The organism is Azospirillum lipoferum 4B (assembly GCF_000283655.1).
In the GTDB taxonomy this organism is placed as follows: Bacteria; Pseudomonadota; Alphaproteobacteria; order Azospirillales; family Azospirillaceae; genus Azospirillum; species Azospirillum lipoferum_C.
Genome location: NC_016585.1, coordinates 527,501 through 752,500, shown reverse-complemented (window position 1 = coordinate 752,500; position 225,000 = coordinate 527,501). Strand labels below are relative to the sequence as shown.

Below are 225,000 nucleotides of genomic sequence, written 5' to 3'. Positions count from 1 at the left end.
GGAAAGTCGGGCCATAGCGGGTGATAGCCCCGTACGGATAAACCGGAAGCAATCCTCGAGTAGGGCGGGGCACGTGAAACCCTGTCTGAACATGGGGGGACCACCCTCCAAGCCTAAGTACTCCTCAGTGACCGATAGTGCACCAGTACCGTGAGGGAAAGGTGAAAAGCACCCCGACAAGGGGAGTGAAACAGTTCCTGAAACCGGATGCCTACAAGCAGTCGGAGCCTCCCAAGTCTTGAAAAAGATGGGCGGGGTGACGGCGTACCTTTTGTATAATGGGTCAGCGACTTAGAGTATGCAGCGAGCTTAAGCCGATAGGTGGAGGCGCAGCGAAAGCGAGTCTGAATAGGGCGACCGAGTTGCATGCTTTAGACCCGAAACCTGATGATCTAGCCATGGGCAGGTTGAAGGTGCGGTAACACGCACTGGAGGACCGAACTCACGCCTGTTGAAAAAGTCGGAGATGACCTGTGGCTAGGGGTGAAAGGCCAATCAAATCAGGAAATAGCTGGTTCTCCGCGAAAGCTATTTAGGTAGCGCGTCGCGTATTGCCGCGGGGGGTAGAGCACTGGATGGGCTAGGGGGGCGCGAGCCTTACCAAACCTAACCAAACTCCGAATACCCGTGAGCAGAGCGCGGCAGACAGACGGTGGGTGCTAAGGTCCATCGTCGAGAGGGAAACAGCCCAGACCGCCAGCTAAGGTCCCCAAATCACGGCTAAGTGGGAAAGGATGTGGGAAGGCCATGACAACCAGGAGGTTGGCTTAGAAGCAGCCATCCTTTAAAGAAAGCGTAATAGCTCACTGGTCTAGTTAAGCCGGCCTGCGCCGAAAATGTATCGGGGCTCAAGCCGTGTACCGAAGCTGCGGATGTGATCTTATGATCACGTGGTAGCGGAGCGTTCCGTAAGCCTGCGAAGGGTGTCCGTGAGGCCGCCTGGAGGTATCGGAAGTGAGAATGCTGACATGAGTAGCGACAAACAGTGTGAGAAACACTGTCGCCGAAAGTCCAAGGGTTCCTGCGCAAGGTTAATCCACGCAGGGTGAGCCGGCCCCTAAGGCGAGGCCGAAAGGCGTAGTCGATGGGAACCACGTTAATATTCGTGGGCCTGGCGGAGGTGACGGATTGGAAAGCGTGTACGATCTTATCGGATTGATCGTGCTGTGGACCGGTTCCAGGAAATAGCCCCGCCGTATAGACCGTACCCCAAACCGACACAGGTGGACTGGTAGAGTATACCCAGGCGCTTGAGAGAATGGTGTTGAAGGAACTCGGCAAATTGCCCTCGTAACTTCGGAAGAAGAGGGCCCCGTTTGGACGCAAGTCCAGGCGGGGGGCACAGACCAGGGGGTAGCGACTGTTTACTAAAAACACAGGGCTCTGCGAAGCCACACAAGGCGACGTATAGGGTCTGACGCCTGCCCGGTGCCGGAAGGTTAAGAGGAGGAGTGCAAGCTCTGAATTGAAGCCCCGGTAAACGGCGGCCGTAACTATAACGGTCCTAAGGTAGCGAAATTCCTTGTCGGGTAAGTTCCGACCTGCACGAATGGCGTAACGACTTCCCCGCTGTCTCCAACACCAACTCAGCGAAATTGAACTCTCCGTGAAGATGCGGAGTTCCCGCGGTCAGACGGAAAGACCCCGTGCACCTTTACTACAGCTTTGCAGTGGTGCTAGGGACTTCATGTGTAGGATAGGTGGGAGGCTTGGAAGCCTGGGCGCCAGCCCGTGTGGAGCCAACCTTGAAATACCACCCTTGAAGTCTCTGGCATCTAACCGTGGCCCGTGATCCGGGTCCGGGACCCTGCATGGCGGGTAGTTTGACTGGGGCGGTCGCCTCCCAAAGTGTAACGGAGGCGCGCGATGGTGGGCTCAGAGCGGTCGGAAATCGCTCGTCGAGTGCAATGGCATAAGCCCGCCTGACTGCAAGACTGACAAGTCGAGCAGAGACGAAAGTCGGCCATAGTGATCCGGTGGCTCCACGTGGACGGGCCATCGCTCAACGGATAAAAGGTACGCCGGGGATAACAGGCTGATGACTCCCAAGAGTCCATATCGACGGAGTCGTTTGGCACCTCGATGTCGGCTCATCACATCCTGGGGCTGGAGCAGGTCCCAAGGGTTCGGCTGTTCGCCGATTAAAGTGGTACGTGAGCTGGGTTTAGAACGTCGTGAGACAGTTCGGTCCCTATCTGCCGTGGGTGTCGGAGTTTTGCGAGGATCTGTCCCTAGTACGAGAGGACCGGGATGGACATACCTCTGGTGCACCGGTTGTCACGCCAGTGGCATGGCCGGGTAGCTAAGTATGGACGGGATAACCGCTGAAAGCATCTAAGCGGGAAACCCACCTCTAAACCAGAGCTCCCTTGAGAGCCGTGACAGACCATCACGTCGATAGGAGGCATGTGGAAGGGCGGCAACGCCTGAAGCTAAGCCTTACTAATCGCTCGATCGGCTTGATCTCGACACCACATTACCGCGCCATGCGCAGCAGCAAGCCTGCTAAGGCCCTGCTTGACGCAAGAACCGCAGTTCGATACATCCTCACATCACTTGCACGACAGCGAATGCGCTTCGGATTAGCGTCGGTCTTGAGCCTTGGTGACCTGGTGGTCATGGCGAGGTGTCAAACACCCGATCCCATCCCGAACTCGGCCGTGAAAAGCCTCCGCGCCAATGGTACTGCGTCTTAAGACGTGGGAGAGTAGGTCGCCGCCAGGTCACTCAGGCTCAAGAGACGCCAAACACGAAGCATATACGCTGGCATCTTCGCACATATCCGAAACGCCCCGGTTCTCACGAGCCGGGGCGTTTTTCGTGTTTGGACCGTCTTCTTCAGATCTCCCGCTTCGTCATCTGGTCGGCGATATACTCCGCCTGCCGGATCGCCAGCGCGACGATGGTGAGGGTCGGGTTCTCCGATGCTCCGCTGGTGAACTGGCTGCCGTCCGACACGAACAGGTTCTTGATGTCGTGCGCCTGTCCCCATTTGTTGACGACACCGTCGCGGGCGTTGGCGCTCATCCGGTTGGTGCCGAGATTGTGGGTGGACGGGTAGGGCGGGGTGTGGATGGTCCGGACGGCACCCACCGCGTCATAGACCGCCGAGCCGCGCCCATAGGCATGGGTGCGCATGGCGATGTCGTTGGGGTGGTCGTCGAAATGCACGTTGGGAATGGGCAGGCCGAACTTGTCCTTCTCGGTGGCGTGCAGGGTGATGCGGTTGGTCTCGCGCGGCATGTCCTCCCCCACCAGCCACATGCCGGCGATATGGTCGTAAGCATCCAACGCCGAGCTGAAATCGCGGCCCCAGGCACCGGGATCGAGGAAGGCGGCCATGAAGGGCACGCCGAGCGACAGCGTTTCCATCTCGTAGCCGCCGACGAAACCGCGTCGCGGGTCGAAGCGGGACTCGTCCTTGATGATGCCGGCCATGGTGGTGCCGCGGTACATGTGCACCGGCCGGTCGAACACCGCATAGACGGAACCGGTCATGTGCCGCATGTAGTTGCGCCCGACCTGACCGGAGGAGTTGGCCAGCCCGTCCGGGAACATGGTCGAGGCCGAATTCAGCAGCAGGCGCGGGCTTTCGATCGAGTTGCCGGCCACCGCGACGATGCGGGCCTTCTGCCGCTGGATGGCGCCGGTGCCGTCGGCATAGAGCACGGCGTTGACCCGGCCCTTGGCGTCATGTTCCACCTTCAGGACCTGGGCGTTCGGCCGGACCTCCAGATTGCCGGTGGCCTCGCCCTTGGGGATCTCGGTGTAGAGGGTGGACCATTTCGCGCCTGATTTGCAGCCCTGGAAACAGAAGCCGATCTGCTGGCAGGGGCCGCGCCCGTCGCGCGGCTTGCTGTTGATCGACATGTTGCCGGTGTGGAAATCGGTGTAGCCCAGCTTCTTGGCGCCGGCCGCCAGCACCTTGTAGTTGTTGTTGCCGGGCAGGCGCGGGATGCCGTTGGTGCCGGTCGTGCCCATCTTGAACTCGGCCTTGGCGTAGTAGGGTTCCATCTCCGCCAGCGTCACCGGCCAGTCGAGCAGATTGGCCCCCTCCACCTCGCCATAGGTCGTGCGCGCCTTGAACTCATGCTCCTGGAAGCGCAGCGACGCACCGGCCCAATGGACGGTGGAGCCGCCGACCGCCTTGACGATCCAGGCCGGCAGGTTGGGGAAGTCCTTCGCCACCCGCCAGGCGCCCGAGGTGGTCCGCTTGTCGAGCCAGGAGATCTGGGAGAAGCTCTTCCACTCGTCGTTCACGAAATCCTGGATCTCGTGGCGGCCGCCGGCTTCCAGGCAGACGACCTTGATCCCCTTCTGGGCCAATTCGTTCGACAGCGTACCGCCGCCGGCACCCGATCCGATCACCACCACGACGCCGTCGTCGTTCAATGAGAATTTCGCAGCCATGTCTCGGTCCTCCCCGTTTCGGGCTTTTGTGGGCGTTCATTGAGGCAGGTCGGCAGGGACGTCAGGCGTCCTTGATCCAGTCGAGATCGTCGAACCCGCGGTGGATGTAGCCGCCATATTCGGCGGACGCCCCTTCGTAGCCGAGCTTCGCCCACACCTCCGGCTGGTTGTAGAGGGCGACCACCATGTCGCCGCGGATTTTGCGGAAGAACGGGGTGGTTTCGATGGATTTCAGCACCGTGACGCGATCCGCCTCGGCCGGGATGGCGGCGTAGGGGGCGTTGCGCAGCTTGCGCGCGGCGGCATCGAGGGCCACGGCGCCTTCATTGAGCTGGCCGGCCAGCGTCGCGTCCTTGGCGGCTTCCTGGTCCATCGAGGCCAGCGCCTTCTCGTAATAGGCGTCGCCCAGCCGGTCGTGCGGATAGAGGTCGCGCACCATCGCCAGAAGCGTTTTGGCAGCGTCGGGCTTGATCGCCGTGAGCGCATCGGCCCAGGCCGGCGTTGAGGCGATCGTCAGGACACCGCTGGAGACCGCGCCCGCCGCCGCCACCGAAGCAACCGAGGTTTTGAGGAAATTCCGCCTGTTGAACCGTGTCCGTTTGTCGAGAACGCGCATGATCGACGTCTCCTTCCCAAGGGGTTTGTTCTTGTCGTCAAAACTCAGCGGTAGCGGCCGTGGCGTTGCAGGATTTCGGTCTTGTAGCCGTCCGGATCGGTGACGAAGAAAAAGCGGGCCAGCAGCGCGCCGCCGGGGGCGAACTCCTTCACCGGCGTTACCGGGAAGCCCAAGGCCGACAGCCGGGCGTGCTCCCGCTGCAGATCGTCCACCGCGACCGCCATGTGGCCGTAGCCGTCGCCATGGGTGTAGGGGGTGGTGCGGTCGTGGTTGACGGTCAGCTCCAGCTCGAAATCGTTCTCCGCATTGCGCAGGTAGATCAGCGTGAAGCCGTCGAAGGCCAGCCGTTCGGCCGGCTCAAGCCCGAAGGCCTTTGCGTAGAAGTCCAGCGACCGCTGTTCGTCGAGGACGCGCACCATCATGTGGATGATCTTGGCCATGATGCTTCCTGCGATGTCGTTGTAGGGCCGGGTCAGCGGGTTGCGCTGGTTTCGAGGAAATTGACGATGCTCTTGCGGACGCTGCCGTCGTCCTGCCGGTAATTCATGTAGCTGCCTGGGAGGAATTCGTTCGAATTCGCCAGCCAGCGTTCCAGATGGCCGGCGTCCCAGGCGAAGCCGGCGCCGCGCAACGCGTCGGAGTATTCGAAGCCGGCCGCCGAGCCGGCCTTGCGGCCGATGACGCCAAACAGCGGTGGTCCGGCGCGCGGGCCGTCGTCCTTCTTCACCGTATGGCAGGCTCCGCATTGCTGCCGGAACAGCGTCTCGCCTTCCGCCGCCGCGGATTTCCGCGTGAAGGGCGAGACCGGTATGGACAGCAGGAGCAGCAGCATCACCCAGCGGTGCGGCGACAGTTTCGCGTGCATCGCATGCCTCATCTTTCAAAAACCCTCCCGATGCGTGGGGCGGCGCCTGCGCTTTTCTTTGCCGGATCAGCCGGGCAGGTGGCCGGGGCGGCGCCGTTGACTGGGAACAGCAAGCGTCATGCCATCTTGCCGGCGGCTGCCGGGAGCTTGGTGGCGGGACGTTTTCCCGGGGGGATGCCGGTATCGAGTGTCCCGGCTGTTTCGTTTTGAGACACCCGCCCGCGACAGATCGTCTCATGATGGGACAGTGCGTCACGCGAACGGTCTTTAAAATCGGTTTGCCGCCGCCGATTGCCGGCTTGGCATGGCCGTTGCTTTACAGGGTCGACGGTGCAGCCGCCCCCGTTCGGCGGACGCAATCGGCCTGAAACCGGACGATCTCGGATATCACGCCGCCGGCATCCCGTCGGCATCCCGAAGGCAGGCCGGCATGACTTTGCCCGGCAGCCAGTCGCCCGCCACCGGCGAACGACGCGATCCTTCAGGCCCGATCCTTAAGCCCGACCATCGGAACACCATCATCAAAATCATGGGGAGAGACGACATGCCGGATGGATTGACGCTGAACAAGATCACCAGCCAGAAAGGCATCGGCATCAGCGAGGCGGCGCGCCGCGTCGCCGATCTCGGCTGGACGCCGTCCTACGTCAAGGAGGCGATGGCCTTTCCGACCGACTACAAGATCTCCAAGGCGCCGCGCGACCCGATGAAGCAGGTCCTGCGCTCCTACTTTCCGATGCAGGAGGAGAAGGACAATCGCGTCTATGGCGCGCTGGACGCGGCGCTGCGCGGCGACATGTTCCGCAATGTGGAGCCGCGCTGGATCGAATGGATGAAGCTGTTCCTGGCGATCATCCCCTTCCCGGAAATCTCGGCGGCGCGGTCGATGGCGACGCTGGGCCAGCTGGCGCCGGGCGACGACCTGCGGACCGGATTCACCATGCAGATGATCGACGAGTTCCGCCACTCGACGATCCAGATGAACCTCAAGAAATGGTACATGGAGAACTACATCGATCCGGCCGGCTTCGACATCACCGAGAAGGCGTTCGGCAAATGCTACGCCACCACCATCGGCCGGCAGTTCGGTGAGGCGTTCCTGACCGGCGACGCCATCACCGCATCGAACATCTATCTGCAGGTCGTGGCGGAGACCGCCTTCACCAACACCTTGTTCGTCGCCATGCCGTCGGAAGCGGCGCGCAACGGTGACTATGCCCTGCCCACCGTCTTCCTGTCGGTGCAGAGCGACGAGTCCCGCCACATCGGCAACGGCCATTCCATGTTGATGTCGGTTCTGAAGGAGCCGGACAACCATCTGCTGCTGGAACGCGACATCCGCTATTCCTTCTGGCAGAACCATATGATCGTCGATGCCGCCATCGGCACGATCATCGAATACGGCACCAAGCACCGCGACAAGAACAAGGAATCCTACGCCGAGCTGTGGCACCGCTGGATCTTCGAGGATTACTACCGCACCTACTTGCTGCCGCTGGAAAAATACGGCATCAAGATCCACCATGACGACGTTCACGAAGCCTTCGACAGCATCGTCAAGAAGAACTACGTCCACAAGATCGCCCAGTTCTTCTCCGCCGGCTGGTGGGCCAATTTCTGGCGCATCGAGGCGATGACCGAGCGCGACTTCGAGTGGTTCGAAAGCAAGTATCCGGGCTGGTACGACGAGTTCGGCGTCTGGTGGGAGAATTACGCCAAGCTCAGCAAGCCCGGCAGCGTGCCGATCACCTTCGCCGACACCGGCTACGTCTATCCACACCGCTGCTGGTCGAGCCTGGTGCCCTGCGTCATCCGTGAGGACTTCACGGTCGACGAGGTCGATGGCGAACTCTTCACCTATGCCTCCGAGGTCGACCGCTGGACCCACAAGGAAGCCTTCGCCGCCGAATATCAGGGCCGTCCGACCCCGGCGATGGGCCGCTTCTCCGGCCGGCGCCAGTGGGAGGAGGTCTATGACGGCTGGGATCTCGCCGACGCCATCCAGGACATGGGCTTCGTCCGCCCCGACGGGAAGACGCTGGTCGCCCAGCCGCATCTGTCCTTCGAGGAGAAGGACATGTGGACGCTCGACCATGTGCGCGGCCACACCATCCGCAGCCCGCTGCTGGCGCTCCGAGAAATGACGCCGCAACAGCGTCAGGCGCATGTCGAGGAGTACCGCAAGGGCTTCAAGATCCGCCGGGTCTGATTCCAGGGCTGTCGCATAAGGAGCTCGTTCGCAGGGAAAAACCCCTCTCCCCTTGTGGGAGAGGGGTTGGGGTGAGGGGGCGCAAACTCAGGATTTCCAACGGCCTACGGCCGCTCCACCCCTCATCCCAACCCGCGGGTCGGCAAAACGCCGTTGGCGTTTGGCCGATCCCGCCCCGCAAGGGGAGAAGGGTATCCGAACCGCAACGTTGTTACTCCGACATCAAATGCGATGACACGTGGATCTGATCCCCTGCCTCACCGATCGGGGCCGTTGCCTTTCCTATCGAAGAGGGCAAACGCGCTCCCTTGCGGAGATCGACAGACCATGACCGCACAAGCGCTGCACGACAGTCCCGCCGTCCACACCGTCCGGCTGGAGCCGGTCGGCATCGAAATGGAGGTTGCGGAAGGGGAAACCATCCTCGACGCGGCCTTCCGCCAGGGCGTCTCGCTGATGCATGGCTGCAAGGAGGGGCAGTGCTCCGCCTGCAAATGCCTGCTGATCGACGGCGACGTGGAGATGCTGAAGTACTCCACCTTCGCGCTCTCCGATCCGGAGCGCGACAGCAACCACATCCTGCTCTGCCGCTCGCTGGCCTACAGCGACGTGGCGGTGGAACTGCTGAATTACGACGAGGATCTGCTGTCCCGCTCCATCCCGGTGAAGGACTTCAACGCAAGGCTGGCGGCGGTGGAGCCGCTGACCCACGACATCGTCGCCATCGCGCTGGATCTCGACCAGCCGATGAAGTTCTGGGCCGGCCAATATGCCGACATCACGCTGCCCGGCATCGGCCTCACCCGGTCCTTCTCGATGGGCAACCCGCCGGCCGACGGCAACCGGCTGGAGTTCATCATCAAGAAATATCCGGACGGCGCCTTTTCCCGCCAGCTGGATGGCGGCCTGTCGGTCGGCGACCGGGTGAGCGTCCGCGGTCCCTACGGCAGCTGTTTCCGCCGCGAGGGGCGGGACGGGCCGATGATCCTGGTCGGCGGCGGGTCGGGCATGGCGCCGCTTCTGTCGATCCTGCGCGATCAGGCCGCCAGCGGCGAGACGCGGCCGGTTCGCTTCTTCTACGGTGCCCGCAGCCGCAGGGACCTGTTCCACCTCGACCTGTTCGAGGAATTCGCCCGCAGCCTGCCGGACTTCGCCTTCATCCCCGCCCTGTCCCATGCCGAGGAGGGCGACGGTTGGACCGGCGAGACCGGCTTCATCCACGAGGTGCTGCGCCGGCACCTGTCCGAGATGGCGGAGGTGGAGGAGGCGGACGTCTTCTCCTGCGGGCCGCCGCCGATGATCGACGCGGTGCTGCCGGTCCTGCAGATGGCCGGCGTCGATTCCGCACGCGTCTATTTCGACAAATTCACCCCCGCCACCCGCTGAGCCGGGCTTTTGCAAATACGGGAGGAAAGACGATGACCATGCAGGAAACCGAAACCACAGTCATATCCGCCGCCGCCGGAGCCAAGGTCTTTCCGGGATCGGACAGCCGCCGCTACAACTACTTCGAGCCGAAGGGCCGCAAGGCCACCCATTACGAGGACGTGACGGTCGACGTCCAGCCCGATCCGGAGCGCTATCTGCTCCAGAACTGGATCATCTCCTTCGGCGACGGCACGCCCACATATTCCAAGGACTGGACCGCGCTGAAGTGCACGGACTGGCACGGTTTCCGCGCACCGGACCAGGAATGGGAACGCACCCATTACCAGCGCCAGTCCACCATCGTCGGCATGATCCAGAACGTGGTGGAGAATGCGCGCCGCGCCGGTGCGCCCCAGCGCTTCGACAAGGCCTGGGTGACCGTGCTGCAGAACCATGTCGGCGCTTTCAAGCATGCCGAATATGGCTTGGGCACCGCGCTGATGCGGGCGCAGCGCTACGGCTACACCCAGATGGTCAACAACGCCATCCTGACCAACGCCTCCTACAAGCTGCGCTTTGCCCAGGACCTGACGCTCTATCTGGCCGAGGTCGGCAGCGATATCGGTGGTTTCGATCTGGACGCCGGCAAGGCGCACTGGCTGGACGACCCGATCTGGCAGCCCTGCCGCGAGGCGGTGGAGCATATCCGCGCCGCGACCGACTTCCTGGAGCAGTATTTCGCCGTCAACCTCGTCTTCGAACCGCTGGTGGGCGAGCTGTTCCGCAGCGGCTTCGTCATGCAGGTGGCGGCGGCGCAGAACGACTTCTCGACCCCGTCGGTCATTTCGGCGGCGGAGGCCGACTATGAACGGAACCTCGCCAACGCGGTGGAGCTGTTCGCCCTGCTGCTGCGCGACCCGGCACATGGCGAGGACAACCGGACCATGCTGCAGAGCTGGTTCACCCATCATGCCGGGCTGGCGGTGAAGGCGGCGCTGCAGCTTCAGCCGCTGTGGTCGCTGCCCAGGGTCAAGGTGGCGAGTTTCGCGGATGCCTTCGAGCGGGCGCGCAACCGCGTCGCCGCCATCGGGCGCGAGATCGGCATCGACGCCGACCTGCCGGCCCTGCCGCCGGTCGAGGTCGGGCAGCCTGCCGCCCCGGCCGCGGTTTCCGCTCCGGTCAATGGCGCCGCGGCCGAGTGATCCTTCCCGCATCTCCGCCACAAGAGGACGAAAACCATGAGCGTCACCACCGTGCAGCAGCTTTTCAAGCCGCTGAAGGACATCACCCAGGACGGCACCATCTCCCACCAGTGCGGCGTGACCATGAACGACAGCGTCGAGGCGCGCTGCATCGCCGAGGTGATGGAGAGCAAGCCCGGCATCACCGTCACCTATCTGCCGGCGATGATCCGCATCGACGGCGAGGGCAAGATCGAGTTCAGGATGAGCGAGATCGGCGAGGCTCTCGGCCGCGAGATGACCCCGCATATCTTCGAGATTTCCACCTCCACCCACTATGGCCGCATGGTCATGATCGACGAGGATACCGTCGTCCTCTTCGGCAACATGGATGACGCGCTCGCCTACGAATGAGTGGGCAGGCGGAGCACGCTTCAGGTCCGGCGGGCTCCGCCTCTTTTTTGAATCCGCAAAATTAAGAAATGGGAGGGAACGAGACCATGCCGAAGATGATGCTGCACCGTGCCGAGGCGCGGGCCGCGCTTGCCCGTGGGGTGGGCAAGCTGGCGCTGGCGGTGCGCGGCACGCTGGGGCCGAAGGGGACGAATGCGATCATCGACCGCCCCATCGGCACGCCGATGATCTCCCGCGACGGCGTCAGCATCGCCGCCGAGATCGAGTTGCCCTGCCGCTTCGAGAATATGGGCGCCCAGGTGGTGCGCGAGGTGTCGAAACAGACCAATGATGTGGCCGGCGACGGCACCACCACCGCCACCGTGCTGGCCGACGCGCTGATCCAGGATGGTGTCGCCGTGCTCGCCGATGGCCATGGTGCAGTGGAACTGGTGGAGGGGATGGAGCGCGCCTGCGGCTTTGTCGTCGACCGGCTGCGCGGCATGGCCCGGCCGCTGGAGGGCGATGCGCAGCTGGAGCAGGTGGCGACGGTCGCGGCGACCGATCCGGCGCTCGGCCGGCTGGTGGCGGACGCCCTGCGCCGGGTGGGGGTTGAGGGGGTGATCGACATCGAATATGGCCAGCCGGGCGCGCCGACGGCGCTGCATGTGCTGGAGGGCATGGTGCTGGACCGTGGCTTCCTGTCCCATCACATGGCGACCGAGCCCACCGGCCAGACCGCGGTGCTGGAGCGGCCCTACATCCTGATGACAGACCACAAGATCACCGATCCGGACCCCATGCTGCGCCTGGTCGACCGCATCGCCGCCGGGGGGCGGCCGCTGCTGGTCATGGCCGACAGCGTGGCGCCGGAGGTGGTGGCTGCCCTGATGGAGCTGCGCCGCGGCGGACGCGCCACGGTGGTGGCGATCAATCCGCCGGAATTCGGCCATTGGCGTACGGCGACGATGGAGGACATCGCGATCCTGACCGGCGGGCGCGTGATCGCCCGCGACCTGGGCGGACGCCTCGACAGCGTGACGGCGGAGGATCTGGGGGGCGCCGACCGCATCGAGGTGTCCGCCGGCCGTACCACCATCCTGCGCGGCCACGGCGATCCGGACGCGCTGGCCGCCCGCCGCGCCCTGGTGCAGCGCCAGTGGGAGGAGGCGCCGCCCAACATCGAACGCGAGAAGCTGTCCCAGCGGCTGGCGAAGCTGACGCATGGCACCGCCCTGATCGAGGTCGGCGGCGCCACCCCGGTGGAGCAGAAGCGCATGGCCCAGCTTCTGGAGGATTCGCTGGCCGCCGCCCGTGCCGCGCTGGAGGAGGGGGTGCTGCCCGGCGGCGGCACCGCGCTGGCCCGCATCGCCCCGCTGCTCGACCGGCTGGCCGCGGATGTGGGGGAGGGCGAGCGCGCAGGGATAAGGCTGGTGCAGCGGGCGATGCTGCAGCCGCTGGTCTGCATCGCCGAGAATGGCGGACTGGACGGGGCCGGCATCGCCGCGCGGCTTGCCGAGCTTCCGGACGGAGTTGGCTTCGATGCGCGCACCGGCCGATTCGGCGACCTGTTCGCCGCGGGGATCATCGACCCGGCCAAGGTCACCGCGCTGGCCCTGCTGAACGCGGTGTCGGTCGCCAAGCTGGTCCTGACCACCCACACCCTGATCGCCGACATCCCCGACAATGTCGATCCCACCGCCGGCCCCGCCCGCGGCGGCGGAATGGAGCGCTACGGGCGCGACTGAACCGGATCCGGTGGCAGGAAACCTCCACCTTCGGGGAAAGGGGCTGGGAAAAAAGCCATAGAGTATTCCGCTACTACCGCTCCCGCTTCGGTTCGGCTTATGATTTCTTATACTAACAATCTGAGAAGCGGAGGATCGGGGCCGGTCTCCGCATCCGGACCGAAGGACAATCGGCGCACGGGCAACAAAACAGCAGAAGACGCCGGGAAGCAGGGAGGGGGCAGTGTTGGCCAAGGAAGAGGTCGCCATCGGCCGTTCGGCCGTTGCGTCACCCGGTCCGGCGTTCCATGCGCTGGCAGATGGCGTGTGGGCCGGCGAACGGGACAGCGAACGGGCGACGATGAAGGCGTGGGAGGATTTCGTTTCCGGATCGCGGCAGGAAAACCTGCCGGTCCGTGACGTGGTCATCCGGTCCTGGGCACGGTGCCAGAGTTTTCTGGTCGATGCGCGGGCGGACGCGGCGCCGGTCGTCGGCGCCGACCATGTCGAAGCCCTGAGGCGGGAGAATCGCGAACTCCTGCAGGCCGCGGCTACCACCCTGGCGGAGGCGGCGGATCTTCTGGCCGGCACGCGGACGGTGATGCTGATCACCGATGCCAACGGCGTGGTGCTGGAGGCGGCGGGCGACCGGGCCACCTTGAGTGCGGCACGCGACATCAGCCTGGGCTGTGGCGGCCATTGGAGCGAGAGCTGCGCCGGGACCAACGGCATCGGCACGGCGCTGGCGTCCAAGACGCCGGTGCTGGTCCAGGCGGCTGAGCATTACTGCGCCGGCATCAAGGGGTGGAGCTGCGCCGGTGCGCCGATCCATGATCCGCTGGACGGGTCGGTCGTCGGGCTGCTCGACATCTCCGGGCTGAAGCAGGGATTCAGCGCCCAGGCGCTGGCACTGGCGGTGGTCGCCGCCCGGCAGGTGGAATGGAACCTCGCCCGCCAGACGGAGGCGGAGCATGTCCGCCTGCTGGAAGCCTGCCTGGAGGACAGCCAGAAATATGCCGGAGAGGGGCTGATCGCACTGGATGCGCGGGGCCGCCTGCTCTACGCCAGCCGCAAGGCGGCGCATCTGCTGAAGGCCAGTCTCGGGTCCGACCTGCCTCAGTTCAGCCGCGGAACGAAACTGCCCATCGTCGGGATCGCCGATATGGCGGGGGTGAATCCGGCGGAGGGCCGGCTTCCAGTGCCCGCCGACTGGGTCCGGCCCCTGATGCTCGACGGCGAGCGGCGGGGCACCTTGCTGGTCATTCCCCGCGCGGCCTCCTGCCGTCTGCCGTCCGGCCGGCGTGCGGCCTCCGACGAGACCGACCATGCGCGGTCGCGCTTCGCCGACATCGTCGGGGCCAGCGACAGCCTGCGCGCGGTTATCGGCCAGGGGGAACGGCTGGCGCCGCTTCCGGTCCCCATCCTGATCGAGGGGGAGACCGGCGTCGGCAAGGAGCTGTTCGCGCGGGCCATCCACGGCCACAGCGCCGTGGCCTCCGGACCCTTCATCCCCTTCAATTGCGGGGCCGTGTCGCGCGAGATGCTGGGCAGCGAGCTGTTCGGCTATGTGCGCGGCGCCTTCACCGGGGCGGCGGCGGAGGGACGGACCGGCCGTTTCGAACTGGCCGACGGCGGCACGTTGTGCCTGGACGAAGTGGGCGAACTGCCGCTCGACCTTCAGCCCTATCTGCTGCGGGTGCTGGAGGAGGGGGTGCTGTACCGCATCGGCGACAGCACGCCGCGCCGGGTGTCGGTCCGGCTGCTCGCCATGACCAACCGCAACCTGCGCCAGGAGGTGGCCGCCGGCCGCTTCCGCCGCGACCTGTATCACCGTCTGGCCGTCACCGCCCTGCGGGTGCCGCCGCTGCGGGAGCGGCAAGGCGACGTGCCGCGGCTGATCGCCCATTTCAACGAATTGCTGGCCGACCGGCACGGGCGGGATCCGGTCCGCTTCACGGCGGCGGCGCTGGAGCGTCTGCACCGCTATGACTGGCCGGGCAATGTCCGGGAGCTGAGGAATCTGGTGGAGCGCGCGGTCCTGCTGTCCACCGGCGGCATGGTGGATGTCGGCGATCTTCCCGAGGACTTGCGGGACGGCTGCGGCGGCGTGGACGCGGAGGGCTGGCCCTTGCCGGGTCCGCCGATGGCGATGCCTGCGTCTGCCGGCCCGCCGGCCATGTCCCCGCCAGCCATGTCCCTGACGGTGACGGAGCAGCGGACCATCGAGGACGTGATCGCCGCCACCGGCGGGAACCTGTCGGACGCCGCCGCGGTGCTGGGCATTTCCCGCAGCACCCTGTACCGCAAGCTGAGCCAGCACGGCATCCGGCGAGATGGCATTGGCAAGGGAGCAGCCGGCAGCGCGCGGTCCGACCGCAGCGGATTCGGCTGCGGCCGTGCCTGAGCCCAGGGAAATGTCAGTACGGTGACGAAGCCCCTCTCCCCTTGCGGGAGAGGGGTTGGGGTGAGGGGTAGCACACCTGAAATTTCCAACGGCCTTCGGCCGACAGCACCCCTCATCCCAACCCTTCTCCCGCAAGGGGAGAAGGGCTTCAGGGGCGACAGGTCATCGCTCAAATTTCGAACGCTGCAGCCGTGCCTGACCCCGCCTGCCGCAGGACCCTATAACCGCTCCAGGGAGGGGCCGGTGCATGTGCCAGATCTTCGTCAACACCGACCCCATCCTGTACGAGGCGCGGTCCCGCTCGGTCCGCATCCATGGCATGGTGACCAGCATCCGGTTGGAGAACCTGTTCTGGAACGTCCTCGCCGACATCGCGGCGGAGCAGGGGATCACCACGAACCGCCTGATCGTCACCCTGCATGACGAGGTCGTGGAGGTCCACGGCACGATCCAGAACCTCGCCTCCTTCCTGCGTGTCAGCTGCGTGCGCTATCTGACCATGGCTCCCGCCTCTGTATCCGAGGCTGGTGGGCAGGCGAGGATTGCGGTTCCCGCATCGGATGGCGGCGCGTCCGTCCTTGCCTTCCAGCGGGACCGGCGGCTGCCCGATGACGCGTGAGGCTGCTGCCGGCCGGCATGTCAGCCGCCGGACGCGAGCGCCCGGTGGCCGGCTTGGATGCTGTCGATGATCGCCTGCCCGCGCTCCAACAGATAGCTGCGCAGCTGCGCATGCACCGGCAGCAGCGGCAGGCTGCGGCGGTGGGCGATGTACCAGGAGCGCATCAGCGGCAACCCCTCCACCTTCAGCTCGCGCAGCATCCCCAGCGCCAGTTCCAGATCCACGGTGTGGCGCGACAGCAGGGCGATGCCGATGCCGGCCATCACCGCCTGCTTGATCGTCTCGTTGCTGCTGGAGGTCATGACGATGCGCGGCGAGAAGCCCTGGCCGTGGAAACAGGCCTCGGTCAGCGCCCGCGTGCCGGCCCCTTCCTCCCGCGCGATGAAGCCGCTGTCGGCCAGATCGGACAGGCGCAGGGAGGGGGCGTCGGCCAGCGGATGGGTGGGGGCACAGATGATGATGCTGGGGTGGCGGGCGAAGGGTTCGGCCAGCAGTTCCTCTTCGTCCAGCGGGCGGCCCATGATGGCGAGATCGACCTCGCCCTTGGCGACCATCGCATTGACCTCCCGCCGGTTGCCGTCCTGGAGATGGATCGACACGCCCGGCCGCTCCGCCTGGAAGCGGGAGACCATGTGCGGAGCGATGTATTTTGCGGTGCTGACCAGCCCGATGGTGACGTTGCCGCCGGTCACCCCCTTCAGCGCCTGCATCCGCCGGTCGGCATTGTCCAGCGCCTGGAGGATCAGCGTCGCATGCTCAAGAAGGTCGCGCCCGGCCTCCGTCAGCACGACGCGGCGGCCGACCCGCTCGAACAGCGGGAATCCACAATGCCCCTCCACCTGCTTGATCTGGAACGAAACCGCGCCGGGCGTCAGGCCGAACCGCTCCGCCACGCGGGCGAAGGACAGGCTGCGGGCGGCGGCGGTGAAGATCTGGAGCTGGCGCAGCGTGGCATGCTGGATGGTCATCGGCCGGCCCATTCATCAGGAATCCCTATCCATACTGTGCTGTGTATTTGAATTTTCCTCAATAGTACGTGCGGCTAACGTTTTCATCGGAACGAACCGAACGCCACCGCCAAGGTGAAGACGATGAACTACGTATCGACGACTCTTCCAACGGATCAGAAGGCCGCCGACGGGGTGGTCAGCGACCCGAAGGCCCGCTACCGGCCGGGCGTGTTGAAATACCGCCAGATGGGCTATTGGGAGCCGGACTATCAGCCGAAGGACACCGACGTTCTGGCCGTCTTCCGCATCACGCCGCAGGACGGCGTCGATCCGGAGGAAGCGGCGGCGGCGGTCGCCGGCGAAAGCTCCACCGCCACCTGGACCGTGGTGTGGACCGACCGCCTGACCGATTGCGAGCGCTATCGCGCCAAGGCCTTCCGCGTCGATCCGGTGCCCGGCGCGCCGGGGCAGTATTTCGCCTACATCGCCTATGAACTCGACCTGTTCGAGGAAGGGTCGATCGCCAACCTCACCGCCTCGATCATCGGCAACGTCTTCGGCTTCAAGCCGCTGAAGGGCCTGCGGCTGGAGGACATGCGGATCCCGGTCGCCTATCTGAAGACCTTCCAGGGGCCGGCCACCGGCATCGTGGTGGAGCGCGAGCGGCTGAACAATTTCGGCCGGCCGCTGCTGGGCGCCACCATGAAGCCGAAGTTGGGCCTGTCCGGCCGCAATTATGGCCGCGTGGTGTACGAGGCGCTGAAGGGCGGGCTCGACTTCACCAAGGACGACGAGAACATCAACTCGCAGCCCTTCATGCATTGGCGCGACCGCTTCCTCTACTGCATGGAGGGGGTCAACCGCGCCATCGCCGAGACCGGGGAGATCAAGGGCACCTATCTGAACGTCACCGCCGCCACCATGGAGGACATGTACGAGCGCGCCGAGTTCGCCAAGGAACTGGGCAGCGTCATCGTCATGATCGATCTGGTGATCGGCTACACCGCCATCCAGTCGATGGCGAAATGGGCGCGGCGCAACGACATGATCCTGCACCTGCACCGCGCCGGCCATTCCACCTACACCCGGCAGAAGAGCCACGGCGTGTCCTTCCGCGTCATCGCCAAGTGGATGCGCATGGCCGGCGTCGACCACATCCATGCCGGCACCGTCGTCGGCAAGCTGGAGGGCGACCCCAACGTGATCCGCGGCATCTACGACACCTGCCGCGAGACCCATGTCCCGCAGAATTTGCAGCACGGCATCTTCTTCGACCAGCCCTGGGCCGGTCTGAAGCGGGTGATGCCGGTGGCGTCCGGCGGCATCCATGCCGGGCAGATGCACCAGCTGCTGACGTATCTGGGCGAGGACGTGATCCTGCAGTTCGGCGGCGGCACCATCGGCCATCCCGACGGCATCCAGGCCGGCGCCACCGCCAACCGCGTCGCGCTGGAAGTGATGGTCAAGGCCCGCAACGAGGGCCGCGACATCTGGAACGAGGGGCCGGAGATCCTGCGTGACGCCGCCCGTTGGTGCGCCCCGCTGCGCGCCGCGCTCGACACCTGGAAGGACGTGACCTTCGACTATGCCTCCACCGACAGCGTCGATTACGTCCCCACCCCCACAGCGGCGATGTGAGAAGGAGAGTTTTCCATGCGATTGACACAGGGTCAGTTCTCCTTCCTGCCGGATTTGACGGATGAGGAGATCACCAAACAGGTGCAATACGCCCTCGACCAGGGCTGGGCGGTGGCGGTGGAGTTCACCGACGATCCGCACCCGCGCAACAGCTATTGGACGATGTGGGGCAACCCCATGTTCGACCTGCGCGACGCCAAGGGCGTGATGATGGAAATTGACGCCTGCCGCAGCGCCCATCCCGACCAGTACGTCAAGGTCCTCGCCTTCGACAGCTCCTATGGGTTCGAGACGGTGCGCATGTCCTACCTGATCAACCGCCCGGCCGTGGAACCCGGTTTCGAGCTGTTGCGGTCGGAGGGGCCGGGGCGGCGCATCGGCTACACGGTGCGCAGCTATGCCACCGGCCGTCCGCCGGGAGACCGCTATGGCGGGGAGGCGCGTCATGGGGCGTGAACTGGGGGGGCGTGAGCTGGGCGATGGCTACCTTCTCGCCCCGTCGATCCTCTCCGCCGATTTCGGCCGGCTGGGCGAGGAGGTGGAGCGGGTGGTGGAGGCCGGTTGCGAGCTCGTCCATATCGACGTGATGGACAACCATTATGTCCCCAACCTGACCATCGGCCCGCTGGTCTGCGCCGCCATCCGCCCGCGCACCCGCGCCACGCTCGACGTGCATCTGATGGTGCGGCCGGTCGATGCGCTGGTGCCGCTGTTCGCCAAGGCGGGCGCTGACATCGTCAGCTTCCACCCCGAGGCGTCGGAGCATCCCGACCGCAGCCTGGCGCTGATCCGCGAGCAGGGCTGCCGTGCCGGGCTGGCTCTGAACCCGGCAACACCGCTGGCCCATCTCGACCATGTGATGGACCGGCTGGACCTGATCCTCGTCATGTCGGTCAATCCCGGCTTCGGCGGCCAGTCCTTCATCCCGTCGGCCTTCGAGAAGATCGCCGAGGTCCGCCGCCGCATCGACCGTCACCGCGAGCGTACCGGCCACGCCATCCGGCTTGAGGTGGACGGCGGCATCAAGCCCGACAACATCCGCGCCGTCGCCGATGCCGGCGCCGACATCTTCGTCGCCGGCTCCGCCATCTTCGGCGCGGCGGATGCCGACGGCGGCTATCGCGGCGTGGTCGGGCGCATGCGCGCCGCGCTGATGGCCGAACCGGAATGGAGGGCGGCATGAGCGACGCGGCCGACCTTCTCGCCCCGGAAACCGCCCCGGAAACCCGAAGCCGGTCGTCCGACGCGCCGTCCGTCGATCTCGACGCGCTCTACCGCGAGTCCGGCATCGGCGAAATGCTGGCGGGGATGGACCGTGAACTGGTCGGGCTGCTGCCGGTGAAGACCCGCATCCGCGAGATCGCCGCCCTGCTGCTGGTGGAGCGCGCCCGCCGCAGCATCGGCCTTCGGGCGGAGCCGCCGTCGCTGCACATGTGCTTCACCGGCAATCCCGGCACCGGCAAGACCACGGTGGCGCGGCGCATGGCCGGGCTTCTCCATGGGCTGGGCTATATCCGGCGCGACCATGTGGTCAGCGTCACCCGCGACGATCTGGTCGGCCAGTATATCGGCCACACCGCGCCCAAGACGAAGGAGGTGCTGAAGCGCGCCATGGGCGGCGTGCTGTTCATCGACGAGGCCTATTACCTCTACCGGCCGGAGAACGAGCGCGATTACGGCCAGGAGGCCATCGAAATCCTGCTCCAGGTGATGGAGGACAACCGTGACGATCTGGTCGTGATCCTCGCCGGCTACCGCGACCGCATGGAGGTCTTCTTCCGCTCCAACCCCGGCATGGCGTCGCGCATCGCCCACCATGTCGATTTCCCTGACTACGAGGCAGCGGAACTGCTGGAGATCGCCCGGCTGATGACGGAGGGCATGCAGTACCGCCTGGCGCCGGAAGCCGAGCGGGCGATGGGCGACTACATCCTCCGCCGCATGGCCCAGCCGCGCTTTGCCAACGCCCGCTCGATCCGCAATGCGCTGGACCGCGCCCGCCTGCGTCAGGCCAACCGGCTGTTCGAGGCGCGCGGCAGCGCCATCGCCGCCAATGACCTGCTGACCATCGCCGAGGAGGACATCCGCCAAAGCCGCGTCTTCACACAATAGGCCCGCAAAAAGCCGGCCGGACAAAACACGAGAGAGGGGGAACCGATGCCGCACCGTCACACGACCTTCAGCAAATTCATCATCGAGGACCAGCGCCGCCGCGGCGGGGCCGACACCGACCTGACCGCGCTGCTCAACGACGTGCAGACCGCTTGCAAGTTCATCGCCAGCGCCGCCGCCCGCGGGTCGCTGACGCCGTCCGCCGGCCAGCCGGCCACCGCCCATTTTGCCGCACCGGCGCCCGAACCCGGCGTCAACGTCCATGGCGAGACGCAGAAGCCGCTGGACCTGATCGCCAACGAGATCATGCTGCGCACCTGCGAATATGGCGGCAAGCTCTGCGGCATGGCGTCGGAGGAGATGGAGGAGCCCTACCGCATCCCCCGCGAATATCCGCGCGGCCGCTATCTGCTGGCCTTCGATCCGCTGGACGGCTCGTCGAACGTGGACGTCAACCTGACGGTCGGCACCATCTTCTCCATTCTCAAGGCGCCTGATGGGGTGGAGGAGCCGGAGGTGGAGCATTTCCTGCAGCCCGGCACCCAGCAGGTGGCGGCGGGCTTCGCGCTCTACGGTCCCGCCGACATGATCATCGCCACCTTCGGCGAGGGCGTGCACGGCTTCACGCTCGACCGCGAGATCGGCGCCTACACCCTGACCCATCCCGACATGCGCATCCCCGACCATGTCTGCGAATTCGCCATCAACAGCTCCAATGCCCGCTTCTGGGAGCCGCCGGTGCGCCAGTATGTCGAGGAATGCATCAAGGGCAGTTCCGGCCCGCGCGAGGCGGATTTCAACATGCGCTGGATCGCGTCGCTGGTGGCGGAGGTCTACCGCATCCTGATCCGCGGCGGCGTCTTCCTCTATCCGCGCGACGCCCGCCCCACCCACAAGCCGGGACGGCTGCGCCTTCTCTACGAGGCCAACCCCATCGCCATGCTGGTGGAGCAGGCGGGCGGGGCGGCCAGCACCGGGCGGCAGCGGATTCTCGACATCAAGCCGATGGCCCTGCACCAGCGCGTGCCGGTGATCCTGGGATCGAAGGCGGAGGTGGAGCGGCTCGTCGCCTATCACGCCGCCTACGACCGGGGGGAGGAGCTGGCCTTCAGCGCCCCGCTGTTCGGCAGCCGGTCGCTGTTCCTGCCGTCCGAAACCGCGGCACTCGGCTGAAGGAGGAGGAAGCCATGTCGGCCCGTCATCCGATCATCGTCGTCACCGGCTCCTCCGGCGCCGGAACCACCACCGTCACCCGCACCTTCCAGCAGATCTTCCGGCGGGAGGGGGTTTCCGCCGCCATCGTCGAAGGCGACAGCTTCCACCGCTACGACCGCCGCGAAATGCGCGCCAAGGTCGCCGCGGCGCAGGAGGACCGCCATTCGACCTTCAGCCATTTCGGACCCGACGCCAACCTGTTCGAGGAACTGGACGATCTGTTCCGCAGCTATGGCGAGACCGGCGGCGGCCGGACCCGCAAATACCTGCATGACGAGAAGGAGGCCGAACCCTACGGCCAGGACCCCGGCACCTTCACGCCGTGGGAGGAGATCGAGCCCGGCACCGACATGCTGTTCTACGAGGGCCTGCACGGCTGCGTGCGCACCGAGCGCGTCGATCTCGCCCGCCATGCCGACCTGAAGATCGGCGTCGTGCCCATCGTGAACCTCGAATGGATCCAGAAGATCCACCGCGACCGCAACATGCGCGGCTATTCGGAAGAGGCCATCGTCGACACCATCCTGCGGCGCATGCCCGACTATGTGAAATACATCTGCCCGCAGTTCAGCAGCACCGACGTGAATTTCCAGCGCGTGCCGACGGTGGACACCAGCAACCCCTTCATCGCCCGCGACATCCCGACCTCGGATGAAAGCATGCTGGTCATCCGCTTCACCCGGCCGAAGGGCATCGACTTCCCCTATCTGCTGTCGATGCTGAAGGACAGCTTCATGACCCGGCCCAACACCATCGTCTGTCCGGGCGACAAGATGGCGCTGGCGATGCAGCTGATCTTCACGCCGATGATCTGGCAACTGGTCGACCGCAAGAAGAAGGCGTTCTGAGGGGGGGCCTAAAAAGGACAGTGCAGACGGAATGTGCGGCCGTTTTGCCGCTTGGAAGCCCTTCTCCCCTCTGCGGGAGAAGGGTTGGGATGAGGGGGCGGCCGAAGGCCGGATGCGAACCACAAACTTCCCCCCCTCACCCCAACCCCTCTCCCACGCGGGGAGAGGGGCTTTGATGCCGCCTGATAATCCAAAACCGGGAGGACACCAACCATGAACGCGTCGATGACCGCGGCCGTCGAGGTCCGCGAACAGGACCGGCTTGCCTTGCCGCCCGACACACCCGACCGTGGTTCCGGACGCCGCCTGCTGGCGAACGCCCTGCGCGTGCTCGCCATCGATGCGGTTGAGGCCGCGAACTCCGGTCATCCCGGCATGCCGATGGGGATGGCCGACATCGCCGAGGCGCTGTGGCGGCGCCATCTGCGTCACAATCCGGCCGACCCGCGCTGGCCCGACCGTGACCGCTTCGTGCTGTCGAACGGGCATGGCTCGATGCTGCTCTACGCGCTGCTGCATCTGACCGGCTACGATCTGCCGATGGAGGAGCTGCGGCGCTTCCGGCAACTCGGCTCGCGCACACCGGGACACCCGGAACATGGGCTGACGCCGGGGGTGGAGACGACCACGGGTCCGCTGGGGCAGGGCCTTGCCAATGCCGTCGGCATGGCGCTGGCCGAACGGCTGCTGGGGGCGGAATTCAACCGGCCGGGGCACCGGATCGTCGATCACCGGACCTTCTGCTTCGTCGGCGACGGCTGCCTGATGGAGGGGATCAGCCACGAGGCCTGCTCGCTGGCCGGCACGCTGGGTTTGGAAAAGCTGGTGGTCTTCTATGACGACAACGGCATCTCCATCGACGGCCCCGTCACCGGCTGGTTCGCCGACGATACGCCGGGGCGGTTCGAAGCCTATGGCTGGCGGGTGATCCGCGAGGTGGACGGTCATGATGCCCACGCGCTGGACACCGCCATCGACGAGGCGCTGACACCCTGCGGCAAGCCGACCCTGGTCTGTTGCAAGACGGTGATCGGCCATGGCTCCCCCGCCAGGGCCGGCTCGGCCGAGGTGCATGGCGCGCCGCTGGGCTCGGCCGAGGTCGCCGCGACCAGGGCCGCGCTCGGTTGGACGGCTGCGCCCTTCGAATTGCCGGACGAGGTGCGCGCCGGCTGGGACGCGCGGCGGCGCGGTGCCGCGGTGCAGGCCGATTGGCAGGCAAGGTTCGATGCCTATGCCGACGCCCACCCGCAGGCCGCGGCCGAGTTCCTGCGGCGGATGCGCGGCGACCTGCCGGAGGGCTTCGCCGAATCCGCCGACGCCTGGATCGCCGCCGTCGCCGAGCGGGCCGAACCGATGGCGTCGCGCAAGGCCTCGCAGCAGGCCATCCAAGCGCTGGCGGAATTGCTGCCGGAACTGCTGGGCGGATCTGCGGATCTCACCGGTTCCAATCTCACCGACTGGCGGGGGAGCGGCGGGCGCCACCTGCATTACGGGGTGCGGGAATTCGCCATGGCCGCGGTGATGAACGGCATCGCGCTGCATGGCGGCTTTCTGCCCTTCGGCGGCACCTTTCTGGCCTTCTCCGACTATTCCCGCAACGGCCTGCGCCTGTCGGCCTTGATGGGGCTGCGCGTCGTCCATGTCTTCACCCATGACGGCATCGGCCTGGGCGAGGACGGCCCCACCCACCAGCCGGTGGAGCATGCCGCCAGCCTGCGGCTGATGCCGAACCTGGACGTCTGGCGCCCCTGCGACGCCCTGGAGACCGCCGTGGCGTGGCGGGCCGCGGTGGAGCGGGCGGACGGGCCGAGCGCGCTGTTGCTGTCGCGCCAGACCCTGCCGGCTCAACCGGGAATCGGGCGTATCCGCGATGCCGCCCGCGGCGGCTATGTGCTGGCCGATGTTGAGCGCCCTGACGTGGTGCTGATCGCCACCGGGTCGGAGGTCGCCATCGCCATGGAGGCGCGGCGGCTGCTCGCCGGCCGGGGAATCGCCGCCCGCCTCGTTTCCATGCCCTGTTGCGAGGTCTTCGACCGCCAGGACCAGGCATGGCGCCGTGCCGTGCTGCCGGACGGCGTTCCCCGGCTGGCGGTGGAGGCCGGGGCGACCGGGCTGTGGCGCGCCCATGTCGGGCTGGACGGCGACGTGGTCGGCCTCGACCGCTACGGCGAATCCGCCCCCGCGGCCGACCTCTACCGCCATTTCGGCATCACGGCGGAGGCGGTGGCGGACCGCGCCCAACGCCTCTGTTCCTCGCAATTCTGAACCGGAGACCTCTCGCGATGGCCCTGATCTCCCTCCGACAGCTCCTCGACCATGCGGCCGACCATGGCTATGGCGTGCCGGCCTTCAACATCAACAACATGGAACAGATCCAGGCGATCATGCAGGCGGCGGACGATTGCGCCAGCCCGGTGATCCTCCAGGCGTCCGCCGGCGCGCGCAAATATGCCGGCGAGCCGTTTCTGCGTCACATGGTCCAGGCGGCGGTGGAGATGTGGCCGCATATTCCCGTCTGCCTGCACCAGGACCATGGCGCCAGCCCGGCCGTCTGCCAGCAGGCCATCCGTTCCGGCTTCACCAGCGTGATGATGGACGGCTCGCTGCTGGACGACATGAAGACGCCGGCAAGCTACGACTACAACATCCGCGTCACCCGGCAGGTGGTGGAGCAGGCCCATGCCGTCGGCGTCTCGGTTGAGGGCGAGCTGGGCTGCCTCGGCTCGCTGGAGACCGGCCGGGCGGGGGAGGAGGACGGGTCCGGCGCCGCCGGCATCCTGTCGCACGACCAGCTGCTGACCGATCCGGAACAGGCGGCGGATTTCGTGGCGCGGACGGGGGTGGATGCGCTCGCCATCGCCATCGGCACCAGCCATGGCGCCTACAAGTTCAGCCGCCGCCCGGACGGCGAGGTGCTGGCCATCGACCGCATCCGCGCCATCCACGACCGCATCCCCGACACCCATCTGGTGATGCACGGCTCCTCCAGCGTGCCGCAGGAGTGGCTGGAGATCATCCGCGCCCATGGCGGCAGCATCCGCGAGACCTACGGCGTCCCGGTGGAGGAGATCCGCGAGGGCATCCGCAACGGCGTGCGCAAGGTCAACATCGACACAGACATCCGCCTCGCCATGAGCGGCAGCCTGCGCCGTGCGATGATGACGCGGCCGGAGGAGTTCGACCCGCGCAGGTTCCTGGCCGAAGCCACCAAGGCCGCCCGCGCCCTCTGCCGCGAGCGGTTCGAGGCCTTCGGGTCGGCCGGGCAGGCGGATCGCATCGCTCCGCTTCCGCTGGAACGCATGGCCGCCCGCGCCGCGGCGCTGGAGTTCGCGGCGATGGAGCGGCGCTCGCCTGCGGTGATGGCGTCGGGCTGACGGAGGGGGGCGGTGAACAGGCCGGCGCCGGTCATCTTCGACCTGGATGGGACGCTGGTCGACAGCGCACCGCATCTCGGCCACGCCCTCAACCGCCTGCTCGGCGAATGGGGGCGTCCTGCGGTCAGCGACGCCACGCTGCGCTCCCTGATCGGCGACGGCCCCCGGCTGCTGGTGGAGCGCGGATTCGCCGCCGCCGGCCGCCCCCTTGCGGCGGAGGAGGTGGAGTCCGTCCTGCCTCGCTTCCTCCGCCTCTATGCGGCCCTTCCCGCCGACCCCGCCAGCGTCTATCCCGGCGTGCCGGGGACGCTGGCGCAACTGGCCGCTGCCGGCCATCCCATCGGCCTGTGTACCAACAAGCCCCAGGCAATCGCCCGCAACCTGCTGGGCGAACTGGGGCTTCTGTCGTTCTTCGGCGCCGTCGTCGGCGGCGACAGCCTGCCCTGGCGCAAACCGGCACCGGAACCTCTGCTGGCCGTGTTGGATGCGCTGAACGGCCGGCCTGCCGGTGCGGTCATGGTGGGCGACGGCCCCAACGACGTTGCCGCCGCCCGTGCCGCCGGGATCGCCTGCATTGTCGTGTCCTATGGCTATGCGCGCGGCAACCCGGCCGACCTTGCGGCCGACCGGCTGATCCATCGGTTCACCGACCTTCCGGACGCGCTGGAGGCCATTCGCCGGGATCCCCACCACCCCATCCGACATTCCCATCCAGCGGAAGCCGATAATGATTTAGGATGCTGACTTTCAGCGAAGGATGCGTTACCGTGGCATCTGGTATACGAGACACCAGGAACTCGGATCGCGACACCCAGAAGCGCGGACCATCCAGCAGAGGCCAGAAACGCCGTGACCGCATTGCCCCCGAACATCAGCGCCCCGATCATCAGCGCAAAGCCGCCGGGCGGCGTTCCCGCCCGCAGTATCCATCCCGGCTCCGGCCGCCGCAAAACGCGCGACCAGCAGAAGGGCCGTCAGGTCGATCCCGTCAGCCTGGAGGAGGTTCGGGCGCTTCTCGGCGACCGCTCCCGTCAGGCGGACCTGCTGATCGAGCATCTCCACCTGCTTCAGGACCATTACCGCTGCCTGCATGCCCGCCACCTCGCCGCTCTGGCGAAGGAGATGAAGCTGGCGCTGGTCGAGGTGTTCGAGGTGGCGTCCTTCTACGCCCATTTCGACATCGTGATGGACGGCGAACCGGCGCCGCCGAAGCTGACCATCCGCGTCTGCGATTCGCTGAGCTGCGCGCTGGCCGGGGCGGAACAGCTGCATGAGGCGCTGAAGGCCGGCGTCGACGAGCGCGAGGTGCGCGTCCTGCGCGCCCCCTGCATGGGCGGCTGCAACAACGCCCCCGTGGTGGCGATCGGCCATGCCCCGCACGAGAATGCCACGGTGGACAGTGTGCTCGACGCCGTCGCCCACGGCCATGTCCACCCGGACATCCCCGACTATCTCGGCTTCGACGAATATATCCGCGGCGGCGGCTACAAGATGCTGGCCGAATGCCTGAACGGTGCGCGCGACGTCGATGCGGTGCTGAAGATGCTGGAGGATTCCAGCATCCGCGGCCTGGGCGGCGCCGGCTTCCCCACCGGCCTGAAATGGCGCTATGTCAGGGCGGAGCCGGGGCCGCGCATGATGGCGATCAACGGCGACGAGGGCGAGCCCGGCACCTTCAAGGACCGCTTCCATCTGGAACGCGACCCGCACCGCTTCCTGGAAGGGATGCTGATCGGCGCCTGGACGGTGGAGGCGACCGACGTCTACATCTACCTGCGCGACGAATACCCGCAATGCCGGGAAATCCTGCTGCGCGAGATCCCGAAGGTCGAGGCCGCCGGCTTGGCCCGCCACACCCGCATCCATCTGCGCCGCGGCGCCGGCGCCTACATCTGCGGCGAAGAATCGGCGATGCTGGAGAGCATCGAGGGCAAGCGCGGATTGCCGCGGCACAAGCCGCCCTTCCCGTCGGTGGTCGGCCTGTTCGGCCGCCCGACCCTGATCAACAACATCGAAACGGTGTTCTGGGTCCGCGAGATTCTGGAGAAGGGCGGTTCCTGGTTCGCCAGCCACGGCATGAACGGGCGCAAGGGGCTGCGCACCTTCTCGGTCTCCGGCCGGGTGAAGGAGCCGGGGGTCAAGCTGGCCCCGGCCGGCATCACCCTGCAGGAACTGATCGACCGGTATTGCGGCGGCATGGCCGACGGCCACACGCTGAAGGGCTATCTGCCCGGCGGCCCGTCCGGCGGCATCCTGCCGGCGTCGATGGCGAACATCCCGCTCGATTTCGGCACGCTGGAACCGCACGGCTCCTTCATCGGCTCGGCCGCCGTGGTCGTGCTGTCCGACAAGGACAACATGCGCGACGTGGCGCTCAACCTGCTGAAATTCTTCGAGGATGAGAGCTGCGGCCAATGCACGCCCTGCCGGGTCGGCACCGAGAAGGCCGTGCGCCTGATCAGCGAGCCCGAATGGGACGAGGAACTGCTGACCGCGCTCGCCACCGTCATGGGCGACGCGTCGATCTGCGGCCTGGGTCAGGCGGCGATGAACCCGATCAAGCTGGTGATGAAGCATTTCCGCGACGACTTCGTGTCGCGCCAGGGCACGGCCCAAGGCTCGGCCCAGGGCGCAACCGGATCGCAGGGGTAAGGAGACCGACATGTCCCACGGCATCACTTTCACCCTGGACGGCGCCGAGGTCGAGGCACGCAACGGCGAGACGATCTGGCAGGTCGCCACCCGCCTGGGAACCGAGATTCCGCATCTCTGCCACCGGCCGGAACCGGGCTATCGCCCCGACGGCAACTGCCGCGCCTGCATGGTGGAGATCGAGGGGGAGCGCGTGCTCGCCGCCTCCTGCATCCGCAAGCCCAAGCCTGGCATGACCGTGCGCACCGCATCGGAGCGGGCCAAGTCCTCGCGCAAGCTGGTCTTCGAACTGCTGCTGGCCGACCAGCCGGAGCGGGAGACCGCGCATGATCCCAACTCCACCTTCTGGAAATGGACCGACAAGGTCGAGATCGCCGGCAGCCGCTTTCCCACCGTGGACCGGCCGAACAAGACCGACGACATGTCGCACCCGGCGATGGCGGTCCAGCTCGACGCCTGCATCCACTGCAACCTGTGCGTCCGCGCCTGCCGCGAGGTCCAGGTCAACGACGTCATCGGCATGGCGGCGCGCGGGCATCTGGAAAAGATCGTCTTCGATTTCGACGACCCGATGGGCCAGTCCACCTGCGTGGCCTGCGGCGAGTGCGTGCAGGCCTGCCCGACCGGCGCGCTGATGCCGGCGGCGCTGGTGGACGAGAAGGGCGTCTACACCAATGCGCCCGACCGCGAGGTGGACTCCGTCTGCCCCTATTGCGGCGTCGGCTGCCAGCTGACCTACAAGATCAAGGACAACAGGATCGTCGCCGTCGATGGCAAGGATGGCCCGTCGAACCAGAACCGGCTCTGCGTGAAGGGTCGTTTCGGCTTCGATTACGCCCATCACGGCGACCGTCTGACGGTGCCGCTGATCCGCAAGGAGGGGGTGTCGAAGCACGACGTCGACATCGACCCGATGAACCCCTTCACCCATTTCCGTGAAGCGAGCTGGGACGAGGCGCTGGCGGTGGCGGCCGGGGGCCTGCGCAAGATCCGCGACGAGCGCGGCGGCAACGCGCTGGCCGGCTTCGGATCGGCCAAGGGGTCGAACGAGGAGGCCTATCTGTTCCAGAAGCTGGTGCGCACCGGCTTCGGCACCAACAACGTCGACCATTGCACCCGGCTCTGCCACGCCTCGTCGGTGGCGGCGCTGATCGAGGGCGTCGGGTCGGGGGCGGTGTCGGCGCCCTTCATGGCGGCGGAGGATGCCGAGGTCATCGTCATCATCGGCGCCAACCCGACCGAGAACCATCCCGTCGCCGCGACCTTCTTCAAGAACGCGGCGGAGCGTGGGGCGAAGCTGATCGTCATGGATCCGCGCGGGCTCGCCATGGCGCGCCACGCCACGCACATGCTGCAGTTCACGCCGGGCCGTGACGTGTCGATGCTGAACGCCATCCTCCACACCATCATCGCGGAGGGGCTGTACGACCGCCAGTATGTCCAGGCCAACACCGAGGATTTCGAGGCGCTGGCCGAGACGGTCAAGAACTACCCGCCGGAGGAGATGGAGAAGGTCTGCGGCATTCCCGCCGCCACCCTGCGCGAGGTGGCGCGGCTGTTCGCACGGTCCAAGGCGTCGATCATCTTCTGGGGCATGGGCGTGTCGCAGCACATCCACGGCACCGACAACAGCCGCTGCCTGATCGCGCTGTCGCTGGTCACCGGCCAGATCGGCCGCCCCGGCACCGGCCTGCATCCGCTGCGCGGCCAGAACAACGTCCAGGGCGCGTCCGACGCCGGCCTGATCCCGATGTTCTACCCCGACTACAAGTCGGTCGAGGATCCGGAGGTCCAGTCCTTCTACGAAAATTATTGGGGCACCAAGCTGGACGGCAAGCGCGGCCTGACGGTGGTCGAGATCATGGACGCCGTCCATGACGGCCGGATCAAGGGGCTCTACATCGAGGGCGAGAACCCGGCGATGTCCGACCCCGACGTGACCCACGCCCGCGAGGCGCTGGCCATGCTGGACCATCTGGTGGTGCAGGACATCTTCCTGACCGAGACGGCCAAATACGCCGACGTGGTGCTGCCGGCCTCGGCCTGGCCGGAGAAGGACGGCACCGTCATCAACACCAACCGGCAGGTCCAGATGGGCCGCGCGGCGGTGCCGCTGCCGGGCGAGGCGCGGCAGGATCTGTGGATCATCCAGGACATGGCGCGGGGGCTGGGGCTGAACTGGACCTACACCCACGTATCGCAGGTGTTCGCGGAGATGGTCGGCGCCATGCCGTCGCTCGCCAACATCACCTGGGAGCGGGTGGAGCGCGAGGGCTCCGTCACCTATCCGGTGGACGGCCCGGACCAGCCCGGCCACGACATCGTCTTCGGCAACGGCTTCCCGACCAAGACCGGGCGCGGGCGCTTCGTGCCGGCGCGGCCGATCAACCCGGCGGAGACGCCGGATCTCGACTATCCGCTGGTGCTCACCACCGGCCGCCAGCTGGAGCATTGGCACACCGGATCGATGACCCGGCGGTCCAGCGTGCTCGACGCGGTGGAGCCGGAGGCGGTCGCCTATGTCTCCCCGCACGACCTGACCCGCGCCGGAATGAGGACCGGCGATTACATGCTGGTGTCGAGCCGCCGCGGCACGATCCGGCTGAAGGCCCGCATCGACGACCGCATGCCGGTCGGGCTGGTCTTCATCCCCTTCGCCTATGCGGAAGCGGCGGCGAATGTGCTGACCAACCCCCAGCTCGATCCCTTCGGCAAGATCCCGGAGTTCAAATACTGCGCGATCAAGATCGAGAGGGCAGAGATGGCCGAGGCGGCGGAGTAGCCCCGGGTAAGCAGGTGATGGCGGCGGCGACCCTCGCCACCGCCTGCGGGTCGATGCCCGCGGTGCGCTTCCCGCCGCAGAGCGCGCCGCGGAAGCCGAGGTAATCGGGCGACAGGGAGGAGAGGGCCGGGATGTCTGCCACCCGCAGCGACCCGGCCAGCCCGGTCAGCAGCCCGTGCGCCCGTGCGCAGCAGACGAAGCTGGACAGCTGCGCATCGTGCCAGTAATGGCGCAGCCCGTGGCGCTTGCCGGCGGTATCCAGCATCGCCCCGCGAAAGCCGGCGGCGGACAGCCGGTCGATGGGCAGACAGCCGGGGTCCGGCGGCCAGAGGTCGGCGAACAGCACGGCGACCAGCTGCACCCCGTCCGCCGCCAGCGGAGCCAGCGCGTCGATGCAGCGGTCGGGCGCTCCATCCGGCGCGAAGCCGATCTTGACGAAATCCACCCCGGTCGCGGCGATCCGGCGGGCTGCCGGCTCCACCGCCTCGGGCCGCATCGGATGGTCGCCGATGGTGGCGCTCAGCCGCGGGCGTCCGGGCAGGGCCGCCAGTTCGCGCACCGTCGCGGCGATGTCTTCCACCGCCCACGCTCCCAAAGCCCCGGCGGCGGGGTCCTTCAGGTCCAGGAAGTCGGGGCCTGCCGGCAGGATCAGGGGGATTTCCGCCGCGGTCGCGACGCTGGCGAGCCATCCGGTCATGAGCTGTTCTCCGCGCGGTGGGCGGCGATGCGGTCCATCAGCCAGCCCCAGGCCTCCAACTCATGCGGGCCGGCGGTCTTGCCGATGGCGATGGAGAGGTATTCGACCTCCCGTTCGATCTTGTCGGCGGGCAGCATGTGCAGCCGGCTGACCAGAATCGCCGCCTCGATCACCGCCGCCTGCGCCCGGTTGTGGCCGCGGAAGCGGCCACGCGTCGCGGCATGGATGGTGCGGCAATGGAAGCGCGGGCGGACCGGGTCGTCCTCCACCTCCGCCACCACGATCTCCTCATGCGACAGGCAGTCGGCCAGACGGGGCGCGTCGATCCGCTCCGCCAAAACGGTCGGCCAGTCGCGGCGGCGTCCGCTGATGCAGCCGGCGAAGACCCGGACGTCGTCGGTGTGGTTGACGACGGCGCAACGGCGGGCGAGCAGGTTGTCGAGCGTCCGTGACGGCCGGAACGGCGCCAGGATGAAGCGCTCCCCGTCGCCGTCCCACTCCACCGTCACCCCCATCGGCGCCACATGGGGCTGCCCGTCGGCGCCGGTGGTGGTGATGATGGTCTCGCGGATCAGGGGCATGGCTCAGCCGCCTCGCTTGGTCGGGCCGATGGCGTGGAAGCCTGTGGGGTCGTCCTGCGGCTCGTCCGTCGCGACACCCCAGCGCAATTCGCTGTCCTGGGCGTAGCGCTTGCCGAGCTGCCACGCGATCTGCGCCCGCGCCAGTTCCACCCCCAGATAAAAGGCGTGGCCGGTGTCGGTTCCAAGATCGAGCGTCGGGAACAGGTCGAACGGATCGGTGGCGCGGTGATGGCCGTCGCGGTTGTAGAGATGGATGCCCTCCGCGCTGACCTCCACCCGGTAATTGGGGTCGCGGATTTGCGCGGCGGTCTCGGCGATCTGGGCGGCGTCGCGGACGAAGGGGCGGCGGTCGCGCAGACAGAGCAGGCCGTTGCCGAAGCCGCGCGGCATGCTGTGCGCCGTGCGGGCGGCGAAGAACTGGCGCCGCGCCGCATCGAATTCGCGGATGGCGCGGCGGCAATGCGGGCTGACCTGCACCGCCAGGACATTGCCGATCCGAAGTTCGGACACCACCCCCATCAGCACCGCGGTGATGCCGGACGTGTCGGCGTCGGTCAGCTCGGTCACATTGCCGATGCCCATCAGGATTTCGGCGTCGGGCCAGCGCTCCCGCACGGTGCGGTAGCGCAGCAGGGAATCGGTGAAGCCGTGGTGGATCGGCTCCAGGATCGGATCGACCAGGAAGCGCCGCCCGCGGCGGGTCATGGCATCGACGGCGCGTCCCAGGCTGTCGAGATCCGGCGGGGTGGTCGGGATCAGCACCGGCACCGCATCGCCCTCGTCGGCGAGGTGGACCGTCTCCTCCGTCAGGCTGAGCAGATAGTCGGCACCGGCCGTCGTGGCGCGGAGCAGTTCCTCCGGGTTCAGGGAATCGACGCTGACGGCAAAGCCGGCGTCGTGCAGTGCGCCGATGGCCTCCTCCAGATGCGGGAAAGGCGTGTCGGGCAGGCAGCCGAGGTCGATGACGTCGGCACCGTCGGCGCGAAGCTCCGCCGCCTTGGCGAGGATGGCGGCGGTGTCGCGCGAGGGCGCGTCGACGATCTCTGCGAAGATGCGGGTGTCGTGCCGGCTGAGGTCGAGCGGGCGGGCCTGCCGCTGGAAGTATTGGGGCAGATCCTCCAGCTCGTCGGGGCCGCGCTCCACCGCCGCGCCGAAATGATTGGTGAGGGCGTCGATGTCGCCGCGGAACCGGCCGGGTAGCAGGATCAGGTCGGCCCCGCGCGCGGAGTCAAGCCGCCGCAGCACGATCTCGGTGGTGGCGAGCGCCGCGACCTTGACGCCGAGATTGACGACGGTCGCCTCGAAGGGCAGGGGGGCGAGCGAGTCCAGAACCTGACGCAAGCGGCTCTCAGCCAGGGAGCCGGTCAGGAATAGGATGTGCCGGGCCATGCCGCCTCCCGTTCCGCCGCGAGGGTAACGAGCCAGGGGCGCAGGGCAGCGCCGTTCCACAGGCCGCCGCCCGGCTTGACGACCCGAATTCCGGTCATCGTATCCCCATTGATTGCGACCCTGTTCATTGTGACTGGTCCCGCGCACCGGTCAATACCACGCCGACGCCTGCCGCTTGTGGGACGATCTCCAGCTTTTCCACCTGGACCCGGGCGAAGACCGCTTGCGGCGGCGACAGGCAAAGGGCAAGCAGCTTTTCGGCCAGGACCTCCAGCAGCTGAATGTGTGGGCTTTGCTGGAAGGCCTCGACGCCCTGGATCAGGTACTCGTAGGAGACGACGGCGTCGAGATCGTCGACGAAGGGCCGGTTCGGCACCTCGACCGTGACGGTCAGGCTGACGCGCACGCGCTGGGTCCGCGTCTTCTCATGGTCCCAGACGCCGATGCGGAACTCCCCGACATAATCGCGCAGCACAAGGTCGTAGCGGCGCATGACGGCGCTGGCCGGCGGCGGCCGCAGGACGTTCATGATGGTGAGGTAGCCGCTCTGTGAATCGTCCGGCATTGTCTGGGGCCTCCCTGTCGCCTGTCCTTCTTGGAGCCGCCCGGCTCACCACCCGGCTCATTGCTTGACGGGCGCATGCTTCGCCAGCCGGTGTTCGACCAGCCAGGCGACGCCGCGCGACCAGGCGGCGGCATTGTCGCCGCGGATGTCGCCGCGTGCCGTCGTCACCGCTTGGCCGGTGCCGACATCCTCGACCGCCACGGCGATCCACAGGATCAGGCTGCTGACCTTGCGGACCACGCCGAACACGACCAGATCGGCACCGGCGGCACGCGCGATGTCGGTCTCGCAGCCGTTGCAGGTCCGGATCTGTGTTCCCGGAGGTACCAGCCCGGCCGTGGCGGCATCGTCGATCACGTCATAGCCCTTGGCGTCCAGCGCCCGGCGCAGTTCGGCACTGACCCGTTTCAGACGCTCCGCATGCTCCGTCGACCGGGGTTCGCCGCTGCTGTCCTCAAGCTCCAGATCGAGCACCAGCGTCCGCGCCGACGCGGCTGCGGCGCCCGTAAAGCCCGGTGCCGGACAGAGGGCGAGCCCTGCGATCATAGCGGCTCCGATCCTCCTCCCCGCATGATCCATCGGGCTTCCCCTTTTGCGCAGCGGTTCCGATTGCGCCGGATCGTTGGTGTTGCCATCATTCTGGGCATGCATCGATTTTCTTCCATTTCCGCTGCGGCGCTCGCCGCGGCACTGATCGCAGGCTCGCCAGCCCTTGCGGCAGCCCAAACGGCTTCCTTGGATTCGAAGAATCCCGACTGGCCCTGTCCGCAGGTTCTGGTCCCGGCCCTGTCGCCGGCTTCGGTCTGGGACGGCCCGTCGATCGACGGGCTGGGGGACGAGTGGCAGCGCGATGCCGCCATCGCCACCCTGGTCCGGCGCGCGGCCGACGACAGCATCGATCCCGCCAGCCTGGAACCGGAAGCGAACGCGCTGGCCGGCCCGGTGCGGAAGGGGGCGGAGCAGGAGCATGACCGCAAGCTGGCGCTGGTCTTCGCCGGGACCTTCCAGACGCTGGACCGCCAGCGCACCGCCGCCATCGCCTCCATCGAGCGGTATGCCCAGCATCAGCGGGCCCTGCGCGAGCGCATCGCCGCCGCCCTGCGCGACCTCGATGCCGCGTCGGGCGACGCCGCCCGTGCGCAGGAGGCCAAGGCGGCCATCGCCTGGGACCGCCGCATCCTCGACGACCGCCGCCGGGCCCAGACCGCGGTGTGCGAGCAGCCGGCCCGCATCGAACAGCGGCTCGGCCAGATCGCGCGCATGCTGTCGGCGCTTCTGTCCTGAGGGCAGCACTCAGTTCGCCATCTTGGGTTCGGGCCGCGTCTCGAACCCCGGTTCGGGCTCGACCGTGACGAGGTCGCGGCCCGCGGCCGCCCAGCCGTCGGTGCCGGCCGGATACCATTTGACCGCCCGATAGCCGAGCGCCACCGCCCGCTTGGCGGCATTCCAGCTCATCCAGCAATCCGGCTGGCAGAACACCACCAGCGGACGCTTGCGGTCGCCGGCGGTCAGCGCCTCCAGGCTGTTGCGGAAATAGGCCTCCTGATCGGCCGAGGGCGCGCCGTAGCCGACATTCGGCAGCCAGTGGGCTCCCGGCAGGCTGCGATGGGGCGGCGGGACCCAGCGGCTTCCCGGTGCCAGCCCGTCGGGCTTCGGCGGGGTGGGCAGCACGTCGACCAGGACGGCGCCGGCCTTGGCCAGCCGCTCGACCTCCTCCGGTCCCACCGTTTCGGCGCCGCGCAGGGCGGGAGGCGTGGGGGCGCGGTAGTCGGCCATGCGGTAGCCGTCCGGTTCCGGCACCTCGGCCCGGATCGATCCGTCGGCGTTGGCGAGCGGGACATGGTACTCGGCAAGGATGCGGTCGATGTCGCCCTGGCGGCGGACGATGAAGTCGTTCAGCCAGTGGCGCCAGTCCGGCTCGTCCAGGCGGATGCCCATGGAGATCATGTATTGGAAGGGTGAAGCGCCCGGTTCGTCCTTCAGCGGCACGACCGCCAGCGGCACGGACTGCCGGGCGGCGAAGAAGCCGGCGATGGGACCCCAGACGATGGCGGCGTCGGTGCGGGCCGCCGCGACATCCTCCACCGCCTGCTGGGCCGGGTGGTGGGCGCGCGTGTCGGTGTCGAGCTGGTAGGGTTCCAGGTTGGTCAGCCCGTGGCGCAGCATCACCGCGGAGGGCGGCGTGCGGGCGACGACGCCGATGCGCGCCCCCTGCAGCGACGGATCGGCCAGCGTCTTCGCGGTGATCCCGGAATCCTTGCGGTAGACCAGCGCGTAGGTGGACCGGTAATAGGGGTTGGTGTTCTGCATCAGCTCTTCGCCGACCGCCGTCCCCATCACCAGATCGCATTGCCGGGTGCGCAGCGTGTTGCGGACGAAACCGATGGTCTGCGGCCACCAGGTGAAGGCCAGCGGAACCTTCAGCTCGTCGGCGATCAGTTTGGCGATGCGGTTCTCGAACCCCTCCTGCCGGTCGTTGGAGAAGGGAAGCAGGTTGGCGTCGGCGCAGACGCGCAGCACCTCCATCGGGATGCCTTCCGCAGCAAAGGCCGGGCGGCCGGCGGGGGCCGCCGCACAGAGCACGGCGGCCAGCATGAAGGCCAGCATCAAGGAACGAGCGGACCTGCGGATCATGCCGGACTCACGAGGCCGACTTGAACCGCTCGGGCCGACCGCGGCCGATCTTCTCGTCGGAACGGGCCTTGAGATACCGGTAGATGTCGGCGAGATTCGTCATCACGTTGGGATCGGTGCCGAAGGTCGGCATCACCCGGTCGCCGGTGGCCCCCAAGTTGGTGCGGCCGTTGGTCACCACGTCGGTGAACTGCCAGTAATCCATCCGCTTCAGCGAGTCGGTCAGGGCCGGGGCGAAGGACGATCCCAGCCCGTCCGGCCCGTGGCAGACATGGCAGGACGAGGCATAGCGCCGATATCCGTTGTAGGTCCCCTGGTCCACCTTTCCGTCCCGCACCGCATAGAGCGGCACCCCTTCGTCGTTCACCAGCTCTTCCGGTTCGGCGACCTTCGCTTCCTGCTGGCCGAACGCGCTGCCGAGGGCCATTGTTGCGGTGAACCCAAGAGCGGCACACAGCCCGATCAGGTATTTGGGCATCTCACTGTCTCTCCCCACTGCCTTTGTTCGTGGCTTGCCATCGGCATGAAAAGGGGCTTGTCGCCGCCCCGATCGGGGGACGGCGACAAGCTTGCCGGTTACTGGTTGTCGGGGAGGGCGAAGACGGTCAGCGTGCCGCCGAGCTGGGTGTATTCGCCCAGCGACTTGTGCGCGCCGACGGCGCCAAGGCCTTCCTGTGCGCCGGTCAGCCCGGCGGCCAGCCCGATGCCGGCCCAGCCGCCGACACCCGACAGCACCGCGATGTACTGCTTGCCCTTGTGCGTGTAGGTGTTGACGTTGCCGATGATGCCGGACGACGTCTTGAAGTTGTAGAGATCCTTGCCGTCACGCAGGTCGAAGGCCTTCAGATAGCCTTCCAGCGTGCCGTAGAAGCCGACGCCGCCCTTGGTCGTCAGTGCACCGCTCCACACCGCGAAGCGTTCCGGCTTCGACCAGACGACCTTGCCGGCGGCCGGGTCCCAGGCGATGAAGTTGCCCATCCCGCCATGCGAGGCGGGGGCCGGATACATGCTGAGCGTCGCGCCGACATAGGGCTGGCCGGCCGAATACTCCACCTTGAACGGCTCGTAATCCATGCAGATGTGGTTGGTCGGCACATAGAGCAGGCCGCTGTCCGGCGAGTAGGACGCCGGCTGCTGGTCCTTCGAACCCAGCGCCGCCGGGCAGACGCCGGTGGTGTTGGTGTCCTCGCCCTGGGCGAAGGTGCTGTATTTGTCGACGACCTTGGGCCGGCCGGTCGCCATGTCGATCTCGGTCGCCCAGTTGACGGTCGGATCGAACTTCTTCGCGACGAGAAGCTCGCCGGTGTTGCGGTCGAGCGTATAGCCGAAGCCGTTGCGGTCCATGTTGACCAGGACCTTGCGCTGCTGGCCGCCGATGTTGATGTCGGCCAGGATGTTCTCGTTCACGCCGTCATAGTCCCACTCGTCGAACGGCGTCTTCTGGAACACCCACTTCGCCTGTCCGGTATCGGCATCGCGGGCGAAGATGGTCATCGACCATTTGTTGTCGCTCTTGGCCCGGTCGTTGTTGACGGCGCGCTGCGCCGGATTCCAGGTGCCCGGGTTGCCGGTGCCGTAATAGATCAGGTTCAGGTCGGGGTCGTAGGTGTACCAGCCCCAGGTGGTGCCGCCGCCGATCTTCCACTGGTCGGCCGGCCAGGTCTTGATGCCGAGGTCTGGCTCGCCGATCGGCTTGCCCATCATCAGCGTCTTCTGCGGGTCGATCATCACGTCCTTGTCGGGACCGGTCGAATAGGCCCGCCACACCATCTTGCCGCTGTTGATGTCGTAGGCGGTCAGATGGCCGCGGACGCCGAACTCGCCGCCGCTGATGCCGACATAGACCTTGTCCTTGACGACCATCGGGGCCGCGGTCAGCGTCTCGCCCTTGCTGGCATCGCCGTTCTTGACCGACCACAGCACCTTGCCGCTCTGCGCGTCCAGCGCCACCAGCGTGTTGTCGGCCTGACCCAGGAAGACCTTGTTGCCGGCCACCGCGACGCCGCGGGTGACGGTGTCGCAGCACATCACCGGGATGACGGCGGAGTCCTGCTTGGGTTCATACTTCCACTTGATGCGGCCGTTGTCGTTCAGGTCCAGCGCATAGACGATGTTGGGGAAGGGCGTCGATATGTACATCGTGTCGCCGATCACCACGGGACCGCCCTCGTGTCCGCGCAACACGCCGGTGGAGAACTGCCAGACCGGCCGGAGGTTCTTCACGTTGTCGCGGGTGATCTGGTCGAGCGTGCTGTAGCGCTGGCCGGCATAGTTGCCGAGCTGCATCGCCCAGTTGGCCGGATCCTTCTGGTTTTTCAGGGTGTCTTCGTTGGCATAGGCGACCGTGGCGGTGGCCGCCTGGATCGCGGCGGTGACGAGCAGACAGCGCACAAAGGGGTTCATCTGTTTCCTCCCGTTTTTTTAAGGGGTGGTTCGTGGTCCCGGAGACTGTGCAGCGACAGGCGGCGGTGTCGGTGAATCGGTCTTTTGAGAGGGCGGTCTCCCTCCATCGTTGGCGCGTGATGTCGATCGGGCGGCGTCGGGGGTGCCATCGCGACACCCAAGGTTCCGAATCCAAGTGGGGCCGGCATTCAGGCGTGCCGGTATCAAGTGCCGGAGCACGGCCCTTGGCGGGGTTCTGAACTGCCCCGCATTATGTTGGAGATGCTGACAGTCAGTTTGCTCAAATAAAGATAGTCTGTGAAGATTATTTTCCGACGCCGTTCGAAAGTTTTCGAACGAATCGAAATAATGAGTGATTGTTACAAAAAAGCGGTAATCCGAAAGGGGTAAAAGGTCGAGCTTGCGGTCGTGCGATCAGGCCTGCTCCGCCGGTCCGCCCCGTCTCGCCCAGAAACCGCGACCCGGATCATAGGCCAGCACCGCAGCGCCGAGGAACAGCGCGAGGCAGCCGGCCACCGACAGCAGGGCGGTGACGTCGACTCGGAGATACAGGCTGAAGCGGATCAGCTCCACCGCCTGGGTGAAGGGGTTGTAGGCGGCGATCAGGTACAGGGTCGGGCTGCCTTCCCGAATCCGCCAGAGCGGGTAGAGGGCGGAGGAGGCGAAGAACATCGGGAAGATGACGAAGTTCATCACCCCGGCGAAATTCTCCAGCTGCTTGACGAAGGACGACAGCAGCAGGCCCAGCGCCCCCAGCATCAGCCCGCTCAGCACCAGCGCCGGCAATGCGGCGAGGTAGCCCAGCGGCGGCGGCTCCACCCCCCACAGCCAAGCGATGCCGAGGAAGACATAGACCTGCGCGATGGACACCGCGACACCGGCCAGCAGCTTGGCGACCAGCAGGTACCAGCGCGGCAGCGGGCTGACCAGCAGCGTCCGCATGCTGCCCATCTCGCGGTCGTAGACCATCGACAGGGAATTCTGCATGCCGTTGAACAGCTGGATCATCGCGACCAGACCGGGCACGACATATTCGTCGTAGAGGATGTAGGTCTCGTAGGGCGGGATGATCGACACGCCCAGCACGGCGCGGAAGCCGACGGCGAAGATCGCCAGCCAGACCAGCGGCCGGACCAGTGCGGCAAAGAAGCGCTCGCGCTGGTGCAGGAAGCGCAGTCCTTCTCGTACGATGATGCTGCGCAGGCAGTACCAGTAGGTGGCGGCGCTCATGGCCGGCGCTCCCCCGCCGTCAGGGCGGCGAAGGCGGAGGGCAGGGCGTCGGTGCCGGTTTCGGCGCAGACCGTGCGGACACTGCCGGAGGCGCGCAGACGGCCCTGGTGCAGCACGACGACGGAGTCCTCGTCCGCCGCCTCGTCCATCAGGTGGGTGGCCCACAGCACGGCGAGGCCCTGCTCGCGGCAGAGCGCGCGGACATGGGCAAGGATGTGGCGGCGCGAGTCCACGTCCAGCCCGACGGTCGGCTCGTCGAGAAGCAGCAGGTTCGGGCGGTGCAGCAGGGCGCGGGCGATCTCCACGCGGCGGCGCTGCCCGCCGGACAGGGCGCGGACCTTGTCGTCGGCGCGGTCGGACAGTCCGATGCGGGCCAGCTCCTCCCGCGCGCGGGCTTCGCAGTCCGATGGCCGCATGCCGTGCAGGCCGCCATGGTAGCGCAGGTTCTGCCGCACGGTGAGGTCGAGGTCGAGCGTCGGCTGCTGGAACACCACGCCGATGCGCTCCAGCGCGCGGGTCGGCTGGCGCCGCAGGTCGAAGCCGAAGATGCGGATGTCGCCGCTGCGGCTGGAATAGAGCCGGGTGATCAGCGAGAACAGCGTGGTCTTGCCCGCGCCGTTCAGCCCCAGCAGCATGGTGAAGCCGGCCGGCGGCACGGTGAAGGACACATGGTCGAGTGCCACGCGCTTGCCGAAGCTGTGGCTGAGGTCCTCCACGGCCAGGGCGGCCACAGCCCCGGCGGCGGATTCTTGAATTGCGGGAATCGACGGAGCTACCGGTAGAACCACGGCCTCGAACATCCTGTCTTCCCCAACTGTCTTCCCCCAACTGTCTTTCCACGGGCCGCACCCCCGTCTTCACCCGAAAGGGCGCCGGAAGGGCGGCACGCGCCGTTGTTCGGAAGGGTGATTGCAAAGATGGCTTTGCCGCATGATTGTTGGGATTGCGAATGAATGTTCAAGGCGCTTTCGCGCCGGGACGTGAGCTTGACCCCGACCATACTCCCGAAGAGTGATGTCCTGGTGGTGGCGCTGTCGGCGCGGGCGCTGGCGGCCAGTGCACGCCGCAGCGGGCTGGGCGTAACGGCCCTCGACCTGTTCGCCGACGCGGACACCGCGGCCATGGCCGACCGCTGTCTCGCCCTGCCGTCAAGGCGGCTGCACCTTCTCGGCCCGGCGCTGCGGCGCGCCCTGGCGGCGCCCGATCTGCGCGGGGTGCCGCTGGTCTATGGCGCCGGGTTCGAGGATAGGCCGGAGCTGCTGGCGGCGCTGGAGCGCGACCGGCCGGTCCTCGGCAACGCCGCGGGGACGGTGGCGAGGCTGAAGGACCCGTTTGCCTTCGCCGCACTGCTCGCCCGCCTCGGCATCCCGCATCCGGAGATCGCCACCTCGCCGCCGGACGATGGCGGGCGATGGCTGATGAAGCGCGCCGGTGCCAGCGGCGGCGGGCATATCCGGCCGGCGGATCGGCGGAGTCACCGATTGCCGGCCGGACATTACCTCCAGCGCCGCATGCCGGGGCGTCCGGTGTCCCTGCTGTTCCTGGCCGATGGCCGGCGCGTTCTGCCGGTTGGATTCAGCCGGCAATGGGTGGCCCCGGCACCCCGCCAGCCCTTTCGCTATGGCGGCGCGGTTGGCCCCTTGCCGGTGGCGCCGATCCATGCGGGGTTTGCCGCGGCCATGACCGCCGCCGTCTCGCGGATCGCCGCGGAGGTCGGGCTGGTCGGGCTCAACAGCGCCGATTTCCTGGCCGGACCGGACGGCTGGTGCCTGCTGGAGATCAACCCGCGGCCCGGGGCGACGCTCGACCTGTTCGACCGTGCGCCGATGCCGGGCCTGCTGGGCCTGCACATGGCCGCCTGCACCGCGGAGCTTCCGCAGGCTCTGCCGGCGCTGGCCGGCTGCCGCGCCGCCATGGTCGTCTATGCGCGGACGCCGGTCCTGCTGGACGGTTGCATGCGCTGGCCGGACTGGACCGCCGACCGTCCCGGCACGCCGGCCCACATCCCGGCGGGAGCGCCGCTCTGCACGGTTCTGGCCGATGCTGCCGACCCGGCGGAGGCCCGTCGCCTTGCCGGCCGGCGCGCGCGGGAGCTGTTCCGGCGGCATGCCCTGGCGGAGGCGGCATGAGCGGCGTGGTCGCCCTGTTCACCGATGGTGCCGACTGGCACGCGGCAAGGCTGGAACAGGCGATGACGCGGCGCGGCGTCGAATGCCGCCGCGTGCCACTGAGCGCCTGCGGCTTCGCCGTCGGGCGGACGGCGACGGGGCTGCTGCTGCCGGGATTTGGCGATGCGCTGCCGGCGGGCGCCTTCATGCGGGTGGTCGGGCAGGGCAGCTTCGAACAGGTGACGCTGCGGCTGGGGGTGCTTCACGCGCTCGACCGGCTGGGGGTGCCGGTCTACAACTCCGCCCGTGCCATCGAAGCTTGCGTGGACAAGAGCATGACCAGCTTCCTGCTGGCCCGTGCCGGCCTGCCGACGCCGCCCTCCGTCACCGTGCAGGATGCCGCGACGGCTCGCGCGGTGGTGGAGGCTTGGCCGGACTGCGTGCTGAAGCCGCTGTTCGGCGCCCAGGGGCGCGGCCTGCGCCGCCTGCCGCGGCCGGAAGACCTGCCGGAACCCGAGGCCATGGCCGGCGTCTATTACCTGCAGCCCTTCGTTCCGCCCCGCCGCGACGGCGAGTGGCGCGACTGCCGGGTCTTCGTGGTGGGAGGGCGCGCGGTGGCGGCGATGATCCGCCACGGCCGCAGCTGGATCACGAATGTCCATCAGGGCGGGCGCTGCGAAGCCATGGCGCCGGACGGGGCGGTGGCCGAGCTGGCGGTGCGTGCCGCGGCGGCGGTGGGCGCCGACTATGCCGGGGTCGATCTGATTGCCGCCCCCTTTAATGAAGGGACTTGGATGGTGCTGGAGGTGAATTCGATGCCGGCATGGCAGGGGCTCCAAACGGTCAGCGACGCCGATATCGCCGACGCGCTGGCGGCGGATTTCCTTGCCCGCGTCGAGGCCGCCGCATCGCGGGTGCCGCAATGACCGCCCGCATGCTGCGGCTGTTCCCCGGCCCGCCGGAGGAGATCGCGCTCGACGGCGCCTATCTCGCCCACCGCCTGCATGAGCGGGGGAGTGCCGGGAGGCCGTTGGTCTATGCCAGCTTCGTCGCCAGCCTGGACGGGCGCATCGCCCTGCGCGACCCCGCCACCGGGGAAAGCCGGCTGCCCGCCGGGCTGGTCAGCGGCAACGACTTCCGGCTGTTCCAGGAACTCCAGGCGCAGGCGGATTGCTTCGTCACCCATGGCGGGTATCTGCGTGATCTGGCGGCCGGCCGGCTGGACGATGTGCTGCAGGTGGGGACGCAGGAGGCGACGCGGGACCTCGCCCGATGGCGGGCCGACAACGGCTTGGCGCCCCAGCCGGCCCTGGTCATCGCCAGCGCCAGCCTGGATTTTCCGATGCCGGATTCCCCGGCGCGCCATGGCCAGCGTGTCGTCATCGCCACCGGCGCCGCGGCACCGGCCGAGCGTGTCGCCCAGTGGCGGGCCGCCGGCCATGAGGTGCTGGCCGTCGGATCGGGAGCGTCGGTGGAGGGTGGGCCGCTGGTCGATGAACTCGGTCGGCGGGGGCTGCGCAGCATCTATCTGCTGACGGGGCCGCGCATGCTCGACACCATGATGCGGGGCCACAGGCTTTCGCGCCTGTACCTGACCACCGCCCATCGTTTGCTCGGCGGTGAGAGCTTTCACAGCATGCTGGCCGGGCCTGAGTTGGGCGATGCCGGCCGGCTGCGACTCTGCGCGCTGAATTACGATGCCAGCGCGCCGGACGGCACAGGGCAGTTCTTCGCCCATTTCGAGCCGCGGCCGGCCTGAGTGGCCGAAGTGAACACTTGTTCTGACTGGAAAGCTACCGTGCCGATTACAGGCCGGCGCAGGCGTAGGCGTTGATTTCCGTGCCGACCCGGATTTCGGCGGTCGTCGGTTTGCGCCAGGTTTTCATGTCTGCTTCCTCCACTGGAAATGGGCAGATTGGCATGATTGCCTTGGTGCCCATTAGGAAATGGTACCGATGATGCCTCCGCGCCACCACTACCCGAACGGATAGGAGCTTGAGAATTTTGGCTAGTTCTTTGTGCGATGCAAAACGAACCGGACCGCCGGCCCTCATTGGAATTGGAATAAATCAACGTGTTAAGCGCTGATATGGCGCAATCCCGCATCGTATCTTTATTCGCTTCAAATGTTCTGGTTTGTCAGGGGTCAGCACCAGACCGGATTTTGCGGCGTATCGGTAACAGCGGACTGGTTCGCAGACGGAAGGTATTCGGTCCTTTTTCTCTGCTCGGCTCAAGAATGGCCGGAAGCGGCAACCACCATCCGACAGAGAAAAAGCCCCTCCACCGCAGAGGGGGGAGGGGCTTTCGGAGGACGCGGATTCCGGTGAAAATTCAGGCGGCGAACGGGTGCTTCGCGACATCCTTCTGGTTCAGCAGATCCTTGACGGTGGGATAGCCGGACACCGCGCGTTCGATGGCCTCCTTGGTGGCGCGGTAGTTGTAATCCTGGATCTTGGCGTTGTCCTTCGCCTCCCAATGGATGAAGACGCCGACGCAGATAAAGATGTTGTCGATCTCGTCCTGCGGAATGGTGCCCTCGGCCACGCAGTCGGCGACCGCCTTGGCGACGCCGTGCTGGGCCGGGCCGAACATCTGGACCGCCTGTTCCGCGCCCTTGATCGTGACCTTGTTGAACAGGATGGTCGAGGGCTTGCACTGCAGGTTGGGGGCGATGACCGCCAGCAGGCTGGTGAAACCGTCCTTGTTGTTGGTCAGTGCGTTGCAGAATGCGGTTTCCGCGGCACTGCCACGCGGCCCCATGATCAGGTCGATGTGGGCCACCTCGTTCCCGTCGCCGACCAGCGACTCACCCACCAGCACGCGATTGATTTTCGGGGATGACCCCTGCCACATGCCCATCGCCGTTTTCTCCCATGTTTTTGAAAATCATTGGAGGACCGCCGCAGTCACGCGGTCACGCCGGTCAGCTCGATCCTGTCAGCTCAATCCGGGCAGGTCGCCGGTAACGCGGCGTCTGGATCGTCTGCGAGTTCCGGCGTCGGTCACGGTGGGCATTATGCCAGTTTGTTCGTTTGTAAAACAAACTCACAAAAGGGTTCCGGAGTACCTTGAAATCGCAGCCGCCGTCTTCGTGCCGCACCGGTATCGACCGGGAAGGCATGACCGTTCGGTGGTCGTTACCCCATCTTTGCGGCAGCGGCTGCGATCGGGCCGCGGGATGGCGTCACTGCTGTCCTTGCTTGTCGGTCGATCCGGCCGTTCCGCCGGAGCCGCCCTGCGTCACCGGGTCGCCGCCGATGGTGCCCTGCCGCTGCTGCTGGAGCGACGTGTCGGGCAGCTGCCCGGTCGGCGCCGCACTGCCGCCCCCGGGGGTCGAGCCGGTGGCGGAACCGCTGCCGGAACTGTTTCCAGAACCGTTCGACGTGCCGGAACTGCCCTGTGGCACCGGAGCGCCGCCGATGGCGCCCTGGCGCTGGCCGGGCAGGGACTCCGACGGCAATTGTCCGCCGGTCGCCGCCGGGGCGTTCTGTGTCTCTGTGCCGGTGGTGGATTGGGCAAAAGCCGGCGGGGCCACGGCCGCCACTCCGAGTATGCCGGCACCGATTACGGCCGCACAGGCCAGGGCACGGCCGCTGGAGAGCTTCATCGTCATGATTACACCTCCCTGGGGCCGGGCCGTCGCCGACAGCCGCCGCCGCACCCGGCCCTTCCCCTCAACCATGCGCTGCGGCCGCGGGTTCCGTGATACCGTTACCTGTCACGGCTTGACCACGACCCCCCAGGGGGCGCCACCGACGGGGATGCTCTTGATGACCTTGTTGCGCTCCAGGTCGATCACCGAAAGGTCGTTGCTGATGCCGTTCGTGGTGTAGAGCCGCTTTTCGTCCGGCGAGAAGGCGAGGTTCCAGACGCGCTGGCCGACCAGGAAGTAGCGCTTCACCTCGAAGTTCTCGGTGTCGATCTCGGCGATCCGGTTGGCGGGGCCGAGCGCCACGAAGGCGCGCTTGCCGTCGCGGGTCATCTGGATGCCGACCGCCTGGATCGCCTCGCGCCGGACGCCGGTGACCTCGAAGCGGATCTTCTTCACCACCTTGCGGGTGGCAGCGTCGATGACGCTGACCGTGCCGCCGATCTCGCTGGACACCCAGACATGCTTGCCGTCGCCGCTGAACTGGGCGACGCGCGGCCGGCTGTCGACCAGAACGTTGCCGACGACGGCGCGTTTCTCGGTGTCGATGAAATGCGCCATGTTGGTGGTTTCGGAGGTGTTGACCAGGATCTTGCCGTCGGGGCTGATCCCCATGCCTTCCGGCTCCACCCCGACCTGGATGTTGCCGACCGCCTTGCGGCTGGGGATGTCGATGATGGTCACCATGTTGTCGTCCTCGTTGGCGACATACAGCCGGTTGCCGTCGGGGGAGAGGACGAACAGCTCCGGATCGGGGCCGGAGGGCAAGGAATGGACCACCTTGCCGCTGGCGATGTCCACCACATCGACACGGTTGTCGTCGCCGGCGCAGACATAGAGCTGCGTCCCGTCGCCGCTCAGCGTGATGCCGCGCGGCCGGCGGCCGACCTTGATCTTGTTGGTGATCTGCAGGCTGTCGCCGTCGACCACGGCGATCTGGTTGTCCTTTTCGTTGGATACGAAAATGGTTTCGGCCAGCACCGGCTCGGCGATCAGGACCGGGGCGGCGAGGAACAGCATGGTGCACAGTAAGGAACGCATGGGGTGGTCCGCCTCTTCATCGGTTGAAATGGCATTTGCTTTCCGGCGCGTCGTCGCCGAGCGTATCGAGGGGCGTCACGGGGTGCAGGAAACCCTCCTGGGGCGACACCGAGACCAGCATGCGCGGCCCGGCGATCAGGATGGGTTGCCGCATCTGGCCGTCCCATTTGCGGAAGGACAGGGCTTCGCCCTTGAAGCCGGCCAGTTCGAAGTCGGCGCTGTGCAGATAGGCGACGAGGTCGTCGAAGCCGGCGGCGCCGGTGCGGGTCGCCGCCTCTCCCACGCTGCGCACCGCCAGCCAGGCGGCGTAGTCGCGCGGCAGCATCCAGCGGTCGGCCAGCTTCTCGAACCGGCTTTGCAGCTGGGTGCCGCCCCACTGCTCGTTCACCCGCGACCAGGCGGTGGCGGTCAGGCCCTGGGTGCCGGCCACCGGCCGGGGATGCCAGGTGCGCCCGTCGAGGTAGTCGCCGAAATTCCCCGCCTCGTCGGCGACGACCAGCACGTCGTAGTCCGGCCCCTGGGTGGCGAGCGGGATGTCGGACTGGATGGTGGTGACGCCGGTGTCGGTGCGGCGGTTGCCGGTGTCGAAGGTCCAACCCTTCTCGGCGACGATCCGGCCGCCGAAGCGCTTGGCGGCGCGGCGCACCGCGTCGGCATAGAGCGCGTCGCCGGGATCGCGGCCGGTCAGCAGGCTCCAGCCCGTCCATTTCTTCCAGGCGAGATACTGCGCCAGCGCGTCGGCCAGCATGCGCCGGCTGGCGGCGGTGTGCAGGATGTTGGCCCGGCACTGCTCGTTGCGCAGCGCATCGTCGGGCGCGCGGGCGTTGAACAGCAGCATCGACCGCGCTTCCGGCCGGTCGGCGACGGCGAGCAGCGCATCGCCCGGCAGATCGGCGACGACGAAGCGCACGCCTTCATCCGCCAGCGCCTTCAGCCCGGCGGCGATGTCGCCGTCGGGGGGCAGCACCTGCTCCACCAGCCGGAAGCTCTGGTTCAGGAACATTCCGGTGGAGTTGTTGTCGGCCAAAGCCAGCCGGGCGCCCTGGAGCCCCTCGTCGGTCGCCACCGGTTCGAGGAAACTGGCCGGCGTGCGCGGATCCTCCTGCCGTCCAAGATAGCCGATCAGAATCGACTGCCCGCCGGCATCCTGGGCCAATGCCGCCGCCGCGGGCGACAGAAGCAGAATCCCGGCAAGCGGCAGCGCGGCGATGAGGCGCCTTCGTCCTATGGCCTTCGATAAGTCGGAGCGTCGCCTAGACAACGGCCAGAATCTCACCTCTTCCTCCTTCCGCAAGATCGCCGATGAAACGGTGGGCGCGGGTGCTGCCCGCGCGCTCGAACCAGCTTCCGGTGCCCTCCAGCGCTCGGCGCAGCAGGTGCAGGAACAGCCAGTCCCGCGTGCCGCCGTCGGCGAAGCCATCGGGCGCCGCGCTCGCCGGCCGGCCCAGCAGCAGGGTGCCGCGCCGCATGCCGAAGCCCGGATGGGGACCGCAGCCTCCCCCGACGGCGAGCGTGCCGGCGACCATGAAGGCGGCGGCATAGGCGCCGGCCCGGCCGTCGACGACGACGATTCCGCGCCGCATCCGCTCGGCCGCCCGGTCTCCGGCATCGCCGCCGACGCTGATCAGCCCGCCGCGCATTCCCAACGGCAGGCCGGGCAGCACCCCGCCCAGGCTGTCGCCGGCACTGCCGTCGATCCGCAGGAGGCCGCCGGCCATGCCGGCACCGGCATGGTTGCCGGCATCGCCCGCGACCAGGATGCGGCCCATCGTCATGCCGGCGCCGACCCGGTGCAGGATGGCGCCGCCCGGCCGGATCAGCAGTCCCTCCGCCGCATCACCGGCCGACAGCTCGAACAGGTCGCCGAGCCTCGCCGACCCGCCGCCGCTGGGAAGCGGCATCCCTGCGATGGCGTCAGTCGTCAGCCCGGCCAGCCGCTCCGGCAGCAGCGCGGACATGTCCACCATCATGCCGGCGCCGCCGCGATAGGTCAGGGACAGGCCGCTCATGCCATCACCTCGTGCAGATGGAAGTGATGCGGTCCGAGCTTGCCGCCGTAATTCCCGGCGGTGATCGCCAGCACGCCGGCCGCCGTCCCGCCGGCAACGGCTGCGGCGATCCCGGCGCGCATGCCGGCGCGGATGGCAGTTTCGTCGGTGCCGTCCAGCACCAGCTCCAGCACCGCCTCGACATCGGGAGTCAGCAGGGTTTCGGGTTCGACCGCCCGCAAGGTCGGGCAGAAGCGGGTGTTGGTGGAGGCGATCAGCGCCTTGTATTTCGACCCGACCTTGGAGCCGGAGCGCACCACCCCGCCGGGGAAGGGCAGGATGATGCCGGGCAGCGGCCGGATCGCCGCGACCGCCGCCTCTGCCGCGGCAAGGCACTGGCGGTGGCTGGCGGCCAGGATCAGGAAATTGCCGCCGCCGATGCCCTTGCCCACGGCAACGCTGTCCTCGCAGACGAACTCCCCATCCATCACCGGCAGGCGCCAGAATCGGCGGTCGCCGAACTTCTTGGCGATCTGGTGCCCGTCGCCGAAATAGCGCAGGCCGCCGCCGAGCAGGATGCGCTTGGCACCGTCGAGAAGTCCGGCATAGCAGGCCGAGCCCGGCGAGGTCATGACGCATTGCCCGACCCGGTTGACGACATGCTTTGCAAGGTCGCCGGTCGACATGCCGAAGATCATCACCGCGGCGCCCGGCCGGCTGTCCGGCGTCTCCTCCGGTGTCAGCAGCCGTTCCACCGCCGCTTCGCAGCCGCAGCCGATGACGGATGTGGCGAAGCCGGTCAGGCTGGAGGTCGCCGCATCGACCCAGGCTGGCGTGTCGGCGGTGATGACCAGCCGCGTGTAGGTCATCGGAAAGGCTTCGGCGAAGGTGTCCTCGATGCGCACGCCGTTGATCTGCAACTCCGCCATCACGGCACCTCCCGCCGCCGGCAGGGGTGGAGGACGGGGCCGGCGCCGTGGCGGATCTCCTCGTCGCGGATGCGGAAATGCTTGAGGGACAGGCCGAGGCGCTCGTCGAAATGGCGGGCGATGCGGCGCTCGATCAGGTCGTCGAAGCCGGGGCGGACGACATGGGTGCAGCCCTGGGCCATCGCCACCAGCGTGCCGTCGCGCACCACCAGCCGTCCGCTCTTGAAGACCAGATCCGGCCGTTCGAACATGGCGCGGCGGTCGGGCCGGTCGGTGTAGACGGTGACGTCGGCCGAGGCGCCGGGCGCCAGATGGCCACGGTCGGCAAGGCCGAGGATGCGCGACGGCGCTGCACGGGTCATGACGGCGATCTCCGCCAGCGTGTATTCGCGGGTGATCGAGCCCAGCGTGGTGTGGGCCGGCGCGTCGGGATGGATTTCCGCCAGCTTCGCCAGCCGGTAATCGCGGTCCATCAGCAGCCGGATCAACTCGGGATAGAAGGTGAAGGGCGCGCCGTTGGGGTGGTCGGTGGTCAGGAACACCCGCCAGGGATCGTCCAGCAGCAGGAACAGCTCCAGCCCGATCGCCCATTGCAGCGCGTTGACATAGGAGTTGTCGCGGTAGCGGAACGGCACCACGCCGCAGCCGGCATCGCATTCGATGTCCATCGCCAGCCATTTGCGCGGATGGGCCAGCGGCGCGGTGTGGCGCTGCGCCATGGTGTCGGCCGACGCGGTCACCGTCTGCCCGAACATCACCTGCCCGATGTCCACCGACAGGGTCGGGGTCCGGTTCACCGCCTCCGCCAGCGCCGCGGCGCCGGAGGAGAATTTGCGGTCGCCCTCCGTGTCGTAGCTGTGGAACTGGATGTGCGTCATGTGCATCGGCAGGCCGGACGCCGCCTGGATGGTGTCCAGCGTCGTGGCGACGTTACCGGGAACGCCCAGGTTGCAGCCATGGACATGCAGCGGGTGGGGCAGTCCCAGCTCGTACACCGCGCGGGCCAGCACGGTCAGGACGCTGCGCGGGGTGACGCCGTAATAGGGTCCGGGCTCGTCCAGGTCGAGGCTGCGGGCGTTGAACTTGAAGGCGTTGATGCCGCCGGGATTGACCACCTTGACGGCAAGGCTCTGGGTCGCCGTCAGCATCCAGGCGACATAGTCGTCGATCGCGGCCTGCCCGGCATTGGTGGCGATCAGGTCCAGCAGGAAATCGTCGCTGCCCAGAACCAGATAGCCGCCGGTGTCGATATAGGGGATGTCGCCCATCTCCATATGCGCATGCCGGGCGTTGGAGCCCAGCATCGCCGGCTCGAAGGCGGCGGTGAAGCCCATCTCGATATAGCGGGCGCCGGTCGTGTGGGTGGAGGGGGTGGCGAGGCCGCTTCCCCCGCCGCAACCGCAGGCGCTGCCGGCGAAGCGGTGGTGTTCGTGCTCCTCCCCCATCAGCAGGCGGGCGAGGTTGACCTTGCCGCCGGCGATGTGGCTGTGGATGTCGATGGCGCCGGCCATCACCACCTTTCCGGTCAGGTCATAGGTGGCGTCGGGCGCAGCACCCGGTCCCGGATCGGCGGCGATGCGGTCGTCGCGCAGCCAGAGGTCGGCGACCTCGCCATGCCGGCCGTTGGCCGGGTCGAACAGCTGCCCGCCGGCAAGCTTCGTCAGCATCCGGCCTTCTCCCTGGTATCGGCGGTTTGCTCCAGCGCCGCCAGCATCCGGCCGATCACGTCGGCGACGCTGGGCAGGCCGCGGTCGATCAGCGCGCCGGCATGCAGAGCCACCACGCTGTCGGCGCGGAACACGTCGCCGGCATGGTCGATGCCCGGCGTCCCCACCGGGATGAACAGCGCCGGTTCGGGCGTGATGGCCGTCTCCGGCGGCGCCAGCATGATGACGCTGCCGCTGGTGCCGAACTCCGGCACTTCGGGCCGAAAGGCGGAGATCCACAGCGTCACGTCGGCATCGCGCAGGCGTGTCCGCCAGTCGAACCTGTCGGGATCATGGACGGGCGCGCCTGCGTCGAAGCCGGTGCGCAGGGGAAAGCCGGTTCGCCAGGTGCAGGCCTGGTTGGCGCCGATCAGGTTGTCGGCACCCGACAGCGGCAGGCCGGCGCAGCGCGTCGTGCCGTCGACGGTGCGGACCAGCCGGGCCAGCCCCTCGACGATCAGGTCCGGCTGCGGTCCGTCGAACAGCCCCGCCGCCCACACCACCACCGCATAGCGCGCGGCCCGCAGCCGGGCCGCCAGTTCCGCCATCCGGGCATCGCTCGACGCCGTCCGGCCCGCCAGTGCGGTCCTCAGTCTCGTAACCAGGGTGGCGAGGTCCGGCTGCGGGTCGGCCTCCATGCCCTGCGTTTCGATCTGGCCGGCAAGGCATTGCACGGTCTCGGGCAGCGGTTTCCCGCCCAGGAAGACGGCGCTCCGGCCGCCGCCAGGGACGAAGGCCGGTGCCGGTGCCACCCAGCGTTCCCACAGGCGCGGGAAGGCGGCGGCCGGATCCGGCCCGACGACCAGGACGAGGTCGCAGCGGTTGCGCAGCTCCGCCAGCGTGGTGACCGACCAGCCGAAGCGCCGCAGGACCGCGAGGTTGCGGAACAGGGCGTCGGACCGCTCATGGTCCACCGTCGCCCCGATGCGTGCGGCGAGCGTCAATGCGGCGAGCACGCCCTCGACATCGGTGGCCAATCCGGCGATCAGCGGCGCACGCGCGGCGCCGAGCAGCCGCGCCGCCTCGGCGATGGCTTGATCCATGGCGACGGGGGTGCCGGCCATGCGGGCGTCCGTCGCCACCGCCATCGGCCGGCGGAACAGACGGTCGGCCTGCGGGCAGCCGCTGGGCCGGGGGGCGATGCCGGAATCGTCCCGATCGATCCCGATGTCGCCGCATCCCAGGCCGCAGAACGGACAGAGGATTTCGGGGTGGAAGGTCATGGCCCCCCAATCGCCTGAGCGGAGAATGAACCGGGGAGAATGGACCCGGATGCGCAGTCGACCGCATAGGCCGCAGGTACTATTGCTGGCGGCCTATGCGGTTGATTTCAAATGAGCCGTCGTCTTCGCCGGCGACCGCCCAAGCATCGGCCCCGGTATGGAAGCCCCGATGTTTGGACATGGTCGGCCCCGGACATGCCGTTGGGTCCGTTCATGACCAGTTTCCTCCCCGGAAATCCGTACCCCGTTCGGGTTAATCCGCGCGGATATTCGTTCGCGCTACGGAAAATCTTGTTTGCAACGCTAACATTGTGTCGGGACCCGCGCAAAGGGAATGCAGATGAGCCACCAGCGCAATCGGATAGGGGAGGTGCGGGTCCATGCGCCCGCGCGCCTGCATGCCGGCTTCGTCGACCTCAATGGCGGGCTTGGGCGCCGTTTCGGCAGCCTGGGCATCGCCATCGACCGGCCGGCGATCACCCTGCGCATCCGCCCGGCCGACCGGCTGACCGTCGACGGCCCGTCCGCCGAGCGTGTCCGGCGCAGCATCGAACGGCTGGGCCGGCAGGCCGGGCTTTCCGATAGGGTCGCGGTGACGGTGGAGGAGGCGATCCCGGCGCATGTCGGGCTTGGCTCCGGCACCCAGACGGACCTTGCCGTCGCGGCGGCGCTGGTCTGCCTGGAGGGGCGCCGCACCGCCGCCCGCGATCTCGCCCGCGCGCTGGAACGGGGGGCGCGGTCCGGCATCGGGCTGGCAGCCTTCGAGCAGGGCGGCGTGCTGCTGGACGGCGGCCGGGGCGGGCTGGATGCGGCGCCCCCGCTGATCGCGCGGGCCGAGTTTCCCGAGGACTGGCGCATCCTGCTGCTGCTCCACCGCGGCGGGCACGGACTGCACGGCGCGCCGGAGGTAGAGGCCTTCCGGCGCCTGCCGCCCTTTCCGCCGGATGCCGCGGCCCATCTCTGCCGGTTGATGCTGATGGTGGCACTCCCGGCCCTTGCGGAGCGGGACGTGGAGGCGTTCGGCCGGGCCGTCGGCGAGCTTCAGCGCACCGTCGGCGACCATTTCGCCCCGGCGCAGGGCGGACGCTTCACCAGCCCGCTGGTGGCGGAGGTGCTGGTATGGCTGGAGGCTCAGGGGGTCGCCGGCGTCGGCCAGAGCTCCTGGGGGCCGACCGGCTTCGCCATCGTCGGCGATGCCGCATCGGCGGAGCGGCTGGCCGACGAGATGCGCGGCCGCTGGGCCGGATCGCCGCTGGAGGTCATGGTCTGCCGTGGCCGGAACGTCGGCGCGACGGTGGAGAATTTGAACGCCGGGACGGGCTTCGTGCCTGCGGCCCGGCGGGCGGCGGGCGAATAGCAGAGGTGAACAACAGAAGGGAGGCAGGCATGAGCGCCCCTTACGTGCTGCACATGATCACGCCGCTGGCGAATGTCAGCCCGTTCGACGTCAACATGGCGATGGATGCCGGCATCGACATGGTGGTTCCCTACACCGGCATCGAGACCGCGCAGGTCGAAGCCCTGACCCAGGATGCCATGTTCTCCCGCGACCCGAAGAACGCGGCGCGCACCGGCCTGTTCATCGGCGGGCGCGATGCGGCGATGGCGCTGGACATGCTGGACGTGGCCCGCAAGGCGATGTTCCCGCCCTTCCAGATCTCGGTCTTCGCCGACCCCTCCGGCGCCTTCACCACCGCCGCCGCCATGGTCGCGGTGGTGGAGCGTGCCCTGCGGCGGGCCGGGCTCGACGGTCTCACCGGGCTGGACGTCCAGGTCTATGGTGCGACCGGCGTGGTCGGCGGCATCGCCGGGCTGATCGCCGCCCAGGCCGGCGGCAACGTCACCCTGGTCAGCCACCGCGGCGTGTCGGCCGTACAGGGCAAGGCGGAGGAGTTCGGGCGCCGCTATGGAGTGACGCTGTCCTGCGCCGACACGGCGAGCGCCGGCAAGGCGGCTCTGCTGGAGCGGGCGGAGGTGGTGCTGGCCTGCGGCAAGGCCGGGATCACGGTGCTGTCCGCCGAGGACCTGCGTGCGGCCAAGCGCCTGCGGGTGGCGGCCGACATCAACGCCGTCCCGCCGGCCGGGGTGGAGGGCGTCGGCGTGCAGGACGACGGGGTTGCCTTGCCGACCGCATCCGGCGCTGCATCGGGCGCCGTCGGCATCGGCGCGCTCGCCATCGGCAACGTCAAGTTCAAGGTCCAGCATCATCTGCTGGAGCGGATGCAGACCGGCGGCACCGCCGTCGCCTTCGATTTCCAGGACGCCATGGACGCGGCGCGGACCATCGCCGGAAAGGCATCGTGATGCAGGATCGCCCCAGCCTGTCGGCACTCTCCGCCCCGCTCGCCGCCGCACTGGTCGCCGATGCGGCGCAATTGCGGATCGGCATCGACCGCGTTGCCGGTGCGACGATCATCGATGGCGGCATTGCCCGACCCGGTGGGCTGGAGGCCGGACGCCGCATCGCCGAGCTGTGCATGGGCGGCCTCGGCCGGGTGACGCTGCAGGCCGACACCCAGTCCGACCGCTGGCCCTTCCAGGTGGCGGTGCACAGCACCGACCCGGTGCTCGCCTGCCTGGGCAGCCAATATGCGGGGTGGAGCCTGACGCATAAGGACGAAGCCGGGTCCTTCTTCGCGCTCGGCTCCGGCCCCGGACGCGCCATGGCCCGCAAGGAGACGCTGTTCGACGAACTGGGCTACAGCGACAGCGGCGACCATGCGGTGCTGGTTCTGGAAAGCGGCACCGTCCCGCCGGCCCCGCTGGTGGAGCGGATCGCCGCCGATTGCGGGGTGGCGCCGGAGCGGCTGACCCTGGTGCTGACGCCGACGGCGAGCCTCGCCGGCACCGTCCAGATCGTCGCCCGCGTGCTGGAGGTCGCGCTGCACAAGGTGCATGCGCTGGGCTTCCCGCTGCACGACGTCGTCGACGGCATCGGCGTCGCACCGCTGCCGCCGCCGGGCAAGGGCTTCGTCGAGGCGATGGGGCGGACCAACGACGCCATCCTGTTCGGCGGCACCGTCCATCTGCTGGTCGACGGGCCGGACGACGACGCGGCCGATCTGGCGAAGCGCCTGCCGAGCACGGAATCGCGCGACTATGGGCGCCCCTTCGCCGAGGTGTTCGCGGCGGTGAACAAGGATTTCTACGCCATCGACCCGCTGCTGTTCGCGCCGGCCCGCGCTGTGGTGACGGCGCTGGACTCCGGCCGCAGCTTTCACGGCGGGCATCTTGCGTCGGGCATGCTCGACCGGTCCTTCGCGGGGTGACGGGGATGGGTCCCGGCGTCGCGGAGCTGTTCATGGCTGTCTGCCGGGCGGAGGTGATGGCGCTGAAGCCCGGGAACGTCCATGTGCATGCCGCCGGCCACGGCATGACGGTGGCGGACTTCCTGCTGTCGGCGGACGTTGCGGCGCCGGAGATCGCACGGCCGGGCGCAGCGGTGGGGGAGCGGATCCTGCGGGCGGTGCGGGCGACGCGGGCGGCGGTGAACTGCAACACCAACCTCGGCATCCTGCTTCTGACCGCCCCGCTGGCCCGTGCCGCGGAGATGCCGCCGTCCCGTCCGCTCCACGACAGGGTTTGTGCCGTGCTGGAGGAGCTGAGCGTGGAGGATGCCGAAGCCGCCTTTGAGGCGATCCGCCTTGCGTCACCCGGCGGGCTGGGCCGCGCGGCGGAGCATGACGTCGCCGGGCCTGCGACGGTGGATCTGCGTACCGCGATGGCCGCGGCACAGTCGCGCGACCGCATCGCCGCCCAATATGCCGATGGCTACCGCGACGTGTTCGGGATCGGCGTTGCCCGTGCGCGGGCGCTCACTGGCAAGGATGTTGGCAAGGATGCCGTATCGATGGCCGAAGCGGTCTATCTGGAGTTCCTGACCGCCTTCCCCGACAGCCACGTCCTGCGCAAGCAGGGGGAGGCGGTGGCGGCGGGCCTGATGGCCGAGGCGCAGGAGGTGCGCCGGCAACTGGCGGCGGTATCGTCCGATGCCGTCCGGCACGACCACCTGTTCGCCTTCGACGCAAGGCTGAAATGGCAGGGCATCAACCCCGGCACCTCCGCCGACCTCACCGTCGCCAGCCTCTTCGCCCATTGCCTGGAGGACAGAGACCGGACGGGGGGCGGACGGGAGACCCCAAGTGGGAGGGTGGCATGGGCGTGCGCCTGATCCTGGCCGCGATGGTGTCCGTCGTCACCGCTGCACCCGCATGGGCGGAGCCGCTCGCCGTGACGGAGATCGCGCCCGGCATCTTCGTCCATCAGGGCGCCATAGCCGAACCGGCGCCGGACAATCGCGGCGACACCGCCAACATCGGCTTCATCGTCGGCGGCAGCGGCGTGGCGGTGATCGACACCGGCGGCACGCCGGAGCTGGGCCGGCGCCTGCGCGAGACCATCGCCGCCCGGACCGACACGCCGCCGGTCGTCGTCATCAACACCCACATGCACCCGGACCATCTGTTCGGAAACGCCGCCTTCGACGGGGTTCCGGTCGTCGGCCATGCCAACCTGCGCGACGCGCTGGCCGCCCGCATCGAGGTCTACCGGCGCCGGCTGGCCGACGAGCTGGGCGCGGAGGCCGCTGCCGGGATCGCGCCGGTGCGGGTGGACCGCCCGGTGGCGGGGGAGTTGCGGATCGACCTCGGCGACCGCATCATCGTCCTGACCGCCCATCCGACGGCGCACACCAACAACGACCTGACCGTCTTCGACCGGCAGACCGGGACGCTGTTCACCGGCGACCTGCTGTTTCTCGACCATCTGCCTGCGGTGGACGGCAGCGCGGTGGGCTGGCTGCGCGTGATCGACGCGCTGGAGCGCATTCCGGCGGTGCGCGCCGTTCCGGGCCATGGTCCGCCGTCCGTCGATTGGCCGGGTGCGCTGGATCCCCAGCGGCGCTACCTCACCACGCTGGTGGAGGGGGTGCGGCGGGTGCTGAAGACCGGCGGCAGCATTCAGGAGGCCGTCGCCCATGTGGCGGAGGATGAACGGGACCGCTGGCTGTTGTTCGATGTGTACAATCCGCGCAACGTGACGGCGACCTTCGCCGAGTTGGAATGGGAATAGGAGCGCGATACGGGAGGGAGGACGCGATGACCGGATGCCCGATGCTGAAGCTGAGTCTTGCCGGGTTCCTGATGGTGCTGTCCATGCCGGCGCTTGCCGCCGGCGATGCGGCGGAGGATGCCGCGCGCTGGGACCTGCTGCGCGACATGTATTTCAAGGACCGTCCGGTCGAGGAGGCCGGCGACCTCATGCGGATCGACGCCCCGGAGCGCGCCCATGACGCGGCGCTGGTGCCGGTGCGGGTGGAGGTCGATCCCACCCTTCGCCTGAAGTCGCTGTCGCTGCTGGTCGACAAGAACCCGGTGCCGCTGGCGGCCACCTTCCGCTATGGCCCGGCCAGCGCCGGCAGCAGCATCGAGACCCGCCTGCGCGTCAACGAATACACCAACCTTCGTGCCGTGGGCGAAACGCAGGACGGGCGCCTGCTGATGACGCGGGTCTTCGTCAAGGCGGCCGGCGGCTGTTCCGCGCCGGCCCTCAAGGACCCGCAGGAGGCGATGGCGCGGCTTGGCCGCATCAAGGTGAAGCTGCCGGAGACGGTCGGCACGGGCAGCCCGGCCGAGGCGCAACTGATGATCGGCCATCCCAACGCCAGCGGCCTGCAGTTCGATCAGATCAGCCGCACCTACATCCCCGCCCATTACATCCAGTCCATCGCCATCGGTGTCGGCGGACAGACGGTCCTGGAGGCGGACACCGACATCTCGATCAGCGAGGACCCGAACCTGCGCTTCAGCTTCATCCCCGTCGAGGGCGGCAGCCTGGAGGTGACCGCCCAGGACACCAAGGGCGCCACCTTCAGCCGGACGGTGCCGTTGGTTGCCGGGGGCGGATGAGGGCGAACCACAAGGCGGCGCGCCTCAGAAGCACTTATTTTAGAAGCACTGGCGGTCGGCGGCGACCTGGGCCTGGCGGAAGCGGTCCATCAGGTCCTTGGCCCAGCCGGAACTGCGGAAGATCCCCGCCCGTTCGCCCGGCAGGTCGGCCATCACCTTCACCGTTTCAATGGCGGTGTAGTCGTCATAGGTGATGCGGTCGGCGATGGCGTCGATGCTGCAGGCGCATTTCTCCATGACGATGTGCGACTGGCCGTTCGCCGCCATGCAGGCGATCACGTAATCGGCCCGCGCCGCCGTGGGGTAGTCGTTGGCCGGACCGGCGGCAGCGGGAGCCGTCCCGAGGAAGATTGCCGCGAGGACAAGCACGATGCGAATTGGCATGCCCGGAATTCTCCCCCTCTTGCCCATGGATCGCCGCCGGAAAGCCGCGACCGTCCATCCACGATGATTTCCCTATATAACCATCATCGATACGGATTGAACTCGTCCACCCCAAAGGAGTGGGGCCTCCTTCGGAGTGGACGCGAGGGAGAGTGAGGGCGCCGAGGGGGCAACGTCCGGAACGGCGGGCGTCCGCTGGGTCAGACCTGACGCGGTTCGCACTTCCAACGGCGGACGGTGTATTTCGGGTGCTGTTCCGCCCATTCGGCGGCCCGGAACATGCCGTTGCGCGAACAGGCCATCACGTTGGCGAAGGGCTCCTGGAACGAGGGGCGTTCGACGGTGCAGCTGTCGGGGCTGGACACGAGGCAGACCACGAAAAGCAACTCGATCATGACATCTCCAGAGTCAGGAATGTTGCGGGCGACCCCGTTTGACCTCCGCCGTTCGGGCTCATTTCATGGTTATGTTGCAGTGCACAACAAGCAGAGCGTCCGAGTCAAGACCTCTGATGTATGACATCGCATGTGTGCATGAACATTGGGACCGCGCCCTATGTCTCGATTCAGCGACCGTTCGCGCTTCCCAGGCACCGCAGCCCCGTCCTGACCAGAACCGCATCGACTTCATGACACGGGGGCGAAAGACGGGAACCGAACCGCCGGACGCATGGTTGGCTTTCCCGTCTCATTGTCTTTGTTGGAGCCGAAGGTCATGGAGTTGTCGGGGAAGGTCGCGCTGGTCACCGGCGCCGGGTCGGGGATCGGCAAGGCGTCGGCGGTGCTGTTCGCCAGGGCCGGGGCCAGCGTCGGGGTGCTGAGCCGCACCGAGGACGAAATCCGCAAGACCGCCGAGGAGATCACCGCGGCGGGCGGCAAGGCGCTGGCGCTGACCGCCGATGTCGGCGACGACGCGGCGATGCGGCAGGCGGTGGACCGGCTGGCGGCGGAATACGGGCGGATCGACATCGTCTTCGCCAATGCCGGCATCAACGGCGTCTGGGCGGCCATCGACGAGCTGACGCCGGAGGAATGGGACCGCACCATCGACACCAATCTGCGCGGCACCTACCTGACGCTGCACCATGCCGTTCCGCATCTGAAGAAGGCGGGCGGCGGGTCGGTGATCGTCACGGCGTCGATCAACGGCACGCGGGTGTTCAGCAACACGGGCGCCACCGCCTATTCCTGCAGCAAGGCGGCCCAGGTCGCGATGGTGAAGATGCTGGCGCTGGAACTGGCGAAGGACCGCATCCGCGTCAACGCCATCTGCCCCGGCATCATCGATACGGAAATTCCCGACAACACCCAGCCCCGCAACCTCGACTCCCTGCGGGTGCCGATCGAGTATCCCGAGGGCAAGGTGCCCTTGACCGACGGGAAATCCGGCGACAGCTTCGACGTGGCGGAGCTCGCCCTGTTCCTGGCGTCGGACCGGGCCAAGCACATCAGCGGCACGCCGGTGTGGATCGACGGGGCGGAATCCTTGATGGTCGGCTGAGGTTCGGGCATTCGTTGGTCATCGAACGACCGGTCGGAAAAGGCGGAACTCCCATGAGCGTGACTGAAACCGTGCGGAACAACGAACAGCTCAGCCGGTACGAGCTGACCATCGACGGCGCCACCGCGGTGGCGGAGTACGAGCTGCGGGATGGCAAGATCGTCTTCACCCACACCCACGTGCCGGAAAGCATGTCCGGCAAGGGTGTCGGGTCGGCCTTGGCGAAGGGCGCCCTGGAGGATGTCCGCGCCCAGGGAAAGAAGGCGCTGCCGCTCTGCTCCTTCATCGAGGCCTACATCGAGCGCCATCCCGACTACGCCGACCTCGTGGAGTAGGTTGGATCCTCTATTGCGGCAGTGGCGGCTTCAGGGGGCCGAGCGGGTCCAGTGGGCCGACCGTCGGCGTGGTCTGGGGCAGGGGGCGGAAGGCCGCCTGCGCCTCTGCCGGCAGGGGCGGGCGGACGCGGGTGCGCCAAAGGCCATACAGCGTGGCACAGAGCGCACCGCCGGCGATGAAGGCGAACAGCCCCTGCGGCCCGCCGGCGGACATCATCGCCGATGCCAGCGGCGGCCCGACGATGGCGCCGATGGAGTTGGCGAGGATCAGGCCACCGCTGGCCGACACCAGATCCTCCCGCCGCACATGGTCGTTGGTGTGGGCGAGGCAGATCGGATAGAGCGTGAAGGACAGCCCGCCGAACAGCGGCGCGACCAGCATCAGGGCCAGCGGCTGGTCCAGCCCAGCGGCGGCGATCATGCCGAAGCTGGTCAGCGACAACGCGGCCGACAGGCCGATGATCACGGTGCGCCGGTCGAACCGGTCCGACAGCTTGCCGAGCGGCCATTGCAGGGCCATGCCGCCCAGGATCAGCGCCGACATGAACAGCGCCGTTCCCGACACCCCGAAGCTGGAAGCCGCGCCGAACACCGGGGCCAGCCCATAGATCGACCCGGTGATCGCCCCGCTGATGAAGACGCCGGCCACCCCCAGCGGCGAACTCCGGTAGAGCCGCCGGACACCGAAGGAGGAGACGTTCGGCAATTGCGGCGGCGTGGTCCGCGTCAGGGCAACCGGCACCAGGGCCAGCGACATCAGGATCGACACGATCATGAAGATCCGGACCCCGGCCTCGTCGTCCAGCCGCAACAGCTGCTGTCCGATGCCGGAAGCGCCGTACAGAGTCACCATATAGGCCGACAGCATCTGCCCGCGGCTTTCGTTCGTCGCGGTGCCGTTCAGCCAGCTTTCGATGCACATGTAGAGGCCGGCCATGCAGAAGCCCTGCACCAGCCGCAGCAAGGCCCAGAGCGGCACGTCGACGAACAGCGCATGGGCCAGCGCCGCCACCGAAACGATGGAGGCGAAGGCGGAGAAGGACCGGATATGGCCGACGCGGGCGATGACGCGGTGGGCGTAGAGCGACCCCAGCGTCAGCCCGGCATAGAAGGCCGCCGTGATCAGCCCGACCGCGGTCGGGCCGGACTCCGTCGCCGACAGCCGCAGCCCGATCAGGGTGGACAGGACGCCGTTCCCCAGCATCAGGAAAGCCACGCCGAGCAGAAGCGAGGCGACCGAACGCGCAACCGATGTCATGCCATACCTCCCGTCCGTCGTCAGCGCATGGTGGCCGGTAAACCGGTGGGGAGGCGATGGTGCATGACGGGACTCCACATCTGCGTTTTCTGACTAGGGCCGCTGCCCTGGCCTGATGTCCAACAGCCAAGTCCCGGATTTGGTCCGCCGCGTCGATAGGCTGGTTTACCATTGGGGCAACCTGACCGTTGACAGAGCATACCGTCCGGTAACATACCTTCCTTCAGGTAGACATCCGGGAGATGCCATCATGTCCGACACCGCCCCGCCGGTCCTTCTCACCCGCGAGGGGGCCGTGTCCTGGATCCGGCTGAACCGCCCCGCCGTGCTGAACGCGCTGGACGAGCCGACCGCCGCCGCCCTGCTGGACGCCTGCCGCAGTGTGGCGGATGAGGGGGCTGATGAAGGCGGGCAGGGGCCGACCCGCGTGCTGGTCATCGCCGGCAACGGCCGCGGCTTCATGGCCGGCGGCGATGTCGGCCGCTTCAACGACGATCCCGCCGCCGCCCCTGCCGTGGCCGGCGCCATCATCGCCCACCTGCACGAGGCGGCGCGCATCCTCGACCGGCTGGACGTGCCGGTGCTGGCCTCGGTGCATGGGCCGGTGGCGGGCGCGGGCATGAGCCTTGCCACCGCCGCGGATCTCTGCATCGCCGCAGACGACGCCAAATTCACCATGGCCTATGCCCGCATCGGCGCCACGCCGGACGGGTCGGGCAGCTTCCATCTGCCGCGTCTGGTCGGGCTGCGCCGCGCCATGGAGCTGGCGATGCTGTCGGACGTGATCGACGCCGCCGAGGCTCTGCGCATCGGGCTGGTCAACCGGGTGGTGCCGGCCGCCGATCTGGCGGCGGAGACGGCGAAGCTGGCCGAGCGGCTCGCCGCCGGGCCGACCGTCGCCTATGCCGGCATCCGCCACCTGATGAGGCAATCCTTCGACCGGACGCTGGACGGGCAGCTGGACGCCGAGCGCGACCGCTTCCTTTCCACCGCCGAAACCGCCGATTTCCGCGAGGGCATCGCCGCCTTCACCGCCAAGCGCCGGCCGGACTTCACCGGCCGCTGACCCTTCCCTCCGCCCGAGAAGTGGACCCAACCATGCAGAACGACATCGTCATCGTCGGCGCCGCCCGCACCGCCATCGGCGGATTTGGCGGCACGCTGAAGGATGTGCCGCTGACCCAGCTCGCCACCGTCGCCGTCAAGGCGGCGCTGCAGCGCTCCGGCGCCGCGGCGGACAGCATCGGCCATGTGGTGATGGGCAACGTCATCCCGACCGAGACCAACGACGCCTATCTCAGCCGCGTCGCCGCCATCGACGCCGGCATTCCGATCGAGGTGCCGGCCTTCAACGTCAACCGGCTCTGCGGCTCGGGCCTGCAGGCCATCGTCTCGGCGGCGCAGGCCATCGCGCTCGGCGACTGCGAGATCGCCATCGGCGGCGGTGCGGAATCGATGAGCCGCGGCCCCTATTTCGTTCCCAGCGCCCGCTGGGGCACCCGTCTCGGCGACGGGGCGCTGGTCGACTACATGAACGGCATCCTGCACGACCCGTGGCAGAAGATTCACATGGGCGTCACCGCCGAGAATGTCGCCGCCCGCTACGGCATCGACCGCGAGGCGCAGGACGCCCTGTCGGCGGAAAGCCAGCGCCGTGCCGCCCGCGCCATCGCCGAGGGCCGATTCAAGGACCAGATCATCCCGGTCGAGATCCCGTCGCGCAAGGGCACCATCGTCTTCGACACCGACGAGCATGTCCGCGGCGACGTGACCGCGGAGGGGCTGGCGAAGATGAAGCCCGTCTTCAAGAAGGACGGGTCGGTCACCGCCGGAAACGCCTCCGGCCTCAACGACGGTGCCGCCGCCGTGGTGCTGGCCGACGCCCGCCGCGCCCAGGCGCTGGGTCTGAAGCCGCTGGCCCGTCTGGTCGGCTACGCCCATGCCGGCGTCGAGCCCGACTACATGGGCATCGGCCCGGTCCCGGCGACCCGCAAGGTGCTGGAGCGCACCGGCCTGTCGGTCGCCGACATGGACGTGATCGAATCCAACGAGGCCTTCGCCGCCCAGGCCTGCGCCGTGATCCGCGAACTGGACTTCGACCCGGCCAAGGTGAACCCGAACGGCTCCGGCATCTCGCTCGGCCATCCGGTGGGGGCGACCGGCGCCATCATCACGGTCAAGGCCATCCACGAGCTGCACCGCATCGGCGGCCGCTACGCCCTGGTCACCATGTGCATCGGCGGCGGCCAGGGCATCGCCGCGGTGTTCGAGCGGGTGTAAGGAGGCTTTGCCGTCAGGCCGCCGCCACGATCAGGACGGCGGCGGCCAGCGCGACGGCATCCTCCAGCAGGGCGGCCGGGCGGTCGCGGCCGAAGGCGGCGGCCATGCGCATCCGTGCCGTATAGCCGACAAGCGTCCCGGCAACCGCTCCGATGCCGCCGGCGACCAGTCCGCCGATCCAGAATCCCGCATCGGCACCGATGGCGGAACCCGCTATGGCCCCGCCGGCGATGCGGCTGGCGAAGGGGAAGGGCAGCTTGCGGCTGGGTGTGGTGGGCAGCGTGTCGACGATCAGCTCAACCACCGCCATCGCGGTGAAGACCCAGGGCGAAACCGGGTGCCCCAGGAAGAACAGCCAGCTGCCGGACAGGTCCAGCCAGCCGGCATAGGCGGCCCAGCTGACCGCCGCCGGGGCGATCAGGGTGCGCGAACCGGCGACGGCGCCGATCAGAAAGGCGAGGATCAGGGCAAGCATCGGCAGGGCGGTCCATCGGATTGTTGTTGGTTATGACTTAAGGCGGCGTCTCACCGCCTGGACCAGCCGCCGTATGGCCCCGGTGCGGGTGCCGGGTCCGCCATGGAGCAGGCGCAGCGCCGCCAGCATCAGCGCCTCGTCGCCGTCGCGCGGAGGGTCGAAATGCGGGCGCTGCCGGCCGGTGCGGACGCAGACGGCCTTCACCTGCGTCATCTCCAGCAATCCTTCCGCCCCGCGGGTGACGCCCCAGCCGCTGGCATGGCGGCCGCCGAAGGGCAGACGCGGGTCGGCGGTGGGCACGATCAGGTCGTTGATCGTCACCGTTCCGGCATCCAGCCGCAGGGCCAGCGCCCGCGCTTCCGTCTCCGGTCCGAAGACCGAGGCACCCAGCGCGTAGGGGCTGAGCGCCGCGCCGGCCAGCGCCTCGTCCATGTCGCGCACCGGGACCAGCGACAGGACGGGGGCGAACAGCTCCTCGCGCAGCAGCGCCATGTCCGGCTTTGCGTTCGCCAGGATCAGCGGCGCCATCGATGCCCCCTCCTCCTCCGGCAGTCCGGAAAGCGCATGGGCGCCTTGTGCCACCGCGTCCCGCGCGAGGACGGCGAGCCGGCGCATGGTCGGTGCCGGAACCGATGCCGGCGGGATGGATGCGGCATGGCGCCCCAGCGCCTTTTCCAGCCCCGCCGCCATGCCGCGCGGCACGAAGACCCGTCGCGGCGCGATGCAGGTGGCGGAGCCGTTCAGCCGCAGGCCGAAAGCCAGGGCGCGGGCGAGGCTCTCCATATCGGCGCCCGGCAGAACGAAGACGGCATCGTTGCCCGACAGCTCCATGGTCGAGGGCACCAGATGGCGGGCGAGCCGTTCCGCCACCGCCCGGCCGGTGCCGGCCGATCCGGTCAGAACCAGCTTGTCGATTCCGGCCTCGATGGCATCGCCGACCGCGTCGGCAGACTCGTCCAGAACCCGGAACAGCCCATCGGGCAGGCCGCATTCCGCCAGCAAGCCCGCCAGAATGTCCATCGGCGCGCGGCATCCCGGCGCCGGCTTGACCAGCACGGCATTGCCGGCGGCGAGCGCCTGCACCGCTTGCACCCCCGGCAGCAGCAGCGGGTAGTTGGACGGCCCGACGACCAGGACCGTCCCGAAGGGCTCGCGCCGCACCTCTGCCTCCACCCCGAACAGCCAGACCGGCCGGCCGCGCCGCCCAAGGCGCCGGGGAGCCAGCAGCCGGGGCGCCTCGCGTTCCAAGAAGCGGCAGGCCTCGGCCAGCGGCAGGAGTTCGGCGCTCACGCTCTCAGCCACTGTCCGGCCCGGACGTGTCGCCAATGCCTGCACGAGGTCCTCGGCATTCGCCGCAATCCTGCGGCGAATTCCGTGAATGACCGTAAGTCGCGATGAAATATCGGTGGAGGACCATCGCTCCCTGACTTCAGGCGATGGTGAAATCGCCTCATAAGACAAAGGGGTTACGACTAGAGAGGTGGGGATGTTGTTGTGATCCATTTCCGACTTAGCTTCGTAACCGTCACGACAAAAGTCGGCAGCGCAGGAGCGTTTGGCAAGCGGATGGAACGACAAGTCGTGATCATCGGTGCAGGACCGGGCGGATTGGCATCCGCGATGCTCCTGGCGCTCACCGGTGCCAAGGTGACGGTGCTGGAGCGGAAGGACCGCGTCGGCGGCCGGTCGGCCGGCTTCTCCATGGACGGATACCGGTTCGACAGCGGACCGACCTTCTTCCTCTATCCCCGCATTCTGGAGGAAATCTTCGAGGCCTGCGGAAGCCGGCTGTCGGACGAGGTCGACCTGATCCGTATGGACCCGCTCTACCGGCTGGTGTTCGAAGGCGGCGGGGAACTGCGGGTCCACGCCCAGATGAAGGCGCTGATGGCGGAAATCGCCAGGCTCAGCCCGGGCGTTGCCGAAGGGCTGCCGCGCTTCCTGGCCGACAACCGGACGAAGATGGAGCGCTTCCGCCCGGTGCTGGAATCCGACTTCTCCAGCCCCTGGGCGCTCGCGACGCTGCCGATGCTGAAGGCTCTGGGCAAGCTGTCGCCGCACCGCTCGGTCGACCGCGATCTCTCCCGTTACTTCCAGGACCCGCGCATCCGCCTCGCCTTCTCGTTCCAGAGCAAGTATCTGGGCATGTCGCCCTTCCGCTGCCCCAGCCTGTTCACCATCCTGTCCTTTCTGGAGCATGAGCACGGCATCTTCCACCCCCGCGGCGGGACGGATGCGGTGATGTCGGCGATGCGCCGCGTGGCCGAAAGCCTGGGCGTCACCGTCCGCCTGAACGAAACGGTGCGCCATATCAAGTTCCAGGGCCGCCGAGCGGTCGGCGTGCGGACGGAGGCCGGCGACTATCCGGCCGACGCGCTGGTCATCAACGCCGATTTCGCGCGGGCGATGACCACCCTGGTGCCCGACGACCTGCGGCGGCGCTGGAGCGACGCGCGGCTCGCCACCAAGAAATTCTCCTGCTCCACCTTCATGCTGTACCTCGGCACCGAGGGCAAGGTCGACGGGCTGGACCATCACACCGTCTATCTGGCGAAGGATTACGCCCGCAACCTAGCGGAGATCGAGGAATGCCGCGAACTGCCGCGCGAACCGTCGATCTACGTGCAGAACGCCTGCGTCTCCGACCCCGATCTGGCGCCGCCCGGCTGCAGCACGCTCTACATCCTGGTGCCGGTCGGCCACCAGCGGGGACACATCGATTGGCAGGCGGAGGCGCCGCGCTATCGCCGCGCCGTGCTCGACCGGCTGGCCGGCTTCGGGCTGGGCGACATCGAGCGCCGCATCCGGGTGGAACGCGTGGTGACCCCGGCCGATTGGGAAAGCCAGTTCGCGGTGCATCGCGGCGCCACCTTCAACCTGGCGCACAGCCTGGACCAGATGCTCCACCGCCGTCCGCGCAACCGGTTCGAGGATCTGGACGGCGTCTATCTGGTGGGCGGCGGCACCCATCCCGGCAGCGGCCTGCCGGTCATTTTCGAAGGCGCACGCATCACGTCGCGGCTGCTGGCCCAGGAACTGGGCCTGCCGACGCCGTGGCGCACGAAGACCACTGGATTGTCCGGCATGCTGCGGCAGGCCGTTGCAGGGGGGATGGCATGACGGATCGGATCGCGGTGATCGGCGGCGGGCTCGGCGGGCTGGCTTCGGCGGTGGTGCTGGCGGCGCGCGGGCACAAGGTGACCCTGCTGGAAAAGAACGCCTGGGTCGGCGGCAAGGCCGCCGTGCTGGAGGAGGGCGGCTTCCGCTTCGACATGGGGCCGACCATCCTGACGGTGCCGCGCGTCCTGCGCCGCATCCTGGAGGAGGCCGGCTGCGACCTGGACCGCGAGCTGGAGATGGTCAGGCTGGAGCCGCAATGGCGTTGCTTCTTCGACGACGGCACGGTGCTGGACCTGTCGGAGGAGATCGACAGGATGGCGGCCGAACTCGACCGGCTGGCGCCCGGCCGCGGGGCGGGGGAGGGCTATCGCCGCTTCCAGGCGCTGTCGGAGCGGCTGCACGGCATCTCCGAACGCTTCTTCTTCTGGAAGTCGGTGGAGGATCTCGGCGACACGCTGAATTTCCGCAACAGCCTGAACGCCGGCACCCTGTCGGATGTCCTGGCCCTGCGCATGGGCAGCACGGTGGCCGGCACCATTCGCGGCCATGTGCCGGACGCGCGGGCGGCCCAGATGCTCGACCATTTCACCCAGTATGTCGGGTCGTCGCCCTACGGCTCCCCGGCGGTGCTGTGCGCCATCGCGCATATGCAGACGAATGACGGCGTCTGGTATCCGATGGGCGGCACCCGTGCCGTGCCGGTGGCGCTGGAACGGGTGGCGCGGCGGCTGGGCGTGGAAATCCGCACCGGCACCGGCGTCCGCCGCCTGCAGGTGGAGGGTGGCCGCGCGGTGGCGGTGGAGACCGACGCGGGCGAGCGCATCCCCGTCTCTGCCGTGGTGTCCAACATGGACTCCGTCCGCACCTATCGGGAGTTGGTCGGAGGGGCGCCGGCCAAGCGCTTCGCCAAGCGCCGCAGCTACGAGCCGGCCTGTTCGGGCGTGGTGTTCTACCTGGGGCTCGACCGTGGCTACGACCATCTGCTGCATCATGATTTCGTCTTCTCGCGCGACCCGGCGGAGGAATTCGACTGGATCTACCGCCGCGGCGAACCGGCGCCCGACCCGACCTGCTACATCGCCGCCCCTGCCCGCACCGAGCCGGGCGTCGCCCCGCCGGGGGGCGAGGCGCTGTATGTGCTGGTCCATACCCCCTATCTGCGTCCGCACCATGACTGGAAGCGTATGCTGCCGGAGTACCGCCGCGTGGTGTTCGACAAGCTGAAACGCACCGCCGGCATGGCCGACCTGGAGGATCGCATCCGGGTGGAGCATGTGCTGACCCCGCAGGACATCCACGACCGCTACAATGTGCTGAACGGCGCCATCTACGGCTTGGCGAGCCACGGACGCTTCATGGGCGCCTTCAAGCCGGGGAACCGGTCCCGCGATGTGGAGGGGCTGTATCTGGCCGGCGGGGCCGCCCATCCGGGGCCGGGCATGCCGATGGTGCTGATGTCGGGCTGGATCGCCGCCGACAGCCTGGACCGCGACCTGCGCGGCGGCGTGCAGGCCGGCGCCCAGGCCGGCCCTGCCCGCGCCGTGGCCTGACACGGAGGGCAGGCGTGTGATGACGGACGATCCGGTCGCGTTACGGTCGCCGGCGCTCTGCCGCTTTTTCGGCGGCATCATGGCGCGGCGGATGCGGCGCGACTTCCACGCGGTGCGGCTGGCCCGGCCGGGCTGGCCGGTGCTGCCGCCCGACCGGGCGGTGATCGTCTATCTGAACCACCCGTCCTGGTGGGATCCCGCCCTGCTGATCGTGATGGGAACCACCCGGTTCCGCGACCGGCCGGGTTATGGCCCCATCGACGCGGCGATGCTGCGCCGCTACCGTTTCATGGCCCGCATCGGCCTGTTCGGCATCGAACCCGGCCGCGCCGGAGCCGTCGCCTTCCTGCGCAATGTCGAACACATCCTGGCCGATCCGCGCTCCATGCTGTGGATCACGGCGGAGGGCACCTTCACCGACCCGCGCCGCCGCCCGGTCAGCCTGCGGCCGGGAATCGCCCATCTGGTCCGCCGCGTGCCGTCGGCCCTGCTGGTGCCGCTGGCGCTCGAATACCCGTTCTGGGACGAAAGCACGCCGGAGGCGCTCGCCCGCTTCGGCGAGCCGATGGCGGCGGGGGCCTTCGCCGGAGAGCCGGTGACGAACATCGCCCATGTGCTGGAACGGCGGCTGGAGGCGGCGATGGACGCATTGGCGCTCGACGCCCAGAGCCGCGACCCGGCCCGTTTCCTGACGCTGATCGACGGCAGCGCGGGGGTCGGCGGCGTCTATGACCTGTGGCGAAGGGCGCGGGCCTGGGCCGGCGGGCGGTCCTTCTCCCCGGCCCATGGGGCAGGATCGCGTGATGGGCAGGAGGTGCGCCGGCCATGAGCGTCGTCGAGTGGATCGCCGCCGTCAGCCTGTTCCTTGCCCTGCTGCCGCTGGGGCAGGGGATCGTCAACCTGCTGCTCTACCGCCCTCCCAAGGCCGCTCCACCGCCCGGCAGCGCCGTCAGCATCCTGATCCCCGCCCGCAACGAGGAGGCGACCATCGCCGCTTCGGTCGAGGCCGCACTCGCCAGCCGCGGCGTCGAGGTGGAGGTGGTTGTGCTGGACGACCACTCCACCGACCGCACGGCGGAGATCGTCGACGCTATCGCCGGGCGCGACCCGCGCGTCCGATTGGAAAGCGCGCCGCCGCTGCCGCCGGGCTGGTCGGGCAAGCAGCATGCCTGTCAGGCGCTCGCCACGCTGGCACGGCATCCGGTGCTGCTGTTCCAGGACGCCGACGTGCGGCTTGCTCCGGACGCCGCCCGCCTGACCTGCGGCGCCCTGCTGTCCGGCCGGCATGGTCTGGTCAGCGGCTTTCCGCGCCAGGAGACCGGGACGATGGCCGAAGCGCTGGTGATCCCGCTGATCCATGTGCTGCTGCTGGGCTATCTGCCGATGCTGGGGATGCGGCGGTCGGGCGATCCACGATTCGGCGCCGCCTGCGGCCAGCTGATCGCGGTGCGGCGGAAGGCCTACCGGAAGGCCGGGGGCCATGCGGCCATCGCGGCGTCGCTGCATGACGGGGTGACGCTGCCGCGCGCTTTTCGCCGGGCGGGGCAGGGGACCGACCTGTTCGACGCCACCGGCCTTGCCCGCTGCCGCATGTATCGCGGCTGGCGGGAGGTGTGGTCCGGCTTCACCAAGAATGCGACGGAGGGGATGGCGACCCCGGCCGCCCTGCCGGTCTGGACGTTTCTTCTGTTCGGCGGCCATGTCCTGCCCTGGCTTCTGCTGGGCTGGGCGGCGCTGGACCCGCTGCCCGACGAGGCCGTCGTCATGGCGGGGCTGGCGGCGGCGGCGGGACTGCTGTTCCGGTTGCTGCTGCTGGTCCGTTTCCGCCAGAGCGTCGTCGGCGCGCTTCTGCACCCGGTCGGCATCCTGATCATGCTGGCGATCCAATGGGCGGCGCTGTTGCGCGCCCGTCATGGCCGGCCGTCGGAGTGGCGCGGGCGGGCCTATCCGACCGGGCCGGGGGCGTCATGACCCCCTGGCTGCGCCGCCGCGCCCACCGCATCTTCCACCCGCTGGCCGGCGCCGACGCCGCGACGCTGGCGACGGTGCTGATCGAGGGCGGCGGGGTGGGGCCGTTGCATCTGCACCGGGTGGTGACCGCAGCCGGCGCCGCGGCCATCCGCGCGCCGCTGGACCTGCTGGAGCGGCGGCGGGTGGAGCGGCTGGCCGGCCGGGGCCGGGGGCAGGGCAGGGTGGCGCCGCCGCCGCTGTTCATCCTCGGCCACTGGCGCAGCGGCACCACCCATCTGCTGAACCTGCTGGCCCAGGACGAGCGCTTCGCCGCGCCCGACCCGCTGGCGGTCGGCCTGCCCTGGGGCTTCCTGGGCCTGAGTTCCTTCTGGCGCTCGCGGCTTGAGGCGTGGCTGCCGCCCGACCGGATCATCGACCCGATGCCCATCGACCCGACCGCCCCGCAGGAGGACGAGTTGGCATTGGCGCTGATGCAGCCGCTGTCCTACTACCACGGCATCTTCTTCCCCAAGCACCTGTACCGCGCCTTCCGCCAGGGCGTGCTGTTCGAAGGCTGCCGTCCGGAAGCGGTCGCGCTGTGGCGCCGCCGGATGGACCATTACCTGACCAAGCTGCAGCTCTATTCCGGCAGCCGGCGCCTGCTGATCAAGAATCCCGCCCATACCGCAAGGATAGGGGAATTGCTGGCCCTGCGCCCCAATGCGGTCTTCCTCCACATTCACCGCGACCCCTATGAGGTCTTCAGCTCCACTCGCCGCATGCTGCTGACCCTGCTGCGGGAATTCTCACTGCAATCCTACGATCCGCGGGCGGTGGACGGGCTGGTGCTGGACCTTTATCCGGCGATCATGGCGCGGTTCGACCGCGACCGGGCGCTGCTGCCACCCGGCCGGCTGGTGGAAATCCGCTATGACCGCTTCATCGCCGATCCGCTGGAAACGCTGCGTCACGTCTATGACGGGCTCGCCCTCGGGCCGTACGAGCCGGTGCAGCCGCGGATGGAGCGCTATCTGGCCGGTGTGCGCGATTACCGGCGAGCCCGGCACGAGCTGGAGGACCAGGCCCGCCGCGCGGTGCGCCGGCAGTGGGCCTTCGCCTTCGACCGCTGGGATTATTGACGGCTCAGGATTCGCCGCGTTCCTCGCGCTTGGCCTGCTGCCACAGCGCTTCCATCTCGTCCAGCGTGGCGTCCTGCGGCTTGCGGCCCTCGGCCGACAGCAGCGCCTCGATCCGGTGGAAGCGGCGTTCGAACTTGGCATTGGTGCCGCGCAGGGCCGTCTCCGGCTCCACCTTCAGGCGCCGGGCGAGGTTGACCAGCGCGAACAGCAGGTCGCCCAGCTCGTCCGCCACCCGGTCCTGCGCCGAGCCGGCGTCCATCTCCGCCCGCAATTCCCGCACTTCCTCCTCGATCTTGTCGAGAATGTCGCGGGCGTCGGTCCAGTCGAAGCCAACCCGCGCCGCGCGGTTCTGCAGCTTCAGCGCGCGGGTCAGGGCGGGCAGGCCGGCGATCACGCCCTCCAGCGCCGATGGCGCCCGGCCTTCCTCCGCCGCCTTGGCCGCCCGTTCGGCCGCCTTGTGATCCTCCCAGCGCGAGGTCTGCTGGTCGGAGGATTTCACCTCTTCCGGTCCGAAGACATGGGGATGGCGGCGGATCATCTTGTCGGTGATGACGCCGGCCACCTCGTCGAAGTCGAACAGGCCTTCCTCGCGCGCCATCTGGCTGTAATAGACGACCTGGAACAGCAGATCGCCCAACTCCTCGCGCAGGGCGACCTTGTCGTCCTTCTCGATGGCGTCGGCGACCTCGTAGGCCTCTTCGATGGTGTGCGGCGCGATGCTGCGGTAGGTCTGCTCCAGATCCCACGGGCATCCGCCGTCGGGATTCCGCAGCCGCGCCATCACGTCGAGCAGCCGGTCGATGTTGCGGGTCATGACTTGCGGTCTCCGGATACGGGGAGGGAAAGTCCGGGACGATAGCGGACGGAAGCGGCCGGGGGAAGTTGCGCGGACCGGACACTGACATTCCCACTTTGCGGGCGAACAAAAACGCATAACGATTCTTATGGAAATTGCTGCGTGGCTGGGGCAGGGCTCAGGGTAATCCCCGATCAAAAAGTTACAGGTGCCCGCGCAGGGATTCTGCACTTACGGCGTATAAACCCATGACAGCAACCGGGAGCGGGCGGAAGACGGCGTGGAGCCTACCGAGGAAACGGTGACCGACGAGGCGCTGATGGCGAGCGCCGCGGCCGGCGACCGGAAGGCATTTGGAACGCTCACGCGCCGACATCTGCGCCGCAGCATCGCCTTGGCCCAACGGGTGGTCGGGAACGCCGCCGACGCCGAAGAGGTCGCGCAGGACGCCTTCCTGCAGATCTGGGCCAATGCCGACCGCTGGCGCGGCGACGGAACCCGCTTCACGACCTGGCTGTACAGGATCGTGGTGAACCGTGCCATCGACTATAAACGGCGGCGCAGCTTCGCCCCGCTCGACGATGCCGGCGAGATCGCCGATCCGGCCTGGAGCGCCGAAACGGTGATCGACGGCATCCGGATCGGTGCGGCGGTGGATGCCGCCATCGCGGCGCTGCCCGAACGCCAGCGGGCGGCGCTCAGTCTCTGCTACCATGAGGAGATGACGTGCGCTGAGGCTTCGGAAATATTGCAGGTGTCGGTTTCGGCCATGGAAAGTCTGCTGGTCCGGGCGCGCCGCGTGGTGCGGGCCCGGCTTCAACCCCTGATCCGTCAGAAGGACGGTGCACGGTCATGACGCTCAAAGAGTTCAAACGCTTCGCCGCGGCCTATGGCGCCGATCTGGACCGCTGGCCGCGCTCAGCCCGGGTGGATGCCCTGGCCCTTCTCGACGACAGCGCCGAGGCCCGCGACCTGCTGGCCGATGCCGCCGTCACCGACACGCTGCTGGATGCCGCATCGGCTCCGCTGGTCTCGTCCAAGCGGGAGGCGCAGGTCTATGCCCGCATCGCCGATTGCCTGGCCCAGCGGGTCGTTCCCGAATTCGTGCCGTGGTTCCTGTCGCGACCGCCCTTCCGCCCTGCCCCGCTCGCCGGACTCCTGGCCGTCATGGCGGTGGTCGGTTTCCTCAGCTACAGCCAGGGTCTGATCACCTTCGAAAAGACGAGCGCACCCAACCTGTCGGGCGTGATGATCGTCAGCTATCTGGGAGACGTGTGATGACGCCGTCCATCCGGCGCCGTTGGCCCTGGTTCCTTCTGGTCGGGTCTCTTGCGCTGAACATGCTGGCGGGCGGCTTCGTCGTCGCCCACGCTTTCCGGCCGCCTCCGCCACCCGGACCGGAACAAATGCTGGAACGGTTTGTCGACGAGGTATCGGCCCGGCTGTCGTCGGCGGACGCGACGATCCTGCGCAAGGCGCTCGACGATGCGCGTCCGCTGTTCGTCCGCATCCGCGTCGGCCGTGAGGAGTTCGCGCCGCGCCTGCGCACGGAATTGATGGCCGAACCCTTCGATCCGAAGCGCCTGAAGGCGCTGTTCGAGAGCATCCACGCCAACGACGCCGCACTTCGGAGCGAGTTCGAGGCACGCGTCGCCGACACCATGTCCCGCTTGTCCCCGGAAGGCCGCCTGCGTCTCGCTGAAAGCCGCCTTCCCTGATCCTTTCGGTTTCGACCGGTGGCAGACACTTCCGGGGTAAGGCCGGGGCGGCATGTCCGTCCCGGCCCTTTTTCTTGCCGGCAGGTCCGGTCGCGGCATCCCGTCGCACAAAAGGAAAGGGCGGCCCCGCGCTATCGCCGCCGGGCCGCCCGTAAGTTCGGTTCGGGAGGAAACGCAACCAAGTTGCAAGCAGAGGTATAGGGCCGATATGGTTAACGACGGGTGAAGGGATGCGGAAAATCGGCCCCTACCACCTTTTTGCGAACAACTGTCTCGAATGGCCGCGCTTTGGCTTGGCCTTATCCGGCTTTCTGCCGAAAGGGCGGGGTGGCGCCGCCCTGCCCTGACGCGCTATGACAGACGCCCTTTCATGTCGTCACCAGTCCGCAGGATCCCTGCCTCATGCTGTCCATCAGCCAGCGCATCGCCGACGAACTGTCGGTCCGCGAGTCCCAGGTCGCTTCCGCCATCGCCATGCTCGACGAGGGATCGACCGTTCCCTTCATCGCGCGCTACCGCAAGGAGGCGACCGGCGGCCTGGACGACACCCAGCTCCGCACCCTCGAGGAGCGGCTGGGCTACCTGCGGGAGCTGGAGGACCGCCGCGCCAGCATCCTGTCGACCATCCAGGACCAGGGCAAGCTGACGCCCGAGCTGGAACGCCAGATCAAGCAGGCCGACACCAAGACCCGGCTGGAGGACCTCTACCTCCCCTACAAGCAGAAGCGCCGCACCAAGGCCCAGATCGCCCGCGAAGCCGGGCTGGAGCCGCTGGCCGACGCACTGCTGGCCGACCCTGCGAAGCAGCCGGACTCCGAGGCCGCCGCCTTCGTCGATGCCGACAAGGGCGTCGCCGACGTCAAGGCGGCGCTGGACGGCGCCCGCCATATCCTGGTGGAACGCTTCGGCGAGGATGCCGAACTGGTCGGGCGCCTGCGCACCGCCATGGCCGACAAGGGCGTCGTCACCTCCAAGGTGATCGAGGAGAAGAAGGCCGAGGGTGCCAAATTCTCCGATTATTTCGACTTCTCGGAAAACTGGTCGAAGCTGCCGTCGCACCGGGCGCTGGCGCTGTTCCGCGGCCGGGCGCAGGGCGTGCTCGACATCCGTCTGGATCTGCCGGTGGAAGAAGGGCAGCCGCACCCGGCGGAGGGCACCATTGCCGCCCACACCGGCATCCGCGACCAGGGCCGTCCGGCCGACAAGTGGCTTTCCGACGTGGTGCGCTGGACCTGGAAGCTGAAGATCGGCCCGCACATCGAGACCGACCTGATGGGGAGCTTGCGTGAGCGGGCGGAGGACGAGGCGATCCGCGTCTTCGCCCGCAACCTGCACGATCTGCTGCTGGCCGCCCCGGCCGGCCAGCGCGCCACCATCGGGCTCGATCCCGGCATCCGCACCGGCGTGAAGGTGGCCGTCGTCGATTCCACCGGCAAGCTGGTGGAGACGACGACGATCTACCCGCACCCGCCGCGCAACGACTGGGACGGCTCCATCGCCGTTCTGGCCGCGCTGGCGGCGCGTCACAAGGTGGAGCTGATCTCCATCGGCAACGGCACCGCCTCGCGCGAGACCGACAAGCTGGCTGCCGACCTGATGAAGCGCCATCCCGAGCTGTCCCTGACCAAGCTGGTGGTCAGCGAGGCCGGCGCCTCGGTCTATTCGGCGTCGGAGACCGCGGCGCACGAGTTCCCCAGCCTGGATGTCAGCCTGCGCGGCGCGGTGTCCATCGCCCGGCGCCTGCAGGATCCTCTGGCCGAGCTGGTGAAGATCGAGCCGAAATCCATCGGCGTCGGCCAGTACCAGCATGACGTGGCCGGCGGCAAGCTGGCCCGCTCGCTGGATGCCGTGGTCGAGGATTGCGTGAACGCAGTCGGCGTCGATCTCAACACCGCCTCGATTCCGCTGCTGACCCGCGTGTCCGGCCTGAACGAGACCATCGCCCGCAACATCGTCGAGCATCGCGACCGCAACGGCGCCTTCCGCTCGCGCAAGCAGCTGCTCGACGTGGCGCGGCTGGGGCCTAAGACCTTCGAACAGGCCGCCGGCTTCCTGCGCATCAGGGACGGCGAGAATCCGCTCGACGGCTCCGCCGTTCACCCGGAAGCCTATCCGGTGGTTCAGCGCATCATAAAGACGACCGGGCGCGACCTCGGCAGCGTCATCGGCGACGCCCGCTTCCTGCGCGGCCTGAGTGCGGAGGACTTCACCGACGAACGCTTCGGCGTTCCGACGGTGGAGGACATCATCAAGGAGCTGGAGAAGCCCGGCCGCGACCCGCGCCCGGAGTTCAAGACCGCCACCTTCAAGGAGGGCGTGGAGGAGCTGAAGCACCTGCAGCCCGGCATGATGCTGGAGGGTGTCGTGACCAACGTCACCGCCTTCGGCGCCTTCGTCGACATCGGCGTCCACCAGGACGGGCTGGTGCATATCTCGCAGCTGGCCAACAGCTTCGTGAAGGATCCTCACACGGTGGTGAAGGCCGGCGATGTGGTGAAGGTGAAGGTTCTGGAGGTCGACATCCCGCGCAAGCGCATCGCGCTGACCATGCGCATGGGCGAGGAAGCCCCGCGCCCGGCCCGGCGGGAAGAGCAGCGGGGGCCGGCGCGTCCGCCGCAGCAGCAGGATCGCCGTCCGGCGGCGCCTGCGCCGAAGGTGGCGGCGAAGCCGGTCAAGGCGCCGGAGCCGGTCAACAGCGCCTTCGCCGAGGCGTTCGCCAGGGCGCAGTCGGGGAAGAAGAAGTAAGGGTTGGGGAGCGGGTGCCCCCTCCCTCCCCGTCTTCGACGGGAGAGGGTAAGTTTGCGATGCGGCGGCAGTCCCCTCTCCCACCGAAGGTGGGGGAGGGTTAGGGAGGGGGCAGAGCGTCCGACATCAGGCGGATACCCAGTCCGCCTATGGCGGCGGCGGCAACCCGGTCGACCCAGCGTTTGGACCGCAGGTAGGCGGCGCGCGGTCGGCCGGCGGAAAATGCCGCGGCGACGATCGCGTACCAGCCGGCCTCGATAAGAAAGACTGCCGGCGGCAGGAAGACGAATAGCCAAAGCGGCGGCTCGGCCGGCATCAGCGCGGCGAAGATGCTGCCGTAAACCAGTGCTGTCTTCGGGTTGCTCAGTTGCGTCAGCAGACCGAACAGCAGCGGCCGCAACAATCCGGCGGGCGCGGTCTTTCCCTCGTCCGCCACCACGAGAGCCTCGGCCGCGCCGCGCCAGATGCGAAACGCGAGATAGAGCAGATAGGCGCCGCCCGCCAGCTTCAGGACCGCGTAGAGCCAGCCGACCTGCGACAGCAGCGCATGCAGCCCCAGCAGGGCCAGGGAGGCAAAGAACACGCCGCCGATCCCCATGCCGAGCGCGGTGGCCAGGCCGGCCCGGCGGGATACGGCGATGGAGGTGCGGGCGACCAGCACGAAGCTCGGACCGGGGCTGGCGGCGCCGACCGCTATGGCAGCAGCGATGCTGACGAAGGCAAGGACCGGATCCATGAATGCTCTCCCACGGCTCGAAGGTGGAGACCATAACACAACCTCGGCAACGCACATGTCGAACAAAAAAGTCCCCTCGTCCGCGGGGGGAACGAGGGGACGAAGGCCGATGGCTTGGCCGTTACGGGGATGTCATTCGGCGGCCATCAGCACCGGAGCTTCTTCGCGCACCCGGTTCACCGCCACATAGCGGTCCAGCGCGTCGAGGCATTCGCTGAGGGTTCCGGAACCGACCGCGCGGCAATCCTCGAAGGCATGCGGCTCGGGGCGGAACCAATGGGTGATGTAGCATTCCTCGCGCCCGTCCAGGCTGAGGGTGAGGGCGAAGCGGCCCTCACGCCCCAGACGGGCTTGAGCGGCGCACAGTCGCGCCTGGACCTCTTCTATCGTCATGAGATGATATCCTTCCCTTGATGCCGCCTGCGATCAGGCGGCTTGGGCGGTTGCCGCCTGCCATCAGGCGGCGTGGGCGAACTTGCCGTCTTCCGATTTTGGGTCTTCCAACCGGCGAGCCCAGTCGATATCACGCGCCAGCTGGTCGACGAGGACGCGGGCCGCCCCGGCGGTTTCCGCCGGGGTGTCGGACCGCAGCAGGCCCGACAGACGCATCGCCAGTGTTTCCGCCTCCGCCTCCACCCAACGGGCGTAATGGCGGCGGCGCTGGTCGCGGTTCCAGTACCAGCGCGGCAGCTGGGCATTGGCGCGCTCGAACTCGCCTTCCCAGGCGCTCATGCGGAAAAGACCGCTGGGCGACCGGTCGCCGGTGCTATGAGTCGTCCGGGTCATGCATTCCGTCAGGCGGCTTCCCGCCCGTCCTCTTCCTCGCGCTTCAGAATCTCGGCCTTCTTCTGGGCGAACAGGCCGGTGATGCGGTGCTGGGCGGCGCGGTCCACAGTGCCGATCTCCCGCAGGCGGGTGCCGACGCCGGACCGCCAGACCTCTTCCAGGTCGTCCAGGTCCAGGCAGGCGCCCAGGCGGCGCTTCACCTCCGCCTCGAAGGCCTCGACGGCGGTGGGCTGCAGGTCCGGGTTGGACTTGGCGGCATAGAAGGCCTCCGACTCCTCCCGATACTTGCTGTCGTCGAACTGACCCATATAGACGTCGGCGGCCAGACCCAGCTGCAGCAGGCATTTGCCGACGGCATCGGTCATCGACATCTTGAAGCACTCGTCGTCCGGCATCTCCATCCCGTTGCGGCGGCGGACCATCTCGGTCCCGCCCCATTGCGGGCCGGTGAAGCATTTTTCCTTCGTCTCCGGGTCGATGTACCAGACGCGGGCGCAGATGAAGATCATCCGTTCCGCGATGGTCCAGTCCACCTGCTCGTAACCCCAGCCCTTGCCGATCGGACCGAACACCTCCGTCATCATCTGGAAGCGCCAGGTCGGGTCGATCTGCGTGCCGCGGAAGCCGCCGGAGCGGGTGAAGGGCTTGGTCGCCTTCGGGTCGGTGCGCTTCAGCCGGTTCCACAGGAACATGGTGTCGATGCGCTGCGGCTCCGCTGCCCGGCTGCCGCCGGCGGACCCCTTGGACCCTTGCGAGCCGCGGCTGCCGCCGGCCTTCGCTTCGACCGGAACGGTCTCCGTCACGGTGGACTCGGTTGCACCGGAGTCTGCCACGTTGGATTCGGCGGCTTCAGTGTCGGCGACGACGTGGTCGGTCTTGCTCATGCGTCCCATGATTTGGGTCCTTCTTGTCCAAACGTTTCTGCTCTCCCCTCACCCCAGCCGGCGGTCAGCACTGTTTCCAGGCTGAGTTCCACCGCGTTCGGGTCAGCGGAGTGCTCTTCAGGTGATTGGGGCCAGGATTGCGCGTCGGCCAGGGCCCGGCGCGGCGGTGCGCCATAGCGCAGGCTGAGCCGGCCCTCGCGGTCGCGCGCGAGATAGAGGCCGCCGGACCGGCCGTCGGCTTGGCCGTCGGCCTGATCGACTGCGACGAAGGCGATGCGGGCATCGTCGGGCATCAACGCCTTCAGGGCCGCCTCATCCTCCTTCACCTCCAGCGCCGCCGCCCGGTTGGCGACCAGCCGGTCGGCCAAGGCCCGGAAGCGGTTGTGCCGGCCCATGTCGAAGACGCGGCCGTTCTCATAGGACGGCCCGTCCATCGGCAGCGGGTCCGACGGCTCGACGTCGTTGACGACGTGCCACCAGAAGGCTTCCAGCGTTTCCACCAACCGTTCGACATCGTCCGGCCGGCGCTCCACCGTCACCAGGCTGTGGCCGGTCGGGCGCAGGATCGACAGCAGCGCACGGTCCAGCCCGACCACCTCCAGCTGATGCTGGATCTGCCAGTGATAGCGGCGGGCAAGGTCTGCATCGCTCTGGAAGCCGCTGTTGAACTTCGCCTCCACGATGGTGTCGAGCGCACCGCCCGCCTCGCTTCCGGTCAGGAAGTCGGGGTGCGCCACCATCCAGTCATGATCGACATGGCGGTAGGTGTCGGGTGCGGCCACGCAGGGGAACCCGGTCGCATGGGTGACGAAGCGCGGGTGCAGATGCTCGGTCGCGATGCCGATCTGCACGGCGGCGACAAGGTCGAGGTTGTCGGGCTCGACCCGGCCGGTCTTCTCGCGCCACAGCGACAGCCAGTCGCCGGCCATCACGCGCGTGGCGTCCGACGAGCCGATCCGCCCCGCCCGCAATTCCCGCTGTGCCTGAGTGATCGCCATGCTGCCCCGACAGTTCCGGTTCCGGCCCCTGACGGGCCGCCATTCCGGCTTCGAAGCGTGACCGTCGCTGCGATATCGCAGCATTGTTTTCGGACCGCCTGACCGGACCCTGAATATGGGATGCGAACATGCAGCTTTCAAGAACAAAACAAGAACCTTTGGCTTGGCTGTAGACCAGCCCAAAGTCCTGAAAACACGCTATATTTGGTGTCTTCTGGCGAGAGTCGTCACAAGGCAAAACGGACGGAGTAGAGGCGTCCATTTTTGCGAGTCGCGGAGGGTTGGGGCGCGTGCCGCGACTCGGTCCGGCCCACCCTTTTACATGCGAAGCGCTCGCACCACGTGGACGGCGACTCCGGCCACCTGGGCGCGGTCGATGGCGGTCGGGCGGCAGTCGGGATCGGTCGAAACCGGCATCAGATGGGGCGGGAAGAAGCGGTATCCGCAGATGGTGCCCTCCCCCACCGTCACCACCACGTCGCCGGTCTGCGGCGTCAGGACGTCCAGCGGTTCCAGCACCACGCAGTCGCGCGGCAGCACACCGGCGGCATCCAGGCTCTTGGACAGGATGCGCAGCGCGAAGGCCCGGCGGGAGGTCCGGCCGTCCATGGCGACCGACGACGCGCCGTCCTTCAGCGCTCCCGCCAGGAACGCCTCCCCTGCACGGCTGCCGAGATCGAGGAAGATGTGGGCCTGCTCCAGCGTCAGCACCGGCACACGGGAGACCGGCGCATAGGCATGGTCGTCGAGGAAGCGCGGCTCCGACCCGGCGACGCGGGCCAGCCGGGCCAGCGTGTCGGCGCTGGGCACGCTGCCCATGACGGGATCGCGCAGGAAGCGGGTCAGGTTGGTGGCGGTGACGCCGGCCAGCCGCGCCCAGCCGCCGGCGCTCCAGCCCTTCGCCTCCATGACACCGGTCATCCAGCGCAGGATGGCGCGCCGCGTGTCGTCCATCGCTTTCCCCCAAACCGCTCTTATCGCCCCCCGGCGACCCTTGACCCTGTCCTACACGGTACGGACGGGGTGGGGGAAGGCGCGATGGGCTAGGCGCGGCTGCGAATTCGCAGTGCCGCCTTGGACTCTGCCGTGGAGGCACCATCTGTGCGGCATCGAAACCGTTTGGGGAAACGCGACCATGATCGTCACCAGCACCGATTCCGTGGAAGGCCGCCCGGTCGCCCAGTATCTGGGCATCGTCGCCGGCGAGGCGATCATGGGCGTGAACGTGTTCCGCGACCTGTTCTCCTCCGTGCGCGACATCGTCGGCGGCCGGGCCGGCGGCTATCAGGCGGCTCTGCGCGAGGCGCGCGAGGCGGCCTTTGCCGACATGCAGGACGCGGCTCGCTCGCTCGGCGCCGACGCCATCGTCGGGGTGGATGTCGATTACGAGGTGCTGGGCAAGGAGAACGGCATGCTGATGGTGTCGGTCAACGGCACCGCCGTCCGCCTGCGCTGACGGTGCACCTGACCGTAAGCGTCAGCAAAGCCGTCTGGACAGATACAACCGTATGGGTAGACTGCCCGTCCAGCAAACAATTGGGAGGGGGTTGCCCATGCCTCGGGTTGTCCGCGGGTCCACCTGGTCCGCTCGTCTCGGCGGGCTCGCCATGGCCGCATGCCTGTTCGGCGCCTTGCCGGCGCTGGCGCTGGACGGCATCGTCGAAAAGAAGGTTTTCGAGATGCCGTCCTACACCACCGTGGGCGGCGGGACGATCAAGAACGTCCGCATCGGCTGGGAAAGCTACGGCAAGCTGAACGAGGCGAAGGACAACGTCATCCTCATCACCCATTTCTTCAGCGGCAACAGCCACGCCGCCGGGAGATACAAGGCGGAGGATGCGGCGCCCGGCTATTGGGACAGCATCATCGGGCCGGGCAAGCCGCTGGACACCGACAAATACTTCATCATCAGCTCCGACACGCTGGTGAACCTGTCGCCCAAGGACCCCACCGTCGTCACCACCGGCCCGGCCAGCATCAACCCGGACACCGGCAAGCCCTATGGCATGAGCTTCCCCATCGTCACCATCAAGGATTTTGTCAATGTCCAGAAGGCGCTGATCGACAGCCTGGGCATCAAGTCCCTGCAGGCGGTGATGGGCGGCTCGATGGGCTCGCTGCAGGCCTTCGAATGGGCGGCCGACCATCCGGACATGGTCAAGCGCCTGATCGCGGTGATCGGCGGGCCGGAGGCGGACCCCTTCCTGATCGGCTGGCTGAACCTGTGGGCGGCGCCGATCAAGCTCGACCCCAACTGGAACAACGGCGACTATTACGGCAAGGCGGAGCCGAAGGCCGGCCTGACCGAGGCGCTGAAGCTGGTCACCCTGCACGCCCGCCACTGGAAATGGGCCGACGCCGCCTTCGGCCGCAAATGGGCGGAGGAGGGCAAGGACCCGAAGGCCGCGATGGGCAACCAGTACGCCATCGAAGCCTGGCTGGACAAGGCGGCATCCGGCCGCGCCGCGGTCAGCGATGCCAACCACTTCCTTTATCTGGTGAAGGCCAACCAGACCTTCGTCACCGGCAACGGCGCCTCGCTGGAGGACGGTTTGGCGAAGATCAAGGCGCCGGTCCTGCTGATCCCGTCCGCCGACGACCTCGTCTTCCCGCCCGACCGCAACATGCGCCCGCTGAAGGACCGGCTGGAAAAGCAGGGCAATGCGGTGGAGTACACCGAGGCGATCACCTCGACGCTCGGCCATCTGGACGGCGTGGCGAACATCGCCAAGGCGGGGGAGACGATCACGCAGTTTCTGGCGAAGTGAGGGCCGGGGGCAGGCTTCGATGCCCCCTCCCCATCCCTCCCCCGCCTTTGGCGGTGGAGGGGGTAGAACGCTTGTCGGCGTGATCGATTTGCATAGCGGCGGCAGTCCCCTCTCCCGCGATCGGATCGGCCTTCGGCCGACCGAGAGCGGGGGAGGGCTAGGGAGGGGGCACCCGCGGGCTACTCCCCACTCACCGGCGCACCGCGGAAGTTCAGCAGGCTCGGCGCCTTGTCGATGATCTCTTCCAGAATCAGCGACGCCGTTTCCAGCTCCCGCTCCAGTTCCGGGCCGAGCTTGCCGGCATAGTTGGGACGCCGCAGCTTCTCCGCGGCGTCGTGCAAGCTGCGCAGCTCCGCGACGAAGATCTCGCGGGCGCCCATCGGCAGGATCGGGTTGGCCGACAGCACGAAGAAGAATCGCATGCTGGCGCGCACCAGCAGGGCCAGCATCACGGTGTCGAGCTTCTCAAACTGGTCGCGCAGGTCGTCCGACCGCGCATCGACCAGATTGCGCATGCGCTGCTCGATCAGGATCACCAGCGCCTGGAACTCCCCGACCTTGTCGCGGAAATCGCGGTAGGCGCCGAAGCTGTGCTTGCTCGCCTCATGCTCCGCCAGCTGGGCCAGCTTGGACGCTTCGCGGCACTGGCGCTCCAGGGCGCCCAGCAGTTCCTTGACCTCGGCTCGGGTGTATTGGCGCTTGCTCATGGGAATCGACGGGGGCTCGGCAGGGTTCGGACAGGCGATCGGTCGCCGACCCAAGCTATAGCACAACCCGCGGGCGACAACCTATGCCGCTCGCGGGTTCGCACCGGTCAGTGGTCGGCCTTCACCGGGCCACCGGGCCGCCGCACCAGCGGCATGAACAGCAATGCGCCGAAGAACACCGCCGACATCAGCAGCATGGCATCGTTGAAGGTCAGGATCATGGCCTCGCGCTGGACCAGCCCGACCAGCCGGGCCATCGCCGCGGCGGTCGGATCGGCGACCAGACCGTCGAATCGCTGGCTGAGGTTGTCGACCATCTGCTGCACCTCCGGCCGGGCAAGGTTCACGTTGTCGCCCAGGCGGTTCAGGTGCAGGGCGTTGCGGTCGGTCAGCACCGTGTTGATCGCCGCCAGCCCGATGGCGCCGCCCAGGTTGCGCATCAGGTTGTACAGGCCCGACGCGTTCTTCAGCTTGTCCGGCGGCAGGGTGCCCAGCGCCACGCTGTTGATCGGGATGAAGCATAGCATCAGCGACATGCCGCGCACCGCCTGCGGCAGGAACAGCTCCCAGAATCCGGTCTCGGCGGTGAAGTGGCTGTTCATCCAGACGCCGCTGCCGAACAGGATCAGCCCCAGCGCCAGCATGGCGCGCAGGTCCATCCGCTTCGACAGGGCGCCGGCGATGGGGGCCGACAGGAACTGGAAGGCGCCGGTCACGAACATGATCTCGCCGATCTGCAGGCTGTTGAAGCCGCGCACGCGCGCCAGGAACAGCGGCTGCAGATAGACCGACCCGTAGAGCCCGATGCCGAGGATGAAGCTGTAGAGAGACCCGATGGCGAAATTGCGGTCGGCGAAGGCCCGCAATTCCACGATGGGGTTGCGGTAGGACAGCACCCGCCAGAAGAACCCGATGGCGGCCAGGGTGGCCACGACGGCGAGCGCCAGAATGGCCTCGTCGTCGAACCAGTCGTTGCGCGGCCCCTCCTCCACCACATATTCCAGGCTGCCCAGGAAGGCTGCCATCAGCAGCAGGCCGAGGAAATCGAAGCCCTTGCGCAGCTCCGGATTGGGCCGGTCGACGTCGACCAGGAACCAGACCAGCGAGGTCACGACGATGCCGGGGATCACGTTGGCCAGGAACAGCCAGTGCCAGGACATGTGCTGGGTCAGATAGCCGCCCAGCGTCGGGCCGATGGTCGGCGCCATGGTGGCGACCAACCCCATCATCACCGACACGCCGGCCCGTTTTTCCGGCGGGAAGATCATGAAGCTGGTGGCGAAGACCGTCGGGATCATCGCGCCGCCGATGAAGCCCTGGAGCGCGCGCCAGACGATCATCGATTCGATGCTGCCGGCGAAGGCGCAGGCGACGCTGGTCAGGGTGAAGCCGGCGGCCGCCACGGTGAACAGGATGCGGGTCGACATGATGCGCGACAGGATGCCCGACAGCGGGATCATCACGACCTCCGCGATCAGGTAGGAGGTCTGCACCCACGAGATCTCGTCGGCGCTGGCCGCCAGCCCCGCCTGGATCTCCGACAGCGAGCTGGAGACGATCTGGATGTCCAGGATCGCCATGAACATGCCGACGACCATCGCAAAGAAGCCGACGAGGTCGCGCGTGGTGAGCGGGCGCATGCCCTGGGCCGGAGTCGCCATGGAACCGCTGCCTTGAATCGCGGCCGACGGAATCCCGCCCGGGGATGGCTCCGGCCAAAATGTCGCTTGGATGGGTGACGGGGACGCCGCCCCGGAAGGGGGGAGGTGGGCTGCGTCCCCGCCGGACCGTGGCCGCCGTTACCTGGCGGCCACCGCCTGCTTGTCGGCGAGCGCGCCGAACACACCGCCGGCGGGCATATGCGGCAGGGCGTCGGCGCCGCGGGTGTCGACCTCCGCCTCCACCGACAGGCCGGGGCGCAGCAGGCCGGCCAGCGCATTGTCGCGCGGCAGGGCGATGCGCACGGGCACGCGCTGGACGATCTTGGTGAAGTTGCCGGTCGCGTTCTCCGGCGGCAGCAGCGAGAATTTCGAGCCCGAGGCCGGGGCGAAGCTCTCCACCGTGCCCTCCAGGTGGCGGTCGGGGAACGCGTCGACCGAGATGCTGACATGCTGGCCGGGGCGCATGCGCGACAGCTGGGTCTCCTTGAAGTTGGCGACCACATAGACGTCGGGCAGCGGAACCAGCGACAGCAGCTGAACGCCCGGCCGGGCATACTGGCCGACCTGGACGCCGCGGTTGCCGACCACGCCGTCGACCGGCGCCCGCACAACGGTGTTCTCCAGGTCGATGCGCGCCGTCCGCAGCGTCGCCTCGGCCTGGGCCAGATGCGCCTCCGTCTCGGTCCGGGTGGCGTGCAGGACGTTGACCTGCTCATTCTCCGCGGCGAGCGCCGCCCGCGACTTGGCGACCTGCGCCACCGCCTTGCGCAGGTCGGCGTCGGCGGTCTCCAGCTTCTGCCGGCTGGTCCAGCTGTCGTTGGCGAGCGAGCGGCTGCGCTCATATTCCTGCTGGGCGCGGCGCTGCTCGGCCTCGGCGCTCGCCAGCGTGGCGGCGGCCTGATCGATCACGGTGCGCTGCAGGTCCAGCTTGCTGTCCAGCGTGCCGAGCGCCGCCCTCTGCGCGGCCACCGCGGCCTGCGCCTCCGCCACCTTGGCGCGGAAATCCTGGTCGTCCAGCACCGCCAGCACGTCGCCGGCCCGCACCAGCTGGTTCTCGGCAGCCTTCACGTCCCGGACATAGGCGGAGACCTTCGGGCTGACGACGGTGATGTCACTCTGCACATAGGCGTTGTCGGTCGATTCCATGAACCGGCCTTCCCGCCACCAATTCCCGCCGGCGACGGCACCGCCGGCCAGCACGGCCAGCACGACGCCCGACAGCACGATCTTCCGCACGCCATTCGCCATTGTCTCTATCCCCAATCCACCGCGGTCCGATCCCCCTTTTCCGGATTGCGCTCTTGCCGGCGCCACGGAAAAGAAACTGAACCGTTCAGTTTAGTCTTGCCGGAAGATGGCGGACGGCCTATCTGTTGTCAAGATCGAACTGAACGGTTCAGTTTTTGAAAACAGCGTGTCTGGGGGCTTGTCGGGCGATGCGGAACGCGGTAGGGGCCAGGAACATGGACTCAGGCGAGGCGCGTATGACCACCTTGGTTGCCCCCACTCCCGAAGCAGGTTCGAAGCCGGCCCAGATCATGGAGGCGGCGGGCTCCCTGTTCCTGGAGCATGGCTATAGCGCCGTCAGCATGGATGCGGTTGCCAAGAAGGCGAACGTGTCCAAGGCCACGCTGTACGCGCATTTCGGCAGCAAGGAAGAGCTGTTCCGGGCGATGGTGGCCTGTGAATGCGCCAACTCCGTCATGTCCGGCGTCTGGGACGAGGCGATGCGCCTGCCGGCCACCGAAGGGCTGCGGCTGATCGGGCGAACCTTCGTCCGCTTCATCGCCTCGGCCAAGGCACTGGGGCTCTACCGCATGGTTCTGGGCGAAGTTCTGCGCCAGCCCCAGCTCGCCCAGGCCTTCTACGAAAGCGGTCCGGCCGAGACCTTCCAGCGCGCCGGGGAGTTCATGGCCCATGCCGCCAGCACCGGCGAACTGGCGATCACCGACTTCGATCTCGCCACCCACCAGTTCTTCGGCCTGCTGAAGGCGAACATGCACATGAAGCTGCTGCTGTGCCTCAGCGAACGGCCGAGCGACCAGGACCTGGAACGCTTCGTCGATGCCGCGGTCGACCTGTTCGCGAAGGGCTATGCGCCCGAAAAGCGATAAGGTCCCGCTATCAGCATTGATAATAATATACCGCCAATAGCAGGAACTCCCGATTCAGAGATCGCCCTGCGCGTCTTGTCAGCAGCATAGACATCATATAGCGTGCCAGAGGCATACTGACGTAATCGGGCGTGGCAGATCGGCGGATGAATTTCGACACGACCTTCATCGCGCAGGTGATCACCGTCATCGGCTTTGCCGTCGGGCTTTCTATCGTCGTGGCGGCCGGCCGCTATCCGCGCCATATCCGCAATTCTCTGCGTTCCTATGCCTACGGGAAATTCCTGCTGGGCTCGGCCTTTCTCATCGCCGGCCTGCGTGGCGGCGGGACGCCGGAGCTGTTCATCCCGCTCGCCAACGGAATCGGGCTCGCCGGGCTGACGTTGAACTACACCTGCGTTCGCCATCTGCAGAACCGGCCGGTCTGGCCTTTCGGACCGGCGGCCGTGGGAGGGGGCGTCGCACTCTGCTGCCTGTTGCTGCTGTTGGCCGGCGGCGACCTGTCCACGGTCCGCACCCTGGTCAGTTTCGCGGCCTCCGCCGTGCTGCTGGTCATCGCCTTCGAAGTGCTGGTCCGCTACGATCACCGCGGCGTTCCGCACTATGTCACCGGCCTGCTGTCGGCCGCACTTGCCGTCGTTTACCTTGTCCGCATGGGGGCAGGCCTCAGCCAGGAGGCGCCGCTCGGCCAACTGGTCGACGACACTGTGGAGCGCGCGACCTTCCTGCTGTCGCTGCTGGGCACGGTGATCGGGGCCATCAACTATGTTCTGATGGCGAGCGACGAGTTCAACCGCGAACTGACAAAGCTCGCCCACACCGATGGGCTGACCGGCGCCCTCAACCGCCGCCGCCTGTTCGAACTGGGCGAGATCGAGTTCCGCCGTGCCCGCCGGCAAGGGGGGGACCTGACGCTGCTGACCCTGGACATCGACCGTTTCAAGACGATCAACGACCGGGCCGGCCATCCCTTCGGCGACCGGGTGATCCAGGCGGTGACGGAGTGCTGCGTCGGCCAGATCCGGCAGGAGGATTCGATCGGCCGCATGGGCGGGGAGGAGTTCGCCATCCTGCTGCCCGAAACCGGGGCGGAGGCCGGCCGGATGCTGGCCGAACGGCTGCGCAGCGCCATCGAGCGGCAGTTGGCTCCGCTCGGTGCCCAGGGCGGGGTGACGGTGACCTGCAGCATCGGCGGCGTCAGCATGACGCGGGAACACAGCCAGTTTTCCGACCTGATCGCCCAGTCCGACAGCGCGCTCTACGACGCCAAGAACGCCGGCCGCAATCAGGTGCGCTTCTTCCAGGCCCCGGCGCTGCGTGCGGCGGCGACCGCCTGAGCCGGCCACCTGCCCTTTCACCTACCCTCGCCCGATGACGGCCGGTTAGAAAAATCGGCCGGCGCACGGGCCGGCTTTACCCGCGAAGCGGCTTGCCGCATTATCCGGCCCGGTCACCTCCGGCCGTGCCGCCGGAGCGGATCCGCTATTGTCCCCTCTCCCGGCAACATCGGCGTACGGTCGTGGTTCTTTCCCATCTCGGCTCCGGCAGTCTGGAGCCGCAGCGGTCGCAGCTGACGCTCGGCACCAAGTTCAGGCTCATCAATTGGGGGCTGGTCCTGCTGATCTGCACGATCACCGGGATCGGCGTCGGCCTGCTCTATTCCGCCGCCGGCGGCCACTGGAAGCCCTGGGCGCAACCGCAGCTGGTCCGCGCCATTCCCGGCTTCGTCCTGATGCTGGGCATCGCGCTGGTGGACATCCGGCACCTGATGAAATCGGCCTACATCATCTTCTTCATCGTGCTGTGCCTGCTGATCGCGGTGGAGCTGATGGGCCGCATCGGCATGGGCGCGCAGCGCTGGATCGACCTCGGCTTTTTCCAGCTTCAGCCGTCGGAACTGATGAAGCCGGCACTGACCCTGGCGCTCGCCCGCTATTTCCACGGTGTGACCCTGGACCAGATCGGCCGTCCGCTGCTGCTGATCCCGCCCCTGCTGCTGGTGTTTACGCCGGTCGCCCTCGTGCTGATGCAGCCGAACCTGGGCACTTCGCTGCTGCTGATCCTGGGCAGCGGCGCCGTGTTCTTCGCCGCCGGCGTGCGGGTGTGGAAGTTCCTTCTGGTGATCGGCGGCGGCCTCGGCGCCATTCCCATCGCCTGGGAGTTCCTGCACGACTACCAGAAGCAGCGCGTCTACACCTTCCTCGATCCGGAAACCGATCCGCTCGGCGCCGGCTACAACATCCTGCAGTCGAAGATCGCGCTGGGGTCCGGCGGATTGTTCGGCAAGGGCTTCATGTCGGGCTCGCAGAGCCAGCTGATGTTCCTGCCGGAAAAGCACACCGACTTCATCTTCGTCGTGCTGGCCGAGGAATTCGGGATGGTCGGGGCGCTGACCCTGCTGGCGCTCTATCTGCTGCTGTTCATCTATGGCTGGGTCATCGCGCTGAACAGCCGCAGCCAGTTCGGCCGGCTGGTGGCGGTCGGCATGACCGCGCAGTTCTTCCTGTACGTCTTCGTCAATGTGGCGATGGTGATGGGGCTGATCCCGGTGGTCGGCATCCCGCTGCCTCTGGTGTCCTATGGCGGGTCGGCGATGATGACGTTGATGGTGGGCGTCGGCCTGCTGCTGAGCATGTCGGTCCACCGCGACGTGCGTATCCCGAAGAGCGGCGTCACCGACGACTGAGGGCCGGCAATCATCGGCAGGGGTAAGTCCGCCGGAGGCTGCCACCCCCCCGCCCGCGTCGTTGCCACCCTGCCCCGCCCCCGCGATATGGAGGTGCGGGCCGACCGAAATTGCGCGCCGGCCCGTTCGCAGCGGGAGGATCAGCCATGCGCAAAGACGTCACAGGACAGGGCAGGCGGAAAGCAACCATCGTCGCCACCTTCATTGCCGGTGGGCTTTCGGCCCTGCTGACCGGTGCCGGCGGTCCGGCGTCGGCCGACGGTCTGTTCAGCCACCTCGGCGGCAGCTTCAGCGAGAAGTCGGGGAAATTCGAGGTCTCGCGCTGGCAGCGCTCCGACGGCTGGAAGACCGGCGGGCACATGAACTGCAGCTGGAACCGCGCCAACGTCACCTTCGAGCCCGGCCATTTGGCCCTGTCGGTCAGCGACCAGATCAGCGGCCGGGACCGCTACTCCTGCGGCGAATATTCCACCCACCGCTTCTATGGCTACGGACATTACACGGTGTCGCTGAAGGCGGTGAAGGCGGACGGGGTGATGACCTCGGTCTCGCACTACACCGGCCCGCCCTTCGGCGACCCGTGGGACGAGATCACCTTCGGCATCGCCGGCAAGGACACCACCAAGCTGGAAATCAGCTGGGTCGCCAACGGCGTCGGGCATCGCAACACGGTGGTCGATCTCGGGTTCGACGCCGCCAGGGGCTTCCACAGCTATGGCTTCGACTGGAAACCCGACGGCATCGTCTGGACCGTCGACGGCAAGACGGTGCACAAGGCCGTGGCCAGGGAGGGAGAGCTGCTGCCGCGCATGCCGGGCCGGCTGATGCTGCGTTTCTGGAGCGCGTCGGGCGATACCGAATGGCTGCGCCGCTTCACCTATCCCGGCCATCCGCTGACCGCAGAGGTCGCCGCCGTCAGCTATCGCGAAGACCCGGCCAATCTCAGCAATTGATCGGATGCCGTCAGTCCAGCGCCTCGGCTCCCAGGTAGGATTCGACCACGCGGGGGTCGGCCACGACCTCCGCCGGGGCGCCGTCGGCGATCTTCTCGCCATGGTCCAGCACCACGACGCGGTCGGACAGCGCCATCACCGCGCGCATGACATGCTCGATCATCAGGATGGTCAGACCTTCGCGGCGGTTCAGGTCGCGCAGGACCCCGACCATGCGGTCGACCTCCGTCGGGCGGAGCCCCGCCAGCACCTCGTCCAGCAGGAGCAGGGTCGGACGGGTGGCCAGCGCGCGGGCGACCTCCAACCGCTTGCGGTCGGGCAGCGTCAGGCTGCGCGCCGGCCGGTTGGCCTGATCGGCCAGCTCCAGCCGCTCCAGCACCGCGCGGGCCTGCTGCCGCGCGGTCTCGACCGACCTCTCGCGGGCCAGGGCGCCGACGATGACATTCTCCTCCACCGTCAGCTGGCCGAAGGGCTTGACGATCTGGAAGGTGCGGCCGATCCCGGCGGCGCAGACCTGGTTGGGCTTCAGCCCGGTCAGGGAGCGGCCCTTCAGCGTGACGCGCCCCTCGTCGGGCGGAAAGACGCCGGCGATCAGGTTGAAGGTGGTGGTCTTGCCGGCGCCGTTCGGGCCGATCAGGGCGAGGATGCGCCCCTCCGGCACGGTGAAGCTGACGTCGGCCACCGCCTTCAGCCCGCGGAAGCGCTTGGACAGGCCTTCGACCTCAAGCAGTGCGGTCATCTCAGGCGCCCTCCCCCGGCTGGCGGACAAGACGCAGGCGGCGGGCCAGCCAGGGCCAGACGCCCTCCGGCCGGAACACCACGATCACCACCAGCGCCACGCCGTAGAACAGCTGCTTCAGCCCCGGCAGGTCCAGCCCGCCGGCCTCGATCAGGAAGGTCAGCAGCTCGCCCAGCGGGGTCAGGATGAAGGCGCCCAGGATCGGGCCGACCAGAGTGCCGATGCCGCCGACGATGGCCGGCAGGATGATCTCGATGGAGCGGCCCATGGAGAAGACCTGCTCCGGGAACAGGTTGTTGAAGTAGAAGGCCTGGAACACCCCGCCCAGCGCGGTCAGGGCGGCCGACACCGCCACCGCGGTCATGCGGGCGCGGAACAGGTCGACGCCCGACGCCTCCGCCGCGTCCGGCTCCTCCCGCACCGCCAGCCATTGATAGCCGAGCCGGCTGTGCAGCAGCAGGCGCGACAGGACCAGCGCGCCGATCACCAGCGCCAGCGCCACATAGTAGAACAGCAGGGGCGAACCGCGCAGGTTCAGCGGATCGCTCGCCCCCGCCTCCACCGGCAGGAAGAAGCCGCCGGAGCCGCCGACCCAGCCGATGTGGTCGAAGCCGATGCGCGCCACCTCGGCGAAGGCGATGGTCAGCAGGGCGAAATGCACGCCCTTCACCCCGAACCGGAAGCCCAGGAAGCCGATGATGCAGCCGGCCGCCACCGCGACCAGCATCGCCAGGATCATGCCGGCCCACGGGCCGATGCCGAAATGGACGAACAGCGCGGCGCTGACATAGGCGCCCAGCCCCACATACAGCGCATGGCCCAGCGACAGCAGGCCGGAAAAGCCCATCATCACGTTCCAGGCCTGCCCGACATAGGCGAACCACAGCACCGTGGTCAGAACCGACACCAGATAGCGGTCGGCGACGAGGGGGGCCACCGCCAGCCCCAGCGCCGTCAGGGCCAGCAGGGCCAACCCGCGGCCGGTCACTCCCGAAAGCCCCAATCCCGCAAGGCCGATCATGACCGTTTCCCCAACAGCCCCTGCGGGCGCAGCAGCAGAACCACGATCAGCACCCCGTAGCTGAACAGGGATTTCAGGGACGGCGTCAGCAGGAAGCCGGCCAGCGCCTCCGACATGCCGATCAGCACGCCGCCCAGCAGCGCGCCGGGCAGGCTGCCCAGACCGCCGACGATGACGATGATGAAGCTGAGCAGCGTATATTCCGGCGCCAGCTGCGGCCGGGCGTCGACCAGCAGCGTCATCAGCGCACCGGCCACCCCGACAACCGCGGCGCCGATGCCGAAGGTCAGGGCATAGAGTCCGTCGATGTTCAGCCCGACCACGCGGGCGCCCAGCGGGTTGTCGGCGCAGGCGCGGATCGCCTTGCCGGTGCGGCTGAAGCGGAAGAAGGCGAACAGCGCCGCCGCCACCACGATGGCCGCCGCCCCGGCGCGCAGCCGCACGGCGTCGAGCAGCATCGGCCCGATCTCCACCGTGTCGAAGCTGTAGGGCACCTGGACGTTGCGGGCGTCCGGGCCGAACAGCATCAGCATGGCGTTGACCAGGATGGTGGCGATGCCCAGCAGCAGGATGAACTGCATGTGCTCCGGCCGCTCGACGAACTTGTTCACCAATCCGCGCTGCAGAAGCCAGCCGCAGGCGAACAGCAGCGCCGCCATGACCGGCGCCGACAGCAGCGGGTCGAGCCCCCACCAGCCGCCCAGCAGCACGGCGCCGTACATGCCGGCCACCATCATCTCGCCATGGGCGAAGTTGACGACGCGCACAACGCCGAAGATGACCGATAGCCCCAGCGCCGCCAGCCCATAGACCAGGCCGGTCAGCAGCCCGGAAGCCGCGATGTTCAGGTAATAGTCGATCGGCATGGGCGGCGGATTGTCCGAACGGTGAGGTTCTGCGGGTTAGCAGTCCCCGTTGGTCCAGGCAAGACAGAATGACTGCACCGGCGTGCGATTCGACGCTTCCCATGACCGTTTCTAGGGACGGCCCGCCAGCCTTGCGCCGCCGCGCAGCGCCGCGATCCGCTCCGCCACGTCGTCCAGCCGGCGGTCGAGCGCGGTGGTCAGGCAGGATCGTGCCGATGCCGCGACATCCGGGTCGCCTTCCGTCCCGCTGCGGATCCAGCAAAGCGCGGCGATCCGCTCGTGGAAGCGCCGTTCCTCCTGGATCAGGTCGTAGGCCGCGGCGGCGCGGGCGGCCGGATCGGCGATGCCGGCCAGGAAACGCTCCTGTGTCCCGCGGGCGCGGCCGTCCAGCAAGGCAAGCTCAGGGACGTCGCAGATCATCCGCCTGAGCGGCGCCGTGACCGTGGCGCAGCGCGGGTCGGCCACCGGCTGGGGTGGCGGTTCAGGTGGCGGTTCCGGCGGGGACACCCTGGAGGCCGTAACGACGGCCGGGGTCGGCAACGGCTTCGGCGGCTGCCGTGTGGCTGCCGGTGCAGCCTTGACCGCGACGGGAAGCGGTCTCGCCGGCTGGATGGCCATGGGCATCGGCGTGCCTCCCCCCAGCGAGTCCCGCACCACCCGCACCGGTGTCCCCACCTCCGCCGCGGCGAAGACGGTTTCGATATCGGCGGGCAGCATGCGGAAACAGCCGCCGCTGGCCCGCCGTCCGACGGAATCCGGCTCGTTGGTGCCGTGGATGGCGATGGCCGGCCAGCCGAGGTCGAGCGCGAATTTGCCCAGCGGGTTGTTCGGTCCCGGCGGCACCGCCCGCGGCAGGGACGGCTTCTCGCGCCGCTGGTTGGCGGTCGGCCTCCAGGTCGGATCGCGGCGCTTGCGCTGGATGGTGCTGTCGCCGACGGGAATCGGAACGCCGGGGCGGCCGATGGCGACCGGAAAGCTGCGGGTCGAGCCGTCCGCCCCGGTCAGGTACAGCCGGCGGTCGGCAAGGCTGATGGCGATCGACGGCCCGGCGGCCGCAATCCCTGCCCTCTCGGCCGTCGTCTGTGCCGCCGCCGGGGCAATCCGGCCGCCCAGGACCATGCAAAGGGCGGCAAGACCGCACAAAAGGCAGCGTGCCAGGACGGCCGCGACGGCTGTTGTCGGATGGGGGACGGCGGCTTGGCGGCGGCTTCCCCCAATGGTCGTGGATCCACGCATGCGGAAAGTTGATCGCGTGTCTCCTAAAACAGGGTAAACAGCAGGGGATGACGGCCTCCGGGGGATGGGGGCCGCCCCGACAGCAAGGACGTGCATCATGGACCAGATCGAGCAGACGTTGGCCGTGGCGACGGAACATCACCGTGCCGGCCGCACCGCGGAGGCGGAGCGCCTGTACCGCGACGTGCTGGACGTGTCGCCCGGCCATCCGGACGCCCTCCATCTGCTGGGGATCATCGCCCTGCAATCCGGCCGGGCGGAGGAGGCGGTGGACCGAATCGCCCAGGCCGTGGCCGGCGACGACGACTCTCCCCTGTTCCATGCCAATCTGGGCCACGCCCTGCACGCCTGCGGCCGCCAGCGCGAGGCGGCGCTGAGCTTCGCCCGCGCGCTCAGCCTGCTGACCAACGAGGGAGAGGGCTGGGGCAATGTCGGGGCGCTGGCCAACCTGATCCGCCGCTATGACGACGACATCCGTGCCGAGGCGGCGGCGGAGGTCGATGCCCGCTATGCCATGGGCGACGTGATGCGGCGCCAGTCCCTGCTTTTCCTGCTGACCGGGGACATCGCCTATTACCATGCTCTGGTCGGCGCGGTGCTGGACGATCCCCTGCGCTTCTCCGTGCCGTCGCTGCATTACGCCTACTGGGGCATCGCCATGCGGCTGTTCCAGGGCGATGTCCGCAAGGGCGACGTCGGCGCCTTCACCCATGGCGAGTTCCGCCGGTTCTACCGCCTGCTGGTGGAGGAGACCGCCCGTCGCTACGACTTGGAACCCTTGCTGCGCAGGGCTGCCCCGCGCACCGAGGTGAAGCGCGTGGCGCTGATCACCAACCAGATGCTGGGCGAGGGGCACCAGCCCACCGCCGACGCCTTCGACTATGCCCGCCGCCTGCAGGACGACCAGGGCTGCGAGGTGCTGATCCTGAACCCCAATGCCATGGCGGTGTCGGGCGAGAACGGCTTCGTCCCCGAATACAGCTACAACGTCACCGAAGAGTATGAAGGCGAGCAGACCATCGCCGCCCATGGCGCGGCGGTGCGCATGCTGTCCTTCCCCCAGCCGCGATTCGACGAGGAGAAGCTGACCGCCATCGTCGAAGCGGTGGAGCGGTTCGATCCCGACGTGATCGTCGCCTTCGGCGGTTCCAACACCGTCTCGGACCTGTTCGCGCGCAGCCGTCCGGTGGTGTTCCTGCCCACCTCCAGCGGCCTGCCGCCGTCGCTCGCCACCATTCTGCTGGGCTACGCGCCGGAGGACAGCGCCGCCGGCTGGCCGGCCGAGGCGCAAGCGCGCTTCCGCCCCTTCTCCTTCGGCTGGACCCTTCCGGAGGGCGGACCCGCCCGCAGCCGCGCCGATTTCGGCCTGCCCGATGGCGTGCCGCTCTATGTCGTCGTCGGCAATCGGCTGGATCAGGAGGTCGACGGCGATTTCCTGGAGACGCTCGACCGCCTGCTCGACCGGGTGTCCGACGCGCAGGTCGCCTTTGCCGGTGCGGTGCAGGACCTGCCCGGCCGCATCGCCGGCAGCCGCAACGCCGCACGGATGAAGGCCCTTGGCCATGTGGACGGCATTCGCGGGCTGTACGCCGTGGCGACGGCCTATCTGAATCCGCCGCGCCAGGGCGGTGGCGGCAGCGCGGCCTTCGCTCTGGCCGACGGGTTGCCGGTGGTGACCTATGCCAAGGGCGATGTGGCCGGCGTCGCCGGCCCGGTCATGGCGGTGGCGGACGAGACGGCCTACCTCGGACGCGCAGTGGCGCTGGGCACGGATGCCACCGAAAGGGCAAAGGCTGCCGAGGCGGCGCGCGCCCGTTTCGCGGAAACGGCCGACCGCGCCCGCTCGGTGGAAAAGCTGCTGGACTATGCGCGCGAGGCGCAGGGGCTGTTCTGACGGATCGGCTGCGGGCCGCAGTCGGGGGCCGTCGCGCCCCCACCTCCGTTACAGCCCGAGATAGGCCTGCTTCACCGCCGGATCGGCCAGCAGCGCCTCGCCGCTTCCCGACAGCACCACCCGGCCGTTCTCCAGCACATAGGCCTGCCCGGCGATCCGCAGCGATGCCGCGACATTCTGTTCGACCAGAATGATCGTCATCCCGTCGGCGGCAAGGGCGCGGATGATGCGGAACAGTTCCTGCACCAGGGCGGGCGACAGGCCGAGCGACGGCTCGTCGAACATGATCAGGTCGGGTTTGCCCATCAGGCAGCGGCCAATGGCCAGCATCTGCTGCTCGCCGCCGGACAGGGTGCCGGCGGCTTGGTCCAGCCGCTCGCGCAGGCGGGGGAACAGGTCGAGCACGCGGTCGTAAGTCTGGCGGGCGGTGGCGCGCGCTCGCGGGATGACGGCGCCCATCTCCAGATTCTCCCGCACGCTGAGGCTGGGGAAAATCTGTCGGCCTTCCGCCACCTGCCCGATGCCGAGGTCGCAGACGACATGGCTGGGCAGGCCGGCGATCTCGCGGTCCTTGAAGCGGATGCTGCCGCGCGCCGGCTTCAGGATTCCGGCGATGGCACGGATCAGCGAGGTCTTGCCCGCCCCGTTGGCGCCGACGATGGCTGTGGTCGCCCCCGCCGCAACCTGCAGAGTGACGCCGTCGAGCGCCTGGGCGTCACCATAGTACAGGTCGAGGTCGGAAACGGTCAGCATGGCAACGGATCCGGTCGCAGCGGGGGCAGGGGCGTGAAGGGCGGGTGGCGCCCTCTATAGCGCGATCATTTCACGAAGAACACCGCGCTCATGACCAGCCCGACGGCGATGATGCCCGCGCGCAGCACCGGCTTGGGGATCTTCCGGCCCACCCGCGCGCCGACATAGCCGCCGGCCACCGCCGCTACCGTCATCAGCAGCGCTTTCGGCCATTCCACCGCCCCGCCGGCCGCATAGGCCACCACGGCGATGGCGGTCAGGACGGCGGAGAACAGGTTCTTCAGCCCGTTCATGGCGTTGAGGTCGGTCATCCCGAACAGGCTCAGCTGCGCCAGCAGCAGGATGCCGAGCCCGCCGTTGAAATAGCCGCCATAGACCGACACCGCGAACAAGGTGCCCATCATCGCGCCGTTGCCGTGCAGGCCGAGGCTGCGCAGCCGTTGCGCCAGCACGGTGCCGAAGGCGAACAGCCCGGTGGCAAGCAGCAGCAGCCACGGGACGATGCCGCGGAACACCGAATCCGGGGTCACCAGCAGCAGGCCCGCCCCGGCCAGCCCGCCGACGAGGCTGACCACCGACAGCAGCGGCAGGCTGAGGTTGCCGACCGGCGCCAGATCCTGCCGGTAGCCGTAGACTCCGCTGGCATAGCCGGGAAGCAGGGCGACCGTGCCGGTGGCGTTGGCGGCGACCGGCGGCACCCCGGCATAGATCAGGGCCGGCAGGGTCAGGAAACTGCCCCCGCCAGCAACGGCGTTCATCGCTCCGGCCAGGAAGGCCGCGACCAATAAAATCAATTCTGTCATGATATTAGGGACGATTCCTCAACTCCCGGCGAATGATCTTGCCGGTGGTGGTCATGGGCAGGCTTTCGAGAAATTCGATTGCGCGCGGATATTCGTGGGCGGCCAACCGCGTCTTCACATGGTCCTGGATCGCGGCGACCAGCGCGTCGTCTGCCGTTACCCCCTCCTGCAGCACGATGAAGGCCTTGACGATCTCGGTGCGCAGCGGGTCGGGCACGCCGACCACCGCCGCCATGCGGACGGCGGGATGGCCGATCAGGCAATCCTCGATCTCGCCGGGACCGATGCGGTAGCCGGCCGAGGTGATGACATCGTCATCGCGCCCGACGAAGCGGATGTAGCCGTCCTCGTCCAGTTCCCCCTGGTCGCCGGTGACCAGCCAGTCGCCGATAAATTTCGCCGCGGTGGCGCCCGGGTTGTTCCAGTAGCCGAGGAACATCACCGGGTCCGGCCGGCGCACCGCGATCAGCCCGATCCGTTCCGGCGGCAGGCGGTTGCCCTCCCCGTCGATCACCGCCACGTCATGGCCGGGAACCGGTCGGCCCATGATGCCCGGCTTCGGCGCCATCAGCGTGGCTGCCGAGGAGACGATCATGTTGCATTCGGTCTGGCCGTAGAACTCGTTGATGGTGACGCCGAAAGTCTCCCGTCCCCAGTCGAGCATCCCGGCGCCCAAGGTCTCGCCGCCGCTGGCGACGGAGCGCATGGCGATGGCGTGGCGTGCCCGCGGCGCCGTTACCGACCGCATCATCTTCAGCGCCGTCGGCGGCAGGAAGGCGTTGCGCACCCGGAACTCGGCCAGCAGGGCGAAGGCGGCCTCCGCATCGAACTTCTCGAACCGGTGGGAGACGACCGTCACCCCGTGGTGCCAGGCCGGCAGCAGCACGTCGAGCAGCCCGCCGATCCACGCCCAGTCCGCCGGCGTCCAGATGCGGTCGCCCGGCTGCGGGAACAGGTCGTGCGACATCTCCACGCCCGGCAGATGGCCCAGCAGCACCCGGTGCGCATGCAGCGCCCCCTTTGGCTGGCCGGTGGTGCCGGAGGTGTAGATGATCAGGGCCGGATCGTCGGGACCGGTGTCGGCCGGGGCGAAGTCGTCCGACGCCGCGTCGCACAGCGCATGCCAGTCGAGGCAGTTGGCCCCCGACCCGTCGATGCGGAAGACGGCGCGCAACTCCGGCAGGCGGTCGCGGATCTGGGCGATCTTCGCGGCGCCGGCTGCATCGGTGACCACGGCGCGGGCGCCGCAATTGGCCAGCCGGTACTCCAGCGCCTCCACCCCGAACAGCGAGAACAGCGGCACCGCGATGCCGCCCAGCTTGTAGACGGCGACATGGCTGATTGCGGTTTCCGGTGCCTGGGGCAGCAGGATGCCGACCCGGTCGCCGCGGCCGATGCCCTGGGCGGCGAGCGCATTGGCGAAGCGGTTGGACAGGGCGCGGATGTCGGCGAAGCGGTATTCCTCCACCCCGCCGTCGCGCCGCTTGTTGATCAGGGCGATGCGGTCCGGCTCGGACTCCGCCCAGCGGTCGCAGACGTCGACTCCGATGTTGTAGCGGTCGGGGACGCGCCAGGCGAAGGCGCGGGACACCCCGTCATAGCTGTCCGCGTTGGGCAGCATGTTCGTTCCCTCCCAAGGGTTTGTCGTCGATTCCTTTGCGGAATCGTTGGCCCGATCATAGGGGCAAGCGAGGCACCGCGTCACGCGCCGGGAATAAGATGCGGGTCAGCCATGTTGATGGCGTCAGGAACGAACGGTTTCGTGCCGATCCGAACAGGACCCAACAGGACGAGAGCCACCATGAAAGCCAGCCCCTTCCTCGCCGCCGCGCTGTCCGCCAGCCTGCTCGCGGCCCCGCTTGCCGGCTGTGCCCAGCCCGGCTACGGCGACTCCTATGGCGGCGTCAGCGCCAACAAGCAGACGGCCGGCACCGTGCTGGGCGGCGTGGTCGGCGGTCTGGCCGGCTCGCGCTTCGGCGGCGGCAGCGGCAAGCTGGTGGCGGTCGGTGTCGGCACGCTGCTGGGTGCGGCGCTGGGCAGTGCTGCGGGCGCCTCGCTCGACCGCGCCGACCAGACCTATGCCCAGCAGGCGGCGGTCAATGCCTACAGCGCGCCGACCGGCAGCACCGTGCGCTGGAACAATCCGGATACCGGCAATTACGGCAGCTACACGCCGGTGCGCGAGGGCACCGGGCCGCAGGGCCAGCTCTGCCGCGAGTATCAGACCACAATCGTCGTCCAGGGCCGTACCCAGCAGGGCTTCGGCACCGCCTGTCAACAGGGTGACGGCACTTGGCGCGTGGTCAGCTGACGGCGTGAGGGGGAAGGCTCAGGCCAGCGCCGCCCGCCGCCGGACGGCGCTGCCGGCCGGGGATGAGAGCGAGGGCGCCGGTCCGGTCAGGGCATGGGCGATGCGCACCGCCCCTTCCCCGTCCAGCGGCAGCGCAGCGGCGGCATCCTGCATCCGTTGCCGCCGCGTGCCGTCGGCCCATAGAGCGAGCGCCCGCTCGGCAATGATCCTCCCCGCGCTGGCCGGATCGCCGCCGCGGGCATCCACCGCCTCGCTCCAGCCGAGGTCCGCGGCATCGCCGCTTGCCATCGCCTGATTGTCGGCGGTGACCACCAGCAGGGTCGGCACCGCCAATGCGGCCAGTTCCCCCATGGTGCCGCCGCCGGCCGAAACGGCGAGCCCGCTGTCGGCCATCAGCGCGCCCATGCGTGGGCAATCGATCTCCACCACCACGTCGGGGCCGAGACGGTCGGCGAGTGCCGCCAGCTCCGTCGCGCGCGGGTTGCTGCCGCCGACGACCGCGACGATCCGGCAGCCGTCCGGCCGGGCCGCGGCCAACGCCTCCACCACCGGACCGGTCAGCCCCAGCGGGTCGGAGCCACCGAAGGTCACCAGCAGGACGGGCCGTTCGGCGATGCTCCGCAGCGGTTCGCGGGCGGCCAGACGCACCTCCCGCCGCAGCGGGGCATAGCCGGGTCCGAGCAGCAGAAGTGCACCCGGCGCCATCGCCTCATAGGGCAGCGCCGACGCCTGCGGCGCGGCATTGACGACGAGGTCGGCATGCAGCGGGGTGCCGTCGCCCAGGTCGTCCCAGGCCAGCACCCGCGCGCCCGCCGCCTGCAATCCGGCGCGATAGGCCTCGCCGAAACGGTAGCCGTCCAGCATCACGGCGCTGCCATGCTCCCGCCGCAGCAGAGAGCGGGTGGCGGCCAAATCCGCCGCCTCCCCCACCGGGCCGGCGATGGAGACATGGCGGAAGCCGTCCGCCGACAGGCGGCGGTCGATGGCCGGGGTGGATTCCACGGCGGCGAACAGCGTCTCGTGGCCCTGGTCGCGCAGAGCCTCGGCAACGGCGAGGCAACGCATGACATGGCCGGTGCCGATGGTGGGCGAAGCGTCGGCTCGGATGAGGATGACGGCCATGGCACTGGTCCGGAAGAGTCGGCGCGGCAGGTCATCCGCGGCGCGTGGTGTCGAGTCGCCAGCATCTTGGCCCGGCACTTTGCGCCTGTCCAGCGACAGACCGCGCAGCAAGCAGGGGGAAACAGCGGCTGTCGGGCTTCCCGGCCTCAGGTTTCCCGGCCGGCGATGACGCTGGCGGCGGTGGCGAGGCTTTCCGGCGTGCCGATGTCGAGGAAGCGGGCCTTGGCGACATGGGCGTTCAGCGTGCCGGGCGGCAGCTTCTCCAGCACGTCGCGTTCCAGCGAGACCGCCCCCGCCGCGATGAAGCGGTCGAGGAAGGCGGCGGAGAACAGGTAGACCCCGGCATTGATGGTGCCGGCCCCCGCGGCCTTCGCCGGGAAGCTGCGGATACGGCTGTCCGGCCCGATCTCCACCCGCACGAAGCGGGAGGCATCCTCCACCGTCACGCACAGGACCGACGCCTCCGCCCCCGACAGGCGGTGCGAGGCGACGAAGGCGCGCAGATCGGCATCCAGGAAGGTATCGCCGTTCACCACCAGGATGGTGCTGCTGCGCAGTTCCTTGCGGACATAACCCAGCGCCCCGGCGGTGCCCAGCGGCCGCGGCTCGATCTGGCAGACCACGTCGATGGTGCCGGCCGAGTCGCCGCGGGCGAGCCAGGCGGTCACCCGGTCGGCCAGATGGCCGAGGCACAGCACCACGCGGCGCGATCCGTATGTAGACAAATAATCGAGCAGATGGCCGAGGAAGGCGCGGCCCGCGATGGGGGCCAGAACCTTCGGCGTATCGCCCAGAACGCCCCGGATGCGCGTGCCCAGCCCGCCGGCGAGCACCGCGACGTCTATGTTGGCAAGAGCGTCCTCAGACCGCACCGACCGTCCTTTCCCTCAAGCCCCGCTGATGCCGGCCTGCCGACGATGCAGCTTACGACGGCGCGGGCGCCCGGTCATCCACCCTGCGCGGGACCCGGCGGCCATAGTCGATAAAGGGCGCGAACGGGAATCGCAATGCGGAATCGCGCCGACGCGTCCTCTCGGATGGTCAGGTCGCGGCGCCATGGGCATCGGCCAGTCGGCGAAGGCGCCATGCCACCATGGATAGAGTGGCGTCATGGCCGGCGGGATCGCCGACCGGCGCCATGGACGGAAACCACGGCCTGACCGCCGTTCCCAGGGACGACCAGTCATCGGCCCCCACGCCGATCCGCCAGACCGGAACGCCCAGCGCGGCGGCGAGTTCCCCCACGGCGGTGGGCGCGGTGACGACGAGGTCGAGGGCGGTCATCAGCGCCGCAACCCCCTCCAGGTCGTTGCGCTGGTCGAGGTCGGGCCAGTGATGCAGGGTCGTGCCGAAAAGCCGCAGGGCTTCCGCCCGCTCCGCCGCATGCTCGTCATACTGAAGGCTGACGAAGGCGATGCCGGGCACGGTGAGGAGCGGTCCCCACTGGGCGATGCGGCTGTAGGCGGCGGCGCGGTCCGCCGTCATGCGGCTGCTGCGCCAGCAGACGCCCACCCTCAGGCCAGGACCAAGGGCGGCCAGCCGCGCACGCCACGCAGCGGTCGATGTCGGGTCGGGCGTCAGGAATGGGGAGGTTGCCGGGAAGTGCCGCAGGCCGGGCCGCAGCCGGGCGGCGACCGTGCCCATCGGGGCGTGGACATCGGCGTCCTGCAGGCCGATCCGATGATCCGGCGTCGGCGCCCGCACCTCGGCCCCCGGCAGGGCACGGGCGAACAGGCCGGTCAGGCGCGGGTCGCACTCGACGATCACCCGCCCGGCCCGGCGGACCAGATCGGGCAGCACGGTTCCGAACAGGATTTCGTCGCCCAGCCCCTGTTCACCCCACACCAGGATGCTGCGGCCCGCCAGATCCTCTCCCTGCCATTCGGGGATGCCGAAGCGGCGAGGCACGGCGTCGCCGGCGGCAAAGCGGTGGGCGTAATCCTCCCAACCGCCGACGATGTCGCCTTCGGCAAGCCGCAGCAGGGCGCGGTTCATGCGCGCCTCCCCCCGGCCGGGCGCGAGTCTCAGGGTCCGTTCGGCGCAGGCGCGGGCGAGCCTGCGCTCGCCCCGCATCAGCGCCGTATGGCCATGGTTGAGCAGGATGTCCGGCAGAGCGGGGGCGAGAGCCGCGGCGCGGCGGTGGGCGTGCAGGGACTCGCTCCACCGTCCGAGCCCGGCCAGGGCCATCCCCAAATTCGACCAGCCCTTGGCCGACACCGGGAGGATGCGCAGCGCCCTGCGGCTGTGGCGGGCGGCGGCGGCGAAGCGTCCCTGCCCCTTCAGCGCGGCGGCGGCCGTGGTGAGCACCCCGGCGAGGGCCGGCGAGAGCGCCGCGGCACGGCTGCAGGCCGCCTCCACCTCGCCATAGCGCCGGTCGGCGAGCAGGGCGGCGGCGAGGTTGCCCCAGCTTTCGGCAATCTGTGGACGCAGCCGGACGGCACGGCGGTGCAGGGTCGCGGCATCCACCGCCGCGCCGCCGGCCTGGAGGGCGACGCCGAGATTTCCCATTGCCTCCGTGAAGGCCGGGTGCAGCGCAAGTGCCCGCCGATGCCAGTGGATGGCGGACTGCGCTTGACCCAATCCCAGCAGGGTAAGGCCGCCATTGGTCCAGCCCGGCGGACGCAGCGGGTCGGCGGCAACCGCCTTGCGGTGGAGGGCGGCGGCCTCAACCAACCGACCCTGTCGATGCAGGGAAACTGCTTTCTCCGATAATGCTTTGCTGGAGTTTCCTGAACCAGCTCCTGAAGGAGGGTCGGCTTTGGGAGCCGGACTTTTCAGGCAGCGGGCCATATCCTCCAGCGTTGCCGACAGCGGTTCGCCGGGCCGGGGTTGGAACAGGCGCATCGATGGATACCAGGGACGCACCCCCGCCCCCAGCTGCGTCCAATCGCGGCCGCCGAAGCGCCAGACCGGCGCGCCGAGCGCACCGGCAAGTTCGCCCACCGACATCGCCGGTGAGATGACGAGATCCAGCCCGGCGATCAGTGCAGCCACGCCGTCGAAATCGTCCTTGCGGTCCAAATCGTCCCAGCGGTGCAGGCGGATGCCGAAGCGCTGCTCGGCCTGCCGGACCTCGTCCTCCACCTCGCCATATTGCAGCACCACCCACTGGATGCCGGGCAGCGCGAACAGCGGCGCCCAGGCGTCGAGCGGCAGATAGGCGGTGCTGCGCTCGGACGTCATCATCTGGCTGCGCCAGCCGATGCCCACCCGCAGGCCGGGTCCGAGCGCCGCCAGCCGTGCGCGCCATCGTTCGGCCAGGGCTGAATCGGGGACCAGCCAGGATGGGCGCGGCGGGAAATCGGCCAGCCGGCGGCGCAGGACCCGCGGCAGGGAGCCTATCGGCACATGGCGGTCGTAATCCGGGATCGCCATCGCCTCGCGCCCCTGCCCATCCAACACCTCCGCTCTCACCCTGAGGGTCGGGAAGGACCGCGCGAACAGTGGCACCAGCCGGCGGTCGACCTCCAGGATGGTGGAGACGGCGCGGCCGGCCAACTCGGAGCAGAGGGCGGAGAAGAGGATGGTGTCGCCCACACCCTGCTCCCCCCAGATCATCAGGCGGCGGCCGGTCAGATCCTCCCCGCGCCAGGGCTGGGCACGGGGCTGGCGTCCCTGCCCGATCTGCCCCGAGCCGAAGCGCCAGGCATAGCCGGGCCAGCCGCGGTCGAGGTCACCGGCCTCCAGCCGCAGCAGGCCCTTGTTGAAGTGGGAGAGGGAAAGGTCCGGGCGCAGGCACAAGGCGCGGTCGTAGCAGCGCTCCGCCCCGGTGGTATCGCCAAGCCGCTGGCGTGCCAGCCCCAGATTGCTCCAGGCCTCGCCATAGGCGGGATCCAGCGCCAGCGCGCTGCGATAGTAGACCGCCGCCCCGGCATGGTCGTGCCGGCCCTGGCGCAAATGGCCCAGATTGTTGCGGGCCCGCGCCTCCAGCGGAGCGAGGAGGATGGCCCGGCGCTGTGACCGTTCGGCCTCGGCGAAGCGCTCGGCGTTGCGCAGGGCGTTGCCGAGATTGGTGTGGGTCTCGGCTAGGGCGGGGTCGAGCGCAAGGGCGGCATGCCATGCCCGCCACGCGTCTCCCGTCCGGCCCGCGGCGTGGCGGGCATTGCCCAGATTGTTCCACGCTCCGGCGAAATCCGGGCGGTGGCCGAGCGCCTGCCGGTGCAGTGCCTCGGCCTCCGCATATCGGCCTTGGGCGGTGCGGATGCTGCCGTGATTGTCCAGAGCTTCCGCATGGTTAGGCTCGATGGCGGTCGCCGCATCGAAGCAGGTGGCCGCATCCTCCAGTTGCCCAAGAACCTTAAGACAGAGGCCCAGGCCATTGAGGCAGAACGCATTTCGTGGATCGATTCGCAGCGTGTCGGCGTAGCGCTCGGCGGCTTCCTCCATCCGTCCTGCGGCGTGGAGCGCAGCGGCCAGGGCCGACAATGTTGCGGGGTCGTTGGCGCTGCCGCCCAGTGCTGCCGCCATGCGCAACGCGTCGGCCGCTTCCGCCATCCGTCCGAGATGACGCAGGCTGACCGCGCGGTTGGTCCAGGGGCGTGGATCGCCGGGCAGCAACTCCGCCGCCTTCGCGTGGGCTTCGAGCGCCTCTTCCGCCCGGCCAAGCCCCTGCAGGGCGGCGCCAAGGTTCAGGTGGGCATCGGCCAGGCCGGGTGACAGGCGGGCGGCCTCCGCATACTGGAAAGACGCCTCCGCCAAGCGGTCCTGTGCCGCCAGCACCAGTCCAAGATTGAAATGAGCGCCGACATGGCCGGGGTCGCGCTCCAACGCCCGTCGCTGTGCCGCCTCCGCCTCGACCAGCCGGCCCAGCCGTTGCAGGACGATGCCGCGGTTGGCGTGGTAGTCTGCGACCTGCGGAGCAAGCCCGACAGCTTTATCAATCAGGGCAATGGCTTGTTCATTTTTATTGAGCTGGTGGTGGAGGACGCCGAGCAGATGCAGGGCATCCGCATGAAGCGGATCCGCATCGAGAACCTGCCGATACAGCGGTTCGGCATCTGCCAGGGCGCCCGCCTGATGGTGACGAAGCGCTTCGGTGAACCGGTCGATGACGCTCACAGAGCACCTGCGGAAAGTCTGGCAACCAGTTGCGCTGCCTGGGGAATGGCTTCGGCGATGCCGGTGCCGCCCTGGGGGTGGATGCAGCGCATGGTCGGGAACCACGGACGCACCGCGGTGCCCAGTTGAGTCCAGTCCCGCCGGCCGAGCCGCCAGACCGGCACGCCGAGCGCCGCCGCCATCTCTCCCGCGGAAGACGCGACGGTGACCGCCAGATCCAAATTCGCCATCAGGGCCGCCGTGTTCTCAAGGTCGCCGATCTGGTCCAGGTCGGGCCAGCGGTGGATGCGCAGGCCGAAGCGGTCCTCGACCGCCGCAATCTCCTCCTCGCGCCCGTCATATTGCAGGCTGATCGGGTGCAGGCCGGGAAGGCGCAGCAAAGGAAGCCAGTCTTCCAGCTCCGTGTAGGACTGACGGCGTTCGGTGGTGATGCGCTTGCTGGTCCAGGCGATGCCGACCGCCAGACCGGGGCCGAGTGCATCCAGACGCTGCCGCCATGCCGCCACCCGCTCCGGATCCGGCTTCAGCCAACCGGCGGGAGGCGTCGGGACGGGCGCCGTCCTCCACATCAGCCGCGGCAGCGAACCGAAGGGCAGATGGCAGTCGGCATCGGTCGGCCGGCGCGTCGGGGCTCGGATGGTGGTGCCGGGAAAGGAGCGCTGGAACAGCGAGATCAGCCGTGGTTCGCATTCGACGATCAGGTCGGGATAGCGGGCGATGGCCTGCGGCAGCAGGGCGCCGAACATGAGCTCGTCGCCCAGACCCTGCTCCGCCCACAGCAGAAGGCGGCGGCCGGCGAGATCGTCGCCCTCCCATTCCGGGATGTCCAACGGCCGCTTGGGCCGCAGCCTGCCGGAGTCGAAGCGGGCGGCATAATCCTCCCACCCCTCGGCCAGCCGTCCCTGGCGCAGGCGCAGGATGGCGCGGTTGAAGCGGGCGAGCGCCTGCGCCGGATCGGCGTCGAGTGCGCGGGTGAACTCCTGCTCCGCCCCATCCTCGTCGCCCAAATCCTGAAGCGCGAGTGCCAGATTGGTGTGGGCGGCGGCATAGCCGGAGCGCAGGCCCAGCGCACTGCGCTGCAGATCGGCGGACTCCCCCGTCCGGCCCTGCAGGCGGCGGACGGTGCCGAGGTTGGTCATCGCCTCCGCCATTGTCGGGTCCAGCCGCAGCGCGCGGGCGAAGGCCTCCGCCGCGGCATCGATGCGGTCGGTGCTCTGCAGGGCGAGACCGAAGGCGTTCCAGGCCTCGGCATCCGCCGGTTCCAGCGCCAGATAGCGCCGGTAGGCGGGCTCGGCATTCTCACTGTGCCGCTGGAGGGAGCCGGCCAGCGCCAACGCCGCGGGGGCGTGATCGGGCCGGCGGGCCAATACGGCGCGCAACGCCGCCTCCCCCTCCTCGGCACGGCCGAGGTCGAGCAGAGCGAGCCCCAGAGCGGCGCGCGCCTCGGTCAGCGTCGGGTTGGTTGCCAGCGCGTGGCGCAGCAACGGTTCCGCCTCCGCCGAGCGGCCCAGGCTGCGCAGAACGGAGCCGAGGTTGCCCTCAGCCTCCGCATAATCGGGACGGGCGCGCAGGGCCGCACGGTAGGCGGTGGCCGCCTCCTCCGCCTTTCCCTGGGCGTTCAGGGCATTGCCGAGCGTGTTGGCGGCTTCGGGAAACGGGTTGCGCAAGCGCAGGGCGTTGCGGGCAGCGCGTTCCGCCTCGGCGGAGCGGCCGAGCGCCTGGAGGGAATAGGCGAGGTTGGCGTGGTAATCGGGAACGTCGCGCTTGGCCGCCACCGCCTGTCCGATCAGGTCGGCGGCCTCTTTGAGACGGCCGGTCTGGCAGGCGATCATGCCCAACAGATGGAGCGCGTCGGGATGGCGCGGCTGGGCGGCGATTGCTTGGCGATAGAGAGCTTCGGCGTCGGCCAAGCGGCCTGCCTGATGCAGCGGCACGGCTTGTCCCACCAGCGCAGCGGCGGTGGCAGCGGCAGAATTGCCGGATTTGCGCTTGTTGCTCATACCCCGTGCCGGTTTCGTTGGCCACGGGTAAGGGATAGCACGAATTGGGTGCGGTGGAAGGGATATGGCGCTGCGCTTGCCCCCTCCCCAACCCTCCCCCACCTGCGGTGGGAGAGGGAGTTGAGTGGCAGAGCGGCGGAGGGCTAGGGAGGGGGCAACCCCGTCCTACGCCACGCCCACCGGCGGGGTCGGGGCGGCGTTGACCGGGTCGGCGAGCTGGGCGTCGACCACGGCGACGGCGGTCATGTTGACCAGACCGCGGGTGGTGACCGACGGGGTGACGATGTGGACCGGCCGCTGGACGCCCAGCAGGATCGGGCCGACATTCTGCGCCTCGCCCAGGATCTTCATCATGTTGAAGGCTATGTTGGCGGCGTCCAGCGTCGGCATCACCAGCAGGTTCGCCTCGCCCTTCAGGCGGCTGTCGGGCAGCAGCTCCTTGCGGATGGCAGGGGCGAGGGCGGCGTCGGCATGCATCTCGCCGTCGATCTCCACGTCCGGCATCTGCTCATACGCCAGTTCCACCGCGGCGCGCATCTTGCGGGCCGACGGCGTGTCGGCACTACCGAAGTTGGAGTGGGACAGAAGGGCCACCTTCGGCTCGATGCCGAAGCGCTTCACCTCGTCCGCCGCCAGCCGGGCGATCTCGGCCACCTGCTCGGCGGTCGGATCGGGATTGACATAGGTGTCGGTGATGAAGTGGACGCCCTTCTGCGAGATCAGCGCGTTCATCGTCGCGGCGACCTTCACCCCGTCGCGCAGGCCGATCAGGCCGCAGATATGCGCCCAATGCTCGTTGAAGCGGCCGGTGGTGCCGCAGACCAGCGCGTCGGCCTCGCCACGGCGGACCATCAGGGCGCCGAAGACGGTCGGCTGGGTGCGCACCACGTTGGCGGCATGGCTGGGCGACACGCCGCGGCGGCCCATCAGCTTGCGGTAATGTTCGGTGAAGTTGTGATAGCGCGGGTCGCGGATGATCTCGATGACCTCGACGTCCTGGCCGATCTTCAGGCGCAGGCCCATCTCGGAAATGACGCGCTCGATCACCTCGCGCCGGCCGATCAGCACCGGCTGGGCGATGCCGTCGTCCACCACCACCTGGGCGCAGCGGATCACGCGCGGATCCTCGCCCTCGGCATAGACGACGCGCTTGGGCGCAGTCTTCGCCTTGGTGATGACCGGCTTCATGAACAGGCCGGAGCGGATGACATACTGGTTCAGCTGGTCGCGATAGGCGCGGAAATCGGGGATCGGCCGGGTGGCGACGCCGGATTCCATGGCGGCACGGGCGACGGCCGACGACACCTCGACGATCAGGCGCGGGTCGAAGGGCTTGGGCAGGATGTAGTCCGGGCCGAAGCGCAGCGTTTCACCGACATAGGCCGCCGCCACCACGTCCGACGGTTCGGCGCGGGCGAGATTGGCCATGGCGTGGGTCGCCGCGATCTTCATCTCCTCGTTCACCGTGGTGGCGCCGACGTCCAGCGCACCGCGGAAGATGAAGGGGAAGCAGAGGACGTTGTTGACCTGATTGGGGAAGTCGGAGCGGCCGGTGGCGATGATGGCGTCGGGGCGGGCTTGGCGGGCCAGATCCGGCATGATCTCCGGCTCCGGGTTGGCGAGCGCCAGGATCAGCGGCTTGTCGGCCATGCGGGACAGCAGCTCCGGCTTCAGCACCTTGGCGCCGGACAGGCCGAGGAAGATGTCGGCGCCGTCGATGACGTCGGCCAGCACGCGGGCATCGGTCGCCTGGGCGTAGGCTTCCTTGTACTCGTTCATCTCCTCGTTGCGGCCCTTGTGGACCACCCCGATGCGGTCGACCAGCCAGACATTCTCGCGCTTGACGCCGAGAGACAGCATCAGGTCGAGGCAGGCGATGCCGGCAGCCCCGCCGCCGGTGGAGACCACCTTGACCTTGGAGATGTCCTTGCCGACCAGGGCCAAGCCGTTCAGAACCGCGGCGCCCACCACGATGGCGGTGCCGTGCTGGTCGTCGTGGAACACCGGGATCTTCATGCGCTCGCGGCAGCGGCGCTCGATCTCGAAACAGGCGGGGGCGGCGATGTCTTCCAGGTTGATGGCGCCGAAGGTCGGCTCCAGCCGGACGATGGTGTCGACCAGCGCATCGACGTCCAGCTCGTTCAGTTCGATGTCGAAGCAGTCGATGCCCGCGAACTTCTTGAAGAGGACGGCCTTGCCTTCCATCACCGGCTTGGCGGCATAGGGACCGATATGGCCCAGGCCCAGCACCGCGGTGCCGTTGGTGACCACCGCGACCAGATTGGCGCGCGAGGTCAGCTCCGCCGCCTTCGACTGGTCCTCGGCGATGGCGGTGCAGGCGTGGGCCACGCCCGGCGAATAAGCCAGCGCCAGATCGCGCTGGTTGGCCATGGGCTTGGTCGCGACGATCGCCAGCTTACCGGGCCGCGGGTTGCGGTGATACTCAAGCGCCATCGCTTCAAAATCGCCGGACATCGGGTCTCTTCCTCCGGTTAACAAGATTTCAGTTAATTCTTTGCGTTCACTTCACCTGATTGGCGGTTATAGCCCATTCGGACTGTTGCGCCAACCATCCCCGGCAAACGGACAGGGGACGATTCGAACCAAATCGAACCGTCCCCCTTAGCTTACAGGATCCGCGGACGGGCCGGATGGATCATCTTTGGATTTTCCAAATCCGGCGGCCGGTCCTGCTTTCCTGTCATTTGCCTGTCGTCAGATGCGGGCCAGCGCCGGCTCCTTGAAGTGCTGCTGGTACTCTGTGACCGCCTTGCTCTCGTCGAACTCGCCTTCCATCTTGGCGACGACGACGGTGGCGACGCCGTTGCCGATCAGGTTGGTCAGGGCGCGGGCTTCCGACATGAAGCGGTCGACGCCCAGCAGCAGGGCCAGGCCTTCGATCGGCAGCACGCCGGTGGCCGACAGGGTGGCGGCCAGCGTCACGAAGCCGCCGCCGGTCACCGCCGCCGCACCCTTGGAGGTCAGCATCAGGATGACCAGGATGTAGAGCTGCTGCCAGATCGTCAGGTCGACGTTGAAGGCCTGGGCGATGAAGATCGCGGCCATCGACAGGTAGATGGAGGTGCCGTCGAGGTTGAAGGAGTAGCCGGTGGGGATGACGAGGCCGACGACATGCTTGGAGCAGCCGAACTTCTGCATCTTCTCCATCATGCGCGGCAGCACGGACTCCGAGGAGGAGGTGCCGAGCACGATCAGCAGTTCCTGGCGGATGTAGCGGATGAAGCTCCAGATGCTGAAGCCATAGGCCTTGGCGATGCCGCCCAGCACGACGAAGACGAAGATCGCCATCGTGATGTAGACCGACGCCATCAGCTGGCCGAGAGCGGTCAGCGAGGAGATGCCGTACTTGCCGATGGTGAAGGACATGGCGCCGAAGGCGCCGACCGGGGCGACGCGCATCAGGATGCCGATCACGCCGAACAGGGCATGGCCGATCTTGTCGAAGATGTCCTCGACCACCTTGCCCTTCTGGCCCATGGCCGACAGCGCGACGCCGAACACCACGGCGAAGAACAGGATCTGCAGCATGTCGCCCTGGACGAAGGCGCCGACGACGTTGTCCGGCACGATGCCGACGACGAAGTCGATGAAGCCGTGTTCCTTGGCGGTGGTGGCGTATTTCTGCACCGAGTCGGCCTGCAGCTGGCCGGGATGGATGTTCATGCCGGCGCCCGGACGCACGAGATTGACGACCAGCAGGCCGATGCCGAGCGCGAAGGTGGTCACAACCTCGAAATACAGCAGCGCCTTGCCGCCGACCTTGCCGACCTTCTTCAGGTTGCCGATCGAGGAGATGCCGGTCACCACCGTCAGGAAGACGATGGGGCCGATCACCATCTTGACCATCTTGATGAACAGGTCGCCCAGCGGTTTCATCTGCACCGCGACGGACGGATAGAAATGGCCCAGCAGGATGCCGATGGTGATGGCGCTCAGAACCTGGAAGGTCAGGTTGGTGTAGAAGGGCTTCTTCGCCCCATCCCGGCGCGCGTCGATGGCGTCTGCGCTCATGCTGCTCTCCTCAAGGCGTTCTTGGGTGGCGTTCCTGGCGGGGCGCCCGTTCTTTCGTCCGGCATTGGCGCCGGCTGGGCGGGCGGCCCCCAACTGATTGCCAGTGAAAGCAAGCGGTGGGCCAATTGCTGATTCCAGCAACATCAAGCATTTGGCGAATGACGGAGGGCGAGAATCCGCACGACAGGGGGCTTCCTGATGTGCGAAAATCCGCACACTTCACAGCGCTGCGGCATCTTTGTTGCGGCGCAGCATGACGAAAGACGCCGTTGCTTAGCCACCCGACCGACCCCGCGACAGATTCGACCGTCCATTCCGCCGCGCCACCGGCACCTGCCCCGCCGTCCCGCGCGGCGCAGATGGTGGCCCGTGCGCTGGAGCGGCCGCGCCGGCTGCTGATGGCGGCGCTTCTGCTGGGCGTTCCGGTCGCGGCGGCGCTGGCGGCCGGCTGGGCGTCGTCGCACGCTCAAGGCGAACTGCGGGACAGCGCGCGGGCGCAGCTGGCGCTCTACAACGCCAATCTGCGGGCGGAGCTGGAGCGGCATGCCGCCGTGCCCCTGGCCCTGGCCCAGGATGCGGAGGTCCGCGCCCTGCTGGCCCATCCGTCGCCGGCGGCGATGGACCGGCTGAACCGCAAGCTGGAGGACATCGCGCGGGCGCTGGACGCGCTGGCGCTCTATGTGATGGACGCCAGGGGCACGACGGTGGCGGCCAGCAACTGGAACGACGCCGCCAGTTTCGTGGGCGAGAATTTCTCCTATCGGCCCTATTTCCGCATGGCCATCGACCAGGGGGAGGGGCACCATTTCGCGCGGGGCACCACCTCGCTGGTGCCGGGCTATTACACCGCCAACCGGGTGGTGGCGGAAAACCGCACAGTGGGCGCGGTGGTGCTGAAGCTGGGCTTCGACCGGTTGGAACGGGCCTGGGCGCCGGGGCAGGAGAAGCTGCTGGTGACCGACCGCGACGGGGTGGTCTTCATCACCAACACGCCGTCCTGGCGCTATCGCGCCCTGCCCCGCCGGCTGCCGATCAGCCTGCCCATCGTCCCGCAGGGCACCAGCGAGGGGCTGGACGTGCTGCCCTGGATCTTCGGCGGTGCGTCCGACCGCATCGCACTGGAGGAGAAGGGCGGGCTTCGCCACTATCTGCTGTCGTCGGTGGCGATGCCCGGCGGCGATTGGACCCTGCACAGCCTGACCAGCCTGGATCCGGTGACAGCCCGCGCCTGGGTCGCCGGGCTGCTCGCCGCCGCGGTGGTGGCGATGGCCGCGCTCACCGCCTATGCCGTGGCCCTGCGCCGGGTCGCGCTGGTGGAGCGCATCGCCCTGCAGGAGGAATCGCGGGCGGAACTGGAACGCCGGGTCGCCGCCGCCACCGCCGATCTGCGCGCGGCGGAGAACGAATTGACCCAGGCGGCGAAGCTGGCGGCGCTGGGCCAGATGTCGGCGGGCATCGCGCATGAGATCAACCAGCCGCTGGCCGCCATGCGCAGCTTCGCCGACAATGCGGTGGTCCTGCTGGAGCGCGGGCGGATGGACGCGGTGCGCGGCAATCTGGCGGAGATCGCGGAGCTGACCGACCGCATGGCGGCCATCACCCGCCAGTTGAAGGGCTTCGCCCGCCGCGCCTCCGGCACGCTGGGTCCGGTGTCGGTCCATGCCGCGGTCGGGCAGGCCCTGGCGCTTCTGGAATCCAAGCTGCGGCGGGAGGACATCACGGTCGAGGTCGATCTGCCCGACCGGCCGGTGCGGGTGGTGGGCGAGGATGTGCGGCTGCAACAGGTGCTGGTCAACCTGATCGGCAACGCGGCCGACGCCATGCGCGGCTGTCCCGTGCGCCGCCTGCGCATCGGGCTGGTCACGGCGGAGGGGGAAGCGCTGCTGAGCGTCGCCGACACCGGCAGCGGCATCGCCGAGGCGGATTTGCCGCGGCTGTTCGTCCCCTTCTTCACCACCAAGGAGGCCGGCGAGGGGCTGGGGCTCGGCCTGTCGATCAGCCACGGCATCGTCGAGGATTTCGGCGGCAGCCTGACCGCCGCCAACCGCAACGGCAAGCCCGGACAGGGAGCCGTCTTCACCCTGAGGCTCAAGACCACGGAAACACCTGCATGACCGGAACCCTTTCGGAAAACACCGCCCCGGACAACGCCGCCCCGGACAATGCCGGCAGCGTCCTGTTCGTCGACGACGAGCGCGCGGTGAGGCTGGCCGGACAGCAGGCGTTGGAGCTGGCCGGGTTCGAGGTGACGGCCTGCGACGGGGCGGAGCGGGCCTTGCGTCATCTCGGCCGCGACTGGCCGGGCTGCCTCGTCACCGATGTGCGGATGCCGCAGATGGACGGGCTGGCGTTGCTGGCGCGGGTGCGGGAGATCGATCCCGATCTGCCGGTCATCCTGATCACCGGTCATGGCGATGTGCCGATGGCGGTCGAGGCGATGCGCAACGGCGCCTATGATTTCCTGGAGAAACCCTTCCCGTCCGACCGCCTGACCGAGATCGCCCGCCGCGCGGTGGAAAAGCGCCGGCTGGTGATGGAGAACCGCCGGCTGCGGGCGCAGATCGCCGGCGGCGCCGATCCCGCCGGGACCATCGTCGGCCGCACCCCCGGCATCGAGCGGCTGCGCACCACCATCGCCGCGGTCGCCGACACCGATGCCGATGTTCTGGTGTTCGGCGAGACCGGCACCGGCAAGGAGATGGTGGCCCGTGCGCTTCACGAGGCGAGCGGACGACGCAAGAGCCCCTTCGTCGCGCTGAACTGCGGCGCCATGCCGGAATCGATCTTCGAAAGCGAGCTGTTCGGGCACGAGGCCGGCGCCTTCACCGGCGCCGCCAAGCGCCGCGTCGGCCGGATCGAGCATGCCAGCGGCGGCACCCTGTTCCTGGACGAGATCGAAAGCATGCCGCTGTCGCTGCAGGTCAAGCTGCTGCGGGTGATCCAGGAACGGGTGGTCGAGCCGCTGGGATCGAACGAGCAGGTGCCGGTCGACCTGCGGGTGGTCGCCGCCACCAAGGCGGATCTGCGGCAGGCGGCGGATGCCGGGACCTTCCGTGCCGACCTCTATTACCGGCTGAACGTGGTGGTGCTGACCATCCCGCCGCTGCGGGAACGGCGCGACGACATCCCATTGCTGTTCCAGCATTTCGTCGTCCAGGCCGCCACACGCTACAACCGCGAGCCGCGCGTGCCGACCCGCGAGCAGTTGCAGCGGTTGATGGGCCAGGACTGGCCGGGCAACGTCCGCGAATTGCGCAATGCCGCCGACCGCTTCGTGCTGGGGCTGGAGGAGGTGGCGCCTGTGGCGGCGGCCGCACCGTCCACGCTGTCGCTGGCCGAACAGGTGGATCTGTTCGAAAAAGGCCTGATTCAATCGGAACTGGCCCGGCAGCGCGGCAGCGTCAAGGCGGCCATCGAGGCGCTGAACATCCCGCGCAAGACCTTCTACGACAAGCTGAAGCGCTACGGCCTGAGCCGGGAGGATTTCATCGAGTGAAGCGCTGCGCTGGGTGGGGATTCTGTCAGAGATGCAGGAATTTTGCGATACCCGCGAGCGCAAGCACGCTGACGATGAAGCCCAGCAGATGAAGCGTGGTCGGGAGCTTCTCGACAGCGCCCTCAACCTTGGCGACACGCTCTCCCACTTTGGCGACATCTTCCTTGGTCGCCAAGGATTTCAGCCGCTCGTCGATCCGTGCAAGCGTCGGCGCCATCTGATCCAGGATGGTTTCCAGACGGTCGACGCGTCGGGTGAGTTCGTCCATACCAAGAGGATGGCCCCCGCCACCGCTTCCGTCAACGGGCGTGCGCTCGCCGTCCCGTATGATCGACTGCCGGTCGTCCTTGTCGGATGCTCTGTTCGGAAGGGCCATTGGCGTCGTAATCCTGGATTGTCGGCCGACTCTCCTCGCGCGATCTGCTGCGCTGTGCGAGTGCGATCGTATTATTCCGGACTTTCCGGAAAAGCTCTACAACCTGTCATGTGCCCGCGGTGAATCGCCGCTTCGTACCTCCCCCATCCGTCCAGTTGACATTCCATTCCGCTTGCCGGTCGTGCACTCGCTTCCCATGTGGCGTCTCCTGTCCTGCAGTTCTTTCCATGGTCCGGGAATCGGGCTCGCGGGCAACACGGCCGGACGGACCTTTCCTCCGTTCCGGCTGTTGTATCGAAAGACCGTGCAGCATCGACGTCGAAGGGGACGGCCTGAGAATGTCACCGAGGATTAGCACCATGACCCCCCGTCTCCTTGCGGAGCTTCTGGAACCGATCCTGACCGCTGCGGATGACGACGAAGAGGCCTTGTCCGAGGCCGTGAACCTGACCGCGGAGGCCATGGCGGCGCTGGGCGCCACCGTGCTCGATCCGGATGGGCAACCGGCCCGCGGGGTGTCCGATGAACGGGCCGTCGTCGCCGCGCTCAACACCCACGCGCACAACCTGATGCGCGACGGGCGGCTCGACGATGTCGTCGAGGCCCTGCAAGTGGCCGAGCGGATCGGCCGCCTCGCCCATCTGCCGCACCACCCGCGGACTGTCTGACCACTCTTTCGGGAGAAGGGCGCGGTCGTTCGTGGAAGCGGCTTCACGGGTGCGGGAACTCCGTCCCCCGGTGCTGCCCCTCCATTCTGTTTGAGCGACGTGCCACCCAGCGCTCAACAGGGGAGGAGCCCTCGTGCCCACCGCGCCGCAGCCACACGCCCACTCGAATGTCCTGGCGAGCCCTCTGGAAGGCGAGATCCTGTCGCGTCTCCAGGATTCCCTGTTGCCGGACCATCTGCTGACCCGCCGCTGGTATGCGGCCAAGGATGCCGGCCGGCCGGTCGTGCGCATCGTCGATGCCCTGCCGCTGCCCCTGCCCAACGGCTCGCAGGCCCAGCTCTGCCTGCTGCGGGTCGAGCCGCCGGGGCGTGAGCCGCAGCTTTATCAGCTTCCCCTGATCCTCGACCACGGCACGGGCGGGGATCCGTCGGTGATCGAGGGAACCGGGGATCTGCCTTTCGCCGGACGCCTGCGCGACGGCTATGCCGATGACGGGGTGGTGAGGGCGCTGCTGGCGGCCATTCTGAAAGGCGATCCGCAGGAAGGCGAGACGGCGCTGTCGCCGGGCCTGAATGCCGGGCGGACGCGGGCCTGCCAAGCGCTGGCGCGCCGGCTGGATGTCGGGGCGCCGCTGCACCGGATGACGGCGGAACAGTCCAACACCTCCATTCGCATCGGCGACGTCGCCATCCTGAAGGGCCTGCGCAAGCTGGAACCGGGCACCCATCCGGAATTGGAGGTCAGCCGCTTCCTGACCGAGGTGGCGCAGTTCCCCAACACGCCGGCATTGCTGGGCTGGGTGGAGCGGGCCAACAGCTCCGGCTCCACCACCCTGTGCGTGATGCAGGAACTGGTGCCGGAGGCCAAGGACGGCTGGGGCCATGTCACCGGATACCTGAACGACCGCGTCGCCCGCTTCACGGATGGCGACGACGCCCAGGCGGCCGATGCCGACAGCGTCGCCTTCCTGCGCATTCTCGGCCAGCGGACGGCGGAGCTGCACCGCGCGCTCGCCACCCCCGGCGGCGGCGATGCCTTCACGCCGGAACCGGCGACGGCGGAGCGGCTGAAGGACTGGGCGGGCGGCGTGCGCAGCCTGGCGAAGCGGGTGCTGGAGCGGCTGCGCTCCGCCGTTCCGACGCTTGACCCGGCCATCGCACCTCAGGCCACGGCCCTCGCCGCCAGCGAAGCGGCGATGATGGCCCAGATCGACGCGCTGATTCCGCCGACCGCCGACCTCAGCGCCATGCGCCTGCACGGCGACTATCACCTGGGGCAGGTGCTGGTGTCGCGCGGCGACGTGCAGATCGTCGATTTCGAAGGCGAGCCGATGCGCCCGCTGGCCGAACGGCGGGCCAAGCACTGCATCCTGCGCGATGTCGCCGGCATGCTGCGCTCAATCGCCTATGCCGCCGCCATGGCCCGGAACGCGATGCCGGGCGATCTCGACGGGCCGTCCCGCGATGCCCGCACGGCTTGGCTGTCCTGGTGGGAGGGCGCGGCGTCGGCCGCCTTCCTCGACGGCTACCGCAACGCCATCGGCGATTGCCCCGGCTTCCCGCGCGACCCGCTGGCGGCCCCGACGCTGCTGAAGCTGTTCCTGCTGGAAAAGGCGCTGTACGAGGTCGGCTACGAGCTGGCCAACCGGCCGGGCTGGGTGGCGATCCCGCTGGCCGGCGTCACCGCCATCATCCGCGCCGATGCCGGGCCGGAGATCGCCAGCCGCGACCGTGACCGCATCGCCCCGGTGGACGAGCGCCGCCGCTGCCACTCCATGCCATTCGGGGCGGAGGTGCAGGCCGACGGCTCCGTCCGCTTCGCCATCTGGGCGCCGACGGCGGCGTCCGTCCTGCTGTCGCTCGACGATGGCGGGCAGCCGATGTCGATGGAAGTGCAGGGCGACGGCTGGTTCAGCCTGACCACGGCACGGGCGCAGGCGGGCAGCCGATACCGCTTCGTCCTGCCCGATGGGCTGGCGGTGCCGGACCCGGCGTCGCGCTTCCAGCCGGACGACGTGCACGGCTCGTCGGAGGTGATCGACCCCGGCGTCCATGCCTGGACCGATGCCGCCTGGACCGGCCGGCCCTGGCACGAGACGGTGCTGTACGAGCTGCATGTCGGCAGCTTCACCGAAGAAGGCACCTTCCTGTCGGCCATCGAGCGGCTGGACGATCTGGTCGAGCTGGGCGTCACCGCGATCGAGCTGATGCCGGTGGCCGACTTCCCCGGTTCGCGCAACTGGGGCTATGACGGCGTTCTGCCCTTCGCCCCCGACAGCGCCTATGGCCGGCCGGAGGACCTGAAGATCTTGGTGCAGGAGGCGCATGCCCGCGGGCTGATGGTCTTCCTCGACGTCGTCTACAACCATTTCGGTCCGGAGGGGAACTACCTCCACGCCTTCGCCAACAGCTTCTTCACCGACCGCCACAAGACGCCCTGGGGGGCGGCGATCAACGTCGACGGCGAGCGCAGCGGAGCGGTCCGCGACTTCTTCATCCACAACGCGCTCTATTGGCTGGAGGAATACCACCTCGACGGCCTGCGGCTGGACGCGGTCCACGCCATCATCGACGACAGCGACCGCCACGTCCTGGAAGAGCTGGCGGAGCGGGTGCACAGCCATTTCCAGAACCAGCGCCACGTTCATCTGGTGCTGGAGAACGACGCCAACCAGGCCCGCTTCCTTGCCCGCCACCGCGAGGGCGACCCGCGCTGGCACTCAGCCCAGTGGAACGACGACCTGCACCACTGCCTGCACAGCGCGGCCACGGGCGAGGATGGCGGCTATTACGCCGACTATGCCCATGATCCGGCCAAATGGGGCCGCGCCCTGGCGGAGGGCTTCGCCTTCCAGGGCGACCCGTCGGCCTACCGCGATGGCGAGTTGCGCGGGGAACCGTCGGCGCATCTGCCGCCGACCGCCTTCGTCACCTTCATCCAGAACCACGACCAGATCGGCAACCGCGCCTTCGGCGAACGCATCTCCCACATCGCCAAGGCCGAAGCGGTGCGGGCCGCGACCATCCTCTATCTGCTGGGTCCCGGCATCCCCATGCTGTTCATGGGCGAGGAATGGGCATCGGCCAAGCCCTTCCCCTTCTTCTGCGACTTCGGCGAGGAACTGGCCGAGGCGGTGCGCAAGGGCCGGGCGGAGGAGTTCGCCAAGTTCCCCGAATTCCAGGACCCCGACGCCCGCGCCCGCATCCCCGACCCCACCGCGCCGGAAACGGCGGAATCGGCCAAGCTGGATTGGGACGCCCGCGCGACGCCGGAACATGCGGAGTGGCTCGACTGGTATCGCCGCGCCCTGGCCCTGCGCCGGGCGGAGATCGTGCCGCGGCTGGACGGCGTCCCAGGCGGTGCCTCCAGCCATGGCGTCATCGGAAAGACCGGCCTGACCGTCTGCTGGAAGCTGGGCGACGGCAGCCGGCTTCATGCCTTCGCCAATCTGGCCGACACGCCGGCATCGGGTTTCCCCGAGGCCACGGGCCGCGTGCTGTGGACCGAGGGCGCTGGATTGACCGGCGACACGCTCGGCCCCTGGTCGGTGGTGCTGTGGCTGGAGGAGGCATCGGCGCTGGACCGGCTGGCCGACCGCATGGGCATCGAGCGCTCCTTCGACAACGCCGCCGGGGAGACGGTGACGGCCAGCGAGGAGACCATCCGCGCCCTCCTGTCGGCGATGGGGGTCGAGGCGGGGGACGAGGCCGCCGCGCTTGCCCTTCTCGACCGGTTGGATGAGGAGGAATACGGCCGCGCCCTGCCACCGGTGGTGGTCCGCCGCGCCGGCGAGGCGGTGACGGCGCCGGTCACCCTGCCCCACGGCACCCGCACCCTGCGCTACACCCTGACGCTGGAAAGCGGAGAGACGCAGAGCGGTGTCGTCGGCTTCGGCAGCCTGCCGCGCAGCCGCTGCATCACCGTCGGCGACGTGACCTATGCCGAGCGGCGCCTGCCGCTGGGCAAGCTGGACAAGGCCGGTTACCACACGCTGCGGGTGGAGACGGAGCATGGCGTGGCGGAAACCCGGCTGGTCCTGGCACCGTCCCGCTGTCACCTGCCGACGCCGATGCTGGTGGGGGAGAAGCTGTGGGGCCTGTCGGCGCAGCTCTACACCCTGCGCAGCGACCGTGACTGGGGCATCGGCGATTTCGGCGATTTGCGGACGCTGGCCGACATCGCGGCGGCGCGCGGGGCGGCGGTGGTCGGGCTGAACCCGCTGCACGCCATGTTCCTCGACAATCCCGAACATGCCAGCCCCTATTCCCCGGCCAGCCGGCTGTTCCTGAACCCGCTCTACATCGACGTCACCGCGGTGCCGGAGTTCATCGACGATGCCGACCTCCGCAAGCAGGTCGCCTCGCCCGAGTTCCGGCAGGCGCTGGAGGCGGCGCGCGCCACCGCCAACGTCGATTACACCGCGGTGTCGAAGCTGAAGCTGCCGATCCTGGAAAGGCTGTTCGCCGCCTTCCAGACTTCCGCCAAGCCGGAACGTCGCGTCGCCTTCGACGCCTTCTGGACGGAGGGCGGCATCGGGCTGGAGCGCTTCGCCACCTTCCAGGCCCTGCGCGAACGCTTTGCGGCCGATGGCAAGGCCGATTGGCACCGGTGGCCGGCCGAGTTCCACGACGCCGCGGCGCCGGCGGTGGAGCAGTTCGCCAAGGAGCATTCCGGCCGCGTCGCCTATTTCGCCTGGCTGCAATGGCTGGCGGACGACCAACTGCGCGCGGCGGCGGCGCGGGCGTCGGAACTCGGGATGACCATCGGCTTCTACCGCGACCTCGCGGTCGGTGCCGATGCCGGCGGGGCGGAAACCTGGATGACGCCGCAGGCGGTGGTGGACGCCGCCCATGTCGGCGCCCCGCCCGACCTGTTCAACCCGGCCGGCCAGGATTGGGGCCTGCCGCCCTTCCATCCGCGGGCGCTTCGCGATGCCGGCTACCGGCCCTTCATCGATCTGGTGCGTGCCAACATGCGCCATGCCGGTGCGCTGCGCATCGACCATGCGATGGCGCTTCAGCATGTCTATTGGATCCCCGACGGCAATCCGCCGGGCGAGGGCGCCTATGTCGCCTATCCGATGGAGGATCTGCTGGGCATCCTGGCGCTGGAAAGCCAGCGTCAGCGCTGCCTCGTGGTCGGCGAGGATTTGGGCACCGTGCCGGAGGGCTTCCGCGAGCGGATGACCGAGGCCGGGGTGCTGAGCTATCGCGTCGTCTTCTTCGAATGGACCGAGGACGGCGCCTTCAAGGGACCGGACGAGTATCCGGAGCTGGCGCTCGCCACCGTCGGCAGCCACGACCTCGCCACCCTTCGCGGCTGGTGGGAGGGCGACGACATCGTCCTGAAGGCCGGGAAGGGCCTCTATCCGGCGGAGGACGAGGCCGGGAAGCAGAAGAGCCGCCGGTCCGCCGACCGCAAGGCCCTGGTCGAGGCGTTGCGCGCCGCCGGGATCGCCCTGCCCGCCGGCTTCGGCGCCGACAGCCCCTATGACGAGGCGCTGGACCATGCGGTGCATGCCTTCCTCGCCCGCACCAACGCGGTGCTGGCGGTGGCGCAGCTGGACGACCTGACCCGCGAGCGCGATCAGGTCAACCTGCCGGGTACCACCGACCAATACCCCAACTGGCGCCGCAAGCTGTCGATGACGCTGGAAGAACTGGCCGACGCCCCGGAACCGGCGGCGGTCGCCGCCATCCTGGCCGCGGCGCGCCCGTCCTCTTCCTCCGCCCGCACCTGATCCCATGCCCCTTTCCCAGATCGAGGAGCACACACCCATGGCCCCCGCCGCCGGCAAGCCGATCCCTCGTGCGACGTACCGGGTCCAACTGAATGGCGAATTCGGCTTCGGCCGGACCACCGCCATCGCCGACTATATCGCCCGGCTGGGTGTCAGCCATCTTTACGCCTCCCCCTACATGAAGGCGCGGCCGGGCAGCACCCACGGCTATGACATCGTCAACCACAACGAGCTGAACCCGGAGGTCGGCGACCAGAACGACTTCCGCGCTCTGGTGGAAGCGCTGAAGCGCAACAAGCTCGGCCAGATCCTGGACTTCGTGCCCAACCACATGGGTGTCGGCGGGTCCGACAACGAATGGTGGTTGAACGTGCTGGAGTGGGGGCCGGAAAGCCCGTATGCCGGGTATTTCGACATCGAATGGGAATCCGATTACCGCTATCTCCAGGGCAAGCTTCTTGTACCCTTCCTGGGCGACCAGTATGGCGCGGTGCTGGTGTCAGGCGGGCTGGAGCTGCGCTTCGACAGTGAGACCGGCAGCTTCGCGGTGTGGGCCTATGGCAGCCACAAGCTGCCGGTGCGGCCGCAGGATTACGGCACCATCCTCGGCACCGACCACCCGGATCTGGAGCGGATCGGCGATGCCTTCGCCCATCTCGCCTATGCCCGGCCCCATCAGATCGCACGGGCCGGCGTTCAGAAGGCGGAACTGGCGACACTGGTCGCGACCCGGCCGGACGTGGCCGACGCGATCAACCAGCGGCTGTCCGTCTTCCGCGGCTATCAGGGGGAGATCGACAGCTGGGGCCATCTGCACGCGCTGATCGCCGGCCAGAACTGGCGCGTCGCCTATTTCAAGGTGGCGGCCGACGACATCAACTACCGCCGCTTCTTCAACATCAACGAGTTGGCCGGCCTGCGCATGGACGAGCCGGAGCTGTTCGACGTCGCCCACCGCATGGTGCTGGGGATGGTGGAGGACGGCACGCTCGACGGCATCCGCATCGACCACATCGACGGGCTGATCGACCCCAGGGGCTATTGCGAGCGGCTGGTCGCTGCCGCCTCCAAGCCCTTCTATCTGGTGGTGGAGAAGATCCTCGCCCGGCATGAGCGGCTGCGCGAGGATTGGCCGATAGACGGCACCACCGGCTACGAATATGCCAACCTGATGGGCGGCCTGTTTGTCGATCCCAAGGCGGAGGAGGCCTTTACCCGCCTCTATGCCGACTTTATCGGCCGGCGCGACGATTTCGAGGAGGTGGTGCGGCAGTGCAAGATCCGTATCATGGAAAGCGAGATGGCGAGCGAGTTGAACGTGCTGTCGCGCAAGGCGGCGCGCATCGCCCGTTCCAACCCCGCCACCGCCGACTTCACCGCCAACATCCTGCATCAGGCGTTGAAGGAGACCATCGCCCGCTTCCCCGTTTACCGCACCTATGTCGACGGCGGCGTGCCGAGCGATCTCGACCGCCGCGACATCGACTGGGCGATCTCGCAGGCGCGGCGGGCGGAACAGGGGCCGGACGGCTCGGTCTATGATTTCCTGCAGCGGCTGCTGACCACCGATCTGGTGGCCGCACCCAAGAGCGGCTACAGCCACCGGCAGGTCACCCGCTTCGCCATGCGGTTCCAGCAGTATAGCGGCCCCGTGATGGCCAAGGGGCTGGAGGACACCGCCTTCTACCGCTACAACCGGTTGGCGGCGCTGAACGAGGTCGGAGGCCATCCCGACCATTTCGGCGTCAGCGTATCCGCCTTCCACCGCGCCAACCAGGACCGCGCCCGCAACTGGCCGGGCAACATGCTGGCCAGCACCACCCACGACACCAAGCGTGGCGAGGACACCCGCGCCCGCCTCTACGCCCTGTCGGAGATGCCGGAGGAGTGGGAGCGGCAGGTCCAGACCTGGAGCCGCCTGCTGCGTGCCCGCCGCGGCGACGTGGAGGGCACCGCCCCGCCCGACCGCAATGACGAGTACCTGTTCTACCAGCTGCTGCTGGGCGCATGGCCGGCGGAGCTGACCGGTGCCTCGGTCGAGCAGATCGAACAGTCGGCGATGACCGCCTTCGCGGAGCGCATCGTCGGCGCCATGACCAAGTCGATGCGCGAGGCCAAGCTGCATTCGACCTGGGCGGCACCCAACGAGGCCTATGAGGGAGCGGTCATCAGCTTCATCCACGACGCGCTGGACGTGACCCGCCGGAACGCCTTCCTGGAGGCATTCCTGCCCTTCCAGGCGGCGCTGGCGCGGATCGGTATGGTCAATGGGCTGTCCCAAACCCTGCTGAAGCTGACCAGCCCCGGCGTGCCCGATATCTATCAGGGCTGCGAGCTGTGGAATCTCAGCCTTGTCGATCCGGACAACCGGCTGCCGGTGGATTATGACGCCCGCCGCAAGCTGCTGGACGAGGTCGAGGGCGTGGTGGAGCGCGGCGTCGTCGCCGGCCTGTTGGAGCGCTGGACCGACGGCGCGGTGAAGCTGGCGGTGACCCGGCAGGCCCTGGCGGTGCGGGCGGAGAAGCCGGAGGTCTTCAGCGCCGGCGAGTATCTGCCGCTGGACGCCACCGGCGACCGGGCCGACCATGTGGTCGCCTATGCCCGCCGCGCCGGCGACGACACGGTGGTGGTGGCGGTGCCCAGGCTGGTCGGTCAGTTGGGCGAAAGCCCCGACTGGGGCAACACCGCCATCCCGCTGCCGCGCGGCGCCCGCTGGCGCAATCGCCTGACCGGTGCGGAGGTTGAGGGCGGCGACGCGGTTTCCATCGCGACGCTGTTCGCCGACCTGCCGGTGGCGTTGCTGTCGCGCGAGGGGTGAATCCTCCCTTTCGGGTACTCACCTCGGCCGTCATTCCCGCGAAGGCGGGAATCCAGGAAACTCCGCAATCAAGCGAATGAAACGGATGGATTCCCGCCTTCGCGGGAATGACGGGCGAAGGAATTCTCCATCCTCTACATCCGGGGCAAAACAGAAGGGCGCGCGAGTGATCGCGCGCCCTTCCTGTCTGTCAGGCGGTACTTATCAGCGGGTCGTGCTGCCGGTACCCGATGACGAAGACCCACCCATCGAACCGGACGGCTGCTGCGTGCCGACCGGACCGTCGGAGCCGGTGCCCATCGAGCCGCTGTTGCCCATGCTGTTGCCGCCCGTGCCGTTGGTCGAGCTGGAGGAGCCGGAGCCGGTCATCGAACCGCTGTCCATCGAACCGCTGCCCGTCGTCGACCCGCTGGAGCCGCTGGTGCCGGAGCTGTTGCTGTCCACGCCGCCCATGCTGCCGCAGCCCAGTTGGTTGTTGTCTGTGCAGGGCGGGTTGGTCTGGTTGGAGTTGGTGGTCGAACCGGCGCTGTTGGCGGCCGGGCTGCCGGAAATCGAACCGCTGTCGGCGGCGAAGGCCGGGGCGGCCATCAGGGCCAGGGCAGTGGCGGCACCGATCATCAGGCTCTTCATGACGATTCCTTTCGCTGTGCTGCCCGTCGACGCCGGTCGGGCGGCCGGGCAGCCATGGTTTGGGGAACATCGAATTCCGTATTCCATGCCACCAACAGCGATGGAGCCGAATGATCGCGCCGATCTGGCGCCGAACATAAAAAACGCCCGCTGGAAGGGCGGGCGTTTTCTGGTGAAATTGGCGGTCCGTGTGCCGGTCAGGCCGAGCGCATTTTGGGAAGCCCGGAGGCAAAGGCGGCGGAGCCGTGGAAGATCTCCAGCGCGTCCGGCTTGGAGGACGGGCGCAACCCGCCCAGGATTTCCCCGGCGGCGCCGATGGCCTGGACCAGCGCGTCCGGCATCACCGGCTTGCGCAGCAGGCCCATGGCGAAGCTGCGGGCTTCCGCCGCATGGTGATCGAAACCGGTCATCAGCAGCGATGGAATGCCGTTGTCCTGCCACAGCCGCCGCGCCAGCACGAGGCCGTTCTCCCCACCCGCGAGATTGACGTCGACCAGCGCCAGGTCGGGACATTCGCGGGCACCGACCCGCGCGGCCTTGGCGGCATCGCGCAACGGTCCGACCACGGTGTAGCCCGCATTCTCCAGAACGGCCTTGACGGCCGGACCGATCAGCGGATCGTCCTCGACGACAAGCAACTTCAAGACGGCATGCTCCCTTGATTTACTGAGCGGGCTTATAGCCCGCCCCGTCCGGTATTCGAAGCCTGTTCGGCTTCGATCCACTGAACCGCCCATGTTTGTCGCGGTTCCGTCCCGTTCAAGAGGTCTAAGGGGTACCCCCTTCCGATCCGGTAGCCTCACTGAACGTCCGGCTGGGAAACATACACCATCGCCGCCTGTTCTACCCGTACGCGTGAGAGGAAGGAAGCCATGGCATTTGTCGAACTGAAAGAGATATCGGGGGAAACCGTTCTGGTGAACCCCATCGCCGTCGCCTTTCTGCGGGCGACGGCCGATGGCGGGACGGAGCTGCATTTCACCGGGCGGGCGGAGCCGCTGCGGGTGCCGGGCGCGCCGTCCGACGTCGCCCGCTCCCTGGAAAATGCGGCCCCCACCCCGCCCGACCCTACCCTGTCGTTGCTGGCCTGAGTAGCGCCGCCGGCCTGAGGAACGGCTCAGCCGCGGGGGTAATTGGGCGCCCGCTTCTCGAAGAAGGCGGTGATGCCCTCCGCCGCCTCCGCCCCATGGAGCGCCTCGACGAAGAAGGCGGCCTCGCGGTCGAGCTGGTCGTCGGGCGCTCCGAAGCCGCTCTCGATCAGCCGCTTCGCCCGGCCGATGGCCAGCGTCGGTCCCTCGGCCAACCGCTCCGCCCAGGCCATCGCCTCGGCGAGAGCGGTGCCGGGCGCCACCACCCGGTTGACGATGGCGAGCTGGGCCAGCCGCGCCGCGCCGATCCTGCCGCCCTCGAACATGATCTCGGCCGCCAGCTGCGGCGTCGCGGCGCGGGCGAGAAAGGCCGACGCGCCGCCGTCCGGGTTCAGCCCGACCTTCACATAGGCCAGGGTGAACACCGCATCCTCCGCCGCGACGATCAGGTCGCAACCGAGCGCTACCGAGAATCCAGCCCCGGCGGCGGCCCCCTCCACCGCGGCGATCACCGGCTTGGGGCAGGCGCGCATGGCGCGGGTCCAGCCATGGAAGTGCTCCAGGCTGCCGCGGGTCACCTCCGGGTCGGCCTTGGCATTGCCGAGCAGCCGGCCCAGGTTGCCGCCGGAACAGAAGCTGCCGTTGGCCCCGGTCAGGACGATGGCGCCCACCCCCGGATCCTCCGCCGCCTGGACCAGCGCATCGCGGGCGGCGGCCATCATCTCCGGCCCGAGCGCGTTCTTGGTGGCCGCGTCGTCCATGGTCAGCACCATCACGCGGCCCTGGCGCGCGACGGTCAGTTGTCCGCTCATATCTCGGTTCCCTCCCGGTTCTCGCTGCCCGGCCGGTATTTGAACATGCCTTCCGACGTGGCGATCAGGGCGCCGGTGTCGCCGTGGCGGATCTCCGCCGCCACGCCGACGATCTTGCGCCCGCCGCCGCGCAGCCGGCCGGTGGCGACCAGCGTACCGGTGCGCGCCTGCCCCAGGAAGCTCGTGGACAGCGACAGCGTCACCACCCGCCGCACCCGGCCGGGAAAGGGACAGTATGTTGCCGAGAATCCGGAAACCGTGTCCAAAAGCGTCGCCAGAACCCCGCCATGCACCACCCCGGCCCGGTTCAGGTGGCGCTCGTCGATGGCCATCGTCAGCTCCGCCTCCCCCTCCTCCCAGCGACTCAAGGCGTAGCCCAGCAGGCGCTGGAACCCCGATTCCGGCTCCCCGTTCAGCAGATCGTCCATGCCCTGTCCCATCACGCGGCTGTTTCGTGCGCGAAGTAAAGCGCGTGCAGGCGCTCCAGATCCACCCGGTCGCCGCGTTCGGACAGCACGACCTTGCCGGACTGCATCAGATAGACATGGTCGGCGATCTTCAGGGCGCGGCTGGTGTTCTGCTCCACCAGCAGGATGGTCAGCCCTTCCGCCCGCAGGCGGGCCAGGATGCGGAAGATCTCGTCGACCACGACGGGGGCGAGGCCCAGCGACGGCTCGTCGATCAGACAGACGCGCGGCTGCTCCATCAGGCCGCGGCCGATGGCGAGCATCTGCGCCTCGCCGCCCGACAGGGTGCCGGCGATCTGGCCGCGCCGTTCCGCCAGCCGGGGGAACATGTCCATGACCATCGCCTTGTTGCGCTTCCACTCCCTGCGGCAGCCGGGCGGGAAGGCACCCATCATCAGGTTGTCCTCCACCGTCATGTCGGGGAAGATCATCCGGCCTTCGGGGATCATCACCACCCCGTCGGCCACCCGGTCCCAGGTCTTCATCGCCTTGCGGCTCTGCCCATCAACGCGGATGTCGCCCGAGGTGGCGGGCACCAGCCCCATGATGGCGCGCAGCAGCGTGGTCTTGCCGGCGCCGTTCGGGCCGACGATCACCGTGGTCTTGCCGGTCTCCACCGACAGCGAGACGTCCCACAGCACATTGATCGCACCATAGCCGGCCCGAAGCGTCAGGATATCGAGCGCGTTGGTCATGACGCCTCCGCAAGCGTGGTTTCGCCGGTGTAGCTGCGGATCACCTCCGGGTCGCGGAACACCGCGTCGGGGGAGCCGTCGGCGATGATCTGGCCGAAATTCAGCACCAGCACCCGCGGGCACAGCGCCGCGATGGTGGCGATGTCATGCTCGATGATGACCATGGCGAGGCGGTAGCGGTCGCGCACCGCCGCCAGCCGCTCCATGAAGGCGCGCTTGCCGCTGGTCTCCAGCCCGGCCAGCACCTCGTCCAGCAGGAGCAGGCTGGGCTCGGTCGCCAGCGCCTTGCCGACCTCCAGCGCCTTGTGCTCGGTCAGGGCCAGTTCGGTGGTGGCGTCGCGGTCGGCCTTGTCGCGCAGGTTCAGGATGTCGAGGATCTCGTCGATCCGCTTGGGGTCCTTCTTCCCGGCGCCGAAGCGTTGGGCGACCAGCAGGTTCTCCCGCACCGTGCAGTGGCCGAAGGGGCGCGGGATCTGGAAGCTGCGGCCGATGCCGAGCCGTGCCCGCTTCCATTCCGGCAGCTTCAGAAGCGAGGTGCCGCGGAAGTCGAGCCGCCCAGCGGTCGGCCGCACCACGCCGGAGATGACGTTGAACAGCGTGGTCTTGCCGGCGCCGTTGGGGCCGACCAGCCCGATGCTCTCGCCCTCGGCGACGGAGAAGTTGGCGCTCTTCAACGCCTGAACGCCACCGAAATTGACCTGGACGCCTTCAAGCGTGAGCATGGCGGTTCTCCTTCGCCGGGCGGCGGCTGAGCGCCGGCATCAGTCCGCCGGGGCTGAACAGGATCATGGCGCAGAGCAGCACGCCCAGGATCATCTGGTGGCCGTGCGGCAGGATCGGCTTGAACAGCAGCTGGTCGACCAGATAGATCGCCAACGCCCCCACCACCGGCCCCCACACCGTGCGGTAGCCGCCGAAGATCGCCGCGGCGATGGGCAGCACGGTCCAGCCGCTGGAGAAGGCATAGTCGGGATCGAGGAAGCTGATGAAATGGGCGTTGAAGGCGCCGACCACCCCGGTGATGAAGGCCGACAGCACCAGCATCGCCGCCTTCAGATGCGTGCTGGGCACGCCGACCACGCGGGTCGCCACCTCGGTGTCGTGCATCGCCTTCAGGGCCAGGCCCCAGGTGCTGCGCCGGATGGCGTCATAGGCGAGCGCCGCCAGCACCACGATGGTCAGCACGATCAGGTAGCCGCCAGTCTTGTCGCCGAAATCGAAGCCCAGCACGGTGGGAAAGCGCGGGATCGACAGCAGACCGCCGGCCCCGCCGGTGATGGGGGTCATCTCCGTCGCCAGAATCTGGAAGATGTGGGCATAGGCGAGGATGGCGAGGGCGAAATAGGGGCCGCGCAGCCGCAGCGCCGGCAGCATGGCGACGGACGACACAGCCGCCCCCACCCCGCCCAGCAGCATGGCGGCGAACACCGGCACCCCCAGCTTCATCGCCAGCACGGCCGAGGTGTAGGAGCCCACCCCGAAGAAGGCTGCGTGGCCGAAGCTGACCATGCCGCCGAGATTGCCCAGCAGCGCCCAGGCCACCGCCACCCCGGCGATGGTCAGCGCCGCCACGATCAGCCCCAGCACATAGGCGTTGCCGCCGAAAGCCAGAGGCACGCCGACATAGGCGACGGCGAGGGCTGCGATCAGAAACAGACGGTTCATCAGGGGTTTGCTCATCGCGCCAGCGCCCTCCCCCCGCCGAACAGGCCCGAAGGCGAGACGAACAGCACGACCAGGAACAGGATCATTCCCGCCAACTCCTGCAGCGAGGCCGACAGATAGGTGACCGTCAGCGATTCGATGACGCCGATCATGACGGCGCCGATCAGCACGCCGGGGATCGAGCCCATCCCGGCCAGCACGGTGATGATGAAGGCCTTGACCGTCAGCACATGGCCCAATGCCGGGAAGACGGTCTTGCCGGTGTAGATGGCGAAGCCGGCGAAGGTGGCGAGCAGGGCCGCGATCATGAAAGACAGGATCTCGATCTTGCGCGGGTTGACGCCCATCAGCGTCGCCGCCGCCCGGTTCGACGACAGCGCCCGCACCGCCCGCCCCTGCCAGGAATGGTTCAGCCACCACCAGACGCCCGCCATCAGAACCAGCCCGCCGACGAAGGCCGCGACCTCCGCATTCATCGCGAACAGCGTGTCGGCGATCACCATGGAATCCTGGAACCACGGATCGGAGCTCGACCGGATATCGGCCGCCCAGATCGACAGGATGGTGTTGGTCAGGATGATCCCCAGCCCGAAGGTCAGGATGAGGGAATTGATCTCGCGGTCCTGGTCGATGCGGCTGAGCAGGGCATAGACGAGAGCCGATGCCGCCGCGACGATCACCAGCGCCACCGGGATCGCCAGCACCGGAGAGACGCCATAGTTGGATTCAGCGGCGTAGGCGACATAGGCGGCCAGCAGCACCAGCTCGCCATGGGCGAGGTTGATGACCCGCATGGTCCCGAACACCAGCGCCAACCCGACCGCCACGGTCGCGTAATAGCCGCCGGCGAGCAGGCCGGAGAACAGTGCCTGGAGCGTCAGTTCAAGCATGGATTGCGCCCTGTTGGGGGTGGCGGGACAGTGCTCTGCCCCCTCCCTAACCCTCCCCCGCTTCGCGGGAGAGGGGACTGCCGACGCTTCGACGATTAAGTCACGCCGGCAAGCGTCCTACCCCCTCCACCGCCGAAGGCGGGGGAGGGATGGGGAGGGGGCAGTCGAAGCCGACTTCTTCCCACCCACTCACCACGGCACCGCCGGGAAGTTCATCTTGCCGTTGGCGGCGTCCTGCGGCCAGACCAGGACCACCTTGCCGCCCTGGTGCTGGCCCATGCGGTGGGTGAAGTTCAGGTTGTCGCCGTTCTTGTCGAAGGTGACGCGGCCGATCAGGGTGTTGGCGTCGGTCTTGCGCAGCTCGTCCGGCAGGCCGCCCTTGCCCAGCGTCCCGGCCTCGTCGGCGCGGACCACGGCGTCGATCAGCAGGCGGGTCTGGACATAGCCGAATTGGCCCAGATAGTCGGGGTCCTTGTTGAACAGTTTCTTGTAGGTCGCGGCGAACTCCACCGCCTCCGGCTGGGTGAATTCCACCGGGTAGGGCAGCATGGAGGTGCCGTAGACATTCTCCATCAGGTCGGGGAATTCCTTGGCCATCTGCGCGGTGGCGAGCGACCAGACGCCGACCACCGCCTTGACCTGCGGCTTCAGCACCTTGGATGCCCGCAGGATCCCGACATAGTCGTTCTCGTAACCGACCATGGCGATGGTATCGGGCCGGTCCTGCAGCTTCACCTTGTTCATCAGCGGCTTGAAGTCGCTGGTGGATGCGTCGAACTCGTGCATGCCGACGGTCACGCCCTTGGCAGTCAGCGCCGTGTTGACCTGTTTGGCGAGGCTGCTGGTGGCGTCCTTGTTCAGGTAGACGATGGAGACCTTCTTGGCGCCCATATCCTGCAGCAGGCCGATCATGGCCAGCGCATAGCCGTCGGTGTTGTTGATGCGGAAGAAGGTGGGATAGCCGCGCTGGGTCAGTTCCGGCGACACGCCGCCCGAGGTGATGTAGACCAGCCCGGCCTTCTGCGCCGCTTCCGATGCCGGACCGATGATGTTGGAGCCGTAGCCGCCGGTGATCGCCACCACCCCGTCGCCGACCAGCTTCTCCACCGCGGCCACCGCCTTGGCGGGGGAGGTCTCGTCGTCGATGGTCTGGACCTTGAAGCTGTGCTTGCCGGCATAGCTCTTGTTCGCCATCTCGACGGCGACGGAGATGCCTTCATGCATGCCCTGGCCGACGCGGGCGAGGCTGCCGGTCAGCGGCAGTTCGGAGCCGAGCAGGAATTCCTTGGCCTGCGCCGCCCCGGCGCCGAGCGCCACGGAGAGGGCCAGGGCCGAGACTGTGACGAGATGGGCAAGTGTCCGCTTCATGGTCTTTTATCCTCCCACAGGATTTTGTTCGTTGATGTCAGGCGGCCATCACCTCGGCGGCCAAGGCCCTGAGTCCGTTTTTCAGCAGCTTGCCGGTCGGGCTGGCCGGCAGGGCGTCCATGGCGACGATGCGCGACGGGCGCTTGTAGGGGGCCAGCCGTTCGGCGGCCCAGGCTTTCAGCTCGTCCTCGCTGGCCTTGCGGCCGGGGACGAACTGGACGAAGGCCACCACCTCCTCGTTGCCGGCGACGGCATGGCCGACCACGGCGGCCAGCGTCACCGCCGGGTGGCTGGTCAGCACGCCCTCCACCTCCTCCGGATAGACGTTGAAGCCGGAGCGGATGACGATCTCGCGGATGCGGCCGACCACCGTGACGCAGCCGTCCGGCTCCAGCCGGGCGACATCGCCGGTCTTCAGCCAGCCGTCGTCGGTAATCACCTGGGCGGTCAGCGCCGGTTCGCGGTAATAGCCGAGCATCACGTTGGGGGCGCGGACCCACAACTCTCCCGGCTCGCCATCGGCAACGTCGCGGCCGGTGGCGTGGTCGACGAAGCGCATCTCCACCAGAGGCAGGGCCGGGCCGATGGAGGTGTCGCCGCGCGGCGCATCCAGCCGGGTCTGCGTCACCGTCGGCGAGCATTCGGTCAGGCCGTAGCCGTTGTGCAGCGGCAGGCCGAAGACCCGCTCCACCGCCAGCTTGAGGTCGAGGTCCAGCACCGAGCCGCCGGAGGACAGGTAGCGCAGGGCCGGGGCATCCGGCGTCCGGCCGGTGACGGTGGCATGCTCCACCAGTTTGGCGTACATGGCTGGAACACCCTGGAACACGGTCACCCCATCCTGTTCCAAGGCCTGCCAGACGGCAGCGGGGGCGAAGCGGGGGACCGTGTGCAGGCAGCCGCCGGCATAGAGCGTGCCGAGGCAGGTGGACGCCAGCCCGAAGACATGGCTGACCGGCAGCACGCCATAGGTGCGGTCGCTGGGCCCCAGCCCGCGCATCCAGCCCGACACCGAGGCGACGAACAGCAGGCCGCGGTGCGACAGCATCACGCCCTTCGGCTTGCCGGTGGTGCCGGAGGTGTAGATCAGCGCGCCGTCCTGCCGCTGGTTGCCGGCATGGACCGGCTCCGGATCGGCGTCCAGCAGCGGGCCGACCGCCATCGCCGGCAATTCCGCATCGCCCAGCGGTTCGGCACCATGGCGGGCGGCATGGGCGGCGGCATCGGGGGATACCGTATCGGTATAGAAGATCCGGCGCGGCCGGCAATGGTCGCGGATGCTGTCGATCTCGCGGTCCGACAGGCGGGCGTTGACGATGACCGGCCAGGCATCGCGCTCGCTCGCCGCCAGGATCAGGGTGACGGCGGCGAGGCCGTTCTCGCAGACGATCATCACCCGGTCGCCGCCGCGCACCCCCAGCCGGTCGAGATGGCCGGCGGCGCGCCCGACCGCCTCCTTGAGCCGGCGATAGCTCCACTCCTGCTCCCCGTCGAACAGGGCGGGGGCGTCCGGCGTCCGCTCCGCCCAGGCGAGTGCGGCGTGGCTGATGCGCGACGGCAGAGCCGCCACCATGCGAGCGAAATCGGGAACCGGCCGGCCTGCGGTCATGCGGCCTCCCGGATCATGTTGCGGGCGATGACCAGCTGCTGGATCTGGGTGGTGCCCTCATAGATGCGGAACAAGCGGACGTCGCGGTAGAAGCGCTCGATCCCGTAATCGGCGATGTAGCCGGCACCGCCATGGATCTGCACCGCCCGGTCGGCGACGCGCCCCACCATCTCCGTCGCGAACAGCTTGCAGCAGGCGGCGTCGGTGTTGACGTTCTGCCCGGCGTCGCGGCGGCGCGCGGTTTCCAGCACCATGCAGCGGGCGGCATAGGCCTCCGCCCGGCTGTCGGCCAGCATCGCCTGGATCAGCTGGAATTCGGCGAGCGGCTGGCCGAATTGCTTGCGCTCCATCGCGTAGGACAGGCTGTCGCGGATCAGCCGCTCCGCCAGACCGACGCAGACCGCGCCGATGTGCAGGCGGCCACGGTCCAGCACCTTCATCGCCGTCTTGAAGCCCTGCCCTTCCCGCCCGCCCAGGATGGCGCTGGCCGGAACGCGGCAGTCCTCGAAGATCACGTCGCAGGTGTGGGCGCCCTTCTGGCCCATCTTCTTGTCGATGGGGCCGAGCGACAGGCCGGGCGTCCCTGCCTCCACCAGGAAGGCCGACACGCCGCGGGCGTCGCGGCTGTCCAGGTCGGTGCGGGCGAAGACGGTGAAGAGGCCGGCCTGCGGCGCGTTGGTGATGTAGCGCTTGGTGCCGTTCAGGATGAAATGGTCGCCGTCGCGCCGCGCCGTGGTGCGGAGCGAGCCGGCATCCGATCCCGATTCCGGCTCGGTCAGGGCGAAGGCGCCGACGATCTCGCCGGCGGCCAGACGCGGCAGGTAGTTTTGCTTCTGCTCCTCCGTCCCGTCGATGACGATGCCCTGGGAGCCGATGCCGTTGTTGGTGCCGATCAGCGAGCGGAAGGCCGGCGAGGTCTGGCCCAGCTGGAAGGCGACCTGCACCTCGTCCGCCATCGACAGGCCGAGCCCGCCATACTCCTCCGGGATCGACAGGCCGAACAGGCCCATCTCGCGCATCGCGGCGATCACCTCGGCCGGGATGGCGTCGTCCTCCGCCACTTTATGTTCCAGCGGGACCAGCTTTTCGCGGACGAAGCGCCCCAGCGTGTCCAGCAGTTGATCCAAAACGTCCTTGTCCAAGGCCATGCGTGCTCTCCGTCCGGGGAGAATGATTTCAAGGGAAACCAAGGGTTGAGGGGCATTAAGGGGGGCGCGCCGCCTCGTCTGTTCGTTTGCCAAGCTGACAGATGCGGCAGGGGCTGTCAACAAAATGAAATTGCATTTCGCTATACGAAATAAGACGGCTGGGCGGCGAAGGGCTGCTCCGCGTCGGAGCGGGCTTGCCAGCCGGTGCGAAGCGTTTAACCTTTCCCGAAAATCACTGGAGGGTTTGGGATGATCGACCTTTATTTCTGGCCGACGCCGAACGGCCACAAGATCACGATCTTTCTGGAAGAAGCCGGGCTGGATTACCGGTTCGAGCCGGTGAACATCTCCAAGGGCGACCAGTTCAAGCCGGAATTCCTGGCCTTTTCGCCCAACAACCGCATGCCGGCAATCATCGACAACGCCCCGGCCGATGGCGGCGAACCGGTCACCGTCTTCGAATCCGGCGCCATCCTGGTCTATCTGGCCGAGAAGACCGGCAAGTTCCTGCCCACCGACCTGCGCGGCCGCAAGACGGTGCTGGAATGGCTGTTCTGGCAGGTCGGCGGCCTCGGCCCGATGGCCGGCCAGAACCACCATTTCGTCCAATACGCGCCGGAACGCATCCCCTACGCCATGGAGCGCTACGTCAAGGAGACCGGGCGCCTCTATGGCGTGATGGACAAGCGTCTGGCCGACAACGAGTTCCTGGGCGGATCGGAGCTGTCCATCGCCGACATGGCCAGCTATCCCTGGATCGTTCCGCACCAGCGCCAGCAGCAGGATCTGGACAGCTTCCCCAACCTGAAGCGCTGGTTCAACGCGATCAAGGAACGGCCGGCGGTGGTGCGCGCCTATGAAAAGGGGCAGGCCGTCAACCCCAGCGGCACGCCCACCGTGAACGACGAGAGCAAGAAGATCCTGTTCGGCCAGTCCGCCGACACAGTCAAGCGCTGATCCACCCGACCGCAGTGCTATCGCATTTGGGAATTCGAGTGACGGCGTTGTGTTGCCGGAAGCCCCTCTCCCGCAAGGGGAGAGGGGCTTCGCGTGCGAACGAACTTCAAATGCAATTGCCCTGCACCCCACCGCCGGCCCGGTTCCATCCGCCGGGTCGGCGTTTCCGTATAGGTGTGCAATCTTTTGTGGCATCCTTTCGCGCCGCACAAGATTTCGGGTGCCCCCGGTGTAGACAGGACCGTTTGCAGGACGAGCGTGTTGTTTTCGGTAGGGAATATCTTCCGGAGACGCCGCGCCGATGAGCATCTGGCCCCGCACCGACTCCGACGGCATCGCCAGCGATACGGCGACCGGCACGGCTATCCAATCCACCTACCCTCCATCCGCCACCATCGACATCGCCCTGCATCCGCTGCCTCCCCTGCCCAAGCTGGCGCAGGTCTGGGCGGATCTGGAGGCGCGCGCCGACTCCTCCTTCTTCCTGTCCTGGTCCTGGATCTGTCCTTGGCTGGCGCAGCTGCCGGCGGGAATCGAGGCGCGGCTGCTGCTCGTCCGGCGAGGGGGTGAACCGGTCGGGCTGGCCGTGCTCTGCCCCCGCAGGCGGCGGCGTCTCGGCCTGCTGCCCAGCCGGTGCTGGATGCTCCACGAAACGGGCGACCGCGGCTATGACCGGCTGTTCATGGAATACAACGGCATCCTCGCCGACCGCCGCTTTGCCGACGAGGTGACGGATGCCGCCCTGCACTGGCTGGGCGACCGGCTGTCCGCCAACGACGAATTGGTGCTGGGCGGCCTGACCCCGGCGGCGGAGCGTGCCGCCCGGCGCGTTGCTGCACGGACGGGCCACTCTCTGCAGCTGCGCATCGCCGATTCCGCGCAATGGGTGGATATGGCGCCGGTCAGGGCAGCGGGCGGCGATTTCCGCGCCGGGCTTGGCCGCAACACGCGGGCGGCGGTCAACCGCAGCGAACGGCTCTACCGTGGCCGCGGCGCGCTGGATTACCGCGTCGCCAAAACCGTCGAAGAGGCGCTTGAGGATTTCGCGGCGCTGGAGGTGCTGCATCAGGCCAGCTGGCAGGCCCGCGGGCAGGCCGGTGCCTTCGCCAACCCGGCCTTCCGCCCCTTTCACGAACAGCTGATCGCGCAAGGGGTGCCGGGCGGTGCCGTGCGCCTGTGCCGGATCAGCGCCGGCGGCCAGCCCCTCGGCTATCTCTACAACTTCGTCCACCGCAACAGGGTGCTGAATTACCAGGGCGGCTTCGCCTTCGAGGCGGACAACCGGCTGAAGCCGGGTTTGCTCAGCCATGTGCTGGGCATCGAGGACGCGCTGGCCCGCGGCGAGGACTGCTACGACTTCATGTCGACCCCGGCCGGGCACAAGCCGTTGCTGTCCAATGCCGAACAGCCGATGAACTGGCTGACGCTCGGCCCCGACCGGGTGAGCCGGCGGGTGGAGGCGCATTGCCGGCGCGCGCGCGGGCTGATGGCCGATGCGGTGAAACGGTCGCTGCGCAGTTGGACCGCGCCGGCCAAGGGCATCTGAGGGGGGAGGCGCGCGCATGACCAAGAGGAAGACGGGCACGCTGGCCTGCGTGTTGGGCGACATGGATCTGGTGCGCCCGCTGGGGCTGGCGGGTGTCCGCTGCGCCGTGGTCGGGCCGTCCGGCGGCGCCACCGCCCATTCCCGCTTCACCGAACGGCCGATCCCATGGGAGGGCGGCTGTGACGACGCGCTCGTGGATCGGCTGCTGCGTTTCGGCGCCGCCCAGCCCGACAAGCCGGTGCTCTATATGGAGGAGGATGCCCAGCTGCTGATGGTGTCGCGGCATCGCGACCGGCTGGCCGCGGTCTTCCGCTTCGCGCTCGCCGACGGCGATCTGGTGGAGACGCTGGTCGACAAGGGCCGCTTCCAGTCCTTGGCGGAACGGCTGAAACTGCCGGTTCCGCGCACCCGGCGGCTGCGCCCGCTGCCGGGCAGCGAAGCGCCCGAGCTGGACCTGCGCTACCCCGTCATCGTCAAGCCGCTGACCCGCCGTCCGCCCTGGGACGAGATCGAAGGGCTGGGCAAGGCGATCCGGCTGGAGGGGCCGGAGGAACTGCGCGCGCTCTGGCCGCGGCTGATCCCGGTCGGCATCGACCTGCTGGCGCAGGAACTGATCCCCGGACCGGAGACGCGGATCGAAAGCCACCATGTCTATATCGACGACGCCGGCACCGTGGCGGGCGAGTTCACCGGACGCAAGATCAGGACCTACCCGGTCGATTACGGCCACAGCACCGCGCTGACCATCACCGACATCGACGGCGAGGGGGCCGATGTCGCGGCGTTGGGGCGCGAGATCGCCGCCCGCATCGGTCTTACAGGCGTCGCCAAGTTCGATTTCAAGCGCGATCCCGACGGCCGCCTGCACCTGCTGGAGATCAACCCGCGCTTCAACCTGTGGCACCATCTGGGCGCCGTCGCCGGGGTGAACCTGCCGGCCATCGTCCATGCCGACCTGACCGGCCGCCCCCGCCCTGCCCCGGCCAAGGCGCGGCCCGGCGCCTGCTGGTGCCACATCAGCAAGGACCGGCTGGCGGCGCGCGACAGCGGCATTCCGACGGCGCGCTGGCTTGCCTGGGTCGCGCGGTGCGAGGCGAAGGCGATCACCCCCGACGACCCGATGCCATTCCTGCGGCCGAAGCTGGACCGGCTGCTCGCCCGCTTCCCCGGCGGCGCCCGCCCGCCCCGCTTGGCCAAGCCGTGACCGCAACTCGAAAGATTTCACGGCCATGAAGATCGCCCTGATCTCCGACATCCACGCCAATCTGGAAGCCCTGCAGGCGACGCTCGACGCCATAGGGGCGGAGGGGGTGGAGCGCATCGTCTGCCTGGGCGACATCGTCGGCTACAACACCGATGCCGCCGCCTGCATCGCCCTGCTGCGGCAGGCGGGGGCGGTCTGTATCGCCGGCAACCATGACCGGGCGGTGACCGGCGTCATCGGGACCGAGGGGTTCAGCGGTCCGGCGGCGCGCGCCGTCGACTGGACCCGGCGGCGGCTGGACGAGGAGAGCCGCGCCTTCCTGTCCGGCCTGCCGCTGACCGCCGTGGTCGATGACGCGCTGGTCGCCGTGCATGGTGCCCTGCACCCGGACGAGGGCAAGGAACTGGTGCGGCTGGATGACGACGCCAAGCGCGCCCTGAGCCTTCAGGCGCTCGCCGGCCACTCATCCGGAGCGCGGGTCTGCGCCTTCGGCCATACGCACCGCGCCGGGCTGTGGGAGTGGCGGGACGGTTCGGTGCGGCCGATTCCGCTGGACGGTGGCGCGACGCTGCGGGCCGATGCGGTCTATCTGCTGAACCCCGGCACGGTGGGGGAGCCGCGCGGGACGGACCAACGCGCCTGCTTCGCCTGTTTCGACAGCGATACCGGGCGCGTCACCCTGCACCGCGTCGCCTATGCGCGCCGGGCGACCCTCGCCAAGACGCAGCGCGCCGGGCTGGCGCCACGTTTTGCCGCAGTCCCGGCGCCGTTGCGCATGAGGTTGATTGGCATTCTACGGATTCTCGGCCTGTACGAATGGATAAGACGGACACTTCCTTCCCGCGCGTCATCAATATGACAGTCCCGTAACGCGGCTTTGCTTCTACAGCGGCACCGAATTGCGCATAATCCGGCACGGGGGGCCAATGGTGACGCCGGGCTATGGACAACATCGGTATTGGAAGCGGCACTGCCGGCGGGATGCGGTCCCGGCCCGGCAGGACATTGTCATCCCTGATCCTCCCGCTCGCGCTGGGTCTTGCCCTGTGGCTTGCGTTCGACGCCGCCCCGTCGCATGCCCAGCGGGCTGATCCCGCGGCGACACCGCCGGCCGCAGCAAGCGCCCCGGTCAAGCTGACCATCCTGTACGCCCAGGGCACCACCGACCTGGAGGCGACCGCCGGCCGCGGTGGCATGGCCCGTCTGGCCGGTGCGATCCGGCAGGAACGCAACAGCCATCAGCTTGTGCTGGCCCTGCATGGCGGCCAGACGCTGGCGCCGTCGGTGCTGGCCTTCTACGACCAGGGCGCGCACATCATCGACCTGCTGAACGGCATGACCATCGATGCGATGGCCGCGCTGAACCGCGAATTCCACCATGGCGACGACCAGCTGAGCGCTCGCGCCTTCGAGGCCGGCTTCCCCATCGTCACCACCAACAGCGTCGACCGCTCGACGGGCCGCACGCCCGACGGGCTGGAGGAGGCGGTGGTGCTGACCGCCGGTCCGCTGCGCATCGGCGTGCTGGCCGCAACCCCGGTTCTGACGCGGGAGACCACGCGGACCCAGCGCACGGAATTCCGCGATCCCGTCGCCGCACTGGCCGCCAAGGCCGCGGCGCTGCGGAAGGAGGGCGTGGATCTGGTGGTGGCGATGACCGGCTATGCCGGCGACACCCACCGCAGCATCCTGGCTGCCCGCCCGGCCGACATCGTGCTGTACCAGGACCGCAACCGCCCCTTCGCCGTCGACTATGACGGCCGGTTCCTGTCGGCCACCGTCGGTCCGCAGGCAGGATGGCTGCTGGCGCTCGACCTGACGGTGGAGCGGACGCTGCAGGCGGACGGAAGGATGCGGGTGACCTGGGCCCCCTCCCCCCGGCTGATCGACACCGCCGCCGTCGCGCCCGACGCCGCCACCGACATCCAGGCCAAGGCCTATGCGGCACGGCTGGACACCATGCTGAGGATGGAGGTGGGACGTCTCACCGGGCCGATGGACACCCGCAAGGAAGCGGTGCGCACCGGCGAGAATGCCTTCGCCAACGCCGTCGTCGACATGCTGCGCGCGGCGCTGGACGTCGATGTGGCGCTGATCAATGGTGGCGGCATCAGGGGCGACCGGCTTTATCCGGCCGGCGCCCTGCTGACCCGCCGCGACATCTATGCCGAGCTTCCCTATCACGATGTCGGCGTGGTGCTGGACGTCACCGGGCAGCAGCTGTGGGATGCGGTGGAAAGCGGCGTGTCGGCGGTGGAGCAGTTGCAGGGCCGCTTTCCGCACCTGTCCAATGCCCGCGCCGAGATCGACCTGAGCCGCCCGCCAGGCCAGCGGCTGCGGAGCCTGTCGGTCGGCGGCAAGCCGGTCGGCCTCTCCACCCACTACCGGCTGGCGACCAGCAGCTTCCTCGCGGCCGGCGGCGACGGCTATGGCATGCTGGCCGGGGCGCCGCGGCTGGTGGAGGACCGCAACACGGACTTCGTCTCCACCCAGCTGATCGGCCAGATCACCCGCGACGGGGAGTTCGTTCCGCGGCTGGATGGCCGGATGACGGTGAGGCGGTGATGGACGGCATGGCCTCCTCGATCGCCGAGAGCCCGCCACGGTCCGGCGCATTGACCCGACCCGGGCCCCAGCCGGGAACCTTGCCGGGGGCGCGGCCGTCGCCGCAGTTCCCGCCGCCGAACCGGCCGCGCCGCTTCGGCATCGCCGTGCGCATCACGCTGGGGCTGTCGGTGATGGCCCTGCTGGTGGTGCTGATCGGCGTCGTGTCGATGTCGTCCTTCCGCCTGTTTCGGGCGGAGGTGACGGCGCTGTCGACCACCACCCTGCCGGAGGTCATCGCCAGCGCCGATCTGCACGGGTCCCTGCAGAAGCTGGTGGCGCAGCTGCCGCAGCTCGCCGCCGCCACCTCGACCCCGCAGCGCCGCTCCATCTATGACGGGTTGGTGACGGAGCTGGACTCCATGCAGCTCCTCGTCGCCCGCATGCGCGGGCTGATGAAGGAGAGCGGCAATGAGGACGGCGAGCGCGACGGCAATGTCCGCCTGCTGGAGCAGACCCGCTCCACCCTGCTGATTCTGGCCGCCACCGTTGCCGACCTGAACGCCGAGGTCACGCGCCAGATCGACTATGGCGACCGTCAGGCCGAAGCGGCGCGGGGGTTGAGCCGGCTTGCCGCCTCGATCGAGAGCATGCCCGACACCGGCGCCTGGGCTGTCCGCATCGGTGCGCTGATGGCGCGGGCGGCGGGCGCCACGCAGCTGGACCATCTCAGCCGCCTGAAGGGCGAGGCGCGGGCGGCCGAACGCACGCTGGCGGATCTGGCGCGCCTGTCCGCCGATGCGCCCGACACCACCGGACAGATGATGTCGACCGTGCAGGAGGAGCTGTTTTCGCTGCTGGTCGCGCCGGGCGGGCTGTTCCACAGCGCCATCGACCGGCTGCAGGCGCGCAACCGCGCCCAGGCCCTGACCGGTCAGGCCCGCGTGCTGGTGGAGACGGTCGAACGGTCCACCCGCACGCTTTACGATTCGATCCGCGACCAGTCGGCCCAACGAACCGACGCCTTGGCCGAACTGATCGCCGAGCGGTCGCGCACGGTGATGATGCTGGCCGGTGCCTCGATCATCCTGGCGATCTGCGTCTATTTCATCTTCCGGCATTTCCTGTCCTCGCGGTTGGTGGCGATGAACCGGGCGGTTCTGGCCCGGCTATCGGCGAGCCAGGAGGATGCCGGCCGGCAGCGCAGCGACGGAGCGGCGCCGGCCGGCCCGGGGACGAAGGGTCCCGTGCCGATGCCGGTCCCGGTTCCGGTGGATGGCGACGACGAGATCACCGACATCGGCGGCTCCATCCGCTTTTTCATCGACGAGATCGACCGGCGCCAGCGGGCGCTGGCCGAAAACGAGCGGCGGTTCCGCGATCTGGTCGAGGGATCGATCCAGGGCATCATCATCCATCGCGATTTCCACCCGCTCTATGCCAACGACAGCTTCGCCGCCATGCTCGGGCTGACGGTGGCCGAGGTGATGGCCCTGCCGTCCCTGCTGTCGCTGGTGCCGGTGGACGAACGCAACGGGCTGATCGACAATTACGACCGGCTGCTGGACGGCGGGTCCACGCCGCGCCGCCGCATCCGCGCCTGCCGTCCCGACGGTGGCAGCCTGTGGGTGGAGCTGACCGGCCGGCGGGTCGACTGGATGGACGGTCCGGCGATCCAGGCGGTGGTGGTCGACGTCACCCGCGAGGTGGAGGCGGAGAATGCGCTGCGCCAGTCGCGCGACGCCGCCGAACGCGCGCTGTGCGAGCTGAAGGCGACCCAGGCCAGCCTGATCCAGGCGGAAAAGATGGCCTCGCTGGGCCAACTGGTCGCCGGCGTGGCGCATGAGGTGAACACCCCCATCGGCATCACCATCACCGGCGCCTCCCAGCTGCAGGCGCTGATCGAGGAGCTGTCGCAACGCCATGCCGCCGGCGCGCTGAAGAAGTCGGACTTCCAGCGCTTCCTCAGCGACGGCGTGGAGATGGCGAACCTGATCCTGTCCAACAGCACCCGCGCCGCCAATCTGGTGCAGAGCTTCAAGCTGGTCGCCGTCGACCAGTCCAGCGACGAACGCCGCGCCTTCCTGCTGAGGGATTATATCGATGAGCTTCTGCGCAGCCTGCATCCGACCTACAAGACGCGGGCGGCGCTGACCATTGCCGTCGACTGCCCGGCCGACCTGGAACTGGACGGCTATCCGGGGGCATTGTCGCAGATCCTGACCAACCTGATCATGAATGCGCTGATCCACGCGCTGGACCCGGAACAGCCGGGCCGCATCGCGATATCCGCCCGGCCTTGCGCAGGCGACATGGTGGAACTGTCGGTGGCCGACGACGGCAACGGCATCGCGGCGGAGGTTCTGCCGAAGATCTTCGATCCCTTCTTCACCACCCGCCGCGGCAGCGGCGGCAGTGGGCTTGGATTGCACATCGTCTACAATCTGGTGACCGGCCGCCTGCACGGCACCATCGGGGTGGAGAGCCATCCCGGCCAGGGCACCCGCTTCACCTTGCATTTCCCCCGAGTCATCGACGCCGCCTGAGGCCGGCCCACCACCCTGACGAACGGTCAGCGCACCGGCCCCTCGAACCAATGGCGGCCCTGGCGGTCCTCGACCTCGACCACCCAGACGTCGGGGTCGTAGCGGGTCTGGCGGGCGATGTAGGCGTCGGCATCGGCCTCCGGCACCGGATCGGGACCGGTGCCGCGCGCCCAGAACAGGCGGTCGCCATCGCCCTCGCGGGTCTGGACCAGCACCGTGAAGCTGCGGTCGAGCCGGTTCAGCTTCAGGATCACCGTTCCGCGGCTGGGGTCGCCCTTGCGGACCACGGTCATCGCCACCCCCTGGGCATCGGCGGCGCGGATATGGGCCGAAACCCAGAGATGCGTCGGAAGAAGGTCGTCCATTCCCGTGTGCGGCTCCTGTTTTGAGGCTGCGGCCCCAGCTTGGCAGTCACGTCGCCCCTCGCCCTGCCCGGCCTGCCGGTGTAGAGAAGAAGGCATGACGACACTCGTGGACGCTCTCAACGCCGCCGTCAACCACCACATGGCCGGTCATGCCGATGCGGCGGCCGATGGCTACGCCCGCGTCCTTGCGGCGGAGCCGGCGCAACCCGACGCGCTGCACCTCTCCGGCGTGCTGCGGGCGCAGACCGGCGACATCGCCACCGCCATCCGGTCGATCGGCCGGGCCATCCGCATCCGTCCTGCGGCGGCCTCTCCCTGGGGCCACCTCGGCGCCGCCCTGCGCGCGGCCGAATTGCCCGAACGGGCGGAACCGGTGCTGCGGCGTGCCCTGGCGCTCGACCCGGCCAATGGCGATGCGCTGGAGGCGCAGGGCGCGTCGCTGCACGCGCTGGCCCACTATGCGGAGTCCCGGCGCTGGCTGGACCGTGCGGCCCGGCTGCGGCCGGGCAATGTCGAGACAATGCTCAACCTCGGAACCGTGCTGCGAGACCTCCGCCGCTTCGACGAGGCGGAAGCCTGTTTCGATGCCGTGCTGGCGAACAACCCCGCCCGGTCCGACGCCCATCTCGCCCGTGCGGTGGGACGGCTGGTGCGTGGAGATCTGCGCGCCGGCTGGGAAGGGTTCGAGCACCGCTGGCACCGCTTCGACACTCCCCCCTGGGACGGCCGGCCGATGGGCGCCTCCACCATTCTCCTGCACATGGACCAGGGGTTCGGCGATGCCATGCAGTTCGTCCGCTATGCCCCGCTGGTGGCGCAGATCGCGGCAGGCAGTGGCGGGCGGGTGGTCCTGGAGACGCATTTGCTGCTCTACCGCCTGCTCAACCGGGCCTTCGGCCAGTCGGTTCAGGTCCTGGTGCGCGGGGAGGAGCCGCCGCCGCACGACCTCCACTGCCCGCTGATGAGCCTGCCCCGCGCCTTCGGCACCGATCTGTCCAACATCCCCGCGACCGTTCCCTATCTCGCCCCGGATCCCGCCGACATTTCCCGCTGGCGCGACCGGTTGGCGGAGCAGGACGGAGACGGCGATGGGAGCGGGGCGGCGGGCCTGCGGGTCGGGCTGGTCTGGGCCGGCAATCCGCGCCACCGCAACGACCGCAACCGCTCGATCCCGGTCGCCGCCCTGCGCCCGCTGCTCGCAGTTCCGGGAGTGCGCTTCGTCAGCCTGCAGACCGGCGACGCCCGCGCCGATCTGCACCGTCTGCCCGGCGAGGGGGTGCGGGACGTGGTGGAGCGGGTCCGCGACTTCGCCGACACCGCCGCCATCCTCGCCAACATCGACCTGCTGATCACGGTCGACACCGCCATGGTCCATTTGGCCGGGGCGATGGGCGTGCCGTCCTGGCTGCTGCTTCCCCATGTTCCGGACTGGCGCTGGCTGCTCGACCGGGCCGACAGCCCCTGGTATCCGTCGCTGCGGCTGTACCGCCAGCCGCGGCCCGGCGACTGGGGCACGGTGGTCGGCACCGCCGCCGCCGTGTTGAAGGCGCAGGCCCTGCGCGCCGCCAGGGCGGCGGGGCGATAAGGACCCGACGCTGCCGGCGGGCGGCCACTTCGGCGGGAGCTTTCTGCCCGCCCGCCCCCGCCGGTACTAGGCGAAACTTTCCCACCTCCCGGCAAATTCGGGCGCTGCCGTACCGCTCGCGCCTCGAATGACGAGATTTCAATGGGTTGCCGGCCCCATCGCAGTTGGCACTCCGTTTGCTAGATAGGGCGCAGAAGACCTTTGCCCTATTCTTTCGGAGACCCCGGCCATGAGCATCTTCGGTTCGATGACAACCGCCGTTCTCGGCCTGAATGCCCAGTCGAAGGCGCTCGGACATATCTCGGACAACATCGCGAACAGCTCGACCATCGGCTACAAGCGCGTCGATTCGGCGTTCGAGACGATGGTCCTGCAGTCCAGCCAGCGCCTGCACGAGCCGGGCGGGGTCACGGCGCAGCCGGTCTTCATGAACAACATCCAGGGCAGCCTGAAGCAGGTGCAAAGCCCGACCAACGTCGCCATCCAGGGCCAGGGCTTCTTCAGCGTTTCGAAGATCAACCTCCAGAACAGCACCAACACGCTGGTTCAGACCCAGACGGGCGCGGTCAACGCGTCCTCCGTCTATTACACCCGCGCCGGTGACTTCGAACTGGACAAGAGCCGCTACCTCGTGAACAGCTCCGGCTATGCGTTGAACGGCTGGCTGGTCGATCCGGTCACGGGTGTGCTGAAGAAGGATCAGGTGGCGCCGGTCCAGGTCAGCTCGCTGATCGACAAGCCGGTGGCCACCAGCACCATCGACCTGGAGGCCAACCTGCCGGCCACCCCGACGCCCGGCAAACCGATCCCCGACAGCAGCATTCCGATCTTCGACAGCCAGGGCAACCCGCGCACCATCAATTTCAAGTGGCGGCAGCAGGCGGACAGCAGCTGGCGCATGGTTCTGGACGCGCCGGGTTCCAACACCAAGCCGGTCGACGGCACCTTCAGCGGCAATCCGGCCACCGTGACCTTCGGCCAGAACATCGCCGGCCAGACGGCGGTGGCGCAGGTGAACGTCGTCACCATCTCCGGCAACAACACCAATGGGCAGGACAACCTGCGCATCGGCGACGTCTATACGGTCAAGGTCAACGGCACCAACTACAGCCTGAAGATCACCGCCGACAACATCGGCTCGATCCGCACCTATTCGGGGCTGGCCGGCGCGCTGGCCAACCAGATCAACTCCGCCTCCCCGGCGGCGTCGGTGCTCGCCACCTCTTCCGGCCAGACGATCCGCGTTACCGCCCGCGAGGCCGGAACGCCGTTCAAGCTGAACACGGAGGTGTCGTCCGGCACCAACACCACCAACACCATCGTCGCCCAGACCTCGACCGCGGCGACGGCCAGCGCCGGCGAGATCGACAAGTTCCAGTTCCCGCAGACCCAGGTCGAGATCGGCGACTCCTTCACCATCACCGTGAACGGCACGCCGATCAGCTACACGGTGACCGCCGCGACCTATCAGAGCTATTCGACGGTGAGCGACGTCGTGTCCCAGCTGGCCGGCAAGATCAACCAGCAGCTCGGGACGACCGTCACCGCCTCGTCCGCCGGCAACATCCTGTCGATTCAGTCCAACACGGCGAACACCAACGTCACCAGCTCCGCGGCGGTCACCAATTCCGCAAGCGCGGTGAACACGCTGAGCTCGCTGCCGTCGGTCGCCAGCGTGGCCGGCGTGCGCCAGAGCCGCACGGTGACGCTGACCGGCACGCCGGGCGACATCGGCACGCAGTACACGCTGAGCATCAACGGCACGGCGGTGACCTACAGCACCACCGGCGAAGAAATGACGATGGAGGACATCACCGCGGCGCTGGCGAACAAGATCAACGCCAACACCTCGCTGCCGGTGACCGCCACCGCCCAGGGCGGCGTCATCACCGTCACCGCCAAGACCGCGGCCAGCCCGACCGGCACCAACACGTTGACCAATGACGGCGCCGGCAACATCACTTTCGGCGGTTCGACGGTCGATATCGGCGACACCTACAGCATGACGGTGAACGGTCAGCCTTACAGCCTGACGATCACCAACGCCAACTACGGGCTCTATGACACTCCGGCCAAGCTCCTGAACTATTTCGCGACTGAGATCGTTGCCGACGGCGGAACCGCCACTGTCAACGGGACCGGCACGGTTCTGGCGACGGGCGACGCCGCCGCCACCGTCAGCGTGACCGACGCCGCTCCCGCCCAGTTCACCCTGGAACAGAGCGCGGTCGCCGGCCAGACGCCGGCCCATATCGGCCTGACCTTCGGCAAGACGCCGGAGACGGTCGGAACGCTGACCAACATCTCCACCGCCCTGGTCGGCACCGGCACCGCGGTCAGCGCCGCCAACCAGTCGGCCGGCTCCGACGCCAACGTCACCTTCACCGTCGATTACGGCTTCGGCCCGCAGCAGATCTCGCTGAACCTCGGCAAGTACCAGAAGCCGGGCGGTCTGACCCAGTATGCCGGCGAGGAGATCAATGTCAGCCGCCTGATCCAGAACGGCGCACCGCGCGGGCAGTTCAAGGACGTCGTGTTCGGCGACAACGGCGCCGTCATGGTCAACTACGACAACGGACGCTCGAAGATGATCGCAAGGGTGCCGATCATCACCTTCAACAACCCGAACGCCCTGCAGCGCGAGTCCGGCGGCGTCTTCCTGGAGAGCGAGGACGCCGGCAAGCCGAACTTCAACGATCCGGAGACGAACGGCGCCGGTGCGGTGGTGGCGAACAGCGTGGAAAGCTCCAACGTCGACATCGCCGACGAGTTCACCAAGATGATCGTCACCCAGCGCAGCTATTCCGCCAACGCGAAGATCGTCACCACCTCCGACGAAATGCTGCAGGAAGTGCTGGGGCTGAAGCGCTAAGCCGCGGCCCTGACCTCCTGACCTCCTGAACGCCTGCGTTCCATCGCCCGTTTCCCTGATCGCCTGAGGGGGGCGGCGGCCATCCCGGCACCGCCCCGATCCTCCCGATCCGCGAAAGGTCCCCTGCCATGTCCCTCTTCGCAGCCTTGAACAGCGCCACGGCCGGGCTGCGCACCGTCCAGACCAACGTCAAGCTGGTTTCGGACAACATCGCGCAGGCCAACGATCCGACCCGCACGCGCCACACCGCGCAGCAGTCGGTGGACGCCAGCGGTCAGGTCATCAGCACGACCTATCGCCGGGAAGTCGACAAGGCGCTGATGGCCCAGGTGATGGACCTGACCGCGCGCGACGGCGGATCGCAGGCGACGGCGACCTACATGCAGAAGCTGGGCGACCTGATGCGGACGACGAACGGCACGCCGCTGCTGAACGACTATGCCAGCAAGTTCCAGGCGGCGGTGAAGACGCTCGCCACCTCGCCGGAGGACGAGACCGCGCAATACCAGCTGGTCCAGGCCGCCGACAATTTCTCGCGCGAGATCCGCCGTGTGTCGGAGGGCGTGGAGCAGCTCGACCGCGACATGTCGACCGACATCACCAAGTCGGTCGACACGGTCAATGGCCTGCTGAAGCAGATCAACTCGATCAACAACGACATGGTGTCGCTGCTGGGCCAGGGGTCCGCCGCCAACGCCGTCGCCGACAAGCGCGACGGGCTGGTGCGCGAGTTGAGCGCATATATGGGCATCCGCACCGTGGAGCGTCCGGACGGCCGTCTGGCGATCTTCACCCCGTCGGGTCTGGCGCTGGTCGATTCCCAGCCGGCAAATCTTACCTATGACGGCGGCAACATCAACCTACAGGTCGGCAATCAAGTCACCTCGATCAACAACCACCTGAGCACCGGCAAGCTGGGTTCGCTGATCCAGATGCGCAAGGACGGCTCGACCACCGAACCGCCGACGCCGGCCAGCGGCGACCCGGCGGCGGAAGTCATCCGCAAGCTGCGCTCCCAGCTGGACGAATATGCCAAGGCCTTCACCGGCGCGACCCGGCCGGGGGAACCGACCAGCTTTGCCGACGCCTACGACGAGTCCTCCCCGGCCGCCGACGGCGAGCAGATCAACCAGTTCTTCACCGGAAGCGACCGTTTCACCATCGCCGTGAACGAAAAACTCGTGGACAACACCACGAAGATCAAGCGGGCCGCCATCGACGGCATGGTCACGGCCATCAACGCGTCCGGCCGCAATTTCAGCGCCGACGGCCTGCAGTTGAAGGACACCAGCTACAGCGCCATGGGCAGCGCCATCACCGGTACCTGGATGGCCGCGGCCAAGACCGCCAACACCGCCAGCGAGTCCAACAAGGCGTCGATGCAGCTGCTGTCGGAACGCTACCAGTCGCAGACCGGCGTCAACATCGACGAGGAAATCGCCCAGCTGCAGCAGCTCCAAACCTCCTACCAGGCTTCGGCACGGGTCATGCAAGTGGCCAATGCAATGTTTGATGCGCTGGAGGCGGTGGTCCGATGAGCTCGATAACGGGAGTCAGCAGCTACTCGAAATATCTGAGCCTTGTCCGGAACCTGTCCGGCGGCCAGAACGACATCAACCGGCTGTCCGAACAGCTGACCACGGGCAAGAAGTCGGTCGATCTCAATGCCTATGGGCCGGAGGTGCAGAAGCTCCTGGACCTGCGGGCGGAGATGGCGACGAAGAGCAACTACATCCAGAGCATCAACACCGCGGCGCCGCGCGTGCAGGCGACGGACAAGGTGCTGACGTCGCTGGAATCGATCGTATCGAGCTGGACCTCCAGCACGACCCTTCCCTTCCAGCCCGGCCCGGCCAGCGTCGCCTCGCCGATCAACACCAATCCCGAGGGGATGAAGCTGTCGGTCGATCCCGCCAAGTCGAAGCTGACGGTGGGCGCGAAATACACGGTCACCGCCGTGCCTTCGCAGCAGGGCGGCAACGGCACCTTCGACGTGACGGTGACGGATGGGCTCGGCGGCAAGACCACCCGCGCCATCAACCTGGGCACCACCCCGCCCAACGACGGCAAGGGCTACAACTTCAACATCTCCGGCGGCCCGGGCGAGGGCGCCATGCTGAACCTCACCTTCGACACGCTGAAGGCGTCGGCCAGCAGCAGCTTCGCCGTCTCCTTTCCGCAGGCCGATCAGGTGAAGGACCGTGCGGAAGGCGCCATGCGCGACATCCAGGCGCTGCTGAACCAGCGCTTCGGCGACCGCTATCTGTTCGCCGGTTCGCGCTATGGCACGGAGCCGGTCACCGACCTGCTGGCGACCAAGCAGACCAGCAAGATCACGCTGAACGGCGCCGTGGTGAACGCCGACGATTATTTCGAGGTGACGGTCAGCGGCCAGACCTTCGGCTATCAGGTCCAGGCGGCCGATCCGAAATCGCTGACCTTCGTCGCCCAGACCCTGACCTCGCAGATCAATGCCGCCAATCCGGCGCTGCCGATGACGGTGTCGACCTCCAACGGCATCATCACGCTGGTCGGCCAGGATCCCGGCCAGAAGTTCGACCTGTCGGCGCGTGTCGTGAACTCCGCCACGGTGGAGAACAGCGTCGATACGCCGTCCACCACCCAGGCGCCGACGGCCACCCTGCCGCAGATCGACCGCTTCACCCTGAACGGCGCCGCGGTCGACATCGGCGACACCTTCGAGTTCACCGTCGCGGTCGGCGATCCGGACGATCCCTACAACCAGAACTACTACACCAAGAACCCGACGGTGCCGCGCGACCTGCCGCCCTACCAGACCTATACGGTGCGCTACACCGTCAGCGACACCGATTACGCCGCCGGCGTCACCGATGTCAGTCAGGTCGCCGACAGGCTGCGTCAGCAGTTCGCCACGCTGAATCCCGCGCCGCCGGTGACCATCGACGCGGTGGGCAACGGTCCCGGCATTGCGCTGACCAGCACGGCCAACGCCGACCCCAACCATCCCAACCGCACCTCGCTGTTCTCCACCTCCGCCAAGGTGACGAACGGGTCGCTGGAGAACACCATCTCGGTCGGGACCCTGCCGCCGGAGCAGGACAGCCTGATCAACGTTCCCTATGCCGATCCGCCCGATCTGCCATTCTACGACGCCGAATATCTGTCCAAGGGCAAGAACGCGGAGGCCTACCGCAAGTCGCAGGTGACCATCGACGACAACCTGAACATCGCCTATGGCGTCAGCGCCGACGACAAGGCGTTCCAGACCCTGGTGAAGGCGATGCAGATGGTCCGCACCGCGGCGGCCAATCCCGGCAAATGGACCGAATACAGCACCCAGGCGCGCGAGATGCTGACCCAGGCCACCGACCAGATCCGGTCGATCCATGCCAAGGTCGCGTCCGACAGCGCCACGCTGGAAAACATCAAGACCTCGCACACCGAGTCCGTCGCCACCCTGACCGAGCGCCTCGCCACGATCGAGGGCATCGACCAGACCGAGGTGGCCGCAAGGCTGAGCAGTGCGATGAACGTGCAGCAGGCGACCTATACCGTCGCCGGCCAGACACAGAAGCTGTCGCTGCTGAACTATCTCGCCTGAATGCGAAGGGGCGGCCGATCAGGCCGCCCCCTGTTTCCTCAGACCTCCGGAACCGTCACTTCGAACGGCCGGCCGACTGGATGAAGTTGTCGTAGGGAAGCTCCGCGACGCGGAACCACAGCTGCACCTCCTCCAGGAAGGGCTTCCAGCTGTCGTAGACCGCCTTGAAATCCGGGTTGGTCTTGGCGATGTCGTCGTACAGTTCGTAGGCGATCTTGTGGGCTGCCTCCATCAGGTCACGCGGATAGGGGCGCAGCAGGGCACCCTTGGCGACCAGACGCTTCAGCGCCCGGGCATTCTCCGCGTCGTAACGGGCAGTCATCGCGCTGTTCGCCTCGGCGCAGGCGGCGGTCAGGATCGCCTGATAGGATTTGGGCAGCGCTTCCCATTCCTTCTGGTTGATGTAGAGCGAGACCTGCGGCCCACCTTCCCACCAGCCCGGATAATAGTAATATTTGGCGACCTGGACGAAGCCCAGCTTCTCGTCGTCATAGGGACCGACGAACTCGACGGCGTCGATGGTGCCCTTTTCCAGCGCCGGGTAGATGTCGCTGCCGGCGATCTGGGTCGGGGCGGCGCCCAGCTTGGCCATGATCTGGCCGGTGATGCCGGCGATGCGGATCTTCAGGCCGTTGAAGTCGGCCAGCGACTTGATTTCCTTGCGATACCAGCCGCCCATCTGGGCTCCGGTGTTGCCGGCCGGGAACTGCACGATGCCGTGCTTGGCGAAGAAGGCGCGCATCACCTCCTGGCCGCCGCCATACTGGTACCAGGCGTTCTGCTGGCGGGCATTCGGGCCGAAGGGAATCGCGGTGTCGAAGGCGAAGGTCGGGTCCTTGCCGACGTAATAATAGCCGCAGGTGTGGCCGCACTGGACGGTGCCGTTCTGCACGGCGTCCGCCACCTGCAGGCCGGGCACGATCTCACCGGCGGCGTGCACGCGGATCTGGAACTTGCCGTCGGTCGCCTCGGACACGCGCTTGGCGATCATCTCGGACGTGCCGAGGAGGATGTCGGTGCTCTTCGGGAAGCTCGAAGCCAGGCGCCACTGGATGGTCGGCTGGGTCTGCGCGATGGCCGGGGCCGCGAGGGTCGAGGCGGCAACGGTCGAAACGGCACCGACGCCTGCCTTGGTGAGAAACGCTCTTCTTTCCACTCCCGCTACTCCGCAAGATGATTGCTGTCGCTGACAATTTCCATGACCCGCGGTGAATCAGGGAATTACAGCGACTTAGGCGAGAGGGTAACAAATCATCCGAAGCGGCGCCCTGCATCGCATAAATGTGCATGCCTGCCTTTCGAGGGGGCGGCGCGCCCCCCACGAAAGTCTATCCGCCAGTTTCAGGACGGCGGCCGCAACCGCCCCAGGAAGACCGACAGCGGCGGCATCACCAGCGTCCGGCCGTCGGCCGTAAGCTCCGGCGGCAGGGCGCCCGGCGCACGCGGTACCGGCAGGGCTTCCGGCTCGCCGCGGCCGCGCAGGGCGAATTCGGCCGGGCGGTCGGCCATGTTGAAGACGGCGAGCAGACGCTCCTCCCCCGCGGCGCGCTCGAAGGACAGCACGTCGCCATGCTCCTCGACCGCCGCAACGGCGCCGGTGCGCAGCGCCTCCAGGTCGCGGCGCAGGGAGAGCGCGGCGCGCCACACCGCCAGCCGGCTGCCGGCGGTCCGTTCCTGCCGGTCGACCGCCAGCTCCAGATGGGCGGCCGGCACCGGCAGCCAGGGCTCGCCGATGGTGAAGGCGGCGTTGGGCTCGTCGGCGCGCCAGGGCATCGGCGTGCGGCTGCCGTCGCGCCCCTGGAAATCGGGCCAGTAGGTGATGCCGAAGGGGTCGCGCAGCTGATGCCGTTCGAGCACCGCATTGGGCAGCCCCAGCTCCTCCCCCTGGTAGAGGCAGACGGTGCCGGGCAGCGACGCCGCCAGCATCGCCAACAGGGCGTTGAAGGATTGCGGATCGGCGCCGGCCGGCAACCAGCGGCTGGCGGCGCGCTCCACATCGTGGTTGGACAGGCTCCAGCAGATCGACTCCGGCCGCGGCACCGCGGCCAGGGCCTGGGCGAAGCCCTTGGCGCTGAAGGGCTGTTTGGCCAGCGACAGGCTGTAGGCGGCGTGGAGACCCTGCGGCGAGCAGTAGGCCGCGATGCGCTGGCCGGCGCCGGGCTGGCTCGACAGTTCGCCCAGCAGGACCCGGCCGGGATAGCGTTCCACCGTCTCGCGCAGGCGGGCCAGGATGCCGCCGATGGCGGGGTGCATCATGTCGTAGACATGCTGCTGCAGGGCGAAGGGCTTCAGCGGCGGTTGCGGCTCGCGCCACAGGGCGGCGGGGTTGGAACGGAGCTGCGGGTCATGGGCGAAGAAATCGACGGCATCGATGCGGAAGCCGTCGACGCCGCGCTCCATCCAGAACTCCGCCGTTTCGCACAGGGCGTCCATCACCGCGGGCTGGTGCAGGTTCAGCGCCGGCTGGCTCGACAGGAAATGGTGCAGGTAATATTGCCGTCGCCGCGGTTCCCAGGTCCAGGCCGCGCCGCCGAACACCGACAGCCAATTGTTGGGCGCGGTGCCGTCGGGCTTGGCGTCGGCCCAGACATACCAGTCGGCCATCTCCCCATCGCGCGACCGCCGGCTGTCCACGAACCAGGGGTGGGCATCGGAGGTGTGGCCGCAGACCAGATCGACCAGCACCTTCAGCCCCAGCCCATGGGCGCGCTCGATCAGCCGGTCGAAGACGGCGAGGTTGCCCATGCGGGGATCGACCGCCCGGTGATCGGCGACGTCATAGCCGAAGTCGGTCCGCGGCGACGGGTAGAAGGGGCTGATCCACACGCCGTCCACCCCCAGCGAGGCCACATGGTCCAGCCCCTCGATTACGCCGTCGAGGTCGCCCCAGCCGTCGCCGCCGCGGTCGCGGAAGCTGAGCGGATAGATCTGGTACAGCGCCGCCCCGTTCAGCCAGGAGATGTTCGGGCCGGACGACTGGGACAGGGTGATGGAGTTGGTCAAGGCAGCAGGCTCCGCGCCGGGGTTGGCGATCCCGGCGCAGCGCTGCCGGTTCACCACCCAAGCTTCCCCCGCCATGGCTAACGAAAGGTTACCGGCCGAACGTGGTCACAGGCCTTGCCCTTTCGCACAGGTCGGCCGGAGGGACAGGATCTTGCGACAGGCTGCCTGGAGACTTGGCCGTTCCGCCGCACTGCGGCTATATCAGCGCTTCGCAGAAGGGAGCGCAAATGCAGCGCGGCAAAGGGACGGCGACAGTGACGGCCGATGCGGAGCCGCGGCTCGGCCGCTTCCGGCTGCGCGAGCTGATCGGCCGGGACGGCGATGCCCGGCTGCACCGCGCACTCGATGCAAATGGCCGCGCGGTGGCGCTGTGGACCATCCCGCTGGCGCGGCTGTGTGACGATGCCGCGTCGCTGGAGCGGTTCCGCCGTACCGCCGCCGCCACGGCCCAACTGTCCCATCCCGCCATTCCCGCCGTCCTGGCCTCCGGTGAGCATGCCGGCACCGCCTTCGTCGCCACCGTGATGATCGAGGGGCCGACGCTGGCCGAGCGGATCGCCGATGGCACCTTGACCCTGGACGACAGTCGAGAGACGCTCGGCCGCGTGCTGAGCGCGCTGGACGCCGCACACCGGGCCGGGGTCGTCCATGGTGCGCTGGGGGCGGACATCGTCCGGCACAGCGGCGCCGCCGCCATGGTCACCGGGTTCGGCCGGACGGCGCTGACCGGGGAACGGGCCAGCCGCAGCGACGATCTTGTCGCCGCCGGTCGGCTGGTCGAGCAGCTGCTGTCCGGACATGACGACCAGCCGGCGGTGGCGTCGCTGCTGGAGCGACTGCGGGAGCGTGGCGCCGCCGCCTTCCCGGATGCCGCGGCACTTCGGGGGGCGGTCGCCGCCCCGACCGGAACACCCCTCCCCGCTTCCGCGGCGACGGCGAAACACGCGCGCCGCTGGCCGCTGTGGCTTGGCGGACTGTTGCTGGCGGTGGGGCTGGCGACCGGCGCGATTCTGATGAGCCGGCCGGCAACGGTTCCCCCCTCACCCAAACCTTCTCCCCAATCTTCGAACCTGTCTTCGCCCGTGCCTTCGCCACCGCCTGCGGTCACGAGGACTGCACCCGCCGCGGACATCGTGCCGTTGCCGCCCCCGGATCCCGCTCCCGTGCCCGAAGCGCCGATTGCGCCGCGGCGCCCTCCGGTGGCGGCGGTGGCGCAAGCGTTGCGGTCGATTCCTTGCGCCCTGGTGACGGTGGAGGAAACCGGCGGGCGGCTGCTCGTCACCGGAACCGCGGCGGGAGAGCGGGCGGAGGCCGCGGTGCGCGAGGCGGTGGAAGCGGCGGCGGGCGGCTGGGAGCATGGCATCGACCTCGCCGCCGCCGATGCGCAGTTCTGTGCGCCCCTGACCGGCGTCGCCGCGGCGCTGGACGCAAACCGGGGATTGGCGGAACCGCTGACGACCACTCTGGCAACCGCAGAAGTGGCGACCACGGAGGGAAGCGAACCGCAACTGCACGCAGGCGCCCCGCTGATCCTGGAGATGCGGGCTCCGGCGCAGCCGGTGCGGATCCAGGTCGATTACTTCACCATCGACGGCACCGTCATCCATCTGCTGCCCAACCCGTCGGACAGCGGCACGGCGCTGGCGGCAGGGGCAGCGCGCCGGCTGGGCGACCGGGCGGAGGGCGGGCGTTACTGGACCATCGGCCCGCCCTATGGCAGCGAACTGCTGCTGACCATCGCCACGGCGGAGCCGCTTTTCCCAACCCCGCGGCCGGAACAAGAACCGGCAGCCGACTATCTGGCCGCCCTGCTGGAGGCGTTGGCGATCTTGCCGGACGACGCACCGGCTCCGCTGGCCGTTGCCCGCTTCATCACCACCGGCCCCTGAGTGCCCAACCCACCGCGCCAACCTGACCGCAAGCGTCAGGCGTTGGCGGTGAAGCGTCCGACCACCACGGTCACGTTGTCCTGCCCGCCGGACCGGTTGGCGGCATCGACCAGGGCGGCGGCGGCGCGAGCCGGGTCGCGCTCCTCCGTCAGGATGCGGGCGATGGCGCCGTCCGGAACCATGCCGTTCAAGCCGTCGGAACAGATCATGACGACGTCGTCGGGCAACAGCGAATGGACGGCCACCTCCGGTTCCACCTCCTCGCCGGTGCCGAGCGCCCGCACGATGATGTTCCGCTGCGGCGGCGTTCCACGCCCGCCATTGTCGAGCCAGATCTGATACAGGCTGTGGTCGCGGGTCAGTGTACGCAGGGCCCCGTCGCGCAGGCGGTAGACGCGGCTGTCGCCGGCATGGAAGGTCACCATCTGGGCGGTGCCCGGAACCCGCCAGATCCCGGCGACGGTCGTGCCCATGCCACGCCCCTGGGCGAATCCGCGGGCGAGGTTCAGGTCGTGGATCGACCGGTTGGCCATCTGCACGGCCGACCGCGCGACCGACAGTGCGCGGCCGACCGCCGGCTCCGCCACCGCAGGATCGGTCTGGGTCCGGTCGATGTCGTCGCCGTCGACCATTGTGATCGGCTCCGACGGTGCATAATCCTTCAGAAGGCCGGAAATCACTTCCACCGCCTTGCGGCTGGCGATGTCGCCGCCGGCGTGGCCGCCCATCCCGTCACAGACGATCGCGAATTCACCGATCGCATCGACGTGGAAATCGTCCTCGTTGCGGGACCGGGTGCGCCCGACGTCGGTCAGTCCGGCGGCGGTCAGGACAAAGGCGGTGTTGCGCATGCAGGCGGCGGCTCCCGTCTCGCGAACGTCTGGGTCCATGGAGGCTGGACCGATTTTCTTGGACCGGCTCCATCGAGACCGGAGCCTCGGCCTTGTCGTCCGATAATGGCGCAAGCATTTGAAAAGATACAGCGGGGATTGCGAGTGGCGGACGATTGCGCCGGGAGATGGCCGAAGCGCGGATTCCATGCCGTCGAATGGCTGCTTTGCCTGTCTTGACCGTCTGTTCCTGGAGATCGGATGTGGTACTGTCGCTTCAGACACCCGTCGGACGGAGGATGGCCCGCCATGGTCGGAAGCATCGGCATCGCGCTCAGCGGCATGACCGCACAGACGCGCCGGCTCGACGCGTCCGCCTCCAACGTCGCCAACGTCCGCTCCACCGGCGCCATTCCGGCGGCGGACGGTACGACGGGAGACCGGCGTGCGGCTTACCAACCGCTGGCCGTGGCCCAGACCGATGCCAACCCCGGCACGCGGGCGAGCTTCACGCCGATCACCCCGGCCTATCTGCAGGACTATGCGCCGGACGACAGCGCCGCCGATGCAGACGGCATGGTCGCGACGCCCAACGTCGATCTGGCGAAGGAGCGTGTCAATCAGATCGCGGCCAACCGGGCCTATGGCGCCAACATCGCCGTGGTCCGCACCCAGGACGAGATGCTGACGTCGCTGCTGGATTCGAAAGTCTGAGGGCTGGAAGCCGGCTGTTCGGACCGTGTCGGTCAGACGGTGATGTTCAGGTTCTGCCCGCGCGTCGGCGTGACATTGCCACCGCCGGATCCGCCCTCGACGAGCGTTGCGAGCGTCGCCTGCTGCAACTCGGCATTCTGGTTCAGTGCCTTGACGCCGAATTCCATCTGCCCCTGCGCCTGCTTAAGGGCCATTGCCGCACCGGCGGTCGAGGAGGTGATGTCCATGACGGAACCCTTGGCAGAGGAAACTCTCAGATCACCACATTCACCCGCGCGGCGGACGTGCCGGCGGAAACCGCGGTGGTCGTCACGGACTGTGACACAGACGCCGCCGCGACGGAAGAGCCGACACCGCCCGCCGAACCGGTAGCGCCACCGATCGAACTGCTGCTGCCGACGGAGTTGGCCGCATATCCAAATCCGGAAACCGCGGAACCGGAGCCGGAACCGGAGCCGTTGGCCCGGCCACTCTCCGTTCCGCCGCCCTGCGTACCGCCAGCTTGGCCACCGGCCTGGCCGCCGCTGACCGTCAGTTTCAGCAGGGAGGCGCGTTCCGCGTTCTTTTCCTGCTGCTGGGCTTCCTTATATTGCTTCAAGGCCGCTTCGGTCGGGATTTGCGAGACGGTCTTTCCGTTCGCCGGGTCGCGGTACAGCATCACCAGCCGCGAGGCATCGGTGTCATAGCTGAAAGCGATGGTCGGGAAGCGGTTTACGAGAGGGTCCGCCTCCCCCGCATGGCCGCCATCGCCGCGGGTGGCGGGGGACGGAGTCCGGGTGCCAGCCCCACCATCGACGGCATCGCTGCCGCGGGGCGTCATGAAAGCGAACGGCCGCGAGACCGTCGATGTGGCGGATGCCACGTTCATGACCGGCTTACCCGAATCTGTGATAATCTAACATTAAATTACCGTAATCCCACCGCGCCGTAAAGGCTTTCTTTACTCTTGTTTGGGTTTGCGAATCTAACCCACATGGCGAAAGGGGAATACTCGATACAGGAGTATTCGTATCGGAATCCGGGACGATCGCTGCCCGGACTTGCGGCCATGCCGTCCGGCGTCCTAAAGCGTTACTCCATGACCACGATCCTCGAAGCCCTGACGCTCGCGCTCGACCTTCACCTCGCCGGCCGTTTCGGCGAAGCGCAGGAACTGTATACCCGCATCCTCGACGCCGAACCGGAGCAGCCCGACGCGCTGCATTACCTGGGCGTCCTGGCCGGGCAGATCGGCCATGGCGATTTCGGCCTGACCCTGATCGACAAGGCCATCGCCCTGCGGCCGGAAGCGGCGGACATCCACGCCAACCGGGCGAACCTGCTGCGCGGCCTGAACCGGCTGGACGAGGCGGAGGCCGGCTATCGCCGCGCGCTGGCCCTGCGCCCGGACTTTGCGGAGACCTGGACCGACCGTGCCTTCGCCCGCCTTGGCCGGAACGACGCCGGTGCGACCGATGGTGCGGCGGACCTGCTGGAGCGCGCCCTGCGGATCGAGCCGTCGCTGGAGCCGGCACGGGAGAAGCTGGTGGCCCTGCTGCATGCGCGCGGCCGGCTGCGGCTGGAGACCGGGCGGGTGACGCCGGCCCTGGCCGACCTGATCCGTGCGGCATCCCTCGACCCGCAGGACGCCGACATCGCCTTCCTGCTGGGCAACGCCCTGTTCGCGGCGGGGCTGCGGGCCGATTCGGTGATCGCCTTCCGCAACGCCCTGGCGCTCGTGCCGGATTTCCTGTCGGCGGCGCTCAACCTGGGAATCGCGCTGGCCGCCACCAACCGCCCCGATGCCGCCCTGACGCCGTTGCACCATGCCGTCCGCATCGATCCGGCCCATCCCGCCGCACGCGATACGCTGGCCCTGGCGCTGCGGTCGCTCGGACGCGCCGCGGAGGCCGACGCCCTGACGGTGCCCACCGCGCAAGCCGCACCGGTGGGCAAGCCTGCGACCGGCAAGCGCCCCTCCCCCCGCCGGTCCCGGAAGAGCTAGCCGGCAGACCTAGCTGGCAGACCTTTCGGCAAGAACCACCAACCCCATCACCGGCTCCCCGCTTTCGAAGCGCAGCCGATCATGGTCGCAGCGCCGCAGTTCGAACCCGGCTCCCGCCAGCGCGGCGCGCACATAGGCTTCGGCATGGGCGTAACGGCCGTGGGTGGCGACGCGGTGAGGGCGGTCGTCGCCCGGCGTCAGTTCCTCGACCGTGAAGGCAAGCCGGCCGCCGGGACGCAGCGCGGTGCGGGCCGCCGCGAAGGCCTCGTCCAGCACGCCGAAATAGCAGAACACGTCGGCCGCCATCACGAGGTCGAAGGCCCCCGGGGCGCCGGCGAGGAAACCGACCAGTTCCGCCGCGTGCAGCTCGTCGTACAGGCCGCGGGCGCGGGCGCGCTCCAGCATGCCGTCCGACAGGTCGACGCCGACCAGACGCCGGGCGCGTGGCCGCAGCGCGGCGGCGCACAGTCCGGTGCCGCAGCCGGCATCCAGCACGTCCAGGCTGCCCTCCGCCTTCTCGCCCGTCAGCAGCCCGGCCAGCAGGGCGGGGGCGCGGTAGTCCAGCTCCGCCAGCTTGCGGTCGAACTCCTCCGCGAACAAGTCGAAGGTCTGGCGCACGTAGTCGTCGGGTGCCCGCGAATCCGCCTCCTCCCCGGCGATGGCGGCGCCGATATGGCGGGCCAGTGGGTTGCCGGGGTGGTCGCGCCGCCAGCGCCGGGCGAGCTCCGCCGCTTCCTCCGTTCCGCCCTGTTCGTGCAGCAGGTAGAGCACGGCGCCGAAATTGTCGTGGGCATCGGCCCACTCCGGCCGAAGCGCCAGCGCCCGCCGGTAGCAGGCCGCCGCCTCGCCGAAGCGGTCGAGGTCGCGCCACAGGTTGCCGCGGTTGTTCCAGGCCTCCGCATGGTCCGGCCGCAGGGCCAGCGCCTGCCTAAAGGCGTCCTCCGCCTCCACCCGCCGTTCCGCCTGCCGCAGGACGGAGCCGAGATTGTAGTGGGCCATCCCCTCGTCCAGGCCATGGGCGATGGCGGCGCGGTAGGCGGCGGCGGCCTCGTCCAGCCGGCCCAGCGCGCGCAGGGCATTGCCGTGGTTGTTGTGGGTTCCCGCCAGCGTCGGGTCGGCGGCCAGCGCGCGGGCATAGAGCGGCACCGCCGCCGCCGGATCGCCGTCGGCGGCCAGCGCGTCGGCCTGCCGGCTGAGCCGGACCGCCGGCGGCAGGGCGCCAGCCCTCAGCCCCCCGCGCAAGGACAAGCGTGACCCGGCCATTGCCTCTTCCCCCGTCATCGAAAGATCGTCGATATCAATGGCATCTTTACCGTGATCCCCCGATGATGGCACTCCCTTTGAGGGGCGGGCATCTGGGATGGGGCGGAACCGTGGCGAAGGACACCAACAGGCTGGCACAGGCGGTGGCGCACCATCAGGCCGGGCGCCTTGCCGAGGCGGAGCGCGGCTACCGCGCGGTGCTGTCCGCCGATCCGCGCCACGCCGACGCGCTGCACCTGCTGGGCGTGCTGTCCCTGCAATCGGGTCGCGCGGCCGAGGCGGTCGACCTGATCGGCAAGGCGCTGGGACGCGCCAAGGGTGTTCCCGATTATTGGGACAATCTGGGCAGCGCGCTGATCGCCTGCGGGCGGGCGGATGAAGCGGCCAAGGCCCACCGCACCGCCGCTGCGCTCGACCCCGGCGGCGCTCAGCGGCGGCACAATCTGGGCAATGCCCTGGCAGCCCTGGGCCACCACGGCGACGCGGAACGGGCCTTCATGCTGGCGCTGGCGCTGAAGCCCGATTATGCCAAGGCCTGGTACAATCTCGGCAACAGCCGCGCGGCCGGCCATCGCCATGCCGATGCCGCCGTCGCCCTGGACCGGGCGGTCCGGCTTTCGCCCGGCATGGCGGAGGCGCACAACAATCTGGGCGACGCGCTGGCGATGATCGGCCGGCTGGACGAAGCGGTCGCGCAGCACCGGCTGGTGACGCAGCTCAGGCCCGGCGACGCCACCGCCCATTACAATCTGGGCGCCGTCCTGCAGCAGAAGGGCGCCTATGAGAGCGCCGAGATCGCCTACCGCCAGGCGCTGAAGCACAACCCGCGCCACAGTGCCGCGCTGAACAATCTCGGCAGCGTCCTGAAGAGGCTGGGCCGTCCCGATCAGGCGGAGCTGTGCCACCGGCAGGCGCTGGGCCTGCACCCGGACTTCGTCGAGGCGCGCTACAATCTCGGCAATGCCCTACAGGCGCAGGGGCGCTATGAGGAAGCGGCCACCTGTTTCGCTGACGCGCTGGCGCAGCAGCCGGATCTCGCCACCGCCACCTACAATCTGTCGCTGCTCGCCCTTCTGCATGGCGACCTGTCGCGCGGCTGGACAGGGTACGAGCGGCGTTTCGCCGCCGGGGAGGTGATGCCGAACCGCCGGATCGCCGCTCCGCGCTGGGGCGGCGAACTGCTGCGCGGCAAGCGCCTGCTGATCTGGCGGGAACAGGGAGTGGGCGACGAAATCATGTTCGCCTCCTGCTATCCCGACGTCATCGCCTGGGCGGGCGGGCCGGTCACCATCGAATGCGACCCGCGCCTGCTGCCGCTGTTCCGCCGCTCCTTCCCCGGCGCCACCGTCCGGGCTGAAAGCTGCACCGGTGACGCTTTCGGCGCCATCCCGCGGGAAACCATCGAACCGCCCGACTGCCACCTCCAGATCCCGGCCGGCGACCTGCCGCACCGGCTGCGCGAAAACCTGTCCGCCTTCGAACCGCAGGGTCCCTGGCTGGTTCCGGACCCGGCGCTGGTGGAGCGCTGGCGCGGGCGGCTGGCGGCGCTGGGACCGGGGCTGCGGGTCGGGATCGGCTGGCGCAGTCAATTGATGACGGCGGACCGCAAGGCGTCCTACGTGATGCTGGAGCATTGGGGACCGCTGTTCGCGGTGCCGGGCCTTGTGTTCGTCAACCTGCAATATGGGGAATGCGAAGCCGAGCTTGCGGCGGCCGAACGGCGCTTCGGCGTGCGCATCCACCGCTGGTCCGACCTGGACTTGCGGGACGATTTCGACGGGGCGGCGGCGCTGACGGCGAATCTCGATCTGGTGATCTCCCCGGCCATGTCGGCGGGGGAGCTGGCGGGGGCCTTGGGCGTGCCGGTCTGGCGCTTCAGCCACCGCGACTGGACGCAGCTCGGCACCGGTATCCGTCCCTGGTTCCCGGCGATGCGCCTGTTCCAGCCCAATCCCGGCGAGGGGCTGGAAGCAACGATGCACGCCATCGGCAGGGCACTCCGTGCAGCCATGCCGGAGATCCCCGTACCACAGCAGCCGATACAATCTCCCCTGCCCGCGCCGGACGCGACCCGGTCACCACCGGCAGACTTCGACACCCTGCTGAACGATGCGGTTGCCCTGCACCGTGCCGGCCATGCGGCGGAGGCGGAGGCCAAATACCGCGCCGCCATCGCCGCCGATGCCGCGCGCGCCAACCCCGGCCATGCCGATGCGCTCCATCTGCTGGGACTTCTTCTGCATCAAACGGGGCGAAGCGCCGACTCCCTTGCCCTGATCTCCGAGGCGTTGCGCATCGACCCCGTCTTTCCCCATGCCTGGAACCATCTGGGCCTGATCCACGAGGCGGAAAAGCGGCATGCCGATTCCTCCCGCGCCTTCGCCCGCGCGCTGGCGTTGCACCCCGCCTTCCCCGAAGCATTGACCCATCTGGGCCTCGTCCATCAGACCGGCGGGCGCGTTGCGGAGGCCATGCGGCTGCACCTCCGCTCCATCGCTCTCCAGCCCGAGAATCCGCCCGCCTTCGCCAATCTCGGCCATGCCTGCGAACTGCAGGGGCGGAGCGGCGAGGCGACCGCCCATTACCGGTGCGCCCTGGCCCTGCAGCCGGACTCCGCCGACGCCCACAACAACCTCGCCACCATGGCGATGTACGCGGGGCGGCCGGACGAGACGAGGCATCATCTGCAGCACGCCTTGCGGATCGCCCCGGACTTCGCGCTCGCCGCCTGGAATCTCGGACTGATCGACCTGACCGACGGCAGCCTCGCCCGCGGCTGGGACGGCTATGCCCGCCGCTTCTCCGCCCGGCAATTGCAGCGCGCCCGCAGGATCGACCGCCCGGTGTGGAATGGCGAGGGCTTGCGCGGACGCCGGCTGCTGATCTGGTCGGAACAGGGGGTGGGCGACGAGATCCTGTTCGCCTCCTGCTTCGACGCGCTGCAGGGATTGGACGGGCCGGTGACGGTCGAATGCGACCGGCGGCTGGTCAGCCTGTTCGCCCGCTCCTTCCCCTGGGTCTCGGTGCGGGCGGAAACCGCCGATGCCGCCGGGCGGGAAACGGTGGAGCCGCCCGACTGCGACCTGCAGATGCCGGCCGGCAGCCTGCCGGCGCTGACGCGGGACCGGCTGGACCGCTTCCCGCCCCGCCCGGCCTATCTGCGCCCCGATCCGGACCGCGTCGCCCTGTGGCGGGATCGGGTCACCGCCCTGCCCGGTCTGCGGGTGGGATTGGCGTGGCGCAGCCAGATCGTCACGGCACAGCGCGCCGCCGCCTATACCGGACTGGCCGACTGGCAGCCTCTGCTCGACCTGCCCGGCGTCAGCGTCGTCTCGCTGCAATATGGTGACTGCACAGCCGAGCTGGCGCGGGTGGAAACGGCGACGCGCCGTCTGCACCGCTGGGACGACCTGAACCTGAAGGACGATTTCGAAGGGGTGTCCGCCCTGATCGCCAATCTGGATCTGGTGATCGCGCCGGCAACGGCGGTGGGCGAGCTGGCCGGGGCGCTGGGCGCTCCGGTCTGGCGGCTGGGCACCCGCGACTGGACCCAGCTGGGCGCCGGCGTGCGGCCCTGGTATCCGTCGATGCGGCTGATCCAGCCAGCTCCCGGCGAGGGGCTGGCCGTTGCCGCCGTGCAGGCGGTGCGCGCGTTGGCCGCGCTGGCGCGGGACTGATGCCTGCGACCGGTGCGCTGCTGGCGCGGGCTTTCGACCACCACCAGACCGGTGGCTTCGAGGAGGCCGAAGCGCTTTACCGCGACGTTCTGCAGAGCGATCCGGCCAACTCGGAAGCACTGCACCGCTACGGCCTTCTGATTGCCCAGCTCGGCCGACTGGAGGAGGCTGACCTGTTGCTGGTCCACGCCCTGGTGCTGGAACCCGCCGATGCGGAGGCCGCGGTCAACCATGCCAAGATCCTGCGCGCGCTGGGGCGGCCGGACAGGGCGGCCCACCGCTTCCGCCATGCCCTGTCCCTCTCCCCCACCCTGCTTGCCGCACAGGAGGGGCTCGGCCATGCGGAGCGGGAGCGCGGGGACGAGCCGGCGGCGGCAGGCGCCTATGGCCGGGCAGCACTGCTCGGCGCCGGTGCGGCCCTGCTGCATCGATGGGGCATGGCGCTCGACGGCCTCGGCCGCTCAGAGGATGCGGTTGCGGCACTGCGACGGTCCGCCGGCCTCGATCCGACCGTTCCGTCGGTCGCCGCGCGTCTGGCTGCGATTCTATGCCGGCTCGGCCGTCATGACGAGTCGGCATGGTGGTATCGCCGCATGCTGGTCCTCCAGCCCGGCCACGCGGAGGCCCGCCACGCACGGACCGTCATCGCCGGTCGCAGCATCGGCAAGGGCGATGGACCAATTCAGGCATAACCCCTCGGGTCAAAGGGTCGGACGGCCTCCGCCTGGTGTTGCGCAAAGTGATTTCAAGACCCCACCCCTGCAACCCACTGACATACAACCGAGCGGTTGAGGCACTTTTTCGCATGGTTTCACCGCATAAAACGCAAGATTAGGGTTGTTCTGCGCTTCGGATGGGTGAACACTCATGTCACCGGCCCGTCACATTGCGGCGGGACACGGACTGATCCTATGGAGAGCGACTCATGCACACTGAAGCTCGCCTTTCGTCTCTGCAAGAAAAGCACATGCGCCTCGATCGCGCGATCCTCGACGAGGAAAAGCGATCCTGGCCGGATGACAGCGCGGTGAAGCGCCTCAAGCTCGAGAAGCTGCACGTCAAGGAAGAGATCGATCGCCTGACGCGCTCCGGCACGATAAATTAATCCCCCCAATCGCAGCATCGCCCCTGAACGGGGTTACGAAGGCCGGGTTGAGGCGATTAGCCTCACCCGGCTTTTTTAATGGCTGCTTTTTCAATGGCGGCTTTCAAAACGGCGCCTTTTGCAGCCGTCAGCTCAGCCAGCCGGCACTTTCAGGCGCGACAGCTCCGACGCCACCACCGCCAACAGATCGCCGACCCGCTGTCCCGGACGGGTCTGGAACAGGCGCATCGACGGGAACCAGGGCCGCACGGCCGTCCCCAATGCCGTCCAGTCACCCGCCCGCGCCAGACGCCAGACCGGCACGCCCAGCGCCGCCGCCAGTTCGCCGGTCGAGGTCGCGGGCGCGATCACCAGATCCAGCGCCGTCATCAGCGCGGCGGTGCCGTCAAGGTCGTTGCGCTGATCGAGGTCGGAGAACAGATGTGGCGCCCGGCCGAATGCCTTGGCCGCCACCGCCAGTTCCGCCCCGCAGTCGCCATATTGCAGGGTGACCGGCACCAGACCCGGCAGGGTCAGCACCGGCCCCCAATCCTCGATCCGGGTGTAATCGGGCATACGGTCCGGATCCAGCTGGCCGCTGCGCCAGGCGATGCCGACCCGCAAACCGTCGCCGAGTTCGGCCAGCCGCCGCCGCCATTCCCGTACCGCCGCCGGATCGGCCCGCAGAGCCGGTTTGACGTCGGTAAAGCCGGCCAACCGGCCCCCGAGGTGGCACGACAGCGAACCGATTGCGGCATGGCAGTCCACGTCCGCGGCAGGTTCGTCCGGCGATGCCGGAACGGGACGGACCGTCGTCTGCGGGAAGGAGCGGGTGAACAGCGGGACGAAACGCGGATCGCATTCCACCACCACATGTCCGGCACGGGCGATCAGGCCCGGCAGGCACTGCGCGAACATCAGCTCGTCGCCGATTCCCTGCTCGCGCCAGACCAGGATCCGCCTGCCCGCCGGATCCTCTCCGCCCCAGGCCGGCACGCCGGGACGACGGGCCGCCGTCACGAGATCGCGCGTGTCGAAGCGGCGGTCGTAGCCGGCCCACCCCTGCGTCAGCCGCCCGGCTGCCAGATGCAGCACCCCGCCGTTGAAGGCGGCGGAAGCGTGACCGGGCTCCACCGCCAGGGCGCGGGCGCAGGAGAGGCCGGCCGCAGCAGCATCCCCCAACTCGCGCAGAAGCCTGCCGCGGTTCGCCAGACCGTCGGCCAGGGCCGGCTGCAGCGCCAGCGCCAGCCGCCCGGCCCGTTCCGCCGCCCCCAGGCGCCCGAGGCGCCGTAGAGCCACCGACAGGTTGACCCAGCCGGCCACCAAGTCCGGGGCCAGTCGCAGCGCCTGGACATGCGCCCGCTCCGCCTCGCCCCAACGGCCGAGCCGTGCCAGCATTGCGCCGAGGTTGTCATGCGCCTCGGCCAGTTCCGGATCGGCGGCGACCGCCCACCCCTGCACCCGCAAGGCGGCCCCGCTCCGCCCCTGACCGTCAAGCGCGTTGCCGAGATTGGTCAGCGCCGCGGCGTCTGCCGGCTGGAGGGCGAGTGCCGCCCGGAAACTCGCCGCCGCCGCAGCGGCCCGGCCGAGCGCCAGACGGACATTGCCAAGGCTGATATGCGCCGTCGCATAGTCGGGCGCTGCGGCGACCGCGGCGGCAATGCGCGGCTCGCCCCGTTCCGATGCGCCCGACTGGTGGTCGAGCAGGCCGGACAGATGCAAGGCCACCGGGTCCCGCGGACGGCGGGCAAGCACTCGCCCATAGAGGGCGGCGGCTCCGGCCGCGTCACCGCCGCGATGGGCGGCGACCGCCTGCTCCAACAGATGGTTCGGGTCGCAATCGTGAACCGGGTCGGAAAGCGGGTCCGGATCGGCGGTTTCGCCGTCTCCCGCATCCGCGGCAGCCGCCGTTGCACCCCCGCCCGGACCGGCTTTGTCCCGTGGCGAAGACGCGTGGGCGCGGAGAGCCTTGGCCACCTGCCCGATCGTCGCCTCAAGCCCCTCACCGGGGTTCGGCTGGAACAGGCGCATCGCCGGGAACCAGGGGCGGACACCGGTGCCGAGCTGCGTCCAATCGCGACGGCCGAAGCGCCAGACCGGCACGCCCAAGGCCCCCGCCAGCTCCCCCGCCGACATCGCCGGGGAGATCACCAGATCGAGATTCGCCGTCAGCGCCGCCGCCCCGTCGAAATCGTCCCGCAAGTCCAGGTCGGCCCAGCGGTGGATGCGCACGCCGAAGCGCCGTTCGGCCGCCGCAAGCTCGGCTTCGCACTCCCCATATTGCAGGTTGACGAACACCAGGCCCGGCACCGCGAACACCGGTCCCCAATGCTCCAGCATCACATAGGCGTCCTTGCGTCCCGCCGTCATCAACTGGCTGCGCCAGCCGATCCCGACCCGCAGCCCCGGCCCCAGTTCCGCCAGACGCCCGCGCCAGCGCTCCACCAGCGCCGGGTCCGGAACCAGCCAGGACGGGCGGTCGGGAAAGCGCCTCAGATCGGCGCGGAGCAGCCTCGGCAGGCTGCCGGCAGCGATCTGGACATCGGCGTCGCGCGGGTCGGCGCTCTCCGGCCGGACATCGGCGCCGGGAAAGGATCGTGCGAACAGCGGTACGAGGCGGCGGTCGCATTCGATCACCAGCCGGCCGGCGCGGCGCATCGCCTCCTCATAGCAGGAGGCGAACAGGATTTCATCGCCCACACCCTGTTCCCGCCAGACCAGCAGACGCCGGCCGGCGATGTTCTCGCCACGCCAGGCCCGCATGGCGAACTGGCGGCGCTGCTTTTCGAAGTGCGGGGTCCCGAAGCGCGTTTCATGGTCGACCCAGCCCGACCGCAGCACACCATCCCCCAGCAGCAGAAGGGAGCGGTTGTAGCGGACCTGGGCGTGCTTCGGGTCGATCTCCAGCGCGGCGTCGAAGGCGGCAAGCGCCTCTTGCCGCCGGTGCTGCCGCTGAAGCAGATAGGCGAGATTGCCATGTGCCTCGGCCAGTGACGGATCGCGGTCGATGGCCACCCGGTGGCAGCTCTCGGCCTCGGCAATGCGCCCGAGCGGCTCCAGCACACCGCCGCGGTTGGTCCAGGCGATGGCCAATCCGGGATCGCACCGGGTTGCGCGGTCCAGCAGCCGCTCGGCTTCGGCAAAGCGTTCCGCTTTCTGCAACGCGGCGCCGAGATTGCTGAGGACATCGGCACTTCCCGGTGCTAGCGCGACGGCGACGCGATTGGCCGTCACCGCGTCCTCCGGACCATCCGCCAGTTCCGCGAGATGACCGTGGGCGGGCGCCAGATCGGGGCGCAGGCGCAAGGCATGGCCGACCGCCGACCGCGCCGGGCCGCGCTGCCCCATGCGACGCAGCAAAGCGGTCCGGTTGACCCAATGGCCCGCCCCGTCGGGCTGTAGCGCGACACAGGCGCGGGATGCGCGTTCGGCGGCATCGAACCGGCCGAGGCCCTGCAGGACATCGCACAGGGCTGCATGCGCGGCAGCATTGGCCGGATCGGCGGTTGCCGCCCCGGACAGATGGGTTGCCGCCTCTTCCAGCGCGCCACGCCGCTTCGCCAGAACACCGGCCAGATGCAGAGCCACCGCGTGGCCGGGTAGGGCGTCGAGCACCTCCCGCACCGCCGCCTCCGCTGCCGCCGCATCGCCACCGCGGTAGAGAGCGATGGCATCGGCCGTGCGCCGGTCCGCATCGACCGCGGACGCAGCCTTCACCGGAACCACGGGCACCGGAACCACGGGCACCGGTGCCACGGGTTGGGGCGCAGCATGTCGCGACGCCATTCGCACAAGTTCTTTGGCCATGCTGGTCAGTGCCTCCTCCAGCCCTGCGCCGGGAGTGGGCTGGAACAGGCGCATGGCCTGAAACCAGGGGCGCACACCGGTGCCGAGCTGCGTCCAGTCGCGACGGCCGAAGCGCCAGACCGGCACGCCCAAGGCCCCCGCCAGCTCTCCCGCCGACATCGCCGGGGAGATCACCAGATCGAGATTCGCCGTCAGCGCCGCCGCCCCGTCGAAATCGTCCCGCAGGTTCAGGTCGGACCAGCGGTGGATGCGCACGCCGAAGCGCTGTTCGGCCGCCGCAAGCTCGGCTTCGCACTCACCGTATTGCAGGTTGACGAACACCAGACCCGGAACGGCGAAGACCGGTCCCCAATGCTCCAGCATCACATAGGCGGCATTGCGGTCGGTCGTCATCATCTGGCTGCGCCAGCCGATGCCTACCCGCAGGCCCGGCCCCAGCGCCGCCAGCCGCCCGCGCCAGCGCTCCACCAGCGCCGGGTCCGGAACCAGCCAGGGATCCTGCGGTTCGAAGGCGGACAGGCTGTCGCGCAAGAGCCCCGGCAGGTCGCCGGCCGCCACATGGGCATCGACGTCCGGCGGATCGATCAGTTCCCGGCCGGCCTCGTCGACCGATTGCTCGCGCACCGTCGCCGTGGGGAAGGAGCGCGTGAACAATGGCACCAGCCGGCGGTCGCACTCGATCACCACATGACCGCTACGCGCGATCAGCGTGGGAAAGCAGGAAGAGAACAGGATTTCGTCGCCCACCCCCTGCTCCCGCCAGACCAACAGGCGCCGGCCGGCCGGCGCCTCCCCACGCCAGGGTGGAGCGGCAATCCGCCGGCTCACATAGCCTTTCGCCCGGAAGCGCCAGCGGTAATCGTCCCAGCCGCCGGCCAGATCCCCTCCGGCGAGCCGCAGCAGGCCGCGATTCAGATGCGCGCTGCCCAACGCCGGATTGATCGAGAGGGCCTGCGATATCCAGGGTTCGGCGGCATCCGCATCCTGGCGGTACTGCCAGATCAGCATACCGAGATTGCCGGCGGCATCCGCATTGCGGGCGTCCATCGCCAGCGCCCTGCGGTGGGCCGCCTCCGCCTCTCCGATGCGGCCGCGCATCTGCAGGGCCAGACCATAGCCGGTCAGCGTCGCCGACCGGCCGGGGTCGATCGCCAGCGCCCGCAGGTACAGCCGCTCCGCCCCGGCCAGGTCGTCGCGGTCCAACAGCAGGCTGGCCATATTGGCATAGGCCTCTGCATTCCTCGGTTCGGCCGCCGCCGCACGCCGATAGAGATCCGCCGCCGCGGTCTGCCGCAGCACGCCCTGGATGCCGGCCAGATTGATCAACGCCTTCCCGTAATCGGGACGCAGCCGAAGGGCGCGGCGGTACCATCGCGCCGCCGGCTCCGGATCGGCATCGGGGTCGTACCGGTTCTCCAGCGCGGTGCCGTGGTTGTTGACCACCATCGCGTCGTCCGGGGTGAGCGCCATCGCCCGGCGCAGGACGGGCACCGCCGCATCGGCATCCCCCAGGTCGAGCAACGCAACGCCAAGGTTGTTGCAGGCGCCCTGCATCGTCGGATCGCACTCCAGCACATGGCGGAACCGGGCCACGGCCTCCGGCAGGCGCCCCAAGCCCTGCAATGCGGTAGCGAGCGTGAAATGCAGCAGCGCGTTGCCGCCATGGGCCTCAGCCGCCGGCGCCAGGACATCGCAGACCTCCGCATAGCGCCGCTGGGCGTTCAGCATCACCCCCAGCTCGAGCGACAGCTCCTCGTCCGTCGGCGCATCGGCCAGCGCGCGCCGCAGGCACTCCCCGGCGTCCGGATGGCCGAGCCCGCGCAGGCAGATCGCCAGATGGCGCCATGCCTCGGGATGGTTTGGGTTGGCCTGCACCACCGCATAGAAGGCATTGGCGGCCGGCGCAATCCGTCCCAGTTCCCGCTGCAGGATGCCGTAATCGAAGCGGACGGTGACGTTGTCCGGCCCGTGTGTCAGCGCGCGGACATAATCCTCGGCCGCCTCTTCCCGCCGGCCGAGCCGCCGTAGGATCGCTCCGCGGTTGCTGTAGGCTTCGACGTAACGGTCGTCCTGCCGGATCGCCACCGCATAGGCGTCCAGGGCTTCGCTGACCCGGCCCATATCCGCCAGGATATTGCCGAGGCTGTTCCAGGCCGCCGGGAAATGGGGCTGCACCGCAAGCGCGGCCCGCAAGCGCAGCAGCGCCGCAGCGGGAAGCCCGGCCTGATGGACGATCAAGGCCGACAGGTGCAGCGCATCGGCATTTGCCGGATCATCGACCAGGATCCGGCGATAGAGGGCCAGCGCCCCGGCAAGCCGGCCGGCACGATGAAGCGGCAGTGCGGCGTCGAACAGTTCGGCGAGGGTCACGGCATCCGATCGTCGGCCGGTGCGTCGTCGTCGTCACCCGCCTCGGCGTCTCCGGTTCCGCCATTGCCGGCGCCGCCGTCGGCGGACCTGAACATTTTGCGACAGAGTTTCAGCGCCCGGTAGTAGTTGCGGGCTTCGACGAGGCGTTCGATCTCGTCCAGCACCTTGGAGGCGTCGGGACGCGCCTGACGCGTTTCGTCGAGGATCGATGCGAAGCGCTGGAGGTTAAGCGTCGCATCTTCCGGGAAGATGTAGACGAGCTGGATGACGAAATAGAGCTTCTTCTCGATACAGTCGATCTGCTCTTCCTTCAGGACCTCGCGTCCCCTCAGGAAATTCGCGGTGTTGTAGAGGAAGAACGAGCCCGGACGGTCGCCGGCACCGATGACGGCGCCGTTGATGATGACCTTCTCGTTGGGACGAAGAACGAACTTGAGCGGCATGAGTGCGGAACCCGGGGCTTGCGGGCCATTGCCGTCCGGCCTTTGCCGATCCGGTGTGACCCTAAAAAGAAACGGGCGGCGGCCTGATGCCGCCGCCCGCCGGGCGTGATCCTACCCGAACTCCCTACCCGAACTCTACGCCTTAGAACAGACGCAGGATCGACTGCTGCGACTGGTTGGCCAGCGAGAGGGCGATGGTGCCGAGCTGCTGACGTGTCTGCAGCATCAGCAGGCTGGCGCCTTCCTCGTTCTGATCGGCCAGCGTCAGCTTGCTGGCGCCTTCCGTCAGCACGTCGCTGAACTCCTTGGTGAAGTTCTCGCGGGTCGTGATGATGTTCAGGTTGGTCGACAGCGACTGCGACGCGGAGCGGATCGTCGCCTTGGCGTTGTCGAGACCGGCAACCGCCTTGTCGATGTCGGCGCGGTCCGTCCAGTCGTTCTGCGCTTCGTCGAGCTTCAGGCCCTGGCCGCTGGTGCTCAGGTTCACCGCGTTCACGGTGATCGAGTTGGTGTTCGTCTCGTTCAGCTGGACTGTGATGTCGTTCGACGAGTTGGCGTCGGAAATCTGCTTGGTGACGATGTTCGCCGAGCAGTTCGCCGAGGCTGCCTGCTTGATGGTCTTCTCGTCGATGTTCATGCGGACTGTGCCGCTGTCGAAGGCGTAGGACTGCTCGCCGTTGGCCAGCTTGCTGTCGCCCTGCTCGTTCGTGCCGTCGCGGGTGACCTGGGCACCGTTGGAATTGGTGACCTGGACCTGCAGATCGACCTTCTTCTCGATGGTCGAGATGCCGTTGCCCTGGTTGTTCGCCGCTTCCAGCAGTTGGCGGTCGACGGTGAAGGTCACCACCGTGCCCGACGCGAAGCTTTCCGAGATCTTCTTGGTCAGCGCGTTGGTCGTGCTGGAGGTCACGGTGAAGTCGCGGGTCGTGCCGCCCGGCGCAGCACCGGTCAGGGTGATCGTGCCGCCGGTGCCGATCGAGGCGGAGGCGACGTCCTTGCCCTGCAGCCGGCCGCCGGAGATGGCGGTGCTGATCGAGGCCTGCAGCTGGGTTGCGACGTTGACAGAGGCGGTCTGGCCGGTGGCCACGTCGCCGGAGGTCGCGGTGTAGCTGAAGGTCTGGCCTTCGACGGTGATCGAGAAGATGTCGCCTTCTTCGATGGTGCCGCTGACGTTCACCGTGGAGACCTGAGCGACGCTGGAGGTGCCGGCGGTCTGCAGCTTGGTGCTGGTCGTCTGCGTGTTGTCGAAGTAGGAGATGGTGCGGCTTTCCTTGCCGTCCGACACGATGAAGTCACGGGTGCGGCCGTTGGCGCCGCGGACTTCGATCTGGACGTTGGAGAAGCTGCCCGACGTGCTGGACATCGTACCCGACAGCTTCAGGCCGGTCAGTCCATGCGCGCTTTCGGCCTTGGCGATGTCGGAGGCCTTGCCTTCGATCGAACCGTCGCCCTGGATGCGGATCGAATAGGTGTCGGCCCGCTGGACGTTGGTGACGCGGGCGTTGTCCACGCCGGTGATGGTGTTGACGGCGGCACGGGACTCGCTGGTGCTGTCCATGCTCAGGCCGTTGCCGGCGATCAGGTTCTTGCCGCCGTAACCGCTGTCGGCGGCCAGCTTGTCGATCTGCCCGCGCAGCGTGTTGAACTGGGCGGCCAGCGACTTGCGAGTGGCCACGGAGGCAGCGTCGTTGCCCAGGGCGGCATAGGCCGCGGTGGTCAGGCCCTTGGCCTGGTCGACCATGGCATCGATCGAGGTCAGGCCCTTGTCGGCGGCCTGGATGGTGCTGATCGACTGACCCATCGCGTCCTTCAGCGAGGTCAGGTCGCCGGCGCGCTGGTTCAGGCCCTTGGCCGAGAAGAAGGCGGTCGGACCGTCGAGGGCGGTGTTGATCTTGTTGCCCGTCGACAGGATGTTCTGCTTCTTGTTGATCTGTTCCTGCGTGCTCTGCAGCTGCAGCAGGTTCGTCCGCATCGAGGACGAGAGGGTAACGTTGCCAGCCATGGTGGCCACTCCTTTTGGAGGATCGGTGTCCGGCAGCACCTCTCTATGGAGGCGCCGATTACCGGAAGGGGACTAATTCCCCCGCCAGAGGGGTAGGCAAGAAGCGGGCCAGTTCAAATTTGCCGGGTTTCCTCGGTAATCCGTACCGGTGGGCAGAAAAGCACCCGGCAAAATTTGCCGACCTCCCGGCAGATTCTGCCGGTCAGGCGGCAGGGCTTGCCGGGGCGGCAGATTCTGCCGGGTATTTCCTGCCGGTCAGGACAACCGTTTCACACATCGCGAGCGGCCCGACGGCGAGTGCGGCACTGCCCCAGGACCAGCCGACGCCGAAGCCCGACAGCAGCAGCCGGCGCGTCCCGGCCATAAGCGGCACCGCCAGAGCGCCGGCGATCGCCAGCGGGATGGAGGCGGAACTGGTGTTGCCGACGTCCTGCAAGGCCACCAGCGTGCGGTCGGCCGCCATGCCCAGTTTCTGGCCGAGATGACGGATCATCTGGGCGTTGGCCTGATGCAGGACGAGATGGTCGACCGTTTCCATCGTCCAGCCGGCGGTGTCGAGCGCAGCCCGCAAGCTGCCGGGCACCTCGCGCAGGGTGAAGGCGAAGACCTGGGTTCCATCCATGAACAGGCGCGCCGGCCGGTCGGGATGGCGCATCGCACCGCCCTCCGCGGACAGGTAAGGCGCGCCGGCACCGTCGCTTCCGAGGTCGAAGGCCATCGGCGCCGCACTGCCGTCCAGTTCCAGAGCTGTCGCTGCCGCGCCGTCGCCGAACAGCGGCGCCACCGTCCTGTCGTCCGGATCGACCAGACGCGACGTGGTATCGCCGACCAGAAGAAGCGCCCGCCGCCCGGCGGCCTTCAGCAGCCCCGCCGCGGTCCACAACCCATAGACGAAGCCGGAGCAGCCATGGGTGAGGTCCAGCACGGCGGCCCCCTTCCGCAGCCCCAGCCGCCGATGCAGGAGCGATGCGGTACCGGGAAGCGTGTGGTCGTGGGTCTGCGTCACCAGGACCAGCAGGTCGATGCTGCCGGGCTCCCAACCGAGCCCGTCGAGCAGGCGGCGCGCCGCGGCTTCCACCAGGTCGCTGGTGCATTGGCCGGGGGCGGCGATCCGCCGCTCCTCGATGCCGGTGGCGGCGGCGATCCGGCGCGCCGCGTCCTCGCCGAAGCGGCGGGCCAGATCCTCCACCGTTTCGCGCCCTTCCGGCACGCAGCCGACGATGCCGCGCACGCATACCCCGTCGATCCGGCTGGCGACCATCTCCGCCTCCCCCCTGTCACCCCCGGATCCGACCGGCACCGCCTCAACAGGTGATGCCGCCGTCCACCGTAAGGGTCTGTCCCGTGATGAAAGCGCCGCCATCGCCCAGCAGGAACCGGACCGGCGGCACCACGTCCGCCGCGGTGCCGAGCCGGCCCAGCGGCGTGCGCCGCACGATCTGGTCGCGCTGCCCGTCCGACAGGGTGCCCGACATTTCGGTGTCGAGATAGCCCGGCGCCACCGAATTGACGGTGATCGCCCGCCGCCCGACCTCGCGCGCCAGCGCCCGCGTCAGCCCGTCGAGCCCGGCCTTCGATGCCGAATAGGCCGCCAGCCCGACATAGCCGCGCTGCCCGATGATGGAGGAGATGTTGACGATGCGCCCCCCCTTGGGGCCGGCGCCGCGTTCCACCAGCTTGGCGCGCAGGAAGGCGCGGGCGGCCTGCAGCGCCCCGGTCAGGTTGGTCTGGATCACCGCCTCGGCATCCACCTCCGGGAAGGTCGCCAGCACGCCTTCGCGCGCGATCCCGGCATTGTTGACCAGCCCCCACAGCGGCGAGGCGCCGCCCCAGGCGACGGCGGCGTCGAAGAAGGCGCGCACCTCGTCGCCCTCGCCGATGCGGCAGGACTGCCAGAACAGGTCGGGTCCGGCCAGCCGCTCCAGCGCTTCGGAGGACGAACGGCTGCAGGTGGACACCCGATAGCCGTCGGCCAGCAGCGCCTCCACCAGCGCAAGGCCGAGGCCGCGGCTGCCCCCGGTGACGATGACGTGGCGCTTCGGTTCTATGGCTGCGGCTGGGGCTGGGGCTGCGGACGCGGTCATGCGGCTCCCTTTCGGCTCTTCTTGCCCGCCGCACTCAGCGGGATATGGTCGGCGAAGGTCAGGGCGCGCGGGCGCGCCGCCGGCGGCAGGTCGGCGGTCGCCGCGCGCAGGGCGGCCCGCAGGGCCTCCCCGTCGACACCCGGCGCCGGCACGATGGTGGCGGTCAGCAGATGGCCGGTGATCGGGCTCGGCACCGCGGACACTGCGGCATCGGCCACCCCGCCGACCGCCAGCAGCCGGCGCTCCACCGCCTCCGGCGAGACCTTCACCCCGCCGACATTGACCAGACCGTCCAGCCGGCCGGCGAACAGAACGCGGTCGCCCTGCCGGTCCACCAGATCGCCGGTGGACAGCCAGCCTTCCGCATCGCCGATCCCCGGTGCCGCGCGCGGGCTGCGCACCTCCAGCACGCCGTCCACGATCCGCAGGGCGAGCCCGTCAGGCGCCTCGTCCAGCCAGGAGGCCGGGAAGCCGGCACGGCCGTCGGCGACGGCGAACAGCGCCCCCGCCTCGGTCGAGGCGTAGATGTGCCGCAGGCGCGCGCCGGGAAAACGTTCCGCCAGCCGGTCGAGCAGAGGCTGGTCCGCCGCTTCCCCGCCCAGCGTCACCGCCCGGAGCGGCAGCTCCGCATCGCCCAGCGCCATCAGGAAGGCACGCCAGAAGCTGGGGGTGCCGCTGACATGGGTCACCGCGTGGCAGCGCGCCGCTTCCGCCAGACCGGGGATGCCGCCGCCGACGGAAGCGCTGCGAGGCATGGCGACCAGCAGCGCCCCGGCCGCCGCCGCGGTCAGCATCACCTGCAGGCCGGCGAAGGCGCCCGGATCATAGGTCAGCAGCCAGCGCGCCCCCTCCTCCGCCACGCCGCGCAGACGGCCGCGCAGACGGTCGAAATCGTGGCGCAGGCGTTTGGGCGCCCCGGTGGTCCCGGAGCTTTCCAGCGTGACGGAAAAGCCCCGCCCCGGCTGCCAGCCATCGCCATCCGCGGCGCCGCGGGCCAGCAGCAGCCCCTGCCCCGCTGCCTCGGCGGCGGCCAGCGCCGCCAGCACGCGCGACGGCCGGTCGGCCTGCACCACGCCGCCGGCCGGCACCGGCAGCCCGGCAAGCTCCGGCCAGCCGAACAGGTCTCCCCCCTCGATCAGGCGGAAGGCGGGATGGATCCAGGCGGGGCGGCGCCCGGTCATGCCGGAACGGTGTAGAGCGCCGCCAACTCTCCCACCGTGGTGAACTGGCGGAAGCCTTCGCGGAAGGGATCCTGGCCGGTCCGCTGCTCCAGCACCACCAGCAGCGTCGCAAGGTCGAGGGAGTCGATGGGCAGGCCGCCATCCAGGAACCGGCTTTCGGCGGTCAGCGGCGGCAGCACCTCCCCCTTGTCGGCGGCGATGCGGCCGAGCTCCTCGGCGATCAGGGCGAAGATGGGGCCGGTGGTCGGGTCGGTGGCGGTATGGTCGGTGGCGGTATGGTCGGTCATGGAATGGTCAGCTCTGGCTGGGGGCATCGTCGCAGCCGTCCAGAAAGGCCCGGATCGCGGCGGTCACCGGGCTGGCGGCCTCGATATGCGGCAGATGTCCGGCGGCGTCGAACACCTGGAACGGGGCGCCCGGCGGCAAGCGGTCGGCGGACGGCAACGGGATGATCCGGTCGGCACGCCCCCACAGGACCTGGATCGGCATCGGGTAGGCGCTCCAATCCACCGGCGGGCCGCCGCCATCGGCATGGGCGGCGAAGGAAACCTCGATGATCCGCGCCAGCCCCGCCCGGCGGAGCGGGTCGGCGCCCTGCGCGTGCAGCACCTCGCCGAAGCGCGGGATCAGCGGCGATGGGCCGGCGAACAGGCGCGCCGCACAGGCCCGCCCCTCTTCCACGTCGGCAGGCGCGATGGCCCGCCTGAGGAATCCGAGGTCGAAGGGGGTGCCCAGGCCGGCGCTGGACAGCAGGGTCAGGCTCGCCACCCGGTCCGGTGCCAGCAGGGCCAGTTCGCGCCCCACGTAACCGCCCATCGAATGGCCGATCACATGCACCCGCGACAGTTCCAGCGCATCGAGGAATTCGACCAGCCAGGGGGCGAAGTCGGAAACCAGGCCGCTGCCGACATCGGGGGTGGAGCCGCCATGGCCCGGCAGATCCACCGCGACCGCAAGCCGCCGCGACGACAGGGCCGACAGGTTGAACTGCCAGGTCAGGCGGTCGCCGGCGAAGCCATGCAGAAGCAGGACGGGCACGCCGCCGCTGCCGACCGACAGGTAGGTCGCCGGACCGCCGGCGACGGTGGCGACACCGGCGCGCAGGCGGCTGCTCTCAGAAACAGGACGGGGCACCGGTCAGGCCGCGACCGGGGCACCCGCCAGGGCCAGCAGGTCGGCGACGGTTCTGGCCTTGGCCAGCTTCTCGCCTTCCACCACCACGCCGGTCTTCTCGTCGACGAGCGCGATGAAGCTGATGACGGCCAGCGAATCCCAGGCCTCCAGCGATTCCAGGGCCTCGTCGCCGGTCAACGTACCGGGATCCAGTTCAAGCATCTCGTCAAGAGCGAGCAGGAAGTCTTTGCGATCCATGGGCTGATCTCCTTGATGGGCCTTGTGAAGGCGGATCGGTCAGTTCCGATCGACCGGCCCTTTTTCTGAACGGGCGTGTCTCGTCAGTGCAGCGTCTTTTGCCGGACCGAACGGTTGATGTCCATCCAATCGGGGTGGTCGCGGAGCAGTTTGCAACAATCCTGCCAGCCGAAGGCGGGATTGGATGTCAGCAGAGCCTCGATCAGGCGGTGCACCAACTCGTAGTCAGCCGGCTCGTCCACGCACCAGCGCTGATCGGGCGGCTCGACCGGTTCGAGCGGCACCAGTGCGGTCCCCAGCCGGAAACGTTCCGGGCGGCGGTAGATATAGGGGGTGACATGCTCTCGTTCGGCCGGATCGACGGCGTTGGCCGCCGCTTCGTCCAGCAGGCGGCGCGGGAAGATCTCCGCATCCAGCCCGCGCGGAAAGCGGGTGCTGTCGATCGACAGATAGTCCAGCGACGGATCGTCGCGGAAGTCGGCGATGAGGCGGCCGACCAGCACCGGATCGATCAGCGGACAGTCGGCGGTGACCCGCACCACCAGATCCGCCCGCGCCAGAGCCGCCGCACCGGCGAATCGGCCGAGCACATCCTGCTCGTCGCCGCGGAAGACCGGAATGCCCAGGCTTTCGGCGCATGCCGCCACCGGATCGTCGGTGGCGTTCACCGTCGTCGCCAGCACCACCGCATCCAGGCCGGGCGTGCGGGACAGACGATCCAGATGGTGGGCCAGCAGCGGCCGGCCGGCTGCCGGCATCAGCACCTTCCCCGGCAGCCGGGTCGAGGTCATGCGGGCCTGCGATATGGCGACGATGCGCGGCTTATCCATGTGGGTCCTCCCCCCGCGGCGCCAGCATGTCCCAGCCCAGCGGCTCCCCCCGGCGCAAACGGCGAACGGCGCGGCGGCCCAGCACGTCCGGCAGGTGTTTCGGCGCCATGCCGAAGCCGGGGCGGATCGAGCGGACATTGGCGGCGGTCAGCGGTTCCCCCGCCTCGACATCGGCGACGACATAGAGCGAGCGGCGATAGTCGCGCCCGCCGGCCTCGCTGGGCTTCACCGTGTAGTCGACGCGGCCTATGGCGGCGGTCGCCGTCCGCACGGCCTCGGCCATCGCCTTGAACTCGGCCGGCTCCAGGGAAAAGGCGCTGTCGACCCCGCCGTCGGCGCGCGACAGGGTGAAGTGTTTTTCGATCACCGTGGCGCCCATCACCGCGGCGGCGACCGGCACGGCGATGCCCTGGCTGTGGTCCGACAGGCCGGCGGCGATGCCGCCGAAACTCTCCGCCAGATGCGGAATCGTCCGGAGATTGCAGTCCTCCGGCGGGGTGGGATAGCCGCTGACGCAATGCAGCAGGGCCAGCGGCACGTCGCTCGCCGCCGCCACCGCCTCCTCGATCTCGCCCAGCGTCGCAAGGCCGGTGGACATGATCAGCGGCTTGCCCGACCGCGCGGCGCGGCGGATCAGGGCCAAGTCGATCAGTTCGAACGACGCGATCTTGAAGGCCGGCGCGTCCAGTTCCTCCAGCAGTTCGACGGCGGTTTCGTCGAAGGGGGAACTGAAGATGGTCAGCCCCAGCGCCCGCGCCCGCTCGAACAGCGGGGCGTGCCATTCCCACGGGGTGTGCGCCTCGCGGTAGAGGTCGTGCAGGGTGCGCCCGTCCCACAGCCCGCCCTCCAGCCGGAAGCCCGGACCGTCATGGGCGATGGTGATGGTGTCGGCGGTGTAGGTCTGCAGCTTGACCGCATCGGCCCCCGCTTCCTTCGCCGCCTCCACCAGCGCCAGGGCGCGGCCGAGGTCGCCGTTGTGATTCCCCGACATCTCCGCGATCAGATAGGGCGGATGCCCCCTTCCGATCGGCCGGCCGGCGATGGCCATGGGGGGCCGGGCCATTGAAGGAATGGCCAAGGGGGGATGGGCGGAAGAAGCGTTCGGCAAGGGTCGGCTTTCCAACGGGATACGGGGCGGCTGGATCAGTCTTCCACGAAAACGTGAAGGAAGGTTAATTCGTGCCGGCACGCTCGGCGCGCAACAATGCCCGCGCCTCCTCGCCATAGGCCAGCAGCCGTTCGACGCAGCGGCGCCGGTCGCCGACCATGGCGAAACGTGCCCTGGCCGCGGCGGCCGCCGCCGCATGGGCTCCGGCGTCGGTGGCGAGCGTCACGGCACGCTCCAGATAGGCGTCGCGGTCGGCCACGCAGAACTCCGGGCCGGAGACGCTGGCGCCGTCACCCCAGCCATAGGTCACCACCGGCACCCCCTCTGCCAGGGCATAGGCGGCGCCGCCCCCGCCGCCCTGCCGCGGCGGGTTGAGGAACACGCGGCAGCGGCCGTAGAGCGCGCGAATGTCGGGAACATGCCCGAGGCAGCGCATGCGGTCCCGGTTGCGCAGCGGCACGAGACGGTTCGGCAGATCGCGCACCTCGCCGGCGAAGACCAGCGCGGCGCCCGGGCAGCGATCCAGAATGTCGTCGCACAGCGCCAACGTCTCCCCCTGCACCTCCTGGTCCAGGCGGTTGCCGACGACCACGAACAGAGTGGTGCCGTCGGGAAAGCCGGTGTCGACGCGGACGCCGTCCGACGGCGGCGGCGTGAAGCCGAAGGTGAAGGGACGGAAGCGGCGGGCGAAGGGCGCCCGATACAGCGCGGGGATCGAGCGGGTGTGGTCCGCCTCCTCATATCCCAGCACGATGGGCGCCAGCGACAGCGTGATGCCGGAACTGGTGGGGATCGACACCACCGGACGGGCGCCCGCATCGGCGAACAGGTCGGCGACGATGTTCGATCCGCCGAACGAGACGACCAGGTCGGGATCGTAGCCGTCGATGGTCTCGACGATCGTGCTCAGCTTGCTCCGGCTGAAGACCGGTTCGGTGAAGGACGCGACCTTGACCTGCCTGCCGAACATCCTCAGTGCGAAAACGCCCTCAAGATCGGCCGCCACCTCCGCCACCATCGGCGGGATGAAGACGCTCTCCACCCGGCTCGGCAGACAGTTGGCGTTGATGATGGCGACGTCCAGCCCGAAATCGTCCTGCAGGCGCGCGGCGAAGTCGAAGCAGTCGCGGGTCGGCTGGTGGCCCTGGTTGGTGAACTGGTTGGTGACGACCGCCACACGGCGGATCGGTCCGTCGCGCCGGGGCGCAGGTGCCGGCGTCAGCCCCCAGCGCCGGGCCACCTGCCGGACCAGTGCCGTGTAATAGCGGAACAGGTCGCAAGCCACGAAGCTCGCCTGCTTCTCTCCCTGGGCCACCCCCAGGAACAGCTGGCGCGTGATGCACCAGTGGACGAAATGCAGCAGTGCCGGTTCGGCGCTGTCGCCCCCCAGCATCAGGTAATGCAGGATCCGCTCATAGTGATAGAGGTCGCCGGTCAGCAGGAACAGGACCGAGCGCAGTCGGATCGTGTCGTTCGACGGTGCCTCGCGCTCGATCCGTTCCGCCAGCACCAGACGGCTGTCCAGGTCCAGGTCGCGGCGCAGCTTTTCGCAAAGCGCAGAGAAGCCGTTGATCTTGTCGGCATCGAACTGCCGGTCGGTGAGAAAGACCATCAGCGCATCGGCCGCCGCTGACAAGCGGTCGGACGGACCAGATTCCAGCATCATTTGGACCTTTCCACTGCGGGCAGCCTTCCCGTGTGTAGCGCCGCGACAGCCGGCCGCGCAAGAAGGCTTTGCCGGCAAAGGAATGCCCAGGCCGTCGATTGTGCGGTGCGGCGGAAGACGTTGCGCCGCAAGCGGGAATGCGACACACTCGCCAAAGACCACATTTTGAAAATGGATGTTCCCATGGCTGGATTCGACAGCGCCGCCGGACCGGCCGGCGTGGTGACCGGACTGATCGAGAAGGCGGCGGCGGAACTGGACGCGATGTCCGATGCGGCGGGGGAGATCGCGCCGGAGGTCGGCGATCTCACCGGCATCCTGGTGGAAGCGCAGCGCGTCGCCGACCGCGCCGCGTTGGAGCTGCGCCGGCTGGCCCGGAAGGTGCCGCGCGCAGAGGCCTGACGCCGCGCGCGGCCTGCCTACAGCTTCAGCCCCGCCACGCCGTCGAGGATCGCCCCCTCGGCCAGGGAGCGGCGCTCCAGCTTGGCGCCGAACAGCTTGGCACCGGTCAGGTCGGTCCGGGCGAGGTCGCAGCCGCGCAGGTTGGCGAAGGACAGATCGGCGTTGCCCAGATTGACCGAACGCAGGCAGGCGCCGCTGAGATCGGCATAGCGCAGCTTGGCTCCCGACAGGTCGGCGGGGCGGGAGCGCTGCTCGTCGAACACCAGGGGACGCAGGTTGACGTTGCGCAGGTTGGCGTTGTTCAGCTTCGCGTGGCGCAGGCTGATGCCGCGCAAATCGCCATCGGCAAGGCTGGCACCGCGCATGTCCGCCTTGTCCAGCACCGCCGCCTGCAACTGAACCCCCGACAGGTCCAACCCGTAGAGTGTCGCCCCCTGCGCCCGCAGCATGGTCAGGCACATGTGGGCCAGCGACGGCGCATGGCGCAGGTCGAAGCCCGACAGGTCGAGCATCGCGCCCTGCGCCCCGCTCGACCCCACCCAGGCCATATGGTCGGCCAGCAGTTCCTCCAACGACCGCCCCAACTCCGCCACCACGCGGCCGACCGGCTGGTCGGTCAGCGCCTCCTCCATGTCGGCGTCGGTCAGGTCGGCCATCACCATGGTGGCACCGGTCAGCACCGCCCCGCGCAGGCAGGCGCCGCGCAGGTCGGCGCCGGACAGGTCGGCCCCCTCCATGTTGGATCCGGTGAAGTTGGCACCGCGCATGGTGGCCCGCACCAGCTTGCAGCCGCGCATCACCGCATCGGAGAAGTCGGTGTGGATGGCCATGATGCCCGACATCCGGGCGTTGGTCAGGTTGGCGCCGGACAGGTCGGCTCCGTCGGCTTCCGCCGGGCTGGAGTCGATCTGCACCATATGCAGATGGCCGGACCGGTCCTTTTCGGCCAAAGAGCCGTCGCGCAGATCCGCCTCGAACAGGTTGGCGCCCACCAGGATGGCGCCGCGCAGGCAGGCGCCGCGCAGATCGGCCTTGATCAGGCTGGCGCCGTCGAAATTCGCCTGCCGCAAATCGGCGACGAAGAAGGAGGCGCAGTCCAGCCGCGCCCCCGCCAGGTTGGCGCCGCGCAGGCTGACGCCGACGAAGTCGGCATGGGCAAGGTCGCGGCCCGACAGATCGAGCCCGGACAGATCGCAGAAGGACAGGTTGGCCCGCGCACCGCCAACCCGGGCATTGCGGAACATCTCGTGCCGCCGCACCGCCTGGTCGAGCTGCGTCTGGTCGAGACGCTTGAGCGTGCGATTCTGCACCATGGCCCCATGAACTCCCTTTCCGGCAGCAGTCTGGCAGCACCCGGCTTCAGAAAGGGTTAATTCAGGCCACCGACTGGTTTTCCAGCGTCGCTTCGCCGCCGTCCACCGGGCGGGCGGACGACCGTTCCGACAGGGTGGCGGCGATGGCGTCGTGCAGATCGTCCGGTGTCACCGGCTTGTGCAGCAGGCGGCAGCCGGTCGCCACCGCATCGCGGATGCGCTCCGGCGCGGTATCGCCGGTCAGGATCAGGCCCGGCACGGCGCGGCCCAGCCGTTCGCCGACCTTCGTCACCGTCTGTACGCCGGTGAAGCGTCCGGGAAGACGGAAGTCGCTGACGATCATGTCCGGCTTCGGCATATCGGGCACCTCGCCGGCGCACCCCGCGAACAGGGCGAGCGCCGCCTCGCCGTCGACCGCCTCGATCACCCGGTGCCCCCAGCTTTCCAGCAGCAGGCGCACGGCGTCGCGCTGGACCGGGTCATCCTCCACCACCAGGATCAGCCGGTCGCCGGCTTCGGCCGGGGCGGCGTCCTGCACCGTCACCGGCGCCTGCAGCCGCTCGGTTCCAACCACCGGCACATTGACGGCGAAGACGGAACCGCGGCCGGGAAGCGACCGCACCTCCACCGCATGGCCCAGCAGCGCCGCCTTGCGCCGCACCTTGGCGAGGCCGAGGCCGAGGCCCTGCCGGCGGTCGCGCTCCGGATTGCCGAGCTGCACGAAGTCCTCGAAGATGTTGTCCAACTGTTCGGCCGGGATGCCGGCGCCGGTGTCCCACACCTCGATGCGCAGCCATCGTCCCCGGTGCCGGCAACCGATGGTGACCCGCCCGGCGTCGGTGAAGCGGATGGCATTGCGCACCAGATCGCCAAGCATGCGGGTCAACAGCGTCCGGTCGGTGCGGATCACCATGCGCGCCGGCATCGCACGCAGGACCAGCCCCTTTTCCGTGGCCATCCCGCGGAACTCGGCGACCAGATCATCGAGCACGGCGGACACCGGAACGTCGGCCAGCTGCGGCCGCACCACGCCGGCATCGAGCGTCGCCACCTCCAGCAGGGCGTGCAGGAGCTTTTCCCCGGCATCCAGCGCCTCGCCCATCTTCTCGGCGATGCTGCGGTCGCGTGGATCGGCCAGACGTTCCATCAAAATATGATGAAACAGCCGTAAGGCCTGGAAAGGCTGGCGTAAATCATGGTTCGCGGCCGACAGGAAGCGGCCCTTGGCCTGATTCGCCCGCTCCTTCTCCTCCAGCGCCCGGCTCAACTTCAGATTGGCGGAGCTGAGGGCTGACGTGCGTTCCTCCACGCGCTGTTCGAGTTGGGCGTTCGCCAGTTCCAGTTGGACGTTCGCCTCGGTCAGAGCTTGGCGGGCGGCGGTCTCGCGCCGCAGACTGGCCACCCCCAGCAGGGACAATCCGGCGAGCGCCGCGACACCGGCGACGATCACCACCAGACCGCGCTCCAGCCGGGCATACCACGGCGCCAGCACGGCTGGCCGCGGGATCGCCACCGCCGAGAGGACCGGCAGACGCATCATCCGCTTCAGCCCGAGGACCGTCCGCTCCCCACCGACCGTCCACTCCGCCTCCACCCGCTCCCCACCCGGTTCCAGCCGCGGCAGTATCCCGAGCGATTCGACACCGGCGCCGGCGAGCCGCAAGCCGTCCGGACGGTACAGCCCGACCAGACGCTGCGTATGGTCGGCGAAGGCATTCAGCACCGGTGCCAGGGCCGATACCGGCACGGCGACCAGCAGCGCGCCGTCGAGAGCGCCCGTCACGCCGTGGATGCGGCGGGCAAGGAGAATGGAGGGCTGGCCGGCCATGTAGCCGGCGGCCGGCTGGATCGCATGCTCCTCTCCCGGCGGCCGGGGACGGACCAGCAGCGACAGCCCGTCGGCGGTCTCCGGCTCGGCAAAGGCGACGGACGGTCCGAACTGCACCGACCCGTCGGCACCGATCAGGGTCATGCGGCCGAATCGTTCCACCGCCATCGCTTCGGCAAGGCTGCGCTCGGCCCAGCTCCCGATGCCGCGGCCATCCATGCGGCCGGCGACGCGCTCCAGCAGATTGACGCTCGATTCCAGCACGCCGCGCGCATGACTGTCGAACAGGACCGCGGCCTGCCGCGCCTCCTGCTCGGAGCGTTCCAGCGTGTCCCGCAAATCCAGCACCGTGACGGCGGCCCAGGACACTGTACCCAGCAGGGCAAGCATCGTGCACAGGACGGTCAACAGCGCACGGGGAGAAGCGGCGATCCGGTGCAGAAGCGTGGAAGAACGCCACCGGCTGTCGGCGGCATCGTCGGGAGATGGCATGCGGAGGTCGGACATGCGATGCGATGACCCGACCCGGTCAGGCCGGCGCCGGCAGGACCGGCGGAGCCTGCCGGCGCTGCATCGGCAGCAACGGCTTCGGGGGCGTGAAAGTCATCAGGGAGCGGTCCTCGACAATGATGTGGGCAGGCTGCGATCCGACTGGAGCCGACAGTCAAAGGTTCATTTGAAGAAAACCGATCCCGACAAGGTGAAGCTTCCGATCTCCCGAATGATCGATCGCCAAACCGGCAGAGCATCGCCCAATGGGCGAATTCTTTCGGTACAACAGCTTAGCTCTACCGCACCGGGGAACAATATCACACGAATAAATGCAGCGCGATCCACCTTGGCGACTATGACATTCATCATAATCGACACACCCATTGGGTGAATGCGTTGCCAGTTCAGCCTTGTCTTCAGCGAAGCCTTAAAGACTTCATATGGGAGAACACGAAAAAATAGCCGCACGCGCTGGATGCGCGGCGGCTTACGACAGGGGCAGGCCATGTCCGGTCGGGAATCCGGTCGGGGGGATGTGAACCGGGACGATCACGGTTCGGTACGATTGCGGTTCAGGGCGGCGGGGCGCTTGTTGTGGTTTCGCCACGCACGATCAGGATCAATCCGTCGTCGGCCGTCTCAAGCTCCTTCCCGGCGTCGCGGGGAATGGGAACCTTCTGGCGGCGACAGAACAGCAAAAGCAGCGCCAGCGTCTTGCTGGGCGTGAACAGGACCTCCCGCGATTTGGAGGCGCCGCTCTGCTGGATTTGTACCGACAGTCCGCCGTCGGGCTTGGGCGCCACCGAGGTGACGACGCCCAGCGGCAGGTCCGTCTGGTTGGGGGCCTTCTGATACCAGGCGATGGCTTTCTTCAGGGCGGAATTTGTGAAGAACAGTTCACGGGTCTCTACAATCATTCCATCCCTGACCAAACACTCAGGCCCGGCCGCCCTCCAGTCCCGGATTCAGCCGGAACGTGATCGCGCGCCCCAGTTTGGATTCCCGCAGAAGGATCTGCTTGGTTTCCAGCAGCTTGATGGCCCGGTTCACATTGGGCCGCTGCATGCCCAGCGCATCAGCCAGTTCGGACTGGAGCACCGGAACGGAGCGATCGAAATGGAGCCTCCGGCTCAGATAAGTGAACACACGAAGCGCCTCCAGAGTGATCTCTCGATCGGTCGACACAGCTCTGGAGATGACGTCATGATGATGCAGCATCGTGGCCTCGGTACGCAAGGTTGTCAGGTTGCTGGTGCGATAATCGGAAAGCGTGGGCGAACCCGGCAGGCCCGCTGTGCGGCGCGAGGAGAGCTGCGTTCCGGCATCCGGTTCCGCCATCGTCCTTAATCCTTCCGCAGGGGCCGGCCGGGCCGGCAATTTCAACAGCACAGACGCTACCGCACGATTATTGTGCGAGTATGTCGCCATCATTTCGTGGCTGACATAATTGGTGTCTCCGGAAGCAATCATGAAATCGGACTGAAACGGACCCCGTTTTGGCCGCCCGCAGCCGAACCGCTGCGGCGATCCGCCGCGGGAACCCGCAGGTTGCGGACCTGTTTCAAACCGGATGCGTCCGGCCGCGGCACGCCCCCGAACATGCCGGCCGAGCCGCCCGCCGTAGCAAGGGAGAACCGCCATGCACCGACTGATCCTGCTGCGCCATGGCCAGAGCGTCTGGAATGCCGAGGACCGCTTCACCGGATGGACCGACGTCGGGCTGACCGACCGTGGCGTCGCCGAGACCCGTCAGGCGGCGGAATTGCTGAAGGCCGCCGGCATCGACGTCGACGTCGCCTTCACCTCGGTGCTGAGCCGCGCCATCGAGACGCTGCACCTCGTCCTGCGCGACATGGACCGGCTGTGGCTGCCGGTGCACAAGCATTGGCGCCTGAACGAACGGCATTACGGCACGTTGCAGGGATTGAACAAGGCGGAGACGGCGGAACGCCACGGGGCCGAGCAGGTGTTCCAGTGGCGGCGCAGCTGGGACATCCCGCCGCCACCGATCGAGCCGGACGACCCGCGCTCCGCCGTCGCCGACCGCCGCTATGCCGGACTGGCGCGGTCGAACCTGCCGCGCGGCGAAAGCCTGAAGGACACCACCGCCCGCGTCGTTCCCTTCTGGAGCGAGGCGATCAGCCCGGCGCTGCGGCTGGGCGCCCGCGTGCTGGTGTCGGCGCACGGCAACAGCCTGCGCGGGCTGGTCAAGCATCTGGACAACGTTGCCGACCGGGACATCCCGCTGTTCGAGATCCCCACCAGCCGCCCCCTGGTCTATGAACTGGGCGCCGACCTGACGCCGCTGCGCCGCTACTTCCTGGGCGAGAACGGAGCGGTGGAGGAGATCACTTGGCCGACCCGGGAAGGGACCGGCGGGAGCAGCAGCGCGGCAGCGTAATCTCCCTCTCCCCCCTGCTCTCGCGCAAACTTTGTTTGCGCTGACGCGACAGGCGGACCTCTGGTCCGCCGATAGCGGGGAGAGGGGGAGACACTGCGTGGATTCTTGATGGAGGGCCGCCGCGCGTCCCCCTCACCCTAACCCTCTCCCCGGGGGGGAGAGGGAACTCCGCTTCTTCGCTTGGGACTGCCGCGGCCGACTCGGGGAGCACCCCGGCCGCCATCCTTCACCGGATGGTGGAAGTGGTGCGGGTGGCCGGGGGCCTTCTCGCCGTTGCCGCGTTCCGGTCCACCGCGGCGAGGGCCGCCGCGGCGTTCCTCGACACGGCTGCTGTAGCAGTTGTCGCAGACGCGGAAGCGGTGGTTGGCCTTCAGCCGCGTGCCGCAGACCGGACAGGCACGGGCGAGCGAGCGCTCGGCGAGCGTCCGCTCGATGAAGGCGTTCAGATGCGCCCGGCGCTCCTGGCACAAATCCATCTCGGGATAGGCGTCGGGGAAGCGATAGGCCAGCCACGCATAGGCGGTCAGCTCCTTCACCGCACGCTCGGCCTTCTCCAGCTCCACGTCGGTGCCGACGCTGTGGCGGAACCGCTCGGCCGCGTCGGGGGCGGCGTTGGGAATGCCCCTGCCCTGATTGACCGCCCAGCCGCCGAGAAGGCGCAGGTTGTTCTGGTCGCGGGTGTCGATCGGGCAGCGGGCCAGCATGTCGCGCTGGGCCAGCGGCAGCTTGGCGCGGTCCACCGCGGACGCCGCCTGGATGCGCTGCTCCAGGTCGGTCATGCGGAAGGTCTGGTTGGCGCGCAGCAGCTCCTGACCCGCCGTGCGCAGGACCTTGGCGAGGCTGTCGGTGTCCAGCTCCTGCGCGATGGCCTCGACATGGCTGAGGTTGGGCGAAATCCACGAGCGCGGGTCTTCCGGCGGCACCGGCGGCGAGGTCAGCGCCCGGCGCACCGGGTTGATGTTCTCGCCGTCCAGCACGGCGACACGGCCTTCCTCATGCATGCCGAAGCGGCCGGCGCGCCCGCCGATCTGGCGGATTTCCGACGCGGTCAGCTCGCGCTCCTCCCGCCCGTCATATTTGCGGGTGGTGGACAGCACGACGCGGGCAACCGGCAGGTTCAACCCCATGCCGATGGCGTCGGTCGCCACCAGAACGTCGGCGGTGCCCTCGCGGAAGCGGCGCGCCTCAGCCCGGCGAACCTCCGGCGACAGGGCGCCGTAGATCACCGCGACATTGTGGTTGCGGCCCAGCAGGTCGTGGCGGAGCGCCATCACGTCCTTGCGCGAGAAGGCGATCAGCGCGTCGCCCGGCTTCACCTCCTCCAGCTTAACCCGCTCCTCCTGGACGCGCAGCGGCGACTTGCGGGTGAATTCGATGACCTCCAGTTCCTCGCCCATCGCGTCGGCCAGACGCTTGACGTAGGGGATGGCATCGGCGGAGCCGGTCATCAGGATTTCCGGAGCGGCAACGCCGGCCACCGCCTGGGTCCAGGCCCAGCCGCGGTCGGGATCGCCGATCATCTGGATCTCGTCGATGACGCAGGCGCCCCAAACCTTCGACGTGTTCACCATCTCGATGGTGGAGGAGGTGAAGGCGGCGCCCGGCCGCACATCGCGCTCCTCGCCGGTGACGAGGCTGCAGGGCCGGCCGCGCGTTTCCAGCGCCTCCTGCCCTTCCAGCGCCAGCAAACGCAGGGGCGCCAGATAGCAGCCGCTCTCCGCCTCGGCCAGCCGGTCCATCGCTGCATGGGTCTTGCCCGAATTGGTCGGGCCGACATAAAGCCGCAGCTTGCGGATCATCGCGCGGGCGGTGGCGAAGCTGTCGAGATAGACGCCCATGCCGGACGCATTCTCCAACCGCTCCCGCCGCACCTTCATGCCGGCGCGGGATGCTGCGGTGGAAAACGCCTCCTCCATCGCATCCAGCAGGGTCTGCAGGCGCGGGATCCGGCCGCCGAAGCCGACGACGCGGCCCAGCTCGTCGGCGAAGCCCTTCGGCCGCCAGGACTCGCCGAAGCCCGACGCCCGCTGCCCCATCGACGCGAACCAGCCGTCGACGCGGTCCTTCGCCTTGGCGATGGCGGGGGAGGACAGGCAGGCGCCCTTGACCCGCTTGCCCAGCGCCTTGGCCTGCGGCCGGCCGAACCCCTCGTCGATGGTCAGCAGGCCCCACAAGTCGGCCTCGATGTCCGGCAGGGGGCCGAGCGCGACCTTGAAACGCAGCTTCAGCTTCCGGTCGGTGCCGGGGATCTGGACGACGTGGTTGACCGCGACCGACCAGCGCGCCGGGGTGCTGTCGGCATCCACCTCGATCCCGTCGCCGCGCACAACGGCAGCCACCGCGCGCAGGGCGTCGCGGCGGTCGAATTCATCGGCAGTGCCGGGCGTACGGCCCGAGCGGGCGTTGTCGGAAGTGTCGTCGGTCATGAACGTCTTTTCTTGGAATTGCCCCGGTCATGCAAGCGCTTCGGCGAGGCACATCGGCCGGGCGGCCAGTCCGGCAGGACGGGGATGGATCTGCCCCAGACAACAGCCATAGAGCGCCGGGGTCTCTCTTTATGGCCGGGGTCTCTCTTTATGGGTCTGACCGGCCGATTCGGCAAGCCGAATCCCCCGAAGGGAGCAAGGCCGGGCTAATTCGAATCCGTCGCCGTTTCGCCGATCTCGCCCGTGCGAAAAGGGGGGAGCACCGGCCACATAGAGCCACGCAGGTTTGGTGGTCCGACCCCAACGGGTTAGCCGCCGCCGGCCGCCGAACCGGCCGGACCGGACCGGACCGGCAACCGGGTCCGGCGCGAAACGATCAACTCTTTGCTCCGATTAATTTTCATTGGGAGATGCGCATGCCGAATCCTCGTGAGGTCCTGGAACTGATCGAGCGCATGCGGTGCATTTCGAACGACGGCGAGCGCCGGATCCTGGTCGACCGGCTGGGCGCGGCGGACCGTCCGACGGTGCTGTCCTTCCTGAACGCGCACGGGCTGAACGTCTGCATGGCGTCGGACGAGGCGTTGGCCGCCTTCGCCGCCTCGGACGTCCTGCTGCGCGACGGGATCGGGCTGCAGGCGGTCCTGCCGGTTCTCGGCATGCCGGCCGGGCTGAACATGAACGGCACAGACTTCATCCCGCTGCTGCTGAAATCGCTCACCCCCCGCAGCGTCGCGATCTACGGCACCGCCACCCCGTGGCTGGACCGCGCCCGCGTCGTTCTGGAGGCCGCCACGCCGCACCGCTACGCCGACCTGCAGCACGGCTTCCACCCGGTGGAGCATTACATCGCCCAGGCGCGGGCCACCCGCCCCGACGTGATCCTGCTCGCCATGGGCATGCCCAGGCAGGAACAGGTCGCGGCGGAGCTGAAACGCGCGCTGGACCACCCGGTGCTGATCGTCAACGGCGGCGCCATCGTCGATTTCCTGGCCGGCCGCTTCAAGCGCGCCCCGGAAGCGGTCCAGCGTTCCGGCATGGAATGGGCCTTCCGGCTGGCGCAGGAGCCGCGCCGCCTGTTCCGCCGCTATTGCATCGGTGCCTTCGGCTTCGGCTGGAGCACCCTTCGCCTTCGTCGTGCCGCCTCCCTCCGCACCCGCGAAACGGGCGCCGCAGCGCCCGCATCCACCCGGATCCCTCCGTCAGCGATCCGGCGGTCGCCCATCCAGAAGGAGCTTTGAGACGTGGAAAACCTTCCCCAGATCAATAACGGAGGCCATGGCCCTGGAAGCCACGGTGGGCCGCCGGCTCCGGCGTGGCCAACCCAGGTCGGCCACCACATGCCGCGCGAGTTCGACGGCCCGGCGCCGGCGATGGGTCCCGACTTCCGGTTCATCCTGCGGGTGCTGGCGGCGCACAAGACGCTGATCGTCGTCATCGTGCTGGCGCTGACGGCCCTGTCGGCCTTCGCCGTCTCGCTGATGAAGGACAAATACACCTCCGAAGCCCTTCTGCTGGTCGACAACCGTCAGGTCCGCGTCGTCCGGGCGGAAGATCAGGCGCTGAACTCCATCACGCCGGAAGACGGCGCGATCCTCAGCGAGATCGAAATACTGAAATCCACCGCCGTGCTGAGCCAGGCCGTCGCCGACCTGAATCTGGCGACGAACCAGGAGTTCAACCCGCCGGTCCAGGCCGACGAGACGAAGCCCTTCGTCGAGCGCGCCACCGCCTGGACGCGCGAGCAGGCCCATGCCGTGTTCGGCCCCGAACTGCCGGGCGTCGTCCAGGCGGTGCTGGCCCACGGCGACGACATGACCAAGGACACCCAGCTGCGCGAGACGCGCGCCGCCGACAGCATCGACGGCGTTCTCGACCGTGTCCGCCGCAACCTTGAGGTCGGCGTCGTCGGCCGGTCGCGCGTGATCCAGGTCCGCTACACCGCCCGCGAACCGGAAATCGCCCAGAAGGTGGTGGACACCGTCGTCCGCCGCTACATGGAAACCCGCCAGCAGATGGACCGCGACCTGTCCACCAGCGCCGTCGCCTGGCTGGAAGACCGCATCGCCACCCTGCGCCGGGAAGTGGCGGAGGCCGACACCAAGGTCGATGCCGTGCGCTTCAAGGCCGGTCTGGTCAAGAACGGCACCAATGGCCTGATGGCCACCACCGAGCTGGAACAGGCCCGCCTGCGCCTTGCCGAGGCCGCGGCTCTCCGCGCCCGCGCCGTCGCCCAGGCCCAGACGCTGGAGCGCAGCTCCGGCAACGGCGGCAGCCTCGCCTCCCCGGTCGTGGCCCAGCTGCGCGCCACCGTTGCCTCGATCTCCACCGAGCTGGCCCAACTGTCGCGCCAGTACGGTCCGAAGCACCCGCGCATCCAGGAACTGCAGGCCCGCCTGAACGAGGCCAACTCCTCGCTTCAGCAGGAGGTCCGCCACGAGATCGCCGGCGTCCGCGAGGCGGCCAACGTCGCCATCGAGCAGGAAAACGCCCTGAAGGGCATGATCGCCAAGCTGGAATCCGGCTATCAGACCATGGCCGTGGAAGCGGTGCCGCTGCGCACGCTGGAGGCCGAGGCCCAGGCCAAGCGCCAGCTGCTGGACAGCCTGCTCGGCCGTCTGGAAGAGGTGCTGGCCCAGCAGGACAACCGCGCCTTCCCGACGGCCGTCAAGCTGGTGTCGGCGCCGCAGGTCCCGCATGAGCCGTCGGGTCCGTTCCGCGTGCTTCTGCTGCTGGCCGGCTTCGTCGCCTCGCTCGCCGTCGCCGTCTTCATCGTCTTCGGCATCGAGCTGTTCCAGCGCCGCATCCGCACCCCGGACGCCGTCCGCCGCATCCTGGGCGTCGGCACGGTCCACATCGTCCCGCACCACTCCACCCGCGGCACCCGCGGCCGCCTGGACCAGATCTTCCAGAACCATCCCTTCTCGCTGTTCTCTGAATCGATGCGCGCCCTGTTCCGCAACCACCTGTCGGATCTGGGTCCGGTCGGCTCCATCGCCGTCACCTCGGCCCGCCCGCAGGACGGCAAGACCTCGATGAGCCTCGCCGTCGCCCAGGTCGCGGCCCAGGCCGGCCGCCGGGTGGTGGTGGTCGACACCGACTTCCGCCGCTCGCGCATCGATGGCCTGTTCAACCTGTCGGCCAAGAAGGGCCTGTCGGACTGGATCGCCGGCACCGCCACCCTCGACGAGATCGTGCACAGCAGCGACCAGGCGCCCTACGCAATGATCCCGGCCGGCCGCCTGATGCCGGAGACGCTGGACCGCTTCAACGTCGACGGCCTGATCCACCTGATGGCCGGCCTGTCGCCGCACTTCGATCTGGTGGTGTTCGACACCGCCCCGGCGCTGGCCGTGTCGGATGCCCGCATCGTCTGCGGCGCCGCCTCCAAGGTGCTGTTCGTCAGCCGCTGGGGCCACACCACGGCCAGCGACCTGCAGGCGGTCGCCGACCTGGGTCCGATCGACCACTCCAAGTTCGTCGCGGTCATGACCGACGTGAACCTGAAGAAGGCGGCGTCGCGCGGCTACCAGGGTCCCTACAACAGCTACATGGCGACCCGGAAATACTATGGCGACACCACCCTGCGGACCGCCCCGTAAGCGGCCCGTAGAGCGGGCGACCTGAAGCTCCTTCGACCCCCGAGGCCCTTTCCCTCCGGATGCTGCGGCACCCGGAGGGAGGGGTCTCTTCATGACCGCAGACAATCGCATTTGGACTTCGTTCGCTGAATAAGCCCCTCTCCCCTTGTGGGAGAGGGGTTGGGGTGAGGGGTCGCAAACCCATTGATTCCCTCCGGCCTGCGGCCGCCGCCCCCCTCATCCCAACCCTTCTCCCACAGGGGGAGAAGGGCATACGAAGCGCAACGTCGCTCGGTTTCCCGTATGTCGTTGTCCTGTCAAGGACGGACTCAGCGAACGGCCATCGCGACCAGAGGAGAAGCCCCTCCCCATGATCACGCTTCCGAAGACCGGCCTTCCCAAATGGCGCCCCTCCCGGCGCGAGTTGCTGTGGACCGCCGCCGCCGGTGCCGTGCTGGCCAGCTGCCGCGGCGCCTCCGGCCCGATGCCGGCGGAGGCCGCCTCTTCCAAAGCCGCCGCCGGGGCTGCGGAGCCGGCGGTGACGCTGCGCGACGCCTGCCGGGCGCTGGGCATCCGCCACGGCGCGGCGCGCGACCACTACATCGACCCGGAAGACCCGATGCTGGACCGGCTGATGGCGCGGGAATGCGACGTCGTCACCCCCGAGAACGGCGGCAAATGGGGTCTCTTGCAGCACACCGAAGGCAATTACGACTGGCGCCGCTTCGATGCGGCGGTCGAGTTGGCACGCTCCATCGGCGCAACGCCGAACTGGCACACGATCATCTGGCAGCATATGGGCATGCCGCCCTACATGAAGCTTCCGGCGGCCCGGCAGGCGGAGCTGGGCATTTCGGAAAGCGCCTATTTCTCGCCCGAAGGCACGCTGAGTGAGGAAAACGTCTGGCCGCGCTTCACCGGCGTGGTGGAGGCGGTGCGCCAGCGCTACGGCGACATCTTCTACCGCATCGACGTGGCCAACGAGGTCTTCTTCTGGGAAACGGAGGAGAGCCACCCGCGCCAGCAGGACCGCTACGGCTTCCGCCGCGGCATGTGGTGGGTGGCGGCCGGCGGCGCCGAGAAGGGAGCGGAATGGCTCGACCCCTTCTTCCACCATGTGCACGAGGCCTTCCCCAAGGCGAAGCTGGTGCTGAACGAGTTCGGCATCGAGATCGACGAGGGCTGGCAACAGCGTAAGCGCGCCTATCTGCTGGACTGGCTGACCGGGGCGGTGAAGCGCGGCGTGCCGATCCACGGCATCGGGCTGCAGAGCCACCTGATCGGCGGCAAGCCCTATGACAGCGCCGGCATGCGCGAGTTCCTGCGCGCGGTCGACAAGCTCGGCCTGTCCGTCCATCTGACGGAGATGGACGTCGACGAGACGCGCCTGCCCCGCTCCTGGTCGCGGGCGGAAAAGGACCGCGCGCTGGCCCTGCTGGCCCGCAACTATCTGGCCGACGTGTTGGACAATGCCCGGCTGGAGGAGCTGTGCTGGTGGCACCTGCGCTCCGACCTGAATTTCATCGCCAGGGAGCATGCGGCGCTGAAGCCCCACCCCTCCCCCTACGATGCGAATTCCCGGCCGCTGCCGCTCTATGCGGCGGTGGTGAATACGTTGCAGGACAAGGCGCGGACCGGCAAGGCGCGGTCGGGCTGAGGCGCCTCCGGGATATCCGAGTCTTGTCCTTTACCGAAGCCCCTCTCCCCTCGCGGGAGAGGGGTTGGGGTGAGGGGGCGCAAATCAGGATCGCACCGGCCTTGCGGCCGCCGCACCCCTCATCCCAACCCTTCTCCCGCAAGGGGAGAAGGGCTTTCAATCCGGAAAGATCAAAATCCGGGACGGCCCCCAGACCTGACGCTGTGCGGCGCACGTCGGGGGTACGCCCTTCTCGGAGCCCACCCCCTCCGATAGGCCCGCGCGCCTGCCCCTTCGCGTGCGAGCGTCCGCTCACGCTCCCGTTTAGAGTCCCTCGAAGCGTCCGGCACCCCCTGAAGGAGAGGTCTATCGTGCAGAACACAGCCGACACATTGCCGATGGATCGCCTGCCCGCCGACCGAGCCGGCGGCGACGCCCTCGTCGAGCGCTACCGGCGGAAGTTCCACCTCTCGCCGACCTATCCGCTGACGGCGGAGATGGTGCATCGCCACTGGGATCTGGAGCGGCGCCTTGCCCGCGAGCTGCTGGCGACCGAGCCCGAAGAGCGCTGGGACGCCTTCGAGCGGGCCTACACCACGCTCTACAGCAGCTGCCCCTGGCTGAACGAGGCGGAGGACGACGCCCATACCCGCAACGACGAGCTGGACTTCCGCCATTTCCTGAGCCTGCTGGGCGGGCCGCAGGACGTGTACGAGGTGGGATCGGGCAAGGCGCGGCTGCTGCGCTATCTCGCCCGCCACGGCTACCGCTGCGTCGCGACCGAGGTGACGCGCGAACGCGGCGCCAGCTGGATCGAGCAGGACTCCAACATCACCTGGAAAAACAGCGACGGCGTGCATCTGGCCCGGTTCGAGCCGGCCGACCGCTATGACAGCGTGATCTCCACCCATGTGGTCGAGCACATGCATCCCGATGACGTCGTCACCCACATGACGAATGTCCGGACCATCCTGAAGCCGGGCGGGAAATATGTCCTGAGCATGCCGCACAAGTTCGCCGGCCCGGCCGACCTGTCGGAGGTGTTCGGCCTGGACGAGCCGGTCTGCATGCATCTGCGCGAATACCGCTGGGGCGAGACGGCGGCGATGCTGCGCCAGGCCGGCTTCGACCGCGTCGAGGCGGTCTATGTGGTGCCGATGGCGGTGCGCCGCCGGCTGAACCTGCATTTCGCAAGCCGCGCCTATTTCGGCTATGTGCGGCTGGTTGAGGCATTTTTGGGACAGCTGCCGTTAACCCTAAATCGCAAGCTCGGAAGGGTTGGCCAGCTCTTCATGTTCCGGCCGGAGGTGTTCGTGGTGGCTCACAAGCCCAAATGACCCCATTCCATGCGCCGCTAAAGCACTGAAAAGAATAGAGTCAGGGACGCGATCTACCCCTTTGTTGCAGCGATGCATCGGCAAAGGGGTTTTTCGTGTCCCTTTCTTTTCACAGGTGACAGTGGCATTAGAGCCGCATTTCCCTAAAATTTGAAATACCTCGTTAACCTTTTCCGGACAGTTTGGGCTCCAGCGAAATCACGGAAAAGAGGATGCTTCCAATGGCAACGAACCCCGTCGATATGACCTTCGTCGTCAATGCCTCGGGTGTGGCTGCCGGAGGAGTCTGGCCGCATTTCAAGTTCCTCGTCGACGGCGTCTCCGTTGGCCAGGCGACGGTCAATTCCACCAGCCCGGGCCGGTACAGCTTCACCACCAAGGTGGCGCCGGACGCCGCGCACAAAGTCCAGGTCGTGTATGACAACGACTGGCTGTCGACCGACAAGACCGGCATGTACCGCGATCTGATCGTCAAGTCGATTGAAGTCAACGGCAAGACCATCGCTTCCAACAGCTCGACGGTCTCCTACGCCGCTGAGGGCCAGGGCACCCTGTCCGGCCGCGAAATTCTGTCCTGGAGCGGCTCGCTCGACTTCAACATGTCCAAGGACGTGTTCGCCGGCGCCGCCGGGACCCCGACCACCCCCACCCCCACCCCCCCGGCCACCGGCGGCACGCCGATCGTCGTGAACGCCTACGGCAATGCGGCCGGCGGCGTGAACGCCCACTTCAAGGTGCTGGTCGACGGCAAGGTGATCGGTGAAGCCACCGCCGGCACCGCCGCGAAGGACTTCACCTTCAACGCCAACGTCAGCGCCGACATGGCCCACAAGGTCCAGATCCAGTTCGACAACGACGGCGTGGTCAACGGCGCCGACCGCAACCTGTATGTCAACAAGATCACCATCGGCGGCCACGCCGTCGCCCCGACCGACAGCATCGTGTCCATCGACAAGGGTGCCCTGGACGGCAAGGACATCGTCGCCGGCCAGAAGGCGATGTGGTGGAACAGCACCATGGAGGTGAAGGCCGACCAGTCCTGGTTCGCCGGTGCCACCACGCCGACGCCGAACCCGTCCAACCCGTCGCAGCCGAGCCTGTCGGTCAGCGACGTGTCGGTGGCCGAGCCGACCGGCAACACCTCCTCCGGCGGCATCCAGGGCTTCCTGAGCACCAAGGGCAACCAGATCGTCGACGAGGCCGGCAACGCGGTTCGCCTGACCGGCATCAACTGGTTCGGCGGCGAGGGCTACAACTATGTGCCCGCCGGCCTGTGGGCCGACAGCTACCAGGGCCATCTGGAAAAGATGAAGTCGGTCGGCTTCAACACCATCCGCCTGACCATGTCGGACGAGATGTTCACCAGCTCGGCGGTGACCAACGGCATCGACTATTCGAAGAACCCGGATCTGGTCGGCCTGACCCGTCTGCAGGTCTATGACAAGGTCATCGAGCATGCCGGCAAGCTCGGCATGAAGGTGATCCTCGACCACCACCGCAACGACGGCGGCGCCGGCACCAACGAACATGGGCTGTGGTACAGCAACCGCTTCCCGGAATCGACGGTGATCGAGAACTGGAAGATGCTGGCCAAGCATTATGCCGGCAACGAGACCGTCATCGGCGCCGACCTGCACAACGAGCCGAGCGTCACGGCCACCTGGGGCGGCAGCGCCGCCACCGACTGGGCCTCGGCCGCGGAGCGCATCGGCAACGCCATCCAGTCCGTCAACAAGGATTGGCTGCTGTTCGTCGAAGGCACGGAGTGGAGCAGCACGCTGGCCGGTGCGCAGTCGCGCCCCATCGAGTTCGACACCCCCAACAAGCTCGTCTACTCGCCGCATGCCTACGGCCACAGCGTCGGCAACTTCAGCTGGCTGAACGATCCGGCCTATCCGAACAACCTGCCGGCCCAGTACGACAAGATGTGGGGCTACCTGTACAAGAACGACACCGCGCCGATCCTGCTCGGCGAATGGGGTGGCCTGTTCAACAGCTCGGCCGAGCAGACCTGGGCCCGGACCATGGGCAAGTACCTGAACGGCGACTGGAACCTGGACGGCAAGAGCGACATCGCCGCCGGCGACAAGGGCATGAGCTGGACCTTCTGGGCCTGGACGCCGGAATCCGGTGACGTGGGCGGCATCCTGATGGACGACTACAAGACCATCAACCAGTCGAAGATCAACCTGATCAAGCCGGCCATGGAAGGCGCCGTCTTCGACACCCCCGGCGGCTCCAGCACGCCGAACACCGCCAACGCCACCTTCACGGTGAAGCTGTCGTCGGCCTCCGGCACCCCGGTCACGGTGGATTACGCCACGGTGGACGGGACGGCCAAGGCCGGTTCGGACTACACCGCCACCAGCGGCAAGCTGACCTTCGCCGCCGGCGAGACCACCAAGACCGTCACGGTCAAGGTGCTGAGCGACAGCGTGACGGAAGGCAACGAGACCTTCGGCCTGAAGATCTCCAACTCGACCGCCGCGACCATCGCCGACGCCACCGGCACCGGCACGATCGTCTCGGCCGCCGCCAAGGCCGCCGCCGCATCGCTGGACTCGGCCGACCTGCTGGCCCACACGATGACGACCGCCAACGACCCGGCAACCGCCGGCGACCTGTCGGCGGCGGCGCTCGCCAGCCAGGACGCGTTCGCCGCGGACCTGTCCTATGCCAACCTGGGCGTGAACTACCACGAGCTGCACACGACCGACGGCAGCCTGGCCCACGCCGCCTGACGGCAGAGCCGCTCCAACGACCGGACGGCCCATCGACCGATTGCGGGGACCGGCAGCCATGCTGCCGGTCCCCCCTTTTTTCGGCGGCCTCAGCCCGGTACGGCAGCCGGTTCCGCCATGGCGGCAGTAACGGCGAAATCGCCGACCGGCGCCGGATGCGGGATGTCGGGGATGGTGACCTCCGCCACCGCCTTGCCCGGATTCCCGGCGACGACGGTGCGCCGCGGCATCGGCTTGGTGACGACGGTGGAGGCGGCGACGATGCACTCGTCGCCGATGGGCACGCCGATCACAACCGCATGCGGCCCGACCCAGACGCCGTCGCCCAGTTCCGGATAATGGGTCACCCGCCCGCCGGGGAGCAGGTCGTCCTTCTGGCCCAGGGTGACGCCGTGGAACAGGGTGACGTTGGCGCCGATGCGGGCGTTGGCGTTCACCACGAGCCCCCAACCGTGCAGGATGCGCAGTCCGGGGCCGACCTCGGTCTCCCACGGCAGATCCATGGCGGCGGAATGCTGGGTCCAGCGATGCAGCAGACGGCAAGTGGTCAGCAGTGGCTTGCGCAGCGGCCCGGTCATCCGGTTCGCCGCTTGGCAGCTGCGCAAGGTGAAGGTCACCCGGAACATGCGGTTGCCGGCCAGCAGTTTCAGCACCGCCCCAAGGCCGGAGCCGCCGCCGTAGCGGACGGCATCCGCCGCGACGGTCTGCCGATAGGTGTAGCGGGGAGCGTCCTGCATCGCGGTGTGATCCTCCCGGGGGTCAATCATTGTCACGCCGTCTGCGGACGGCGAAGAAACCGGCCGGCCATGCGGAACAGCATCGCGCGGTCGGTCTTGCCGAAGCTCGGCCCGAACAGGACGACGATGGCGAACAGCATGGTCAGGCCGACCTTGGCCGCGGTGAAGCTGGGGTTCACCTCGAACCCGAACAGGGCCAGCCCGGCCAGATAGGCGACGGCGCCGGGCGCCAGGATGCCCAGGACGCGGAACGCGCTCAGCGGCGGCTCCTTCGGGGCGAGGCGGCGGCACAGCGCCTCGGTGGCGCCCAGCATCGCCAGCTCGCGCCCCAGCACGCCGATGGCCCCGCCCATCAGGCCGAGCGGCCCCAGGGTGACCGCCATGATCAGCACGCCGACCGCCAGCCCGCCCAGCGAGATCGCCGGCAGCACGCCGACCTTCTTGGTCTTCACCAGCCCGACCTCGGCATGCATGCGCACGCCGTGCACCACATAGGCCAGCACCAGCAACGGCATGCAGGGCAGCACCGTGTCGTATTCGCTGGAGGCGATCAGCCACAGCACCTCCGGCGCGGTCAGCGCCATGCCCAGCGCCGCGGCCGACAGCAGGACGACGAACAGGTAGAAGACGAATTCCGACTGTTCCCGGCCGGCGGTGTTCTCCTGCGCCTCGATCCGGCTGACCGACCAGATCTGCAGGAAGGACGCGGTCAGGAACATGTAGAGCATGGTGGCGAGCCGCAGCCCGAAGGACAGCACGCCGACCGCCGCCACGCCCATCAGCAGGTTGACCAGATAGCGCATGGCGAACTGGTTGCCCATGTCCAGCATGGTCTGCGGCATGAAGGGCAGCCCCAGCACCGTCACCCGCTTCAGCAGCCCGAAGGAGAATCCCAGGCCGTTCGCCGCCAGGATCGCCACGGTCAACCCGACGCCCAGCCCGACGAAGGTGATGGCGTTGGCAAGGAAGATGCCGGTGACGCCCAGATCCATCCACAGCAGGAAGCCGAGGTTGAGGCCGATCAACCCGACCGCCTTGCCGACGGAGATCAGCAGGCAGGTGCCCGACCGCTTGTGGACCCGGTAATAGGCCAGAGCCAGCTCGAACACCGCGCTGAAGGCGATGCCGGCGAAGGCGAAGGCGATGATCGGTCCCTGGTCGCGGCTGCCGAACAGCAGCTCGCTGGCGCCCCAGCCCGCCGGCAGCGCCACCGCCAGCAGGGCCAGCGAGGCGGCCCACAGGCCGATCATCGTCGTGCTGACCACGCGGGACCGGCCGCGCTCGTCCGGATGTTCGAAATAGACGACGGTGAAGGCGTTGATCATTCCGATCATCAGCATGACGGCGACGATGTCGCCCACGACGCCGATCAGGGCATAGACGCCGAACTCCGCCGGTGACAGGACCTTGGCATAGAGCGGCAGCAGAAGCAGTCCCGCGGCGCGGTTGACCACATTCGCCACCATGAACATCCAGCCATGCTTGATGATGGTGCCAGCTTCGAGAGCCATCCGGTTTCCTTCGCCCCCTGTTACCCACCGTCCCTTCCAGGCCCCGCCCGCCCCGGCCCCACTCGGGATGGGGTGGAGGCGTCCGGTGCATCACACAGGCGCACGACGGAAATGGAGCGCGGGAAAGGACCGCGCCAAATCTCGGCGGCGGTCCGGAAAGCGTCAATTCGGCCTTGAAGCGACGGCGGCACTCTTCGGTGCTAGTCACCACGGCTTCGGTCAGCGGACCCGCCGGAGGAACCGGACCTTCAGAATAGGCTTTCCGGCGAACAGGAATGCTGCCTCCTACGCCCTGCAACTTGCAAGGGTGCGTTCGCGCCGAGCCTTCGCTCGGAATTGCTGACCCGCCTCCATCGGGAAAGCCGGGCGGACACCCCTCCCCGCAAGTTTGGCGATCACCCCCTTCCGCGCCGCGAAGATCCGGCCGGTCGAGGGAGCCTGCCGCAGGTTTCTACCCATTATTTGCGGTGAGTCCAGGTGTCGACAGGGGTGCGACACCACCTTGCCCTTACCCCGAAACGCTATCCCCCCCGGGTACAGCATCCAAAAGTATCCCCATTAATATTCGTGTGTGCGCACCCTTTGAAACTCCGGTGGTATCGCTGACGCGAAATCAACGTCCGTATGCACTGTTGCTGCCTGCGCCTCCTCATCCTAATTCGTCATCAACGAACCGCGGATCGGCTGACAAAAATCATGAAAGAGCGATCTTTACACAAATGCGCCGCTGCAGAATTCGCGGCGCAGCAAAGTAAAGACGGGCCGTTTCCCAAGAGACGCTGATGACGAGCGACCACCCGCACGAATGGCCGTGCGGTGGCTGGCATTCCCTTCAACCACGGGACCTGCGATGAGCAAACTGGACCCAGAAGCGGTCATCGATCTGACCTCGGCAAAGAAGGCGACGTTACCGACGATCGCCCCCGGGCTGTTGCTGGCACTCTCCGATGGCCTCGTTCTCGCCCTGGTGGGTTGGACGCTCACCCATTTCCTCGGCACCGACCCGCTGATCGATCCGGTGGAGGCCGCCGCCTGGCAGCGGTCGCTGGTCACCGGCCTGATGCTGGTGCCGCTGGTGAAGTCGGTGTTCGGCATCTACACCCTCGGACGCTTCGACTACATGGAACGGACGAGGCGGACCTTTCAGGCGGCCTTCCTGTGCTGCGCCGTCCTGGCCGTCCCCTTCATCGTGATGGAAGGCTTCCGCTCCTTCTTCGTGGAGGCGCTGTCCATCGCGCTGCTCGGCTTCGCCGTCACCTATGTGGCGGACCTGCTGCTGATCCAGGGGCTGCTGTCCAGCGCGCTCGACTGGCGCACGCCGGTGATAATCGTCGGCGCCGGCCCGCAGGGTGCCGCCATCGCCGAGAAGCTGCAGCGCCTGCCCTGGCTCGGCATGCGTCCGGTCGGCTTCGTCGACGACGACGACAGCCTGTGGCAGACCCGCGTCGCCGGCCTGCCGGTGATGGGTCCGGTCGAACTGCTTGCCAAATCGCCCGCCGTCGCTCGCCAGGCCACCGCCGCCATCGTCGCCGACATGGGGCGCCACGGCAGCGACCTGACCGGTCTGGTGCGCACCCTGCCCTTCCGCCAGGTCTATTGCGTGCTGGGCGAGGGCAATGTCAGCGCCGTCGACGCCACCTATCACAACCTGCACGGCTCGCTGGCCCTGCGCGTCAGCGTCCGTCCGCCGACCGGCTACCTGCGCATCCGCCGCGCCATGGACATCGTGCTGTCGGCGATCCTGCTGGTCGTGGTGGCGCCGCTGATGCTGGGCCTCGCCGTCGCCATCAAGCTGGACAGCCCCGGCCCGGTGATGTTCCGCCAGAAGCGCTGGGCCGGCGGCAAGCAGACCTTCGACCTGCTGAAATTCCGCTCCATGCATGTCGATGCCGAGGAACAGCTGCAGCAGCTGCTGGAGAACGACCCGGTCGCCCGTGAAGAATACATGACCTACCACAAGCTGACGGTCGATCCGCGCATCACCCCGCTCGGCCGCTTCCTGCGCAGGACCTCGCTCGACGAGCTGCCGCAGCTGTGGAACATCCTGATGGGCGACATGAGTCTGATCGGCCCGCGCGCCTACATGCCGAAGGAACTGCCGGAGGTGGGTGACTCCGCCGCGGTGATCGGCTCCGTCCGTCCCGGCCTGACCGGCTACTGGCAGGTGTCCGGCCGCCATCGCACCACCTTCCAGGAACGCGTGTCGATGGATGTCTTCTATGTCCGCAACTGCGGCCTGCTGTTCGACTTCTTCATCCTCTGCAAGACCGCGGTGATGGTGCTGAAGGGCGACGGTTCGTAAGGCCGCCGCCATCCCGGACCGAATGCCAGCCGGACCCCCGCGCCACCCGCGCGGGGGTCTTTTTTCGTCCGTGCCCCCACCATTCCGGAAAATGCTTCGGGTCCATTCCCTTTTTCGGGCGGTAAAGCGAGCGGGAAACGCGATTCCGGCTACCCCTTTCGGGCGCGGCCTCCTTCGGTCTAACGCCACCGCCCGGCTACGAGATGGGGGGTGGCAACCGCATCTTCAGTGCTGCAAAGCCGAACCCGGTACGGCAGCCTAAGGGAAAGCCGATGAAAATCCTGGATTTTCTGGAAAAGAGCATCGCCGTCATCGGCATCATGGCCTTCGGGGGCTCGGTGCTTCCGCTGATGCTGACCGGCGGCGACCCGCTGGCCGGCGACCTGGATTCCGCCGGCGTCACGATGTTCTACGGCGGCATCTATGTCCTGCTGCTTGGCGCAATCGCGCTGAGGCCGGCAATCGCCTTCCAGATTCCCTTCGCCAGCCCGACACTGACGGCGATGGTCGCCTTCGCCTTCCTGACCGCATTGTGGTCGCTGTTCCCGGACGTGACGCTGCGCCGGTCCATCGCCTTCCTGTTCACCACGGTGTTCGGCATCTGGCTCGGCCTGCGGTTCCGCTTCCCCGAGATCATGCGGCTGATCGTGGTCGGGCTGTCGGTGCTGATGTTCGCCTCCTTCTTCATGATCTTCGCGATGCCGGAGATCGGGCTGGACAGCGCCCAGCATGTCGGCGCCTGGAAGGGCGTGTTCTTCCAGAAGAACGTGACCGGCCGCATGATGGTCTGGCTGATCCTGGCCCTGGTCTGGCTGGACTGGCAGAAGGAGCAGAGCCGCTGGGTCACCCGGCCGCTGATGATCCTGGCGATGCTGCTGATCGTCATGAGCCGGTCGGGCACCGGCCTGATCACCTCCATCCTGGTGTCGGTGGCGCTGCTGTCCACCACCATGCTGCGCGGCAGCATCCGCAACTTCGCCCCCACCATGGCGCTGCTGCTGGCCCTGCTGGTCATCATGATCACCGCGGGCGCCACCTTCTGGTACGACGTGCTCTATGCGCTGGGCCGCGATCCCACACTGACCGGACGCACCGTGCTGTGGGAGCACATCGTCCATTCGGTCGGCGAGCGTCCGCTGCAGGGCTACGGCTATGCCGCCTACTGGTTCGGCTTCAACGGTCCGGGCTCCAGCTTCACCCGCGACTGGGGCATCACCTCGGCCCACAGCGGCTGGCTGGAGCTGACGCTCGACCTCGGGCTGGTCGGCGTGGCGCTGGTGCTGGTGCTGCTCAGCCGCCTGCTGTTCCAGGGCTTCTTCGCCGCCCGCTACGGCAACAGCCGGCCCGAGGCCGCCTGGACCTTCGCCGTCGGCTGCGCCCTGCTGGCGGTGTCGGTGTCGGAGAGCGTGTTCGCCGAGCGCCATTCCATGAACTGGGTGATCGCCACCATCGCCGTGGTCCGTCTGGTCCAGCAGAGCCGTTGGCAGCGGATGCTGAACGACCGCGCCGCGGAGCAGGCGCGACTGCACCGGCATGCCCCGGCCGGGATGAACCCGTCGGGCATGGGGCCGGCCTACGCCATCCAGAGCCGGGGGCTCTAGCCGCCGCATCCGGCCTTCAAACAGCCGGCCTGCACAGGGCCACGCCACCAGCGACCTTTCCCAATTTCCTTCGACCGAAGGCAGACCCATGAGCCAGAACAACGAGCCGGCGAGCGTCAACCGTCCGGCAAATGGAAAACAAGGGGCCGGCAAGCAAGGAGCCGGCGAACAGGCGGCCAACGACGAGGCGGCGCCCAACGGGCAGGTCACCGTCGTCATCCCCACGCGCAACCGTCCGGACATGGTGATGCGGGCGGTGCGCAGCGCGCTCGACCAGACCTACCGCGACCTCGACGTGATCGTGGTGATCGACGGCCCGGATCCTGCCACCGCCTCCCATCTGGCGACGCTGGCCGATCCGCGGCTGACCGTGATGGAACTCGAGACGAACCACGGCGCGGCGGAGGCCCGCAACATCGGCGTGCGCGCCGCACGGGGCGACTGGATCGCCTTCCTCGACGACGACGACCATTGGATGCCGGAGAAGGTGGAGTTGCAGATGGCGGCCCGCCCGGCCGACATCCGCTTCCCCATCGTCAGCTGCCGCTGTCAGGTGGTGACCGCCCGCGGCACCTTCGCCTGGCCGCGCCGGCTGTCGACGCCGGCCGACGCCATCGGCGACTACCTGTTCGTCCGCCGCGGGCTGTTCAAGGGCGAGACCTTCGCCCCCACCACGACCCTGCTGACGCCCAAGGCGCTGCTGCTGCGCAACCCGATCCCCAAGTCCCGGTTCGACGATTGGGAATGGCTGATCACCTGCGGCCGGATCGACGGCGTGGCGCTGATCCATATCCCCGACGTGATGGCCGTCCATTACACCGAAGAGGACAACCGGGTCACCCTGTCGACCTGCCACAACATCAACCATGCGCTGGAATGGGCGGAGGAGATGCGCAACCACCTCTCCCCGCGCGCCTACGCCAGCCTTCTTCTCCAGGCGACCGGCGGCGAGCAGGCGGCCCGCACCGCTGGCACCCGCTGGCGGATCCTGAATTCCGCGTTACGCGACGGCCAGCCGACGCCGATGGCGCTCGCCACCTTCACCATGCATTCGCTGATGCCGGTCGGACTGCGACGCCGGCTGCGCCAAGCCCTGTTCTCCGCGTCCGACGCTGCCTGAGCCGGAAAAAGGACCCTGACGCCTATGGACAGCATCAACGACAGCCGCGCCCCCGGCCGTCAGCCGGAAACGGCCAAGCGCACCGTGGTCGTCTTCGCGACGCCGGGTGCGCTCGACGGCGGCGGCGGCATCGGCCGCATGACGGGCTATGTGGTCGACCAGTTCGATAAGACGGGGACGACCCGATCGATCATCCTCGATACCCGCGGCACCGGGAGCGTTCTGCTGTCACCCTTCCACCTCGGCCTGACCCTGGCGCGGATGGCCTGGATCCTGGCCCGCCGCCGGGCGTCGGTCGTGCACATCAACGTGTCGGAGCGCGGCAGCTTCCTGCGCAAGGCGGCGGTGCAGGCGGTGGCCGGGCTGCTGTCCTGCCCCACCGTCGTCCATCTGCACGGCGCGTCCTTCGTCGAGTATTTCGAAGGCGGCCCCTTCGCCCGCGCGATCAGCCGCTGGCTGTTCAACCGCTGCGGCCGGGTCGTCGTGCTGGGCGACAATTGGCGGGACTATCTGGTCCAGTCGGTCCGCACCGATCCCCGCAAGATCCGGGTGCTCTACAACGCCGTTCCCGATGTCGGCGCCGATCTCGGCACCCGTCCGCCACCCGAACCGGGGGCCGTCCTGTCCCTGCTGGTGCTGGCGAACCTGTCCGAACGCAAGGGCATCGGCACCCTGCTGCGCGCCTGCGCCCTGCTGAAGGAGCGCGGGCAGCCCTTCCGGGTCACCATCGGCGGCGGCGGCGACGTGGACGGCTACCGCGCCATGGCCGCTGAACTGGGCGTGGCGGAGGAGTGCAGCTTCCTCGGCTGGATCGGCCGGGAGGAGGCGCACGCCCACATCCGCTCCCACGACATGCTGTTGCTGCCCTCGACCCATGAAGGCCTGCCGATGGTCATCCTGGAGGCGCTGTCGGCACGGCTGCCGGTGATCACCACCCCGGTCGGCTCGATCCCGGAGGTGCTGACCGACGGCAAGACCGCACGGATCATCCCGGTCAACGACTCCGCCGCCCTGGCGGACGCGGTCGTGGAGGTCGGCAACGACCCGGCGCTCTACAGCCGGCTGGCGGAGCAGGGGCGCCGGCTGTTCCTGAAGCAGTTCGTGATCGACGCCTACGCCAAGTCCCTGCTGGCCATCTACCAGGAGCTGGACCGCAGCGGAACCGAGCTGTCGGGGGAGTTGGACAAGCTGGCCAGATCGGCCGCCGCGGCCTCCAAACGGCGGTGACGGCAACCGGTCGCCGGCTCGATGATCGGGGTAGAAAACAATTAGAAGCATATAACCGGAATGGAGAGTGCTGATGCACAGGTTGGGTAACCATACCGGCAGGCCAACCCGTTCGGTCGCTCCACAGCGTGCGGCTGCGGCATCGCGTAAACTTGCACCTGCACGTCGCCCGGTCACCGGCCGCGGAACGTTCCAACCGGCGGCAGCCGACCGGCCGCACCACAGCTTGCAATCCCCCGGCGCCTGACCGACAGGCAAAAGGGTTAGAGGCCTATAACAAAACAAGCCCGCCGCTGCCGTCGAAGGACGGACGTCACACGGTGAAAAGCCGGGACGCGAAAGAGGAAAGGCGGGCCGGGAAAGGATCAGGAGTGGACATGATTTACATCGTCTCCCCCGGCGGCACCCAGGAGAAAGGCGGAATGGGCCGTGTGGTCGACAACTTCACCACCGATCTCCGGCAGAATTGCCCGGATGTGAAGTTCGAGGTGGTCGACAGCTACGGTCCGGGCAAATTCCACCTGATGCCCCTCTACTTCGCACGGGCCACCGCCCGCCTCGCCGGCTGCTTCGTCGCCGGAAAAGCCGACCTCGTCCACATCCACATGGCGGAATATGGCAGCGTCCTGCGCAAGGGCATCCTGATCGCCATGGCCCGCGCCTTCGGCGTGCCGGTCGTCCTGCACCTGCATGGCGGGCGTTTCCCGAAGCATTTCAAGGACTCCAGCCCGATCATGCGCTGGGCGATCCGCCGCATGATGGCGATGACCGGCGAGATCGTCGTGCTGGGCGAATTCTGGCGCGACTGGGTCGCCGAGGCCTTCGGGCCGGAAGCGCGCCAGCGCACCACCCTGCTGCACAACGCCGTTCCCGGCCCGGCGAAGCCCCCCGTCCGCGACGATGCGGAGGAAGGCTTCGCCGGTCCGGTGCGCCTGCTGTTCCTCGGCCGGCTGATCAAGCTGAAGGGCATCGACGTCCTGCTGAACGCGCTGGCGTCCCCCGCCTGCCGCGACCGCAACTGGCAGGTCACCATCGCCGGCGACGGCGATCTGGAGACCTACCGCAGCCTCGCGACGGAGCTGGGCATCGCCGACCGCGTGACCTTCACCGGCTGGCTGGATCAGACCGGCTGCCGGCGCGAGCTGGCCAACGCCCATGTGCTGGTCCAGCCCTCGATGTTCGAAGGCCTGCCGATGTCGGTGCTGGAGGCGATGGCGGAAGGCCTGACCATCGTCGCCACCCCGGTCGGCAGCGTTCCCGACGCCATCGCCGACGGCGAGACCGGGCTGCTGGTGCCGCCGGGCGATGTCGCCGCGCTGGCCGGCACGCTGGCGCGGGTGATCGACGACCGCACCCTGCGCCGCAACCTCGGCGCCGGCGCCCGCGCCCGGTGGGAGCGCCAGTTCGACGTCGCGGTGTTCCGCGAGCGGCTGCTGGAAATCTACCGCCGCAACTCGCGCGGCAGCGTGAGCACGGCCCCCGCTGTCCCGGCCGGGCCGGTGCCGGCCTCCGGACCGACGGGCCATTCCAAGAGCACGACCGGCTGAAGTCTCGGATCCAGACCTGCTTCCGGTCTGGCCCGGCCGGGCCGGAAGCATCGACAAGAAGGAGGGTATGCACCATGAAGAGCGCCATCGCCAATCTGGTGCGCTGGTCGGGATTCGGTGCGATGCAGCGTTTCCTGAAGGCGCGCCACGGCGTCACCATCGTCGTCTACCACGACCCGACACCGGAGGTGCTGCGCGAGCATCTGCGGTGGTATTCGAAGCACTATGGCTTCACCACCCTGGATGCGGTGGCGACCGCGATGGAAACCGGCCGGTGGGACAAGCTGCCCGCCTATCCGCTGGTGATCACCTTCGATGACGGTCATCGGAACAACACGGAACTGGCGCCAGTGTTCCGCGAATTCGACCTGCGTCCGACGATCTATCTCTGCAGCCGGATCGTCGGCACCGCCCGCCCCTATTGGTGGAAGACCCCCGCCGCCGACGGCATCGGGGTGGAGCGGCTGAAGCGGGTCCCCGATCCCGAACGCCGCCGCCTGCTGGCCGAGGCCGGCAACGACCCCGACCGCGACGGCGCCGACCGCCAGGCGATGACCTGGGACGAGATCGCGCGGATGACCGACGTCGCCGATTACGGCGCCCACACCCGAACCCACCCCATCCTCCTGCAATGTGACGACAGCCGCTGCGCCGACGAGATCGCGCTGTGCCGCACCGATCTGGAGGAGGCGCTGGGCCGGCCCTGCCGCCATTTCGCCTTCCCCAACGGCGATTTCAGCGACCGCGAGGTCGAGGAGATCCGCCGCGCCGGCTACCGCACCGCGCGCACCATCGATCCCGGCTGGAACGACGCCTCCAGCGATCCCCTGCGGCTGAAGGCCTTCCCGGTGTCCGATGACGCGACGGTGGAATGGCTCAGCGTGCAGTTGACCGGCATTCCGGCGTGGCTGCGCAAGCGCAAGGGCGGCGGCAACGGCGCCGATGCCGGAGAGGTCATGTCCGGATGGTCGGGTACGATGACGAAACCCAAATCCGCAGGCATATGACCGCCAATTACTTTCGCATACCAAAGGTCAGGACACCGTCAACTGGCCCTATAACCGGACAACAGAGTGGCTAACCACAGACTTCTAGGCACTCCTATCCTTTGATCCCTCGCAAAGCAGCGCGATGATCACAATAAAATTGCATATCACGCCGATGCGAAATCAAAGGCCGGAACGACGGAAGGACCGCAGGCAGGGGGTCAGCCGCAACCCGCCCCCGGACAGTGCCGACGAAGCGCCAGAACCCCGTTTCGACGGACCTTTTTCGACAGAACCCCCTTTTGCGACGCAACCCAAGTCGACCGAACCCAGCAGGAGTTTTCAGAGACATGCGGACCGCCACCCTGACCGACACGACCCTGACCGCTCCCGCCCTGCCGGAAATCCGCGCGTTCATCGTGGAGAACTTCCTGCTTGGCAAGGACTCCGGCTTCGACAACAGCGAATCCCTGCTGGAGTCGGGGATCATCGACAGCACGGGCATCATGCACGTCGTCGCCTTCCTGGAGGAACGCTTCGGCATCGCCGTCGATGACGACGACATGATCGCCGACAACCTGGAATCGGTGGACCGCATCGCCGCCTTCGTCGGCCGCAAGCAGGAACTCCGCAACGCCGCCTGACCTCGCAGGGACCGGCGGCGGCGGAAGCGGCCACAGCGGACATGGCCGACACGGGCGCGGCCAGGAGGACGGGCAAAGGCAGGAAGGACACTCTACCCATGGCCCATCTGGTTCACCAGTTCCTCACCGACACGGCCCGGCGCGATCCCGACCGCACCGCGCTGATCGCCGGGAATGCCCGCCGCAGCTTCGCCGAGCTGGATCGTGAAAGCGACGCCATCGCCTGCGCGCTCCAGTCGGCCGGGATCGCCCGCGGCGACCGCGTCGCGGTGATGCTGGAGAACTCCATTGAGTATGTTGCCGGCCTCTTCGCCACCCTCAAGGCCGGCGGCGTCTTCGTGCCTGTCAATCCGTCCACCAAGGCCGACAAGCTGACCTACCTGCTGCCCGATGCCGGCGTCCGGCTCCTGATCGCACCGGCGGCGCTGGCCCGGCAGGTCCTGCCGGCGCTGGAGGCGGTGGAAACGCCGCCGGCCGTCCTGTGGGTCGGCGCCGGCCTGCCCGACGGCGCCACCGGCCTGCTCTACGCCGACGCGCTGGCGGCCCCACAGCGGCAGCCGGCCGATCCCGGACTGATCGACCAGGATCTGGCGGCGATCATGTACACCTCCGGCACCACCGGCCGGCCGAAGGGCGTGATGCTGACCCATGCCAACCACGTCAACACCAGCTGGGCGATCTCCACATATCTGGAGAACACGCCCGACGACGTGGTGATGTGCGTCCTGCCGCTGACCTTCGGCTATGGCCTGTCCCAGGTGATGACCGGCGCCCGCATCGGCTTCACCCTGGTGCTGGAGCGGTCCTTCGCCTTCCCGATGGAAACGCTGAAGCGCATGGTCCAGCACCGCGTCACCGGCCTGCCCGGCGTGCCGACGGTCTTCTCCACCCTGCTGGGGCTGGACGCGGCGAAGACCGCCGATCTCGGCAGCCTGCGCTATCTGACCAACGCCGCCGCCCCGCTGCCCGCCGCCCATCTCCGCCGCCTGCGCGAGCGGTTTCCGCAAGCCCTCTTCCATTCCATGTACGGCATGACGGAGTGCTGCACCCGCATCAGCACGCTCAGCCCCGCCGAACTGGACGCGAAGCCGGCCTCCGTCGGCCGCGCCATCCCCAATTGCGAGGCCTTCGTCGCCGACGAGGAGGGCAACCGCCTTCCCCCCGGTCAGCTGGGCGAGCTGGTGGTGCGCGGCGCCAACGTGATGCGCGGCTATTGGAACCGGCCGGAGGAGACCGCCCGCCGCCTGCGCCGCGGTCCCCAGGGCGAGACGCTGCTGTTCACCGGCGACCTCTTCACCCAGGACGCCGAAGGGCACCTCTATTTCGTCAGCCGCAAGGACGACATGTTCAAGTGCCGCGGCGAGAAGGTCAGCCCCAAAGAGGTCGAGAACGCGCTGTACGAACTGGACGGCGTGCTGGAGGCCTGCGTGATCGGCGTCCCCGACGAGGCGGACGGCTTGGCGGTCAAGGCCTTCCTCGTCCCGCGCGACTGTGCGGCCCTGTCGGAAGCGGCGATCCGCCAGCACTGCCGCGGCCGGCTGGAGAGCCACCTCGTGCCGAAATTCATCGAGTTCCGCGACAGCCTGCCGAAGACCGACTCCGGAAAGATCCGGCGGGCGGAACTGGTTGGGGTAATGCAAGCGTCCGATGGCAGCATCGGTCCCCTCTCCCGCGTAGCGGGGGAGGGTTAGGGAGGGGGCAAAGCCTTCCCATTCCCCGAACACCACCAAGAACAACACCCACCCCAGGACAGAGAGCACGCTCATGTGTGGTGTCGCCGGAGTTCTCGCAGGATCGCATGCCGAACCGCCCGGTCTGGACGAGCTGAAGCGCATGATCGCCATGCTGGGCCACCGCGGTCCGGACGGCTACGGCTTCTATCGTGACGACCGGATCGGGCTTGCCCATGCGCGGCTCAGCATCGTCGGCCTCGCCGGCGGCTTCCAGCCGATCCACAACGAGGACCGCACCCTCTGGATCAGCTTCAACGGCGAGATCTTCAACCATGTCGAATTGCGGCGGGATCTGGAGGCGCGCGGCCACCGCTTCTACACCCGAACCGACACCGAGGTGATCGTCCACGCCTTCGAGGAATACGGCCCCGCCACCTGGGCCATGCTGAACGGCCAGTTCGCCATCTGCCTGTGGGACAGCAAGCGGCGCGAGCTGTGGCTGGTCCGCGACCGGCTGGGCATCCTGCCGCTGTTCTATGCGCGGCGCGGCGATCATCTGGTCTTCGCGTCGGAGGCCAAGGCCCTGTTCGGCGGCGGCCGGGTGACGCCCGCCTTCGACCCGGCCCGTCTCGCCCAGGTCTTCACCCATTGGAGCACCGCGCCGCATGGCAGCGTGTTCGCCGGGGTGGAGAGCGTGCCGGCGGCCACCGCCATCCGCGTCGACTCCGCCCTTGCCCTGCATGTCGACCGCTACTGGCAACCCGACTTCGCCGCCGATCCCTCGCTCGCCAAGCTGTCGCTGGACGAGGCGGCCGACCGGCTGGAGGAGAAGCTGCTCGACGCCATCCGCCTGCGGCTGCGCGCCGATGTGCCGGTCGGCGTCTACATCAGCGGTGGGCTCGACAGCTCGGTGATCGCCGCGCTGGCCCGCAAGCTCGACACCACCCACATGCACAGCTTCGGCGTCCGCTTCACCGATGCCGGCTTCGACGAGACGCCGCAGCAGCGGCTGGTCGCCGGCCATGTCGGGACCGAGCATCACGACATCCTCTGCAGCCCGCAGGACATCCAGTCGGCATTGCCCGATGTCATCCGCCACGGCGAGACGCCGCTGGTCCGCACCGCCCCCGCCCCGCTGTTCCTGCTGTCGCGTCTGGTGCGCGAGTGCGGCATCCGCGTCGTGCTGTCCGGCGAGGGCGCCGACGAGTGGCTGGCCGGCTACGACATCTTCAAGGAGGACAAGGTCCGCCGCTTCTGGGCGCGCCAGCCCGACAGCAAGGCGCGGCCGAAGCTGCTGGGCCGCGTTCATCCCTTCGCTGCCGTCAACGGCCAGAAGGACAGCCCGCTGTGGCAGGCCTTCTTCAAGCGCGGGATGATGGATACGGAGGAGACCTTCTACGCCCACCGCACCCGCTGGCGGAACACCGCATGGTCGCAGCGCCTGTTGTCCGCCGATGTTCAGGCCGCCGCCGACGATGCCGCCTTCGAGGCGCATGTGGCGGCCCATCTGCCGGACGGCTGGTCGCGCTGGTCGCCGCTGGCGCGCAGCCAATGGGCGGAAATCGCCACCTTCATGACCCCCTATCTGCTGTCGGCGCAGGGCGACCGCGTCGCCATGGCCAACGGCATCGAGGTCCGCTATCCCTTCCTCGACCCGGCGGTCGACGACCTCTGCGCAGCATTGCCGGACCGGGTGAAGATGCTGGGACTGCGCGACAAGCTGGCCCTGCGCCGGCTCGCCGCCCGCCATCTGCCCGCCGAGATCTTTCAGCGGCCGAAGCGCCCCTACCGCGCGCCGATGACCACCGCCCTGTTCGGCGACGGCGCCCCGGACTATGTCCGCGACCTGCTGTCGCCGGAAGCACTCGCCCGCTACGGCCTGACCGACGCCGACGCCGTCTCCGCCCTGGCCGACAAGGCTCACCGCCAGAACGGCCGCATGACCGGCGAGCGGGAGGAGATGGCGCTGGTCGGCACCCTGACCCTGCAGTTGCTGGCCCATTACGTCCATGACGAGCTTCCCCAGCGCATCCGCGACCAGCGGGCCGCCCTGGACCGTGCCGAAATCCACGTGCTGGAAGACCGGGCATTGAAAGATCGGGATGCCGACGCCCGGACCGTCACGCCACAGCCCACTGCGGCCTGACCGCCGCGCGCCCAATCGACCGACGATGCATCAACCCCCATCGGGAACCGTGACCATGCTGAACGCCCTGTCCTCGCCCCTCGCTCAGTTCGATTCCAAGGCTCTCGATCTGGATTGCGCGGCCGCGGCGCGTGAGATCGAAAACGCCATGCAACGCATCGTCGCCCAGGATCTGCGCCGCCAGGGCATCGTGCTCGGCGTGTCCGGCGGCATCGACAGCTCGGTCTGTGCCACGCTCGCCGTCCGGGCCCTGGGGCCGGAGCGCGTGCTGTGCATCCTGATGCCGGAAAAGGAAAATTCGCCGAAGAGCACCCGTCTCGGCACCCTGCTCTGCGAGCATCTCGGCGTCACCCCGGTGATGGAGAACATCACCGGTCCGCTGGAGGCGCTGGGCTGCTACGAGCGGCGCGACAACGCCATCCGCCGGCTGTTCCCGGAATTCGGGCCGGGATGGAAGCAGAAGATCGGTCTGGCCGGCAACCTGCTGGACGCCGACCGCGTCAACTACTTCACCCTGACCGTCGAATCGCCGGAGGGGGAGCGCCAGACCAGCCGCATGCCGGTGGACGTCTATCTCGACGTCGTCGCCGCCACCAACCTGAAGCAGCGCATCCGCAAGACGGTCGAATACACCCATGCCGACCGCCTGAACTACGCGGTGCTCGGCACGCCGAACCGGCTGGAATATGAGCTGGGCTTCTTCGTGCGCGGCGGCGACGGTCTGGCCGACCTGAAGCCGATCGCCCACCTCTACAAGTCGCAGGTCTACCGGATGGCGGCCTATCTCGGCCTGCCGGCGGAAATCCAGGCGCAGTCGCCCAGCACCGACACCTACACCCTGCCGCAGTCGCAGGAGGAGTTCTACTATGCCCTGCCCTACGACAAGCTCGACCTGGCGCTCTGCGCCTACGGCCACGGCGCCACGGAAGAGGAAACGGCGGCGGCCCTGGACCTGACGCTTCCGCAGGTCCGTCGGGTCTACAAGGACATCACCGCGAAGCGCCGGACCTCCGCCCGCATCCTGCGCAATGCCCAGCTGGTGCAGCCGGTATCCGTCGGGGATGAAGCATGAGCGTCATCGACTGGAAACAACGTGGCGTCGGACGGTACGAGCCGGATGACCGCGCCGCCCTCGACGCTTTCCAGCGGGCTCATTTCGGCGCCGAGGCCATCCAGCTGTGTCCCGACCACTTCCACTGGCTGTTCGAAGAGCCGCCGGAACGGGAGCATGAGGGACCGCAGCTCTGGCTGTGCAAGCGCAACGGTGCCGTCGTCGGCCAGCAGGGCGGCATTCCGTTCGCCCTGAAGGTCGGCGAGCGCAACCGCAGGGCCTCCTGGGCGATCGACCTGATGGTCGCCCCGGAATGGCGCTTGCGCGGCGTCGGTCCCGCCCTGTCGGAAACCCATTCCAGCGCCAGCGACCTCGCGGTGTCGCTGTCGATGACGGAGGCCGCCTACAAGTCCTACAAGCGGGCGGGCTGGCTCGACCTCGGCAATGTGCCGACCTATCTGCGGGTGATCGATCCGTTGCGCTGCCTGCGCGTCAGCCCCTATGGCGGCGGCTTGGCCAAACTGGTCGCCCGGATCGGCAAGCCGGCGCTCGCCACCGCCTCGATGGGCTACGGACTGTCAGCCAAGCTGCTCGGCGTCCGGCTGGTGGAGATCGACCGCTTCGACTACCGGGTCGACGATCTGTGGGAGGCCGCCTCGCCGCAGCACCCGGTGATCGCCCGGCGCGACTGGGCCTTCCTGAACTGGCGTTTCGACACCACGCCGCAGGCCGACCGCTTCCGCCGCTTCTACGTCATGCGCGGCGAGACCGTGCTGGCCTATGTCGTGCTGCGCGTCGATCATTGGAAAGGGGAGCCGGTCGGGGTGATCTGCGACTATCTGGCCCGGCCGGGCTGGCTGGTGGCCGCCTTCTCGCTGATGACCGAACTGGCGCGCCGGCAGGGGATGGTCGCACTGATGTGCCGGACGCTGAACGCCCAGGCGGCGCGGCCGCTGTCGATGATGGGCTTCCTGTGCCTGAAGAACGGCCTGCACACGCCGACCCGCATGATGGTGCGCCCGGCGCTGGACCAGCCGGAGCTTGCCGGGCCGACCGGCGATCCGAAGAACTGGTTCGTCACCGTCGCCGACAGCGACATGGGCTTCAAGGGCCTGGGCGAGTAGAGGAAGCCGGCAATCCACTTGCACTGCCAAACCCACTTGCACGGCCAAACGCGAAAAGGCCGCCTTCCCACAAGGGAGGCGGCCTTTTCGCTGTTCGCGATAAAATCGAGTTTCAAGTGACGGGATGCGTCTTCGATGACGTCCATGGAGCGGCTTACCGCTGTGCATGGCGCTCGGTGAGATCAAGCCGATCGAGCGATTAGTAAGGCTTAGCTTCAGGCGTTGCCGCCCTTCCACATGCCTCCTATCGACGTGATGGTCTGTCACGGCTCTCAAGGGAGCTCTGGTTTAGAGGTGGGTTTCCCGCTTAGATGCTTTCAGCGGTTATCCCGTCCATACTTAGCTACCCGGCCATGCCACTGGCGTGACAACCGGTGCACCAGAGGTATGTCCATCCCGGTCCTCTCGTACTAGGGACAGATCCTCGCAAAACTCCGACACCCACGGCAGATAGGGACCGAACTGTCTCACGACGTTCTAAACCCAGCTCACGTACCACTTTAATCGGCGAACAGCCGAACCCTTGGGACCTGCTCCAGCCCCAGGATGTGATGAGCCGACATCGAGGTGCCAAACGACTCCGTCGATATGGACTCTTGGGAGTCATCAGCCTGTTATCCCCGGCGTACCTTTTATCCGTTGAGCGATGGCCCGTCCACGTGGAGCCACCGGATCACTATGGCCGACTTTCGTCTCTGCTCGACTTGTCAGTCTTGCAGTCAGGCGGGCTTATGCCATTGCACTCGACGAGCGATTTCCGACCGCTCTGAGCCCACCATCGCGCGCCTCCGTTACACTTTGGGAGGCGACCGCCCCAGTCAAACTACCCGCCATGCAGGGTCCCGGACCCGGATCACGGGCCACGGTTAGATGCCAGAGACTTCAAGGGTGGTATTTCAAGGTTGGCTCCACCCGGGCTGGCGCCCAGGCTTCCAAGCCTCCCACCTATCCTACACATGAAGTCCCTAGCACCACTGCAAAGCTGTAGTAAAGGTGCACGGGGTCTTTCCGTCTGACCGCGGGAACTCCGCATCTTCACGGAGAGTTCAATTTCGCTGAGTTGGTGTTGGAGACAGCGGGGAAGTCGTTACGCCATTCGTGCAGGTCGGAACTTACCCGACAAGGAATTTCGCTACCTTAGGACCGTTATAGTTACGGCCGCCGTTTACCGGGGCTTCAATTCAAGGCTTGCACCTCTCCTCTTAACCTTCCGGCACCGGGCAGGCGTCAGACCCTATACGTCGCCTTGTGTGGCTTCGCAGAGCCCTGTGTTTTTAGTAAACAGTCGCTACCCCCTGGTCTGTGCCCCCCGCCTGGACTTGCGTCCAAACGGGGCCCTCTTCTTCCGAAGTTACGAGGGCAATTTGCCGAGTTCCTTCAACACCATTCTCTCAAGCGCCTGGGTATACTCTACCAGTCCACCTGTGTCGGTTTGGGGTACGGTCTATACGGCGGGGCTGTTTCCTGGAACAGGTCCACAGCATGTCCAATCCGATAAGGACATACACGCTTTCCCATCCGTCACCTCCGCCAGGCCCAGGACTATTAACCTGGTTCCCATCGACTACGCCTTTCGGCCTCGCCTTAGGGGCCGGCTCACCCTGCGTGGATTAACCTTGCGCAGGAACCCTTGGACTTTCGGCGACAGTGTTTCTCACACTGTTTGTCGCTACTCATGTCAGCATTCTCACTTCCGATACCTCCAGGCGGCCTCACGGACACCCTTCGCAGGCTTACGGAACGCTCCGCTACCGCGTGATCGAAGATCACACCCGCAGCTTCGGTACACGGCTTGAGCCCCGATACATTTTCGGCGCAGGCCGGCTTAACTAGACCAGTGAGCTATTACGCTTTCTTTAAAGGATGGCTGCTTCTAAGCCAACCTCCTGGTTGTCATGGCCTTCCCACATCCTTTCCCACTTAGCCGTGATTTGGGGACCTTAGCTGGCGGTCTGGGCTGTTTCCCTCTCGACGATGGACCTTAGCACCCACCGTCTGTCTGCCGCGCTCTGCTCACGGGTATTCGGAGTTTGGTTAGGTTTGGTAAGGCTCGCGCCCCCCTAGCCCATCCAGTGCTCTACCCCCCGCGGCAATACGCGACGCGCTACCTAAATAGCTTTCGCGGAGAACCAGCTATTTCCTGATTTGATTGGCCTTTCACCCCTAGCCACAGGTCATCTCCGACTTTTTCAACAGGCGTGAGTTCGGTCCTCCAGTGCGTGTTACCGCACCTTCAACCTGCCCATGGCTAGATCATCAGGTTTCGGGTCTAAAGCATGCAACTCGGTCGCCCTATTCAGACTCGCTTTCGCTGCGCCTCCACCTATCGGCTTAAGCTCGCTGCATACTCTAAGTCGCTGACCCATTATACAAAAGGTACGCCGTCACTTCGCAAGGAAGCTCCGA

At 68.3% G+C, this 225,000-nt stretch carries 181 protein-coding genes and 3 rRNA genes (2 of these 184 only partly in view); 91 read left to right on the top strand and 93 right to left on the bottom strand.

What is annotated here, in order from left to right:
* Together AZOLI_RS17095 and rrf are read left to right on the top strand one after the other, a co-directional pair.
* Positions 1 to 2,467, top strand: a 23S ribosomal RNA gene (locus AZOLI_RS17095); it begins 297 nt to the left of the window's first position.
* A 141-nt stretch (positions 2,468 to 2,608) separates the two neighbouring features.
* Positions 2,609 to 2,724: ribosomal RNA gene (gene rrf, locus AZOLI_RS17090) — 5S ribosomal RNA — on the top strand.
* 114 nt (positions 2,725 to 2,838) lie between these two features.
* Here the strand turns inward: rrf and AZOLI_RS17085 are convergent.
* From AZOLI_RS17085 to AZOLI_RS17070, 4 genes are all read right to left on the bottom strand, one after another.
* Entirely contained in the window at positions 2,839 to 4,410 is a 1,572-nt protein-coding gene (locus AZOLI_RS17085) for a GMC family oxidoreductase (protein WP_014188415.1), read from the bottom strand.
* A gap of 61 nt (positions 4,411 to 4,471) precedes the next feature.
* Entirely contained in the window at positions 4,472 to 5,026 is a 555-nt protein-coding gene (locus tag AZOLI_RS17080) for a twin-arginine translocation signal domain-containing protein (RefSeq protein ID WP_014188414.1), read from the bottom strand.
* A 44-nt stretch (positions 5,027 to 5,070) separates the two neighbouring features.
* Entirely contained in the window at positions 5,071 to 5,466 is a 396-nt protein-coding gene (locus AZOLI_RS17075; RefSeq protein ID WP_014188413.1) for a VOC family protein, read from the bottom strand.
* A 32-nt stretch (positions 5,467 to 5,498) separates the two neighbouring features.
* Positions 5,499 to 5,891: a c-type cytochrome gene (locus tag AZOLI_RS17070; RefSeq protein ID WP_014188412.1), complete on the bottom strand. Its 393-nt coding sequence runs from the start codon at positions 5,889 to 5,891 to the stop codon at positions 5,499 to 5,501.
* A gap of 544 nt (positions 5,892 to 6,435) precedes the next feature.
* Between AZOLI_RS17070 and AZOLI_RS17065 the strand changes: the two genes are divergently transcribed.
* From AZOLI_RS17065 to AZOLI_RS17035, 7 genes are all read left to right on the top strand, one after another.
* Positions 6,436 to 8,100, top strand: a complete 1,665-nt coding sequence (locus tag AZOLI_RS17065) for an aromatic/alkene/methane monooxygenase hydroxylase/oxygenase subunit alpha (protein ID WP_014188411.1) — start codon at positions 6,436 to 6,438, stop codon at positions 8,098 to 8,100.
* Positions 8,101 to 8,427: 327 nt separating this feature from the next.
* The gene (locus tag AZOLI_RS17060) at positions 8,428 to 9,486 is read left to right on the top strand and encodes an NADH:ubiquinone reductase (Na(+)-transporting) subunit F (protein ID WP_014188410.1); all 1,059 of its coding nucleotides are present in this window, start codon (positions 8,428 to 8,430) and stop codon (positions 9,484 to 9,486) included.
* A gap of 32 nt (positions 9,487 to 9,518) precedes the next feature.
* On the top strand, positions 9,519 to 10,670 hold the full coding sequence (locus tag AZOLI_RS17055) for an aromatic/alkene monooxygenase hydroxylase subunit beta (RefSeq protein WP_014188409.1): 1,152 nt from the start codon (positions 9,519 to 9,521) through the stop codon (positions 10,668 to 10,670).
* A gap of 36 nt (positions 10,671 to 10,706) precedes the next feature.
* Positions 10,707 to 11,063, top strand: coding sequence for an MmoB/DmpM family protein (locus AZOLI_RS17050; RefSeq protein WP_012977409.1), 357 nt, complete (start codon positions 10,707 to 10,709; stop codon positions 11,061 to 11,063).
* Positions 11,064 to 11,149: 86 nt separating this feature from the next.
* Positions 11,150 to 12,790, top strand: a complete 1,641-nt coding sequence (locus AZOLI_RS17045; RefSeq protein ID WP_014188408.1) for a molecular chaperone GroEL — start codon at positions 11,150 to 11,152, stop codon at positions 12,788 to 12,790.
* Between the two features lie 223 nt (positions 12,791 to 13,013).
* Positions 13,014 to 15,173, top strand: a complete 2,160-nt coding sequence (locus AZOLI_RS17040) for a sigma-54-dependent Fis family transcriptional regulator (protein WP_014188407.1) — start codon at positions 13,014 to 13,016, stop codon at positions 15,171 to 15,173.
* Between the two features lie 247 nt (positions 15,174 to 15,420).
* Positions 15,421 to 15,792 (top strand): ribbon-helix-helix domain-containing protein, encoded by a 372-nt coding sequence (locus tag AZOLI_RS17035; protein ID WP_014188406.1) that lies wholly within the window; start codon positions 15,421 to 15,423, stop codon positions 15,790 to 15,792.
* A 20-nt stretch (positions 15,793 to 15,812) separates the two neighbouring features.
* On the opposite strand, the gene AZOLI_RS17030 is transcribed toward AZOLI_RS17035, so the two are convergent.
* Positions 15,813 to 16,772 (bottom strand): LysR family transcriptional regulator, encoded by a 960-nt coding sequence (locus AZOLI_RS17030; RefSeq protein ID WP_014188405.1) that lies wholly within the window; start codon positions 16,770 to 16,772, stop codon positions 15,813 to 15,815.
* A 111-nt stretch (positions 16,773 to 16,883) separates the two neighbouring features.
* On the opposite strand from AZOLI_RS17030, the gene AZOLI_RS17025 reads away from it, so the two are divergent.
* The 11 genes from AZOLI_RS17025 (at position 16,884) to fdhF (ending at position 31,363) form a co-directional block, all read left to right on the top strand.
* Complete coding sequence (locus tag AZOLI_RS17025) at positions 16,884 to 18,380, top strand: form I ribulose bisphosphate carboxylase large subunit (protein WP_014188404.1); 1,497 nt, start codon at positions 16,884 to 16,886, stop codon at positions 18,378 to 18,380.
* A gap of 15 nt (positions 18,381 to 18,395) precedes the next feature.
* Positions 18,396 to 18,836: a ribulose bisphosphate carboxylase small subunit gene (locus tag AZOLI_RS17020; RefSeq protein ID WP_014188403.1), complete on the top strand. Its 441-nt coding sequence runs from the start codon at positions 18,396 to 18,398 to the stop codon at positions 18,834 to 18,836.
* The gene (gene rpe / locus AZOLI_RS17015) at positions 18,826 to 19,563 is read left to right on the top strand and encodes a ribulose-phosphate 3-epimerase (RefSeq protein ID WP_014188402.1); all 738 of its coding nucleotides are present in this window, start codon (positions 18,826 to 18,828) and stop codon (positions 19,561 to 19,563) included. Before AZOLI_RS17020 ends, rpe begins: the two co-directional genes overlap by 11 nt.
* Complete coding sequence (gene cbbX, locus AZOLI_RS17010; RefSeq protein ID WP_044551893.1) at positions 19,560 to 20,492, top strand: CbbX protein; 933 nt, start codon at positions 19,560 to 19,562, stop codon at positions 20,490 to 20,492. Before rpe ends, cbbX begins: the two co-directional genes overlap by 4 nt.
* A gap of 45 nt (positions 20,493 to 20,537) precedes the next feature.
* Positions 20,538 to 21,665 (top strand): class 1 fructose-bisphosphatase, encoded by a 1,128-nt coding sequence (locus tag AZOLI_RS17005; protein ID WP_014188400.1) that lies wholly within the window; start codon positions 20,538 to 20,540, stop codon positions 21,663 to 21,665.
* Positions 21,666 to 21,679: 14 nt separating this feature from the next.
* Entirely contained in the window at positions 21,680 to 22,555 is an 876-nt protein-coding gene (locus AZOLI_RS17000; protein ID WP_014188399.1) for a phosphoribulokinase, read from the top strand.
* A gap of 213 nt (positions 22,556 to 22,768) precedes the next feature.
* Positions 22,769 to 24,820: a transketolase gene (gene tkt / locus AZOLI_RS16995; protein ID WP_014188398.1), complete on the top strand. Its 2,052-nt coding sequence runs from the start codon at positions 22,769 to 22,771 to the stop codon at positions 24,818 to 24,820.
* A 17-nt stretch (positions 24,821 to 24,837) separates the two neighbouring features.
* Positions 24,838 to 25,929 (top strand): class II fructose-bisphosphate aldolase, encoded by a 1,092-nt coding sequence (gene fba / locus AZOLI_RS16990; protein WP_014188397.1) that lies wholly within the window; start codon positions 24,838 to 24,840, stop codon positions 25,927 to 25,929.
* A gap of 12 nt (positions 25,930 to 25,941) precedes the next feature.
* Positions 25,942 to 26,673 (top strand): phosphoglycolate phosphatase, encoded by a 732-nt coding sequence (gene gph / locus AZOLI_RS16985; RefSeq protein ID WP_014188396.1) that lies wholly within the window; start codon positions 25,942 to 25,944, stop codon positions 26,671 to 26,673.
* A gap of 141 nt (positions 26,674 to 26,814) precedes the next feature.
* The gene (locus AZOLI_RS16980; RefSeq protein ID WP_044551886.1) at positions 26,815 to 28,581 is read left to right on the top strand and encodes an NAD(P)H-dependent oxidoreductase subunit E; all 1,767 of its coding nucleotides are present in this window, start codon (positions 26,815 to 26,817) and stop codon (positions 28,579 to 28,581) included.
* Positions 28,582 to 28,591: 10 nt separating this feature from the next.
* On the top strand, positions 28,592 to 31,363 hold the full coding sequence (gene fdhF, locus AZOLI_RS16975) for a formate dehydrogenase subunit alpha (protein ID WP_014188394.1): 2,772 nt from the start codon (positions 28,592 to 28,594) through the stop codon (positions 31,361 to 31,363).
* Here the strand turns inward: fdhF and AZOLI_RS16970 are convergent.
* Genes AZOLI_RS16970 through AZOLI_RS16950 form a run of 6 tightly spaced genes read right to left on the bottom strand, consistent with a single transcriptional unit; the run spans position 31,323 to position 35,141 of the window.
* On the bottom strand, positions 31,323 to 32,060 hold the full coding sequence (locus AZOLI_RS16970) for a (5-formylfuran-3-yl)methyl phosphate synthase (RefSeq protein WP_014188393.1): 738 nt from the start codon (positions 32,058 to 32,060) through the stop codon (positions 31,323 to 31,325). The genes fdhF and AZOLI_RS16970 overlap by 41 nt on opposite strands.
* Entirely contained in the window at positions 32,057 to 32,641 is a 585-nt protein-coding gene (locus tag AZOLI_RS16965) for a DUF447 domain-containing protein (protein ID WP_014188392.1), read from the bottom strand. Before AZOLI_RS16965 ends, AZOLI_RS16970 begins: the two co-directional genes overlap by 4 nt.
* A 3-nt stretch (positions 32,642 to 32,644) precedes the next feature.
* Positions 32,645 to 34,030: a DUF6513 domain-containing protein gene (locus tag AZOLI_RS16960; protein ID WP_014188391.1), complete on the bottom strand. Its 1,386-nt coding sequence runs from the start codon at positions 34,028 to 34,030 to the stop codon at positions 32,645 to 32,647.
* Positions 34,006 to 34,128, bottom strand: a complete 123-nt coding sequence (locus AZOLI_RS33650) for a hypothetical protein (protein ID WP_275451541.1) — start codon at positions 34,126 to 34,128, stop codon at positions 34,006 to 34,008. Before AZOLI_RS33650 ends, AZOLI_RS16960 begins: the two co-directional genes overlap by 25 nt.
* 26 nt (positions 34,129 to 34,154) lie before the next feature.
* Positions 34,155 to 34,595 carry a dihydroneopterin aldolase gene (locus AZOLI_RS16955; RefSeq protein ID WP_014188390.1) on the bottom strand — a complete coding sequence of 147 codons (441 nt, stop codon included), beginning with the start codon at positions 34,593 to 34,595 and terminating at the stop codon, positions 34,155 to 34,157.
* Positions 34,596 to 34,652: 57 nt separating this feature from the next.
* The gene (locus AZOLI_RS16950; protein ID WP_014188389.1) at positions 34,653 to 35,141 is read right to left on the bottom strand and encodes a DUF3280 domain-containing protein; all 489 of its coding nucleotides are present in this window, start codon (positions 35,139 to 35,141) and stop codon (positions 34,653 to 34,655) included.
* Between the two features lie 189 nt (positions 35,142 to 35,330).
* Between AZOLI_RS16950 and AZOLI_RS16945 the strand changes: the two genes are divergently transcribed.
* On the top strand, positions 35,331 to 35,879 hold the full coding sequence (locus AZOLI_RS16945) for a hypothetical protein (protein WP_014188388.1): 549 nt from the start codon (positions 35,331 to 35,333) through the stop codon (positions 35,877 to 35,879).
* A gap of 9 nt (positions 35,880 to 35,888) precedes the next feature.
* Here the strand turns inward: AZOLI_RS16945 and AZOLI_RS16940 are convergent, their stop codons facing one another.
* The 5 genes from AZOLI_RS16940 to AZOLI_RS16915 all read right to left on the bottom strand — a co-directional run bounded on the left by AZOLI_RS16940 (position 35,889) and on the right by AZOLI_RS16915 (position 41,662).
* Positions 35,889 to 37,229 (bottom strand): quinoprotein dehydrogenase-associated putative ABC transporter substrate-binding protein, encoded by a 1,341-nt coding sequence (locus AZOLI_RS16940; RefSeq protein ID WP_014188387.1) that lies wholly within the window; start codon positions 37,227 to 37,229, stop codon positions 35,889 to 35,891.
* 7 nt (positions 37,230 to 37,236) lie between these two features.
* Entirely contained in the window at positions 37,237 to 37,707 is a 471-nt protein-coding gene (locus AZOLI_RS16935; protein WP_014188386.1) for a c-type cytochrome, read from the bottom strand.
* A gap of 98 nt (positions 37,708 to 37,805) precedes the next feature.
* The gene (locus tag AZOLI_RS16930; RefSeq protein ID WP_014188385.1) at positions 37,806 to 39,632 is read right to left on the bottom strand and encodes a methanol/ethanol family PQQ-dependent dehydrogenase; all 1,827 of its coding nucleotides are present in this window, start codon (positions 39,630 to 39,632) and stop codon (positions 37,806 to 37,808) included.
* Between the two features lie 414 nt (positions 39,633 to 40,046).
* Positions 40,047 to 40,862 (bottom strand): ABC transporter permease, encoded by an 816-nt coding sequence (locus AZOLI_RS16920; RefSeq protein ID WP_014188384.1) that lies wholly within the window; start codon positions 40,860 to 40,862, stop codon positions 40,047 to 40,049.
* Positions 40,859 to 41,662 (bottom strand): ABC transporter ATP-binding protein, encoded by an 804-nt coding sequence (locus AZOLI_RS16915; RefSeq protein WP_014188383.1) that lies wholly within the window; start codon positions 41,660 to 41,662, stop codon positions 40,859 to 40,861. The genes AZOLI_RS16920 and AZOLI_RS16915 overlap by 4 nt, the downstream gene beginning before the upstream one ends.
* 180 nt (positions 41,663 to 41,842) lie before the next feature.
* On the opposite strand from AZOLI_RS16915, the gene AZOLI_RS16910 reads away from it, so the two are divergent.
* Genes AZOLI_RS16910 through AZOLI_RS16900 form a run of 3 tightly spaced genes read left to right on the top strand, consistent with a single transcriptional unit; the run spans position 41,843 to position 44,729 of the window.
* Complete coding sequence (locus AZOLI_RS16910) at positions 41,843 to 42,991, top strand: ATP-grasp domain-containing protein (RefSeq protein ID WP_429725906.1); 1,149 nt, start codon at positions 41,843 to 41,845, stop codon at positions 42,989 to 42,991.
* On the top strand, positions 42,988 to 43,896 hold the full coding sequence (locus tag AZOLI_RS16905; protein ID WP_014188381.1) for a RimK family alpha-L-glutamate ligase: 909 nt from the start codon (positions 42,988 to 42,990) through the stop codon (positions 43,894 to 43,896). The genes AZOLI_RS16910 and AZOLI_RS16905 overlap by 4 nt, the downstream gene beginning before the upstream one ends.
* Positions 43,893 to 44,729: a RibD family protein gene (locus AZOLI_RS16900; protein ID WP_014188380.1), complete on the top strand. Its 837-nt coding sequence runs from the start codon at positions 43,893 to 43,895 to the stop codon at positions 44,727 to 44,729. The genes AZOLI_RS16905 and AZOLI_RS16900 overlap by 4 nt, the downstream gene beginning before the upstream one ends.
* Positions 44,730 to 44,775: 46 nt before the next feature.
* Here the strand turns inward: AZOLI_RS16900 and pqqA are convergent, their stop codons facing one another.
* The 9 genes from pqqA to AZOLI_RS16855 form a co-directional block, all read right to left on the bottom strand.
* Positions 44,776 to 44,856, bottom strand: coding sequence for a pyrroloquinoline quinone precursor peptide PqqA (gene pqqA / locus AZOLI_RS16895; RefSeq protein ID WP_014188379.1), 81 nt, complete (start codon positions 44,854 to 44,856; stop codon positions 44,776 to 44,778).
* A gap of 448 nt (positions 44,857 to 45,304) precedes the next feature.
* On the bottom strand, positions 45,305 to 45,832 hold the full coding sequence (gene fae / locus AZOLI_RS16890; RefSeq protein ID WP_014188378.1) for a formaldehyde-activating enzyme: 528 nt from the start codon (positions 45,830 to 45,832) through the stop codon (positions 45,305 to 45,307).
* Positions 45,833 to 46,157: 325 nt separating this feature from the next.
* The gene (locus AZOLI_RS16885; RefSeq protein ID WP_162488242.1) at positions 46,158 to 46,586 is read right to left on the bottom strand and encodes a hypothetical protein; all 429 of its coding nucleotides are present in this window, start codon (positions 46,584 to 46,586) and stop codon (positions 46,158 to 46,160) included.
* Positions 46,587 to 46,691: 105 nt separating this feature from the next.
* Positions 46,692 to 47,663, bottom strand: coding sequence for a PQQ-dependent catabolism-associated beta-propeller protein (locus AZOLI_RS16880; protein ID WP_014188377.1), 972 nt, complete (start codon positions 47,661 to 47,663; stop codon positions 46,692 to 46,694).
* Between the two features lie 16 nt (positions 47,664 to 47,679).
* Positions 47,680 to 48,819 carry an ABC transporter substrate-binding protein gene (locus AZOLI_RS16875; RefSeq protein ID WP_244442571.1) on the bottom strand — a complete coding sequence of 380 codons (1,140 nt, stop codon included), beginning with the start codon at positions 48,817 to 48,819 and terminating at the stop codon, positions 47,680 to 47,682.
* A gap of 97 nt (positions 48,820 to 48,916) precedes the next feature.
* Positions 48,917 to 49,672 carry a formylmethanofuran dehydrogenase subunit C gene (locus tag AZOLI_RS16870; RefSeq protein ID WP_014188375.1) on the bottom strand — a complete coding sequence of 252 codons (756 nt, stop codon included), beginning with the start codon at positions 49,670 to 49,672 and terminating at the stop codon, positions 48,917 to 48,919.
* On the bottom strand, positions 49,669 to 50,580 hold the full coding sequence (gene fhcD, locus AZOLI_RS16865; RefSeq protein ID WP_014188374.1) for a formylmethanofuran--tetrahydromethanopterin N-formyltransferase: 912 nt from the start codon (positions 50,578 to 50,580) through the stop codon (positions 49,669 to 49,671). Before fhcD ends, AZOLI_RS16870 begins: the two co-directional genes overlap by 4 nt.
* Positions 50,580 to 52,247 (bottom strand): formylmethanofuran dehydrogenase subunit A, encoded by a 1,668-nt coding sequence (locus AZOLI_RS16860; RefSeq protein ID WP_014188373.1) that lies wholly within the window; start codon positions 52,245 to 52,247, stop codon positions 50,580 to 50,582. Before AZOLI_RS16860 ends, fhcD begins: the two co-directional genes overlap by 1 nt.
* Complete coding sequence (locus AZOLI_RS16855; RefSeq protein WP_014188372.1) at positions 52,241 to 53,509, bottom strand: formylmethanofuran dehydrogenase subunit B; 1,269 nt, start codon at positions 53,507 to 53,509, stop codon at positions 52,241 to 52,243. The genes AZOLI_RS16860 and AZOLI_RS16855 overlap by 7 nt, the downstream gene beginning before the upstream one ends.
* Before the next feature lie 340 nt (positions 53,510 to 53,849).
* Here AZOLI_RS16855 and AZOLI_RS16850 point away from each other — a divergent pair, with 340 nt between their 5' ends.
* The 6 genes from AZOLI_RS16850 to AZOLI_RS16825 are packed head-to-tail and all read left to right on the top strand — an operon-like array spanning position 53,850 to position 59,415.
* A complete protein-coding gene (locus tag AZOLI_RS16850; protein WP_014188371.1) occupies positions 53,850 to 54,866 on the top strand; it encodes a beta-ribofuranosylaminobenzene 5'-phosphate synthase family protein in 1,017 nt (338 codons plus the stop codon).
* Between the two features lie 29 nt (positions 54,867 to 54,895).
* On the top strand, positions 54,896 to 55,813 hold the full coding sequence (locus AZOLI_RS16845) for an NAD(P)-dependent methylenetetrahydromethanopterin dehydrogenase (RefSeq protein ID WP_014188370.1): 918 nt from the start codon (positions 54,896 to 54,898) through the stop codon (positions 55,811 to 55,813).
* Positions 55,813 to 56,778 carry a methenyltetrahydromethanopterin cyclohydrolase gene (gene mch / locus AZOLI_RS16840; protein WP_014188369.1) on the top strand — a complete coding sequence of 322 codons (966 nt, stop codon included), beginning with the start codon at positions 55,813 to 55,815 and terminating at the stop codon, positions 56,776 to 56,778. Before AZOLI_RS16845 ends, mch begins: the two co-directional genes overlap by 1 nt.
* 5 nt (positions 56,779 to 56,783) lie before the next feature.
* Positions 56,784 to 57,680 carry a triphosphoribosyl-dephospho-CoA synthase gene (locus AZOLI_RS16835; RefSeq protein ID WP_014188368.1) on the top strand — a complete coding sequence of 299 codons (897 nt, stop codon included), beginning with the start codon at positions 56,784 to 56,786 and terminating at the stop codon, positions 57,678 to 57,680.
* Positions 57,665 to 58,579, top strand: a complete 915-nt coding sequence (locus tag AZOLI_RS16830) for a quinoprotein relay system zinc metallohydrolase 2 (RefSeq protein WP_014188367.1) — start codon at positions 57,665 to 57,667, stop codon at positions 58,577 to 58,579. The genes AZOLI_RS16835 and AZOLI_RS16830 overlap by 16 nt, the downstream gene beginning before the upstream one ends.
* 26 nt (positions 58,580 to 58,605) lie before the next feature.
* Complete coding sequence (locus AZOLI_RS16825) at positions 58,606 to 59,415, top strand: quinoprotein dehydrogenase-associated SoxYZ-like carrier (RefSeq protein ID WP_014188366.1); 810 nt, start codon at positions 58,606 to 58,608, stop codon at positions 59,413 to 59,415.
* A 39-nt stretch (positions 59,416 to 59,454) separates the two neighbouring features.
* Here the strand turns inward: AZOLI_RS16825 and AZOLI_RS16820 are convergent, their stop codons facing one another.
* Positions 59,455 to 59,799, bottom strand: a complete 345-nt coding sequence (locus tag AZOLI_RS16820) for a hypothetical protein (RefSeq protein ID WP_014188365.1) — start codon at positions 59,797 to 59,799, stop codon at positions 59,455 to 59,457.
* A 200-nt stretch (positions 59,800 to 59,999) separates the two neighbouring features.
* On the bottom strand, positions 60,000 to 60,194 hold the full coding sequence (locus AZOLI_RS16815; RefSeq protein ID WP_014188364.1) for a hypothetical protein: 195 nt from the start codon (positions 60,192 to 60,194) through the stop codon (positions 60,000 to 60,002).
* 319 nt (positions 60,195 to 60,513) lie between these two features.
* Here AZOLI_RS16815 and AZOLI_RS16810 point away from each other — a divergent pair, with 319 nt between their 5' ends.
* Together AZOLI_RS16810 and AZOLI_RS16805 are read left to right on the top strand one after the other, a co-directional pair.
* Positions 60,514 to 61,299: an SDR family oxidoreductase gene (locus tag AZOLI_RS16810; RefSeq protein WP_014188363.1), complete on the top strand. Its 786-nt coding sequence runs from the start codon at positions 60,514 to 60,516 to the stop codon at positions 61,297 to 61,299.
* A gap of 53 nt (positions 61,300 to 61,352) precedes the next feature.
* The gene (locus AZOLI_RS16805; protein ID WP_014188362.1) at positions 61,353 to 61,634 is read left to right on the top strand and encodes a GNAT family N-acetyltransferase; all 282 of its coding nucleotides are present in this window, start codon (positions 61,353 to 61,355) and stop codon (positions 61,632 to 61,634) included.
* A gap of 10 nt (positions 61,635 to 61,644) precedes the next feature.
* Here the strand turns inward: AZOLI_RS16805 and AZOLI_RS16800 are convergent, their stop codons facing one another.
* Positions 61,645 to 62,892 carry an MFS transporter gene (locus tag AZOLI_RS16800; protein ID WP_014188361.1) on the bottom strand — a complete coding sequence of 416 codons (1,248 nt, stop codon included), beginning with the start codon at positions 62,890 to 62,892 and terminating at the stop codon, positions 61,645 to 61,647.
* Between the two features lie 250 nt (positions 62,893 to 63,142).
* Between AZOLI_RS16800 and AZOLI_RS16795 the strand changes: the two genes are divergently transcribed.
* The gene (locus AZOLI_RS16795; RefSeq protein WP_014188360.1) at positions 63,143 to 63,958 is read left to right on the top strand and encodes an enoyl-CoA hydratase/isomerase family protein; all 816 of its coding nucleotides are present in this window, start codon (positions 63,143 to 63,145) and stop codon (positions 63,956 to 63,958) included.
* A 32-nt stretch (positions 63,959 to 63,990) separates the two neighbouring features.
* A complete protein-coding gene (locus AZOLI_RS16790) occupies positions 63,991 to 65,172 on the top strand; it encodes an acetyl-CoA C-acyltransferase family protein (protein ID WP_014188359.1) in 1,182 nt (393 codons plus the stop codon).
* A gap of 13 nt (positions 65,173 to 65,185) precedes the next feature.
* On the opposite strand, the gene AZOLI_RS16785 is transcribed toward AZOLI_RS16790, so the two are convergent.
* Complete coding sequence (locus AZOLI_RS16785) at positions 65,186 to 65,647, bottom strand: membrane protein (RefSeq protein WP_014188358.1); 462 nt, start codon at positions 65,645 to 65,647, stop codon at positions 65,186 to 65,188.
* Between the two features lie 30 nt (positions 65,648 to 65,677).
* Positions 65,678 to 67,150 (bottom strand): aldehyde dehydrogenase family protein, encoded by a 1,473-nt coding sequence (locus tag AZOLI_RS16780; RefSeq protein WP_081505969.1) that lies wholly within the window; start codon positions 67,148 to 67,150, stop codon positions 65,678 to 65,680.
* 117 nt (positions 67,151 to 67,267) lie between these two features.
* Here AZOLI_RS16780 and crtI point away from each other — a divergent pair, with 117 nt between their 5' ends.
* The 5 genes from crtI to AZOLI_RS16755 are packed head-to-tail and all read left to right on the top strand — an operon-like array spanning position 67,268 to position 73,406.
* Positions 67,268 to 68,767 carry a phytoene desaturase family protein gene (crtI, locus tag AZOLI_RS16775; RefSeq protein WP_014188356.1) on the top strand — a complete coding sequence of 500 codons (1,500 nt, stop codon included), beginning with the start codon at positions 67,268 to 67,270 and terminating at the stop codon, positions 68,765 to 68,767.
* Positions 68,764 to 70,317 (top strand): phytoene desaturase family protein, encoded by a 1,554-nt coding sequence (locus AZOLI_RS16770; RefSeq protein WP_014188355.1) that lies wholly within the window; start codon positions 68,764 to 68,766, stop codon positions 70,315 to 70,317. Before crtI ends, AZOLI_RS16770 begins: the two co-directional genes overlap by 4 nt.
* A 19-nt stretch (positions 70,318 to 70,336) precedes the next feature.
* The gene (locus AZOLI_RS16765; protein ID WP_014188354.1) at positions 70,337 to 71,146 is read left to right on the top strand and encodes a lysophospholipid acyltransferase family protein; all 810 of its coding nucleotides are present in this window, start codon (positions 70,337 to 70,339) and stop codon (positions 71,144 to 71,146) included.
* Complete coding sequence (locus AZOLI_RS16760) at positions 71,143 to 72,288, top strand: glycosyltransferase (protein ID WP_014188353.1); 1,146 nt, start codon at positions 71,143 to 71,145, stop codon at positions 72,286 to 72,288. Before AZOLI_RS16765 ends, AZOLI_RS16760 begins: the two co-directional genes overlap by 4 nt.
* Positions 72,285 to 73,406, top strand: a complete 1,122-nt coding sequence (locus AZOLI_RS16755) for a sulfotransferase family protein (RefSeq protein WP_014188352.1) — start codon at positions 72,285 to 72,287, stop codon at positions 73,404 to 73,406. The genes AZOLI_RS16760 and AZOLI_RS16755 overlap by 4 nt, the downstream gene beginning before the upstream one ends.
* A 4-nt stretch (positions 73,407 to 73,410) precedes the next feature.
* Here the strand turns inward: AZOLI_RS16755 and mazG are convergent, their stop codons facing one another.
* Entirely contained in the window at positions 73,411 to 74,220 is an 810-nt protein-coding gene (gene mazG / locus AZOLI_RS16750) for a nucleoside triphosphate pyrophosphohydrolase (protein ID WP_014188351.1), read from the bottom strand.
* A 283-nt stretch (positions 74,221 to 74,503) separates the two neighbouring features.
* Here mazG and AZOLI_RS16745 point away from each other — a divergent pair, with 283 nt between their 5' ends.
* From AZOLI_RS16745 to AZOLI_RS16730, 4 genes are all read left to right on the top strand, one after another.
* Complete coding sequence (locus AZOLI_RS16745; protein WP_244442570.1) at positions 74,504 to 75,058, top strand: sigma-70 family RNA polymerase sigma factor; 555 nt, start codon at positions 74,504 to 74,506, stop codon at positions 75,056 to 75,058.
* Positions 75,055 to 75,480 carry a hypothetical protein gene (locus tag AZOLI_RS30430; protein WP_014188349.1) on the top strand — a complete coding sequence of 142 codons (426 nt, stop codon included), beginning with the start codon at positions 75,055 to 75,057 and terminating at the stop codon, positions 75,478 to 75,480. The genes AZOLI_RS16745 and AZOLI_RS30430 overlap by 4 nt, the downstream gene beginning before the upstream one ends.
* Positions 75,480 to 75,920 carry a periplasmic heavy metal sensor gene (locus AZOLI_RS16735; protein ID WP_014188348.1) on the top strand — a complete coding sequence of 147 codons (441 nt, stop codon included), beginning with the start codon at positions 75,480 to 75,482 and terminating at the stop codon, positions 75,918 to 75,920. The genes AZOLI_RS30430 and AZOLI_RS16735 overlap by 1 nt, the downstream gene beginning before the upstream one ends.
* Before the next feature lie 402 nt (positions 75,921 to 76,322).
* Complete coding sequence (locus AZOLI_RS16730) at positions 76,323 to 78,665, top strand: Tex family protein (RefSeq protein WP_014188347.1); 2,343 nt, start codon at positions 76,323 to 76,325, stop codon at positions 78,663 to 78,665.
* Positions 78,666 to 78,765: 100 nt separating this feature from the next.
* Here the strand turns inward: AZOLI_RS16730 and AZOLI_RS16725 are convergent, their stop codons facing one another.
* From AZOLI_RS16725 to AZOLI_RS16700, 6 genes are all read right to left on the bottom strand, one after another.
* Positions 78,766 to 79,401 carry a LysE family translocator gene (locus tag AZOLI_RS16725; protein ID WP_014188346.1) on the bottom strand — a complete coding sequence of 212 codons (636 nt, stop codon included), beginning with the start codon at positions 79,399 to 79,401 and terminating at the stop codon, positions 78,766 to 78,768.
* A gap of 132 nt (positions 79,402 to 79,533) precedes the next feature.
* Complete coding sequence (locus AZOLI_RS16720; RefSeq protein WP_014188345.1) at positions 79,534 to 79,794, bottom strand: hypothetical protein; 261 nt, start codon at positions 79,792 to 79,794, stop codon at positions 79,534 to 79,536.
* A gap of 63 nt (positions 79,795 to 79,857) precedes the next feature.
* Positions 79,858 to 80,187 carry a hypothetical protein gene (locus tag AZOLI_RS16715; protein ID WP_014188344.1) on the bottom strand — a complete coding sequence of 110 codons (330 nt, stop codon included), beginning with the start codon at positions 80,185 to 80,187 and terminating at the stop codon, positions 79,858 to 79,860.
* A gap of 8 nt (positions 80,188 to 80,195) precedes the next feature.
* The gene (locus AZOLI_RS16710; RefSeq protein ID WP_193353750.1) at positions 80,196 to 81,080 is read right to left on the bottom strand and encodes a hypothetical protein; all 885 of its coding nucleotides are present in this window, start codon (positions 81,078 to 81,080) and stop codon (positions 80,196 to 80,198) included.
* Positions 81,068 to 82,069, bottom strand: coding sequence for a YqaJ viral recombinase family protein (locus tag AZOLI_RS16705; protein WP_014188342.1), 1,002 nt, complete (start codon positions 82,067 to 82,069; stop codon positions 81,068 to 81,070). The genes AZOLI_RS16710 and AZOLI_RS16705 overlap by 13 nt, the downstream gene beginning before the upstream one ends.
* Positions 82,070 to 82,387: 318 nt before the next feature.
* Entirely contained in the window at positions 82,388 to 83,023 is a 636-nt protein-coding gene (locus AZOLI_RS16700; protein WP_014188341.1) for a helix-turn-helix domain-containing protein, read from the bottom strand.
* Positions 83,024 to 83,204: 181 nt separating this feature from the next.
* Here AZOLI_RS16700 and AZOLI_RS16695 point away from each other — a divergent pair, with 181 nt between their 5' ends.
* Together AZOLI_RS16695 and AZOLI_RS16690 are read left to right on the top strand one after the other, a co-directional pair.
* Positions 83,205 to 83,525, top strand: coding sequence for a heavy metal-binding domain-containing protein (locus AZOLI_RS16695; RefSeq protein ID WP_014188340.1), 321 nt, complete (start codon positions 83,205 to 83,207; stop codon positions 83,523 to 83,525).
* Positions 83,526 to 83,622: 97 nt separating this feature from the next.
* Positions 83,623 to 84,837, top strand: coding sequence for an E22 family MetX-like putative esterase (locus tag AZOLI_RS16690; RefSeq protein WP_014188339.1), 1,215 nt, complete (start codon positions 83,623 to 83,625; stop codon positions 84,835 to 84,837).
* Positions 84,838 to 85,016: 179 nt separating this feature from the next.
* On the opposite strand, the gene AZOLI_RS16685 is transcribed toward AZOLI_RS16690, so the two are convergent.
* The 3 genes from AZOLI_RS16685 to AZOLI_RS16675 form a co-directional block, all read right to left on the bottom strand.
* Positions 85,017 to 85,544: a hypothetical protein gene (locus tag AZOLI_RS16685; protein ID WP_014188338.1), complete on the bottom strand. Its 528-nt coding sequence runs from the start codon at positions 85,542 to 85,544 to the stop codon at positions 85,017 to 85,019.
* 107 nt (positions 85,545 to 85,651) lie between these two features.
* Positions 85,652 to 87,205 carry a DHA2 family efflux MFS transporter permease subunit gene (locus AZOLI_RS16680; protein WP_014188337.1) on the bottom strand — a complete coding sequence of 518 codons (1,554 nt, stop codon included), beginning with the start codon at positions 87,203 to 87,205 and terminating at the stop codon, positions 85,652 to 85,654.
* A gap of 138 nt (positions 87,206 to 87,343) precedes the next feature.
* Complete coding sequence (locus tag AZOLI_RS16675; RefSeq protein ID WP_014188336.1) at positions 87,344 to 88,453, bottom strand: HlyD family secretion protein; 1,110 nt, start codon at positions 88,451 to 88,453, stop codon at positions 87,344 to 87,346.
* A 236-nt stretch (positions 88,454 to 88,689) separates the two neighbouring features.
* Here AZOLI_RS16675 and AZOLI_RS16670 point away from each other — a divergent pair, with 236 nt between their 5' ends.
* The 4 genes from AZOLI_RS16670 to AZOLI_RS16655 all read left to right on the top strand — a co-directional run bounded on the left by AZOLI_RS16670 (position 88,690) and on the right by AZOLI_RS16655 (position 92,958).
* Positions 88,690 to 89,319 (top strand): TetR/AcrR family transcriptional regulator, encoded by a 630-nt coding sequence (locus tag AZOLI_RS16670; protein WP_244442569.1) that lies wholly within the window; start codon positions 88,690 to 88,692, stop codon positions 89,317 to 89,319.
* Positions 89,320 to 89,465: 146 nt separating this feature from the next.
* Positions 89,466 to 90,656 carry a GGDEF domain-containing protein gene (locus tag AZOLI_RS16665; RefSeq protein ID WP_014188334.1) on the top strand — a complete coding sequence of 397 codons (1,191 nt, stop codon included), beginning with the start codon at positions 89,466 to 89,468 and terminating at the stop codon, positions 90,654 to 90,656.
* Positions 90,657 to 90,838: 182 nt separating this feature from the next.
* The gene (rodA, locus tag AZOLI_RS16660; RefSeq protein ID WP_014188333.1) at positions 90,839 to 92,005 is read left to right on the top strand and encodes a rod shape-determining protein RodA; all 1,167 of its coding nucleotides are present in this window, start codon (positions 90,839 to 90,841) and stop codon (positions 92,003 to 92,005) included.
* Between the two features lie 146 nt (positions 92,006 to 92,151).
* Entirely contained in the window at positions 92,152 to 92,958 is an 807-nt protein-coding gene (locus tag AZOLI_RS16655; RefSeq protein WP_014188332.1) for a family 16 glycosylhydrolase, read from the top strand.
* Positions 92,959 to 92,968: 10 nt separating this feature from the next.
* Here the strand turns inward: AZOLI_RS16655 and AZOLI_RS16650 are convergent, their stop codons facing one another.
* The 4 genes from AZOLI_RS16650 to AZOLI_RS16635 all read right to left on the bottom strand — a co-directional run bounded on the left by AZOLI_RS16650 (position 92,969) and on the right by AZOLI_RS16635 (position 96,703).
* Positions 92,969 to 93,697: an ABC transporter ATP-binding protein gene (locus tag AZOLI_RS16650; protein ID WP_014188331.1), complete on the bottom strand. Its 729-nt coding sequence runs from the start codon at positions 93,695 to 93,697 to the stop codon at positions 92,969 to 92,971.
* 1 nt (position 93,698) lies between these two features.
* Entirely contained in the window at positions 93,699 to 94,718 is a 1,020-nt protein-coding gene (locus AZOLI_RS16645) for a branched-chain amino acid ABC transporter permease (RefSeq protein WP_014188330.1), read from the bottom strand.
* Complete coding sequence (locus AZOLI_RS16640; RefSeq protein WP_014188329.1) at positions 94,715 to 95,584, bottom strand: branched-chain amino acid ABC transporter permease; 870 nt, start codon at positions 95,582 to 95,584, stop codon at positions 94,715 to 94,717. Before AZOLI_RS16640 ends, AZOLI_RS16645 begins: the two co-directional genes overlap by 4 nt.
* Positions 95,585 to 95,695: 111 nt before the next feature.
* The gene (locus tag AZOLI_RS16635; RefSeq protein WP_014188328.1) at positions 95,696 to 96,703 is read right to left on the bottom strand and encodes a L,D-transpeptidase; all 1,008 of its coding nucleotides are present in this window, start codon (positions 96,701 to 96,703) and stop codon (positions 95,696 to 95,698) included.
* Between the two features lie 214 nt (positions 96,704 to 96,917).
* On the opposite strand from AZOLI_RS16635, the gene AZOLI_RS16630 reads away from it, so the two are divergent.
* Positions 96,918 to 98,714, top strand: a complete 1,797-nt coding sequence (locus AZOLI_RS16630; RefSeq protein WP_014188327.1) for a tetratricopeptide repeat protein — start codon at positions 96,918 to 96,920, stop codon at positions 98,712 to 98,714.
* Positions 98,715 to 98,762: 48 nt separating this feature from the next.
* Here AZOLI_RS16630 and AZOLI_RS16625 read toward each other — a convergent pair whose 3' ends face one another.
* From AZOLI_RS16625 to AZOLI_RS16615, 3 genes are all read right to left on the bottom strand, one after another.
* The gene (locus AZOLI_RS16625) at positions 98,763 to 99,467 is read right to left on the bottom strand and encodes an ABC transporter ATP-binding protein (RefSeq protein ID WP_014188326.1); all 705 of its coding nucleotides are present in this window, start codon (positions 99,465 to 99,467) and stop codon (positions 98,763 to 98,765) included.
* Between the two features lie 65 nt (positions 99,468 to 99,532).
* A complete protein-coding gene (locus tag AZOLI_RS16620; protein ID WP_044551522.1) occupies positions 99,533 to 100,270 on the bottom strand; it encodes a sulfite exporter TauE/SafE family protein in 738 nt (245 codons plus the stop codon).
* A gap of 4 nt (positions 100,271 to 100,274) precedes the next feature.
* Positions 100,275 to 101,891 (bottom strand): acyl-CoA synthetase, encoded by a 1,617-nt coding sequence (locus AZOLI_RS16615; RefSeq protein ID WP_014188324.1) that lies wholly within the window; start codon positions 101,889 to 101,891, stop codon positions 100,275 to 100,277.
* Positions 101,892 to 102,071: 180 nt separating this feature from the next.
* Here AZOLI_RS16615 and AZOLI_RS16610 point away from each other — a divergent pair, with 180 nt between their 5' ends.
* A complete protein-coding gene (locus AZOLI_RS16610) occupies positions 102,072 to 102,581 on the top strand; it encodes an RT0821/Lpp0805 family surface protein (RefSeq protein WP_014188323.1) in 510 nt (169 codons plus the stop codon).
* An 18-nt stretch (positions 102,582 to 102,599) separates the two neighbouring features.
* Here the strand turns inward: AZOLI_RS16610 and pseG are convergent, their stop codons facing one another.
* The 6 genes from pseG to AZOLI_RS16580 all read right to left on the bottom strand — a co-directional run bounded on the left by pseG (position 102,600) and on the right by AZOLI_RS16580 (position 114,793).
* The gene (pseG, locus tag AZOLI_RS16605; RefSeq protein WP_014188322.1) at positions 102,600 to 103,703 is read right to left on the bottom strand and encodes a UDP-2,4-diacetamido-2,4,6-trideoxy-beta-L-altropyranose hydrolase; all 1,104 of its coding nucleotides are present in this window, start codon (positions 103,701 to 103,703) and stop codon (positions 102,600 to 102,602) included.
* A gap of 146 nt (positions 103,704 to 103,849) precedes the next feature.
* Complete coding sequence (locus AZOLI_RS16600; RefSeq protein ID WP_014188321.1) at positions 103,850 to 104,575, bottom strand: nucleotidyltransferase family protein; 726 nt, start codon at positions 104,573 to 104,575, stop codon at positions 103,850 to 103,852.
* Between the two features lie 169 nt (positions 104,576 to 104,744).
* Complete coding sequence (locus AZOLI_RS16595; RefSeq protein ID WP_014188320.1) at positions 104,745 to 108,761, bottom strand: tetratricopeptide repeat protein; 4,017 nt, start codon at positions 108,759 to 108,761, stop codon at positions 104,745 to 104,747.
* Positions 108,758 to 110,761, bottom strand: coding sequence for a tetratricopeptide repeat protein (locus tag AZOLI_RS16590; RefSeq protein WP_014188319.1), 2,004 nt, complete (start codon positions 110,759 to 110,761; stop codon positions 108,758 to 108,760). The genes AZOLI_RS16595 and AZOLI_RS16590 overlap by 4 nt, the downstream gene beginning before the upstream one ends.
* Positions 110,762 to 110,926: 165 nt before the next feature.
* On the bottom strand, positions 110,927 to 113,236 hold the full coding sequence (locus tag AZOLI_RS16585) for an NADP-dependent malic enzyme (protein WP_014188318.1): 2,310 nt from the start codon (positions 113,234 to 113,236) through the stop codon (positions 110,927 to 110,929).
* A 240-nt stretch (positions 113,237 to 113,476) separates the two neighbouring features.
* The gene (locus AZOLI_RS16580) at positions 113,477 to 114,793 is read right to left on the bottom strand and encodes a dicarboxylate/amino acid:cation symporter (protein ID WP_014188317.1); all 1,317 of its coding nucleotides are present in this window, start codon (positions 114,791 to 114,793) and stop codon (positions 113,477 to 113,479) included.
* A 269-nt stretch (positions 114,794 to 115,062) separates the two neighbouring features.
* Here AZOLI_RS16580 and AZOLI_RS16575 point away from each other — a divergent pair, with 269 nt between their 5' ends.
* Together AZOLI_RS16575 and AZOLI_RS16570 are read left to right on the top strand one after the other, a co-directional pair.
* A complete protein-coding gene (locus AZOLI_RS16575) occupies positions 115,063 to 116,907 on the top strand; it encodes an ATP-binding protein (protein WP_244442568.1) in 1,845 nt (614 codons plus the stop codon).
* Entirely contained in the window at positions 116,904 to 118,289 is a 1,386-nt protein-coding gene (locus AZOLI_RS16570; protein WP_014188315.1) for a sigma-54-dependent transcriptional regulator, read from the top strand. The genes AZOLI_RS16575 and AZOLI_RS16570 overlap by 4 nt, the downstream gene beginning before the upstream one ends.
* Before the next feature lie 25 nt (positions 118,290 to 118,314).
* Here AZOLI_RS16570 and AZOLI_RS16565 read toward each other — a convergent pair whose 3' ends face one another.
* Entirely contained in the window at positions 118,315 to 118,665 is a 351-nt protein-coding gene (locus AZOLI_RS16565) for a hypothetical protein (RefSeq protein WP_014188314.1), read from the bottom strand.
* 359 nt (positions 118,666 to 119,024) lie between these two features.
* Between AZOLI_RS16565 and AZOLI_RS16560 the strand changes: the two genes are divergently transcribed.
* From AZOLI_RS16560 to treY, 3 genes are all read left to right on the top strand, one after another.
* Positions 119,025 to 119,333 (top strand): hypothetical protein, encoded by a 309-nt coding sequence (locus AZOLI_RS16560; RefSeq protein WP_014188313.1) that lies wholly within the window; start codon positions 119,025 to 119,027, stop codon positions 119,331 to 119,333.
* A gap of 133 nt (positions 119,334 to 119,466) precedes the next feature.
* The gene (treZ, locus tag AZOLI_RS16555) at positions 119,467 to 125,073 is read left to right on the top strand and encodes a malto-oligosyltrehalose trehalohydrolase (protein ID WP_014188312.1); all 5,607 of its coding nucleotides are present in this window, start codon (positions 119,467 to 119,469) and stop codon (positions 125,071 to 125,073) included.
* A 37-nt stretch (positions 125,074 to 125,110) separates the two neighbouring features.
* Positions 125,111 to 127,891, top strand: a complete 2,781-nt coding sequence (gene treY, locus AZOLI_RS16550) for a malto-oligosyltrehalose synthase (protein ID WP_014188311.1) — start codon at positions 125,111 to 125,113, stop codon at positions 127,889 to 127,891.
* Between the two features lie 204 nt (positions 127,892 to 128,095).
* On the opposite strand, the gene AZOLI_RS16545 is transcribed toward treY, so the two are convergent.
* Both AZOLI_RS16545 and AZOLI_RS16540 read right to left on the bottom strand, forming a co-directional pair.
* Positions 128,096 to 128,521: a hypothetical protein gene (locus AZOLI_RS16545; protein WP_014188310.1), complete on the bottom strand. Its 426-nt coding sequence runs from the start codon at positions 128,519 to 128,521 to the stop codon at positions 128,096 to 128,098.
* A gap of 197 nt (positions 128,522 to 128,718) precedes the next feature.
* Positions 128,719 to 129,165: a response regulator gene (locus AZOLI_RS16540; protein ID WP_014188309.1), complete on the bottom strand. Its 447-nt coding sequence runs from the start codon at positions 129,163 to 129,165 to the stop codon at positions 128,719 to 128,721.
* 228 nt (positions 129,166 to 129,393) lie between these two features.
* Between AZOLI_RS16540 and AZOLI_RS16535 the strand changes: the two genes are divergently transcribed.
* The gene (locus AZOLI_RS16535) at positions 129,394 to 129,612 is read left to right on the top strand and encodes a hypothetical protein (protein WP_014188308.1); all 219 of its coding nucleotides are present in this window, start codon (positions 129,394 to 129,396) and stop codon (positions 129,610 to 129,612) included.
* 26 nt (positions 129,613 to 129,638) lie between these two features.
* On the opposite strand, the gene AZOLI_RS16530 is transcribed toward AZOLI_RS16535, so the two are convergent.
* The 9 genes from AZOLI_RS16530 to AZOLI_RS16490 form a co-directional block, all read right to left on the bottom strand.
* Positions 129,639 to 130,421, bottom strand: coding sequence for an oxepin-CoA hydrolase, alternative type (locus AZOLI_RS16530; RefSeq protein WP_014188307.1), 783 nt, complete (start codon positions 130,419 to 130,421; stop codon positions 129,639 to 129,641).
* Complete coding sequence (locus AZOLI_RS16525; RefSeq protein ID WP_048816538.1) at positions 130,418 to 130,849, bottom strand: PaaI family thioesterase; 432 nt, start codon at positions 130,847 to 130,849, stop codon at positions 130,418 to 130,420. The genes AZOLI_RS16530 and AZOLI_RS16525 overlap by 4 nt, the downstream gene beginning before the upstream one ends.
* An 11-nt stretch (positions 130,850 to 130,860) precedes the next feature.
* On the bottom strand, positions 130,861 to 131,583 hold the full coding sequence (locus AZOLI_RS16520) for an ABC transporter ATP-binding protein (RefSeq protein WP_014188305.1): 723 nt from the start codon (positions 131,581 to 131,583) through the stop codon (positions 130,861 to 130,863).
* Positions 131,580 to 132,305 carry an ABC transporter ATP-binding protein gene (locus AZOLI_RS16515; RefSeq protein WP_014188304.1) on the bottom strand — a complete coding sequence of 242 codons (726 nt, stop codon included), beginning with the start codon at positions 132,303 to 132,305 and terminating at the stop codon, positions 131,580 to 131,582. The genes AZOLI_RS16520 and AZOLI_RS16515 overlap by 4 nt, the downstream gene beginning before the upstream one ends.
* The gene (locus AZOLI_RS16510) at positions 132,292 to 133,263 is read right to left on the bottom strand and encodes a branched-chain amino acid ABC transporter permease (RefSeq protein ID WP_014188303.1); all 972 of its coding nucleotides are present in this window, start codon (positions 133,261 to 133,263) and stop codon (positions 132,292 to 132,294) included. Before AZOLI_RS16510 ends, AZOLI_RS16515 begins: the two co-directional genes overlap by 14 nt.
* Positions 133,260 to 134,138, bottom strand: a complete 879-nt coding sequence (locus AZOLI_RS16505) for a branched-chain amino acid ABC transporter permease (protein ID WP_014188302.1) — start codon at positions 134,136 to 134,138, stop codon at positions 133,260 to 133,262. The genes AZOLI_RS16510 and AZOLI_RS16505 overlap by 4 nt, the downstream gene beginning before the upstream one ends.
* Positions 134,139 to 134,327: 189 nt before the next feature.
* Positions 134,328 to 135,506, bottom strand: coding sequence for an ABC transporter substrate-binding protein (locus AZOLI_RS16500; RefSeq protein WP_014188301.1), 1,179 nt, complete (start codon positions 135,504 to 135,506; stop codon positions 134,328 to 134,330).
* A 37-nt stretch (positions 135,507 to 135,543) separates the two neighbouring features.
* Positions 135,544 to 137,112: a class I adenylate-forming enzyme family protein gene (locus tag AZOLI_RS16495; RefSeq protein WP_014188300.1), complete on the bottom strand. Its 1,569-nt coding sequence runs from the start codon at positions 137,110 to 137,112 to the stop codon at positions 135,544 to 135,546.
* Complete coding sequence (locus AZOLI_RS16490; RefSeq protein ID WP_014188299.1) at positions 137,109 to 138,260, bottom strand: acyl-CoA dehydrogenase family protein; 1,152 nt, start codon at positions 138,258 to 138,260, stop codon at positions 137,109 to 137,111. The genes AZOLI_RS16495 and AZOLI_RS16490 overlap by 4 nt, the downstream gene beginning before the upstream one ends.
* Before the next feature lie 249 nt (positions 138,261 to 138,509).
* Here AZOLI_RS16490 and AZOLI_RS16485 point away from each other — a divergent pair, with 249 nt between their 5' ends.
* The 6 genes from AZOLI_RS16485 (at position 138,510) to AZOLI_RS16460 (ending at position 147,057) form a co-directional block, all read left to right on the top strand.
* Positions 138,510 to 139,217: a glutathione binding-like protein gene (locus tag AZOLI_RS16485; protein ID WP_014188298.1), complete on the top strand. Its 708-nt coding sequence runs from the start codon at positions 138,510 to 138,512 to the stop codon at positions 139,215 to 139,217.
* A gap of 301 nt (positions 139,218 to 139,518) precedes the next feature.
* Complete coding sequence (locus AZOLI_RS16480; protein ID WP_014188297.1) at positions 139,519 to 140,763, top strand: GNAT family N-acetyltransferase; 1,245 nt, start codon at positions 139,519 to 139,521, stop codon at positions 140,761 to 140,763.
* A gap of 16 nt (positions 140,764 to 140,779) precedes the next feature.
* Positions 140,780 to 141,967: a carboxylate--amine ligase gene (locus tag AZOLI_RS16475; RefSeq protein WP_014188296.1), complete on the top strand. Its 1,188-nt coding sequence runs from the start codon at positions 140,780 to 140,782 to the stop codon at positions 141,965 to 141,967.
* A gap of 25 nt (positions 141,968 to 141,992) precedes the next feature.
* Positions 141,993 to 142,826, top strand: a complete 834-nt coding sequence (locus tag AZOLI_RS16470; RefSeq protein WP_014188295.1) for a metallophosphoesterase family protein — start codon at positions 141,993 to 141,995, stop codon at positions 142,824 to 142,826.
* Positions 142,827 to 142,972: 146 nt separating this feature from the next.
* Positions 142,973 to 144,532 (top strand): bifunctional metallophosphatase/5'-nucleotidase, encoded by a 1,560-nt coding sequence (locus AZOLI_RS16465; protein WP_244442567.1) that lies wholly within the window; start codon positions 142,973 to 142,975, stop codon positions 144,530 to 144,532.
* Between the two features lie 8 nt (positions 144,533 to 144,540).
* Positions 144,541 to 147,057: a PAS domain-containing sensor histidine kinase gene (locus tag AZOLI_RS16460; RefSeq protein WP_244442566.1), complete on the top strand. Its 2,517-nt coding sequence runs from the start codon at positions 144,541 to 144,543 to the stop codon at positions 147,055 to 147,057.
* A gap of 26 nt (positions 147,058 to 147,083) precedes the next feature.
* On the opposite strand, the gene AZOLI_RS16455 is transcribed toward AZOLI_RS16460, so the two are convergent.
* Complete coding sequence (locus AZOLI_RS16455; RefSeq protein WP_014188292.1) at positions 147,084 to 147,422, bottom strand: DUF1491 family protein; 339 nt, start codon at positions 147,420 to 147,422, stop codon at positions 147,084 to 147,086.
* A 94-nt stretch (positions 147,423 to 147,516) separates the two neighbouring features.
* On the opposite strand from AZOLI_RS16455, the gene AZOLI_RS16450 reads away from it, so the two are divergent.
* The 4 genes from AZOLI_RS16450 to AZOLI_RS16435 all read left to right on the top strand — a co-directional run bounded on the left by AZOLI_RS16450 (position 147,517) and on the right by AZOLI_RS16435 (position 155,462).
* Positions 147,517 to 149,007 carry a tetratricopeptide repeat protein gene (locus AZOLI_RS16450; RefSeq protein ID WP_014188291.1) on the top strand — a complete coding sequence of 497 codons (1,491 nt, stop codon included), beginning with the start codon at positions 147,517 to 147,519 and terminating at the stop codon, positions 149,005 to 149,007.
* 229 nt (positions 149,008 to 149,236) lie between these two features.
* Positions 149,237 to 151,879 carry a flagellar hook-basal body complex protein gene (locus AZOLI_RS16445; protein WP_014188290.1) on the top strand — a complete coding sequence of 881 codons (2,643 nt, stop codon included), beginning with the start codon at positions 149,237 to 149,239 and terminating at the stop codon, positions 151,877 to 151,879.
* A gap of 128 nt (positions 151,880 to 152,007) precedes the next feature.
* Positions 152,008 to 153,417 (top strand): flagellar hook-associated protein FlgK, encoded by a 1,410-nt coding sequence (gene flgK / locus AZOLI_RS16440; RefSeq protein WP_014188289.1) that lies wholly within the window; start codon positions 152,008 to 152,010, stop codon positions 153,415 to 153,417.
* Positions 153,414 to 155,462, top strand: coding sequence for a hypothetical protein (locus AZOLI_RS16435; RefSeq protein WP_014188288.1), 2,049 nt, complete (start codon positions 153,414 to 153,416; stop codon positions 155,460 to 155,462). Before flgK ends, AZOLI_RS16435 begins: the two co-directional genes overlap by 4 nt.
* Positions 155,463 to 155,517: 55 nt before the next feature.
* Here AZOLI_RS16435 and AZOLI_RS16430 read toward each other — a convergent pair whose 3' ends face one another.
* Complete coding sequence (locus AZOLI_RS16430) at positions 155,518 to 156,618, bottom strand: TRAP transporter substrate-binding protein (RefSeq protein WP_014188287.1); 1,101 nt, start codon at positions 156,616 to 156,618, stop codon at positions 155,518 to 155,520.
* Positions 156,619 to 156,803: 185 nt separating this feature from the next.
* Positions 156,804 to 158,540, bottom strand: coding sequence for an alpha-amylase family glycosyl hydrolase (locus AZOLI_RS16425; protein ID WP_162488237.1), 1,737 nt, complete (start codon positions 158,538 to 158,540; stop codon positions 156,804 to 156,806).
* A gap of 152 nt (positions 158,541 to 158,692) precedes the next feature.
* Between AZOLI_RS16425 and AZOLI_RS16420 the strand changes: the two genes are divergently transcribed.
* Positions 158,693 to 160,354, top strand: coding sequence for a serine/threonine protein kinase (locus AZOLI_RS16420; protein ID WP_162488236.1), 1,662 nt, complete (start codon positions 158,693 to 158,695; stop codon positions 160,352 to 160,354).
* Positions 160,355 to 160,389: 35 nt separating this feature from the next.
* On the opposite strand, the gene AZOLI_RS16415 is transcribed toward AZOLI_RS16420, so the two are convergent.
* Positions 160,390 to 161,244, bottom strand: coding sequence for a PP2C family protein-serine/threonine phosphatase (locus AZOLI_RS16415; protein ID WP_244442565.1), 855 nt, complete (start codon positions 161,242 to 161,244; stop codon positions 160,390 to 160,392).
* A 249-nt stretch (positions 161,245 to 161,493) separates the two neighbouring features.
* On the opposite strand from AZOLI_RS16415, the gene AZOLI_RS16410 reads away from it, so the two are divergent.
* Complete coding sequence (locus AZOLI_RS16410; protein WP_014188283.1) at positions 161,494 to 161,898, top strand: flagellar basal body rod protein FlgC; 405 nt, start codon at positions 161,494 to 161,496, stop codon at positions 161,896 to 161,898.
* Between the two features lie 32 nt (positions 161,899 to 161,930).
* Here the strand turns inward: AZOLI_RS16410 and AZOLI_RS16405 are convergent, their stop codons facing one another.
* Both AZOLI_RS16405 and AZOLI_RS16400 read right to left on the bottom strand, forming a co-directional pair.
* Positions 161,931 to 162,125 (bottom strand): hypothetical protein, encoded by a 195-nt coding sequence (locus AZOLI_RS16405; protein WP_044551493.1) that lies wholly within the window; start codon positions 162,123 to 162,125, stop codon positions 161,931 to 161,933.
* A gap of 26 nt (positions 162,126 to 162,151) precedes the next feature.
* Positions 162,152 to 162,766 carry a hypothetical protein gene (locus AZOLI_RS16400; RefSeq protein ID WP_044551490.1) on the bottom strand — a complete coding sequence of 205 codons (615 nt, stop codon included), beginning with the start codon at positions 162,764 to 162,766 and terminating at the stop codon, positions 162,152 to 162,154.
* 210 nt (positions 162,767 to 162,976) lie between these two features.
* On the opposite strand from AZOLI_RS16400, the gene AZOLI_RS16395 reads away from it, so the two are divergent.
* The gene (locus tag AZOLI_RS16395; RefSeq protein WP_014188282.1) at positions 162,977 to 163,882 is read left to right on the top strand and encodes a tetratricopeptide repeat protein; all 906 of its coding nucleotides are present in this window, start codon (positions 162,977 to 162,979) and stop codon (positions 163,880 to 163,882) included.
* A 9-nt stretch (positions 163,883 to 163,891) separates the two neighbouring features.
* Here AZOLI_RS16395 and AZOLI_RS16390 read toward each other — a convergent pair whose 3' ends face one another.
* On the bottom strand, positions 163,892 to 165,145 hold the full coding sequence (locus AZOLI_RS16390) for a tetratricopeptide repeat protein (protein ID WP_014188281.1): 1,254 nt from the start codon (positions 165,143 to 165,145) through the stop codon (positions 163,892 to 163,894).
* A 110-nt stretch (positions 165,146 to 165,255) separates the two neighbouring features.
* Between AZOLI_RS16390 and AZOLI_RS16385 the strand changes: the two genes are divergently transcribed.
* From AZOLI_RS16385 to AZOLI_RS16375, 3 genes are all read left to right on the top strand, one after another.
* Positions 165,256 to 168,822, top strand: a complete 3,567-nt coding sequence (locus tag AZOLI_RS16385) for a tetratricopeptide repeat protein (protein ID WP_014188280.1) — start codon at positions 165,256 to 165,258, stop codon at positions 168,820 to 168,822.
* Complete coding sequence (locus tag AZOLI_RS16380) at positions 168,822 to 169,514, top strand: tetratricopeptide repeat protein (RefSeq protein WP_014188279.1); 693 nt, start codon at positions 168,822 to 168,824, stop codon at positions 169,512 to 169,514. Before AZOLI_RS16385 ends, AZOLI_RS16380 begins: the two co-directional genes overlap by 1 nt.
* 233 nt (positions 169,515 to 169,747) lie before the next feature.
* A complete protein-coding gene (locus tag AZOLI_RS16375; protein WP_044551486.1) occupies positions 169,748 to 169,927 on the top strand; it encodes a YdcH family protein in 180 nt (59 codons plus the stop codon).
* Between the two features lie 132 nt (positions 169,928 to 170,059).
* Here AZOLI_RS16375 and AZOLI_RS16370 read toward each other — a convergent pair whose 3' ends face one another.
* The 12 genes from AZOLI_RS16370 to AZOLI_RS16315 all read right to left on the bottom strand — a co-directional run bounded on the left by AZOLI_RS16370 (position 170,060) and on the right by AZOLI_RS16315 (position 186,768).
* The gene (locus tag AZOLI_RS16370) at positions 170,060 to 176,083 is read right to left on the bottom strand and encodes a tetratricopeptide repeat protein (RefSeq protein WP_014188277.1); all 6,024 of its coding nucleotides are present in this window, start codon (positions 176,081 to 176,083) and stop codon (positions 170,060 to 170,062) included.
* Entirely contained in the window at positions 176,080 to 176,526 is a 447-nt protein-coding gene (locus AZOLI_RS16365; protein WP_014188276.1) for a flagellar biosynthesis repressor FlbT, read from the bottom strand. The genes AZOLI_RS16370 and AZOLI_RS16365 overlap by 4 nt, the downstream gene beginning before the upstream one ends.
* Before the next feature lie 142 nt (positions 176,527 to 176,668).
* Entirely contained in the window at positions 176,669 to 178,528 is a 1,860-nt protein-coding gene (locus tag AZOLI_RS16360) for a flagellin (RefSeq protein WP_014188275.1), read from the bottom strand.
* Positions 178,529 to 178,730: 202 nt separating this feature from the next.
* The gene (locus AZOLI_RS16355; RefSeq protein ID WP_014188274.1) at positions 178,731 to 179,789 is read right to left on the bottom strand and encodes a 3-oxoacyl-ACP synthase III family protein; all 1,059 of its coding nucleotides are present in this window, start codon (positions 179,787 to 179,789) and stop codon (positions 178,731 to 178,733) included.
* Positions 179,790 to 179,832: 43 nt separating this feature from the next.
* A complete protein-coding gene (locus AZOLI_RS16350) occupies positions 179,833 to 180,612 on the bottom strand; it encodes an SDR family NAD(P)-dependent oxidoreductase (RefSeq protein ID WP_014188273.1) in 780 nt (259 codons plus the stop codon).
* Positions 180,609 to 181,793, bottom strand: coding sequence for an AMP-binding protein (locus tag AZOLI_RS16345; protein ID WP_014188272.1), 1,185 nt, complete (start codon positions 181,791 to 181,793; stop codon positions 180,609 to 180,611). The genes AZOLI_RS16350 and AZOLI_RS16345 overlap by 4 nt, the downstream gene beginning before the upstream one ends.
* A complete protein-coding gene (locus AZOLI_RS16340; protein WP_014188271.1) occupies positions 181,790 to 182,080 on the bottom strand; it encodes an acyl carrier protein in 291 nt (96 codons plus the stop codon). Before AZOLI_RS16340 ends, AZOLI_RS16345 begins: the two co-directional genes overlap by 4 nt.
* Before the next feature lie 7 nt (positions 182,081 to 182,087).
* Positions 182,088 to 182,927 (bottom strand): alpha/beta fold hydrolase, encoded by an 840-nt coding sequence (locus AZOLI_RS16335; protein WP_014188270.1) that lies wholly within the window; start codon positions 182,925 to 182,927, stop codon positions 182,088 to 182,090.
* A gap of 3 nt (positions 182,928 to 182,930) precedes the next feature.
* Positions 182,931 to 183,164 carry an acyl carrier protein gene (locus AZOLI_RS16330; RefSeq protein WP_014188269.1) on the bottom strand — a complete coding sequence of 78 codons (234 nt, stop codon included), beginning with the start codon at positions 183,162 to 183,164 and terminating at the stop codon, positions 182,931 to 182,933.
* 83 nt (positions 183,165 to 183,247) lie between these two features.
* A complete protein-coding gene (locus AZOLI_RS16325) occupies positions 183,248 to 183,994 on the bottom strand; it encodes a cytidylyltransferase domain-containing protein (protein WP_014188268.1) in 747 nt (248 codons plus the stop codon).
* A complete protein-coding gene (gene pseI, locus AZOLI_RS16320) occupies positions 183,987 to 185,042 on the bottom strand; it encodes a pseudaminic acid synthase (RefSeq protein ID WP_014188267.1) in 1,056 nt (351 codons plus the stop codon). Before pseI ends, AZOLI_RS16325 begins: the two co-directional genes overlap by 8 nt.
* Positions 185,043 to 185,166: 124 nt before the next feature.
* Positions 185,167 to 186,768, bottom strand: coding sequence for a glycosyltransferase (locus tag AZOLI_RS16315; RefSeq protein WP_014188266.1), 1,602 nt, complete (start codon positions 186,766 to 186,768; stop codon positions 185,167 to 185,169).
* 183 nt (positions 186,769 to 186,951) lie between these two features.
* Between AZOLI_RS16315 and AZOLI_RS16310 the strand changes: the two genes are divergently transcribed.
* A complete protein-coding gene (locus AZOLI_RS16310) occupies positions 186,952 to 187,170 on the top strand; it encodes a hypothetical protein (protein ID WP_014188265.1) in 219 nt (72 codons plus the stop codon).
* A 17-nt stretch (positions 187,171 to 187,187) separates the two neighbouring features.
* Here AZOLI_RS16310 and AZOLI_RS16305 read toward each other — a convergent pair whose 3' ends face one another.
* The 5 genes from AZOLI_RS16305 to AZOLI_RS33295 all read right to left on the bottom strand — a co-directional run bounded on the left by AZOLI_RS16305 (position 187,188) and on the right by AZOLI_RS33295 (position 192,444).
* Positions 187,188 to 188,483: a pentapeptide repeat-containing protein gene (locus AZOLI_RS16305; RefSeq protein ID WP_014188264.1), complete on the bottom strand. Its 1,296-nt coding sequence runs from the start codon at positions 188,481 to 188,483 to the stop codon at positions 187,188 to 187,190.
* A gap of 61 nt (positions 188,484 to 188,544) precedes the next feature.
* Positions 188,545 to 190,818 carry a hybrid sensor histidine kinase/response regulator gene (locus tag AZOLI_RS16300; protein ID WP_014188263.1) on the bottom strand — a complete coding sequence of 758 codons (2,274 nt, stop codon included), beginning with the start codon at positions 190,816 to 190,818 and terminating at the stop codon, positions 188,545 to 188,547.
* A 165-nt stretch (positions 190,819 to 190,983) separates the two neighbouring features.
* On the bottom strand, positions 190,984 to 191,310 hold the full coding sequence (locus AZOLI_RS32555; protein WP_162488233.1) for a hypothetical protein: 327 nt from the start codon (positions 191,308 to 191,310) through the stop codon (positions 190,984 to 190,986).
* A gap of 65 nt (positions 191,311 to 191,375) precedes the next feature.
* Entirely contained in the window at positions 191,376 to 191,720 is a 345-nt protein-coding gene (locus AZOLI_RS16295; protein WP_014188262.1) for a hypothetical protein, read from the bottom strand.
* 19 nt (positions 191,721 to 191,739) lie between these two features.
* The gene (locus AZOLI_RS33295) at positions 191,740 to 192,444 is read right to left on the bottom strand and encodes a MarR family transcriptional regulator (RefSeq protein WP_244442564.1); all 705 of its coding nucleotides are present in this window, start codon (positions 192,442 to 192,444) and stop codon (positions 191,740 to 191,742) included.
* On the opposite strand from AZOLI_RS33295, the gene gpmA reads away from it, so the two are divergent.
* Positions 192,443 to 193,204, top strand: a complete 762-nt coding sequence (gpmA, locus tag AZOLI_RS16285; RefSeq protein WP_014188260.1) for a 2,3-diphosphoglycerate-dependent phosphoglycerate mutase — start codon at positions 192,443 to 192,445, stop codon at positions 193,202 to 193,204. The genes AZOLI_RS33295 and gpmA overlap by 2 nt on opposite strands.
* Before the next feature lie 137 nt (positions 193,205 to 193,341).
* On the opposite strand, the gene AZOLI_RS16280 is transcribed toward gpmA, so the two are convergent.
* Positions 193,342 to 195,630: a helicase-related protein gene (locus tag AZOLI_RS16280; RefSeq protein ID WP_014188259.1), complete on the bottom strand. Its 2,289-nt coding sequence runs from the start codon at positions 195,628 to 195,630 to the stop codon at positions 193,342 to 193,344.
* A 416-nt stretch (positions 195,631 to 196,046) separates the two neighbouring features.
* Between AZOLI_RS16280 and AZOLI_RS16275 the strand changes: the two genes are divergently transcribed.
* The 5 genes from AZOLI_RS16275 (at position 196,047) to AZOLI_RS16255 (ending at position 204,925) form a co-directional block, all read left to right on the top strand.
* Positions 196,047 to 196,871 (top strand): WecB/TagA/CpsF family glycosyltransferase, encoded by an 825-nt coding sequence (locus AZOLI_RS16275; RefSeq protein ID WP_014188258.1) that lies wholly within the window; start codon positions 196,047 to 196,049, stop codon positions 196,869 to 196,871.
* Between the two features lie 99 nt (positions 196,872 to 196,970).
* A complete protein-coding gene (locus AZOLI_RS16270) occupies positions 196,971 to 199,232 on the top strand; it encodes a GumC family protein (RefSeq protein ID WP_014188257.1) in 2,262 nt (753 codons plus the stop codon).
* Between the two features lie 349 nt (positions 199,233 to 199,581).
* Entirely contained in the window at positions 199,582 to 200,868 is a 1,287-nt protein-coding gene (locus AZOLI_RS16265; protein WP_014188256.1) for an endo-1,4-beta-xylanase, read from the top strand.
* Between the two features lie 350 nt (positions 200,869 to 201,218).
* Positions 201,219 to 202,184 carry a class I SAM-dependent methyltransferase gene (locus AZOLI_RS16260; RefSeq protein WP_014188255.1) on the top strand — a complete coding sequence of 322 codons (966 nt, stop codon included), beginning with the start codon at positions 201,219 to 201,221 and terminating at the stop codon, positions 202,182 to 202,184.
* A 221-nt stretch (positions 202,185 to 202,405) separates the two neighbouring features.
* Complete coding sequence (locus AZOLI_RS16255; protein WP_014188254.1) at positions 202,406 to 204,925, top strand: cellulase family glycosylhydrolase; 2,520 nt, start codon at positions 202,406 to 202,408, stop codon at positions 204,923 to 204,925.
* Positions 204,926 to 205,014: 89 nt separating this feature from the next.
* On the opposite strand, the gene AZOLI_RS16250 is transcribed toward AZOLI_RS16255, so the two are convergent.
* Together AZOLI_RS16250 and AZOLI_RS16245 are read right to left on the bottom strand one after the other, a co-directional pair.
* Positions 205,015 to 205,662, bottom strand: coding sequence for a serine acetyltransferase (locus AZOLI_RS16250; RefSeq protein WP_014188253.1), 648 nt, complete (start codon positions 205,660 to 205,662; stop codon positions 205,015 to 205,017).
* A 32-nt stretch (positions 205,663 to 205,694) separates the two neighbouring features.
* Complete coding sequence (locus AZOLI_RS16245; RefSeq protein WP_014188252.1) at positions 205,695 to 207,173, bottom strand: lipopolysaccharide biosynthesis protein; 1,479 nt, start codon at positions 207,171 to 207,173, stop codon at positions 205,695 to 205,697.
* An 850-nt stretch (positions 207,174 to 208,023) separates the two neighbouring features.
* On the opposite strand from AZOLI_RS16245, the gene AZOLI_RS16240 reads away from it, so the two are divergent.
* From AZOLI_RS16240 to AZOLI_RS16190, 11 genes are all read left to right on the top strand, one after another.
* Positions 208,024 to 209,475, top strand: coding sequence for an exopolysaccharide biosynthesis polyprenyl glycosylphosphotransferase (locus AZOLI_RS16240; RefSeq protein WP_014188251.1), 1,452 nt, complete (start codon positions 208,024 to 208,026; stop codon positions 209,473 to 209,475).
* A 272-nt stretch (positions 209,476 to 209,747) separates the two neighbouring features.
* Entirely contained in the window at positions 209,748 to 211,076 is a 1,329-nt protein-coding gene (locus tag AZOLI_RS16235; RefSeq protein ID WP_014188250.1) for an O-antigen ligase family protein, read from the top strand.
* An 88-nt stretch (positions 211,077 to 211,164) separates the two neighbouring features.
* Positions 211,165 to 212,196 carry a glycosyltransferase family 2 protein gene (locus AZOLI_RS16230; RefSeq protein ID WP_014188249.1) on the top strand — a complete coding sequence of 344 codons (1,032 nt, stop codon included), beginning with the start codon at positions 211,165 to 211,167 and terminating at the stop codon, positions 212,194 to 212,196.
* 24 nt (positions 212,197 to 212,220) lie between these two features.
* Complete coding sequence (locus AZOLI_RS16225; protein ID WP_014188248.1) at positions 212,221 to 213,423, top strand: glycosyltransferase family 4 protein; 1,203 nt, start codon at positions 212,221 to 212,223, stop codon at positions 213,421 to 213,423.
* A gap of 377 nt (positions 213,424 to 213,800) precedes the next feature.
* Positions 213,801 to 214,970 (top strand): glycosyltransferase family 4 protein, encoded by a 1,170-nt coding sequence (locus AZOLI_RS16220; RefSeq protein ID WP_162488228.1) that lies wholly within the window; start codon positions 213,801 to 213,803, stop codon positions 214,968 to 214,970.
* A 74-nt stretch (positions 214,971 to 215,044) separates the two neighbouring features.
* Positions 215,045 to 215,977, top strand: a complete 933-nt coding sequence (locus tag AZOLI_RS16215) for a polysaccharide deacetylase family protein (protein ID WP_014188246.1) — start codon at positions 215,045 to 215,047, stop codon at positions 215,975 to 215,977.
* A 329-nt stretch (positions 215,978 to 216,306) separates the two neighbouring features.
* Entirely contained in the window at positions 216,307 to 216,600 is a 294-nt protein-coding gene (locus tag AZOLI_RS16210; RefSeq protein ID WP_014188245.1) for an acyl carrier protein, read from the top strand.
* A 98-nt stretch (positions 216,601 to 216,698) separates the two neighbouring features.
* Positions 216,699 to 218,291 carry a class I adenylate-forming enzyme family protein gene (locus AZOLI_RS16205; RefSeq protein ID WP_014188244.1) on the top strand — a complete coding sequence of 531 codons (1,593 nt, stop codon included), beginning with the start codon at positions 216,699 to 216,701 and terminating at the stop codon, positions 218,289 to 218,291.
* A gap of 73 nt (positions 218,292 to 218,364) precedes the next feature.
* Entirely contained in the window at positions 218,365 to 220,419 is a 2,055-nt protein-coding gene (gene asnB / locus AZOLI_RS16200; RefSeq protein WP_014188243.1) for an asparagine synthase (glutamine-hydrolyzing), read from the top strand.
* Positions 220,420 to 220,474: 55 nt separating this feature from the next.
* Complete coding sequence (gene nadE / locus AZOLI_RS16195; protein ID WP_014188242.1) at positions 220,475 to 221,491, top strand: NAD(+) synthase; 1,017 nt, start codon at positions 220,475 to 220,477, stop codon at positions 221,489 to 221,491.
* Positions 221,488 to 222,594 carry a GNAT family N-acetyltransferase gene (locus tag AZOLI_RS16190; RefSeq protein WP_014188241.1) on the top strand — a complete coding sequence of 369 codons (1,107 nt, stop codon included), beginning with the start codon at positions 221,488 to 221,490 and terminating at the stop codon, positions 222,592 to 222,594. Before nadE ends, AZOLI_RS16190 begins: the two co-directional genes overlap by 4 nt.
* Before the next feature lie 178 nt (positions 222,595 to 222,772).
* Here AZOLI_RS16190 and AZOLI_RS16185 read toward each other — a convergent pair.
* Positions 222,773 to 225,000, bottom strand: a 23S ribosomal RNA gene (locus AZOLI_RS16185) (it continues 518 nt past the right edge of the window).

Excerpts from the sequence above, each read along its gene's own strand:
- AZOLI_RS16240 (WP_014188251.1), top strand. The coding sequence starts at position 208,024 with ATGAGCAAACTGGACCCAGAAGCGGTCATCGATCTGACCTCGGCAAAG.
- AZOLI_RS16915 (WP_014188383.1), bottom strand. The coding sequence starts at position 41,662 with ATGTTCGAGGCCGTGGTTCTACCGGTAGCTCCGTCGATTCCCGCAATT.
- AZOLI_RS17055 (WP_014188409.1), top strand. The coding sequence starts at position 9,519 with ATGACCATGCAGGAAACCGAAACCACAGTCATATCCGCCGCCGCCGGA.
- AZOLI_RS16815 (WP_014188364.1), bottom strand. The coding sequence starts at position 60,194 with ATGATCGAGTTGCTTTTCGTGGTCTGCCTCGTGTCCAGCCCCGACAGC.
- AZOLI_RS17045 (WP_014188408.1), top strand. The coding sequence starts at position 11,150 with ATGCCGAAGATGATGCTGCACCGTGCCGAGGCGCGGGCCGCGCTTGCC.
- AZOLI_RS16350 (WP_014188273.1), bottom strand. The coding sequence starts at position 180,612 with ATGACCGCGTCCGCAGCCCCAGCCCCAGCCGCAGCCATAGAACCGAAG.
- AZOLI_RS16545 (WP_014188310.1), bottom strand. The coding sequence starts at position 128,521 with ATGAAGAGCCTGATGATCGGTGCCGCCACTGCCCTGGCCCTGATGGCC.
- AZOLI_RS16210 (WP_014188245.1), top strand. The coding sequence starts at position 216,307 with ATGCGGACCGCCACCCTGACCGACACGACCCTGACCGCTCCCGCCCTG.
- pseG (WP_014188322.1), bottom strand. The coding sequence starts at position 103,703 with ATGGCCGTCATCCTCATCCGAGCCGACGCTTCGCCCACCATCGGCACC.
- AZOLI_RS16355 (WP_014188274.1), bottom strand. The coding sequence starts at position 179,789 with ATGGTCGCCAGCCGGATCGACGGGGTATGCGTGCGCGGCATCGTCGGC.
- AZOLI_RS16215 (WP_014188246.1), top strand. The coding sequence starts at position 215,045 with ATGAAGAGCGCCATCGCCAATCTGGTGCGCTGGTCGGGATTCGGTGCG.
- AZOLI_RS16615 (WP_014188324.1), bottom strand. The coding sequence starts at position 101,891 with ATGCTGCCCAACGCGGACAGCTATGACGGGGTGTCCCGCGCCTTCGCC.
- AZOLI_RS16565 (WP_014188314.1), bottom strand. The coding sequence starts at position 118,665 with ATGGCCCTTCCGAACAGAGCATCCGACAAGGACGACCGGCAGTCGATC.
- AZOLI_RS17025 (WP_014188404.1), top strand. The coding sequence starts at position 16,884 with ATGAACTACGTATCGACGACTCTTCCAACGGATCAGAAGGCCGCCGAC.
- AZOLI_RS16225 (WP_014188248.1), top strand. The coding sequence starts at position 212,221 with ATGGACAGCATCAACGACAGCCGCGCCCCCGGCCGTCAGCCGGAAACG.
- AZOLI_RS16825 (WP_014188366.1), top strand. The coding sequence starts at position 58,606 with ATGACCGGATGCCCGATGCTGAAGCTGAGTCTTGCCGGGTTCCTGATG.
- AZOLI_RS16735 (WP_014188348.1), top strand. The coding sequence starts at position 75,480 with ATGACGCCGTCCATCCGGCGCCGTTGGCCCTGGTTCCTTCTGGTCGGG.
- AZOLI_RS33650 (WP_275451541.1), bottom strand. The coding sequence starts at position 34,128 with ATGACCGGAATTCGGGTCGTCAAGCCGGGCGGCGGCCTGTGGAACGGC.
- AZOLI_RS16300 (WP_014188263.1), bottom strand. The coding sequence starts at position 190,818 with ATGTCCGACCTCCGCATGCCATCTCCCGACGATGCCGCCGACAGCCGG.
- AZOLI_RS16220 (WP_162488228.1), top strand. The coding sequence starts at position 213,801 with ATGATTTACATCGTCTCCCCCGGCGGCACCCAGGAGAAAGGCGGAATG.
- AZOLI_RS16470 (WP_014188295.1), top strand. The coding sequence starts at position 141,993 with ATGAAGATCGCCCTGATCTCCGACATCCACGCCAATCTGGAAGCCCTG.
- AZOLI_RS16535 (WP_014188308.1), top strand. The coding sequence starts at position 129,394 with ATGGCATTTGTCGAACTGAAAGAGATATCGGGGGAAACCGTTCTGGTG.
- flgK (WP_014188289.1), top strand. The coding sequence starts at position 152,008 with ATGTCCCTCTTCGCAGCCTTGAACAGCGCCACGGCCGGGCTGCGCACC.
- asnB (WP_014188243.1), top strand. The coding sequence starts at position 218,365 with ATGTGTGGTGTCGCCGGAGTTCTCGCAGGATCGCATGCCGAACCGCCC.
- AZOLI_RS16205 (WP_014188244.1), top strand. The coding sequence starts at position 216,699 with ATGGCCCATCTGGTTCACCAGTTCCTCACCGACACGGCCCGGCGCGAT.
- AZOLI_RS16525 (WP_048816538.1), bottom strand. The coding sequence starts at position 130,849 with ATGGACGATCTGCTGAACGGGGAGCCGGAATCGGGGTTCCAGCGCCTG.
- AZOLI_RS16305 (WP_014188264.1), bottom strand. The coding sequence starts at position 188,483 with ATGGTGCAGAATCGCACGCTCAAGCGTCTCGACCAGACGCAGCTCGAC.
- AZOLI_RS16665 (WP_014188334.1), top strand. The coding sequence starts at position 89,466 with ATGAATTTCGACACGACCTTCATCGCGCAGGTGATCACCGTCATCGGC.
- AZOLI_RS16330 (WP_014188269.1), bottom strand. The coding sequence starts at position 183,164 with ATGGATCGCAAAGACTTCCTGCTCGCTCTTGACGAGATGCTTGAACTG.
- AZOLI_RS16450 (WP_014188291.1), top strand. The coding sequence starts at position 147,517 with ATGACGACACTCGTGGACGCTCTCAACGCCGCCGTCAACCACCACATG.
- AZOLI_RS16515 (WP_014188304.1), bottom strand. The coding sequence starts at position 132,305 with ATGCTCACGCTTGAAGGCGTCCAGGTCAATTTCGGTGGCGTTCAGGCG.
- AZOLI_RS16570 (WP_014188315.1), top strand. The coding sequence starts at position 116,904 with ATGACCGGAACCCTTTCGGAAAACACCGCCCCGGACAACGCCGCCCCG.
- AZOLI_RS16340 (WP_014188271.1), bottom strand. The coding sequence starts at position 182,080 with ATGACCGACCATACCGCCACCGACCATACCGCCACCGACCCGACCACC.
- AZOLI_RS16830 (WP_014188367.1), top strand. The coding sequence starts at position 57,665 with ATGGGCGTGCGCCTGATCCTGGCCGCGATGGTGTCCGTCGTCACCGCT.
- AZOLI_RS16530 (WP_014188307.1), bottom strand. The coding sequence starts at position 130,421 with ATGAGCGGACAACTGACCGTCGCGCGCCAGGGCCGCGTGATGGTGCTG.
- AZOLI_RS16395 (WP_014188282.1), top strand. The coding sequence starts at position 162,977 with ATGACCACGATCCTCGAAGCCCTGACGCTCGCGCTCGACCTTCACCTC.
- AZOLI_RS16245 (WP_014188252.1), bottom strand. The coding sequence starts at position 207,173 with ATGGCTCTCGAAGCTGGCACCATCATCAAGCATGGCTGGATGTTCATG.
- AZOLI_RS16580 (WP_014188317.1), bottom strand. The coding sequence starts at position 114,793 with ATGAGCGCAGACGCCATCGACGCGCGCCGGGATGGGGCGAAGAAGCCC.
- AZOLI_RS16800 (WP_014188361.1), bottom strand. The coding sequence starts at position 62,892 with ATGACATCGGTTGCGCGTTCGGTCGCCTCGCTTCTGCTCGGCGTGGCT.
- pqqA (WP_014188379.1), bottom strand. The coding sequence starts at position 44,856 with ATGAAAACCTGGCGCAAACCGACGACCGCCGAAATCCGGGTCGGCACG.
- AZOLI_RS16845 (WP_014188370.1), top strand. The coding sequence starts at position 54,896 with ATGAGCGCCCCTTACGTGCTGCACATGATCACGCCGCTGGCGAATGTC.
- AZOLI_RS16410 (WP_014188283.1), top strand. The coding sequence starts at position 161,494 with ATGGTCGGAAGCATCGGCATCGCGCTCAGCGGCATGACCGCACAGACG.
- AZOLI_RS16485 (WP_014188298.1), top strand. The coding sequence starts at position 138,510 with ATGATCGACCTTTATTTCTGGCCGACGCCGAACGGCCACAAGATCACG.
- treY (WP_014188311.1), top strand. The coding sequence starts at position 125,111 with ATGGCCCCCGCCGCCGGCAAGCCGATCCCTCGTGCGACGTACCGGGTC.
- AZOLI_RS16310 (WP_014188265.1), top strand. The coding sequence starts at position 186,952 with ATGGCTGGATTCGACAGCGCCGCCGGACCGGCCGGCGTGGTGACCGGA.
- AZOLI_RS16495 (WP_014188300.1), bottom strand. The coding sequence starts at position 137,112 with ATGACCGCAGGCCGGCCGGTTCCCGATTTCGCTCGCATGGTGGCGGCT.
- AZOLI_RS17065 (WP_014188411.1), top strand. The coding sequence starts at position 6,436 with ATGCCGGATGGATTGACGCTGAACAAGATCACCAGCCAGAAAGGCATC.
- AZOLI_RS16810 (WP_014188363.1), top strand. The coding sequence starts at position 60,514 with ATGGAGTTGTCGGGGAAGGTCGCGCTGGTCACCGGCGCCGGGTCGGGG.
- AZOLI_RS16590 (WP_014188319.1), bottom strand. The coding sequence starts at position 110,761 with ATGAGCAACAAGCGCAAATCCGGCAATTCTGCCGCTGCCACCGCCGCT.
- AZOLI_RS16905 (WP_014188381.1), top strand. The coding sequence starts at position 42,988 with ATGAGCGGCGTGGTCGCCCTGTTCACCGATGGTGCCGACTGGCACGCG.
- AZOLI_RS16935 (WP_014188386.1), bottom strand. The coding sequence starts at position 37,707 with ATGCCCAAATACCTGATCGGGCTGTGTGCCGCTCTTGGGTTCACCGCA.
- AZOLI_RS16610 (WP_014188323.1), top strand. The coding sequence starts at position 102,072 with ATGAAAGCCAGCCCCTTCCTCGCCGCCGCGCTGTCCGCCAGCCTGCTC.
- crtI (WP_014188356.1), top strand. The coding sequence starts at position 67,268 with ATGCTCCTGGCGCTCACCGGTGCCAAGGTGACGGTGCTGGAGCGGAAG.
- AZOLI_RS16725 (WP_014188346.1), bottom strand. The coding sequence starts at position 79,401 with ATGGATCCGGTCCTTGCCTTCGTCAGCATCGCTGCTGCCATAGCGGTC.
- AZOLI_RS16860 (WP_014188373.1), bottom strand. The coding sequence starts at position 52,247 with ATGCTGACGAAGCTTGCCGGCGGGCAGCTGTTCGACCCGGCCAACGGC.
- AZOLI_RS16755 (WP_014188352.1), top strand. The coding sequence starts at position 72,285 with ATGACCCCCTGGCTGCGCCGCCGCGCCCACCGCATCTTCCACCCGCTG.
- cbbX (WP_044551893.1), top strand. The coding sequence starts at position 19,560 with ATGAGCGACGCGGCCGACCTTCTCGCCCCGGAAACCGCCCCGGAAACC.
- AZOLI_RS16870 (WP_014188375.1), bottom strand. The coding sequence starts at position 49,672 with ATGAGCGGCCTGTCCCTGACCTATCGCGGCGGCGCCGGCATGATGGTG.
- AZOLI_RS16930 (WP_014188385.1), bottom strand. The coding sequence starts at position 39,632 with ATGAACCCCTTTGTGCGCTGTCTGCTCGTCACCGCCGCGATCCAGGCG.
- mch (WP_014188369.1), top strand. The coding sequence starts at position 55,813 with ATGCAGGATCGCCCCAGCCTGTCGGCACTCTCCGCCCCGCTCGCCGCC.
- AZOLI_RS16445 (WP_014188290.1), top strand. The coding sequence starts at position 149,237 with ATGAGCATCTTCGGTTCGATGACAACCGCCGTTCTCGGCCTGAATGCC.
- AZOLI_RS16250 (WP_014188253.1), bottom strand. The coding sequence starts at position 205,662 with ATGCAGGACGCTCCCCGCTACACCTATCGGCAGACCGTCGCGGCGGAT.
- AZOLI_RS16715 (WP_014188344.1), bottom strand. The coding sequence starts at position 80,187 with ATGACCCGGACGACTCATAGCACCGGCGACCGGTCGCCCAGCGGTCTT.
- AZOLI_RS16920 (WP_014188384.1), bottom strand. The coding sequence starts at position 40,862 with ATGAGCGCCGCCACCTACTGGTACTGCCTGCGCAGCATCATCGTACGA.
- tkt (WP_014188398.1), top strand. The coding sequence starts at position 22,769 with ATGAACGCGTCGATGACCGCGGCCGTCGAGGTCCGCGAACAGGACCGG.
- AZOLI_RS16965 (WP_014188392.1), bottom strand. The coding sequence starts at position 32,641 with ATGCCCCTGATCCGCGAGACCATCATCACCACCACCGGCGCCGACGGG.
- AZOLI_RS16630 (WP_014188327.1), top strand. The coding sequence starts at position 96,918 with ATGGACCAGATCGAGCAGACGTTGGCCGTGGCGACGGAACATCACCGT.
- AZOLI_RS16695 (WP_014188340.1), top strand. The coding sequence starts at position 83,205 with ATGATCGTCACCAGCACCGATTCCGTGGAAGGCCGCCCGGTCGCCCAG.
- AZOLI_RS16405 (WP_044551493.1), bottom strand. The coding sequence starts at position 162,125 with ATGGACATCACCTCCTCGACCGCCGGTGCGGCAATGGCCCTTAAGCAG.
- fae (WP_014188378.1), bottom strand. The coding sequence starts at position 45,832 with ATGGGCATGTGGCAGGGGTCATCCCCGAAAATCAATCGCGTGCTGGTG.
- AZOLI_RS17085 (WP_014188415.1), bottom strand. The coding sequence starts at position 4,410 with ATGGCTGCGAAATTCTCATTGAACGACGACGGCGTCGTGGTGGTGATC.
- nadE (WP_014188242.1), top strand. The coding sequence starts at position 220,475 with ATGCTGAACGCCCTGTCCTCGCCCCTCGCTCAGTTCGATTCCAAGGCT.
- AZOLI_RS16780 (WP_081505969.1), bottom strand. The coding sequence starts at position 67,150 with ATGGATCACAACAACATCCCCACCTCTCTAGTCGTAACCCCTTTGTCT.
- AZOLI_RS16230 (WP_014188249.1), top strand. The coding sequence starts at position 211,165 with ATGAGCCAGAACAACGAGCCGGCGAGCGTCAACCGTCCGGCAAATGGA.
- fhcD (WP_014188374.1), bottom strand. The coding sequence starts at position 50,580 with ATGGCGGAGTTGCAGATCAACGGCGTGCGCATCGAGGACACCTTCGCC.
- AZOLI_RS16500 (WP_014188301.1), bottom strand. The coding sequence starts at position 135,506 with ATGAAGCGGACACTTGCCCATCTCGTCACAGTCTCGGCCCTGGCCCTC.
- AZOLI_RS16255 (WP_014188254.1), top strand. The coding sequence starts at position 202,406 with ATGGCAACGAACCCCGTCGATATGACCTTCGTCGTCAATGCCTCGGGT.
- AZOLI_RS16345 (WP_014188272.1), bottom strand. The coding sequence starts at position 181,793 with ATGACCGGGCGCCGCCCCGCCTGGATCCATCCCGCCTTCCGCCTGATC.
- AZOLI_RS16685 (WP_014188338.1), bottom strand. The coding sequence starts at position 85,544 with ATGAGCAAGCGCCAATACACCCGAGCCGAGGTCAAGGAACTGCTGGGC.
- AZOLI_RS16670 (WP_244442569.1), top strand. The coding sequence starts at position 88,690 with ATGACCACCTTGGTTGCCCCCACTCCCGAAGCAGGTTCGAAGCCGGCC.
- AZOLI_RS17060 (WP_014188410.1), top strand. The coding sequence starts at position 8,428 with ATGACCGCACAAGCGCTGCACGACAGTCCCGCCGTCCACACCGTCCGG.
- AZOLI_RS16190 (WP_014188241.1), top strand. The coding sequence starts at position 221,488 with ATGAGCGTCATCGACTGGAAACAACGTGGCGTCGGACGGTACGAGCCG.
- AZOLI_RS16730 (WP_014188347.1), top strand. The coding sequence starts at position 76,323 with ATGCTGTCCATCAGCCAGCGCATCGCCGACGAACTGTCGGTCCGCGAG.
- AZOLI_RS16635 (WP_014188328.1), bottom strand. The coding sequence starts at position 96,703 with ATGGTCCTGGGCGGCCGGATTGCCCCGGCGGCGGCACAGACGACGGCC.
- AZOLI_RS16390 (WP_014188281.1), bottom strand. The coding sequence starts at position 165,145 with ATGGCCGGGTCACGCTTGTCCTTGCGCGGGGGGCTGAGGGCTGGCGCC.
- AZOLI_RS16460 (WP_244442566.1), top strand. The coding sequence starts at position 144,541 with ATGGCCTCCTCGATCGCCGAGAGCCCGCCACGGTCCGGCGCATTGACC.
- fba (WP_014188397.1), top strand. The coding sequence starts at position 24,838 with ATGGCCCTGATCTCCCTCCGACAGCTCCTCGACCATGCGGCCGACCAT.
- AZOLI_RS16940 (WP_014188387.1), bottom strand. The coding sequence starts at position 37,229 with ATGATCCGCAGGTCCGCTCGTTCCTTGATGCTGGCCTTCATGCTGGCC.
- AZOLI_RS17070 (WP_014188412.1), bottom strand. The coding sequence starts at position 5,891 with ATGCACGCGAAACTGTCGCCGCACCGCTGGGTGATGCTGCTGCTCCTG.
- AZOLI_RS17050 (WP_012977409.1), top strand. The coding sequence starts at position 10,707 with ATGAGCGTCACCACCGTGCAGCAGCTTTTCAAGCCGCTGAAGGACATC.
- AZOLI_RS16475 (WP_014188296.1), top strand. The coding sequence starts at position 140,780 with ATGACCAAGAGGAAGACGGGCACGCTGGCCTGCGTGTTGGGCGACATG.
- mazG (WP_014188351.1), bottom strand. The coding sequence starts at position 74,220 with ATGACCCGCAACATCGACCGGCTGCTCGACGTGATGGCGCGGCTGCGG.
- AZOLI_RS16760 (WP_014188353.1), top strand. The coding sequence starts at position 71,143 with ATGAGCGTCGTCGAGTGGATCGCCGCCGTCAGCCTGTTCCTTGCCCTG.
- AZOLI_RS16295 (WP_014188262.1), bottom strand. The coding sequence starts at position 191,720 with ATGATTGTAGAGACCCGTGAACTGTTCTTCACAAATTCCGCCCTGAAG.
- AZOLI_RS16325 (WP_014188268.1), bottom strand. The coding sequence starts at position 183,994 with ATGGATAAGCCGCGCATCGTCGCCATATCGCAGGCCCGCATGACCTCG.
- AZOLI_RS16560 (WP_014188313.1), top strand. The coding sequence starts at position 119,025 with ATGACCCCCCGTCTCCTTGCGGAGCTTCTGGAACCGATCCTGACCGCT.
- AZOLI_RS16655 (WP_014188332.1), top strand. The coding sequence starts at position 92,152 with ATGCGCAAAGACGTCACAGGACAGGGCAGGCGGAAAGCAACCATCGTC.
- AZOLI_RS16375 (WP_044551486.1), top strand. The coding sequence starts at position 169,748 with ATGCACACTGAAGCTCGCCTTTCGTCTCTGCAAGAAAAGCACATGCGC.
- AZOLI_RS16880 (WP_014188377.1), bottom strand. The coding sequence starts at position 47,663 with ATGCGTTCCTTACTGTGCACCATGCTGTTCCTCGCCGCCCCGGTCCTG.
- fdhF (WP_014188394.1), top strand. The coding sequence starts at position 28,592 with ATGTCCCACGGCATCACTTTCACCCTGGACGGCGCCGAGGTCGAGGCA.
- AZOLI_RS16705 (WP_014188342.1), bottom strand. The coding sequence starts at position 82,069 with ATGGCGATCACTCAGGCACAGCGGGAATTGCGGGCGGGGCGGATCGGC.
- AZOLI_RS16960 (WP_014188391.1), bottom strand. The coding sequence starts at position 34,030 with ATGGCCCGGCACATCCTATTCCTGACCGGCTCCCTGGCTGAGAGCCGC.
- AZOLI_RS16900 (WP_014188380.1), top strand. The coding sequence starts at position 43,893 with ATGACCGCCCGCATGCTGCGGCTGTTCCCCGGCCCGCCGGAGGAGATC.
- AZOLI_RS33295 (WP_244442564.1), bottom strand. The coding sequence starts at position 192,444 with ATGGCGGTTCTCCCTTGCTACGGCGGGCGGCTCGGCCGGCATGTTCGG.
- AZOLI_RS16765 (WP_014188354.1), top strand. The coding sequence starts at position 70,337 with ATGACGGACGATCCGGTCGCGTTACGGTCGCCGGCGCTCTGCCGCTTT.
- AZOLI_RS16455 (WP_014188292.1), bottom strand. The coding sequence starts at position 147,422 with ATGGACGACCTTCTTCCGACGCATCTCTGGGTTTCGGCCCATATCCGC.
- AZOLI_RS16505 (WP_014188302.1), bottom strand. The coding sequence starts at position 134,138 with ATGCTTGAACTGACGCTCCAGGCACTGTTCTCCGGCCTGCTCGCCGGC.
- AZOLI_RS16835 (WP_014188368.1), top strand. The coding sequence starts at position 56,784 with ATGGGTCCCGGCGTCGCGGAGCTGTTCATGGCTGTCTGCCGGGCGGAG.
- AZOLI_RS32555 (WP_162488233.1), bottom strand. The coding sequence starts at position 191,310 with ATGGCCTGCCCCTGTCGTAAGCCGCCGCGCATCCAGCGCGTGCGGCTA.
- AZOLI_RS16805 (WP_014188362.1), top strand. The coding sequence starts at position 61,353 with ATGAGCGTGACTGAAACCGTGCGGAACAACGAACAGCTCAGCCGGTAC.
- AZOLI_RS16690 (WP_014188339.1), top strand. The coding sequence starts at position 83,623 with ATGCCTCGGGTTGTCCGCGGGTCCACCTGGTCCGCTCGTCTCGGCGGG.
- AZOLI_RS16235 (WP_014188250.1), top strand. The coding sequence starts at position 209,748 with ATGAAAATCCTGGATTTTCTGGAAAAGAGCATCGCCGTCATCGGCATC.
- AZOLI_RS16270 (WP_014188257.1), top strand. The coding sequence starts at position 196,971 with ATGCCGCGCGAGTTCGACGGCCCGGCGCCGGCGATGGGTCCCGACTTC.
- AZOLI_RS16400 (WP_044551490.1), bottom strand. The coding sequence starts at position 162,766 with ATGAACGTGGCATCCGCCACATCGACGGTCTCGCGGCCGTTCGCTTTC.
- AZOLI_RS16585 (WP_014188318.1), bottom strand. The coding sequence starts at position 113,236 with ATGTCCGGCGATTTTGAAGCGATGGCGCTTGAGTATCACCGCAACCCG.
- AZOLI_RS16425 (WP_162488237.1), bottom strand. The coding sequence starts at position 158,540 with ATGGCGGGGGAAGCTTGGGTGGTGAACCGGCAGCGCTGCGCCGGGATC.
- AZOLI_RS17020 (WP_014188403.1), top strand. The coding sequence starts at position 18,396 with ATGCGATTGACACAGGGTCAGTTCTCCTTCCTGCCGGATTTGACGGAT.
- AZOLI_RS17035 (WP_014188406.1), top strand. The coding sequence starts at position 15,421 with ATGTGCCAGATCTTCGTCAACACCGACCCCATCCTGTACGAGGCGCGG.
- AZOLI_RS16700 (WP_014188341.1), bottom strand. The coding sequence starts at position 83,023 with ATGGACGACACGCGGCGCGCCATCCTGCGCTGGATGACCGGTGTCATG.
- AZOLI_RS17005 (WP_014188400.1), top strand. The coding sequence starts at position 20,538 with ATGCCGCACCGTCACACGACCTTCAGCAAATTCATCATCGAGGACCAG.
- AZOLI_RS16380 (WP_014188279.1), top strand. The coding sequence starts at position 168,822 with ATGCCTGCGACCGGTGCGCTGCTGGCGCGGGCTTTCGACCACCACCAG.
- AZOLI_RS16640 (WP_014188329.1), bottom strand. The coding sequence starts at position 95,584 with ATGCCGATCGACTATTACCTGAACATCGCGGCTTCCGGGCTGCTGACC.
- AZOLI_RS16265 (WP_014188256.1), top strand. The coding sequence starts at position 199,582 with ATGATCACGCTTCCGAAGACCGGCCTTCCCAAATGGCGCCCCTCCCGG.
- AZOLI_RS16645 (WP_014188330.1), bottom strand. The coding sequence starts at position 94,718 with ATGATCGGCCTTGCGGGATTGGGGCTTTCGGGAGTGACCGGCCGCGGG.
- AZOLI_RS30430 (WP_014188349.1), top strand. The coding sequence starts at position 75,055 with ATGACGCTCAAAGAGTTCAAACGCTTCGCCGCGGCCTATGGCGCCGAT.
- AZOLI_RS16365 (WP_014188276.1), bottom strand. The coding sequence starts at position 176,526 with ATGCCGCTCAAGTTCGTTCTTCGTCCCAACGAGAAGGTCATCATCAAC.
- AZOLI_RS16950 (WP_014188389.1), bottom strand. The coding sequence starts at position 35,141 with ATGATCGCAGGGCTCGCCCTCTGTCCGGCACCGGGCTTTACGGGCGCC.
- AZOLI_RS16850 (WP_014188371.1), top strand. The coding sequence starts at position 53,850 with ATGAGCCACCAGCGCAATCGGATAGGGGAGGTGCGGGTCCATGCGCCC.
- AZOLI_RS17075 (WP_014188413.1), bottom strand. The coding sequence starts at position 5,466 with ATGGCCAAGATCATCCACATGATGGTGCGCGTCCTCGACGAACAGCGG.
- rpe (WP_014188402.1), top strand. The coding sequence starts at position 18,826 with ATGGGGCGTGAACTGGGGGGGCGTGAGCTGGGCGATGGCTACCTTCTC.
- AZOLI_RS16680 (WP_014188337.1), bottom strand. The coding sequence starts at position 87,205 with ATGGCGACTCCGGCCCAGGGCATGCGCCCGCTCACCACGCGCGACCTC.
- AZOLI_RS16970 (WP_014188393.1), bottom strand. The coding sequence starts at position 32,060 with ATGACCGGATGGCTCGCCAGCGTCGCGACCGCGGCGGAAATCCCCCTG.
- AZOLI_RS16510 (WP_014188303.1), bottom strand. The coding sequence starts at position 133,263 with ATGAGCAAACCCCTGATGAACCGTCTGTTTCTGATCGCAGCCCTCGCC.
- AZOLI_RS16720 (WP_014188345.1), bottom strand. The coding sequence starts at position 79,794 with ATGACGATAGAAGAGGTCCAGGCGCGACTGTGCGCCGCTCAAGCCCGT.
- AZOLI_RS16620 (WP_044551522.1), bottom strand. The coding sequence starts at position 100,270 with ATGACAGAATTGATTTTATTGGTCGCGGCCTTCCTGGCCGGAGCGATG.
- AZOLI_RS16855 (WP_014188372.1), bottom strand. The coding sequence starts at position 53,509 with ATGACCTTCCACCCCGAAATCCTCTGTCCGTTCTGCGGCCTGGGATGC.
- AZOLI_RS16435 (WP_014188288.1), top strand. The coding sequence starts at position 153,414 with ATGAGCTCGATAACGGGAGTCAGCAGCTACTCGAAATATCTGAGCCTT.
- AZOLI_RS16625 (WP_014188326.1), bottom strand. The coding sequence starts at position 99,467 with ATGCTGACCGTTTCCGACCTCGACCTGTACTATGGTGACGCCCAGGCG.
- AZOLI_RS17000 (WP_014188399.1), top strand. The coding sequence starts at position 21,680 with ATGTCGGCCCGTCATCCGATCATCGTCGTCACCGGCTCCTCCGGCGCC.
- AZOLI_RS16795 (WP_014188360.1), top strand. The coding sequence starts at position 63,143 with ATGTCCGACACCGCCCCGCCGGTCCTTCTCACCCGCGAGGGGGCCGTG.
- AZOLI_RS16420 (WP_162488236.1), top strand. The coding sequence starts at position 158,693 with ATGCAGCGCGGCAAAGGGACGGCGACAGTGACGGCCGATGCGGAGCCG.
- AZOLI_RS16650 (WP_014188331.1), bottom strand. The coding sequence starts at position 93,697 with ATGACCGCACTGCTTGAGGTCGAAGGCCTGTCCAAGCGCTTCCGCGGG.
- AZOLI_RS16480 (WP_014188297.1), top strand. The coding sequence starts at position 139,519 with ATGAGCATCTGGCCCCGCACCGACTCCGACGGCATCGCCAGCGATACG.
- AZOLI_RS16785 (WP_014188358.1), bottom strand. The coding sequence starts at position 65,647 with ATGCTTGCCCTGATCCTCGCCTTTCTGATCGGCGCCGTCGCCGGTTCG.
- AZOLI_RS16415 (WP_244442565.1), bottom strand. The coding sequence starts at position 161,244 with ATGGACCCAGACGTTCGCGAGACGGGAGCCGCCGCCTGCATGCGCAAC.
- AZOLI_RS16790 (WP_014188359.1), top strand. The coding sequence starts at position 63,991 with ATGCAGAACGACATCGTCATCGTCGGCGCCGCCCGCACCGCCATCGGC.
- AZOLI_RS16770 (WP_014188355.1), top strand. The coding sequence starts at position 68,764 with ATGACGGATCGGATCGCGGTGATCGGCGGCGGGCTCGGCGGGCTGGCT.
- AZOLI_RS16885 (WP_162488242.1), bottom strand. The coding sequence starts at position 46,586 with ATGACGATGAAGCTCTCCAGCGGCCGTGCCCTGGCCTGTGCGGCCGTA.
- AZOLI_RS16360 (WP_014188275.1), bottom strand. The coding sequence starts at position 178,528 with ATGGCTGGCAACGTTACCCTCTCGTCCTCGATGCGGACGAACCTGCTG.
- AZOLI_RS16710 (WP_193353750.1), bottom strand. The coding sequence starts at position 81,080 with ATGGGACGCATGAGCAAGACCGACCACGTCGTCGCCGACACTGAAGCC.
- AZOLI_RS16275 (WP_014188258.1), top strand. The coding sequence starts at position 196,047 with ATGCCGAATCCTCGTGAGGTCCTGGAACTGATCGAGCGCATGCGGTGC.
- gpmA (WP_014188260.1), top strand. The coding sequence starts at position 192,443 with ATGCACCGACTGATCCTGCTGCGCCATGGCCAGAGCGTCTGGAATGCC.
- AZOLI_RS16820 (WP_014188365.1), bottom strand. The coding sequence starts at position 59,799 with ATGCCAATTCGCATCGTGCTTGTCCTCGCGGCAATCTTCCTCGGGACG.
- pseI (WP_014188267.1), bottom strand. The coding sequence starts at position 185,042 with ATGGCCATCGCCGGCCGGCCGATCGGAAGGGGGCATCCGCCCTATCTG.
- AZOLI_RS16520 (WP_014188305.1), bottom strand. The coding sequence starts at position 131,583 with ATGACCAACGCGCTCGATATCCTGACGCTTCGGGCCGGCTATGGTGCG.
- AZOLI_RS16955 (WP_014188390.1), bottom strand. The coding sequence starts at position 34,595 with ATGCCGGACGATTCACAGAGCGGCTACCTCACCATCATGAACGTCCTG.
- AZOLI_RS16280 (WP_014188259.1), bottom strand. The coding sequence starts at position 195,630 with ATGACCGACGACACTTCCGACAACGCCCGCTCGGGCCGTACGCCCGGC.
- AZOLI_RS17080 (WP_014188414.1), bottom strand. The coding sequence starts at position 5,026 with ATGCGCGTTCTCGACAAACGGACACGGTTCAACAGGCGGAATTTCCTC.
- AZOLI_RS16315 (WP_014188266.1), bottom strand. The coding sequence starts at position 186,768 with ATGATGCTGGAATCTGGTCCGTCCGACCGCTTGTCAGCGGCGGCCGAT.
- AZOLI_RS16675 (WP_014188336.1), bottom strand. The coding sequence starts at position 88,453 with ATGGCGAATGGCGTGCGGAAGATCGTGCTGTCGGGCGTCGTGCTGGCC.
- AZOLI_RS16490 (WP_014188299.1), bottom strand. The coding sequence starts at position 138,260 with ATGGCCTTGGACAAGGACGTTTTGGATCAACTGCTGGACACGCTGGGG.
- AZOLI_RS17030 (WP_014188405.1), bottom strand. The coding sequence starts at position 16,772 with ATGGGCCGGCCGATGACCATCCAGCATGCCACGCTGCGCCAGCTCCAG.